This is a genomic window from Streptomyces sp. NPDC002845 (genome assembly GCF_053591955.1).
In genome coordinates, this window is record NZ_JBSFUU010000001.1 from 57,672 (window position 1) to 235,191 (window position 177,520).

Genomic DNA, 177,520 nt, shown 5'->3' on the forward strand with positions numbered 1-177,520 from the left:
GACGGTGAGGATCCCTACCTCGCGCTCCCGCAGCAGGGCCTTCAACTTCTTGACGTTGAAGGGAAGCTGGTCGGTGATCTCGTACGCGGTGGCGTACGGCGTCGGGTGCGGGGCGTCGGCGGTGATGTACGCGATCCGGGGGTCGATCAGGCCGCCGTCGAGTTCCTCGGCGACCTCGGCGACGAGGTGCGCCCGGATGACGGCGCCGTCGGGCTCGTACAAGTACCGTCCCGGCGGCCGGACTCGGGGGTCGGGGAGCCCGCGGCCGAGGAGGGTGTGCGGGCCGGGGAGGAGGGTCGCGCGGACGGCGCCCGGCGCCCCTGCCCCGAACCACAGCACCGCCTCCTTCACGTCACCCCCGTCCGAGATCCACTCCGCCTCGGCCTCGGCGGGGACCGTCTCGTGGGGGATGCCGGGGGCGATCTTCAGGGCGGCGCGGGGGGACTTGAGGGCCGTGTCGATGGCCCAGGAGAGCGGGGGTGAGTACGCCTCGGGGTCGAAGACCCGGCCGCGGCCGCCGCGTCGGGCGGGGTCGACGAAGACCGCGTCGTAGGGGGAGGTGTCGATCTCCGTGACGTCCGCCTCCCGTACCTCGATCAGGTCGGCGAGACCGAGCGCCTCGGCGTTCGCGCGGGCCACCGCCGCCGTCAGCGGGTCGCGGTCGACGGCCAGGACCCGGATGCCCGCCCGGGCGAGCGCGATTGCGTCGCCGCCGATACCGCAGCACAGGTCGGCGACGGAGCCGACGCCCAGGGCGCGGAGACGGCCGGCCCGGTGGGCCGCGACCGTGGTCCGGGTGGACTGTTCGACCCCGTTCGGCGTGAAGAACATCCGCTCCGCGTCCGCCGCCCCGAACTTCGCCGCCGCTCGCTGCCGCAGCTGTGCCTGGGCCAGTGCCGCCGACACGAGCCCGGCCGGGTGGTCGCGGCGCAGCCGGGTCGCGACGGCCAGTTCCCGTGCCGGTTCGGTGCCGCGCACCTCGTCGAGGAGGGCGCGGCCCTCGGGGGTGAACAGGGCGGAGAGGGAGGCGGTGGGGTCGAGGTCGTTCACCGGGACATTGTGGGCCAGTCGGTGGATGGTGCGCGCCCGGTGGCGGTGTCGGGCCTTCCGTGCCGGGGTGGGCTGCGAGGATGCGGCGCCATGCGACTCGTACGACAAAATTATGTAAAGCGGGTGAAGGGTGTGAAGCAGGCGGTGGCCGTCCACGGCGCGATCGCCGCGCTGACCGCCGTCGCCCTTGTCTCCAGCTGTGCGGGGGGCGGTGGCGGGTCGGCCGTACGGCGTGCTTCCGCCGAGGCCGAGCCCGCCCACGGCCAGCAGCCCGAACTGCGGGCACCCGCCGCCCGCGCGCTCAGCTCGTACGCCGAGAGACTGCGCGAGTCGTACGCCGCGCGCGCCGCCGCAGCGAAGCGCTGGGGGCTTGCGAAGGTCCCGCTCACGCCTCCCGCGCCCCCGGCGAAGAAGCCGCGGATCACCACCCGCAAGGGATTCGAGGTCGACGGGCACGAGGACCTGCCGCCGGTCTTCACCACCGTCCCCACCCGGCACAAGATCGTCTTCCTCACCATCGACGACGGCGCCGAGAAGGACCCGGCGTTCCTGCGGATGATGAGCGAGCTGAAGATCCCGTACACCGCCTTCCTCAGCGACTACCTGGTGAAGGAGGACTACCGGTACTTCAAGCGGATGCAGGCGAGCGGGGTCTCCCTCAACAACCACACCCTCAACCACCGCTACATGCCCGGCCTGTCGTACGACCGGCAGAAGCGCGAGATCTGCGGGATGCAGGACGTCATCGAGAAGCAGTACGGCAGACGGCCGACCCTCTTCCGCCCGCCGTACGGCAACTACAACGCCGACACCCTGCGCGCCGCCAAGTCCTGCGGCATCGCGTACGCCCCCCTGTGGAACGAGGAGGTCTTCCCCGACCGCTGGGAGTACCGCGAGTGGGACCGCGACATCCACCCCGGCGACATCGTCCTCAGCCACTTCCGGGGCAAGGGCGACTGGAGGGGGACCATGCCCGACATGGTCCGGCGCTTCATGGATCTGGTGACGGCGAAGGGGTACGCGGTGGCTCGGCTGGAGGACTACCTGTGAGGGCGTCGCGTACGGGGGGTGCGGGTGCGGGTGCGCGTGTGGGGGGTGAGGGTCTCCGGGTGGGGCGCGTGGGTGCTCGTGCGGGGGGTGGGGGTCTTCGGGCGGGGGTCGGGGGTGGCCGTGCGCGGGGTGGGAGTGTCCGTGCGGGGGTCGTGGGGCTGCTGGTGATGTTGGTTCTCGCCGGGTGCGGTCAGTTCGCCGCTCCGGTGGGAGGGGCGGGAGGTTCGGGAGGGCCGGGGGAGGGCCCGGGGGAGCGGGATGAGGGGAAGCCGGTGGGGGATGCCTCCGCCCGGGTGGAGGAGGCTCATCGGCGCTGGGGGCTGGACGAGCCGCTCGCCCCGGCTCCGAAGGTGCCCGACCGTCCGTCCATCCCGCGTGCCGCGGCCCCGGGGCTGGCGCCGGTCGTCGACCGCGTCCCCACCCGCGACAAGGTCGTCTTCCTGACGTACGACGACGGCGCCGAGCGGGACCCGCACTTCGCCGACCTCGTCCGCGAACTGCGGCTGCCGGTCACCCTGTTCCTCACGGACACGGTCGCCGGGCCGGGGTACGCCCACTTCGCCCGACTCCGGTCGGTCGGTGCGAGCGTCCAGAACCACACCCTCGACCACACCTCTCTGCGTGGCCTGCCGTACGCCGGGCAACGTGCCGAGATCTGCGGTCAGCAGCACAAGCTCAAGCAGCGGTTCGGTATCCGCGCGACCCTGTTCCGGCCGCCCTACGGCACCTACGACGACACCACGCTTCGTGCCGCCGCCGACTGCGGTGTGTCCGCCGTCGTGCTGTGGCGGGCCTCCCTGCGGCCCGACGGTCTGCGGCCCCATGCTTCGCGGCCCGAGGGCCGGCGCCACGAGTCCGGCACCCGCCTCCGTCCCGGCGACATCATCCTGGCCCACTTCGGGGGCCCCGAGCAGTTGCACGGCCCCTCACCGACCGAGCTGACGACACGGCTCCTCCGCCGCATCCAGGGGGAGGGGCTGACGGTGGGGAGACTGGAGGACTACCTCTGAGGGTGGGGGCGCGGGGATGTCTTTCTCGCCCCCGCCGCCCCTACCCGTCCCATCCCAAGGGGCTGCCGCCCCTTCGACCTCGCCAAGGGGGCTGCGCCCCCTGGACCCCGACAGGGGGTGGGTGTCGGGGTTGTTGGGGGACTGCGAGTTGTGTGTGGCTGGTCGCGCACTTCCCCGCGCCCCTGAAGGGGCGCGGCTCCAGCCCGGAGCAGCACCCATCAGCCCGGCCAGGCTCTCCAGCCCCGTGCCAGGTCTCTCCAGTCCCGCGCCAGCCTCTCTGCTCCCGCGCCAAGCCCCGACTCTGCGCCGAGCCTTTGCAGCCCCGGCCGGGCACCCTCAGCCTGTCCGGCGTTTGAGGACGAGGCCGAAGGCCGATCCCACAGCAACCCCCACCCACCCGCAGACAACCCACCCACCCCCAGGGGGTCCAGGCGGAGCCCCGGCGGTGGCGGCCACCCTCGGCCGCCAACAGCCCGGGGGCACCCCCGGACGCCGCGCCGCGCCGCAGGCAATTGGCACTCCGCTTGACCGAGTGCTAATCGCGGTCATAGTCTCAGGTCTGGCACTCCCCCCTGGAGAGTGCCAACAACGCGACGGGCAGGTCCGGCACCCGCGACGACGGATCGACCTGGTCGCCACCTCAGACAGTTAACCCCGTGAGATCTCCGAAGGGGGAGGTCGGATCGTGACGACCGCCAGCTCCAAGGTTGCCATCAAGCCGCTCGAGGACCGCATTGTGGTCCAGCCGCTGGACGCCGAGCAGACCACGGCCTCTGGCCTGGTCATCCCGGACACCGCGAAGGAGAAGCCCCAGGAGGGCGTCGTCCTCGCCGTGGGCCCGGGCCGCTTCGAGAACGGCGAGCGCCTGCCGCTCGACGTCAAGACCGGCGACATCGTGCTGTACAGCAAGTACGGCGGCACCGAGGTGAAGTACAGCGGCGAGGAATACCTCGTCCTCTCGGCCCGCGACGTGCTCGCGATCATCGAGAAGTAGGGGGGTCTGGGGGTCACCCCCAGAAACCCGGCACTTCGAAGCACATTGCTTTCAGCTGCGCCCCTGGCTCCCCGCGACCATCAATCAGCCGGGCGCCCGGGGCGCAGTTCGTTCACCCATAGCACCCACAGCACCTCTAGATTCCCGAGAGGGCCAACGCTCCCATGGCGAAGATCCTGAAGTTCGACGAGGACGCCCGTCGCGCCCTCGAGCGCGGCGTCAACAAGCTTGCCGACACGGTCAAGGTGACGATCGGCCCCAAGGGCCGCAACGTCGTCATCGACAAGAAGTTCGGCGCCCCCACCATCACCAACGACGGTGTCACCATCGCCCGCGAGGTCGAGGTCGAGGACCCGTACGAGAACCTCGGTGCCCAGCTGGTGAAGGAGGTGGCGACCAAGACCAACGACATCGCTGGTGACGGTACGACCACCGCCACCGTGCTGGCCCAGGCGCTCGTCCGCGAGGGCCTGAAGAACGTCGCCGCGGGTGCCTCCCCGGCCGCCCTGAAGAAGGGCATCGACGCCGCCGTCGCCGCGGTCTCCGAGGAACTCCTCGCGACCGCCCGCCCGATCGACGAGAAGTCCGACATCGCCGCCGTCGCCGGGCTGTCCGCCCAGGACCAGCAGGTCGGCGAGCTCATCGCCGAGGCGATGGACAAGGTCGGCAAGGACGGTGTCATCACCGTCGAGGAGTCCAACACCTTCGGTCTGGAGCTGGACTTCACCGAGGGCATGGCCTTCGACAAGGGCTACCTGTCGCCGTACATGGTGTCCGACCAGGAGCGTATGGAGGCCGTCCTCGACGACCCGTACATCCTGATCCACCAGGGCAAGATCTCCTCGATCCAGGACCTGCTGCCGCTGCTGGAGAAGGTCATCCAGACCAACTCCTCCAAGCCGCTGCTGATCATCGCCGAGGACGTCGAGGGCGAGGCCCTGTCGACCCTGGTCGTCAACAAGATCCGCGGCACCTTCAACGCGGTCGCGGTCAAGGCCCCCGGCTTCGGCGACCGCCGCAAGGCGATGCTCGGCGACATGGCCACCCTGACCGGCGGCACCGTTGTCGCCGAGGAGGTCGGCCTCAAGCTCGACCAGATCGGCCTGGACGTGCTGGGCACCGCCCGTCGCGTCACGGTCACCAAGGACGACACCACCATCGTCGACGGCGGTGGCAAGTCCGAGGACGTCACCGGTCGCGTCGCCCAGATCAAGGCCGAGATCGAGACCACGGACTCCGACTGGGACCGCGAGAAGCTCCAGGAGCGCCTCGCGAAGCTGGCCGGCGGCGTGTGCGTGATCAAGGTCGGCGCCGCCACCGAGGTGGAGCTGAAGGAGAAGAAGCACCGTCTGGAGGACGCCATCTCCGCGACCCGCGCCGCGGTCGAGGAGGGCATCGTCTCCGGTGGCGGCTCCGCGCTCGTCCACGCCGTCAAGGTCCTGGAGGGCAACCTCGGCAAGGAGGGCGACGAGGCCACCGGTGTCGCCGTCGTCCGCAAGGCCGCCGTCGAGCCGCTGCGCTGGATCGCCGAGAACGCCGGCCTGGAGGGCTACGTCATCACCTCGAAGGTCGCCGAGCTCGACAAGGGTCAGGGCTTCAACGCCGCCACCGGCGAGTACGGCGACCTGGTCAAGGCCGGCGTCATCGACCCGGTCAAGGTCACCCGCTCCGCCCTGGAGAACGCCGCCTCCATCGCCTCCCTCCTCCTCACGACCGAGACCCTGGTCGTCGAGAAGAAGGAAGAGGAGGAGCCGGCCGCCGCGGGCCACGGTCACGGGCACGCCCACTGACGTACGTCGGTAAGTCGCACTGAGGTCCGGTACCCCTCGGGGTACCGGACCTCAGCGCTGTCCGGTCCGCTCGTCCTAGGTCTCCAGCGCGTCGAGCGCACCGAGCTGCGCCATCAGCCCCAGCCGGTCGTACTGCCACCAGCCCTCGACGATCTTCCCGTCCGGAGTGAACCGGAAGACGGTCGTGCCGGTCATGGAGGCATTCCTCCCGGTCGCCGCGATTCCCAGGAACTCACCCTTGTGGGTTCCGTTCCAGCTCCACCGGGTGCACACCCGGTCGCCCTCGGCGATCTGGTCCTCGATGGTGAACGTGAAGTCGAAGGCCTTGCGCCACATCTCCATCTCGCGCCGGATGTTGTCCAGCCCGAGGGTGTCCTGCTCGTTGGCCGGGTCGTGGTCGTGGTAGTTCTCCACGATCAGGTCGTTCAGCGGCGGCAGTTCACCCTTGGCGCCGATCGCTTCGAAGGCCTTGCGCGCATTGGTGGCGTACAACTGCTCGTCCCGCACGACGTCCAGGTCCGTGAACTTCGGCATCTCGTCGCAGAGTGCCACCATCTCCTGGAAGATCCGGTCGGTCTCCGGAAGGTTCGAGTTCCGCATAGCCTCCTCGTACGACGGGAACTCCACGATCTCGACGAAGTGCGACGCGTCGGACCGGTCCTTGCCGATGATGTTGTGCGTCGCGGTCCGCTTGCCCCTGGTCTGTTCCACCCAGGTGTCCATCAGCTGGTTCATCTCGTCGAACCGGCTGGTCTTGCAGTCGATGAGCTGTACGAATGTCATGACGCCGCCTCCCGGCCCCCCTGGGTTCCGGTTGTCACGCCCATTTTCCCACTGGGGACGCGGCGTCACCTCTCCTGATGTATCTCTATGTATCTCTCGACGCCGGGCGCCTACTGAGGCCCGTACTTCCGCCCCGTCCGCGATGAGACCCCGCCCAGCAGCCCTCGCGGCACCACCTTCACCACACCCATCAGCGCCTTGTACCGGGGGTCCGGGACGGACACCGCCTTGCCGCGGGCCAGGTCGGTGAGGGCCGCCGTGACCAGCTTGTCGGCGTCGAGCCACATCCAGCCCGGGATGTTGTCGGTGCCCATCCCGGCCCGCTGGTGGAACTCGGTGCGGACGAATCCGGGGCACAGGGCCATCAGCCGTACGCCGGTGCCGGCCAGGTCCCGCGCCGCGCCCTGCGTGAACTGCACGACCCACGCCTTCGACGCCCCGTACGTACCCCGCGGCACGAACGCGGCCACCGAGGCGACGTTCACGACCCCGCCCCGGCCGCGCTCCCGCATGCCCTCGGTCGCCGCCGAGGTCAGCCGGAGCACCGCCTCACAGTGCACCTTGAGCATCTTCAGTTCGTCGGCCATCGGCACGTCGAGATAGCGGCCCTTGTTGCCGAAGCCCGCGTTGTTGACCAGCAGGTCGACGGGGTTCTTGCGGTCGGCGAGCCGGTCGGCCACCGCCTCGATGCCCTTGTCGGTCGCCAGGTCGGCCGTCAGCACCTCCGCCTCGATCCCGTGCCGGTCGTGCAACTCCGTGGCCTGCTCACGCAGCCGCTTGGTGTCGCGCGCCACCAGGACGAGGTTGTGGCCGTCAGCCGCCAGCCGCCGCGCGAAGGCCGCACCGATGCCCGCGGTCGATCCCGTAATCAGAGCCGTTGTCATGGCCCAAGATTAGTGACCCCGGCTGTGCGCTTTCGCCCGCCCATGGGCCTCGTGGCCCGCGGGTATGCCGGCCCGCTGCCCCTTCTCGACCACCACGAACTGGCCCATCATCCCCCTGTCTTCGTGGTACAGCAGATGACAGTGGTACATGTACGGCGTGTCCGGATCCGCCGGACCGTCGAAGCGCAGAGCCACCCGCATGGTCGTGCCGTCGGGTATGAACACCGTGTCCTTGGGGCCGCGCAGGGCGGGCGGGGGTGTCTCCCCGTTCACGTCCAGGACGCGGAACTGCACGTCGTGCACATGGAAGTTGTGCGGCATGCCGTTGTTGTTGCGGACCGTCCACACCTCCGTCGTTCCCCGCGTGACCGTCTCGTCGACGCGGTCCATGGCCATCGCGCGGCCGTTGATCCCGGACCTCTTCAGGTCGAAGTGCCGTCCGCGCACGGCGTCCGCCCCGTCCGGTGTCTCCGACTCGACCAGCTCGGACGGCAGTTCGGGAGAGGAGCGCAGGCGCTGCGCGGCCCGCAGTTCCAGCACGTCGAAGGAGTCGTCGCCCCCACTGAACCGCCGCTGCCAGGCGTCCCCGTAGTTGTCCTGCGGGAAGCTGCGCAGCGTCACGCGCTCGCCCGCCCGCATCCGTACGACGATCTCGGCCCGCTCGCCCGGCGACAACTGGATCCGGTCCATGGCCGCCGGCCGCTCCAGCAGGCCGCCGTCCGTCGCTATCAGTGAGAAGTCGCGGTCGTCCGGGAATCCGAAGGCGTAGGTGCGTGCCGTCGAGGCGTTGAGCAGCCGCAGCCGGACGAGTTCGTCACCGACCTCCCGGTACGGGTTCAGCGTGCCGTTGACCATGGTGCGGTCACCGAGGAAGCCGACGTTCTGCATGATCCCGCGGCCGTGGTCGAACCGGGCGCCGTCGAAGCGGACGTCCTGGACTATGACGGGGAGGTCGTCGACGCCGTACCTCTTCGGCAGGGCGAGCCCCGCCGACTTCTCGTCGTCTATGAGGAACATGCCGGCCAGACCCCGCTGCACATGGCGCTCGGTCGCGCCGTGCGGATGCGGGTGGTACCAGAGCGTCGCCGCCGGCTGGTCCACCGTCCAGCGCGGACTCCAGGAGGCGCCCGGCGCGATCATCTGGTGCGGGCCGCCGTCCATCCGCGCGGGCAGGTGCATGCCGTGCCAGTGCACGGTGGAGGCCTCACCGAGCCCGTTGTGGACGCGCACGCGGACTTTCTCACCGCGCTCCGCACGCAGCGTCGGGCCGAGGTACGTGCCGTTGAAACCCCAGGTCGGCGTCTTCCGCCCGGCCTCGAACTCCGTCCCGCCCGCCCGCATGCGCAGGTCGAAGACGCGCGTGCCGTCCTGGTCGACGGACGACTTCGCGAGCGGCGGTATCGCCAGCGCGTTGTCGAACGACGCCTTGCCGACCGTGCTGACATCGGCGCCCGTCCACAGCCACGCGAACAGGCCGCCGACCGCCACCGCGGCGACGGTGACGACCGAACCGAGAACGATGAGAACCCGCTTGAGCCGAGACATGCTTCGAGCGTCCCCGCCCGCGGACCTGTGATCATCCGGGATCGTCCCTGGCCGGCCCCTGATCCAACCCCCGTCCGTTTCCCGGGGTTTCCCCCTAGGAGCCGTGCGGGGCCCGAACTCCGGGCACCGCCGGCGCTACTCGCCCGCCTCGCCGCTCCCGCCGTACTTCGCCACGTGCTCCTCCGCGGCCTTCCGCGACTCCGGATGCAGCGCGTCCCCCGCCGCCAGCAGCCGGGGCAGGAGTTCCCTTTCCGTGGTGACGGCGCGGAACTGCAGGGCCACCGTGACGTCGTGGGCCGGGCGGTGGACGATCTCGATGGAGTCTCCCGCCCGGACCTCGCCCGGCTCGATGACCCGGAGGTACGCGCCGGGCGCGCCCTGCCGCGTGAAGCGCTTGACCCAGCCCCGTTCGCCCAGGTGCTCCTGGAAGGTCAGGCAGGGGATGCGGCCACAGGTGACCTCCAGGACCACCTCGGGACCGATCCGCCAGCGCTCGCCGATCAGCGCGCCGGAGACGTCCAGACCCTCGGTGGTGAGGTTCTCGCCGAACATGCCGTTGCGCAGCGTCCGGCCCAACTCGCCTTCCCAGCCGTCGAGATCCTCGCGAGCGACCGCGTACACCGCCTGGTCGTCGCCGCCGTGGTGGCGCGTATGACAGACCGCGTCCCCGGCCACTCCGCCGGCGCCGACTCCCTTCGGGCCAGGCGCGGCGATCCGTAGCGGTCCGCCCACCGGCTGCTTGTCGATTCCTGTCACGCCCTCCGGCTGGTCCGTGTATCTGACGGCCTTGGGGCGCCCCACGTTCAGGGAAAGAAGCTTCATGACGGCACGCTAAGCGACGGACAGTCAAAGCGTCCACGCGATATTCCGCAGCGCATCCAAGGGTCACTTATGCTCTGAGGGTGATCGAGGCCCGTCATCTCCGCGTCCTGCGCGCCGTCGCCACCACCGGTTCCTTCTCGGCGGCGGGACGCGAACTGGGCTGCACACAGCCCGCGGTCAGCCAGCAGATGAAGGCGCTGGAGGCGTCCGTGGGCACGCCGCTGCTGGTCCGCACCGGTCGCGAGATGCGGCTGACGCAGGCAGGAGAGGCGCTGGTCCGGCACGCGGCCGCGATCCTCGCCGGGCTGACCGCGGCCGAGGAGGAGGTCGCCGCGATCGCGGGCCTGCGGGCCGGGCGCGTCCGCCTCGTCTCCTTCCCCAGCGGTAGCTCCACCCTCGTCCCCACCGCCCTCGCCGCCCTGCGCGCCGCGCACCCCGGCACCCGGGTCTCCCTGGAGGAGGCCGAGCCGCCGAAGTCCGTGCAGATGCTGCGCGACGGCGACTGCGACATCGCGCTCGCGTTCCGGTACGAGGGCGCCGCGGGCGTCGAGGAGTGGGACGACCTGGTCGTACGCCCCCTGCTCACCGACCGGCTCGTCGGCCTCGTACCCGAAGGGCACCGGCTGGCCCGTACGGAGTCCGTCGCCATCGGCGAACTCGCCGGGGAACCGTGGATCGCGGGCTGCCCGCGCTGTCGCGGACAGCTGGTCCAGGTGTGCGCGAGCGCCGGGTTCACGCCCCGCATCGACTTCGCGACCGACGACTACCCGGCGGTGGTCGGCCTGGTGGGCGCCGGCCTCGGGGTCGCGGTCCTGCCGGAGCTGGCCATCGAGTCGGTGCGTGCGAAGGGGGTGCGCACGGTGACGGTCGAGCCCCTCGTACGCCGGGAGATCGTGGCGCTCACCCTGCCGGACCTGGCACACGTGCCCGCGGTGGCGGCGACGCTGGAACAACTCGCCGGGGCTGCCGCCCGGTAGGCGCACCCGGAGGGGATGCCTGTGACGGAGGCACGGGTACGCGCGCGTGGGGCGGAAGCAGAGGCACACGCGCGTGTGCCCGGCCATGCGGTCAGCGGTCACATGTCCTGTGCGCCGGCGTGCGGACAGGACATGTGACCGCTGATGCAGAAACGTTCCTTCAGGTGTTCGAGGCGGTGTCGCTCCCCGTGGCGGACGCCGACACCAGTCGGTGGCGCGCCCGGCCCATCAGTTCTTCGCGCTCGTCCTCGGTCAGCCCGCCCCACACGCCGTACGGCTCGCGCACCGCCAGGGCGTGGGCCGCGCACTCTGCGCGGACCGGGCATCTCATGCAGACCTCTTTGGCCGAGTTCTCACGTGCGCTCCGTGCCGCACCGCGCTCACCCTCCGGGTGGAAGAAGAGCGAGCTGTCGACGCCGCGGCAGGCCGCGAGGAGCTGCCAGTCCCACAGGTCCGCGTTCGGGCCGGGAAGGCGGGAGAAATCTGCCATTACGTGTCCCCTTGTTGCCGTTCTGGGCGGAGATGGTGGCCATGACCGTACATCTGCGATCTAAGGAGATGAAAATATGACTCATTGCGAATCTAGTCACAGACACCAGCAAAAGGGAAGGAAAGGGTCCGAATGGGGCATGGCTTGTGATGAAACGTTGAGGGTCCGTTGCGCATGTCTGCACCGTGTCCGCCCCCTCACGTAGAGTGCCGAAGGTGGCCGGCCGCCCCGTAACTCTTTCGAGTGACCGTCGTTGAGAGTGCCGAGGCGGTTGAAGGAACAAGCGCTCGGGCAGGCGTCAGTGTTCGCTTGCGAGTGTCGACCGCACAGGTGACGATTCGTACCAGCCTGGAGGCTCAAGGTGACGCGCATCAGCTGCGGAGGGCGGCCATGACATCCGTCCTCGTCTGCGACGACTCCCCGCTTGCCCGAGAGGCGCTCCGCCGCGCGGTCGCGACCGTGCCCGGCGTCGAGCGCGTGACGACGGCGGCCAACGGCGAGGAAGTCCTCCGCCGCTGGGGTGCCGACCGCTCGGACCTGATTCTGATGGACGTACGCATGCCCGGACTGGGCGGCGTCGAGACCGTACGACGGCTGCTGTCCGCCGACCCCGGTGCGCGGATCATCATGCTCACCGTCGCCGAGGACCTGGACGGGGTGGCGCTCGCGGTCGCCGCCGGTGCCCGGGGCTATCTGCACAAGGACGCCTCGCGTGCCGAACTGCGTGCCACGGTCACCCAGGCGCTCGCCGACCCGACCTGGCGGCTCGCCCCGCGCCGGCTGCGTTCGGCCGAGATGGGGGCCGCGCCGACCCTCACCGCCCGTGAGATCCAGGTCCTCGAAGGCATGAGCCACGGCCGCTCCAACGCGGAGATCGGCCGCGAGCTGTTCCTCTCGGAGGACACCGTCAAGACCCACGCCCGGCGGCTCTTCAAGAAGCTCGGCGCCTCGGACCGCGCGCACGCCGTGGCGCTCGGCTTCCGCTGGGGTCTGGTTCGCTAAGTGAGCCGTAGCGACCCCGGGGAAGTCCGGACACGCACCGGCGGCGACACGAGCCTCCCCCACTCTCGGCTTCGCCCGAGCGGGAGGTACCCCCATCGCGGCGGGCGCGGGAACGCACCGGCGCTTCCCCGGACCCGCTCGGCGGGGGTGCGGAAATCCCCGTCTACCGCAAGGTGGGTGGGGGTGGCAAACGGGCCCGTGGGGTGCCCGCTGCTCGTTTCGCCGCGGATGCCGCATCCTTGGAGGTGTGGAGTTCCTCGGGGACGAGTCGGTCGAGCGGGAGGGGAGGGCGCAGGAGATGAGTTCCGGCGCACCTGCTCATAACGCTTCGGTGCACAACAACGGGCGCGGTGCCACGGATCGGACGGCCGCAAGGCACCATGGACCGATGCGTGACGACGAGACGACGGTGATCGGTGCGCTCGTCCATCGCGCCGTAGACGGAGACGAACAGGCCACGCACGACCTGCTCGCCCATGTCCACCCCCTCGCGTTGCGCTACTGCCGCACCCGTCTGTCCCGGCTTCCGGGTGACGCGCGGCACTTCGTGGAGGACCTGGCGCAGGAGGTCTGTGTGGCCGTCCTCCTCGCGCTGCCGCGCTACAAGGACACCGGGCGCCCCTTCGAGGCGTTCGTCTTCGCCATCGCCGCGCACAAGGTCGCCGACCTGCAGCGCGCCGCGATGCGTCACCCCGGGTCGACGGCCGTGCCCTCGGACGAGATGCCCGAACGGCCCGACGACTCCCTCGGCCCCGAGGAACGCGCTCTGCTCAGCAGCGACGCCGAATGGGCCAAGAAGCTCCTGGCCAACCTTCCCGAGAACCAGCGCGAGCTGTTGCTGCTGCGGATCGCGGTAGGGCTGACGGCCGAGGAGACCGGTCAGATGTTGGGGATGTCACCCGGGGCGGTGCGAGTGGCGCAGCACCGGGCGCTGAGCCGGCTGCGGGCGCTGGCCGAGCAGTAGGGGGCCGGCCTTCCGGCCCCTGATGAACAGGAGACTCCGGCCCCCGGATGAACAGGCGACTCGCCCACTCCGTACGAACATACGAAGCCCGGGGTCACCTCGAACCGTGGAATGAGAGAGCCATGCTTCCCGTTAGCATGGACATCCGCACCGATCAAGGCCATTTGGGGAAGGTGTCATGACTGCCAACGTCGACGGAGTGCCCGGAAAATTCGCGACACTCGGGCTGACCTACGACGACGTGCTGCTGCTGCCGGGCGCATCCGATGTGCTGCCGGGCGCGGTCGACACCTCGTCCCGTGTGTCGCGCAATGTGCGCGTGAACATCCCGCTGCTCTCGGCGGCGATGGACAAGGTGACCGAGGCGCGCATGGCGATCGCCATGGCCCGGCAGGGCGGTGTCGGTGTGCTGCACCGCAACCTCTCCGTCGAGGACCAGGTCAACCAGGTCGACCTGGTGAAGCGCTCCGAGTCCGGCATGGTGACCGACCCCATCACGGTGAACCCGGACGCGACGCTGGCCGACGCCGACGCCCTGTGCGGCAAGTTCCGCATCAGCGGTGTCCCGGTCACCGACGCGGCCGGCAAGCTCCTCGGCATCGTCACCAACCGTGACATGGCCTTCGAGACCGACCGCTCGCGCCAGGTCCGCGAAGTCATGACGCCGATGCCTCTGGTCACCGGCAAGGTCGGCATCTCCGGCCACGACGCCATGGAGCTGCTGCGCCGCCACAAGATCGAGAAGCTTCCGCTGGTCGACGACGCGGGCGTCCTCAAGGGCCTCATCACGGTCAAGGACTTCGTGAAGGCGGAGAAGTACCCGTACGCCGCGAAGGACGCCGAGGGGCGGCTGCTCGTGGGTGCCGCCGTCGGCGCCAGCCCCGAGGCGCTGGAGCGGGCTCAGGGCCTGGCCGAGGCCGGTGTGGACTTCCTGGTCGTCGACACCTCGCACGGGCACAACAGCAACGCCCTCAACTGGATGGCGAAGATCAAGTCGAGCGTGGACGTCGACGTGATCGGCGGCAACGTCGCCACGCGCGACGGAGCCCAGGCGCTGATCGACGCCGGTGTCGACGGCATCAAGGTGGGTGTGGGCCCCGGCTCCATCTGCACCACCCGGGTGGTCGCAGGCATCGGTGTCCCGCAGGTCACCGCCATCTATGAGGCGGCCCTCGCGGCCCGCGCCGCGAGTGTGCCGGTGATCGGTGACGGCGGCCTGCAGTACTCCGGCGACATCGGCAAGGCGCTGGCCGCCGGTGCCGACACGGTGATGCTCGGCAGCCTCCTCGCGGGCTGTGAGGAGTCGCCCGGTGAGCTGCTCTTCATCAACGGCAAGCAGTTCAAGTCGTACCGCGGGATGGGCTCCCTCGGCGCCATGCAGTCCCGGGGACAGGGCAGGTCGTACTCCAAGGACCGCTACTTCCAGGCCGAGGTGGCCTCCGACGACAAGCTCGTGCCCGAGGGGATCGAGGGCCAGGTGCCCTACCGCGGCCCGCTGGCCAACGTGCTGCACCAGCTCGTCGGCGGTCTGCGCCAGACCATGGGCTACGTCGGCGCCGCCACCATCTCCGAGATGGAGTCCAAGGGCCGCTTCGTCCGCATCACCTCGGCCGGCCTCAAGGAGAGCCACCCGCACGACATCCAGATGACGGTCGAGGCTCCGAACTACAGCCGTAACCGGTAGCCGTACGGTGCGGTGAGCGTGTCGTAAGCGGCATCCACGCGCGCGCGTGGCGCACGCCGATGTGTCGTCGAGGGCGGTCCCGGAGCAACCGGGGCCGCCCTTGTCACAGGTGTCGGGGATACTGGAAGACGCTGAAACGCAGCAGAGGGAAAGGCCACACACGTGACTGAGATCGAGATCGGGCGCGGCAAGCGCGGCCGCCGGGCGTACGCCTTCGACGACATCGCCGTCGTACCGAGCCGCCGTACCCGTGACCCGAAGGAGGTCTCGATCGCCTGGCAGATCGACGCCTACCGGTTCGAGCTGCCCTTCCTCGCCGCCCCCATGGACTCGGTCGTCTCCCCGGCCACCGCGATCCGCATCGGTGAGCTCGGCGGGCTCGGCGTGCTGAACCTCGAAGGACTGTGGACGCGCTACGAGGACCCGCAGCCCCTGCTCGACGAGATCGCCGAGCTGGACGCGGACGACGCGACCCGCCGCCTCCAGGAGATCTACGCGGCTCCCATCAAGGAGGAGCTGATCGGGCAGCGCCTCAAGGAGGTGCGCGACTCCGGTGTCGTCACCGCGGCGGCGCTCTCGCCGCAGCGCACGGCGCAGTTCTCCAAGGCCGTCGTGGACGCGGGCGTCGACATCTTCGTCATCCGCGGTACGACGGTGTCGGCGGAGCACGTCTCGGGGGCCTCCGAGCCGCTGAACCTGAAGCAGTTCATCTACGAGCTGGACGTCCCGGTGATCGTCGGCGGCTGCGCCACGTACACCGCGGCCCTGCACCTGATGCGCACGGGCGCGGCCGGTGTCCTCGTCGGCTTCGGCGGCGGCGCGGCGCACACCACGCGCAACGTGCTGGGCATCCAGGTCCCGATGGCCACCGCGGTCGCCGATGTGGCCGCCGCCCGCCGGGACTACATGGACGAGTCCGGCGGCCGGTATGTGCACGTCATCGCCGACGGCGGGGTCGGCTGGTCCGGTGACCTCCCGAAGGCGATCGCCTGCGGCGCCGACGCCGTGATGATGGGCTCCCCGCTGGCCCGCGCCACGGACGCGCCCGGCAAGGGCCACCACTGGGGCATGGAGGCCGTCAATGAGGAACTGCCGCGCGGCAAGAAGGTCGGCCTCGGCACCGTCGGCACCATCGAGGAGGTCCTCACCGGCCCCTCGCACACCCCGGACGGCTCCATGAACTTCTTCGGTGCCCTCCGCCGCGCCATGGCCACCACCGGCTACAGCGAGCTCAAGGAGTTCCAGCGCGTCGAGGTGACGGTGGCGGACTCGCAGCACAAGAGGTAGGCCGTACGGCGTCAGAAGGCCCGGACCTGCGCGGTCCGGGCCTTTGGCGTCCCCAAGTGGCCCTGGTGGGGCGCGTTTTACGGCGGGGGGCGCATGGTTGCGTTCGGGGCGAATGCGCGTGGGAGGGCCGTGCCGAGGCGATAGTGTCCGTTTCCGGCGACCCAGTTCTCTGGGGTGCCCCCTTCCAAGGACATCGTTCCGGACCCCGGCCGTCGGGGCCCGGCCCGAGTTCCAACGGACCGCCTGACCGGGTCATCGGGCGGCGTCGTGGAAGGGGGCGCCCATGGGACGCCACCGCAGGCCCACCCGCTGGGATCGCATTCGGCTTCGGCTGGTGAAGTTCCGGAGGAGGTGGATCTTGCGGATTTTCGGATGGTGAGCGGCCACCCCTACAAGAACTAGGGGTGGACACTCCGTGAACCATCCAGGAGCCTGCCGCAGTACCCGCTGCGGTGGGCTCCACCTTTTTGTACGGTACCGGATCCGCCGTTGGGCGGCATGGTTCCGGAGGAGGTGGATCTTGCGGATTTTCGGATGGTGAGCGGCCGCCCCCAAGGAGACTAGGGTGGACACTCCGTGAACCATCCAGGAGCCTGCCGCAGTAGCCCCTGCGGTGGGCTCCACCTGCCCGTACGGTAGCGGCGGACCCGCCCCGCACGCCACCAGCCCCAGAGGCACGGACACCCGCACGCGCCCCTTTCACAACCGATGCGCCGCCCCCGTCGGCGTGGCCCCCCGCGTGTCCAGCAGCAGCTGGGCCTTCACGGACAGGCCCTGGAGGTCGTACGTGTGGTGCTGCTGGAGCAGGATCGTCAGGTCGGCGTCGGCTGCGGCCTCGTAGAGGGAGTCGGCGCGGGGGACGGGCCGGTCGAGGACGCTCCAGGCGGGGACGTGCGGGTCGTGGTAGCTGACGGCGGCGCCGAGTTCCATCAGGCGCAGGGCGATCTCGTGGGCCGGGGTGCCCTGTTGGTCGGAGACGTCGGGCTTGTAGGTGACGCCGAGGAGGAGCACGCGCGCGCCGCGGGCCGATTTGCCGTGCTCGTTGAGGAGTGTGGTGGCGCGCTGGACGACGTACTGGGGCATGCGGTGGTTGACCTGCTGGGCCAGTTCGACCATCCGGAGGGAGCGGGTCGAGCGGCCCGCCAGGTCCTGGGGGACGGCGTGGCCGCCGACGCCGGGGCCCGGGCGGAAGGCCTGGAAGCCGAACGGCTTGGTCTCGGCGCAGCGGATGACGTCCCACAGGTCGACGCCCAAGTCGTGGCAGAGGACGGCCATTTCGTTGACGAGGGCGATGTTGACGTGCCGGTAGTTGGTCTCCAGGAGCTGCACTGTTTCCGCTTCGCGTGGTCCACGCGCGCGTACCACCTTGTCGGTGAGCCGCCCGTAGAAGGCGGCGGCCGACTCGGTGCAGGCGGGGGTGAGGCCGCCGATGACCTTGGGGGTGTTGGCGGGGCCGAAGTCGCGGTTGCCGGGGTCGACGCGGCTGGGGGAGTAGGCGAGGTGGAAGTCGCGGCCCGCGCGCAGTCCGGAGCCCTCTTCGAGGAGGGGGCGCAGGAACTGCTCGGTGGTGCCGGGGTGTACCGGGGATTCCAGGATCACCGTGGTGTGCGGGCGCAGTCGGGCGGCCAGGGTGCGGGCGGCGGCCTCTACCTGGGCGAGGTCGGGGGTGCCGTCGGTGCCGCGCGGGGTGGGGGCGCAGATCACCGCCGTGCGGACGCGGCCGAGTTCGGCGGGGCTGGTGGTGGGCCTAAAGCCCTGGAAGAGCATGCGGCGGAGCTCGGCCGGGGTGAGGGAACCGCCTTCGGGGCCGGTCCTGTATCCGAGCGTGGGAATGCCGGCGGCCGCGGCGGCCTGGGCCAGCGGCAGGCCGAGCTGGCCGAGTCCGATGACGGCGAGATCTGCGGGCATGGCGTGGGCCGTCCTTCCCAGTAGCCGAAGCGGGACAGGTGCGCAAGCCCTGTGGACAGGATGGGCGAGCGCAATGTCAGACTAGGAGTAAATATGACCGATATGCGGGATTGGGTGGCTGTATTTCTCCGCGCGTCCCGGAGAGTTGTCCACAGGCTGGGGGCGACTGGTGGCCGAAGTCGGGCAAGACGATCAGAATTCTGGGCATGAGGGATGTAAGCCGACCTTCGCCGTGACAGGTGGGGCCAGCGCGACCGACAGCGGGAGGCAGCGGTGAGGACAGCGGCACTGGGGCCGGCGCAGCGCGCCGAGTCACTGGCATCAATGGCCGAGCGCGAGCTGGACGTGCTGGTCGTGGGCGCGGGCGTGGTCGGCGCGGGCACCGCGCTGGACGCCGCGACACGCGGCCTGTCCACGGGGCTGGTCGAGGCCCGTGACTGGGCGTCGGGCACGTCCAGCAGATCCAGCAAGCTGATCCACGGCGGCCTGCGCTATCTGGAGATGCTCGACTTCGCCCTCGTACGCGAGGCGTTGAAGGAACGCGGACTGCTCCTGGAACGGCTGGCGCCCCATCTCGTGAAACCCGTGCCGTTCCTCTACCCGTTGCAGCACCAGGGCTGGGAGCGGCTGTACGCGGGATCGGGCGTCGCCCTCTACGACACGATGTCGATGGTCCGGGGGCATGGCCGCGGCCTGCCCGTGCACCGCCATCTGACACGCCGTCGCGCCCTGCTGGTCGCCCCCTGCCTGAAGAAGGACTCGCTGGTCGGCGCCCTCCAGTACTACGACGCCCAGATGGACGACGCCCGCTATGTGGCCACCCTGGTGCGCACGGCCGCGTCGTACGGCGCGAAAGTCGCCAACCGCGCGCGCGTGACGGGCTTCCTGCGCGAGGGCGAACGCGTTGTCGGTGCCAGGGTGCAGGATGTGGAAGCGGGCGGGGAGTACGAGATCCACGCCAAGCAGGTCGTCAATGCCACCGGGGTGTGGACCGACGACACCCAGGCGATGGTGGGCGAGAGGGGGCAGTTCCACGTACGGGCGTCCAAGGGCATCCATCTGGTCGTACCGAAGGACCGGATCCACTCGACGACCGGGCTGATCCTGCGCACCGAGAAGTCCGTGCTGTTCGTGATCCCGTGGGGGCGACACTGGATCATCGGCACCACGGACACCGTCTGGGACCTCGACAAGGCGCATCCGGCCGCGTCCAGCGCGGACATCGACTATCTGCTGGAGCGCGTGAACTCCGTGCTGGCGGTGCCGCTTTCGCGTGACGACGTGCAGGGCGTGTACGCGGGGCTGCGGCCGCTGCTCGCCGGGGAGTCGGACGCCACCAGCAAGCTGTCGCGCGAGCACACCGTGGCCCATCCGGTGCCGGGGCTCGTGGTCGTGGCGGGCGGCAAGTACACGACGTACCGGGTGATGGCGAAGGACGCGGTGGACGCGGCGGTGCACGGGCTCGACCAGCGGGTCGCCGAGTGCGTGACCGAGGACGTGCCGCTGCTCGGGGCCGAGGGGTACCGGGCGCTGTGGAACGCGCGCGCCCGGATAGCGGCGCGCACCGGGCTCCATGTGGTGCGCGTGGAGCACCTGTTGAACCGGTACGGGGCGCTCGCCGAGGAGCTCCTCGACCTGGTCACGGCCGACCCCTCGCTGGGCGAACCGCTGCAGGGCGCCGACGGCTATCTGCGGGCCGAGGTCGTGTACGCCGCCTCGCACGAGGGCGCGCGACACCTGGACGACGTGCTGACCCGGCGTACGCGGATCTCGATCGAGACGTTCGACCGCGGGACACGCAGCGCCCGTGCGGTGGCGGAGCTGATGGCTCCCGTGCTCGGCTGGGACAAGGAGCACATCGAGCGGGAGGTCGAGCACTACGAGAAGCGGGTGGAGGCGGAACGGGAGTCCCAGCGGCAGCCCGACGATCTGACGGCGGACGCGGCTCGGTTGGGGGCGCCGGACATCGTTCCGCTGTAGAGGGACGGGTGCGGGGACGGGGTCGGGGCCGGGGCGATGGGTCCGGGGTCTGGTGGCTCGGCCGGGCGGGCGGGCGGGTCTGGTCGGGGCTGGTCGGGCCCGGTCGGGTTCGGGGCGTGAGGTGGCCATGGTGCCGGGGTGAGGCGCTGGGGTGAGTCGGACTGGAGCCGGGGCGGGTCCGGTGTCCGGTGGGCTGGTCAGGGTGCGGGTACGGGGGGAGAGTTGGTTGTGATGTCGGGCGGAGCCGGGGTGTGGGGCGGTCGGCATCGGGGTGGGCCCGGGTGAGGAGTGGTCAGGGCGCCGGGGTCAGCCTGGGCGCGAGGCGGTCAGGGCGCCGGGGGAGCCCGGGTGCAGGGCGGCCACGGCATCGGGGTGGGCCCGGGTGCGGGGCTGTCAAGGCGCCGGGGTGACTCGGGGTCGGGTGGCCGTTGCCCGGGAGGGGACGCCTCGGTGTTGGGAGGTTCTGGGCCCGGGACGGTCGGGGGTCGGACGGTGTCGGTGCGCGGCCACCCGGGGCGTGGAGTGCTTGTCGGGTGAGGGACAATGGAGGCTCTGTCGGGGCGGGTTGCATGAGGGGACGCATGTCGGAGGCGGAGCGGGGCGGGGCATCCCGTCAGGACGAGAGCGGGCGTCTCCTCGCCGGGCGGTACCGGCTGGGAGGGGTCCTCGGCCGCGGCGGCATGGGCACGGTGTGGCGGGCCAAGGACGAGACGCTGGGCCGGACGGTGGCCGTCAAGGAGTTGCGGTTCCCGTCGAGCATCGACGAGGACGAGAAGCGGCGGCTGATCACGCGCACGTTGCGGGAGGCCAAGGCCATCGCCCGGATCCGCAACAACGGTGCGGTGACGGTGTTCGACGTGGTCGACGAGGACGACCGGCCGTGGATCGTCATGGAGTTGATCGAGGGCAAGTCGCTCGCCGAGGTCATCCGGGAGGACGGCGTGCTCACGCCGAAGCGGGCCGCCGAGGTGGGGCTCGCGATCCTCGACGTGCTGCGTGCCGCGCACCGCGAGGGCATCCTGCACCGGGACGTGAAGCCGTCGAACGTGCTGATCGCCGGTGACGACGGCCGGGTCGTGCTCACCGACTTCGGTATCGCGCAGGTCGAGGGCGACCCGTCCATCACCTCGACCGGCATGCTCGTGGGCGCGCCCTCCTATATCTCGCCGGAGCGGGCGCGCGGGCACAAGCCGGGGCCCGCGGCGGACCTGTGGTCGCTCGGAGGTCTGCTGTACGCCTCGGTCGAGGGTGTGCCGCCGTACGACAAGGGGTCGGCCATCGCCACGCTGACCGCGGTGATGACCGAGGCCGTCGAGGAGCCCAAGAACGCGGGGCCGCTCAAGAACGTGATCTTCGGGCTGCTCGCCAAGGACCCCGGCCAGCGGCTCGACGACGCGGGCGCGCGGGCGATGCTCAACGAGGTGATCCACGGCCCCGAGCCCAAGGAGCCGGAGCCGGACGCGACGCGGGTCGTGGCGTTGCCGGTGGTGCCGGAGGCGGCGGCTAAGGAGCGTGCGGGCAGGGGGAAGGGCAAGGGGAGTTCGGGCGGTTCCGGGTCGGCTTCCGGGGCCGGGGGCAGGCGTGGCGAGGAGGTCGCCGAGCGGTGGCGCGGGGCCCTGCGTTCGGTGCGGAAGGCCCCGGCGGGGGCGGCCGTGGCCGGGTCCGAGAGCGCGGCTGTCGCGCAAGACACGTCCGGTGGTGGGAGCGCCTCCAGGGACAACGTTTCCGCTGGTACGGCGGCCGGGGAGGCGTCCGGCCCCGTATCGGGCAAGGCCGCCGGAGCGGCTGCCGTCGGTGCGGGAGCCGCGACGAGCGGTGTGCGGGACGTGGCCACGAAGGCGGTCAACGCCTCCTCCAGTGGCCGGACTTCGGGGTGGCCCGAGATGTCCCCGCCGGATCTGCCGCCGCGGCCCGCGCCCCGGGCTCCGCTCACCGATGTGGTGCCGAGGCGGACGCTCGTGATCCTCGCGGTGGCCGTGGTGCTGGCCCTGCTCGGAACCGTGCTCGCGCTGGCCTTCTCCCTCAGTGGCGACGACAGCGGGTCGGACGACAGCAAGAGCGCTGACACCAAGGTGGCCGTGTCGGGCGGGGTGACCGCGTCGAGCGGCGAGGCGCGGGAGAGTTCCGGCGCCAGTACGGACAGCGAGAAGACGGAAGAGGCCGGACGGTCGGATCCGGAGTCGGGCTCGGGGGCGGAGGAGTCCCCGGCCCCGAGCAACTCGCCGAGCGCGTCGGGCGGCGAGGGGGCCGGGAGCGGCGGTGGCGGCTCGGGCGACATCGCGGAATCGACGTACAACAGCAGTCAGGGGTTCACGATCGGGCTGCCGGCGGGGTGGACGTACCAGTCCACGGGGGCGGCGGGGAGTCGGTTCAGCGGGCCCGACGGGCAGAAGCTGCTCGTCGGGTGGACGACCACGCCCAAGGACGACCCGGTGGCGGACTGGAAGAACCAAGAGCAGTACATGACGCGCTCGCAGTACCAGCGGATTCGGATAGAGGCGGTGGACTACCGCGGCTGGAACACGGCCGACTGGGAGTTCACCTATGTGGAGAGCGGGACGAAGTACCGGTCGACGGACCGTGGATTCGTCGTCGACCCGCAACTCGGATACGGGCTGATGTACACGGCGAAAGCCTCGAAGTGGGACAGCCAGTTGCGTCAGGACACATGGCGGACGTTCACGGAGACGTTCCGGCCCAAGTCGTAAACCCGGTGCGGCCCATGTGTTCCGTGTGGGTGAGTTCGCGGGTGTGAGTGAGGGGGAAGACCGAAAGCGTTCGGCGCATTCGGGCGAGCGAGATATCGCATCCCCTCAATACGGGTTGCCTCCGGCACGTATCGTGAATGGCTGCGGACCGTAAGCATCCAGAACGGAACGGGACGCAAGGCGAACGGAATTGACCGACTGGGCGGCCGGGGGAGGCATCGTGGACGACTATGCGGGACGGGTGCTCGCCGACCGCTACCGCCTGCCGCTGCCGCCGTCCGACGAGTACGAACTCGCCGAGGCCCGGGCCTTCGACACGTACAGCGGGCAGGAAGTCCTCGTACGGCAGGTGCCGTTGCCCGAGGTCGTCGAGGCGGAGGTGCTCGACGCGGACGGGCTGCCCGACGGTTTCGTGGCGCGGGACGGCAGGGCGCGGGGGGCGGCCGGGGCGCGGACCACGGCCACGCGCCGGCCCGCAGATCCCGCCGTACGGCGCGCGATCGAGGCTGCTCAGGCCGCCGCGCAGGTGCCCGACCATCCGCGGCTCGACCAGGTCTTCGACGTGTTCGCCGAGGCCGGGTCGCTGTGGATAGTGAGCGAGTTGGTGGCCGCGCGGCCGCTGGCCGCCCTGCTCGCCGAGAAGCCGCTGACTCCGTACCGGGCGGCAGAGGTCGCCGCCGACGTCCTCACCGCGCTGCGGGCGCTGCACGCCCACGGCTGGGTGCACCGGAACATCACCGCCCGCACGGTGCTCGTCTGCGACGACGGGCGGGTCGTGCTCACGGGGCTCGCGGCCGGAGCGGCGGAAGAGGCCCTGTGCGGGTACGACCCCGTGCCGGTGGGGGAGTTCGAGCAGGACTGCGGTTCGGGTTCGGGCGGTGAGGCCGGGGTGCCCGGGGGCGGGCCGGGCGGTTCGCGGGCCGTCGGGCTGAGCGGGGCCCAAGGTGCCCAAGGCGTGAGCCCCGCCGGTACGGCCTCCGACGGGGATCCCGAGGCCGCGCGGCGGGCCGCGATCGAGGCGCGGGCGGGGAGCACGGGAGCGGTCGTGGACCCGAGCGCCGGGCGGCGTGCCCTCGAAGCCGGGCCCGGGAACGACGTACGGGCGGCGCGGGCCGGAGCCATCGCGGCATACCGGGCGGGTGCCCGTGCCGCGGCCCGGGTGCACGAGGAGCAGCGGGGCGGCCCGGGAGCGGCGTTGCCCGCGCAGCGGCCCCGTCCCGAGGTGACGGCAGGCAACAGCGAGGCGACGGCGTCGGCCGACGGACAGCGGGCACCGCAGACGCCCCCCGGTCAGATCGCCGACCCGTACGGCGTGGCCCGGACCAACCCCTGGCACGGCGCGCTCCCCCGCAGTGGGGCGCCCACGACCGACGGCAACGGCCGGCACGACCAGGGCCCTTCGGCTCTCGCCGACGGCACCATCGGTATCCCGGATGCCGGGGACGAGACTGCCGACGGCCTCTACCAAGGGAACTCCGGGTATGGCGTCGGCGCCCCGGGTGCTTCGGGTGCGGGAGTGTCTGCCGGTGGCTTGGGCGGGGGTGCCGGGTACGGCAGCTCGGGTACCGGGGCGACTATCGACGGTTTGGGCCCGGGGAACTCCGGGTATGGCGTCGGCGCCCCGGGTGCGGGAGCGTCTGCCGGTGGCTTGGGCGGGGGTGCCGGGTACGGCGGCTCGGGTACCGGGGCGACTGCCGACGGTTTGGGCCCGGGGGACTCCGGGCACGGCGGCGATGTTCCCGGCGCGACCGTCAGCGGCTTGCGCGGGGACGCCGGGTACGGTGCCGGCGCGTCCGGAAACCCCGGAACCGGCGCCGGAATCCAGGCGGACGGCATGCCCGGAGGCGCCACGCCCGGAGACGGCACGTCTGCCCCGGGTGACCACCCCGCCCACGGTTCCGGCGGCCCTCCTTCCACCGCCCACTGGGACCAACTCGTCACCGCCCCCAGCGCCGCCGCCCCCCGTCGTGGCCCCACCACCGCCCTCGCGGCCGAGCGCGCCCGGCAGGCCCGTATGGCTGTCGTCGGCCCCGTCACCGAGCGGTGGGCGCCCGAGCAGGCCGGGCCGGTGCACGAGAACTGGCAGTTGGCGGCGCCGATCGGGCCCGCGACCGACCTGTGGGCGCTCGGCGCGCTGCTGTTCCGGGCGGTGCAGGGGCACGCGCCGTATCCGGAGGAGAACACGGCCGAGCTGGTGCAGATGGTGTGCTCGGAGCCGCCCGCGTTCGCCGAGGAGTGCGGGCCGCTCAGGCCGGTCGTGGAGTCCCTGCTGCGGCAGGACCCCACCGAGCGGCTGGACTTCGAGGAACTGCGCGGCTGGCTGCGCTCGCTCGTGCGGTCCGCGCCGGAGCCCGAGGCGGGGGCGAACGTCGTCTCCGCGCCGCCCGTGGACCTCAGGCCCGGCGATCCGAACAGGCTGCCGATCGTACGGCGCCGGGGCGAACTCGTCCGCAGGCGCCGCGCCGGGCTGCCCGCGACCAGCCCGCACGCCCGGCACAAGCGCGCCAAACGGGAGAATCAGCCACGGCGGCTCGGGCGCACCCTGCTCCTGCTGATCCTGCTCGGGCTGGCCGCGACGGTCGCGTACGCCATGGCGTTCATGCCGAAGGCCGAGCCGAGCGGCAGCAGCAGTACGGGCAGCCGTACCGAGGCGGAGGGGGCCGGTGTCGGCGGGGACGCCAGCGGTGCCCCGGAGGCCAGCAGCGAGCCCCGGCCCGACCAGACCTCGCCCGCCGACGACACCGGTGAGGCAAGCCCCTCCCAGTCGTCGAGCGCGACCGAACCGCAGGGCAACGACCCCGAGGTCGCCCAGGGGTTCACCCTGCGCGACGACACCGAGGGCTTCCGCGTCGCCGTCGCCAACGGCTGGGACCGGACGCCCAGGAACAACGCCGGCCAGGTCGTCTACTCGCAGGGGAGCTTCGCGCTCATCGTCGTACCCGGGCGGGACAGCGCGGCCACGTACGGCAGCGATCCGCTGGAGTACCAGCGGGAGGACGAGCGCGAGTTGCAGCCGTTCCGCGACTCGACCTGGGCCACCTCCACCGGGATGCGGCTCATAGAGGTCGGTGGACTGACCATGGCCGAGGGACAGTTCACCTGGCAGGATTCCGCGGGGCGCGGGATCTACGTACGGAACCTGGCGATCCTCATCGACGGGCGGTATCACGTGGTCCAGGTCCGTGGCCCGGAGGCCGAACGCGACGAGGTGACACGGCTGTTCGAGCAGGCGTCGGCGACGTACCAGGTGACCGGCTGAGCCCCGGACACACCGGCCGGCACACGGATTCCCCTCGGCACCACGAGCGTCACCGCGAGCGTCGCAACAAGCGCCACCGCTAGCGTCACCACAAGCGCCACCACAAGCGCCGTCGCGAGCAACAACCATCACAGTGCTGTCTCCTTGGGCCCCCTCCCGTTCCCCGGCTCCGTGCCGCTCCTTAGGCTGTGCGCGGTCAAGACCATTGCGGGGCAACGTGAATCAGATACAAGGCTTGCTGCTCGCGGGCCGCTACCGGCTCGTCGACACCATCGGCAGCGGTGGCATGGGCCGGGTGTGGCGCGCGCATGACGTGATGCTGCACCGTACCGTCGCGGTCAAGGAGTTGACGGCGGCGCTCTACGCCTCGGAGGGCGAGCGGGCGCGGCTGCTGGCCCGGACCGACGCCGAGGCGCGGGCCGCCGCGCGCGTCAACCACTCGGCCGTCGTCACCGTGCACGACGTACTGGAGCACGACGACCGCCCGTGGATCGTGATGGAGCTGATCGAGGGCGGTTCGCTCGCCGACCTGGTCAAGGAGCGGGGGCGTGTCGAGCCGCGCGAGGCGGCGCGCGTCGGGCTGTGGGTACTGCGCGCGCTGCGGGCCGCGCACGAGGCCGGGGTGCTGCACCGCGATGTGAAGCCGGGAAACGTCCTGCTCGCCGAGGACGGCCGCGTGCTGCTGACCGACTTCGGGATCGCGCAGGTCGAGGGCGACACGACCATCACGCGGACCGGGGAGATCGTCGGTTCCCTCGACTACATCGCGCCCGAGCGGGTGCGCGGCCACGACCCGGGCCCCGCGTCCGACCTGTGGGCGCTGGGCGCCACGCTGTACACGGCGGTCGAGGGCAAGTCGCCGTTCCGGCGCACCACACCGCTGACGACCATGCAGGCCGTGGTCGACGAGGAGCCCGCCGATCCCGTCAACGCGGGGCCGCTCGGGCCCGTCATCACCGCCCTGCTCCGCAAGGATCCGGCCACGCGGCCCACCGCGCAGGCGGTCGAGCGGATGCTCGCCGAGGCGGCGGAGGGGCGGACGCCGAGGGTGGAGCAGGCGTATGTGCCCACGCGCTCCACGGGTTTGTACGAGGACGCGACGGACCGGCGGGCAGCAGGCCCGACGACACCCGGCACCGGGATGCCTGCGCCCGCCGCACCCCGGAAGCGCCGCAGGGGCCGTACCCTCGTCCTCGCCGTCGTCCTGGCCGCGCTCGTCGGCGGAGGTACCGCGGTGGCGTTGCAGGAGTGGGACGAGGGCCGGCAGGAGAACGAGGCGTCCGCCGGGCCGAGCCCCACGCAGCAGACGAGCGGAAGCACCCCGTCCACGGCACCGGAAGGCGGCATACCCGCCGACTGGGAGACCGTCGACGACCCGCTGGGCTTCGGCCTCTCCCTGCCCAAGGGATGGAAGCGGGAGGTCTACGGCATCCAGGGCGACCTCAAGCAGATCGACTACACCCCCGACGACGGACAGCACGTCGTCCGCATCGCCGTGGACAGCTCACCCGACTTCGACGACCCCAACGCGCACCTGCTCGACCTGGACGAGCAGCTCCGCGAACGGCTGGTCGACTACGAACGGGTGAGCCTGCGCCGCCACCTCTACCGTGACCGCCAGGCCTCCCGGATGGAGTACACCTGGACCGCGCTGGCGAAGGACACGGACTTCCCGGGGCCGTACCGCGCCGTCGACCAGATGTACATCGCCCGTGACGGCGTCGAGTACGCGATCTACATGTCCTCACCCGTGTCGGACTGGCCCACCACGCGCCGGCAGTTCGAGGCGGTGCTGCGGAGCTGGCGGCCACCGAGCCAGTGAGGGTATGTGTGGCCGGCGCGCCGCGGTGAGGGGAACGTCGCTTGTCGGCCACCCCGCGTCCGCCGTCCCGGAAGGGTTCCGTCCGGTGCGGCATGATGGGGCGCATGGGGACCCAGGGGGACAACTTCCGTGTCATAGCGGGGCGTTACCGCCTGGAGGCCAGGCTCGGCCGGGGCGGTATGGGCGTGGTCTGGCGGGCGACCGACCGGCTCCTCGGGCGGCAGGTGGCCGTCAAGGAACTCATCCTCGACCCCTCGCTCTCGGACGAGGAGGCCCGGCGGGAACGGGAGCACACTCTGCGCGAGGCGCGCGCGGTCGCGCGGTTGCGGCACCCGCACATCGTCGTCGTCCACGATGTCGTCGAGCACGACGACCGCCCGTACATCGTCATGGAGTTGATCGACGGCGGTTCGCTCGCGGAGCGGATCGCGACGCGCGGACCGGTGGACGCCCGCGAGGCCGCGCGGATCGGCATCGCCCTGCTGGGCGCGCTGCGGCGGGCGCACGACGCCGGGGTTCTGCACCGTGACCTCAAGCCCGCGAACGTCCTGCTGGAGGCGGGCACCGGCCGGGTCGTCCTCACCGACTTCGGCATCGCCCAGGTCGCGGGCGCGACGACGCTCACCGAGAGCGGGTCGTTCGTCGGCTCGCCCGAGTACACCGCGCCCGAACGGATGTCCGGGCTCCGCACCGGGCCCGAGTCCGACCTGTGGTCGCTGGGCGCGCTGCTGTGCACGGCCCTGAGCGGCGCGTCGCCGTTCCACCGCGACTCGTTGGGCGGCGTCCTGCACGCGGTCGTCGTCGACGAGATACGGCCGCCCGCGCAGGCCGCGCCCCTGCTTCCCGTCGTACGGGGGCTCCTGGAGCGCGATCCGGAACGGCGCCTGGACGCGGCGGAGGCGGAACGGCTGCTGCGGGCGTACCGCGAGACGGGACGTATGCCCTGGACGGCGACCGGGGCGGTCGTAAGCCGGAACGTTTCACCTCGGCTTCAGCCTCAGTCGCAGCAGCCTCAGCCGCAGCCATACCCTCCCGGCCGGGTGGTGCCCCGGCTGTCCATCGGCGACCGGTACTCCCCGCGGGGTGTGCTGATCGCGGCCGCGCTGGTGGCCGCGATGGCGGGCGCGGGCGTCTCGGCGGCCGCGCTGCTGACGCGGGACGGCGGGGGTGGCGGCGGTGGTACGCCGACGAGTTCGGCGTCGCCGCGTACGCCGGAGACGGCCTCGCCCTCGCCGTCCCCGTCCCCGAGCGGCACCTCGCCCTCCGCCCCCACCCCGCCGCCAAGCTCCTCGCCCACGCCGCCGTAGGTGATGTGGCGTCACCCGCGTACGCGCATAAAAGGGAGATAAATGGGAGATAGGTTGCGGCGTGAGTCACGGGTCTGTGACTGGAAAGCGGCCGGGCTGGATGCCGAAGCGGTTGGCGCGATAGAGATGAACCCATGAGCAGCAACGGGGGAGTCCCTTACGGGTCCGACGAACCGACGAGTTTCGGACTGCAGGCGCCGCAGTCGGGTGTGCCGTACCCGGGGAACCCGTACGCGCAGCCGCCGCGGGCAGCGCAGGCCGCCCCCGGACAGGCACCGGCCCAGTCGCCCACGCCACCCACTCCGACCCAGGTCGTGCCCCAGCCTTCGCAGGCACCGCCGGACCCGGGCGCCGGGCGCCTCATAGCCGACCGTTACCGCCTCCTCGCCAAGCTCGGGCACGGCGGTATGGGCACGGTCTGGCGGGCGAAGGACGAGAAGGTGGACCGGGAAGTCGCGATCAAGGAACCGAGGGTTCCGGACCACCTTCCTGAGCGTGAACGCGCCAACGCCGCCGAGCGGATGCGCCGCGAGGCGCGCGCCGCGGCCCGGCTCGACCACCCGGCGGTCGTACAGGTCTACGACGTGGCGATCGTGGACGGGCAGCCGTGGATCGTGATGGAGCTCGTGCAGGGACGTTCCCTCGGCGATGTGCTCCAGGAGGGCACCCTCGGCGTGCGCGAGGCGGCGCGGATCGGCCTGGAGGTCCTCGGCGCACTGGAGGCGGCGCACGCGGCGGGCATCCTGCACCGTGACGTCAAGCCCGACAACGTCCTCCTCGGCCGCCACGACCGGGTCGTCCTCACCGACTTCGGCATCGCCCAGATCGAGGGCGAGACCAATCTGACGGACACCGGCGGCTTCGTCGGTTCGCCCGAGTACATCGCGCCGGAGCGGGTGCTGGGGCAGCGTCCGGGCCCGGCGGCGGACATCTGGTCGCTCGGGGTCGTGCTGTACGCGGCCACGGAAGGGGTCTCGCCCTTCCGCCGTACGAACACCCCCGCGACCCTTCAGTCCGTCCTCAACGCCACACCCGCGGCCCCGGCTTCGGCGAGCGGCCCGCTGGCCGACGCCATCAACGGCGTGCTGCACAAGGACCCCGCACAGCGCCTGTCCGCCGCTCAGGTCCGCACCCTGCTGGAGTCGGCCGCGAAGCCCCCGGCCCCGGAGCCCACGCAGGTGGTCCAGCTCGCGGCGGACCCGGGGGCGGGCTCGGGCTCCGGTGGCAAGAGCCTGCGCGTCGGCCGCAAGGCCCTGTTCAGCCTTGGCGCGGCGGTCGTCGCGGCGGCGGTGGCGGCGTACCTGGTGATCGCGAACCCGTTCGCGGGGCCGCTGCCGGACAGCTGGAAGCGGCACACCGTCAAGGACCTCGACGCGACCGTGGCCGTGCCCTCCGGCTACACGGAGGTGACGTCCGACCCGGAGGACGAGGACGAGCACTGGGTGCGGTACCAGGATCCCAGCGGCGCCCTGTACGTCAGGCTCGAACTGTTGAAGAAGTCCGAGGACGAGTACGGCAGCAAGATCGCCGGATCGGCGATGGCCCAGGCGTACGCCGAGGCGGAGAAGATCCAGAGTGCCGGCAGCTCGGCCTTCCGCGTGGCGGAGGAGCCCGCACCCAAGGTCGACACCAGGGAAGTGACCTACAAGGAGCAGAAGGCGGCCGAGAGCACCGCCGTGTTCACCGACGACTCGGACAGCGACGAACCGCTGCCGCTGGAGATCAAGATCTTCTACTACAAGACCCAGGGCGGGGACATGTACCGGATGTCCGTCCGATACCCGGGCAAGGGCGACTTCACGGAGCGCGGCCGCGAGGTGGCACGGACGGCGATCGCGAACCTGGACGTCGACAAGCTGTGACGTGCGGCGAGCGCCGTCGGCCGACGAGGACGTGAGGGTCCCGCTCGCTCTACGATTCTCCTGTCAAGTGCGTGATCGGCGGGAAGCGCCGACGGCCGCTGGGAATCGCCGACGATCGCCGGTTGCCGCCGCGGAGCGCGTGACGGTCGTCGGGAGCGGGTGACGATCGCCGGGTCGCGCGTGACGATCGTCGGAAACGGGTGAACGATCGCCGGGAACGGCTACGGAGAGGCGGGCGCGGACGTGGGCATCGGTCATCTCGACGGGCAGGCTCACGGCAGGCAGCGGTGGGCGGCCCGGGGCGCGCTGGCCGCGGCCGGGTGTGCGGTGCTGCTGCCCGTCGGGGTCGCCGGGGCCGACAGCGTGGTCCTTGTCGTGGTCGGGGTGCTCGGCGTGTGCGTCACCCTCGCCGCGCTCTGGTGGTCGCTGACCCGGCGGGGCGCGGTCCGTGTCGCCGCCGGGCTGCTGGCCATCGCCACTCCCGTCGCCGTGATCCGGTATTTCGCCGTCGCCAACCTGCTGTGGCTCGTCGTCGTGTCCCTGGCCCTCTGGGGGATCGCCGTCTGGGCCGGGAAGTTCGCGCTCAGCACCACCAAGTCGCATGCCGTGAGCGTGCGGGAGTACCGGACGCCTCGGCCCGCCCGGCCGTTCCTCATCATGAATCCCCGGTCCGGGGGCGGAAAGGTCGAGCGGTTCGGGCTGAAGGAGAGGGCCGAACGGCTCGGGGCGCGGGTTCATCTGCTGGACCCCGAGAAGCCCGAGGACGTCACCGCGCTCGCCAGGGCGGCGGTCCGGGCCGGCGCCGATCTGCTCGGGGTCGCGGGCGGGGACGGTACACAGGCCCTGGTGGCCGCGGTCGCCGTCGAGCGCGACCTCCCCTTCCTCGTCATCTCCGCCGGCACCCGCAACCACTTCGCCATGGACCTCGGGCTCGACCGCGACAACCCCGCCACCTGCCTCGACGCCCTGACCGACCGAGGCGTCGAGTTCCGCGTCGACCTCGGCTTCGCGGGCGGCCACCCCTTCGTCAACAACGCCTCGTTCGGCGCGTACGCCGCCATCGTGCAGAGCCCGGCGTACCGGGACGACAAGGTGGGTACGACACTGGAACTGCTGCCGGAACTGCTCACGCACCAGCGGGGGCCGAGGCTCACCGCCCATGTCGGGGACACCGTCATCGAGGCGCCCCAGGCCGTGCTCGTCAGCAACAACCCCTACCGCATGGACGACCCGGCCGGCCTCGGACGGCGCGAGCGGCTGGAGTCCGGCGTGCTGGGCGTCCTCGGCGTCAAGGTCGAGAGCGCCGCCGAGGCCGCCGCCCTGCTGCTCGGGCCGAACGCACCTGGCCTCAGCGTCCTGACCTCCCTCACCGCCCGCGAGGTCGTCGTCGACGCCGACCGGCCCGAGATCGAGGTGGGCGTCGACGGGGAGGCCCTCGTCCTGCCCACGCCGGTACGGTGCCGGATCGCGCCGGGGGCGTTGCGGGTACGGGTCCCCGCCGACCGGCCCGGCGTCCCGGACGTCACACCGCCGCTGGACCTGCGACGGCTGCGCAAGCTCGCGGCGACCGTGGGGCGCACGGCGCTTCCGAAGAGCCGGCAGGTCCGGGACGGGCACGGCGGGCAGAGCCCGTGGAGCCGTTGGGGCTGACGGGTCGGCACATCGACAACCTCCGCCCCTGCGCGGTACTGATGTGCCATGAGCGACGACGGCGAACATCCGGACGGCGGATCAACGCACGGCGAACCTCCGGACAGAGGAACTGCGCGCGACAGATCTGCGCACGGCGCATCTACGCGCGAGGGATCCACGCGCGACGGCCTTCTGCTCGGCGGCCGTTACCGCCTCACCGAGCGCATCGGCTCCGGCGGCATGGGCACCGTATGGCGTGCCGTCGACGAACTGGTAGACCGCGAAGTCGCCGTCAAACAGCCCCGCCTGCCCGGTGACCCGGAGGACGCCGTCCACCAGCGTGCCTCCAACCGGCTGTACCGGGAGGCCAGGGCCGCCGCCCGCGTCGACCACTCCTGCGCCGTCACCATCCACGACGTCGTGGTGGAGGGCGGGCTCCCCTGGATAGTCATGGAGCTGATCCGCGGGGAGTCCCTGCACGAGGTGCTGCAACGCGGCGCGCTCACCCCCGCCGAGTCCGCCCGCGTCGGCCTCGCCGTCGTCGGCGCGCTCCGGGCCGCACACTCCGTCGGCATCGTGCACCGGGACGTGAAACCCGCCAACGTCCTCCTCGGTCCGCACGGCCGCGTCGTCCTCACCGACTTCGGCATCGCCCACATCCAGGGCGAGGAATCCCTCACCGTGAGCGGGGAGTTCATCGGCTCGCTGGAGTTCATCGCCCCGGAGCGCATGTCCGGCCGAGGCGCCGGTCCGCTCTCCGACCTGTGGTCACTGGGCGTCCTGCTGTACGCCGCCGTCGAGGGCTGGTCCCCGTTCCGGCGTACGACCCTGGAGTCCACCCTCGCCGCGATCCTCTCCGTCGAGCCACCGGAACCGAAGCAGGCCGGGCCCCTCGGCCCCCTGATCGTCCGCCTCCTCGCCAAGGACCCCGCGGACCGGCCGGACCCGGACGAGGTGGTGGCCGCACTGGAGGCCGTGGCCGAGGGGTGGCCCGTACCGCCCGCACCGGACCGGCCGGAGGCGCTCCCGGCCCAGGACCCGTCCGCGCTGCGGGAGCTGGCGGACGACACGGGGACGGTGCGCCTCGGCGGCGGGGTGATTCCTGTTCCTCCCTCGCGGGAGGAACAGGAGACAGAGGAGGAGAGCGACTCCGATGACGTACGGGCCGAGCCGCCGCAGCCGCCTGCCGAGCCCGACAGCCCTACGCCAACCCCCAGTCCCCGTACGGGAACCAGCACAAGTACCACTACCGGTACTGGTACCGGTACCGGCACCACCCCCAGCCCCACCCAGCCCAAGCCCCGGACCCGTCTCCTCCCCTTGACCCTCCTCGCCGCCCTCTTACTCGTCGGCGGTATATGGATCGGCACCTCGCTCAGCGACAACGATGGCGGCGGCGGCGCGTCCGTCTCGGCGGGCTCCGCGGGCTCGACCACGGAGCCGGGCACGAGCGGGTCCCCCACCCCGTCCCCCACATCACCGACGCCCGGGTCCCCGTACCCCGACGCCGTCTGGACCGCCCGCCAGGAGACGGAGCTGAACGCCGTCCTCTCCCTCCCGCGCCAGTACGTACGCTTCCACGAGCAGGGCGGCGCCGAGGACCAGCCCCGGATGGCCATTTACGACAACGACGAGGTGATCCAGGTACGGCTGACCCAGTGGGACCGGGCGCCGCGCTCGCCGATGGGGCAGGCGCAGACGGCGGCCGAGACCTGGGCGGGGTACGGGGAGTCCAGCACGCAGTACACACAGACGAGTTTCCAGGGGTACGACGCCGTGCTCGCCGACACCACCTATGAAACGGAGGGCAGGCTGGTCCGGGTCATGGAGCTGTTCGTCCTCACCGACGACAGCCGGATGTACGAGCTGCGCGTCGACATGCCCAAGGGGACCCCGGACGAGAAGCGGGGCACGGCCGTCTTCAAGGGCGCCCGGGAGCGGATGCGGATCCTCCCCGTCCGACCGGCGACCTGACCGCTGGTGTGACCAAGACGTGATCGCCGGCCACGTCACGCCCTGATAACGCCCTGATCAGCAAGTTCGTTGCCACCGATCACTGGCGTGGTGTGTGTACATGGTGAAACCCGGTTACCTGCGGGTACACAAAGTCTGCGCCCAGGCATACCCTGCGGCTCATGACGGACTCGCAGGCCCCGGAAAAGACGGCTCCGGCACAGACCGGCACCAACCCCCTCGCGCCCGCCCCGGAGGGCGCCCGCACCGCCGCCGACGTGGTCACACCGGAGCTGGTCGCCCAGCTCACCAAGGGGGTGGCCGGCTCCGGCCGTACCGCCAACCACACCCCGTTCACCGGGGAGAAGCTGGCCGACGTGCCCGAGTCCACCCCTGAGGACGTGGCGGTCGCCTTCGAACGGGCACGCCAGGCGCAGTCCGTGTGGGCCCAGGTGCCCGTGCGGCAGCGCGCCGCCGTCCTCCTCCGCTTCCACGACCTGATCCTCGAACGCCAGGCCGAGGTGCTCGACCTCATCCAGCTGGAGACCGGCAAGGCCCGCCTCCACGCGCACGAGGAGGTGCAGGCCGTCGCCGTCTCGGCCCGCCACTACGGCCGCAAGGCCTCCGCGTACCTGAAGCCCAAGGGCCACACCGGTGCCGTACCGACCCTGACGAAGGTCACCGAACTGCGCCACCCCCGGGGCGTGGTCGGCCAGATCGCCCCCTGGAACTACCCGCTGGAGCTGTCGGTCGGCGACGCGCTCCCCGCCTTCGTCGCGGGCAACGCCGTCGTCATGAAGCCGGACACGGAGACCTGCCTCACCGCACTGTGGGCCCGTGACCTGCTCATCGAGGCCGGGCTGCCCGCCGAGGTCTTCCAGGTCGTCATCGGCGACGGGCCGGTCGTCGGACCCGAGGTCGTCAAGCACGCCGACTACGTCTCCTTCACCGGCTCCACCCGCACCGGCCGCGAGGTCGCCCAGGGCGCCGCCGCCCGGCTCGTCGGCGTCTCCCTCGAACTCGGCGGCAAGAACGCCATGCTGGTGCTTGAGGACGCCGACATCGACAAGGCGGCCGCCGGTGCCGTGCGCGCCTGCTTCTCCTCCGCCGGGCAGCTTTGCATCTCCATCGAGCGGCTGTACGTCCACGAGTCCGTCGCCGACGCCTTCGTCGAGCGCTTCGCCACCCGCACCAAGACCATGCGCCTCGGCACGTCCCTCGCGTACGGCGCCGAGATGGGCTCCCTGGTCGGCGAGCGCCAGCTGGAGACGGTCACCCGGCACGTCGACGAGGCGGTGGCCAAGGGCGCCAAGGTCATCGCGGGTGGCGTGGCCCGCCCGGACATCGGCCCGTACTTCTACGAGCCCACCATCCTCGACGACGTCGAGTCACCCATGGCCGTGTGCACCGAGGAGACCTTCGGCCCGGTCGTCTCGATCTACCGCTTCAAGGACGAGGACGAGGCCGTCGAACGCGCCAACTCCACGTCGTACGGCCTCAACGCCTCCGTCTGGACCAAGGACGGCCGACGCGGCCGCGAGATCGCCGCCCGCCTGCGCGCCGGCACGGTCAACGTCAACGAGGGGTACGCCTCCGCCTACGGCAGCGTGCAGTCCCCCATGGGCGGCATGAAGGACTCCGGCCTCGGCCGCCGCCACGGCTCCGAGGGCATCCTCAAGTACACCGAGGCCCAGACGGTCGCTCAGCAGAGGCTGCTGCCGATGGCACCGTCGCTGGGGATGGACGACGAGGCGTACGCGAAGTTCATGAGCCGCAGCCTGAGGGTGATGAAGGCGTTCCGCCTTCGTTAGACAGCGCAAGACCCCGCCGGTTCCCGGCAGTTCTCAATGAGGAGAGCACATGTCCCAGGACGACGCTGCCCAGAAACAGGCCCACGACGGCCACGGCGCCCACGACTACGACGTCATCGTCGTAGGCTCCGGCTTCGGCGGCTCCGTCACCGCCCTGCGCCTGACGGAGAAGGGCTACCACGTCGGAGTCCTGGAAGCAGGCCGCCGCTTCACCCCCGAGTCCCTCCCCAAGAACTCCTGGGATCTCAAGAACTACCTGTGGGCGCCGAATCTCGGCATGTACGGCATCCAGCGCATCCACCTGCTGGGCAACGTCATGGTGCTGGCGGGCGCGGGCGTCGGCGGGGGCTCGCTCAACTACGCCAACACCCTCTACGTACCGCCGAAGCCCTTCTTCGACGACCCTCAGTGGAAGGACATCACCGACTGGCAGGAGGAGCTGAAGCCGTACTACGACCAGGCCCGGCGCATGCTCGGGGTACGGCTCAACCCGACGACGACCCCCTCCGACGTCCACCTCAAGGCGGCCGCGGAGCGCATGGGCTTCGGCGACACCTTCCACCTCGCGCCGGTCGGGGTCTTCTTCGGGGACGGCGAGGACGCGGACGGCAGCGCGAAGGCCGGGCCGGGGGAGCGGGTCGCCGACCCGTACTTCGGTGGCGCGGGCCCGGCCCGCAAGGCATGCACCGAGTGCGGCGAGTGCATGACGGGCTGTCGCCACGGCGCGAAGAACACCCTCAACGAGAACTACCTCCACCTCGCCGAGAAGGCAGGCGCGGTCGTTCACCCGATGACGACCGTCGTGTCGGTCACGGACGACTCACGGGGCGGCTACGCCGTCGCCACGCTTCCGACCGACGGGAAACGCAAGGGGGAGGGGCGCGTCTTCACGGCCCACCGGGTCGTCCTCGCGGCCGGTACCTACGGCACCCAGACCCTGCTGCACCGGATGAAGGCGGGCGGTCAACTGCCGTACATCCCGGACACGCTGGGCAAGCTGACCCGCACCAACTCCGAGGCATTGGTCGGCGCGCAGACCGACAACCGGCGCTACCGCAAGGCGCACGGTAAGCCGAAGGCCGACTTCACGCGGGGCGTGGCCATCACGTCCTCGGTCCACCCCGACGAGAACACGCACATCGAACCCGTCCGCTACGGCAAGGGCTCGAACTCGATGGGCGGCCTGTCCATCCTCCAAGTCCCCTACGCGGAGGGCTCGTCGAGGGTCCTCGGCTGGCTCGCCCACTCGGTGAGGCACCCTCTGCTCACGCTCCGCTCCCTCTCCAGCCGCCGCTGGTCGGAGCGGACCATCATCGGTCTGGTGATGCAGTCGCTCGACAACTCGCTCACGACGTATCTGAAGCCCAAGGGCGTCGGCAAAGGGCTGCTGACGGCACGTCAGGGGCACGGCGCCGCCAACCCCAAGCAGATCCGGGCCGCTTCGGAGGCCGCGTCCGCCCTCGCCGCCGAGATCAACGGCTTCGCCGGCAGCAATGTCGGCGAACTGATGGGCACCCCGCTCACCGCCCACTTCCTGGGCGGCTGCCCGATCGGCGCCAGTCCGGAGGAGGGGGTCATCGACCCGTACCACCGGCTGTACGGCCACCCGGGCATCTCGGTCGTCGACGGGGCCGCCGTCTCGGCGAACCTCGGCGTCAACCCGTCCCTCACGATCACCGCCCAGGCCGAGCGCGCCATGTCGTACTGGCCCAACAAGGGCGAGGCGGACCCGCGCCCGGCGCCCGGGGCGGCGTACGAACGCCTCAAGCCGGTCGAGCCCCGGCACCCGGCGGTCCCGGCGGACGCGTTCGGTGCGCTGCGGCTGCCGTTCCTGGGGATGCCGGGGGTGCGGCCGAAGCGATAGCCGTACAAAGTGATAGCCGTACAAAGCAGTGGCTGTGCAAGACGAAGGACCCGCACCCCCCTCCGAGTGCGGGTCCTTCTTCCTGTGCGAGGCGTGACGCCTTACGCAGCTTGTGGCGGCCGGTAGGCAGGGGTCCAGTGGCCCGTGGCCGGACGGCCTTACGCCTACCCGGCCGTGTCCTCGCCCTCGCCCTCCCCCTTGCGGCGGCGGACCAGGAACACCGCGCCCGCGCCGACGACGACGGCGGCACCGCCGACGAGGCCGATGACGGGCAGCGCCGAGTCGGCGCCGGTCTCGGCGAGGTTGCCGGGCAGCTCGGACATGTCGCCCTGCGGCTGCTTCGCGGAGCCCTTGTCGGCCTTCTCGTCGTCATCCGGCTCGGCCTCGCCCGGGTCCGGGTTGGCGGAGCCGGGCTTGAGGACGGTGAACTCGTACTCGGCCCAGCCCTCGGCGAAGCACTCCTGGCCGTCGACCTCGTCGAGGTAGGCGCCGGAGCCGAAGGAGTAGGCGTCGCCCGCGGGGGCCTTGGCGTCGATGCCGATGCGGAGGTCGATCTTCTTGTCGGCCCCGGCCTTCAGCCGCTCGGCGTGGAAGAAGTAGTCACCGGCCCACTCGTCGTCGCCGATGCGGGTCCACTTGCCGTCCTCGGGGTTCTTGAACTCCAGGTCGACGAACGGGCTGAGCCACTTGTCCTCGTCCAGCTCGTAGTTCTCGACCTCGGCGTAGAAGACGACGCCGTCGAGGTCGGCCTTCGTCCCGTTGGTGACGACCAGCTGGAACGGGTGGTCCCCGCTGCCCGCGACGATCTTGCCGGGCAGGCCCTTGATGGCGGCGGACACCTTGGCGTCGCTGTACTCCTCGTCGAGCTCCTCGCAGAACGGGACCTCGGGGTCGAGACCCGGCGGCTCCTCCGACATGGACGGGGTGCCCGAAGGGGTCCCGGAGGACGTCTCCGTCGGGGTGCTGGTGGCCGTGTCCTCGTCCTTGTCCTTGTTGTTCTGGCCCGTCGGCGCCGACGGGGTGGGCGTGCTCTCCGGCTCGGACTCCGTCGTGCCTGACTCCGTCGTCTCCGGTGCCGTCTCCGGCGTGTTCTCGGGCGTCGCCTCCGGGGCACTTGTGCTCGGGGTCGTGCTGGGAGTCGCCTCCGGGTCCGTCTCGTCTGCGAACGCGGCCGGGGCCGACAGCAGGGCGAGCGGGGCCATGACAGCGGTCGCCGCGGCGGCGGCCAAGGCCCGGCGAAGCTTCATGAGGTCCTCAACATGACTCGGGTGGAGCACGGCTGTGGCCGTTGGTTCTGCACATGTGACCGGCGAAACCTGTGAAGGGTTGCCCTCGCTCTCACGGAATCTTCATGTGGCCTGAGTCACGCGAAATGCGTGCTGCCGAACTCGCTTGCGGATTTCCTTTCGCGTGATCCGCGTGATCCGCGTGATCCGCGTGAATGGTGCGGCGCCGTGTCACGTACATGAGTACATGAGTGTCACGTACATGATGAAATGTGCACGCGCCAACTGGGAACACGCAAAGCAAGGAAAGCGGGAAACGTGAAGTCGAATATGTCGCGGGCAGCGGTGGCCCTCTTGGCCGTGGCCACGCTGGGACTCACCGCGGCGTGCGGTGGGGGCGGCGACGCGCAGGACGCCAACGGCACCGGGACCAAGCCGTCGCGGCAGGCCACACAGGCTGCCGACGACGCCGAGGGCGCGGCCGCGCTGACCGCCACCCAGCTGGAGAAGGCGGCCCTCGCCGAGGGTGACGTCAAGGGCTACAAGGTCGAGAAGACCCCCGAGGCGGACATGCCCGCCGTGGCCGTGCCCGCCGAGCCGGCCGCCTGCCAGCCGATCGCCGACATGCTCCTCTTCACCTCGGACCCGAAGGCCGAGGCCCGCGTCGGCCGCACGCTCACCACGAAGGACGAACTCGACGCCACCGTCCCCTCCCTCGCCCTGCTCGCGTACGAGGAGAGCGACGCCGAAAAGGTCGTCGGTGATCTGCGTACGGCGACGGAGAAGTGCACCGAGTTCGAGCACACCGACTACAAGTACAGCGGTGTGAAGGCCCTCACGGCCCCCGAACTGGGTGACGAGGCGGTCTCGTACAAGCTCAAGGGCTCGATCGAGGGCACCACCGTGCCCATGGCCTTCACGGTCGTCCGCAGCGGGTCCACGCTCGCGGCGTTCTACGCGTTGAACGCCCTTGACGAGGACAAGGCGCGGGTGCCCGATGACGTGGTCGAGGCACAGCTGACGAAGCTGAAGAGGGTGTCCGGCTGACCGGGGGCGCGCGGATCGGGCGGCTGATCGGGGCGCGCTCACCGGGACGGGCGTGATGCGACGTGACGAAGGGCCCCGCGGCTTCGTACCGCGGGGCCCTTCTGAGTCAGCACCGACGTCAGGGCAGCGCCGGTGCCTGGGAGCGGCGCCGGGGGGTTGCGCCGCTGGTTCGGTCGGCCGGACTGTCCGCCGGTCGGCGCCCCGGCGCACTCGGGGCGCGCACGTGGTATCGACCATTGGCAGTCGGGCGTTGCATTGGCGGGCTGTTCCTGCATCGTGCTGGATGGGTCACGGCCTCCGCAACCGTTTCGACCACCCTTGAACAGATTCCGCCGGTCGGCTCCGGGCGTCCCCGAAGCCGACCGTTCTCTTGGGTGACCGGGCTGCTGTCCCCTGCCGTCCGGTCACAACCCTGGAGCGAGGTCCCACGGCGCACAGCACGATCCGTACGCCTCATCGCCCCAGCGGAGCCACGCGTGGTTCTCTCGGGCCCGCACCTGGCTGACACGGACACCGGGACCAACGAGGCCTGTCGTAGGGCGGTCACGCGCCGTACGGGTGAGAGGGGCGCGTACGTACGTGCGCCGCGCCTGCCCGTACGTATACACCGCCGCCGGTCTCAGACGCGCCCCCGGCACAGCTCCAGCAGGGTCATGGCCAGCGCGGTGCCGGGCTTGCCGAGGGCCTCCCTGTAGTGCCCGAGAACCTCCATCTCGCGGGACAGGTTCACCCGCCGTCCACCGGAGGCGATCCGCGCCTCCTGGATCACAGCGGACACCGCCATCCGCTCCTGGACCAGACCAATGATCCGATCGTCCAGCACGTCGATCCGCTCCCGCGCGTCACTGATCACTCCGGCGGCCTCCTCGGTACGGGCACCGGTCTTCTCGGTCACTTCAGCCGTCGTGGCGGTCATCTCTCAGGGCTCCTCGTGTGTGGTGGGCTCCCCCGGAGCGACACTGCCCGGAAACGCCAGGCGCCCCGGACCTTGTCGGCCCGGGGCGCCTGGGAAGTCGCTTGTCAGTTGCTCAAGCAGCACGACCATGGCAGCCGGTGGGCCGATTGCCATAGGTAAAGACGAAGGTCGAGTGCGTGAGCATGGGAGCAGTATGGACCGGGGAACGGGGCCGGTCCAAACGGGTTCGGATCCTGAGACGGGGAAATCCAGCCCCTCCGGCGTTTGAGGAGCGGGGGTCCGGGGGCTGGCCCCCGAAACAGGGGGCGAAGGGGCGCAGCCCCTGGAGGATGGGACGGGTAGGGGCGGCGGGGGCGAGAAATCCGGCGCCGCACCCCCACCGACACCCCCGGTAGACTCGGCCCCACAGCCCCCGCCAAACCGCCGGAAGGCAACCCGTGTCATCAGCGAACCCCGCTGCCGCCGCCCCCGACACCGTCCTGGTCGTCGACTTCGGCGCCCAGTACGCCCAGCTCATCGCCCGCCGCGTCCGTGAGGCCCGGGTCTACAGCGAGATCGTCCCGAGCACGATGCCGGTGGACGAGATGCTCGCCAAGAACCCGGCGGCGATCATCCTCTCCGGCGGCCCCTCCTCCGTCTACGCCGAGGCCGCTCCCACCGTCGACCGCGCCCTCTTCGAGTCCGGCGTCCCCGTCTTCGGCATGTGCTACGGCTTCCAGCTGATGGCCACGACCCTCGGCGGCACGGTCGACAACACCGGCGCGCGCGAGTACGGCCGTACGCCCCTCCATGTCTCCAAGTCCGGCTCGACCCTCTTCGAGGGCACCCCGGACGAGCAGTCGGTCTGGATGTCGCACGGCGACGCCTGCTCCGCCGCTCCCGAGGGCTTCACGGTCACGGCGTCCACTGACGTCGTCCCGGTCGCGGCCTTCGAGAACGACGAGAAGAAGCTGTACGGCGTCCAGTACCACCCCGAGGTCATGCACTCCACGCACGGCCAGCAGGTACTGGAGCACTTCCTGTACCGGGGCGCGGGGCTCACCCCGAGCTGGACCACCGGCAACGTCATCGAGGAGCAGGTCGAGGCCATCCGCGCCCAGGTCGGCACCGGGCGCGCGATCTGCGGCCTGTCCGGCGGTGTGGACTCGGCGGTCGCCGCGGCCCTCGTCCAGAAGGCCATCGGCTCCCAGCTGACCTGCGTGTACGTCGACCACGGCCTGATGCGCAAGGGCGAGACCGAGCAGGTCGAGAAGGACTTCGTCGCGGCCACCGGCGTACAGCTGAAGGTCGTCGACGCGGAGGAGCGGTTCCTGAAGGCGCTCGCCGGGGTCAGCGACCCCGAGGAGAAGCGGAAGATCATCGGCCGGGAGTTCATCCGGGTCTTCGAGCAGGCGCAGGCCGAGATCATCGCGGAAGCCTCTGGTGACCAGCCTGTCGAGTTCCTCGTCCAGGGCACCCTCTACCCCGACGTGGTCGAGTCCGGCGGCGGCACCGGCACCGCCAACATCAAGTCCCATCACAACGTGGGCGGCCTGCCCGAGGACCTTGAGTTCCAGCTGATCGAGCCGCTGCGCAAGCTCTTCAAGGACGAGGTCCGGATGGTCGGCCAGGAGCTCGGCCTGCCGGAGGAGATCGTCCAGCGCCAGCCGTTCCCCGGCCCCGGCCTGGGCATCCGTATCGTCGGCGAGGTGACGAAGGAGCGTCTCGACCTCCTCCGTGACGCCGACGCCATCGCCCGCGAGGAGCTGACGGCGGCCGGCCTCGACCGTGACATCTGGCAGTGCCCGGTGGTCCTGCTCGCGGACGTCCGCTCCGTCGGCGTCCAGGGCGACGGCCGCACGTACGGCCACCCGATCGTCCTGCGCCCCGTCTCCTCCGAGGACGCCATGACGGCCGACTGGTCGCGACTGCCGTACGACGTCCTGGCGCGGATCTCGACACGGATCACGAACGAGGTGGCCGACGTCAACCGCGTCGTCCTCGATGTGACGAGCAAACCCCCGGGGACGATCGAGTGGGAGTGATCCCGAAGTTTTTGCAGGTCAGGTCCGCTTGAGCGTGCGCACCGGCTCTCCGGGCTTCCAGACCTCGACGACCAGATAGGTGTCGTCCTCGACGTGGGTCCGTACGACCTCCGTCAGCTCGGTGCGGAAGAGGTGGAACGGCTGTGGCGGTTCCACCTCTTCGCCGTAGCGGGCCATGGTCTCCGGGTCGTCCACCTCAATGGCCCGCCCGCTGATCCGTACGTCCCCGCCGCCCATCCCCGTACCCGGCCCCGGGTTCGCCTGGAGCGCGAACCGCGCATCGCGCCGCAGGTCCAGCGCCTTGAGCGAGTCCGGCATCATCCCCAGCCACAACTCACCATTCCTGAAGCGGACTTCGAGCCCGGTCGTGCGCGGGGAGCCGTCCTTGCGGAGGGTGGCGAGGACGTGATGAGTGAAGGCTCCGAAGCGCTCCTCGACGGTCTTGGCGAGATCGGGCTCGGTGGTGACGAACGCGGCCCAGTTCGCAGGCGTACTGCTTGATGTCATACGACTCGCTGTCATACGACGAGTCTGACGCGGACAACAGACATCTTCTGTCGGGTATCCGGGGGATTACCGGGGGTACTCCGATGCCGTCCGGCCGCCGCACCCGGAGACCGCGGGGTTGGCGCTCACGCGTTTCCGTGACTTGCGTAACGGTTGCGCACCTTCTTCACGGAACAGCCCTGTTCTCTTCGGGAGACCGACGGTAACTTCCGCTTCGTAAAGGAACTCAGTGCTGGAGGACATATGCACGGGCCCACACCGCCCCTGCCCCTACCCACCGACCAGCTGCAGTTCGCGATGCCGCCGATGCACGACTCGCTGGACGCCGAGCGCCGGCATCGCCAGGAGCGGCTGGCCGGGGCGCTGCGGATCTTCGGGCGGATGGGGTTCGAGGACGGGGTCTCCGGGCACATCACCGCGCGCGACCCGGAGTTCAGCGACTGCTTCTGGGTCAATCCGTTCGGGATGCCGTTCAAGCACGTCACCGTGAGCGATCTGGTGATGGCGAACGCCGAGGGACAGGTGATCCAGGGCCGTTACCACGTGAACCAGGCGGCGTTCACCGTCCACGTCCAGGTGCACGCCGCCCGCCCCGACGTCGTTGCGGTCGCCCACTGCCACTCGGTGCACGGGCGTGCCCTCGCCGCGCTCGGCGACCTGCTCGACCCGATCACACAGGAGAGCTGCGCCTTCTACGAGGACCACGCACTGTACGACGCGTACAGCGGCGTCGCCGTGGACACGGAGGAGGGCCGCCGGATCGCCTCCGCGCTCGGCAGCCGCAAGGCGCTCGTCCTGCGCAACCACGGGCTCCTGACCGTCGGCGACTCGGTGGACGCGGCGGCGTGGTGGTTCCTGTCGATGGAACGGTCCGCCCAGGTCCAGCTGACGGCGAAGGCGGCGGGCCGTCCGGTCCTCATCGACCACAGGCAGGCGGTGGCGACCCGCGAGCAACTGGGCGGGGACCTGGTGGCGTGGATCAACTACCAGCCCCTGTGGCAGGACATCAGCAGGAGTGAGCCGGATCTGCTGAGCTGAGCGGAGCGCTCCGCGGGAAGCACGGTGATGAACCCGCGGGCCGGTGGGGGCTGGTCGTGCCCACGCGGCGGAGCCGCATATCGATACAGCCCCGCGCCCCTACGGGGCGCTGCCCAACCGCAGCGGACTTCGCCCGACCTGCTGGGAGCCCTTTTCGTACTCGTACGGCTAGAAACCCCTGAGCACGGCGGCCTTCGTCGCCGCGAACTCCTCGTCCGTGAGCACCCCGTCGCGGTGCAGCTCGCCCAACTCGCGCAGGCGGCGCAGGAGTACGTCGTGATGATCGGAGGTGGCTGCGGTGGCGGAGGCGGGCGCGAGGTGGGGCCGGTCCACGTAGTCGAGCGCGCGGGTGGAGGGGTGGGGGAGCCGGGCGGTGACGGCGGTGGCGACGAGGGCCGTGAGCAGGTCGTGGCGGGCGCTGCCCCAGAGGTCGAGGGCGTACGGGTCCTTCTCGGGCGGGAGTTTGGAGAACACCGTCTCGCGGGTCACGAAGCGCAGGAACCCGTCCTCGTAACCGGAGTTGGGCAGCCACTCCACCTGCTTCAGATCGCCGACCGCGATGATCCGCGGGCCGGTCGCGCGCTTGACCCGGTCGGAGGTGTCGCTCCAGTCGATCCGTACCTGCGTACCGTCGAAGGAGACGGTCCCGTCGCTGGAACGAACGGAGACGGGAACGGGCGGGCCGGGGAGGAGATAGGCCTTGGCGGGCTCTTTCGGCACCTGTTCGAGGAGGATCGCCCGCCGTATCTCCTCCGCCACGTACTCGGCGACGCCGGCTCGGTCGATGTCGACGGTCAGCCGGTAGGGATCGGCCGGGTCGGGAAGCCGTCCGCCGGTCGCCTGGAGCAGCGGGTCGGAGCCCTCGCGGAGCCTCAGCCGCAGCCGTCCGCGCTTGCGTTCGGGTTCGAAGACGACGCCCGAGACCGCTTCGAGGGGCACGGCGACCTCCCCGTACGTCTGCCGGAACAATGGCACGGAGCGGTGGAGTCCCGGCGTGATCCGGACCGTGCTGCCGTCGAAGGCCCAGGTCCCGTCCCGCTGGATGATCTCGGCCATACGGAGATTCTCGCAGCCGGGTCAACACGGGGCCCCGTACTTCACTCGCGACTTCACTTGCGCGGAACGGCCCTGCCGGACGCGGGCCGTGTTGCGTACGGCACAATTCGCTGTCATCGCACGGAAGTTGTACGGCGGTGCCGACGTGTGGGCATCCGCTGGTGCTGGGTTCTTGATTGGTTCGTGGACGAGGCGGCGCGGGAAGGCGGGCTCGGGAGTGGCGGTGCAGGAGGCGAGGCAGGGCGCGGGCGCCCACGAGGGCGGTTGCACGTGCGGTGACTGTCCGCACGGGGCGCGCGAGGGACACCGGCGCGCGGTGGCGGAATTCCTGTCCAAGCGCGAGGGGTTCGCGTCCGGACAGGGGCTCCCCGCGGCGGTCGCGCACTCCGCGTCCGCGTCCCGTCAGTGGGTCTCCGACGAACTCACCCAGTCCGCCGCCCTCGTCGCCGAACGGGGCCGCCGGGAGGGCGAGGCATGGCTGGCCCGTCTGTGGCGCCGTACGGCGTGTGTGGTGTGGGGCGCTGTCGGTGTCCTGCTGCTGACCCAGGCCCTCACGGCGATCGGCGCGGGCTGGACGACGGCACGGACGGCCGGACTGCTGGCGGCTGTGGTGGTGGGCGGCGCCCTGACGGGCGCGGGTTACTTCCACCGCGCGCGGGGCGGCGCACTGGCCCCCGTGATCGGCGAGGACAACCGTCTCTCCACCTCCCGTGCGGTGGCGGGCGGTTGGGTGCTCTTCGTGGTGTACGCGGTCCTGGTCCTGGTGGGCCGCCTGGCAGCCGCCTCCACTCCCGCCGAACGCGACGCTCTCATCTCCGGCCTCGACCTCTCCCGCGGCGCGGGTGTCGTGACCGTCCTCGCGGTGGTGTGCGGCATCGCCGTCCTGGTCCGCCGGGTCGTCGGCCTCCGCGTCCTCGGCCAGCGCCTCCAGAAGGTACGCGCCGACCGCCCCCGCGCCGCCGACCTCCTGACCGACGACTCGGGCCGGGGCAGCTTCACGGACATCCAGTACGTGATCGTGGGCGCGGCCGCTCTGCTCTTCGCGGCCGTACGCCTGGCCCGTCACCCCGCCCAACTCCCCGACCTCCCTTGGGGCTTGGCCCTCCTCGTCCTGGTCTCCGCCGCCACCTACGTCGCCGGCAAGTACGCGGAGGGCGGCCGCCCGGTGATCCTCTCCGTGGTGCGCGCGAGGGAGGCGGGCGACCTCGACGCCCCCATCCGCACGGGCGACGACATCGAGATCCGCGGCGCCGGCTTCGTCCCGCCCGGCGCCCACACCGCCGACCGCCTCTCCCGCATGGTCGTCCGCATCGGCCCCGTCCACGTCCACGTCCCTCTCGTTCCCGTGTCCGGCGGCTTCAGCAACCCGACGGACGCGGTCCTCACCGTCCCGGTCCCGGCCGACGTGGAGCCGGGCAAGGTCGAGGTCCAGGTGGTCACGACAGCGGGCGTGGAGACGAACAGATACGCGATCGAGGTGACGGCTGACTGAGGGGGCGAAGACAAGCCGGCCGGTCCCACGGCTTCACCCCCGACGCGGCCCCGAACCGGAAAACCCGAAATCGAAAAACCCGAAAACCGGAAAAGTCACCGTCGGAAGTGAGCGGCGAAGCCTCGCTATGCGTATGGTCTTGTTGAGGACTCAAACACGCGGTGGGTGAGAGGCGGCCGAGACTGATGACGCACGGCATGAGAACCGACCCCGACGCCCCGTACCTCAACAACGGCCGTGACTGGCGCGACGCAGCCACCCGCTACGCCCTGCTCCCCCTTCGCGTCTTCCTCGGCGTCACCTTCATCTACGCCGGCCTCGACAAACTCACCGACAGCGCGTTCCTCTCCGAGTCCGGTTCCGGCTCGATCGGCGACATGATGCGCGCGGTCCGCGGCTCCTCGGCGATCCCGGGCCTCGTCGACATGGCCCTGGAGAACCCCGTGGCCTTCGGCTACACCATCGCCTTCGGTGAACTCGCCGTCGGCATCGGCACCCTCATCGGCCTCTTCGCCCGCCTGGCCGCGTTCGGCGGCGCCCTGATCTCCCTCAGCCTCTGGCTGACGGTCAGTTGGTCCGCCGACCCCTACTACTACGGCAACGACCTCCCCTACCTCATGGCCTGGCTCCCCCTGCTCCTCGCCGGCGCCTCGGTCTTCTCGGTCGACGCGGCCATCCGAGCCCGCCGCAGGCAACGAGCGGGCGGATACCGCTGACAGGCGGATACCACCGGACAGGGCAAACAGGGCGGCTGGACAGGGCGAACACCGCGAACGCGGCGCCGCGACAGCCGCCGAACCTTAATTCCCCGTCCCCCGATGCAACGGCTCCCCGACGACCGACTCGGAGGGGACCCCGTCCACACCGACGGGTATCTCCCCGGCGACCATCACCCGGTGCATGATCCGCGGAGCGTCCAGGTGAGCCGTGTCGTTGGGCGCGAGATGCACCGTGGCACGGTTGTCCCACAGCGCCACACTCCCGGGCTCCCAACGGAACCGCACCGTGTACTCCGGCCGCGTGATCTGCTCCACGAACATCTCCAGCAACAGTCTGCTCTCGGCCCGGGACACGTCGACGATGTGCTCGACGTAGTACGGGTTGACGTACAGGACGCGTTCCCCGCTCTCCGGGTGGACCCGCACCACGGGATGCACGGACGCCACCTGGTGGTCCTGGAGATGCCGCAGGTAGGCGTCGGGCCCGGAACGTGGCAGATAGCCGACCCCGAGCCGGTGCTCGGCCCGCAGTCCGTCGGCGAAGCGCCGCACGGGCTCGGACAGTCCCGCGTACGCGGTCGCCAGATTGGCCCATGTGGTGTCTCCGCCGTACGGCGGCACACTCTCGGCGCGGAGCAGGGTCAGGGCCGGCGGGTCGATGCGCGCGGTGTGGTCCGCGTGCCAGCCGCGCAGCGTCGAGTGGCGGCGGCGCTCCAGCCACTCGGCGCGCGACATCCCGTGCCGCCCCGCCAGCTCCAGCCGGTCGGCCGTCGTCTCGACCTGCGGAAAGTCCACGGGTGACGCCGAGCCCCGGGACCGCAGCGTGATCGGCTCCCCGAAGCGCCGGGCGAACGTCACCTGCCCCGCGTGGTCCAGCTTCTGCTCCCGGAAGAACACCACCTTCCAGCGCAGCAGCGCCGCCCGTATCTCCGCGACGACCGCGTCGTCGAGGGGACCCGCCAGATCCACGCCGTGGATCTCCGCCCCGATGTACCCGGCGGCCGGCCGCACACCGAGCCCGACCGCAGGCCGGTTCGTGTCGTTGCTCATCGACTCCTCGTCATCCTTCTGGGCCGCTCACCGCCGGCGTCCGGCGGACCGGACGCCCAACGGTTCAGGTAGGCCGGGTGGTAGCTCCGCGACCGCACCGACAGACGGTGGCCCCGCTCGACCGGCGCCCCTCGGTGCGCGATATCGCTGTCGATCACGATCAGACTGCCCGCCGGACCCTCCACGGGCACCAGCCCCGTGGTGAACTCCGGCTCGGGCAGCCGGGTCTGCCGCGAATCCGGCAGTGTCAGACGCCGACGGTTCTCCCGCTGGAGCGCCTTCGCGTGCCCCTGGGACCCGGGAAGGCAGCGGAACGCGCCGTTGGCCGTGGTGGTGTCGGTCAGATAGAGGAAGAACTTCAGCTGCGGCATACGGTCGTAGTGCATCTGCTGGCCGAGGTGCTCGGTGCCCACCACGTCCCGCACGACCATCAGGTCGTGGTTGAAGACATACGGCTCCCTCCCGAAGAACTCCTCTGCGACCCCCCGCATCCACTCCGCCTCGAACACCTCGGCCAGCCGCGCACAGTCGGCGACCGCCCGGGCACGCTCCAGCCGTATGCCATCACCCTCCGGGTAACTGCTCAGCTGCCGCGCGTGGCCGGGCTGCCGGTCCAGCACCGCAGACGCCTCGCCCGCGACAGCCGCCACCACCTCGGCGCCACCGAGATACCCCGGCAGGAACGCGAGCCCGTGCTCCGACACCGCCCGGGACACGGCCCCGGCGTCCACCACCGCGACCTCGAACGGACAGCTCTTCCCCATACGCGTCAGCCCCCAACGGCCCAAGAGCGTCAGCCCCGTCCCCTGCCGTCCGCTCTGTGTGCCCCGGCCTTCCCCCGCCATCACCCACGCATGCCGGACAGAGCCGAAGGTGTCCTGATTTCAGGGCGCCCGCCATGCCCCTCCGGCGGGCGTACACCGGGCCAGGGCGAGGCCGACAGGACTCACGCCGGCCCCGAACGCGGTGCCGGCGGCCCGCTCCCGCTCCGGGCCCCGGCCCAACCCCTCAAAGGCTCCCGACGCTCACCGGCTCGTGACCTGAACCGTCACGGGCTCTCGATGCATACGGGCTGGTGACCTGAACCGTCACAGCCTCTCGACGCACACGGGCTCCTGACCCCACAGGACCACCCAGGACCCCACAGGCTCCCGACACTCACGGGCCCTCGGCGCCCGCAGGCCCTCAATGCTTCATAGGCTCCCGATGCCGGCAAGCCCTCAGCGCCCTCACAGATTCTCGACGCCGACAGTCCCTCGGCGCCCCGCAGGCCCCCGCTGCCTCACATGCCTTGGCCGTGGGGCCCCGGCACCTCCGCGTCCGGCGGTTGTATGGACTCCGGAGCGCGCCGTGTCCGCCCGGACACCCGGCGTCTGCGTATCGCGTGGTTCAGGAACCCCACCGCGCTCGCGAGGCACAGGCCGAAGAAGACGAGGGGGATCACCGCGAACCACGGAGTGTCCCAGGCGCCGCCCGCGTCACCGGCGTAGATCACACCGGCGAGGGTGAGGAAGGAACCGGCGACGAGCTTGCCGGGCTGGAAGTCATGACGCAGCACGGGCCACCTCCGCCTGTCCCACGCCGACTTCGAGGTCGAGGTCGAGCGTGCCGCCGTTCTCGGCGTCACTCGTCGAACCGCTCGTGGGCGGTAGCGTCAACTGCTCGCGCTTGTCCGGTGCCACGTCCACGTCCTCCTTGTCCTCACCCGGCAACTGGATGTCGCCCACACCAACTTCGATGTTCAGCTTCACGGTGACGTCCGGTGGGACGATCACCTTCAGCTTGCCGACGCCCACTTCCGCGCCCATCGTGACCGTCTGCCCCTCGGACAGGTTCAGCTGCGTCAGGTCCAGCGTGGCCACGCCGGTGCCCAGCTCGTACTGCGGCTGCACCCGTGCCACGGTCGTCGGCGTCCACTCCGTGCGTATCCAGTGGGTGCTGATGTTCGCCGGAAGCGCCGCCGAGGCCGCCAGCAGCCCCGCGGTGACCACTGCGAGGAAGATCGAGCCGATCCCCGTGCGCCCCAGGAACGCGCTGACCGCGATGCCCAGGCCGAACACGATCAGGGCGCAGGCCAGCCCGGTCTGCAGGCTGGTGGCCAGCCCGTGGTCGTCCCACGTCAGGCTGGTACCCAGACCGCCGGCCAGCAGGGCGAGCAGGAACACCCAGCCGCCTATCCAGCGCGGACCCCGAGGCTTGGGCTCGCGTGCGGTGCGTGTGTCCTGGCGGTACGGCGTGCCGTGGGCGATGTTGATCGCTGCGGCGATGTCACGGTCCCGGGCGTCCCACGGTCCCCACAGATAGCCCGTGCCGCCCACATGCGTGCCGTCCTTGACGATCGGGTCACGCCACCAGGAGGGGCGGGAGGCGGGGACGGGCGGGGCCTGGGCCTCCGGCGGGGCGTCGGCGACGGCCTGCGCGGCGAGCGGGTCGGGGTCGGGGGTACCGCGCTGCTGCGACCAGTACCCCGCGCCGGCCAGGAGGAGGGAGAGCACGACGGCGAAGGTCAGTACGGAGCCGTTGCCCAGCAGGGTGAGAAACACGCCGCAGCCGACCAGGGCGAAGAGCACGGCCGCCATGGCCTGGCCGTCGACGCGGCCGGTCAGCAGCTTGCGTACCTCGTTCTCCTCCTCGTCGTCGTACGGCACGAACAGCCACACGAAGCCGTAGAAGATGAGCCCGAGACCGCCGGCCGCGGCCAGCACCGCGAGCACGATCCGGAAGATCACCGGATCCATGTCGCACTGCCGTCCCAGCCCGGCACACACCCCGCCCAGCATCTTGAACCGCCGGTCACGCCGGAGCCTGGCCGGAATGGCGGGCCCGGCCTGCTCGGCAGGTCCCGCCGGCCCGGTCGGCCCGGCGGGATCACCGGGTCCGCCCGGTCCCTCCGGTCCGCCCGGTCGGCCAGGAGCGCCGGTCGTCCCCTCGGTCCCCTTCGCCTGATCCGCACCCGCACCCGCACCCGCACCCGCACCCGCACCCGCGTGCGCGCTCGTGCTCGCGTGTGCGTGCGGGTGCGCGTGCGCGCGCGGCTCCTTGACCATGCCCGGTGCGGGCACGGCGCCCCGCGGCCCGGAGCCTGGCTGCTGGGCGTCCGAGCCGGGGCCCGGGTCCCCTGCCGCGTGCTGCTGATCCGTCATGTGTCCATCGTGACCGCAGAGGCCGCCCGACGGCAGTCGGGATGACCCTGGCCGAACCCTGATATTGGCCCAGGGAAGTGTTCGATCTCGGGTTGGTCGAAGATCAGGGGAGTCTCGGGGGTCGACCCTGATGCCCCAGCCCGCCATGCGTGTGAACATCGATGGCATGCCGGAAGCCGCAGCACTGCCAGTCGACACCCCGCGGCCCCCGCGCAAGCTCTACCGCAGCAGCGACGGACGCTGGCTCGGAGGCGTGGCGCGAGGGCTCGCCGGGCATCTCGGGCTGCCTGTGGCCTGGGTGCGCATCGTGTTCGTCGGCCTGTTCCTCGCGGACGGCCTCGGCACGCTGGTGTACGCGGCGTTCTGGTTCTTCGTCCCGCTCGGCGTGGGCGGCGTCGACAACCAGCGGCCCCCTGCCATCGCCACCGAGACCGCGCCGGACGGCCGCCGCAGACTCGTGGCACGCAAGCCGGACAAGGGCCAGATCGTCGCCCTGCTCCTCATGGTCGTCGTGGCCATGGTCTTCGTCGGCAATGTGAACCTCGGCGACGGGGCCGAGGCGTATCTGTTGCCGACCGTGCTGGTCGCCGCGGGCGTCGCCCTGGTCTGGCGCCAGGCGGACAACGCGCGGCGGGCCCGGTGGGTCGAGGTCGGCCGCCGTCGCCGCACGCTCACGCTGCTCCGCTCCGTGGCCGGCATCCTGCTCGTCACCGCGGGCGTCTCCGGGATATTCGTCCTGCAGGGCTCCGCCGCCCACCTCGGCTCGGTGCTGCAGGCGGCGCTCGCGGTCCTCGTCGGCATAGCGCTGCTCGCCGGCCCTTACCTCGTCCGCATGACCCAGGACCTCTCCGAGGAGCGGCTCATGCGTATCCGCGCCCAGGAGCGGGCGGAGGTCGCGGCCCACGTCCACGACTCGGTGCTGCACACGCTCACGCTGATACAGCGCAACGCGGAGAACGCGAACGAGGTACGCCGCCTCGCCCGCGCCCAGGAGCGCGACCTGCGCAACTGGCTCTACAAACCCGAGGGCACCGGCAAGGACGAGGACGACGAGCCCGATACGCTCGCCGAGGCCGTACGGAGGTGCGCCGCGGAGGTCGAGGACAAGCACGGCGTCCCCATCGAAGTCGTCATAGTCGGCGACTGCCCTCTCGACGAGGGCTTGACCGCGCAGATGCAGGCCGCCCGCGAGGCGATGGTGAACGCGGCCAAGTACGGTGGCGAGGGCGGCGCCGTACAGGTCTACGCTGAAGTCGAGGGCAAGACGGTCTTCGTGTCCGTCCGCGACCGCGGCCCCGGCTTCGACCTCGACTCGATACCCGCCGACCGCATGGGCGTTAGAGAATCGATCATCGGCCGCATGGAGCGCAACGGCGGCACGGCACGGCTCCGAGCCGTACCGGACGGCGGCACGGAGGTCGAGCTGGAGATGGAGAGGGCGGAGACGACGTCATGAGCGAGGCGAACGGGCGGGACGAGTCGCTAGAGAACGTGGCGGGCACGAACGGGCCTTCCGGGCAGGAGAGTTCGCCCGGCGTGGACGAGCCCCCGGTGGCCGCCGCTAGCGGTGAGCCGGCCCAGGGCGTCGAGCCGGGCGCGGTCGGGCCCGACAAGGCCGGGCCCGACAAGGCCGCGGCGGCGAGTGGCTCCGGGCCCGGGCGGCATGCCCGGGTGGTGCTGGTGGACGACCACCGCATGTTCCGTACGGGCGTGCAGGCCGAGATCGGGCAGACGGCGCGTACGGGCGTCGAGGTGGTCGGGGAGGCCGCGGACGTCGACCAGGCGGTGAGCGTCATCACCGCCACCCGCCCCGAGGTGGTGCTCCTCGACGTCCATCTGCCGGGCGGCGGCGGGGTGGAAGTACTGCGCCGCTGCGCCGCGTTGATGGCCGACGCCGAGCAGCCCGTCCGCTTCCTCGCCCTGTCCGTCTCGGACGCGGCGGAGGACGTCATCGGTGTCATCCGCGGCGGTGCGCGCGGCTATGTCACGAAGACGATCACCGGCACGGACCTGGTGAACTCCATCTTCCGGGTCCAGGACGGAGACGCGGTCTTCTCGCCACGGCTGGCCGGCTTCGTCCTCGACGCCTTCGCCTCGACCGACGCCCCGCCCGTCGACGAGGACCTCGACCGACTCACCCAGCGCGAGCGTGAGGTACTCCGCCTCATCGCCCGCGGGTACGCGTACAAGGAGATCGCCAAGCAGCTCTTCATCTCCGTCAAGACGGTGGAGTCCCATGTCTCCGCCGTCCTGCGCAAGCTCCAGCTCTCCAACCGTCATGAGCTGACCCGGTGGGCGACGGCGCGGCGACTGGTGTGACCGGGGCCGGTGACGGCTCGCGACCGACGCCACCCCGTGCGGCGCCCGGCTCACACGACCCGAGTGGCTCCCGCGAACGGCATCTCGTCGATCGGGGCCAGCCGGACCGGGGCCGACGGGTTCGGGGCGTGGATCATCTGGCCGTGGCCCACGTAGATGCCGACGTGGCTGATCCCGGAGTAGAAGAAGACCAGGTCACCTGGCTGGAGTTCGGAGCGCGCGACCCGCTGGCCGGCGTCGATCTGGGCGTACGTCGTGCGGGGCAGTGAGATGCCGGCGGAGCGGTACGCGGCCTGGGTCAGGCCCGAGCAGTCGAAGGCGTCGGGGCCGGTGGCGCCCCAGACGTAGGGGCTGCCGAGTTTGGAGTAGGCGTACGAGACGGCCGCCGCGGCGCGGGAGTTGGGCGCGGCGGCGGTGGAGGACGACGGCGAGACGGGGCCCGGGTCCCGTACGGCCGCGGAGGAAGAGCGCGAGGCGTGCCCCGTCCCGCCCTCCCTGTCCAGCTGGGCGCGCTCCTCGGCCGACAGCCGGGCGAGGAGCTGCCGGGCCTCGGCCAGCTTCCCGGTGATCGTGCCCTTGTGCCGCTTCAGCTCCGCCTGCCGTGACTTGAGGGAGGTCAGCTCGATGTGTGCGGCCCCCCGCAGCTGTTCGATCTCGCGCAACTGCTTGCGCACGCGTGCCAGGTCGGAGGCCTGCCGGCTGCCGACGCGTTCGGCGAACGCGGCGCCCTCCAGGTACCGGTCCGGATCGCCGGACAGCGCGAGCTGCACCGCAGGATCGATGCCGCCGCCCCGGTACTGGGCGGCCGCCATCGAACCCAGCTTGTCCCGCGCCGAGTTGAGGCCCTCCGTGCGGCGCGCGGCCTCGTCCCGCAGCTCCTCCAGCCGCTCCTGCGCCTTGTCGGCCTTCTCCTTGGCCCCGTTGTACTTCTCGGTGGCGGCCTCCGCCTCCTCGTACAGCTTGTTCACCTTCGCCTTGACCTGCGTCGGTGTGAGTTCGGGCTCGGCGTGCCCGGTTCCGTCGAAGCCGGTCGCACTCGCCGCGCCCGCGAGGGCGATCGTGGCGGCGGTGCGGGCCGTATTGCCGCTGAGCGAGCGCTGTCGGGGCTTGCGGTGCGCTGCCACGTGGACTCCACGTCCTCTCGTACGGCCGCCGTCTGCACACAGACCGCCTGGGGGAGCGGTTGCACGTCCGGCGGCGCCCGCACAGGGGGAGCGGGACGCCGCCGGACCTTCTCGGCGGGGTGTCCGACTGCCGCCCCTGGCCCGGGCGGCGGTGGGGAGCCGGTCACCTGGTGGAGGACGCTAAACCTGACCGCGACGGCGGCGTGACGCGTTGTACGGAACTGGCGCGGGTGGACCGCCGGGTGACCGCATACGACCGTGATCCCGGTCCGCCGCCGACGACTTCGCGCGGTGCGATGACCAATGCGGCGATTCCGGGACATCGGGGGGCCGTGCGGTGCTATGGGGCGCATATATGCGAGTTTTCGGGGTGGCCCTGCGGACTCTCCGGGGGCCGGTCCGGTGTCGGACAGCGGCCAGGGGCCTTAATAGGCTCCGCCCCATGGACGTACTCATTCACATCTTCGTCGCCCTGCACATCATCGGCATCGCCGCCCTCCTGGGCGGCTTCCTCACCCAGATGAAGGCGATGGGCGAGGGCACGGCCCGCTTCGTCCCCGCGATGCTCCACGGCGCGCTCACCATGCTCGTCACCGGCGTGGTCCTCGTCGGCCTCAACCAGGCCGACGATCAGACCGTCAACAACGTCAAGGTCGGAGTGAAGCTGGCGCTGCTGGTCGTGATCCTCGGGCTCGTGTATGTGAAACGGGACGAGGAGAAGGTGGACAAGGGCCTGTTCGGGCTGGTGGGGCTGCTGACCACGGCCAACGTCTTCATCGCGGTGATGTGGACCTGAGGAGGGCAGCCCCCGGAGCGCCTACGCCCGTCTCACGTCACGCCGGCCGCACCACGCTGTGGATCGACGACTCCCCGTCGTAGAAGATCGACTCCTCGCGGACGTACGTGCCGGGCTTGGGTGCGTGGATCATCATGCCGTTGCCGATGTAGAGGCCGACGTGGCTGATGTCGTCGTAGAAGAAGACCAGGTCACCGGGGGTGATGTCGGCGAGGGAGACCGTGGTGCCCGCCTTGACCTGGTCCCAGGTGGTGCGCGGGAGGTCGACGCCGGCGGCCTTCCAGGTGGCCTGGGTGAGGCCGGAGCAGTCGTAGGAGTCGGGGCCGGTGGCGCCCCAGACGTACGGCTTGCCGATCTGGGCGCGGGCGAAGGCGAGGGCCTTGGCGGCCTTGGTGGCGTAGGTGGGGTCCTCCGCCACGGTGCTGGTGGAGGCGCTGGGTTCCGTTGAAGTCGAAGCCGAGCCGCTGGGAGCGCTGGTGGTCTCCTGCTGCTCGGTCTGGGCGGCCTGCGCCGCCGCCTGCTGCTCCGCGAGCTCCTGCGCCTTGCGCTCGGCCTCCTCCTGCTGCTTCCGCTCGATCGCCGCGAGGCGGGCCTTCTCCTCGGCGGTGAGCTCCGAGAGCAGTTCGCGGGCCGCGGTGAGCTTCGCCTGGACGGTGGCCTTGGTGGTCTTGAGCGTGCTCTGCGACTCGGTGAGCGTTTCGAGGCTCTCGGTCGCCTCCTGCCGCTTCTCCTCGGTCTCGGCCTGCTGCGTGATGTACTCGTCGACGGTCTCCTTCTGACGCTCGGTCAGACGATCCATCAGCTGGTTCTGGTCGAAGTAGTCCTGGGGACTGTCGGCCAGCAGGAAGGTCGCCGTGCCGGAGTCGGCCGCGCCGGTGCGGTACTGGGCGGCGGCGAACGAACCCAGCTTCTCCCGCGCCTCGTTGAGCTTCTCCGTGCGCTGGGCGACGTCGTCCAGGAGGGTGTCGACGCGCTCCTTCTGCTTGGTCGTCTTCTCCTTGACCGCGTTGTACTTCTCGGTGGCCGACCCGGCCTGGCGGTAAAGGTCGCCGACCTTCTTCTCGACCTCTTCGAGGCTCGGCTTGTCGTCGGTCGAGGGAGCGGCGTCGGCCGTCTGCGAGAGCAGGGCCACGGAGGTGAGGGCGGCCGTCGCGAGGGCGGGGGTGCGTATGCCTGTGCGGGCAGGACGCGGCTTTCGGTGCGGCGCCATGGCGCAGCGACTCCTTCCGTTGTCCGCCTACCGAGTTAGCTGTCGGGTTCGGGCGCGTGCTTCGGAAGGTTTGCCCTACGACTCCTGCCGCGGACGGCAGCCGAGTCGATTCACCCCAAGGTCGGTGGGTCCCCGGCTCCGGCTGCCACGCGGGCGCACCGGACTCAGCGGAGGCAGTACGGCCCGGCGACGTTCGCCGGTGGGGGTCGTACGGCCTGTTTAGCACGCTAGCCAACTCGTGTGGCCCCTGGGAAGGTTGATGTTCGATATGCCCGATACGTTTTCGTGACCTTATCTTGAAGCGGTGGCGGCCGCGGCCGGTTCTGGATGGTCTAGGAATGTTTGTAGGGTTTTGTGATGTTCGCCCCAATCTGGCAGTGGGCTCAGGTGGCTTGGTTGCGGACCGCGACAGTGTGACGCTTGAGGGTGAGAGGCGCCCGGGGCGGCCGACTCTGGAGGATCCCCCGCCGCTGAGCGCCGCCCCGCAAGGAAAAGCGGCCGGATTCCCAGGGTGGCGGCGGGGTGTCAGTGGAGCAGCCTAGACTCGGAGAGCGATGAGCAGCCTCTTTGACGACAGCTTCCTGGCGGACCTCAAGGCCCCGCGGGCCCACGAGGAAGAACCCCCGCCGCCGCCCGAGGACGATCACGTACCGGAGCCGGTTCCGGACGATCTGTTCGGCGGGAAGTTCGACGTGCCGCCGGACCGGGACGCCTACTACCGCGACGGCGCCCCACGCCCCGCCATCGACGCGGCGGCGCTCCTGGAGGGGCTGAACGACAACCAGCGCGCGGCCGTCGCGCACTCCGACTCGCCTCTGCTCATCGTGGCCGGCGCCGGCTCCGGCAAGACCCGTGTGCTCACCCACCGCATCGCGTACCTGCTGGCCGAGCGGAACGTGCACCCGGGGCAGATCCTCGCCATCACCTTCACCAACAAGGCCGCGGGTGAGATGAAGGAGCGCGTCGAGCAGCTCGTCGGCCCGCGCGCGAACGCGATGTGGGTGATGACCTTCCACAGCGCGTGCGTGCGCATCCTGCGGAGGGAAAGCAAGAAGCTCGGCTTCACCTCGTCCTTCTCCATCTACGACGCCGCCGACAGCAAGCGCCTGATGGCCCTGGTCTGCCGCGACCTGGACCTCGACCCCAAGCGCTTCCCGCCCAAGTCCTTCAGCGCCAAGATCTCGAACCTGAAGAACGAGCTGATCGACGAGGAGGACTTCGCCGCCCAGGCCTCCGACGGCTTCGAGAAGACCCTCGCCCAGGCGTACGCGCTCTACCAGTCGCGCCTGCGCGAGGCCAACGCGCTCGACTTCGACGACCTGATCATGACGACGGTCAACCTGCTCCGCGCCTTCCCGGACGTCGCCGAGCACTACCGCCGCCGCTTCCGGCACGTCCTGGTCGACGAGTACCAGGACACGAACCACGCGCAGTACGCCCTCGTGCGGGAACTGGTCGGCACCTCCGAGCACCCCGTAGACGTCCCGCCCAGCGAGCACGACGTCCCGCCCGCCGAGCTGTGCGTCGTGGGTGACGCCGACCAGTCGATCTACGCCTTCCGGGGCGCGACGATTCGCAACATCCTCCAGTTCGAGGAGGACTACCCGGACGCGACGACGATCCTGCTGGAGCAGAACTACCGCTCCACGCAGACGATCCTCTCCGCCGCCAACGCCGTCATCGAGCGCAACGAGTCCCGCCGCCCCAAGAACCTGTGGACCAACGCCGGCGCGGGCGCCCGGATCACCGGCTATGTCGCCGACACCGAGCACGACGAGGCCCAGTTCGTCGCCGACGAGATAGACCGCCTGACGGACGCGGGCGAGGCGAAGGCCAAGGACGTCGCCGTCTTCTACCGTACGAACGCCCAGTCCCGTGTCTTCGAAGAGGTCTTCATCCGCGTCGGCCTGCCCTACAAGGTCGTCGGCGGCGTCCGCTTCTACGAGCGCAAGGAGGTCCGGGACGTCCTGGCGTACCTGCGGGTGCTGGCGAACCCGGAGGACTCGGTCCCGATGCGCCGCATCCTCAATGTGCCCAAGCGGGGCATCGGCGAGCGCGCCGAGGCGATGATCGACGCCCTGGCCCAGCGGGAGAAGATCAGCTTCACGCAGGCGCTCCGGCGCGTCGACGAGGCGTACGGCATGGCCGCGCGCTCCACGAACGCCGTCAAGCGGTTCAACACGCTGATGGAGGACCTCCGTACGATCGTCGAGTCCGGCGCGGGCCCGGCGACCGTCCTGGAGGCGGTCCTCGAACGCACCGGCTATCTGGCCGAGTTGCAGGCCTCGACCGACCCGCAGGACGAGACCCGTATCGAGAACCTTCAGGAACTCGCCGCCGTGGCCCTGGAGTTCGAACAGGAGCGCGGGGAGGGCGAGGCGGGCACGCTCTCCGACTTCCTGGAGCAGGTGGCCCTGGTCGCCGACTCCGACCAGATCCCCGACGAGGAGGAGGACGGCGCGGGCGTCATCACGCTGATGACCCTCCACACCGCCAAGGGTCTCGAGTTCCCGGTGGTCTTCCTGACGGGCATGGAGGACGGAGTCTTCCCGCACATGCGCGCCCTCGGCCAGACCAAGGAACTGGAGGAGGAGCGGCGGCTCGCGTACGTGGGCATCACGCGCGCGCGGGAGCGGCTCTACCTCACCCGGTCGGCGATGCGCAGCGCGTGGGGCCAGCCCTCGTACAACCCGCCGTCGCGCTTCCTGGAGGAGATCCCGGCGGCACACCTGGAGTGGAAGCGGACGGGGGCCACCGCCCCGGTCTCGTCGGGCCCGGCGTCGGGCGTGGCCGCCTCGCTGTCGTCCTCCCGCTCCCGCTCGTCGGCCTCGGGCGCGTCCGGCTTCGCGACCCGGCGCACCAATGAGAAGCCGGTGGTGTCCCTGGCCGTCGGCGACCGCGTCACCCACGACCAGTTCGGCCTCGGCACCGTCGTCGCCGTCAAGGGCACGGGTGCGAACGCCGAGGCGACGATCGACTTCGGGGACACCAAGCCGAAGCGGCTGCTGCTGCGGTACGCGCCGGTGGAGAAGCTCTAGGCGCTCCGCTGGGAGTGCGGTGATGCAACTGCGGGCCGGTGGGGGCTGGTCGCGCCCACGCGGCGGAGCCGCATATCGACACAGCCCCGCGCCCCGTACGGGGCGCGGTACCGCGCCGGACTTTTCGCTTACGTCGGGTCGAGCCCGTGGCTGCGCAGCCACGACAACGGGTCGATCGACGAGCCGCCCATGGGCCGGACCTCGAAGTGCAGGTGCGGGCCGGTCGAGTTGCCCGAGTTCCCCGAGTACGCGATGGTGTCGCCCGCCTTGACGGTCGTACCCGAGACGACCGCGTACGTGGAGAGGTGGCAGTACCACGTCTCCGTCCCGTCCATCGCCGTGACGATGACCATGTTCCCGTACGCGGGGTTCCACTCGGTCCGCACGGTCCCGTCGGTCGCCGCCATCACCTTCGACCCGTACGACACGGGGAAGTCGATGCCGGTGTGGACGGACATCCAGTTGATGCCGGACTGGCCGTAGTAGGCGCTGAGCCCGTTCTGCGCGACCGGCAGCGCGAACTTCGGCCGCAGCCGCTCCTTGCGGGCCGCCTCCGCGGCCGCCCTCTTCCTCTCGGCCTCCTGCTGTGCCTTGAGGTCGAGACGTTCCTGCGTACGGCTGGCCCGGTCGGCGAAGTCGTCTGCCTCTGCGGAGAGGCTTTCGAGCTGGGTGTCGAGCTTGTTGTTGGCGGCGGACGGTTTCACCGCACTGGCGTCCGACGCGCTCGCCGTCGTCTCCTTGCCGTCGTCCCCGCCGACGCTGCCCACGGAGGCGGCGGCGATCCCGGCGACTCCCATGACGCACGCCGACGGAACCGCGACGGTCAGTACGGCGGAACGCTTCGCGGGTGCCCGGCGGCGGGAACGCGCGGCCGCGCGGGCGGCGGCCCGCCCGCCGGTGCAGGGGCCGGGAGCCGGGGCGTCGGCAGGGCTGGTGTCCTCTTCGTCGTCGAGGAGCGGGGGGCGCTCTTCACCGGAGGCGTCGAACTCGTCCTCCGGGGAGGTGGGTTCGTCGGGGTCGTCGTACGGATCGACCTGCTCGAAGGTCGCGGTCGCCTGCTGGTCGAAGGCGTCGGGGGAGGGATGCTCGAAGGCTTCGCCGGACGGCTGCCCGTACGTCTTCTCCGGCGCGGCGTGCTGCTCGTCGTACGTCTCGTACGCCTCGTGGCCGTCGGCAGTCGGGGACGAGGCGTCGCTGTTCCACTGCGTGGCGTCGTACGCGCCGGTGTCGAAGTGCTGCGCGCCCGACCACTGCTGAGTCTGGTCCTGCTGCCCCAACTGGTCGGCCTGTCCGAGCTGTTCGGCCTGGAGCCAGTCGCTCGCGTCCCACTGGCCGGAGGCCTCGGGGCTCGTCGGCTGTGCGGGGATGTCCGCGAGATGCTCGTACGCGGCCGTCCAGCCGGTCGTCTCGTAACTGCCCGTGTCGTACGCCGCCTGATGCTGGGCCGCGTACGGGTCGTAGTTCAGCGTCTGGTGGCTGCCGGTCGACCACTGCGTGGCGTCGTGGCAACCCGTCGCGCCGTCTCCGGGCATGTCGCCGAAGAGGGGGTCGGTGGCGAAGCTCGCGGTCGCGTGGGCACCGGCGTCGAAACCGGTGGCGGTGGCGGCGGAGGCGTCATACGTGGTGAAGTCGGTGAAGTCACCGTATGTGGCTTCCTGGTGGCCGTACGACGCGTAGTGCGCCGAACTGGCATCGGAAGCCGGAGCCGGGGGTGTTGCGGTCCCCGACAGGTGACGATCGTTCACCAACTTCTCTTTCGCCTCGACGACAGGGGCTGCCAGAGCAGTGCGGCGACTGTACCCGGCGGTATGCGGGCGCGACAATCTTCAACCAGGTTTCCGGCCCGCAGGAAACGGGCATTCGGCCGTCTTTCGGCGGTCCGTAGACGTAGCTTTGGCCTGGCGTTCGAATAGCGTTCGAGAATGTGTGGCCCTGCTGAGGCCGTTGTTCTGTTGTGTCGAGGCGTCGATACGGGGTTGTGGCGGGCCAGCGGTGTGGCTTACGCCACTGTCAGGCCGCCGGAGTGCGCCGTGGCGCGCGTTCCCGACGTCCCGGTGGCGGTCGCGGAGGTCTGGCCGGGCGTGTCGGACAGGTCGAGCGCCTGGCATATCCCGGCGGCGACGGCGGGGTGCACGGGCAGGGCGAGGTGCCCGACGCCGCTCACCCGCACGTTCTGCGCCATCAGGTCCGGGTGGTCGATGCAGGCGGTCTCCAGCGGCTCCATCAGGTGGTCGAGGTCGCTCCAGAAGGCCACGAAGTGCGTACGGCAGTCGGGCGCGGGCTCGCGCAGCTCCTTGAGCACCTCGGAGCCCGGGCGCATCTGCCGTACGATCGGGTGCGCGTCCATCAGCGGGGCCACGCTCGTACCCGCGTGCGGTGTGCCGAGCGTGACGAGCGTACGGACGCGGGTGTCGCCGCCGAGCCGCTGCGCGTAGTAGCGCGCTATCAGCCCGCCGAGGCTGTGCCCGACGATGTCGACCCGCTCACTGCCCGTGCGCTCGCAGATCTCCTCTATGTGGCGGCCGAGGAGCTCGGCGGCGGTACGTATGTCGCAGGTCAGCGGAGAGTAGTTGAGCGACTCGACCCGCTGGTGGCCGTACTGGGCGAGGGAGCGGCGCAGCAAGACGAAGACCGAGCGGTTGTCTATGAACCCGTGCAGGAGGACGACCGGCGGTTTGGCCTGCGTGGGCAGCGGGGCGGCGTCCGGAGAGGGGGGCGCGGGCACGGTCCGGCGCTCCTGGACGATCCCGGAGGGGTAGAGGAGCAGATGCCCGGCGAGGATCGCGATCTCCAGGGCGGTCGCCTTCAGCAGGGACACCGAGAGCCCCGCCAGCCTGCTGGGGAACAGCTGCTGGCAGAGCGGTAGAAAGGGCTGCAGTGCCCGGGTGACCTTCATGGCCGACCTCCCGTCGGCACGCGCGAGGACGGCTCTGTCCCCCGTGTGCCCTCGTGGTGAGCCGGCATGGAGGTGAACGGTGAGGGCGCGTGCGAGGCGTACGCGGCGCGTGGGGCGCCGGTGACGCGACGAGGGTCCCCGCTGCGGTGGTGCCGGAGCGCCCCGTCGCTTATGCGGCAAGGTTCCCCTGCGCCTCCGTGAAGTCGTGGATCCCCGCTTCCTCGCTCGTGCCTTCCCCGATGCGCCCCACCACCACGGCCTCCCTCCGGTGGTGCGGTGGTACGGCTGCCTCGTTGCGGCTCTCCTTGCGCATGTCCCCACCGTGGCGCGTGTGTCACGAGTCCGTGCGGCGTGCATGCCGCCCGTCCCCGCGACACGTGTGCCGCGGAAACCGGGAACAGTGCGCTGCGAACGTGTCCCACTGTGTGATTTCCCCCTCGGTCTGCACCGCGAAACTGCCGGTTGCGGGATGCTGGAGATAACGTTCGTTCACTTCCCCGGCCGGTACGGTGTGGGGCGCCCGTGCCGAGCAGGCGCATCCGGTGCGGTGAAGAGCGGTATAAGCGAGATGTGACGTATGCGCGAGGTGTGCGATGTGCGGCGCGCATGCCGTGTGTTTCGCTCCGTCGGGTACGGGATGGTGTAGTCGTTTCATGGAGGCAGTGATGGGTGTGGCAGCCGGTCCGATCCGCGTGGTGGTGGCCAAGCCGGGGCTCGACGGCCACGATCGCGGGGCCAAGGTGATCGCGCGGGCACTGCGCGACGCCGGTATGGAGGTCATCTACACGGGCCTCCACCAGACGCCGGAGCAGATCGTCGACACCGCGATCCAGGAGGACGCCGACGCGATCGGCCTCTCCATCCTCTCCGGCGCCCACAACACGCTCTTCGCGGCCGTCATCGCCCTCCTCAAGGAGCGCGACGCCGAGGACATCCTCGTCTTCGGCGGTGGCATCATTCCCGAGGCCGACATCCCGCCCCTGAAGGAGAAGGGCGTCGCCGAGATCTTCACGCCAGGCGCCACCACCGCGTCGATCGTGGACTGGGTCCGCGCGAACGTGCGGCAGCCGGCAGGGGCGTAGGCCCCCGGCCCCGGCGAGCGCGCGCCTGTGCGGCGGGCCGGGCATGCGGCGGGCCCGGCCTGTGGTGGCGGGCGCACCTCCGGCCTGGACGGGCCGGAGGCCTCGTGCTCCTCGGCGGGTCATGGCGGGGTCAGCTCCTCGCGCATGGTCGCCCTCAGGCGCAGGGTCGTGGTGAGGCGCTGGAAGGCCTCGGACCAGTAGCCACCGGCGCCGGGGGAGGCGTCCTCGGGGTCCTCGGGTGTGGCCGTGAGCGCGTCGAGGCGGGCCGCCTCCGCGGGGGCGAGGCACCGCTCGGCGAGCCCCATGACGCCGCTGAAACTCCACGGGTAACTGCCCGCGTCCCGCGCGATGTTGAGCGCGTCCACGACCGCGCGGCCCAGCGGCCCGGACCACGGCACCGCGCACGCCCCCAGCAGTTGGAAGGCCTCCGACAAGCCGTGCGTGGCGATGAAACCCGCGACCCAGTCGGCCCGCCCGGCGGGGTCCAACGTGGCCAGCAGCTTGGCCCGCTCGGCCAGCGACACGGCCCCCGGCCCGGCGGCCTCGGGCACGGAGGGCGCCCCCAACAGCGCCCGTGACCAACCGGAGTCCCGCTGCCGTACGGCCGCCCGGCACCACGCGGCGTGCAACTCGCCCTGCCAGTCGTCCGCCACCGGCAGCGCCACGATCTCCTCCGGCGTACGGCCGCCGAGGCGCCGTGACCACATCCCGAGCGGCGCCGCCTCCACCAACTGGCCCAGCCACCAGGACCGTTCACCCCGGCCCGCCGGAGCCTTGGGCACGACACCGTCGCGCTCCATGCCCGCGTCGCACTCGTGCGGCGCCTCCACCACGATCGTGGGCGCGCCCCGCGTGTGATCGACGGCCACGCACGACCCGGCACGCTCCGCCATCCGCCCCGCGAGCGCCGAACCGGGCAGCGCCGACAGCAGCTCCGCCGCCGTCGCCCGCACATTCCGGCTGCGGTCCGTCAACGCCCGCTCCAGGAAGGGCTCGTCCTCGGCGCTCAGCCCCGTCCGCAGCGAGTCGAGGAACATCAGCCGGTCCTCGGCCCGTTCCGTCGCCCACGTCGTCTCCAGCAGCGCGCGGGCCGCCGCGGGCTCCTGGGCCCGGACCGCCGAGAGCAGCGCCACGCGCTCCGCGAACAGACCTTCCTCCCACAGCCGTTGGACCCGCTCGGGATCGTCGGGGCCGGGCACCGCAGCGCCGCCACCCGGCGTGGCCCGCAGCGCGAACCGCCAGTCCGGGTTCAGCCGCGCCAGCCACAGCGCGCGCGGACCCGCGAAGGCCAGGGCCGCGGGCCGTAGATCCGTACGCCCCCGGGCCGCGTCCAGCAGCGCCGGCAGCGCCTCCGGCGGCGCCGCGAACCCCCGCTCGTTCGCCAGCGCCAGCCACTGCGGCAGCAACTCCATCAGATCGGGCGCCGTCCCCCTGCGGCCACCGTTGCTCCCCGCACCGGGGCGGTCGGCCAGCAGCCTCGTGAGCCTGCGCGCGGCAGCCGGGGGCAACGGCGGCCGCGGATCGTCGACGGCGGGCTCCGGCCGACCCGCGGCCCGCGCGGGCCGCACCCCCGCCCTCCGCCGTACGGTCTCCACCGCCGCCGCGTCCAGCAGGGCCACTGGCGCCTCCCGCCCGGCCGCCACACCTGGCGGCGTGCGCCGCTCGGTGCCGAGCAACGCCGCCGTGACGAGTTCCTCCCAGGGGGTTCCCGCGCGGGCGTCCGGCGGGGCAGAAGTGCCGTTCATGAGGGTCCTTTCTGTACGTGGCTCTCTGTGCGTGGCTGTCTGCGCGTGGCTGGTGAGCGGCTTGTCGGTTGAACTCGTCAGTTGAAGAGGACGTGGTGTGCGGTCCCGGCCGGGGCCGCCGGCATCCGGCGCCGCCTCAGCACAGCCCCACCGCCTCCCCCGCACCCTCCGGCCACGCCGTCAGCGGGGTGAAACCCCGGTGGCCGCACTCGCCGAAGACCGTGACGGGGGCGCCGCCGGAGAGAGCGACGAGGCGCCACAGGCCTGGCCGGGAGCGGAGGGACGCGGCGACAGGGAGGGCCAGGTCGCCGTCCGCGTCGGCGAGTTGCCAGGAGTCACCGTCGGGGGTCGGTATGACCCGGGCGAGGGTGACCGGGACGGAGTCCAGCCAGGGGTCGTCGCGCAGCGCATCGCCGTAGCGGGCCGCCGCCTGCGCCGGAGTGACCCCCGGCGGCCGTATCGCCGCGGGCTCGGGCGCGGTGAACCGCTCGCCGAGAGCGGCCCGGAGCCGGCCCGCGCCCGGATAGGCGGACACGTCCGCCTCGAAGGCCAGCCCCACCGGCAGCGACAACTCGGGTGCGCGTCCTGCCGCCCCGTAGGAGAGGAGCAGTGCCGTGCGGTCCGACTCGGCGCCGTACAGCCAGATGCGGCGGGTCGTCAGGCGGGCGTCCGCCGTGTCGTACTGGGCGAGAACCAGCCAGCGGTCGCGCACCGGCGGGCCATCCGGTGAGCCGGGCAGGCCGACCCGCGAACGGACCGTCGCCGCCAGCCCCTCTGGCAGCCGCTCGCGCCGCAGCCAGCCCCTGTCGAGGAGGTGGAGCAGCGCGCACTCCTCCAGCAGCCGGACCGGCCAGCCTGGGCCGGACGACGGGATCGCCCCCAGCTCCCGCACCCGCGCCGCCAGTCCCGGTGCCTGCGCGTCGACCATCCGGGCCGCTGTCTCCTCCCACAGCCCGTACCCCGACTGCTCAGCCGCCGCCAGACCGCCCCGCAACAGGTCGGCCAGCCGCTGCTCCAACTCCGCCGCCCCCGCGGTGATCCGCTCCGCGCGCCGCTCCGCCCTGCGGCGCGCCGCCTCCGGGTCACCCGACGTGGCCCCAGATGCCCCTCCCGTCGTCGTCCTCTTCTCCTCCGCGCGCCGCCGGCGCCCCTCCGTCCACTGCTCCGCCCAGTCCGGCGCCTGCCCACACGGCACCGCACCGTCGGCGCCCGCCCAGAGCAACAGCAGCCCCAGCGCGTGCTTGCACGGGAACTTGCGGCTCGGACAACTGCACTTGTACGCGGGCCCGGTGGAGTCCGCGACGTCGATGACCGTCTGATACGGCTTGCTGCCACTGCCCTTGCACAGCCCCCACACCGTCCCCTCGTCAGAACTGCCCGCCTCCGACCACGGCCCGGCCGCGCCGAGTTTGCTTCCCGCTTTGCGTGAAGCGGCGTCAGGCGCCAGTGCCAGCACCTGATCCGCTGTCCAGCGCACCCCCTGCTGAGTCATGTCATCGAAGGTAGGACCCACCACTGACAATCGACCTTCGCGAGGGTGTTTTCGCAGGTCAGATCGCATTGTCAGTGGTGTGGTGCAGGGTGGACACCAGATCCGAAGCGGCCGATCCCGGCCGAGCTGGAGGGGGACTCAGCCATGCCTTTTTCCGTAGACCGGACGACCGTCGACCCGAGCCCGAACCAGTCCGCGCCCGCGAACGCGCGGGCGGAAGCGAGCGCGCACACGAGCGCGGACGTGAGCGCCCGCACGAGCCCGTCCGCGCCCGCGGAACAGACGGAGGGCGAGGCACTGCGGCCGCACGCCGAGCACTCCTTCGCCGCCGAACTCGCCACGCTGGCCGCGCAGGACGACCGGCCACGGCCGACCCGCTGGAAGCTCTCGCCGTGGGCCGTCGCCACCTACCTGCTCGGCGGCACCCTGCCGGACGGCACGGTGATCACGCCGAAGTACGTGGGCCCGCGCCGCATCGTCGAGGTCGCCGTCACCACCCTCGCCACCGACCGCGCCCTGCTTCTGCTCGGCGTGCCCGGCACCGCGAAGACTTGGGTGTCCGAGCACCTGGCCGCAGCGGTCAGCGGCGACTCGACGCTGCTCGTCCAGGGCACGGCGGGCACGCCGGAGGAGGCGATCCGCTATGGCTGGAACTACGCGCAGCTGCTCGCGCACGGCCCGAGCCGCGACGCCCTCGTGCCCAGCCCGGTCATGCGCGCCATGGCCGAGGGCATGACGGCCAGGGTCGAGGAACTCACCCGCATCCCGGCCGACGTGCAGGACACACTGATCACGATCCTGTCCGAAAAGACGCTGCCGATACCGGAGCTGGGGCAGGAGGTGCAGGCCGTCCGCGGCTTCAACCTCATCGCCACGGCCAACGACCGCGACCGCGGGGTGAACGACCTGTCGAGCGCCCTGCGCCGCCGCTTCAACACGGTCGTGCTGCCGCTGCCGGAGAGCGCCGACGCCGAGGTCGACATCGTCTCGCGCCGCGTCGACCAGATCGGCCGCTCCCTCGATCTGCCCGCCGCGCCCGAAGGAATCGACGAGATCCGCCGCGTCGTCACCGTCTTCCGCGAGCTGCGCGACGGGGTCACGACGGACGGCCGTACGAAGCTGAAGTCGCCCAGCGGCACGCTGTCGACCGCCGAGGCCATCTCCGTCGTCACCAACGGGCTCGCCCTGGCCGCCCACTTCGGCGACGGCGTCCTGCGTGCCTCCGACGTCGCCGCGGGCATCCTCGGTGCCGTCGTCCGCGACCCGGCCGCGGACCGCGTCATCTGGCAGGAGTACCTGGAGGCCGTCGTCCGCGAACGCGACGGCTGGACGGACTTCTACCGGGCCTGCCGGGAGGTGAGCGCGTGACCGGCGCAAGTGGCGGTGGGCCCCTGCTGCTCGGCGTACGGCATCACGGGCCGGGGTCGGCGCGGGCAGTGCGGGCCGCGCTGGAGGCGGCCCGGCCCCGGGTCGTGCTGATCGAGGGGCCACCGGAGGCGGACGCACTGATCCCGCTCGCCGCCGACCAGGACATGCGACCCCCGGTCGCCCTCCTCGCCCACGCCGTGGACGAGCCCGGCCGCTCGGCGTTCTGGCCATTGGCCGAGTTCTCCCCGGAGTGGGTGGCGATCCGCTGGGCCCTGGAGCACGAAGTACCGGCCCGCTTCATCGACCTCCCCGCCACGCACACGCTGGCGTGGGGGAAGGAGGAGCCGGCCTCGAAACAGGAGCAGGAACAGGAGCAGGCGTCGGGACCGGAACCGGAACCTGCCGATGCAGCGGTCCGGGTCGACCCGCTCGGTGCCCTCGCTGAGGTCGCCGGGTACGACGATCCGGAGCGGTGGTGGGAGGACGTGGTCGAGCACAGGGGGACGGACGGGGACCCGTTCGCGCCGTTCATGGTGCTGGAGGAAGCCATGGGGGCGTTGCGGGAGGTGTACGGGACCGGTGGGCACGAGCGCGACCTGGTGCGGGAGGCGTACATGCGGCTCCAGGTGCGGGCCGCGCAGAAGGAGTCCGGGGACGAGGTCGCCGTGGTCTGCGGGGCCTGGCACGTGCCGGCGCTGCGGGAGAGGCGGACCGTCACCGCCGAGCGGGCGCTGCTGAAGGGGCTGGCCAAGGTCAAGGCCGACATGACCTGGGTGCCGTGGACGCACCGCAGGCTGTCCCGGGTCAGCGGGTACGGCGCGGGGATCGACTCGCCGGGCTGGTACGGGCATCTGTTCGGCGCGCGGGACCGTCCCGTCGAGCGATGGATGACCAAGGTGGCGGGGCTGCTGCGCGAGGAGGACCGGATCGTCTCCTCGGCGCATGTCATCGAGGCGGTACGGCTGGCCGAGACGCTCGCGGCGATGCGCGGGCGCCCGTTGCCGGGACTGACCGAGACCACCGACGCCGTACGGGCGGTGATGTGCGAGGGCTCGGACGTGCCGCTCGCGCTCGTGCACGACCGGCTCGTCGTCGGGGACGTACTGGGGGAGGTCCCTGCGGCGGCGCCTGCGGTGCCGTTGCAGCGGGACCTCGCGCGGCTCCAGCGCAGGCTGCGGCTCAAACCGGAGGCGCTGGAGCGGGAGTTGGAGCTCGACCTGCGCAGGGAGAACGACGCCGAGCGCAGCCGCCTGCTGCACCGGCTGCGGCTGCTCGGCATCGAGTGGGGCGAGCCCGCGGCCTCGCGCGGCAGCACGGGTACGTTCCGGGAGACCTGGCGGCTGCGCTGGGAGCCGGAGCTGTCGGTGCGGGTGGCCGAGGCCGGAGTGTGGGGGACGACCGTGCTCGCCGCCGCGACCGCCAGGGCCGAGGCGGACGCCGTCGCCGCGCGGTCGCTCGCCGATGTGACGGGGCTGGCCGAGCGCTGCCTGCTCGCCGAACTCCCGGACGCGCTGCCCGTCGTGATGCGGGTCCTCGCCGACCGGGCCGCCCTCGACGCGGACGTCGGTCACCTCGCCCAGGCCCTCCCCGCCCTGGTCCGCTCTCTGCGCTACGGCGACGTCCGCGCCACGGACACCCACGCCCTGGCCGGGGTCGCCGCCGGCCTCGCCGAACGTGTCTTCGTCGGCCTCCCGCCGGCCTGTGCCGCGCTCGACACCGAGGCGGCGGAGGAGATGCGAGGCCATGTGGACGCGGTGCACGGGGCGGTCGGGCTGCTGGGGGAGGCCGTCACCGCCGAGCACGGTGACCTGAGAGCCCGATGGCACTCCGTGCTCCACGTCCTCGCCGGGCGCGACACCGTCCCCGGTGTCATACGCGGGCGTGCCGTCCGGCTCCTGCTGGACGACGGGGAGCTGGCGCGGGACGAGGCCGCGCGGCTCATGGGGCTCGTGCTGTCGCCGGGGACGGCACCCGCCGACGCGGCCGCGTGGATCGAGGGCTTCGTCGGGGGCGGCGTCGGGGGCGGAATGCTGCTCGTGCACGACGAGCGGTTGCTCGGGCTGGTGGACGCCTGGCTGACCGGGGTGCCCGGGGAGGCGTTCACCGACGTACTGCCGTTGCTGCGACGGACGTTCTCGGCGTACGAGCCCGGGGTGCGCCGAACGCTCGGCGAGCTGGTCCGACGCGGGTCGGGAGCACGGGGGAGCATCGCGGCCGTCGGCTCGGGCGTCCCCGGGTTCGCCGCCGAACTCGACGCCGGGCGCGCGGACGCCGTACTGCCGGTGCTGCGGCTGTTGCTGGGCCTGGACGACCTGGACGACAACGACAACGAGCTGGTGGGGGTGGGCCGATGACCACGGAACAACGACGACGAGTCAGTGGGACGGACCGATGAGTACGACGGAAGCGACGAGTGAACCTGCGGTCAGCAGTGAGCGGTTGCGTCGCTGGCGGCTCGTGCTGGGCGGGGACACGGCCGACGGGACCGGGTGTGCGCTGTCCGGGCAGGACGCGGCGATGGACCAGGCGCTGACCGAGCTGTACGGGAAGGGGGACAAGGGGCAGGCGGGGCGGGACCGTTCGGCGGGGCTGGGGGCGTCGGCGCCGTCCGTCGCGCGCTGGCTCGGGGACATCCGGACGTACTTCCCGTCGTCCGTCGTCCAGGTCATGCAGCGGGACGCGATCGACCGGCTCGGGCTGTCCACGCTGCTGCTGGAGCCGGAGATGCTGGAGGCGGTGGAGGCCGACGTGCATCTCGTCGGGACCCTCCTCTCCCTCAACAAGGCAATGCCGGAGACGACGAAGGAGACCGCGCGGGCCGTCGTCCGCAAGGTGGTCGAGGACCTGGAGAAGCGGCTCGCGACGCGCACCCGGGCCACCCTCACCGGAGCCCTCGACCGCAGCGCACGCGTCACCCGCCCCCGCCACCACGACATCGACTGGAACCGCACGATCGCGGCCAACCTCAAGAACTACCTGCCGGAGTACAGGACGGTGGTGCCCGATCGGCTCATCGGGTACGGGCGGGCCTCGCAGTCCGTGAAGAAGGAGGTCGTCCTCTGCATCGACCAGTCGGGCTCGATGGCGGCGTCCGTCGTCTACGCGTCGGTCTTCGGTGCCGTGCTCGCCTCGATGCGGTCCATCAACACCCGGCTCGTCGTCTTCGACACGGCCGTCGTCGACCTCACCGACCAGCTCGACGACCCGGTCGACGTCCTCTTCGGCACCCAGCTCGGCGGCGGCACGGATATCAACAGGGCACTCGCGTACTGCCAGTCGCAGATCACCCGACCCGCGGAGACGGTGGTCGTGCTGATCAGCGACCTGTACGAGGGCGGGATACGCAACGAGATGCTGAAGCGGGTGGCGGCGATGAAGGCGTCGGGGGTGCAGTTCGTGACGCTGCTCGCGCTCTCCGACGAAGGGGCGCCCGCGTACGACCGGGAGCACGCGGCGGCGCTCGCGGGGCTGGGCGCACCGGCGTTCGCCTGTACGCCCGACCTCTTCCCGGAGGTGATGGCGGCGGCGATCGAGAAGAGGCCGCTTCCGATACCGGACACGGCGGTGGGGTGAGGGACGCGAGGAAGGAGAGGGGGAGGAGGGGGAGGGAGTGAGGGGGTGAGGAAGGGGAGCAGGGCAGCAGGGTGCGGAGGACGTGGGAGGTTCAGAGCGGAGGAATTCGGACATGTTTGCCCATCGGTAACAGGGGGCTTGCGCAACCTCGGGAGGGGCGTGCAAGGATCGGCACCTCTTGACGGTCCACGTACAGGATGCCGAGCGGTCGACCCGACCCGCACCGTCCTGTACCACTCCGTACCGCCTTGTTCCGCCGCACGGGAGGAAGCTCCCCGTTGACCCTGCCAGCCGCACTGCCCGGTGCCGGTGCCGGTGCCGCTCTGCGCGTGATGCGTACGGCGGCCAGGCGGCGTGTGCTGTATGTGGTGCTGTTGGTGGGCGGGTTGTTCGTGCTGGGGGTTCTGTGCGGGGAGCGGGCGCAGGCGGTGGAGCGAGCGCCGGCGGTTGTTTCCTCTGTTACCTCCGCTGATTCGTCGTCCACATCCTCGTCTGATTCGTCGTCCGGTTCGGCGCCTATTTCGGCTTCGGTCGAGGAGCTGGGTGTCAAGACGCCGTCGCAGGACGGGGGTTCTGGGGTCTTGGGTGGCTCCGGTTCCGCCGGGAGTTCGGCAGATGCCGGATCGGGGACCTCGTCGAGGGGGAGTGGGGCGCCCGCGGGTGGAGAGCCCGTGCCCGCCAAGCCTGTTGGCCCCGTGAGCGCCGTGGGGGAGACGGTCGGTGGCCTCACGGACGCCGTCGCCGATGTCGCCGAGTCCGTCGGCCATGTCGTGCCGCCGCTCGGTGAGCACGTTGTGGAGCCGGTGACCGACGAGGTTGTGCGCCCGGTCGGGGACCTCGTCGAGACGGTCACCGGTCGGCCGGCGGGGGCGCCTCCGTCGCAGTTCCCGCCGTTCGTGGGGGTTCCGTCCCTGCCGGGGTTGCCAGAAGTTCCCGAGTTGCCGGAAGTCCCCGGGGTGCCGACGCTGCCCGGGTTGCCGACGGAGACGTTGCCGCTGCCGGTCGGTTCGGCGCCGCAGCAGCCGGAGCAGCAGCCGGGCGTGGCGGCGGGACAGGGAGCCCGGGACGACATGGGGCGGTCCGGCGAGCGGGAGGCGGCCAGGGCGTACGGTCCTCGGCTCGCCGACGGCGCCGGGACCGTCGTACAGGAATCGCCGCGCGACCCCGAGGGCGTACGGGCCCCGCACGCGCACGCGCAGCAGCACCCCGGCGGTGATCCGACCGGGATGCTCGACCGTCACTCGGCGGTCGACAACGGTGGGCAGCGGCACGGTGAGCCGCATGCCGTCACCGTCGACCATCAGGCATCGCTGAGCCTTGTGCCCGGCGCCACCGCGGCCGTTGCCGTGGACGGGACCCGGGACAGGCACCGGGACATACCCGAGTTCCCCGGCTAGGCAGCCTGCCCTCCGCCCTCGTCTGCGCCAGATCTGTCGCGCGCGGGGCGGAGCGAGCAGGTCTGCTCGCCGTCCGGGCCGTCCTTCCGATCCCCGGGCGGATGCCAGTGGAGCCGGAGCGGACCGGCACGTCGAGGTCTGTGTCTATGCCGTAGCCCGTGTTCGTGGCCGGCCGGTTCCTGACGCTTCGGGCCGCCGAGCCCGACCGCGATTGTCCGAAGCGGAGTCGGCCGAGGTCAGCGGTGTGCGGCGCACGGCTCCCCAAGTCCCGTAGTCCAAGAGATCCAAGAGATCCAAGAAATCCCAGAGGATTTGACGTACGCATGAACAAGAACATTCGCCGTTCCATCGTGATAGCCGCCGGGGTCACCGGCGCGTGGGCGCTCGGTTCGAGCGTGGCCAGTGCGGATGAGTTGCCCGCGTCGTCCGTGACGGTGCCTGATGTGACGGTCGACACCGAGGACACGCTCGGCGGGGTTGTGGAGGGTGTTGACGCCTCCGGCACGGTTCAGGGCGGGGTAGCCGACGCCCGGACCGTGGTCGCGGGCACCGTGGCTCCGACGAAGGAGGTGGCCACCACGGTCACCACGGCCGCTATGCGCGGCCAGGGCGGCCAGAGCGGCCAGGTCGGTGCGGTGGCCGAGGTCGGTGACCAGGCTCGCCGTTATGCGGACGCCGAGGTTCCGCAGGTCTCGCATCTGTCCAAGAAGGCTGTGGCCGGTACCGCTGAGGTCGCGGTCGAGGCGCAGGCCGGCGCCACGGCGGACGTGCGGGCGGCGGTTGCCGATGTCAGTACTCCCGAGGACGAGATCGACTACTTGTTCGGTCCGCTCGCGGCCTTCGCTCCTGGGCTGGAGGAGGCGCTCGCTGCCGCGCAGACCCGGCTGCATGGGGCGCAGCGCACGGTCGGTGCGGCTCGGGGTGGCGTCGGGGGCGCCGTTGCCGCTGTGCCGGGGCATGTTGGCGGGACGGTCGAGGGTGTGCCGGGTGTTGTTGCTCCTGTCGTTGATGAGACCGGGAGCGCCGTCGTGCCGCCGGTTGTCGGCAGTGCGGTCGACGGGGGCACGCCGGTCGCGGGGCAGGCCGTGGGCAACGCCGGTGTGCTCGTCGATGGGGCCGTTGTGGGGGCGCAGGGCCTCGCGTACGGCGTCGCGGGGGATGCCGGGGTGCTTGCGCGGCAGGTCGGGGCCGATGTTCCGCCGTACGCGACCGGTGTGGTGGGGCAGGCGGTCGACGACGCCGCTGCTGCTGTTCTGCCGCCTGTCGTCAGTGCCGCCGTCGACGGTGTTGTGCCGGTTGCCGGGCAGGCGGTCGTGGATGCGGGGGCGTTCGCGTACGGGGTTGCGGGGGATGTGCGGCCGTTCGCGCAGGTGGTGGTGGGTGAGGTTCCGTCGCTGGCCACGGGGGTGGTCGGGGAGCGGGTCGGGCCGTTTGCGCAGGAGGTTGTCGGGGAGGACGTGCAGCCGTTCGCTTCCGGGACGGTTGGGGTCGTGCAGCCGGTCGTGGAGGCGGTCGTCGGGTACGTGCAGCCCGTTGCGGAGGGGGTCGGGGGGAGTGTCGAGGGGTTGGCGTACGGCGTGAGTGAGGATGTGCGGCCGTTCGCGTACGGCGTTGTCGGTGATGTTGCTCCGGTGGCGGAACGGGGTGGGTTCTTCGCGGAGGATCTCGGCGGCACTGTCCAGGGGGGCGGTGGGTCGGTGGTTGGGAACGCCGTGGCCGGGGGTGAGGGTGTGGCCGGGGCGGTTACGCCGGGTTATCTCCAGCGGCGGGGCTGACGGGGGCGATGGGGCTGACGGATCTCCGTTGTTGTGAGGCGTTGTGTGTCGTGCGGCGGCGGGTGATCGGTGGACGACTCCGTCGGGGGAGCCTGGGCGGTCGAAAGCCGTCGGCTGTGACCGGCTGAATCCCGGCGGGTGTCAGGCGGGCGGTCCTCATTGGGGTGGGGGCCGCCCGTCCCGGGGCCCTTCAATGCCATTGGAGGGCTTTCGAGGGGCCTCACCGGGCCGACCCCAGCCTGGTGAGGCCCCGTTCCGGCTTGGGGGGTGTGCGGGTGTTGTTTTCGCCCCCGCCGCCCCTACCCGTCCCATCCCCAGGGGCTGCCGCCCCTTCGACCCCGCCTGGGGGCTGCGCCCCCGGACCTGCTGGGCGTGGGTGGGCCGGTTGCGGGTGGGTGGGGGTTTCTGTGGGTCGGCCTGAACGGCCTCGTCCTTAAGTGCCGGACGGGCTGGGGGTGTCTGGGGTGGGTTGGGGTGGTGCGGGCTGGTGGGTGGTGGGTCGGCCTGAACGGCCTCGTCCTCAAGCGTCGGACGGGCTGGGGGTGTCTGGGGTGGGTTGGGATGGTGCGGGCCGGTGGGTGGTGGGTCGGCCCTGCGGCCTCGTCCTCAAGCGCCGGCTGGAGGGGGCTGGGGTGGGTTGGAGGAGTGCGGCTGGGTGGGTGTGGGTCGGCCTGAACGGCCTCGTCCTCCAGCGCCGGACCGGCTGGAGGGGGCTGGGGTCGGCTGGAAGGTGCTGTTGGGTGGCCGGGGCGTAAGAGGCAGGCTGGAGCGTTCTGGGTGTTCTGGGTGTTCTAGGTGTTCTAGGTGTTCTGGGCGTGAGGTGAGTGTGAGGCAGGTGTGAGGTGGGCGCGTGGGGCGGGCGGCTCGGAGTCCCCATTGCTGCCCGGCAGGGGGTCCTGGACGGGGATCTGTGACCGTTATCACCGCTCAGGTGTGATCTGCGATTTAGAGGGTCACCCCAGGCGGCGATAACCTGCGAGACGGACATGCCGCGCGCTCGGACACCGTGTGCGCCTCCCTTGTGACAGACGGCGAACGTCACGTTGCCCTTCGCGGCACGCCCACGCATCCAACGAACCGCGAGATCACTGATAGGGACGGAAGCGCGTGGACCTGTTCGAGTACCAGGCGAGGGACCTCTTCGCCAAGCACGGTGTACCGGTGCTGGCCGGTGAAGTCATCGACACGCCTGAGGGGGCGCGCGCGGCGACCGAGCGTCTTGGCGGCAAGTCCGTCGTCAAGGCCCAGGTCAAGGTCGGTGGCCGTGGCAAGGCCGGTGGCGTGAAGCTGGCGGCCACCCCGGACGAGGCCGTCGCGCGCGCGACGGACATCCTCGGCATGGACATCAAGGGCCACACGGTCCACAAGGTGATGATCGCCGAGACGGCTCCGGAGATCGTCGAGGAGTACTACGTCTCCTTCCTCCTCGACCGTGCCAACCGCACGTTCCTCTCCATCGCCTCCGTCGAGGGCGGCGTGGAGATCGAGGAAGTGGCGGCCACCCGCCCGGAGGCCGTCGCCAAGACGCCGATCGACGCCAATGCGGGCGTCACCCCGGAGAAGGCCCGCGAGATCGTCGAGGCCGCGAAGTTCCCGGCCGAGGTCGCCGACAAGGTCGCCGACGTGCTGGTCACCCTGTGGAAGACCTTCATCGCCGAGGACGCCCTCCTCGTCGAGGTCAACCCGCTGGCCAAGGTCGCCTCCGGTGACATCCTCGCCCTCGACGGCAAGGTCTCCCTGGACGAGAACGCCGAGTTCCGTCAGCCGGAGCACGAGGCTCTCGCGGACAAGGAGTCGGCCAACCCGCTGGAGGCCGCCGCCAAGGCGAAGAACCTCAACTACGTCAAGCTCGACGGCGAGGTCGGCATCATCGGCAACGGCGCGGGGCTCGTCATGAGCACTCTGGACGTCGTCGCGTACGCCGGTGAGGCCCACGGCGGCGTGAAGCCTGCCAACTTCCTCGACATCGGCGGCGGCGCCTCGGCCGCCGTCATGGCGAACGGCCTGGAGATCATCCTCGGCGACCCGGACGTCAAGTCCGTCTTCGTCAACGTCTTCGGCGGCATCACCGCCTGCGACGAGGTCGCCAACGGCATCGTGCAGGCGTTGCAGCTGCTCGCCGACCGCGGCGAGGAAGTCACCAAGCCGCTGGTCGTGCGTCTCGACGGCAACAACGCCGAGCTGGGTCGCAAGATCCTCTCCGACGCCAACCACCCGCTGGTGCAGCGCGTGGACACCATGGACGGCGCGGCCGACAAGGCCGCCGAGCTGGCCGCGGCCAAGTAAGGGACGAGGGAAAACCACAGCCATGGCTATCTTCCTCAACAAGGACTCCAAGGTCATCGTCCAGGGCATGACCGGTGCCACGGGCATGAAGCACACCAAGCTCATGCTGGCCGACGGCACGAACATCGTCGGTGGCGTGAACCCGCGCAAGGCCGGCCAGTCGGTCGACATCGACGGCAACGAGATCCCGGTCTTCGGCACGGTCGCCGAGGCCATGGAGAAGACGGGCGCCAACGTATCCGTCCTCTTCGTGCCGCCGGCCTTCTCCAAGGCCGCCGTCGTCGAGGCGATCGACGCCGAGATCCCGCTCGCGGTCGTCATCACCGAGGGCATCGCGGTCCACGACTCCGCCGCGTTCTACGCGTACGCCGTGGAGAGGGGCAACAAGACCCGGATCATCGGCCCCAACTGCCCGGGTCTCATCACCCCCGGCCAGTCGAACGCCGGCATCATCCCCGGTGACATCACGAAGCCGGGCCGCATCGGTCTCGTCTCGAAGTCCGGCACGCTGACGTACCAGATGATGTACGAGTTGCGTGACATCGGCTTCTCGTCGGCCGTCGGTATCGGTGGTGACCCGGTCATCGGTACGACGCACATCGACGCGCTCGCCGCGTTCGAGGCCGACCCCGACACCGATCTGATCGTGATGATCGGTGAGATCGGTGGCGACGCGGAGGAGCGGGCCGCGGCGTTCATCAAGGAGAACGTGACCAAGCCGGTCGTCGGCTATGTCGCGGGCTTCACCGCGCCCGAGGGCAAGACCATGGGGCACGCGGGTGCCATCGTCTCCGGTTCGTCCGGTACGGCCGCCGCCAAGAAGGAGGCCCTGGAGGCTGCCGGCGTCAAGGTGGGCAAGACGCCCACCGAGACGGCCAAGCTCGCGCGCGAGATCCTGGGCGGCTGAGTGGCTGCCGCCGCTTAGCCGAGCGCTTCTGCGGGCCCGTACCCCTGGTGGGTGCGGGCCCGCCGGCGTGTGCGGGGCCGCGGCTCAGCGGGGTTCCGGGGAGAGTCGCTCCGGGCCGTTCGCGGTCTCGGACCTGAGCTTGGCGCGGAGCTCCAGCTGGTCGGCGGAGAGCGGGCCCGGGGCTGCCCTCGGTGGGACTCCCCGGACCGGGGCGCCCGGGGCCACCGGGGGCTCGTAGCGGTCCGGGGCGGTGCGGAGGGTGAGAGCGGTGGTGGTGAGGAGGACGACGGTGAAGGCGATGGCGGCGTGGGTCCAGTGGCGGGCCCGGCGTTCGCCGATGGCGCGTACGGTGGCCGGTTTCGCGACGGGCAGAGGCTTGTCGCCCGCGGCCTCCGTCAGGTGGCGGTGCAGTTCGTCGGGGTCCGCCAGGTCGGGGAGGCGGGCGGCCACGGCCTCGCGGGCGTGGAGGAGGCGGTGGGCCGTCGCGGGGGTGCTCGCCTCCGTTTCGGCGGCCGTTTCGGGGAGGCCGAGGCCGACGCCGTCGTACAGGAGCAGCGTGCGGCGGTATGTGGGGGGCAGTTTCAGGAGTACGTCCAGGAGGGCGCCGTTCGCTGCGGAGCGGCCGCGGCCGCGGCGGGGGCGGAGCCGTTGCCAGGGGGAGAGCGCGTACTCGTGGGCGGCCGCCCGCACCCACCCCGCCGGGTCCCGGTCGACGGCCACCTCGGGCCAGCGGTGCCAGGCGAGCTGGAAGGCGCGCTCCACGGAGTCGCGGGCCAGTTCGCGCCGTCCGGTGAGCAGATAGGTCTGCCGTACGAGGGCGGGGGCGCAGAACGCGTACAGGGCGTCGAAGGCCTGAGCGGGGGTCAGGGGCGGGGGCGTGGGCGGGGACACCGGTTCGGCCCCGGACAGTGGTCCTTCCCACCACTCCGAACCGGCGGACTCGGTGGACTTGGCGGACTCGGTGGAGCTGTGTGCCTGCGTCACAGGGCTGTCCCTCGTACGGAAAACCACATAAGCGCATATTGAACGACACATCCGCGATTCCTCTGTTACGCCGAGAAAGCGCGTGTCGTTGGGAGCATGGCCGTCGTGAAGCACTCGATCGACTCGTCCGGCCCGATGACCGATTCATCCGGCTCCACCAAGTCCACCAGGTCCACCAGGTTCGCCGCCTCCGTCGCCCCCACTCCACGCGGGCTTCCCGGCCTGGGCGCGAGCCTGCTCGGTGGGGCCGTCGCGGCGGGGCTCGGACTCGGGGCGTGTGCCGTGCTGGTGATGGTGCTGTGGATCAGTTCGCCGTATCCGGACAGCGGGCCGGGCGGGGCGCTGCATGTGGCGGCCGCGCTGTGGCTCCTGTCCCACGGCGTGGAACTCGTCCGCACCGACACCCTCTCCGGCCTCCCCGCCCCGGTCGGCCTCACCCCGCTGCTCCTGCTCGTCCTGCCGGTGTGGCTGTTGCACCGGGCGGGTCGCGACGCCGCGTACGACTCCACGGTGGCGCCCCGTACGGCGTGGGCGGGCGTCGTCGTGGGGTACATGACGGTCGGCGGAGCGGTCGCGCTGTACGCCTCGGGCGGCGCGTTGCGGCCTTCCTGGGTGTGGGCGGGGGTGTGCGTGCCGCTCGTGGGGGCGCTCGCGGCGGGAGCCGGGGTGTGGACGGCTTACGGGCGCCCCTGGGGACCCATGCCCCCGCTGCTCGGCGGCACCGTGGAGCCGGAGGCGCGCCGACGGCTGCTGACCGCCGCGCGGGCCGCGGGCGCCGGGACGGCCGTGCTGGTCGGCGGGGGCGCTGCGATGGTGGCCGTGTCCCTGGTGTGGCACGGCGGGGCGGCCCGCGACTCCGTCCTCCAGGTCACGGAGGTGTGGTCGGGGCGGTTCGCCGTACTGCTCCTCTGTCTCGCCCTGCTGCCGAACGCGGCGGTGTGGGGCGCCTCCTACGCGCTCGGCCCCGGCTTCACCCTGGGCCTCGGCCATACGACCACCCCCCTGCTCGCGCCCACGGCCTCCGCCTCCCTCCTCCCGCCCTTCCCCCTGCTGGCGGCGGTACCGGAGGGGAACACGCCCCTGCTGTTCACCACCGGTGTCGTGCCACTGGCGGCCGGGGTCACCCTGGGCCGGTTCACGGCGACCCGGGCCGCCACGGAAAGCGGGGGCGGGCACGAGCCCTGGTCCGCCGGCCGCACGGCCACCACGGCGGCCCTCGCCTCCGTGCTGTGCGGCGCGACGCTGGCCCTGCTCGCCGTTCTGGCCGGAGGCCCGCTCGGTGTCGCCGCGCTGGCGCACGTCGGGCCGGTGTGGTGGCAGGTGGGGGGTGCGACGGCGGCCTGGACGGCGGTGTTCGGGATTCCCACCGCCCTGGGGGTACGGGCCTGGGGGCTCCGGAAGCGGAAGGAGCAGAGGGAGCGGAAGGAACAGAGGGCGCAGAGGGAGCAGAGAAAACGGCGAGAACGGCGAGGACAGCGAGAACGCGGGCCCTGGTTCCGCCGGCCCCGGCTGCGCGAGCCACGCACGGGCAAGCCGCGGAACCCGGAAGCGGACGCGCACCGGACATCAGCCCCTCAACCAAAGGCGCCCGAGCCAAAGGCACCCGAGCCGCAGGCCCCCGGCACGGCCGAACACCCCGACGCCGACCCGGCCACCACCCCGACAACCGCCCCGACAACCGCCCCGATCACCGACCCCACCATCGAGCCGTACGACTTTCTCCCCACCGACAGCCCCCGAACCCCCGACAGGCCCGGAACCCCCGACAGCCCCGGCACCCCCCACGCATCACAGCCCTGGCTCGACTGGCACGACGAGACCTCCCGCGAAGCCCGCTGGTCGGCCCTCAAACAGGCGTCCAACCCGGACGAGCCCAAGTGAGCAGCCCCCGAGTAAGCAGCCCCAAGTAAGCAACCGCGCCCCTCAGTCCGCCCCCACCAACGGGTGCAGCTCCTCAGGCACGAGATCCTTGCAGGACTCCTTCGACGCGGTGGTCAGCGCGTCGTTCACGCAGGTGTAGTAGTCGCGGTAGACGAACTGGAGCGTGAAGGTCGCGGCGACCATCGTGAGGGCCAGGGAGGCGGTCACCAGGCCGCTGATCGCCGCCGTCCGCTGGGGACGGCCGGGGGAGTCGGGGGCCGGGGCGTCCGGGTCCTGGGTGCGGGGCTTGGCGCGCAGGGAACTGGCGCCCCAGTACACGGCCAGCGCGCCGAGCAGCAGGGCCACGTACGGCCAGCTGAACAGCGCGAAGAAGAAGGCCCACATGCCGCCCAGCAGCGCGAAGCGCGCGCGCCGCTGGGCAGGGTCCCTCGGGTCCCAGCGCAGCCCGGCACCGGGACCGCCGGAGCCGTCCGGCCCGCCCTGTCCACCGGAACCACCGGGGCCGCCCTGGCCACCGGGCCGCTCACCGAACCCGCCGTCCGTGGCCCGGCCGGGCTGCCGGTCGCTCCACTGGCGGCCCCACGGCGAACGGCCGCGGCCGTTCTCGTCGTCCTGACCGCCGTCGGAGGGCTCCGTGGGCCGCCGCGGCTGCCACGGCCGGTCCGGTGTCCCCTCGGGCGGGGGCGCGAAGGGGTTGTCGTCCGTCGGCGCCTGCGCACCACCACCGTCACCGGCCCCCTTCTCGGGCACGTCCTCGCCCTCCCGTGGCGGCGTGGGCGAAGGACGCCGCTCGCGCAGCAGGAGCGGAGGGAGTCGGAGACTGCGGTCCGGCATCAGGTGTGCGTCTTCCCCTTGGTTGTTCTCGCGGGCAACGGAACGTTCTTCAATACGTTCTTCAATGTCTGTACTCGTACCCGTCCCTGTTCAACGTCCCGCGCACGCAAGGCGTTCCCCGTGCTGAACGGCGTTCCCCGGACGGATGCTTCCCAGACGGTACCTTCCGGCCACGCCCCCGTCCCGTGGGGGCCGCCCGGTGTGCCGGTATCGTTGCTGACGGTCGACCGCTTCGTAGACTTCCCCGTATCCGGGGGCGTGAAGCATTCGTACGAACGTACATACAGGCGCCGTGCCCGGCCGACCGTACAGACGCTCCCCCGAGAAAGGGCCCCACCGTGGCCGCCAAGCCCGTGGCCAAGCGCCTTGTCGTGCTGGTCTCCGGATCCGGCACGAACCTCCAGGCGCTCCTCGACGCCATCGCGACGACCGGCCCCGAGGCCTACGGAGCCGAGATCGTGGCCGTCGGAGCGGACCGTGAGGGCATCGAGGGTCTCGCGCGGGCCGAGCGTGCCGGACTGCCGACCTTCGTCCGGAAGGTGAAGGACTACGGCAGCCGGGAGGAGTGGGACGCGGCGCTCGCCGAGGCCGTCGCCGCGTACGAGCCGGACCTCGTCGTGTCGGCCGGGTTCATGAAGATCGTGGGCAAGGCGTTCCTGGCCCGGTTCGGCGGGCGGCTCGTGAACACGCACCCCGCCCTGCTCCCCAGTTTCCCCGGGGCCCACGGCGTCCGTGACGCCCTCGCCTACGGCGCGAAGGTCACCGGCTGCACCGTCCACTTCGTCGACGACGGCGTCGACACCGGGCCGATCATCGCTCAGGGCGTGGTGGAGGTCCGGGACGAGGACGACGAGAGCGCTCTGCACGAGCGCATCAAGGAAGTCGAGCGAAGGCTGCTCGTCGATGTCGTGGGGCGGCTCGCCCGCAACGGCTATCGCATTGAGGGACGAAAGGTAGTAATCCAGTGACCGCCACCGCCGACAGCAACAAGCGGGCCATTCGACGGGCGCTCGTCAGCGTCTACGACAAGACGGGCCTCGAAGACCTCGCGCGCGGGCTGCACGAGGCGGGCGTCGAGCTGGTGTCCACCGGCTCCACGGCCGGCCGTATCGCCTCCGCCGGAGTCCCTGTCACCAAGGTCGAGGAACTCACCGGCTTCCCCGAGTGCCTGGACGGCCGGGTCAAGACCCTGCACCCCAAGGTCCACGCGGGCATCCTCGCCGACCTGCGCCTGGAGGACCACCAGCGGCAGCTGGCGGACCTCGGCGTCGAGCCGTTCGACCTGGTCGTGGTCAACCTCTACCCGTTCGAGCAGACCGTCGCCTCCGGCGCCTCGCCCGACGAGTGCGTCGAGCAGATCGACATCGGCGGCCCTTCGATGGTGCGCGCCGCCGCCAAGAACCACCCGTCCGTGGCCGTGGTCGTCGACCCCGCCCGGTACGCGGACGTGCTGGCGGCCGTCACCGACGGCGGCTTCACCCTCGCCGAGCGCAAGCGGCTGGCCCGCGACGCCTTCCGGCACACCGCCGCGTACGACGTGGCCGTCGCCGCCTGGTTCGCGGACGAGTACGCCGGTGACGGGGAGGACTTCCCCGAGTTCATCGGCGTGACGTACGAGCGCAAGCAGGTGCTGCGCTACGGCGAGAACCCGCACCAGGCTGCCGCCCTTTACACGGGCGGCTGCGGTGGCCTGGCCGAGGCCGAGCAGCTGCACGGCAAGGAGATGTCGTACAACAACTACGTGGACACGGACGCCGCGCGCCGTGCCGCGTACGACCACGACGGGCCCGCTGTCGCGATCATCAAGCACGCCAACCCGTGCGGCATCGCCGTCGGGGCCGACATCGCCGAGGCCCACCGTAAGGCGCACGCCTGCGACCCGCTGTCGGCGTTCGGCGGTGTGATCGCCGCCAACCGGCCCGTGTCGGTGGCCATGGCCGAGCAGGTCGCCGAGATCTTCACCGAGGTCGTCGTCGCCCCCGACTACGAGGAGGGCGCGCTGGAGGTCCTCGCCCGCAAGAAGAACGTCCGCGTGCTGCGCTGCCCCGAGGCACCGCAGGCGCCCGCCGAGTTCAGGCCGATCGACGGTGGCGGTCTGGCCCAGGTGACGGACGTCTTCCAGGCCGAGGGCGACGACCCGGCGAACTGGACCCTCGCCACGGGCGAGGCCCTGTCCGACGGCGAACTGGCCGAGCTGGCCTTCGCCTGGAAGGCCTGCCGTGCCGTCAAGTCCAACGCGATCCTGCTCGCCAAGGACGGTGCCTCGGTCGGCGTCGGCATGGGCCAGGTCAACCGGGTCGACTCCGCCAAGCTCGCCGTCGAGCGGGCCGGCGCCGAGCGTGCCCGGGGTGCGTACGCCGCGTCCGACGCGTTCTTCCCCTTCCCCGACGGCCTGGAGATCCTCACCGCGGCCGGGGTCAAGGCCGTGGTCCAGCCGGGCGGTTCGGTTCGTGACGAACTGGTCGTCGAGGCCGCGAAGAAGGCGGGCGTGACGATGTACTTCACGGGGACGCGGCACTTCTTCCACTGAGGTTCCACTGAGTCGACGTACGCCTGAGTCGACGTACGCCTGAGTCGACGTACGCCTGAGTCGACGTACGCCAGGGGCGCGCCGTGGCCAACGGCGCGCCCCTCGCTCGCTCCTGGTCAGCGCTTCGCGCAGTGGTTCTGCGCACGCTGCAGTGCGCGGACGTGGCTGCCCTGGGCGCCCTGGCTCATTTCGCAGGTGGTGTTGGTACCGCTGACGGTGGGCAACTGGATGTGGGTACTGGACGTCTTCCAGATCGCGACCATGCCCGTGCGGGACGCGGCGGCCGCGCCGAACTCCGCCTGGGCCGAGGACGTCGCGGCGGCGGCCGGGACGGTGAGCCCCGGGCCGGAGAGCATCAGGACGGCGGCACCCAGCGATGTCAGCCAGAGCTTCATCGGTTCCTCGGCTTCCTCTCGAAACACGGCTGTCTTCTGGCGCGTTCCACTGTTTGCTGTGCGGTGTGTGCCCAGCCGTGCCGTTGCGCTTGAGTGCAAATGCCGCGCTCAACAGGGGAGAGCGGGGTGCTCCGAATCCGCCCCGGCGTCGCCGATGGGCTCAGGTGAGCAGGTTGGAGCAGCTGTTCACCCAGCGGTGGCACGCTTCATTCCGCTGCCGCCCGTACGAGGCCGTACCGCGAGGGGAGGCCCGGTCAGCAGTTCTCCGCCCATATGTGGGACATCGGGCGGACGGGTGCGGGCAGGGTGAGTTTCGTGCCGACCTCGACACAGCCCTGCCGGTCACGCAGGGCGCGCTTCGCGTAGTGGATGACATGCACGAAGGTCTCGCCCGTGTCGGTGTCATGGCCGTTGTTGAAGACGGACCGTGCGTCCGTACGGCCCGCCCAGCCGCAACTGTGCTCCCCTTTCGCCCAGTCGTTGTCGTCACCCACCCAGGCGCACATGTCGCCCTGGCCGTCCGGCTCGGTGAAGAAGCAGACGAAGCCCGGGGAGCAGCGGTCGTACCCGGTGGGGGGCGAGGTGTCGGCAGGGGGCGATGAGGAGTGGACGGCGGTGGGGGAGACGTCGGCGGCGGTGTCCGCCCGCAGCCCCGCCCCCGGCTCCGGTGATTCGCCGTCGCCCGCCAGGGCGCTGACGCCGAAGCCGAGGGCCGCGAGCAGTGCCGTCACCGTGGTGGAGGCCAGCAGGACGTGCCTCCGTGAGCGAGGACGGAGCCTCGGCAGGCGGGGCGAGCGGGCGGTGCCGGCGGCCTGGGTCACGCGGCGCAGGAGGGAGGCCGTGTCGTGGGCGGCGCGCTCCTCGTGCGTGGGGGCGAGGCAGTCGGTGATGATCTGCCGCCAGACGGACGGGAGTTCGGGGCTCAGGCGCAGTTCCTCGGTGCCGCGGGCGTAGCGCACCGCCGCGTCCCTGCGGGCGGCCGGGGTGGCGCCGGGCAGCGGGTGGGCGCCGGTGAGGGCGAGGTGGGCGAGGACGCCGAAGGCCCAGACGTCGGCGCTGGGGCGGATGCGCATGCCGTGTACGCCGATGTCGGACCAGAGCAGGTCGGGCGGGGTGTAGTCGGGCGTGGCGAAGGCGGCGGAGTAGGCGTGGGTGCCGTCGAGTTCGGCGGCGCTGTTGAAGTCGGCGAGGCGGACCGTGCCGTCGTCCATGAGCAGGACGTTGGCGGGCTTGAGGTCGCCGTGCACCCAGCCGGCCCGGTGCAGCTGGTGCAGTCCCTCGCAGACCTGGGCGAGCAGCGGTGACAGCGATGACGCGGAATCGGGCGGCGCCGGGTGCCGGGGCAGCAGCGCGTCGAGTGAGCCGCGCGCCCGCTCCAGTACGAGGACGGTGGCGCCGTCGAGCGCGGGGTGGCCGGAGTCGTCGACGACGAGAGCCTCGTACATACGGATGAGACGCGGCGAGCGCAGCCGCTTGAGCAGGTCCACCTCCCGTTCGGCCAAGTCGCGCAGGTGGGCGAGCTGTCGGGGGGTGTGGGTGCCGGTGGGCAGGAACTTCAGGGCCGCCCACCGCGGCAGTTCGCCGTCCCCGGAGGTGTTGCGGGCCGCGTAGACGGTGCCGAAGGCGCCTGAGGCGATCGGCTCACGGATCTCCCAGCGGCCGACCCGGTAACCGGCCGGCACCTGGACGGCGTACGGCCGGCCGGTCACGACGCCACCTCGTCGCGATCGGCGGCGAGCACGCCCAGGTCGTCCTCCCGTACGAGGTCGAAGCGGAGCGCGAGCTGGATCAGGGACTCCTTCTTGCCGTTGAGGCGGGGGCCCGGGTCGGCCGTGGTGGTGGGGTCGGGCTTCAGCCGCAGCTTGACCGACAGGTAGTCGATGTTCCACTGCACGGCGGCCCGGTTCGCCGTCGGCCAGGTCGGGCGGAGGCGCTCCACCAGCGCGTCGGCGGTGAGCGGCGGGGTGTGCGGCGCGCCGCGCAGACGGGGTTCGCACAGGGCGGCCAGCACGGCGAAGTACCGCTTGGTGCGGTCCATCGAGAACGCCGGTGCCGTGGTCATACCGGGCAGGTGGTGGTCGTCGGGCCCGTCGGTGTCGAGGATCTCGTGGCGCGGTGCCCAGACGTCGAAGCCGAGCAGATCGCCCGCGGCGGGCAGCACCACCCGGGAGAACTCGAACGGAATGGGGGCGTCCAGCCGACCCGGCACCACCTTGATGTGCTCGCCCGAGCCCTCCGGGTTCTCCACCACGTACGTCTGACGGGCGCTGAGGTTGCTGAGCATCCAGAACGCACCCTGCGCGGTGATCTCACCGGCGGCGCGTGACACCCCCTCATGGGCGATCGTCAGACCGCCGCCCGGCACGCTCCTGACACTCCTGCCGAACACGAGCTTGTCGCCGGGCGCGAGCCTGCTGTGGTCCTCGGTGCCGCGCGCGTCCGGTGGCACCACGATGACGCTGTACATGGAGGTCCCCCTTCTCCGTGCCTCTGTGCCGCTGTGCCTCCGTGGTCGGCTCCGTTCTGGACAGCCACCCCGGACCCTCCCAGACGACGGTCAGGGTAAGTGGCGGGGCAGCGGGAAATTCCACCTTTTGAGCGGCGAGTCGTGGCCTTCGCACGAGCGACCGCCCTGCGTCATGTCGTGTGGCGCAGCGCGGCCCAGGTGTTGGGACCCACCTTGCCGTCGACCTCCAGCCCCTTGTCGCTCTGGAACAGCCTGACCGCGGACAGGGTGTCGTCACCGAACTGGCCGTCCACCCCCGCGCGGCCGACGCTGTAGCCGCGGTTGGTGAGCATGCACTGCACCTGGACGACGCGCTGGTTCTTGTCGCCGTAGGTGGTGAGTTCGGTGCCGGAGTAGTACGTGCACTGGGAGATCCACGGCGGTGTGGCGGGCTTTGTCGCGGTCTTGGTGGGGGCCGGGGTGGGATTGGTGCCCCCGCCGCCGCCACCTCCTCCGCTGCTGCTTCCCCCGCCGGCGGACGTGGTGGTCGCGGCGCCGTCGGGCGTGGGCCGTGTGCCGCCCGCGCTGCCGCCGGATCCCGACGAACCGTCGCTGTCGTTCTCCTCCTCGTCCGCCTCGTTCTCCTGCTCGTCCTCCTCCTCCTCGTTCTCCTGTGCGTCCTTCTCCTTGCTGGCGGACGGGGAGGGTGACTTCGAGGAGCCGGGCAGGGGCGCGGCCGCTCCGTCGTCGGCGGTGGAGTCGGTCTCGACGGCCGTCGGTACGGAGGCGGAGGTGGTGTCCTCCTGGTCGCCCGTGCGGGTGAGCAGGAAGGCGCTCACGGCCACGGCGCACACGGCGAGGCCCGCGGCGACGGCGAGATAGGTCTTCCCGCGCTTGCGTCCTCCGCCTCCGCCTCCGCCGCTCCGGCCTTGCTCGCCGACCTCGGGAGCGGGAGCGGGAGTGGGGGCGGGAGCGGGAGCGGGCGCACCGTACTGCCCGGGTGGTGTCGATGAACCGTGCTGGCTGAACTGGCCGTGCTGGGCCTGCTGGTTGTACTGGCCGTACTGGCCGTGGACGTACTGGCCCGGCGGCGGCGTCGGCGGGCCGAAGGCGGGGCCGGGGGCCGGGGCGGCCACGCGCTCGGTGGGGGTGCGGAAGTGGCCCGTCTGCTGGGCGGTGGCGCGTTCCAGTACCTCGCAGCCCTCCTGCCGGGTGTGCAGCCGGGAGCTCAGAGGTTCCTGCCACGAGGGTGTACGGCCGTGCCCCGCGGCCGCGGCCGTCTCGATCAGCTGTTGCGGGGTGGGCCGCCAGGCGGGGTCCTTGGCGAGACAGGCGGCCAGCAGCCCGGCCAGCGCCGGGTCCAGCGCCGAGAGCTGGGACATGATCTCGGGCTTGGGCTCCTCGAACGCGACGCGGTGCATCACGTCCACGCCGGTCCCGTCGCCGAACGGGGCGTGCCCGGTGGCGGCGTAGATGAGCGTGCCGGCGAGCGAGAACACGTCGGAGGCGGTGTCGCAGCGGCCGTCCCGCAGATACTCGGGCGACATGAACGCCGGGGTGCCGACCCGGCTCCCGGTGCTGGTGATCGCGCTGCTGTCCACGGCCTGCGAGATGCCGAAGTCGATGACGTGCGCGCCCTGGAGAGTCAGGATCACGTTGGACGGCTTGAGGTCACGGTGGACGACCCCGGCCGTGGACAGCGCCGACAGGGCCTGCCCGAGCTCCCCCACCAGCCGCCACGCCCCGGCTGCCTCCAGCGGGCCGCACTCGCGTACGGCGTCGGCGAGGTTGAGGCCGGGCAGGTACTGCGTGGCCATCCACAGCACCGCGTCCTCGAACCCGGTGCCCAGCAGATGCGGAGCGTGCGGCGTACGGACCCGCCCCTGCACGGCGGCCTCCCGCTCGAACCGCCGCCGGAACTCGGGGTCCTCCGCGTATTCCGGCCGGATCACCTTCACCGCGGCGAGCCCCGGGCCGTCGTCGGCCGGGCGGGCCAGGTAGACCCGGCCCATGCCGCCGCTGCCGAGGCGGCCGAGCGGCACGTAGGGGCCTATGTGCGCCGGGTCGGCGGACTGCAGCGGGGTCGCGCCCGCCTGCCGCAGCGCGGCGTCACCGGACGCCTGCGAGTACGGCGACTGGGGCCGCTGGTCTGACATGAGTTCCTCTGGTGTTCCTGTGCCTGTTCCTGCACTTGTTTCCCGCACTTGTTCCCGCGGCTTGCTGCCTCTTCCTCAACAAGCCCGTGCGTCACGCTGGTTGACGCCGAGGGACTCAAGGAGGCTATCGCGCCGGGCCGGGGGCGTGGCCCGGATGCGGAGGGAACGGGGCGGGGCCGCCATACGGGTGCACGGCGGGAGCGGGAGCGGGAGCGGGGGCGGGGGCGGGGGACACCTGCGGTGCCGGGGTGCGGCGGGCGCCGCCGACGGAGACGGCCGCGGCGCCGATCATCAGCCCGAGCCCGGCGAGCGCGGAGACCAGCACTTCGTCGGTGCCGTGCTGGCTGAACGTGGCGCCCTGGTCCTCGCAGGTCTCCTCGGGCCGGGGCCGCTCCGCGGTCCCCGTGTTCACTGTCGTGCACTCATAGCGGAAGTCGATCACGCTCCGCCATGTGTTGCCGGAGGCACCGTCGAGCGCGTAGGCGAACATGCCCAACCCGCCGAGCAGGAACAGGATCTGGAAGGTGCGGGTGATGGGATGCATGTGCGTGAACTCCACCCGGGGAAGGGCTTTCGCCCTTGTCGGTCGTGCGGTTGGTGTCGTGCCGGACAGGCCGGTCCGGCGACGAGGAGGGGAGAAGCGGGAACGGGACGGGCTGTGGTGAGCGCGGGAAACCGTGATGCTCACCACAGCCACGCACATGAGGACGACCACGCCCTGCTCGTGGCCGTCCCCATCAGCCGTACCGACTCCCCCCGGGGTCGGCACGGGGCCATGATGGTGGACGGGAGGGGCGAGAGGTACCTGAAACTTTTCAGGGTCGCCCGAGTGCGGTGTCCCCGGTCTGGGCCTGGCCCCCGGCCGGGGTGCGGCGGACGGCCACGGTGGCGGAACGGGGGCGGCCGTCCGCCCTGCGGTCCGGCCAGTTGCCGACCGCGCGGGGGTTTTCGGCGTCCGGGGTGCCCCAGCGGGTGGTGCGTTCGCCGGGGTGCTGGATGTTGACGAACAGGGTCCGGCCGTCCGGTGTGGCGGTGACGCCGGTGACCTCGGCGCCGCGCGGGGCGGTGAGGAAGCGGCGGACCGTCCCGGTGGTGGTGTCGGCGGCCAGCAGGGCGTTGTTCCCGGCGGCCCGGTGGGCGGCGGACGGGCCGTTCAGCGCGTGGCCGGAGACGCCGGTGGAGATCCAGAGGGTTCCGTCGGCGCCGAACCACAGGCCCTTGGGCGCCGCGAACGCGCCGTCGGACGTCAGCCGAGGGTCACCGGCGGCGAGGAACTCCTCCCAGCGGAACGAGCCCGCCCCCGCGCCCTGTTCGAGGTCCTCGCGCCAGCGGATGACACGACCGTACGGGTCGGCCTGCCCGTCGCACCCCTTCGGGGACCGCGCGTCGGCCGCCGCACCGCCCGTGCAGGTGGAGCCGCCGGTGCTGTTGGCGAGGGCCAGGTACACGTCTCCGTCCGGGCCGACGGCGACCCGCTCGGGACGCCCCAGCGGGGTGGCGCCGAGGGCGTCCGCGGCGAGCCGGGCCCGTACGAGGACGTCGGCCTGGTCGCGCCAGCCTGCCGCCTCGGTGAGCGGGCCCTCGCCGTGCCGGAGCGGCAGCCACTCGCCGGCGCCGTCCGGGGAGATCCTGGCCACGTAGAGGGTGCCGTGGTCCAGAGGGCTCCTGCCCACCGCCCGCAGCCTGCGCCAACTGCCGGCGCTGACGTACTTGTAGAGGTACTCCCCGTCCTCGGCGTCCGAGCTGTACACCACGACCCGCCCGGCGGCCTCGGTGACCGTGGCGCTGCCGTGCATGAAGCGCCCGAGGGCGGTGCGCTTGACGGGGACGGAGGACGGGTCGCGGGGGTCGAACTCGACGACCCAGCCGAAGTCCTCCGGCCGGGCCTGCGCCGAGGCCAGGTCGAAGCGCGGCTCGGTGCGGTGCCAGGGGTGGCCGAAGCCGGTGGCGGACAGGCCGTAGCGCACGTGCGCCTCGCGGCGCCGCCAGGTGGAGTCGTCCGTGCCGAAGAAGGCGTTGAAGTTCTCCTCGGCGGCCAGGTAGGTGCCCCAGGGGGTGACCCCGTGACCGCTGCACGCCAGCACGCCGCGCGGTTCGCCCGCCACGGTCACGGGCCCGGAGAACCGCACCGGAGTGTCACCCGTGATCCTCCGGTTGCGGGCCGAGTCCACGGCCTGCCAACCGCCGCCGGACTCCCGTACCGCGACCACGGAGACGCCCTGCGCGGCGAGCGCCTTGTCGGCCCCGCCGCCCAGCAGGGCCGGGTCGGAGGTCTCGTGATTGATCACCAGCAGCCCGTGACGGCTGCCCGCGCTGCCTTCCGCCGAGGGGAAGAACTGAACGCCGTGGTGGTGGCTGCCGACCTGCCGTGCCTGCTCGGCCGCCGAGTTGCCGCCGTCCGCCCGCCAGCGCGGCCCGGCCGCGCGCAGCGCCAGGCCCCACGGGGCGAGGACGTCCGCGGTGAACCCGGCGGGGACCGTGACGGTGTCCGCCTCGTTCGCCGCCACCGCCGTGAAGTCCGACGGGCCGAGGGCGACGCCGCCGGACCGTCTGGGCGGTGTGCCGGCGGCGGACAGCGCGGAGGCTCCGGAGGCGCCGAGGCCCAGCAGCCCGGCGGCCGCCAGGGCGCCGCCGGTGAGCACGCCACGGCGGTTCATGCCGGTCGTCGGAGAGTGCGTGGTGTTCGTCGTGGTGTCGTCGCGCATCAGAACTTCCCCCGGTTGAGAGCGGTCTGCAGGGCCCTGGTCGTGCCCGCTCCCCAGTCGCCGTCGACGGTGAGCCCGGCTCCGATCATGCTGTTGAGGTGCCGTTGCAGGGCCTTCACCGTGGCCGGCCCGATGTCGCCGTCCACGATCAGGTTGGCGTCGGCCCAGGTGTTCAGGTGGTGCTGCAGGGCGCGCTTGGACTCCGGTCCCCACGCGCCGTCGGCGGTGACACCGATGGCCTGCTGGGTCGCGGAGATGGTCCTCGGGCCGAACACGCCGTCCACCGTCAGGCGGGAACCGTCGGAGTAATGACCGTAGGCCGCTTCGGTGTTGGGCCCCCACAAGCCGTCGGCGGTGACGCCCACCTTGGCCTGGAGCCACTTGACTCCGGCTTCGGTTTTCGGTCCGAAGATGCCGTCGACGTCCAGTGCGGGGCTGTAGCCGAGGTCGTTCACGGCACTCTGCTGGGAGGTGACCGAACGGATCGTCGTCAGCCCGCCGTTGGAGTACGGTGCGCTCCCGCCCGTGTAGTCGTTGTACGCGGCTTCCGTGGCCGGTCCCCACAAGCCGTCGGCCGTGGTGCCGACCTTGGCCTGGAGCCACTTGACTCCGGCTTCGGTTTTCGGTCCGAAGATGCCGTCGACGTCCAGCGCGGGCGTGTAGCCGAGACCGTTCACGGCACTCTGCTGAGAGGCGACCGTCCGGATCGAGGTCAGGCCGCGGGAGCTGGTGCCGGTGCCGATGTACGCCCGGTACGCGGCCTCCGTGTTCGGCCCCCAGATGCCGTCCGCTGTGGTGCCGACCTTGGTCTGGAGCCACTTGACTCCGGCTTCGGTCTTCGGTCCGAAGATGCCGTCGACGTCCAGCGCGGGCGTGTAGCCGAGACCGTTGACGGCCTCCTGCTGCGATGCGACCGACCGCATATAGCCACCGCCGGTCGAGCCGCTGCCACCACCTATCACGTCCACCAGGCCGTCCACCGGCATACCATCCCGCACCCACGACCGCAGGTCGCCGCCCGGACACGCGGTGGAGCCCAGGGCACTGTGGTACGTCGTGGCCAGGGTCTTGCCGACGACGTCGTTCGTCTTCCGGTACAGGCTGCGGATCGCCCTTTTCGCCGCCACCGTGGCATCACCGTCACGGCCGATGAAACACACCGCGATGTGCGTCCTGTTGTAACCGCTGGTGTGCGCGCCCTCGTTGTCCCAGCCGCGCCCCTCGTAGATCCGGCCGCCCTGGTCCACCAGGAAGTTGTAGCCGATGTCCCACCAGCCCTTCGTGTCCATGTGGTAGTTCTGGATCGCCCGTACGGTCTGGTTGGGATTGGCCGCGGAGTAATGGACCACGAAGCCCGTGCGCTCCGAATTCGGCACCTTCGCCACGTCGCGGGGCGAGCGTGCTCCCCAGTTCGACCGGGAGATGATCTTCAGCCTCGGGTCCTTCGGGACCGGCTTCTCGCCCCCGCCGCTCCCGTACGTCGTGGGGTCGATGTCGGACCCGCGCTGCGCGTACTCGATCAGGTTCCTGCCCGGACACTTGGTGTCCCAGCCGCCCGCGCTGTGCGGGAGGATCAGGTTCCCGGCCTCCTTGTCGTTCGCGAGTTCGTACCGCAGGTGGAAGATGAGGTTTCTCATCGAGGTCAGCATCGCGGTCGTCGGCTTGTCCGGAACGCCCAGCATTCCCTGAATCGAGTAGAAGCAGGTGTTCCGGCCGAGCTCGCGACCGCCCACATTGATGGTGGCGCCGCCGTTGGCTTCGCCGCGTTCATAGCCCCGGCCTTCGTAGACGGTGCCGTGCGGGCAGACAAGGAAGTTGTAATAGATGTCCCCGGAATCCCGCCAATGATTTGGGAATATCCTCGTCGCTATTCTCTTGCGGCAGTCGGTTTCCGAGTTCGGCGAGAACGAATTACTGCTTCCCATGTAGTGAATGAAAACGCCGCCCTCATACGGCGACCACGGCCTGCGGGACGGAACCGGAGACCCGCTGTATCGCGCGATGAAAGTGCTGGCGGGGCGGGTCGGATCAGACATGTTGTGAGAGATGTACTGGGCCCATGTGGACCGCTTCTCGATGGTGACGGATGCCATCTGCGGGGATCACCGCTTTCTCTGGTGTGGCCAAGGTGTTCACCGGTGCGGCGAGCGAGTTCGCGTCGCCCCTCGGGGCCGGGCCGGGACAGGAGACGACCGGACGGCGGCGATCCGCGCTCCCCTCGCGGCACTCGACGGGCGCGCCCCATGGTTGCCCAGACCGACGCACCGGTCCATACTGTTGCGGCTGACCGCAAAGGCCCAGTTCACCGGGGGAGATTGATGCTGCGCATCCACTTCACCGAGGTCGACCTGGCCAGAACGAGGCTGGCCGACGGGCCGGACCCGCTCTGGGAGCTCGCCGGGAGCATGCACCGCCTTCAGTCTCGACGGGGCCGCTGGGCCTTTGCCCAGTGGTACGACACGGCACGCCACGAATTGCGGGAACAGGGCCTGGAGCGGCCCATCAGCACCCAGCTCATGCCGTTGTATTCGAGGGGTGTGTATTTTCCGGACTTCCTGACGCCTGTTCAAGCGGCAGACGGCCTGAAGAGTGGAATCGAGGCGATCCTCGAAGCTCATCCCCGCCGGATAGCGGCGGAGATCGGCCAGCTCTCCCGGAGCGGAGCCGAACCCCCACGATGGACTGCGGAACTCCCCAGCAAACAGGGGCGGCAGGAACTCGCGCGGATGCTGCGCACCTATCACACGGCGGTCATCGAGCCGCACTGGGAGCGGATACAGGCCCGGATCGAGGCCGAGCGCACGGTGCGCTTTCGCGCTCTCATGACGGGCGGCGTGGAGGGAATGCTCGCCGACCTCGGCCCCACGATGCGCTGGGAGAGCCCTGTCCTGTACGTCAAGTACCCGGCGGAGGACCGGGACCTGCACCTGAACGGCCGCGGTCTGCGACTCGTTCCGTCCTATTTCTCCTGGGGCGCTCCGGTGAGCTTCGCCGACCCGGACCTGCAACCGGTCCTCTGCTACCCGGTTTTCCAGGAACCGCCCGCTTCGGCCTTCCCCGCCGACGACGGTTCGCCGGGAAAGGCCCTCACCGCCCTTCTCGGACAAGCCCGAGCCGCTGTTCTGCGGACCGCGGCGAGCGGCGCCACGACGGGTGAGATGGCCCGTGCCATCGGTGTCTCCGCGTCCTCCGCCAGCAGACACGCCACCGTGCTGCGTGACGCCGGCCTGATCACCAGCAGCCGGCACGGCGCGAGTGTGCTCCACACGCTGACACCGGTGGGTGCCTCCGTGCTGCGGGCCGCCGCGCGCCGAGCCCGGGAGCGGGCGACCGACGCGCAGCAGGAGTGAAGACGGCGGCTGCGCCCCGGTGAGGGAGAGCCTGCCGCCGGGGAAAGTGCGGGCTGCGGCCCCCATGGACGGGCGCCGCAGCCGACGTACTGGAGAGAGGGCGGGGCTCGGTCAGAGCCGAACGCACTTGTAGGAGCCGCCGCGGCTGAACTCCTACCTGAGGTGGGCGCGCCGTCTTCATCTCCCCTCGTTTCATGTGGCGTGGTGCTGGTCGGCCTACGTCACTGCGCCCGGAAGCGGGTGCCCTGCGCCACGAGGTGATGCGCGGAAACCTCGAATCTTTCAGGAGCGCGGCCGCGGGCATGGCACGTATGGTCTGGGACGTACGTTCTGGGACGTACCTCTCAAGTACGGCCGACGAGATCCACTGTTGTTGATCGATGCCGCGTCCGACCACACTGTTGCGGCTGAGCGCAAAAGCTGAGTTCATCGGGGGAAACGAGATGCTCCGCGTCCATTTCAGTGATGTCGATCTGGCCAGGACCCGGGTGTCCGCCGTGCCGGATCCGCTCTGGGAGATCACTGCCAGCCTGCACCGCCTCCAGACCCGGCAGGGTCGTTGGGCGTACGCGGACTGGTACCGCACCACCCGCCGGCGGTTGCGGGACAGCGGGCTGGAATGTGCCCTGCGCAGCGTGCTGTTGCCGCTGTTCCCGAGGGCGGCCTACTTCCCGGACTTCCTGACGCCGGTCCAGACCGCCGACGGGCTCGACGCGGGGCTGGAGGCCGTCCTGGCCACGCCGCCGGGCCGGGTGCTGGCGGAGATGACGATCCTCGACCGGGTCGTGGGAGCGCCCGCGTGGGCGTCGCGGCTCACCGAGCTCTCGACTCGCCGGGAGCTGGTGCGGGTGCTGCGCGCGTATCACGAGACCGCCATCGCTCCGTACGAGGACCGGACCCAGGCCCGTGTCGAGGCGGAACGGGCGCTGCGGTGCCGCACGCTGATGGACGGCGGGGTGGAGGGAATGCTCTCCGGACTCGGCCCCACCATGCGCTGGGAACGCCCCGTACTGCACGTCGACTACCACCCCTCCGTGGACCGCGACCTGTACCTGGACGGACGCGGAATGCTGTTCGTGCCGTCGTACTTCAACTGGCAACGGCCGGTCACCCTCGCCGACCCGGCACTACCGCCGGTCCTGATCTACCCACTGCTCCACGAGCCGTCCGCCCCGGACGCCGACACCACCGGATCGTTGACGGCCCTGTTCGGCCGTGCCCGCGCCGCGGCTCTGTGCGCCGCGTCGGCCGGGGCCACGACCGGTGAGATCGCCCGTGCGGCGGGGGTGGCCGCGTCCTCCGCCAGTCGTCATGCCATGGCGTTGCGGGACGCGGGCCTGATCACCAGCCACCGGCACGGAGCGACCGTCCTGCACACCCTCACGCCGGCCGGAGCGTCCGTAATCCGGGCCGCCACACGAACCCCCGACGGCGAGGGGCGCGCTGCCGTGTAGGACGCCTCAGCTCGGTGAGAGCTCGCACCACACCGTCTTGCCGCCACATGCCCGCTCCACACCCCAGTGCCCCGCGAGCGCGTCCAGCAGGAAAAGGCCGCGGCCGGACTCGTCGTCCGTGGCCGGGTGACGGAGGATCAGCCAGGAGTCGGGGTCGGGGTCGGTGACCTCCAGGCGCGTACGGCCGTCGGCGGTGTGGATGACGCGGAGGGTCACCCGAGTGCCCTCGCCTACGTGGCTGATCACGTTGGTCAGCAACTCGCTGACGCAGAGCTGGACTTCGGGGCAGGGGACGCCCAGGTGCTCCCGTACGGTACGGCGGACCTCGGGTACGGCTTTGGGGAGCGCGAGCAGAGTGAGGGTGAGCGGTGCCGGTGGGGTCACTGGTCGGCCGCCTTGAGCAGGGCGGCGGCCAGGGCCTGTGCGGTGGCCGTGTTGCAGTTGCCGAGGGCGATGAGGGGCGGCTTGGGGTACGTCCCCGCGAAGGTCGGCAGGTCGATGCCGAGGGAGGGGAGCGTGATGCCGTTCGCCTCCAGTGCGGTGCGGAGCTGCTCGACGCAGGACTCTGTGTCGTTGTGGGGGGTCATGGGGCGTACACCTTTCCTGTGCGTTCTGTGACGATTCACTCACAGAGTGGCGTCAAGCGGCGTACTGTGAAAGGCGTTTGAGTTGCGCACGTAAGTGGCAAACGGTGGTGGTGAGTTGTGCCTGCACGTAAGGATCCTGACGCGTCGGTGAGCGTTCCCTGCTTCTACGGTGCCGAGTTGCGCTTCAAACGGGAGCAGGCGGGGCTGACGCTGGAGCAGTTGGCGGAGGGGAGTTTTCGGGGGATCTCGTTCCTGAGTCAGATCGAGCGAGGCGAGCGGCGGATGCCGGAGGACCTCGCCAAGCATGTGGACGAGCGGCTGGGGACGGATGGGTTTTTCCAGCGGCGGTGTGAAGATGCGGCCAAGGCGCGGAGGGTCGGCATCGCCGAGTACTTCGCGGATGTCGCCGAGATGGAGAGGCTTGCGCGGACCATCAAGGACTGGGCTCCCATGTTCGTGCCCGGGCTGCTGCAGACCAGGGCGTACGCAACGGCGATCACCCGGGCGGCGATGCCGCGAGCCTCGGACACCGAGGTCGAGGAGATCGTGGGTGCTCGTCTGGGCCGAGCGAGGCTCTTCACAAGCGAGGAGCCGCCGAAGTTCTGGGCGGTTCTCGACGAGTTGATCATCCGGCGACGGGTGCTGCCGCCTGCGGGGATGGCCGAACTGCTGGACCACATCGCCGAGGTGGTCAGGGCCACACGGTCCATTGTGCAGATCGTCCCGGAAACCGCCGCGACCCACCCGTTCATGATGGGGATGACCCGGATCATGACCTTTCTCGACGCGCCACCGCTCGTGTACACCGAAGGTCTGCACAGCAGCCAAGTCATCGACTATCCGGCCCTCGTGATGGAGTACCGCGAGTCGTACGATCTGCTCAGGGCCGCCGCACTGCCGCCGGAGGCGTCCCTGGCCATGATCGAGGCAGCTGCAGAGGATTACCGGAATGAAGCACAACAGCAACATCGACCTGAGCTCCGTGCAGTGGCGCAAGAGCAGCTACAGCAACGGGACCGGCGGTGAGTGCGTCGAGGTCGACCCCAGCCTCCCCCACCTCGTCCCCGTCCGCGACTCCAAGGACCCCCAAGGCTCCATACTCGTGTTCCCCACCCGCGCATGGGCCCTCTTCGCCGAGTCCCTGTAGGGATTGAGCACCTTCGAGTGGGCGCTTGTTGGTGGCGTGGCCAAGAAACGGGCGGCCTCATCGGTCACGTCGTATCCCGGCAGGCCTTCGAGCCCGGTCCGGTGCGTACGACGCGAAGGACGGCCCGCCGGTCGTCGACCGGCGGGCCGTCAGGCGCTGCGAACGGTCGTTCAGCTGCAGCTGCTGTTGTTCTTGTAGCTCGCGACCTGCCACTGGCTGTTGTGGTAGAAGCGGTATTTGCCGCTCGACGTGCGGAAGATGTCGAAGTAGAAGCGGGAGCCGTGGTATCGGAGCTTGGCCCGCTCGTTGGGGTTGGCGCTGTAGCCGCGGTACTCCAGTTCGCCCGCGCCGGTGCTCTTGTTCCACTTGCTGTCGGCGGCGCCGAACGTCTTCTTGCCGACGATGCCGTCCTGCGTCAGCCCCCAGGCCTTCTGCAGCTGCTTGGTGGCGTACTTGGTGTTCGGGCCGAACTTGCCGTCGATGTCCGACTTGTCGAACTTGGTGCCGTTGCTCTCCTTGACGCCCTCCGCGTACAGGATGATCTGCCAGAAGCAGGTGGCGTTGGAGTCCTTGTGCGACGAGGTCGACAGCGTGCCCTCGTCGCCGAAGTCGTCGTAGTACGTGCCGGCGCCGCTCACGTAACCGTCGGAGGTGGCGGCCGAGGCCGGTGACGCGCTCACCGCCAGTGCGCCCGCGACGGCGGTGCTCACGGCGGCGGTGGCCAGACGGGCCCGAGTCGTACGGAAGTTCATGTGTGTCCTTCCCCCGTTGAGGTGTTGTGCGTTCTTGCCATGACCATGTTGGCCGCCGGGGCTGTATATGGGGAACCTGAAATGTTTTAGGTGCGCGGCCGGAACCAGTCGCCCCGGTCGGCCGCTCCCGGCGGCCGAATGGCGCATAACGGGATACAGAGTCCCTCGCTCCGCTGAGATGGTCGGGCACAGGCATGTCGCCCGAGCCAGGGAGGCCCGGTCATGTGGAGCAGATTCAGTGGGTTACGTCGTTAGGCCGCCGTTGGTGGGGTGCTCGCCGTCGCAGCCGCCGTCGGTACCGGGGCGGTCGGGAGCGCGTCCGCTGCCGAGAAGGCGGTCGTGCCCTGTGAGAAGGGGTACGTGTGTCTGGTGCCCCTGTACGGGACCGGGTGGCCGGTGCTCGTGCCGGAGGGGAAGAGTGCCGATTTCGACCCCGCGCTCAGAATCTCTGAGATCACCAACAACACGAGCATCACGTACTGCGTGGGAGGCGACCTCCACTACCCGCTCGGGTCCGGTCAGACGCGGACCGGCGTTCAGCAGGTGACGGGGCTGGATCCCTCGTACGGCGGTGCGTGTCTGCTGTGACCGTGTCCGGTGCGAACGTGTCCGCTGTGATCGTGTTCCGGACTCACCAGATCGACGAGAGCAGCGTCCACAGTGTGGACTTGGACGAGCAGCTGTCCACCAGCTCGTGGGAGAGCGGGGCGTAGGTGCCCGCCAGGTTGCCCATGCTGTTCGCCTGGCTGCAGCCGGTGCGCTGGGCCATCCGGCGGCGGTCGTTGCCGGCGGGCTGGAAGTCGGTGCCCCGGTAGTAGGCGACGTCCTGGAACTCTCGGCCGTCCGCGATGTTGTTGAAGGCCGACCTGACCGGGTGGCGGGCGGCCCAGTCGCATTTCTCCTCGCCCGAGAGCCAGTTCGCGTCGTTGCCCCGCCAATGGCACATCTCGCCATTGCCGTTGTGCTCGCTGAAGAAGCACACGGAGTCCTCCGGGCAGCGGTCGTAGCCGTAGACCACCTTGCCGTCCTCCCCGGTGGGGAACGCCGACCCCTTGGGCAGCGCCACATACACCGGCGTCCCGTCGTCCGGCACCACGTGTACGTACGCCGCCGTCGCCGTCCCCGTCACCGCCAGGAGCACCGTCACGAGCGCCGCCGTCAGGACGGGACGGCGGCGCCAGAAGCGGGGACGGAGCCGGGGGAGGCGGGGTGAGAGGGGGACGCCCGCGGCCTCCTCGACCCGGCGGAGGAGGGTGTCCGTGGTGTGGGCGGAGCGGTCCTCGTGGGTGCGGGCGAGGCAGTCGGTGATGATCTCCCGCCAGGTGGAGGGGAGTTCGGGGGACAGCCGGAGGTCCTCCGTGCCGCGGGCGTAGCGGACCGCCGCGTCCTGGCGGGCCTCAGTGGTGGAGCCGGGGAACGGGTGTGTGCCGGTGAGGACGCGGTGGGCGAGGACGCCGAAGGCCCAGAGGTCGGCGGTGGGGCGGGTCTTGGTGCCGCGTTCGCCGATTTCGGGCCAGAGGAGTTCGGGCGGGGTGTAGTCGGGGGTGGCGAAGGCGGGTGCGTATGCGTGGGTGCCTTCGAGTTCGGCGGCGAGGTTGAAGTCGGCCAGTCGTACTGAGCCGTCTTTCATGAGGAGTACGTTGGCGGGTTTGAGGTCGCCGTGCAGCCAGCCTGCGTGGTGCAGTTGGGCCAGGCCTTCGCAGATCTGGGCGAGGAGGGCGGAGCCGGAGTCGGGGGTCGGGGTCTGGTCCAGTACGGCGTCGAGGGAGCTTTCGGCCTGTTCCAGGACGAGGACGGTGGCGCCGTCGAGATCGGGGTGGTCGGGGTCGTCGACGGTCAGGGTCTCGTACATGCGGATGAGGCGGGGTGAGCGCAGTCGCTCCAGCAACTCGACCTCCCGTTCGGCGAGTTCGCGGAGGTGGCGGAGTTGGCGTGGGGTGCTGGTGCCGGTCGGGAGGAACTTCAGTGCCGCTCGCCGTGGCTCTCCACCGTCCAGGGGGCGGGCCGCGTACACCGTCGCGAACGCCCCGGACGCCAGCGGCTCGCGGACCTCCCACCGGCCCACGCGGTAGCCGAGGGGGATGGGGACGGCGTGGGGGATGCCGGTCATCCGGCCACCTCGCTCGGGACGGCGGGGGCCAGCACGACGAGGTCGTCCTCGCGTACGAGGTCGAAGCGGAGCGCGAGCGAGACGAGCGACTCCTTCTTGCCGTGCACGCGCTGGCCCGCCTCGGCCGTGTCGGGGCCGGGGCGCAGCCGGAGTTTGACGGCCAGGTAGTCGATGTTCCAGTAGACGGAGGAGCGGGCGGCCGCGGGCCAGCTGGGGCGCAGCCGTTCCACGAGCTGGTCGACGGTGGGCAGCGGGGCGTGCGGTGCGCCGCGCAGACGGGGCTCGCACAGGGCGGCCAGGACCGCGAAGTACCGCTTGGTGCGGTCGAGGGCGAAGGCCGGGCGCGTGGCGGTGCCCGCCAGCCCGGGGTGGGCGGGGCGTACGCCGTAGCGGTGGCGCGGGGCCCAGACGTCGAAGCTGAGCAGGTCGCCCGCGGCGGGCAGGACGACACGGGAGAACTCGAACGGGATCGGCGCGTCCAGACGACCGGGCGCAACCTTGACGTGCTCGCCCGCGCCCTCCGGGTTCTCCACCACGTACGTCTGGTCCACGCTGTGGTTGCTCATGATCCAGAACGCCTGGTGGGCGGCGATCTCTCCGGCGAGGCGCGGAACCCCTGCGTGGTCGATCCTCAGCGCGCCGTCCGTCGCGGCCCGTCCGAAGACGAGGCTCTCGCCCACCGCGAGCTTGATCTGGTCATCGGGTCCGTCGCACCGCGGTGGCACAACGATGATGCTGTGCATGGCGTTTGTCCCCCTCCTGCTCCAAATGCGGCTCAGAGTAAGCGGAGAGAGTGAGAGCGCTTGCACCTTTGGGCGGGCATGGCGCGTCACGTGAAGGATGTACCTAATATCCGCCCAGGTGGTTCACCAGGTGTTTTCTTTTGGTTCACACGGGATTCGAAACCGGCGTCGGAGTTGGAGTCGGAATCGGTACATGGCACGGCCTTCGGTGCTCCCCCGAAGTCGGGACGCACCAGGGCCGTGTCTCCCCTGAACGGGTGGAGACACGGCCCTGGGTGGGAATGGCGTGAGGGCCGTGAGGCGTGAGGGTCGTACAGGTGTTGCCCTCGGGTGCCTTCAGGCGGCGCTCATCGGGAGCTCGTCGCGGGTGGCTTCACCGCGAGTCACTGCGAGCGAGTCACTGAGAGCGGATCACGATCGACGAGCACACCTTGTCGGCGAACGTCTGCTTCTTGGCGTCCCACGCCGGCCACAGGTAGCCGAGGTAACAGGGAAGGCTGTCCAGGAAGTGCGCCAGCCGGCGGACGAACGCCATACCGATGCCGAGCGGCTGCCCGTCGCTCTCCCGGACCAGCCGGATGCCGAGTGCCTTCTTGCCGACCGTCTGCCCGGTGCGGCCCTCCATGATCAGCTGCCAGATCACGACACCGATCAGGCCGAGGGCGCCGAGGGAAACCAGGGCTGGCGTGTCCTTGCCCACGATGACCAGGACGTACGGGATGAGGTACAGGAGACCGTCCACCAGGGTGCCGAGGAAACGCTGGCCCCAGTTCGCGTACGGCGGCTCGGCACCGTAGCCCGGCTGCTGCGGGTAGCCGCCGTAACCGGGCTGCCCGCCCTGCGGGTAACCGTAGCCCTGCGGCGGGATGCCGCCCTGCGGGGTCTGCGGGTAGCCGTACGGCTGCTGGGGCGGCTGGCCCTGCTGTGGGTAGCCGTAACCCGGCTGCTGCGGCTGCTGCGGGTTCTGCGGCTGGCCGGGCTGGCCGTACGGGTTGTTGGGGGAGCCGAAACTCATGGCGGATTTCCTCCGTTGCAAGCATGGGGACAGTGCGGGTTGCGCGGAGGAACGTCACGGAAAGAGCGGCTTGCCCCCCTCGCAGACCGCGGTAGTGCGGCCCTCATGCTCTAGGCGTGGCGTGTTCTTGTCCAGCCGGTAGTCCTATGTGTTGTGCACCTGCAACGTCTGCGATCTTGTGGTCGGCGGGGTGGGCGGGTAGCGGGAGGGATGGCTGGGGTTTGTGGGTCGGGGGCGGGGTCTGATGGGGCGCGTGGCTGGGTGGCGCGTGCCTGGGTGGGGGGCCTGACGTCTGGCGGGGTGCGGCTGGATGGGAGCTCCTGCACCCTGCGGGTCCCGGTCGGACGGGAGCCCCCGCGCCCCGCGGCACCCGGCCCGATGGGAATCCGACCCGGTCGGATTGGAACCCCGTGGCTGTCATCGGCGAGGATGGGGCCATGACCGCCCAGATTCTCGATGGCAAGGCCACCGCAGCCGCGATCAAGTCCGATCTGACCGCCCGCGTGGCGGCGCTGAAGGAGAAGGGCGTCACGCCCGGACTCGGCACGATCCTGGTCGGCGACGACCCCGGCAGCCAGAAGTACGTCGCGGGCAAGCACCGCGACTGCGCACAGGTCGGCATCGCCTCCATCCAGCGCGAACTGCCCGCGACCGCCACCCAGGAGGAGATCGAGGCCGTTGTACGGGAGCTGAACGAGGACCCGGCCTGCACCGGCTACATCGTCCAGTTGCCGCTGCCCAAAGGCATCGACGAGAACCGCATCCTGGAACTGATGGACCCGGACAAGGACGCGGACGGCCTGCACCCGATGAACCTCGGCCGCCTCGTCCTCAACGAGCCCGCCCCGCTGCCCTGCACCCCCAACGGCGTCCTCACCCTCCTGCGCCGGTACGGCGTCGAGATCAAGGGAGCCGAGGTCGTGGTCGTCGGCCGGGGTGTGACGATCGGACGCCCGATGCCGCTGATGCTGACCCGGCGCAGCGAGAACGCCACGGTGACGCAGTGCCACACGGGTACGCGTGACCTGTCCGCGCACTTGAAGCGCGCGGACATCATCGTCGCCGCCGCCGGTTCCGCCCACCTGATCCGCCCCGAGGACGTCAAGCCGGGCGCCGCCGTCCTCGACGTCGGTGTCTCGCGCTCCGCCGAGGGCAAGGTCGTCGGCGACGTACACCCGGACGTCGCCGAGGTCGCCGGGTGGATCTCCCCGAACCCGGGCGGCGTCGGCCCGATGACCCGCGCCCAGCTGCTCGTCAACGTGGTCGAGGCGGCGGAGCGCAGTGTCGGCTGAGGAAACCCCCGAGGCCACCGGGGAGACCGTGGCGACCAGGGAGACCAAGGGGACCGAAGAGACCGAGGTGACCGAGGTGACCGAGGTGACGGAGACGCAGGACGTGAACGTGACCGACGCCGTCAGCGCACCGGACGCCGACGACAGGTCCGTACGGTCCACCCGTCGCTTCCCGGCCGTCACCAAGGACACCGCCCGGCCCGAGGGTGGCGGCCGCGCGGCCCCCGGCGACGCGCCCGCGCCCGCCCGTCAGTGGCCGATCCTCGCCGTCCTGTCCGCGGTCGGCATCGGGCTGCTGCTGACCGCGCTGGACGTCTTCCGCTACGGCACGATCCTGATCGGCGCGGCCCTGCTCACCGGCATGGTGCTCCGCTGGGTCGTGCCCGACGTGGGCATGCTCGCCGTACGCTCCCGGTTCACCGACATGGTGACGTACGGCCTCCTCGGCAGCGCCATCGTCCTCCTCGCCCTGATGGCGCAGCCCAACCCGTTGCTGGAGATCCCGTTCATGCAGGACACGCTCCACTACACGATCCGGTGAAGCGCCACGATCGGCTGAGCGCCACGATCCGCTGAAGGCTCGACGCACGGGTACGGCGGCCCATCCTCTCCCCCGAGCGAGGACGGGCCGCCGCTGCAATCCACACTCATCCACCATGAACGCCCTGTTCAACAGCTGTCAGCTCGCTGTGGCACGGAAGTGACGGTTCCGGCACGGTGTCCGGGTTCGGCACTTGGTGGAGCAACTGCGGCCCCTGAAGGTCACGTACGGACACCTGCGGGATGTCAGTCAACTCCCGTTTCTTGGCATGTGTGTTCGTTGTGTCGATGTGTTGACAAGTTCGAGGATTTCTCACGGGAAGTCCCAACGCCACGGATAACGTGGATAATCGGGACGGTCCGGGATGTCCCACGCGTCCACCAGGGCTTCCACCCTGCGGTACGGGACGCCGGTGGGACACTGGATCGCGGGCTGGAGGGCGTGCAACGGTGCATGCCTCGGCCCGAATGCTCCCGCGCGCCCCTTCCCCGGGAACTGGCATCCTGGCCGGACGCATCCCAGTGGGTAGCCAGACGACGGAGATCGGCTCGTTGGACGGACTCGGACTCGGCCTCGGCGAGGGCACCATGCGCGGAATCAGCGGAATCAGCGGGAGCGGCGGGATCAGCGGTACGGGGGGAAGAATCAGGCACGTTCGGGGGGAAAGAGGGGGGGAGCAATGCCTCGTTGGAGGGCCTTGCCCGATGAACTCGATCCGCAGGTAAGGGAGTTCGCCAGCCAGTTGCGGCGGCTCGTCGACCGCAGTGGGCTCAGCATCGCCGCGGTGGCCGACCGCACGGGCTACAGCAAGACGTCCTGGGAGCGGTATCTGAACGGCCGGCTGCTCGCGCCCAAGGGCGCGATCGTCGCGCTGGCCGAGGTGACCGGGACGAATCCTATCCACCTGACCACCATGTGGGAGCTCGCCGAGCGCGCCTGGAGCCGTTCGGAGATGCGCCACGACATGACCATGGAAGCCATCCGGATCTCCCAGGCGCGCGCCGCGCTCGGGGAGTTCGGGACGGCCTCGTCGCCGCCGGGCAAGGGCCAGGGCAAGGACAGCGGCAGAGCGAGCCGGAGTGCGACCGCGACGCCGGGTGTGGCAGGCCCGGCGGGCGTGGCGCCGACGATTCCGCCGCAGGCGCCCGCGCCCGGCGAGGAACGGACGTCGCCCGCGGGGCGGGGCGGGGGCGCCGCGCAGGGCCCGGCTTCCGCCGGCACCGGTCGGGGCGGCGGCAGTTGGGGGGTCGCTCCTTCGCCGGCGGATCCGTCGGGACCGTCGCGTGCGCCGGGCGGGTTCGGAGGGACTGGGAGCGCTGGTGGCCTTGGCGGCCCTGGTGGGCCTGGGGGTCCTGGGCGTCTCGGGGGCCTTGGAGGCCCGGGGAGCTCTGGAGGCCCCGGGAGTCCTGGAGGCCCCGGGAGTTCCGGAAGCCCTGGGGTATCCGCCCCCCTCGGTACGTTCGGTCCGGCCGAACCGCCGCAGGGGGCTCGGCCGGGCGGGACCGGGTTGCCCGGCGGTCCGTCCGGCGGTTCGCCCGGGAAGCGGCGGATCGCGATGCTCCTCGCGGGAGGCGTCGGTGCGCTCCTCGTGATCGGTGCGGCGTTCTTCCTCACCAACGGCGGTGGGGAAGACCCGGAGGCCGGGGGGCAGCCCTCGGCGCCCGCGACCTCGACCGGCCCCGACCTTCCGGCCGGTGTGAAGTGCAGTGGAGAGGACTGCTCCGGCAAGGACGCGGAGATCATGGGGTGCAGCGGCGATCTGGTCACCACCACCAGCGAGGTGACCGTCGGTACGACTGTCGTTCAAGTCCGCTACAGCGAGACCTGCGGTGCCGCGTGGGGCCGTATCACCGGGGCCGCCCAGGGTGACGAGGTCCGGGTGACCGTCGGCACGACCAAGGAGACCGGTGCCATCTCGGAGGCCGGGGACACCATCGCGTACACCCCCATGGTCGCCGTCAAGGACGCGGTCGAGGCAACGGCGTGCGTGACGCTGGCGTCGGGGCAGGAGGGGTGCACGGAGTAACGGGGAAGCGGCGGCCGTGTGGTGTGCTGTGGCTGTGTCGTGTGCTGTGGGGGCGTGCGGAGAGGGTGCGCGCTCCCGCCACGCAAAGTATTCGTCGTACGAGGGGAATGCCCGCGTCCGACCGGGGCAGGCGGACAGCACCCCCACGGGAGTCCGGCCCGTCCGGGAGGTCAACACCCCTTCCCGGCCCGGCACCCCCACACGGCGGCCGCCATCGTCCCCTCTCTCCCGGACCGGCGGCCGCCTCTTCCTTGTCAACGTCAAAGGGCGTGATGTTGTGGGCCGGGCCACACGGACCCGGCCCTCCGGGATCCCGGATGCGCGATAGCGTCTCTGGGACTCTCAAGGATCCTGGGTCATCGCGTGGCCCCGAGGGGTGGAAGCGGTAACGAGCGCGGACGAGTCCGGGCCGATCCTTGGGTAGAGCCCGTATGCGGCGTCACTGGCTGTGAGGCATATGCCGCGGCATCTGGACTGTGCCTGCCCCTCCGGGTCGGGCGCACCCTGGGATGGCCGCCCCGCCGGACGCTGGACCGGTCACCTCGGCGAAGCCGTGGCGCCGGTGGCGGGGACCGTGCGCATGTCGAGCACACGGCGGGTGTGCCATGCAGAACGACAGGCGACTTATACGATCACGCCCTGATCTTGCCCCAGCCTCATTGAGCCCCCTTCAACCAATCGCTGTGCTGCTGAGTATCCTGACGGCTGGATCTCTCTTGACGCCAAGTGATCGATCATTCGTACCCCCGATCGATCATCGCGGCGGAGACCGCCGGTCACCGGGCCGACGGTCGGGATCCCGCACCCCGGGGCAGGGACGCCCCACCGCCAGCTGTCATACGGAGAACGCCATGACCCGCACTCCCGTGAACGTCACCGTCACCGGCGCGGCCGGCCAGATCGGTTACGCACTGCTCTTCCGCATTGCCTCCGGCCAGCTGCTCGGCGCGGACGTGCCGGTCAAGCTGCGCCTGCTGGAGATCACCCCGGCGCTCAAGGCCGCCGAGGGCACGGCCATGGAGCTCGACGACTGCGCCTTCCCGCTCCTGCAGGGCATCGACATCACGGACGACCCGAACGTGGCCTTCGACGGCGCGAACGTGGCCCTGCTCGTCGGCGCCCGCCCCCGCACCAAGGGCATGGAGCGCGGTGACCTGCTGGAGGCCAACGGCGGCATCTTCAAGCCGCAGGGCCAGGCCATCAACGCCCACGCCGCGGACGACATCAAGGTCCTCGTCGTAGGCAACCCGGCCAACACCAACGCGCTGATCGCCCAGGCCGCCGCGCCCGACGTACCGGCCGAGCGCTTCACCGCGATGACCCGTCTGGACCACAACCGCGCGCTGACGCAGCTCGCGAAGAAGACGGGCTCGACGGTCGCCGACATCAAGCGCCTGACCATCTGGGGCAACCACTCCGCCACCCAGTACCCGGACGTCTTCCACGCCACCATCGCCGGCAAGAACGCCGCCGAGGTCGTCAGCGACGAGAAGTGGCTCGCCGAGGACTTCATCCCGACCGTCGCCAAGCGCGGCGCCGCCATCATCGAGGCCCGCGGCGCCTCTTCGGCCGCCTCCGCCGCCAACGCCGCCATCGACCACGTCCACTCGTGGGTCAACGGCACGGCGGAGGGCGACTGGGTCTCCATGGGTATTCCGTCCGACGGGTCGTACGGCGTCCCCGAGGGCCTCATCTCCTCCTTCCCGGTCACCACCAAGGACGGGACGTACGAGATCGTCCAGGGCCTGGACATCAACGAGTTCTCCCGCGCCCGCATCGACGCCTCGGTGAAGGAGCTGGAGGAGGAGCGCGAGGCGGTCCGCGGCCTCGGTCTCATCTGACCTCTCAGCTGACCTCTCCGCGTCATCCACTGATCCCCGGGCAGCCGCAGCCGCCCGGGGATCAGCACGTTGTGGGCCAGGTCGGAGCTGTCAGGGCTTGAGGGCCACGGCGCCGAACTGCGGGACGACGGGGGAGTCGGACTCGGACTCGGGCTGCCACCGGGAGCACGAGACGAGGCCCGGCGGGAGGAGGTCCAGGCCGTCGAAGAAGGCCTCGATCTCGGCGCGGCCGCGGGCGGTGATCGGCGGGGTGGCGTTCTCGTTCCAGAACTTCATGGCCGGGATCTGGCCCGCGCCGCCCAGTGCGACGTCGTGGGTGGGGTGCGTCAGGACGAGGTAACTGCCGGACGGGACCACGGACATGACCCGGCGCACGACGTCCCGCGCGTGCGCGGTGTCGAGTATGAAGTTGAGGATGCCCAGCATCATGACGGCGACGGGCTGTCCGAAGTCGAGGGTGGCACCGGCTCGTTCGACGATGGTGTCCGGGTCGTGGGCATCGGCGTGGATGTAGTCGGTGGTGCCCTCGGGGGTGCCTGTCAGCAGGGTGCGGGCGTGGATGAGCACGATGGGGTCGTTGTCGACGTACACGATCCGCGACTCGGGCGCGATCCGCTGGGCTATCTCATGCGTGTTGTCCATGGTCGGCAGGCCCGTGCCGATGTCCAGGAACTGCCGCACCCCGCGCTCCGCGGCCAGGAACCCCACCGCGCGGCCGAGGAACTCGCGGTCCGCGCGGGCCACTTCGCGGATCACCGGGAACATGGAGGCGACGTGTTCGCCCACCTTCTGGTCGACCTCGTAGTTGTCCTTGCCGCCGATCCAGTAGTTCCAGACGCGGGCGTTGTGCGCCACGCTCGTGTTCAGTCTCGCCGATCCGCCCGACGGGCGCTGGTCCTCACTCACGTCTGTCTGCTCCCTCTCCGCGTACCCGCGCGCCGAGTTGTGGCGCCCCCTCAGCGTACGAGCCGCTTCTCGAACCAGTACGCGGGATACGTGTTGTCGTCGTACCGCGGGATCTCGGTGTACCCGCACGCCCGGTACATCGCCTGCGCCTCGGCGAGCGACGCGTGGGTGTCCAGGCGTACGACGCCGAAGCCGCGTCCGGAGGCATCCCGCTCCAACTCCCCGAGCAGCCGCCGGGCAAGGCCGAGGCGGCGGGCGTCCCATCCCCAAGGGCTCCGCCCTTCGACCCCATCGGGGCTGCGCCCCGGGCCCCCGGTAGGGGGGTGGTGTGGGTTGTTGGCGGTCTGCGGGTTGTGTGTGGCTTGTCGCGCCCACGCGGCGGAGCCGCATATCGACACAGCCCCGCGCCCCTGACGGAGCGCGGCTGCACCCTCCGTTACTTCAGCCCCTCCGCGATTTCGCGCAGCGCGGCCGTCGCGCTGCGCTGCAAGCCCGGTCCGAACGTGACCCGGGTCGCCCCTCGTTTGCCGAGTTCGGTGGGTGAGGGGCCGTCGTCGGGGCGGGCGTAGGCGTTGAGCGGGCCCGGGATTTCCGCCCGCAGCAGGGGGAGTACGTCCACGGGGGCGTCGATCGGATACATGCAGTCGGCGCCGGCGGCGACGTACAACAGGGCTCGCTCGACGGCCCGTTCGGGATCGGTGACCCCTGCCTCGAACGTATCGACGCGCGCGTTGACGAAGAGACCGTCGCCCGCGGCCGACCGCACCTCGGCGAGCCAGTCGGCGTGCCGGGCGGGGTCCTTGAGGGTCCCGTCCGTGGAGTCCTCCAGGTTGCAGCCGACCGCCCCCGCCTGCCACAGCCGCTCGACCAGCTCCCTGGGCGGCAGCCCGTACCCGTCCTCGACGTCCGCCGACACGGGCACGTCCACGGCCCGGATGATCCGCGCGACGGCCGCGAACATCTCCTCGGCCGGGGTCTCGCCGTCCTCGTACCCGAGTGAGGCGGCGATCCCCGCGCTGGGCGTGGCGAGCGCCGGGAACCCGGCCTCCGCGAACGCCCGCGCACTGACCGCGTCCCACGGGCCCGGCAGGACGAGGGGATCGCCGGGCGCACGGCCGAGGTGGAGGGCGCGGAACGTTTCGACCTTGCTCATGGTTTATGTCCCCCTGGTGGAATCCGGCGGCTGACCATCAACCGGTTCCAGTTGTTGATCGCGGTGATCAGCCCGATGAGATGGGCGAGCCCGGCGGCGTCGAAGTACTCGGCGGCCCGCTCGTACACCTCGTCCGGTACGAAGCCGTCCGTCAGCACGGTCACCGCCTCCGTCAGCGCGAGCGCGGCCCGTTCGCGCTCGTCGAAGACGTCCTCGGCCTCCTCCCAGGCGGCGAGGAGGCCGAGCTGCTGCTCGCCGACGCCGTGCTCGCGGGCGATCGTGAGGTGCATGTCGAGGCAGAACGCGCAGTGGTTGAGCTGGGAGGCGCGGATCTGGACGAGTTCGGCGAGGGCGGGGTCGCCGAGGCCCTTCTTCGCGGCCGCGCTGAGCGTGGACATGGCTTGGCCGACCGCCTGGTCGAGCAGTCGCGTACGGGCCGTCGGCGTACGGGAAGTCGCCGTACGGGAAGTCGCCGTACGGGCAGTCTCCGCACGGGCCGCCGCCGTACCAGAAACCGCCGTACCGGAAGCCGCCGCGCGGGCCGTCACTTGCGCTGTCCCGGCTGGTAGTGGCCCGGCACCATGCGGGTGGTCACCCCGAAGCGGTTCCAGGCGTTGATCACCGCGATCCCGGCGATCAGCTGGGCCAGCTCCGCCTCCTCGAAGTGCCGGGCGGCCTCCTCGTACACCTCGTCCGGTACGAAGCCGTCCGTCAGGACCGTCACCGCCTCCGTCAGCGCCAGCGCGGCCAGCTCCTTCTCCGTGTAGAAGTGCCGCGATTCCTCCCACGCGCCGAGCTGGACGATCCGCTCGACGCTCTCGCCCGCCGCGAGCGCGTGCTTGGTGTGCATGTCGAGGCAGAACGCACAGTGGTTGATCTGCGAGGCACGGATCTTCACCAGCTCGTACAGCTTCGGGTCGACACCCTGCCGGGAGGCCGCGTCGAGCCTGATCATCGCCGTGTAGACCTCCGGGGCGTGCTTGGCCCAGGGGAGGCGGGGCGTGTGCTCGGAGGCGTACTCGGTCTTCTCGCGGGTCTCTTCCGTCGTCTCCGTCGTCGTCATGCCCTCGATCCTAGGAGCGAAGCAGCCCAGGAGTATGGTCCATTTCCATGGCGAAACCGTGGGCCACTTTCGGCGTCGACCTGCATCTGGAGCCGTCCGGTCCCGGCCTGTGCCGAGGCCTGCGCCGCGGCCTGACCGACGCGCTGTGCGAGGCCGTCCGCGGTGGCCGCCTCGCCCCCGGCACCCTCCTCCCCTCCTCCCGCTCCCTCGCCGCCGACCTGGGCATTGCCCGCAACACGGTCGCCGAGGCGTACGCCGATCTTGTCGCCGAGGGCTGGCCTGACGGCCCGCCAGGGCTCGGGCACCCGGGTCGCCGAACGGGCCGTCCCGCAGTCCACGCCCACGCCCGCCCCACGGCGCCGGGAAGTGCCCGGACCGGCGTACGACCTCATCCCCGGCACCCCCGACCTGGCCTCCTTCCCCCGCGCCGAGTGGCTCAAGGCGGCCCGCCGGGCCCTGGCCTCCGCGCCCTCCGACGCCCTCGGTTACGGCGACCCGCGCGGCCGGATCGAGCTGCGCACGGCCCTCGCGGGCTATCTGTCCCGCGCCCGGGGCGTACGGGCGGACCCGGACCGCATCGTGATCGTCTCGGGCTCCTCGCACGGGCTGATGCTGCTCGGCGCGGTGCTGCGGCAGCGCGGGGCGCGGTCGCTCGCCGTGGAGTCGTACGGCCTGGACGTCCACTGGGGCCTGCTGGAACGGGCCGGACTCCGCACGACCCCGCTGCCGTTCGACGAACTCGGCACACGGACGGGTGAGTTGGCGGACCTGTCGGCCGTACTCCTCACCCCCGCACACCAGTTCCCGATGGGCGTCCCGCTGCACCCCGACCGCCGGGCCGCCGTCGTCGACTGGGCGCGCCGGACCGGTGGGCTGATCCTGGAGGACGACTACGACGGCGAGTTCCGCTACGACCGCCAGCAGGTCGGCGCGCTCCAGGGCCTCGACCCCGACCGTGTCGTCCACCTGGGCACCGCGAGCAAGTCCCTCGCCCCGGGACTGCGGCTGGGCTGGCTGGTGCTGCCGCAGTCGCTCGCGCCGGAGGTGGTGGCGGCGAAGGGCCGGACCGACTGGTCGTGCGGGGTGCTGGACCAGCTGACCCTGGCGGAGTTCCTCACCTCGGGGGCGTACGACCGTCATGTCCGTGCCTCGCGCCTTCGCTACCGACGCCGCCGCGACACCCTGGTCTCGGCCCTGGCCGCCCGCGCGCCCGGGGTCCGGGTCACCGGTATCGCGGCCGGGCTCCACGCGGTCCTCCGCCTCCCGCCGGGCACCGAGCCGTCCGTGGTCCGGGCGGTGGCCTGGCAGGAACTCGCGGTCCACGGCTTCGCCCGCTACCGCCACGCCGAGGCGACCGCCGACCCGGTGGACGCTCTGGTGGTGGGCTACGGGACGCCACCCGACCACGCGTGGACGGGCGCGCTGGACGCGCTGTGCAGGGCGCTGCCCCAGGGTCTGTCCGGCCCTGGGCCACTGGAGAGCCGAGCCGGTTGGGCAGGGGCCGCAGTCGATCACTAGTCTGAGCGCCGGTCATCAGCCGGACGGTCGTCAGTCGTTGTCGTTGTACGCCGCCCGGTTCACACGCCCGACGGGGGAGAGCACATGGCAGAGCGGCGCAGACGGCTGCGGTCGAGCACGGTCGTACTCGGGGGAATGGGCGTCGTCGCGGCGGCCCTCACCTCCTGCGGTTCCGAACCGGACCGCCGCTGCGTGGACCGCGACAGCTACGACTTCGCCAACGGCTACAAGATCGTCGCCGCCAAGAACTGCACGTCCGGCTCCTCCTCGACATCGGCCGGCAAGAACCGCAGGACCGGCAGCCGCACCGGCACGGTCGACGCCGACTGGTACTACGACGCCGATGTCACCGGCCGCTGGGCCGACTACGGCACCTTCAGCCGCAGCGAGGCCGTCGACCGCGACGGCTTCGGCTGCTCGGGCTCCGGCGGCGGCTGAGCGGGAGGGAGGCCGTCGTGGAACGCCGCACCATCGACCCCCGCCCCGGCTGGCAGCAGACCGTCGAGGAACAGGGGCTCATCTACCCCCTGACCCGTTATCCGGACGGCTCCCTGCGCCCGTACTGGGACGAGAGCGCGTACTACGTCTTCACGCTCCCCGAGATCGAGGCGCTGGAGGCGACCGTCGAGGAACTGCACACGATGTGCCTGGCCGCGGCCGCGCACATCGTGGAGAAGGACCGCCTCGCGGACCTCGGCATCACCGACCCGCGCCTCGCCGGCCTGGTCACCGAGGCCTGGCACCGCCGCAGTGAACTCCCCTCCGTCTACGGCCGGTTCGATCTGCGGTACGACGGCACGGGCCCCGCCAAGCTGCTGGAATACAACGCCGACACCCCCACCTCGCTCGTGGAGGCGGCCAGCCCCCAGTGGTTCTGGATGGAGGAGCGCTTCCCGGGCGCCGACCAGTGGAACTCCCTCCACGAACGCCTCGTCGACGCCTGGAAGAAGCAGGCGGCCCTCCTCCCTCCCGGCAGCCCGCTCTACTTCGCGCACTCCGCCGGCGACGAACTCGGCGAGGACCTGATGACGGTCGCCTATCTGAAGGAGACCGCCGAACAGGCCGGTCTCGACACCGACTGGATCTCCATGGAGGACATCGGCTGGGACCGCCTCTCCGGCCGCTTCGTCGACAGGAAGCTCCGCTTCATCCGGGGCATCTTCAAGCTGTACCCGTGGGAGTGGCTCACCACCGACCGCTTCGCCCCGCACGTCCTCGCCACCCTCGACAACGGCGGCGGCACGGGGACGACGATGTGGATCGAGCCCGCCTGGAAGATGCTGCTGAGCAACAAGGCCCTGCTGGCGATCCTCTGGGAGCTCTACCCGGGCCACCCGAACCTCCTCCCCGCCCACCTCGACGGACCACGCGAACTGGCCTCCGGCCCGGGGTATGTCGCCAAGCCCCTCCTCGGCCGTGAGGGCGCGGGCGTGACCGTCCACGAACCTGGCGCCGACCCCGTCGTACGGGAAGAGCCCTGCTGCTACCAGGCGTTGGCCCCCCTCCCGTCCTTCGACGGCAACCGCGTCGTCCTCGGCGCCTGGGTCGTCGAGAACGAGTCGGCGGGCCTCGGGATCAGGGAGTCGGCGGGGCTGGTCACGGACGAGTACGCGCGTTTCCTGCCGCACCTGATCCAGTGATGATCCCGTGATCCAGCGATCCCGTGATCCAGCGATCCATTGCCTCGGCCTCCTGCCGTCTTCCTGTCGTCTTTCTGCTGTCTTCCTGCCCTCCTCCGGTCATCGCTCGCATGGTGGACGCGGGCATACCGCCCATCGGCTCGCCCGGTAGGCTGACCAGCGGGCCGTGACTGGCGCGCTGGGATGGGACCGACCATCGGGGAGCGGCTCGGAACGCGAATGTGTGCCGTGCGCCTGGGCCGAACCGTGAACGCTGAACGCCACGCCGTCCGGAGGCCGACTTGTCCGAGCAGCACCTCTCCACCGAATCCACCGCCTTCCGTAGCGCCCTCGATGTGATCCGGGCCGTGGAGCCGCGGGTCGCCGATGCCATCGGGCAGGAGGTTGCCGACCAGCGCGAGATGCTCAAGCTGATCGCCTCCGAGAACTACGCCTCCCCGGCCACGCTCCTGGCCATGGGGAACTGGTTCAGCGACAAGTACGCCGAGGGCACCATCGGCCGCCGCTTCTATGCCGGCTGCCGCAATGTCGACACCGTCGAGTCCCTGGCCGCCGAGCACGCCCGTGAACTCTTCGGCGCCCGCCACGCCTATGTCCAGCCGCACTCCGGCATCGACGCCAACCTCGTCGCCTTCTGGGCCGTCCTCGCGGACCGGGTCGAGGCCCCGGCCCTGGCGAAGGCCGGCGTCCGCAACGTCAACGACCTGTCCGAGGCCGACTGGGCCGAGCTGCGCCGGGCCTTCGGCAACCAGCGCATGCTCGGCATGTCCCTGGACGCCGGCGGCCACCTCACCCATGGCTTCCGCCCGAACATCTCCGGCAAGATGTTCGACCAGCGCTCCTATGGCACCGATCCCGCCACCGGCCTGATCGACTACGAGGCGCTGCGAGCCTCGGCCCGCGAGTTCAAGCCGCTGATCATCGTGGCCGGATACTCCGCCTACCCCCGTCTGGTGAACTTCCGGATCATGCGGGAGATCGCCGACGAGGTCGGGGCGACGCTGATGGTGGACATGGCCCACTTCGCGGGCCTGGTCGCGGGCAAGGTGCTCACCGGTGACTTCGATCCCGTTCCGCACGCCCAGATCGTGACGACCACGACCCACAAGTCGCTGCGCGGCCCGCGCGGAGGCATGGTGCTGTGCGACGACTCGCTCAAGGATCAGGTCGACCGGGGCTGCCCGATGGTCCTCGGCGGCCCGCTCCCGCACGTCATGGCCGCCAAGGCGGTCGCCCTTGCCGAGGCCCGCCGCCCCGAGTTCCGCGACTACGCCCAGGCCGTCGTCGACAACGCCCGCGCCCTGGCCGAGGGGCTGATGCGCCGGGGCGCCACCCTCGTGACCGGCGGTACCGACAACCACCTGAACCTGATCGACGTGGCCTCCTCCTACGGGCTCACCGGCCGCCAGGCCGAGTCCGCTCTGCTGGAGTCGGGCATTGTCACCAACCGCAACGCCATTCCCGCCGACCCGAACGGTGCCTGGTACACCTCCGGTATCCGTATCGGGACCCCGGCCCTGACCACGCGTGGCCTGGGCACCGGCGAGATGGACGAGGTCGCGGGCCTGATCGACCGCGTCCTCGCCATCACCGAACCCGGCACGACCAGCAAGGGTGCCCCGTCCAAGGCCCAGCACATCCTGGAGCCGAAGGTCGCCGACGAGATCTCCCGTCGCGCGACCGACCTTGTGGCTGGCTTTCCGCTGTATCCGGAGGTTGACCTGGGCTGAGGTCGACCTGGGCTGAGACCGGGTGCCGGGGGGCGGTGGCTGGTGTCCGGTGCGGTCTCTGGCGACTGGCCCGGTGTCGGTGGGCGGTGTCCTCTCCGTGTTCCGGTTCCGGGCGGCTCAGACGTCGAGCAGCTCCTGTCGTGGTTCCCGCGGCGGCCCAGGCTGGTGCCGGGTCGCCGCGCGGCGTATCAGCAGGGTGCCGCACGAGCCGAGGGCTACGCCGAAGGCGAGCGCGGGCGGTATCCCCCACCACCAGTCGGTTCCGGTGTCGGTCCGTACCGTCGCCGCCTCGGCGGGCGGTTGGCCCTGGTCCTGAGCCTGGTCTGCGGATCCGGCGGCGGATCCGGCAGCAGGCTCGTTGCCTGACAGGTTTCCGTCGTCCGTTCCGGCGCTCGTGTCTCCGGAACTCCTGCCCATGACGCCCAGCTCTGTGAGCAGGTCCCGCAGCTCCGCCGGGCGCTCCGCCTGGTGCCAGACGGCGTTGGAGTTGCCCCGTGGGCTCGTCGTGGTGAGTATCCATATGGTCTTGGTCTTGGGCACGGACGTGTACACCTGGTCGTGGCGCCAGGGCTCGACGTCGTGGATGAGCCATGTGACGTTGATCATGTGTCCTGCGTCGCCGTGATTTTCTGGCGGCCGCTCCTCACCGACGAAGTTGTCGCCGTCGACGTCCAGGCTCTCGCCGGGGGTGCCGAGGAGATTCTGTAACAGGCTGTACTCCTTGTCGGTGGTGTACAGCGACGCTGTCTGTGCGCTCGTGGGTGAGGCCAGTAGGACGCTTGTCGGGCCGCCCGCCGTCGAGGGCGCCGCCCCCAGGAGGACGAGGGCGAGAGCTGTTACCGATACCCCGATCAGCGCGGCCAGTTCGCGGAGTCTGCGCATGTGACACCCCCTGTCTGTCCTGGTGCGGTCTGTCCGCACCCGCTGTGTCATTCCTGGTACACCGCTCGCGCCGTCGGGGTTCCCAATCCGGCTGTAGGACTTTTGGCGGTCGCCGGAACCGAGGTTGGGGGCGTGTGTGGGGTGGGTCTTACGGATGTTGTCTCGCCCCCGCCGCCCCTACCCGTCCCGTCCCCAGGGGCTCCGCCCCTTCGACCCCGCCAGGGGGCTCGCTGCCCCCTGGACCCCGTTGAGGGCTGGGGTGGGCAGTGCGCGGGGTGGGGGAGCCCGGGGTGGGTGGGGTGTGCGCGAGTGGTGGGGCGACTCGGGGTGGTGGGTGGTGTGGGTTGTGGGAGAGTGCGGGTTGTGGGTGGCTGGTCGCGCAGTTCCCCGCGACCCTGACGGGGCGCGGCCCCCTCGGCCCTGACGGGGCGCGGCCCCGGCCTGGAGAAGCGCCGACACCGATGAGCCTGCGCCGTACCTCACCAGCCCGCGCCCAAGCTCCTCCGGCTTTGCGTTAAGCCCTTCCAGCCCACGCCGGGCGCCTTCCGACCCACGCGGCGTCTTCCAGCGCGGGCCAGTACCCGTAGGCCCCGGCCAGCCACCCCTCCGGCCAGAGGTTTCTGCACCCGTCACCCCAGAGACCTCGCGATCTCCTCCGCTCGTGTCTTTGATGCCACCCCCTCAAGGCGGAGGGTCAGCTCACCGGCGTGCATCCAGAGGAGGGTGGGGCCGGCGGTGCGGGCGGAGGGGGTGAATGGGGGACCGGTTTTGGTTTCGAGCCAGAAGGTCAGGAGGTGGGGGTTGGGGAACCACAGGGCCGGGTTGGTCGGGCCGCCGGTGTTGCCGTCCTGGGGCAGGTCCACCCACTCCACCTCCTGCTTGGTCTGCACGCTCTTGATGAAGCCGATGTCCAGCGGGGCCGGGTACTCGTCGAGTCGGATCGTCCGGCCCTGCTCGTGCCAGCACAGGCTGATCAGGAAGCGGTTCTGGGGCTCGCGGGTCACGGTTACCGCGTCCGGGGTGCCCAGTGCCTCCGGCACGCGGGGTGTGAAGCCGGCCCGGCGCTCGGCCTCCGGGAGGGAGACCGGGGTGTCGCAGTCCGGCACCGACGCTTCGTCCGACGGCACCGCCGACGGGTCGTACCGCACCTCGACCCCGCCGAAGCCGAACCAGTCGGCGACCGCGGCCCGCACCGGAGGGGTGAGGACGAGGACGGTGAGCAGGCCGCACAGCGTGGCCGTCAGCGCGCGCCAGCGCCTCCGCGCCCAGCCGCGCATCTCGCGCAACCGCTCGCCGGGACCCGGCGGTTCGGCCACCGGGACCGGCATGTGCTCGTCGAGTATCCGTTGCAGGACACGCTCGACCATCGTCTCGTCCTCGTCGGCCCCCGGCGGCCGGTCCAGCGACCTCCCGAGCGCCCTCAACTCCTCGGGAAGCCGGGCACCGGCACCCGCACCCGCACCGGCACCCGCACCCGCACCCGCGCCGCCGGACACCTCGCCGGAACCCTTGCCAGAGCCCTCGTCAGGTACCTCGCCGGACAACTCGCCGTCCCCCTCGCCGTACTTCCCGTACTCCCCGTACTTCCCGTGCCACTCACTCACCCTCGTCACCTCCTCCCCTCAGCTCCAAAGGCTCCTTGGCCTTGATCGTGCTCTTGATCGTGCTCCTGGTCGTGGTCTTCGACTCGAACTCCGGCAGCAGCCGGCCCAGCTTGCGCAGCGCCCGGCTCAGTCGGGACTTCACCGTGCCGCGTGGCCAGCCCAGGGCCTGGGCGGTCTCCGGCTCGTCCATGTCCAGGAGATAGCGGTAGGTGACGACGAGCCGATGCTCCTCGCTGAGCCTCTCCAGGGCACCGAGCAGGGCCACGCGGCGCTCTCTTTCCAGGGCGGCGACCGCCGGGTCCGCCGACTCCGGTATCAGTGGCTCCGCCTCCGTCAGAGCCGCCTCGCGGTCGGCCAGTGAACGCCTCCGGCCCGCCGCCCGCACTGTGTTCCTCGTCTCATTGGCCACGATCGACAGCAGCCACGGCCGAAACGACGCGCCGTCGCGGAAACGGCCCAGGGTGCAGTACGCCTTGAGGAAGGCCTGCTGCACCACGTCCTCCGCGTCAGCGCCCGCCCCGAGTGCCCGGGCCGCCCTGAGCGCGATGCCCGTGTGGGCGCGCACCAGCTCCGCGTACGCCTCCGGCTCCCCGGCGCGTACGCGTGCGATCACCGCGGCCTCATCGACGATGCGGCTCCCCTCCCGCGTTCTCACGTATGTGCTACACCGCCGGAGGTCAATCGGTTCCCCCCTGTGTCACATCTGTTTCCAGTCAGTTCCGGAACGGGCCCCGACACCTGAGAGAATGATGAGCATGGCCTCTGAACGTCCCCGCGTGGACCGTCCCCGCGTGCTCTCCGGAATCCAGCCCACCGCAGGCTCGTTCCACCTCGGCAACTACCTCGGCGCCGTTCGCCAGTGGGTGGCTCTGCAGGAGACCCACGACGCGTTCTACATGGTCGTCGACCTGCACGCGATCACCATTCCGCAGGACCCGGCGGACCTGCGCGCCAACACCCGGCTCGCCGCCGCCCAGCTGCTCGCCGCCGGTCTCGACCCGGAGCGCTGCACGCTCTTCGTCCAGAGCCATGTCCCCGAGCACGCCCAGCTCGCCTGGGTCATGAACTGCCTCACCGGCTTCGGCGAGGCCTCCCGCATGACGCAGTTCAAGGACAAGTCCGCCAAGCAGGGCGCCGACCGGGCGAGCGTCGGCCTCTTCACGTACCCGATCCTCCAGGTCGCGGACATCCTCCTCTACCAGGCGAACGAGGTCCCGGTCGGCGAGGACCAGCGCCAGCACATCGAACTCACCCGCGACCTCGCCGAGCGGTTCAACGGCCGCTTCGGGGAGACGTTCACCGTGCCGAAGCCGTACATCCTCAAGGAGACGGCGAAGATCTTCGATCTTCAGGACCCGGCGACCAAGATGAGCAAGTCGGCATCAACCCCGAAGGGGTTGATCAACCTCCTCGACGAGCCGAAGGCCACCGCCAAGAAGGTCAAGAGCGCGGTCACCGACACCGACACCGTCATCCGCTACGACGCCGAGAAGAAGCCCGGCGTCAGTAACCTGCTCACCATCTACTCGACCCTCACGGGGGCGCGCATCGCGGAGCTGGAACAGAAGTACGAGGGCAAGGGGTACGGCGCGCTGAAGACGGACCTCGCCGAGGTCATGGTCGACTTCGTGACGCCGTTCCGGGATCGCACCCAGCAGTACCTGGACGACCCCGAGACCCTCGACTCGATCCTTGCCAAGGGCGCAGAGAAGGCGCGCGCGGTCGCTGCGGAGACACTTTCCCGGACCTACGAGAGGGTGGGCTTCCTGCCCGCCAAACACTGAGCCCATACCACGGCGCCACGCGCCGCACATCACTACGCCTGCGCCTGCCCGGAAGCACCTCCGTGGCCGTACAGTCGATAGCCGAACGAATGCCGCACCAGCGGCCACCCCTGCCCGACAAGACCGCCAAGACGCCGCCAAGACCGCCAAGAGAAACACCGGAACGACGACAGGAGACGACGTGGGGACCGTAACGATCGGTGTGTCGATCGCGGTCCCGGAGCCTCACGGCAGCCTGCTCCAGGAGCGGCGAGTGGGCTTCGGTGACCCCGCGGCTTCCGGCATCCCCACCCACGTCACACTGCTGCCGCCGACGGAGGTCGACGACTCGGAGCTGCCCGCGATCGAGGCGCACCTCATGGAGGTCGCGGCCGCCGGGCGTCCCTTCCCGATGCGGCTGTCCGGCACGGGAACCTTCCGCCCGCTGTCGCCCGTTGTGTTCGTGCAGGTCGTCGAAGGGGCCGAGGCCTGCACATGGCTGCAGAAGCAGGTCCGGGACGCGTCGGGGCCGGTGGCGCGCGAGCTCGCCTTCCCGTACCACCCGCACGTCACGGTGGCGCACGGCATCGCCGAGGAGGCGATGGACCGGGCGTACGAGGAGCTGTCCGAGTACGAGGCCGGGTGGTCCTGCGCCGGGTTCGCGCTCTATGAGCAGGGCGCGGACGGAGTCTGGCGTCGGCTGAAGGAGTTCGGTTTCGGCGGCCCGGTCGTGCCGCCGCAGGCCGGCACCCCGGCGGGACACCGGGACAGCGGCGGCCTGCCGACACGCTGAAGGACCTCGCCCCGGCCCCCTCATCAGCCCTCCTCGTCAACCTCCTCGTCAACCCCCTCATCAGCCACCCTCAGCAGCCCCCTCATTGTGGCCGCGCGCGGAATCCGGCGTGGCGTGTGCCACCGTTCCGCGCACATGGGGTACTTGGACAGGCATGGACTGGCTGAAAAAGCTCCCGGTTGTCGGCCCGCTGGTCGAGTGGCTGATGGCCACGCACGCGTGGCGGTCGTACGAGCGGCTGCAGCGGGTGAAGTGGACGCGGCTGGCGGCGGCGATGACCTTCATCAGCTTCCTGGCGCTGTTCCCGCTGCTGACCGTGGCCGCCGCGGTGGCCGCCGCGACCCTCGGGGAGGACCGGCAGCGGGAGCTGCAGGACAAGATCGCCGAGCAGGTGCCGGGCATCTCCGACCAGCTCGACATCGGCGCCCTGGTCGACAACGCCGGTACGGTCGGGATCATCGCGGGCGCGGTGCTGCTGTTCACCGGCATCGGCTGGGTCGGCGAGATGCGCGGCTGTCTGCGCGCGGTGTGGGAGAAGCCGGACCCCGAGGAGAACCCCGTCCTGGGCAAGGCCAAGGACGCGGGCGTCCTCTTCGGCCTCGGCGGCGCGGTGCTCTTCTCCCTCGCCGCCTCCGCCATCGCCTCGTCGGCGGTGGGCTGGGTCGCCGACCAACTGGGCGTGGACCGGGGCGGCTGGGGCGGCGCGCTGCTCCGGGCCACCGCCTTCGCCATCGCCGTCCTCGCGGCCTTCCTGCTCCTGCTGTACGTCCTGACGCTGCTGCCCGGCGTCCAGCCGCCGCGCCGCCGTCTGGTCGTCGCGGCCCTGATCGGAGCGGCCGGCTTCGAACTGCTCAAGCTGCTGCTCAGCGGCTATATGCAGGGCGTCGCCGCGAGGAGCATGTACGGCGCGTTCGGCGTCCCCATCGCGCTGCTGCTGTGGATCAACTTCACTGCGAAGCTGCTGCTGTTCTGCGCGGCCTGGACGGCGACGCCGAGCAAGGAGGAGGCCCCGGAGGTCACCGACGCCGACGCATCAGCTCCGGCAGCGGCCACCGGCGGTTGACCAGGAACACCCCGGCCGCGACCAGCACCAGCACGCCCCCGATGATCCCCAGCGCGGCCCCGATGCCGCTCGACCCGCCCGCGGGCGCCGCCGCGGCGACGGGCTCGCCCCCGTCCCCTCCCGCCTCGGCGGCCGAGGCGGACGCCGTGGCCCCGGGCTGGGCACCGGCCTCGGCGTCTCCGGCGTCTCCGGTGTCCCCCGTGTCCTCGGTCTGTGCGCTCTTCGGCGGCACCAGCTCACCCACCGGCTCGACTTTGTCGGCGGCCTTGAAGCCCCAGTCGAAGAGGCGGGCGGTCTCCTGGTAGACCTCGTTGTGCTTGTTCTTCTCCGGGTTCATCACGGTGACGAGCAGCACCTTGCCGTCGCGCTCGGCGACGCCGGTGAAGGTGGCGCCCGCGTTGGTGGTGTTGCCGTTCTTCACACCCGCGATGCCCTGGTAGACGTCTATGTCGTAGTCACCGGTCAGGAGCCGGTTGGTGTTCTGGATCTCGAAGGACGTACGCGTCGTCTTGCCGTTCTTGCCCTTCTTGGTCTCGCCCGGGAACTTGGCGCGCACGGTCGAGCAGTACTCGCGGAAGTCCTTCTTCTGCAGACCGGAGCGGGCGATCAGCGTGAGGTCGTACGCCGATGACACCTGCCCCTTGGCGTCGTAGCCGTCCGGGCTGACGGCGTGGGTGTCGAGGGCCTGGAGCTCCTCGGCGTGCGCGTTCATGTCCTCGACCGTCTGTTTGATGCCGTCGTTCATCGCGGACAGGACGTGCACGGCGTCGTTGCCGGAGCGAAGGAAGACGCCGAGCCACAGATCGTGGACCGTGTACGTCTCGTTCTCCTTGATGCCGACCAGGCTGGAGCCGGAGCCGATGCCCGCCAGGTCGGAGGGGACGACCTTGTGTTCCTCGTCCCTGTTGAACTTCGGCAGCAGCGTGTCGGCGAACAGCATCTTCAGCGTGCTCGCCGGAGCCAGCCGCCAGTGCGCGTTGTGCGCGGCCAGCACATCGCCCGACTCGGCGTCGGCGACGATCCACGAGCGCGCGCTGAGGTCCTTGGGCAGCACGGGCGCGTCGCTGCCGAGGTTCACCTGCGTCCCGGGCATACCGAGCCGCTCACCGCCGACGATGGACATGTTCGCCGGGGGTGTGGCGGACGGCGAGGCGCTCGGTGGCGCGCTCGGCGAGGGCGAGGCGGCGAGCACCGGGGCGGCCGTCAGCGACAGTGACAAAAAGGTGGCGGAAGTGACCAGCAGGGATCGCCTGGCGGTCTTCTTGGAGGCGGACACGATCGAGAACGTACATGGCGTCGGTACGGAAGTCCCACCGCCCTCCCCACCGCCTGACGGGAAACCGCCGTCCCCACCGCCTGACGGGAACCCACCGTCCCCACCCCTCGACGAGAACCGCCCGGACGACAGCGATACTGAACCCATGAAGCTCAGCCGCCCCCTCTCCTGGTTCCTGCTCTCCTTCGGGGTGTGGAGCTGGGTCATCTGGGTCACTTTCGTCAGAAATCTATGGCGGGACGCCAGTGGACTCGCGTTCGATGACGCGGGAGATCCGACGGCGTACTTCTGGGTGCATCTGACCCTCGCCGTCGTGTCCTTTGTCCTTGGGACGGCCATCGGGGTCATCGGGTTGCGCGGACTGCGCGCACTCCGTCGGAAGTCATAGCGAGGGGTACTGCGGAATGGTCATCGTCTTCGTCCTCGTCGCCGTGGCGGTGCTGGCCGCCTTCGGGGCCCTGCACTGGTACGCGTGGCGCCGTCTGGTGCGTGACACGACGTCCGGCCCGGGTGTGGCCCGCCGGGTGGGCACGGTCGTGTTCATCGCCGGGCCGGTGCTGTTGTTCGCGGCGTTCGCGGCCGAGCGGGGAGGCGCTCCCTTCTGGCTCCAGCAGGTGCTGGGCTGGCCGGGCTTCATGTGGCTGGCGGTGTGGCTGTATCTGCTGGTGGCCCTGGTCGCCGGGGAGTTTCTCCGGCCGCTCGTACGGCGGTTGGCGGCGCGCGGGGCATCGGCCGAGGCCGAGGCTCCGGCTCCGGTTCAGGAGCCGGTGGCCGTACGGGAGGCCGAGTCGGTCCCGGCCGGGGCGGGACACGCCGCCGAACCGGCGGAACCGACGGAACCGACGGAGCCCGCCCGGCAGGTCGCTCCCACCGCCCCCTCCCGCCGCCTCTTCGTCTCCCGCGTCGTCGGCGGAGCCGTGGCGGCCACCGCGCTGGGCACCGTCGGCTACGGCACGTACGGCGTCGTACGCGGCCCCAAGGTGAAGCGGGTCACCGTACCGCTGGCCAAACTCCCGCGCGCGGCCCACGGATTCAGGATCGCGGTGGTCAGCGACATCCACCTGGGGCCGATGCTGGGCCGGGGCTTCGCGCAGAAGGTCGTCGACACGATCAACTCCACGCAGCCCGACCTCATCGCGGTGGTCGGTGACCTGGTGGACGGCTCGGTCGAGGACCTGGGCCCGGCGGCCGCGCCCCTGGCGCAGTTGCAGGCGCGCCACGGCTCGTACTTCGTCACGGGCAACCACGAGTACTTCTCCGGGGCCGAGCAATGGGTCGAGGAGGTACGGCGACTGGGCCTGCGCCCGCTGGAGAACGCCCGCACCGAACTCCCCGTCTTCGACCTCGCCGGCGTCAATGACGTGAGCGGCGAGGACCAGGGCCAGGGCCCCGACTACGCCAAGGCCCTCGGCGACCGCGACACCTCGCGTCCGGTCGTCCTCCTCGCCCACCAGCCCGTCCAGATCCATGACGCCGTCGACCACGGCGTCGACCTCCAGCTCTCCGGCCACACCCACGGCGGCCAGATGTGGCCCATGAACTACGTCGCGGGCCTGGCCAACCCCACTGTCGCGGGCCTGGAGCGGTACGGCGACACCCAGCTGTACGTCACCCGCGGCGCGGGGGCGTGGGGGCCGCCGGTGCGGGTGGGGGCGCCGTCGGACATCACGGTGGTGGAGCTGGCGTCGAAGCAGGCGTGACGCCGAATCCTCACTCGACGCTGCTACCGAACACTTGCCCAGGCCACCCTTCAGGGTGGAGGTGTAGGGCATCCTGAGCCCAGCGGCCCGGAGGGTCGCAGCGGCACTGCTAAAGTCGCCTTGTCCGACAACGTAGTTGGCGGACCTACCGCCGGACTGGCGGGACGTCAAGCCTGTGGAGACCTTGTCAGACCACCCTCGGGTGGCAGGGGTCGATGAAGCAGGAACCCAAGGGAGCACCGCGTAGCGGTGCTGACCGAAATCGCCTGCGTTCACGCAGGCGAGGATGTCAACTGTGTCGGAGTCGTGCGCAGGGTGAGGGGCGAACGCGCTGAGACGCGATTCCTTCCGCCTGCCACGTCATCCCGCCTCCGTCGGTCTCGCCCGGCACCGGGTGCGGGACCACCTGGCCGACTGGGGGCGGCACCGGCGACACGGCCCTGGAGGACGCCGTACTCCTGGTCTCCGAGCCGGTCACCGACGTCGTACGCCACGGCCCCTTGCTGGAGCGGGAGTTCGAGGTCGCGGTGACCGCCCTCGCCGACGGCTTCTGTCTCATCGAGGTCTCCGGCGAGGGCACGGTGTCGCCCCGGCTGCGGGAAGCCAGCGCCTGGGACGAGACCGGCCGCGGGCTGTACCTGGTGGAGCACATCGCGGCGGCGTGGGGCGTGTGGAGCCGGGGCAGACACGGCCGGACGGTGTGGGCGTATGTCGCTCCGCTCGGGGGCCGTGACGCTCCGGCGCGGGTGGGCCTCTTGGGCGCGCGGCTGCGGGCCGCGGCGGTTGATCGCGCCCGCGCGGCGGAGCCGCACATGTCGCGGTCCCGCGTCCCTTACCGAGGCAGTGTCACCGTCACCTTCAAGCCCTCGCCCGGTGCCGTCCGCACCTCCACGTCACCCCCGTGGGCCCGTACCACCCCCTGCACGATCGACATGCCGAGCCCGCTGCCCGCGCCGCCGCCCGCGCGGAAGAAACGGTCGAAGATACGGGCCGCGTCCTCCTCGGCGAGCCCGGGCCCCTCGTCCGCGACGCACAGCCGTACGACCCCGTTCTCCCGCTCCACCCCGAGCCGTACGGCGACGTCGGCGGGCGTGTGGGTGCGGACGTTGCCCACGAGGTTGCCGAGGACCTGGCGGAGCCCCGACTCGTCGGCGTGGACGAGGAGGGCGCCGTCGGCATCGACCGTGACCGGGCGGCCCGGCTGCTGGGCGCGCAGGTCGGCGGCCGCGTCCCGGACCAGGCGGCTCACGTCGACGTTCCTGAACCGGAGTTCGGGCTGCTGGTCGAGGCGGGCGAGGGTGAGGAGCTCGTCGACGAGGCGGCCCATGCGGTCGACCTCGCCGTTCATCCGGTCCCAGGCCCGCTTGCGCTCGTCGGCGTCGGTGAGCATGCCCCGCTCGTACAGCTGGAGGTAGCCGCGGATCGCCGACAGGGGCGTACGCAGCTCGTGGGAGGCGTCGCCGACGAAGCGGCGCAGCTGGGCGGCGGTGTGCTCGCGGGTGCGGTAGGCCGATTCGACCTGGTGGAGCATGGAGTTGAGGGCGAGGCGGAGCTGTTCGACCTCCAAGGTGGCCTCGCGGCTGGAGGGCACGCGCCGGGTCAGGTCCCCCTCGGCGATCGCCGACGAGGTCTCCACCATGTCCTCCAGGGGGCGCATCCGGCGGCTCACGGCGATCATCGTCAGTACCGCGAGCAGCGCCAGCAGGAGGGCTCCCACGACGAAGTCGAGCTTGAGTGCCTTGCTGACGACCTGGTGCAGGGACTCGGTCGACGTGGCGAGCAGTACGGTCGTGCCGTCGACCAGCTGTGCCGCGGTGACCCGGTGGGGGGCGCCCCGCACCCTGACGTCGTGCGGCTCGTCGTCGGCGGTGAGGGCGGCCGGGTCGTCCACCGCGGCGGCGAGTGCGCGCTGGCTGTCGGTCGGCGCGAAACCGCCGAGGGCCATGGGCCGCCCCTCGTCGTCCACCACCGTGTAGATGGCGTTCCGCACCGGCGACTCGCCGTCGTCCTGTCCGGAGGGCGCGGGTGAGACCTTGTCCCGCAGGGAGATCAGCGCGCTCAACGAGTCGACCTGCTCCAGGCTGAGCCGGGAGCCGCCGATCGAGTCGCGGGTCGCCATGAGTTCCGTGTCGACGGTGTCGAGCAGATAGAGCCGCATGCCCATCACACTGACGACGGTCGCCACGGCGATACCCAGGGCCAGCAGCCCCACGTTCACCATCGTGAGCCCACCGCGCAGGGAGTGGAGGCCGTGGTGGCAGCGGGGCCACCGGATCAGCGGCGGTTTCACGCCAGCCCGTACCCGACGCCCCGCCTGGTCGTGATGACCGGCGGCCCGAGCGCGTCGAGCTTGCGCCGCAGATAGCTGATGTACGTCTCGACGACGGTCGACTCGGCCGGTACGTGCTCGTCGTACTGCCATACGTGGCGCAGGAGTTGCTCCTTGGGCACGATCCGGCCCCCGTTGCGCACCAGGAACCGCAGCAGGGCGTACTCCGTGGGCGTCAGCTCCACCGAACGGCCCGCGCGGTGCACCGAGTACGTCGTCTCGTCCAGCTCCAGGTCGCCGTAGCGCAGGGGCGGGCGCTGGGGGAGGACGTCGGCGCGGCGGGTGCGGCGCAGGACCGCGGTGACACGGGCGACCACCTCGTCGATGTTGAACGGCTTGGTGATGTAGTCGTCGCCGAAGCCGAGGGCGCCCACGACCTCGGCGGCGGCGTCCCGAGCGGTCAGGAAGACCAACGCCAACTCCGGCTGCTTGGCGCGCAGTTCACGGCCCAGCGCCCGGCCGTCGCCGTCCGGGAGCATCACGTCGAGCAGGGCCGCATCCGGGCGGGTGCGCTCGGCGAGCGCGAGGCCTTCGCGGACGGTGCCCGCGGTCATCACCTCGAAGCGGTGGTAGCGCAGGGCGATGGTCAGGACGTCCGCGATGCTCTCCTCGTCCTCGACGACGAGGACGGTGGCTCCCTCGTGGGCCCCTTGGAGTGCCCCCTCGTGTCCCTCGTGACCGGTCATGTCCTCAGTATCCGCGGCGGGCCCGGAGGGGGGAGGAGGTTCGCGCTTTGGAGTTCCTTGAGAGTCACCGGCGGATCGTGTGCCCGTGCGTGCGCCGCACCCAATGCTGTTGCCCAGGACCTGGGGGGACCGACCGATCAACCGACGGATGACTGAGGTGAGTTGAGCGTGGCGACATTGGCACGGTGGTGCTATCGGCACCGGCTGGTGGTCCTGTTGCTGTGGGTGGGGACACTGTTCGGCCTGGGCTTCGCGGGGACGGCCGCGGGCACCAATTACGCGAACGTCTTCTCCCTGCCGGACACGGACTCCAAGCGCGCGTACGACCTGATGGAGAAGGCCTTCCCGGAGCGCGCGGGCGACACCGACACGGTGGTGTGGAAGATCGACGAGGGCACCGCGGGTTCGGTCGAGGACGAGGCCGTACGGTCCCGGATCGAGCCCGCGCTCGAAGAGATCGGCGGTATCGAGGGCGTCGGCGAGGTCACCAACCCGTACGCGGGCCGGGGCGGCGCCGCGCAGATCAGCCAGGACGGGCGGATCGCGTACGCCCAGATCACCTTCGCGGACGAGGCGAACGCCATCCCGAAGGAGACCGTCGAGGAGGTCGTCGACATCGCCCGGGCCGCCGAACGCGACGGTCTGCAGGTCGAGTTGGGCGGCCAGGCGATCGCCCGCACCCAGGAGCCGCCGCAGGGCACGGCCGAGGCGGTCGGCATCCTCGCGGCGGCGGTCGTGCTCTTCCTCGCCTTCGGCTCGCTCTTCGCGATGCTGCTGCCCATCGTCGTCGCCATCGCGGGCGTCGGCACCGGCATGATCGCCACGATCCTGCTCGGCCATGTCACGGACGTGCCCGAAGTCGCCCCGCTCCTCGGCTCGTTGATCGGCCTCGGCGTCGGTATCGACTACGCGCTGTTCATCGTCACCCGCCACCGGCGCGGCATCCTGCGCGGCGACAAGCCGGAGGAGGCGGCGGTCACGGCCCTCAACACCTCCGGCCGGGCGGTGCTGTTCGCGGGCGGCACGGTGTGCATCGCCCTCGCCGGAATGCTGGTGATGAACATGCGGTTCCTGGACGGCGTGGTCATCGCGACCTCGCTGACGGTCGTCCTGAGCGTGCTGGCCGCCATCACCCTCCTCCCCGCCCTGCTGGGCCTGCTCGGCCCGCGCGTCCTCAGCCGCCGGCAGCGGCGTCGCCTCGCCGCGACGGGCCCGGAGCCGGCGGAGGCGAGCGGCCTGGCGGCGCGCTGGTCGTCGTACGTACAGCGTCGCCCGCGCTCGATCGCGGCGATGGCCCTCGTCGTCATGGCGGTCCTCGCCCTGCCCGTCCTGTCGATCCGCCTCGGCGCCACCGACCAGGGCAACCACCAGGAGTCGACGACCACCCGGCAGGCGTACGACCTCCTCGCCGAGGGCTTCGGCCCCGGTGTCAACGGCCCCCTCCAGGTGGTCGTGGACGGCGACGCTCCTCCCGCCCTGATCTCGGCCATCGAGACGACGGAGGGTGTGGCCCAGGCAGCCGCCCTCCCGCCCACGAACGGCGTCTCGGTGATCCAGGTGGTACCGACCACGTCACCGCAGTCCGAGGACACCGACCGCCTGATCGACCGCCTGCGCGACGACGTGATCCCGGCATCCGGGGCCGAGGCGCATGTGGGCGGTGTGACGGCGGTCTTCAAGGACTTCGCGTCGGTGACGGGCGACCGTCTGCCGTACTTCGTCGCGGCCATCATCACGCTCGGCTTCCTGCTCCTGCTGGTGGCCTTCCGCTCACTGGTGGTCCCGCTCACCGCCGCGCTCATGAACCTCATCGCGGCGGCCGCGTCCTTCGGCGTCCTCGTGGCGATCTTCCAGTGGGGCTGGGGCACGGAGCTCATCGGCATCGGCAAGGAGGGCCCGATCACGGCCTTCCTCCCGGTCATCATGCTGTCCCTCCTCTTCGGCCTCTCGATGGACTACCAGGTGTTCCTGGTCAGCCGGATGCACGAGGAGTGGGTGCACACCAAGGACAACGCACGGGCGGTACGCGTCGGCCTGGCCGAGACCAGCCGGGTCATCAACTGCGCCGCCCTGATCATGATCTGCGTGTTCAGCGCGTTTGTGCTGAGCGGCGACATGGAGGGCGCGATGGCGGGCATCGGCCTCGCCGCGGCGGTCGCGCTGGACGCGTTCATCCTGCGCACGGCCCTGGTACCGGCCGCGATGCATCTGCTCGGCAAGTCCAACTGGTGGCTGCCGGCCGGGCTGGAGAAGCGGTTGCCGCATCTCGCGGTGGAGCCGAAGGAGGAGGCGGCGGTCCCGGCGGCGGATGCTCTGCCCGCTGAGGAGGGCCACGCCTCGGTGATCCACGGCTTCATCCGCACGGTCGAGGGCGACCCGGTGGAGGGTGCCGCGGTCACGCTGCTGTCGCGGGGCGGACGCCAGCTGGACCGGGTGACGTCTCTGGCGGACGGCTCCTACATCGTCGCGGTCCCGGCCCCGGGCACGTATCTCCTGGCGGCCACGGCCCAGCCGTACGCCTCCCGAGCCCGGCACGTGGTCGTGGACGAGGGGCCGCTGGTGTACGACGTGGAGCTGGCGGAGGTGGCTGAGGGGGAGGTGGACGCGGTCAATTAGCCTTCGGCTGCCCGGCTTTGAGGATCTGCTCCACGTCGAGGGTGACCTTGGCGCCGATGGAGTCGGGCAGCGCGACGATCTCGCCGGGGGCGTACGGGCGGTGGTTCTCGTACTCGTCCCCGGCTGGGTCGGTGAGAACGTGCAGGCGCTGGTGCTTGCGGTTGACGATGGCGTAGACCGGGATGCGCGCCTGGGCGTAAGCGGCGACTTTGGTGCGCAGGTCTGTCCGGTAGTTGCTGGAGGTGACCTCCAGGACCAGGCGGAAGCAGACCGGGTCGTAGCAGTTGTTCTCGATGAAGTGGTCACGGTAGTCCGCGTCCATCACAACGAGATCGGGGATCGCGTAGTCTTCCGGACCATCGGGGAGCCACAGCCCAACACCTTGAAGCACCTTGGTCTCGTCGCTGTGCAGCCCTCCCGAGAGGAACGGGATCATCAGCTCCGTCAGGGCGTCCGCGTGGGGTGCGTCCGGCGGTGGGGACACGAGGATCTGGCCTCCGATGATCTCGACGCGGTAGCCCGGATGGCGCTCCATGATCTCGTCGGCCAGGGCCGTTAGCGGCCGATCGCCGGAGGACCGCTCGACAGATGCAGCGGACATCACGTGCCTCCCGTGGGCTGGTGTCGAGAGCATCATCGTAGGCAGGTCGGGTGCCAGGTGTCGCGTTCCAGCCGCTTCACCCGATGGTGATCACTCTGCCCGCCCCTTGACGCCGGGGTCCCGCAGCACCTTCGTCATCCCCGGCAGAAAGTCCGTGAACAGCTCGTGCACCTCGTGGACGAGGGGCCGCAGCACCCGGAACCGGGCCAGGGCGACACCCCGGGCGGTGATGCGGGCCCCGCGCTCGGCGAGCCGGTAGCTGCGCTCGCGCCCCTCGGTCCGGTCGAAGACCCAGTACAGCACGAGCCCCATCTGGGACAGCCACATCAACTCCGGGAGCGCATCCCGGAGTTCATCGGGCACCTTGGCCTTCGACCCGGCCAGCACCTCCCGGTGCAGGGCGATGGCCTCCTGGCGGGGGCGCTCCGACTCGGGGGAGAAGGGGCTGAGAGGGCTGTCGGGGTCGGCGGCGTTCTTGAAGAACTGGGCGGCGAACTCGTGGTACGGCTCCGCCACATCCAGCCACGCCTTGAGCACCCCCGCGATCCGCGCCTCCAGCTCGGTCTCCCGCTCCAGTACCGGCCGCACCGCCCGCTGGTGCTCGGCCCCGATCCGGTCGTAGAACCCCTGGATCAGGTGCTCCTTGCCGGCGAAGTAGTAGTACGCGTTGCCGACGGAGACCCCGGCCTCCCGCGCGATCGCCCGCATGGTCGTCCTGTCGTACCCCCGCTCCTGGAAGAGCCGCAGGGCGGTCTCCAGGATCAGCGCCCGGGTCTGCTCGGACTTGGCGGAGCTTCTGGCGGCGGTACGGTCGCTGTCGACACCGGGGGTGGGGGCGGGGGCGCGGCCAGGGCGAGGACCGAGATCAGGGTCGGGGCCGGGGCCGTCGGAACCGAGGCCGGGGGGGCTCGGGCTGGCGCTGGGGCTGTCGTTCGCTGCGGCGGGCACGGGCAGAGCCTAACGAGGCGTGACGAGACCTGACGAGTCGACGAGTCACGCGGATGCCGCCCCTCCCTCCTCCATCCTTCCTCCTCTCCCATCAGCTCCGCCCCAGCTCCGGCCGCTTGCTGTAGTCCGTGAACCCGATGACGTTCCCCCAGGGATCGGCGACCTCGACGGTCCACCCCGTGGCGCCGGGGGAGGGCGTATCGAGAGGCCGCACCCCGGCCCCGACGAGAGCCGCGGCCTTGGCGCGCGCATCCCGCACCTCCAGCCACACCCGAGCCGAGGCCCACCCCGGCGGCCGCTGCCCGAGCGCCTCCTCCAGCCTGAGCAGCACCCCCGGCGTCTCCTTGCCCACCTTGAGCACCGCGATCCCGGCCTCGTCCAGCCGGAGGTCCACCTCGAACCCGGCCCGCTCGTAGAAGGCGACGGCCGCTTCGAGGTCGCCGACGGGGAGGAGGACGTTGTCGAAGCCGAGAAGTTCGTACGATTCGCGATCTGACATGGAGTCAGATTAGATGCCCTTCCGCCCATGACCCGGCGCTCCGCACCGAGGTCACCCACATGGCGAACGCGCGGCCTCTGTCGTATCCACTGACCACGCTGCTCTGCTGAAGCCACGACCGCCTCAGTTTTTCAGCACGGCCGAAATCCGTGCCCCTGTTTGTCACGTTCCCGGGCACCCTTGTGTCAACCACATACCGATCGCGTCAGAACAGGCGGTGCTGGACATGGGACTGAAGCGTTCCTCCGGAGCGAACGGCCCGGATCAGGCGGTTGCGCCACTGCCGAGGCGAAGGCTTCTCGGGGCGCTGGGGGCGGCCGCCGCCGCGTTAGGTGTTGCGGTGCCCTTTCCGGCCCGGGCAGCGGCGGCCTCGCCGTCAGCGGCGTACGTATTGCTGTCGCGGCGGGACTGGGGTGCCGATGAGTCGCTGCGTTTCGCCGCCGACGGTACCGAGCTCTGGCCGCCGGAGTACTACCCCGTCCAGACCCTGTCCGTGCACCACACCGCCGACGGAAGCTCCGATCCCGACCCTGCGGCCGTGGTGCGCGCGATCTACCGCAACCAGGCGGTCGGCAGGGGCTGGGGCGACATCGGCTACCAGTATCTGATCGACGCGGACGGCCGGGTCTACGAGGGGCGCTGGTCCGGTACCGACGGGATCCCCGGGCATGACGCCGGGGGCCGTCGCATGGTCAACGGCGCGCACATCGGCGGTTACAACGCCGGAAACCTCGGCATCGCCCTCCTCGGCACGCTGACCGACACCCCGGCGTCGAGCGCCGCCCGCGCCTCCCTCGTCCAGCTCTTGGCCGAACTGGCCGAGCGGCACTCCATCGACCCTCTGGGCGCCGTGGCCTACCGCAATCCCGTCAGCGGAGCCACCCGAACCGTGCCCGCCATCAGCGGACACCGCGACTGGGCGGCGACCGTGTGTCCTGGCACGGTGCACGGCGATCTGCCCTCGATCCGGGCTGCGGTCGCCGATCTCGTCGCCGGATGAGCCGCGTTTCGGGGCCCTGACACCGCGGCGGATCACCGCGGGCGCGCCTCAAGACCGTCTGCCGGGTGCCATCAGCCGCGTGTACCCGACACCTCGACAGGCGGGCTCACCAGTCCGGGACCGGCGGGTGCGCAGCCGCCCACCCGCCGTGTGCTCAGGGCGATGTCGTCCAGTCGGATGTCGTACGACGACGGGGTGGGGTTGGCCTGGTAGAGCTGCCAGCCCAGCTTGAGTTCGTCGAAGGCGGGGAAGAGGAAGTCGTCCGCCGTGCCGCCGTGGTTATTCATGGAGACGGTCAGGTCGGGCTGTTCCACGCCGTCGAGGTAGACCGTGACGCGGTTGTCGGCGGCGTCCAGGTGGAACTCGACGCACTGCCACTTCTCGGCGACGGCCGGGGCCGAGGTCTTCCACGCCGTCCAGTCGCCCGTGGGGCCCAGGTCGGAGCCGACGCCCCAGAAGTTGCCCCGGTCGGTGGGGGCGTACTGGCCGCCGAGCGGGCGGACCAGGGTGGGGGAGTCGGAGCCGGAAGCTTCCGCGATGGTCCAGTGGGCCCAGTCGGGGGCGGTGGGGAAGGCGTCCACGCGTATCCGCATCCGGGCCCAGAAGCTGTTGCCGGGCGGGGCGAGGTCGGGGAAGACGAGGAAGGCGCGGCCGTTGCCCTCGGTACGGAGGTGGAGTTCGCGGCCGCCGTGGCCGGTGGTGCTGGGTTCGATGCTCAGCGTGCCGTTGGAGGTGTCGGTCGTCCAACCGCGGCCTGCGGTGACCGGGCCGAGGGGGAGGCGGTTGAAGTTCTCCCCGGCGAACACACTGGGGGAGGGAGAGTATGAGGGGGTGGGCGTTGCCGAGGCCGTGGGGGTTGCCGCGAGCAGCGCCGCCGCGGCGGCGGACAGTGCGGCGGTGACTTTCCTCAGGAGTGCCATAGGGGACAGTCTGGAGCAGGAGCCCCAACTGTCCCAGCCGTCACGCACTTTCTGTCCGATGGGAACGCCAACTCTGTCTTGATCCCGGTCTGGCGTGGCCTGACCATGAGCAATTGGAGGGTTTGGCTCGCCGACCACCCTGATCGTGCCTTCTCACAGCAGTTGGGGCTGAGCCAAATCTGCCAATCGCTCAGCTTCGCGACCCCGGCATACCTCGACGTATGGCAACCAGAAGGGAGTCGACGGCCGGGGTGGGGAGAGGGAGGGTGATCCCGGGTTCGTCGGACTCGCGGAGGTGGATCGCTCGGTCGAGGGCGGTGGCGAGTTCGAGGCAGTTGCTGGCCTCGCTGCTGAACGAGGACTTCTGCCAGTGGAGTTCGGGCATGGGGTGGCCTTTCACAGGTTCGCGATGAGGGTGTGGAGGAAGTCGCGGGACGCGGTGGCGTCCAGGGACAGGTCTTCCATCCGGCCCATGATCGTCCGGTACTTCACCAACCGCGCCTCCGCGTGCAGGAATTCGGAGCCATGTTCCGTGTCCAACTGCACGGTGTCCAGCTGTGGGTGCGGCCCCTGGGCGATCAGCACCGTCTGGCCGGCGCCGGGGAAGATACCTGCCGCGAAGGGGAGGACGAGGACGGTCACGTGGTCACGTTCGCTCATCTCCACGATGTGTGCCAGTTGCTTGCGCATGATCTCAGGGCCTCCGAACTGCATGCGCAGGGCGGCCTCATGGATGATCCCGGTGTACGGCGTCGGTTTGTCGGCGTACAGGATGCCCTGGCGTTTGATGCGGTGCGAGAGTCGGTGCTCGACCATGGGCGGGGAGAGCGCTGGGACGTTCTGCTGGAAGACGAGGCGGGCATAGTCGGGGGTCTGGAGCAGTCCGGGAAGGTGAGTGAACTGGACTGTGCGGAGTGCGATCGCGTGCTCCTCCATCTCCGACAGGTCCAACAGGACGGGCGGGAGCAGGTCGCGGTAGTCATCCCACCAGTTGCGGGAGCGGCCCGTGGTCATGGCCGCCAGGGCGTCGATGTACAGCTCGTCGTCGCAGTCGTATCCGAGCGCGAACGCTCGAACACGGTCGGCGCTGACGCCGAACCTCCCGGACTCGATGTTGCTGATCCGGGCCGGATCGACGCCCAGCTTCAGGCCTGCCTCGCGTGTGGACAGGCCTGCGCGCTCGCGTAGTTTGCGCAGCTCAGCGCCTAGTCGCTGTTGGCCGACCCGACCGTCCTCGACAACGCCCAGCTCGTCGCCTCCGAGCTGGTCACCAACTCCCTTGCCTGTACGAAGGATCCGGTGGCCGTGCGGCTCCAGCGGGAAAGCGGGCAGTTGCGGCTCAGTGTGTGGGACAGCAGTCCGTATCCGCCGCGGGAGAGGCCGGGGCCGGAGGGGCCGACGGGGGACGCCGAGGGTGGGCGCGGGCTCTGGCTCACGCGGGCGTGTGCCGATGAATGGGGGCACTACCTCGTCGTCAACGGGCGCCGTAGCGGGGGAGGCAAGGAAGTGTGGGCGGAATGGCGCACGCTGTGAGCGTCCGCATTCGTCTCGTGTCGGGACACCGAAATTGAGTGGCGCGGTCCTCATTGCTGATGCCCGGCACATGTTCTCCGGAGCCTCTCAGCGGAGATGTGACACCCCAGGGGAGAGTGTCACATCTCGGCGCGGTGCTCGTCAGGCCGTATGCCCGGCCGGTGATGTTCGCCGGCCGAGGCATACGGGCGGGGCGGGTCCAGTACGTGCTGCGCGCCTTTGCGCCTCCACCGCCTGAATTCGGGGGCGGTCACTCGCGGTCGCCCCGGGGAGCTGACGCTACGCCACGACCACGCGGGTCCCGTTGAAATCGGCGACGATCTCCAGTTGCCCGCCCAGCGCGGCGACGTAGGCGGCCACTGTTCCCACCTCTGTGGATGCTGTCCTGCCGCGCTCGATCGCGGAGACGCGCTCCTGCCGTACATGCATACGGTCGGCCACTTCGCGTTGGGTGAGCCCGAGTTGCCTGCGCATTTCGGCGAGCCGGTGCGCACGGGCTTCGGCGACCATACGCCGGGCGCCCGCGGCGATGTCATCGAGGTCGTCGGTGTCGAAGACCTCGTGCTTGACCTCGTCCCAGGAGTGGAAGCCGGTCACTTCTGTTCCTCCTTCTGTCGGCGTCGGGCCAGGTGGTCCAGCCACTCGGTATAGCGTTCTTCGGCCACGGGGATCGCCCGCCGGTACCACTCCGCCCATTGCCCCGCCTTGTCGCCCGCTACCAGCAGGACAGCGTTGCGCTCCGGGTCGAAGGCGAACAGGATCCTGATCTCCGTGCTTCCGGCTGAACCCGGGCGCAGTTCCTTGAGGTGATGCAGGTCGGAACCTTTGATCCGGTCCACCAGGGGACGTCCGAGATCCGGGCCCTCCTCCACAAGAGCCTGGATCGCCTGGCCCACGAGTCGCGCCGTGGCGCGGTCGTCCTTGCGTAGTTCGTGCAGCCAGTCGCGCACCTCTCCGGCCATTTCAAGATGCCAGACCATAAACACTCACTGCGTAGTACGTATACATACTAGCACTCTGAGGTGCTTGAGGCTCTCTGCGAGGTGAAGCGGGCGCCGATCACCCGATCGAGTGGTCGTGGGTGAGGGTGCCGCGACAGGTGGTGCCCAGGTGGTCTGTCTGACGAGCACTGTGGGTAAGGGCTGTTACCTCCGCGTGGGAAACAGCGGGCCATGGCCGTCGGCGAAGGTCACGACCTCGGCCACGGCCCGCGGAAGGCCCCCTACTGCGGGAAGCCCGCCAGGATGTTCAGCTCCGTCACGGAACGGGTCGTGATGCCGGACTTGCTGCCCTTGAAGAGCAGGCTCGTGTCGTAGTTGCCCGCGGCCAGGAGATCCGGGTTGCCGTCGCGATTGACGTCACGGAGGCGGACGGTGAGGCCGAAGGACTCGTGCTGTGTGGGACGGCCCGGTACACCCGCCGTCGCGCGGGTGAACCACTTCGAGCCGGTGCCGGTGAGGCCCCTCTTGCCGCCGCGCAGGACGTGGACGCCACCCGCGTCGGCGGTCGTGCCGACCTTCTCCCAGGGCACGCCGACCGCCAGGTCCGGGTATCCGTCACGGTTGGTGTCGCGGGCGGAGAGGGAATAGCCGAAGCCGTCGCCCTTCGTCCGGGCGGTGGCGATGCCCGAAGTGGCCTGGGTGAGGCGGTACTTGGTCGTCGGGCCGGTCTTGCCGCCGCGGAGGACGACCACGGAACCCGCGTACTTGCTGTAGGGCACGTCGCTGACGGCCAGGTCGCCGTAGCCGTCCTTGTTGAAGTCCGCGATGACACCCGTCGGGCTGTAGTCGGGTGTCGAGGGGTTGTACGTCGTGAGCCTGCCGCGCTTGATGGTGGTGCCGCCGCGCCAGAACAACGCGGCCTGGGTCATCTTGCCGTTGACGTAGCCCTGACCGAGGACGTACAGGTCCGTCGCCCTGTCCTTGGTGACCCTTCCGGCGACCAGGCCCGTCGGTTCGAGGACATCGGTCACGCGCGGGGTGTGCTTGGTGACCTTGCCGGTCCTGCCGCGCTTGGTGAAGCCGCCGCGGTAGATGTAGACCGTCTCGCTGCCGTCGGCGATCGCCAGGTCCGTCTTGCCGTCGCCGTTGAAGTCGCCGGTTTCCATCTCGTTGCCGAACCCGGCGTGGGTGCGGGCCCGCACGGGGATTCGGGTGGCCTGCGATCCCAGGCCGGCCCTCGACCCCCAGATGATGGTGACCGCGCCCGCGCTCACCTTGCCGCTCACCTTCTCGGTCCGGTCCGCCACGGCCAGGTCGGCGTACCCGTCGCGGTTGAAGTCACCGGTGGCGAGGTCATCGCCGAACCCGTCGGCGTACCCTCCGGAGTCACCGGCCCTCCCGGGGATGCCCGCGCTGTTCTGGGTGAACTTCTTGGTCTTGGTACCGGGGCCAGACTTGGTCCCGTACGTCACGGCGACCGATCCGGGGGTGCCGTCCGAGTAGGCGTAGTCCCGGTAGCCGTCGCCGTTGAAGTCGTCGGCGTACTTGGCGGGCGTGGCGGCGTTCGTGGGGCTCACCGAGAGGGTGAGCAGTCCGCCGGTCAACGACACGGCCGTGGCCGTCGCTGCGGCGAGGCGGAGATTCCTGCGCGTGAACATGCGTCTCCTGCGTGTGCGCGGGGCCCGATGGCGGCCCGCGCTGGGTCTGGTGGTGCCCTGTCCGGCCGGGCCGCGCACAGGCAGGCACGGTGGGGCGGCGCGGGACAGGGGTGCAGGTATGACCAACCGGGAGACGCGAGGGTTGTATGAGGTGTGGAGATTCCGTGGGGTCGGCTCGGTTGGTTCGGGTTGATTCAATTCGGCTCGGCTCGCTCCCGTTCGCCCACGGCAGGGTTCGTCGGCCGTCCCCCGGCCCGGCCGGTCACGGTAACGACTTCTCTCCGTGCCCATCCCTCCTGCAATATGGCCAACAGCCCGTATTCAGCAGCTCATCCATCGACCCGCAGGAGCCACCACCGTGACCGAACAGCCCCAGCAGCCGCCGCAGCCCGGGTACGGGTACCCGAACGCCGGCCCTTACCAGGCACCGGGTGGGAACCCGTACGGCGCCGGTCCCCAGGGGCCGTACCAGCAGCCGGGCTACGGGTACCCGCAGGGCGGATACCCAGGGGGTCCCGCAGGGCCTGGTCCCGGTGCGCCCGGGGCGTACGGGTACGGGGACCCGAACGCCCCGTACGGCTACGACCCCTACGGCCGTCCGTACTCCGACAAGTCGAAGATCATCGCCGGTATCCTCCAGCTCTTCCTGGGCGGCCTCGGTGTGGGCCGTTTCTACATCGGCCACGTCGGCCTCGGTATCGCACAGCTCTTCACCTGCGGCGGCCTCGGCATCTGGGCGCTGATCGACGGGATCATCCTGCTGACGAGCAACAACACCACGGACTCCCAGGGGCGGATTCTGCGTGGCTGAGCGGTACGGCCACTCCGTGCGCGACGTCGCCGAGTCGGGGCCGCCGGAAGGCCGCGCACGACGGCTTGTCAGCCGGTACCGGCACCCGGCGGCGGCACCTCTCGCGGTGGCCGCCGCCGGTCTGGCGGGCGCCGTGTATCTGTACGGGACCAACCCGCACGAGCCCGGCCACCTTCTGCCCCAGTGCCCGTTCCGCCTCGTCACCGGGCTGCTCTGCCCGGCCTGCGGCGGCACACGCATGGTGTACGACCTGATGCACGGTCAGTTCACCGCCGCGTGGCACGACAACAGGGTGCTGCTGCTCGCCGCGCCCTTCGCGCTGGCCCTGCTGGGGCGGTGGTTCGTCGAGGGGCTGCGCGGACGCCGCTGGCGGCCCGAACTCGGCGCCCGGGGGCAAGTCCTGGTGCTGGGGGCGGCGGTGGCGTGGACCGTCGTCCGCAATGCCGTGTAGACCTGGCCGCGAAGACCATGACGGTCGCATTTCTGCCGTGAGCTGTCGTTGCTTGGCCGGAAATTGATCACGGAATCGGAACGATCGGTCATCCCCTCTCCCCTGTGCACCATCTGTCTCCATACGCTGCCACGGCAACAGGGGGGATGGCGCCGTACTCAGTCGCACGCAGTCGCACGCAGTCGTACTCGGCTGTACGCGAATCGCTACCGGTCCTTGCCATGCGTTCCCTCCTGGACTCCCCTCGGAGCAATCCGCTCCGGTTTTTCTTCCGTACTTCTTCAGCACTTCCAGGAGCAACTTCCATGACCGTCCCCGCCTCTGAGGCCCCGTTCGGTGTCGACCCGCAGGGCCGTCCGTACTCCGACAAGTCGAAGATCGTCGCCGGTATTCTCCAGATCTTCCTGGGCGGCCTCGGCATCGGTCGCTTCTACGTCGGTTCCGTGGGCGTGGGTGTCGCCCAGCTGCTCACCTGCGGTGGTCTGGGCATCTGGGCCCTGATCGACGGGATCATGTTCCTCGTGAGCAACGACCGTACTGACAAGCAGGGGCGTGTGCTCCGCGGCTGAGGCCATGGGCACAGAACACGTGAACGCGTGAACCTGCTGAGGGCCCCGCTCCGGTCGGAGCGGGGCCCTCAGTGTCGTACCAGCAATGAAGAGACGAGCGACGAAGAGATCAGAAGCGGCGCGTGATCAGCGCCTTCTTCACTTCCTGGATCGCCTTGGTGACCTCGATACCGCGCGGGCAGGCGTCCGTGCAGTTGAACGTGGTGCGGCAACGCCACACGCCGTCCTTGTCGTTGAGGATCTCCAGGCGCTGCTCGCCCGCCTCGTCACGCGAGTCGAAGATGAAGCGGTGCGCGTTGACGATGGCAGCCGGGCCGAAGTACTGGCCGTCGTTCCAGAAGACCGGGCAGGACGACGTGCAGGCGGCGCACAGGATGCACTTCGTCGTGTCGTCGAAGCGCTCGCGGTCCTCCGCCGACTGCAGGCGCTCCCGCGTCGGCTCGTTCGTGTCCTTCGTGATCAGGAACGGCATCACGTCCCGGAACGCCTGGAAGAACGGCTCCATGTCCACGACCAGGTCCTTGAGGACCGTGAGGCCCTTTATGGGCTCGACCGTGATCGGCTTCTGGGGGTTGATGTCCTTGATCAGGGTCTTGCAGGCGAGACGGTTCTTGCCGTTGATGCGCATGGCGTCCGAGCCGCAGATGCCGTGTGCGCAGGAGCGGCGGAAGGTGAGGGTGCCGTCCACGTCCCACTTGATCTTGTGGAGAGCGTCGAGGACCCGCTCCTTGGGGTCGATCTCGATCTGGAAGTCCTCCCAGACCGCCTCGGCCGCCACCTCGGGGTTGAAGCGGCGCACGCGGAACGTGACCGTGATGTACGGGGACGCCGCCTGCGCTTGTGCCTCGGCCTTGTCCAGAACAGGGGTTGCCATCAGTACTTACGCTCCATCGGCTGGTAGCGGGTCTGGACGACCGGCTTGTAGTCGAGACGGATGGATTCGGTGCCGTCGGCGCCGACCTCGCGGTACGCCATGGTGTGGCGCATGAAGTTGACGTCGTCGCGGTTCGGGTAGTCCTCGCGGTAGTGACCGCCGCGGGACTCCTTGCGGGCCAGCGCGGAGGTCGCCATGACCTCGGCCAGGTCGAGCAGGTTGCCCAGCTCGACGGCTTCCAGCAGGTCCGTGTTGAACCGCTTGCCCTTGTCCTGGATCGCCACGTTCGTGTAGCGCTCGCGCAGCTCGGCGATCTTCTCGACCGCCGTCTTGATCGTCTGCTCGGTGCGGAACACCATGACGTTCGCGTCCATGGTCTCCTGCAGCTCACGGCGGATGTCCGCCACGCGCTCGTTGCCCGTGGACGAGCGCAGCCGCTCGATCTGCTCGACGACCAGCGACGCCGGGTCCTCCGGCAGCTCGACGAAGCCCGCCGTCTGGGAGTACTCCGCCGCCGCGATGCCGGCCCGCTTGCCGAACACGTTGATGTCCAGCAGGGAGTTCGTGCCCAGGCGGTTGGCGCCGTGGACGGACACGCAGGCGACCTCGCCGGCCGCGTACAGGCCGGGGACCACCGTGGTGTTGTCGGCGAGCACCTCGCCCTCGACGTTGGTCGGGATGCCGCCCATGGCGTAGTGCGCGGTGGGCTGGATCGGGATCGGGTCCGTGTACGGCTCGATGCCCAGGTAGGTGCGCGCGAACTCGGTGATGTCCGGGAGCTTGGCGTCCAGCTGCTCCGGCGGGAGGTGCGTGAGGTCCAGGAAGACGTGGTCGCCCTCGGGGCCACAGCCACGGCCCTCGCGGATCTCCGTGTAGATGGAGCGGGACACCACGTCTCGCGACGCGAGGTCCTTCATCACCGGCGCGTACTTCTCCATGAAGCGCTCGCCGTCCTTGTTGCGGAGGATGCCGCCCTCACCACGGGCGCCCTCCGTCAGCAGGATGCCCATGCGCCAGATGCCGGTCGGGTGGAACTGGAAGAACTCCATGTCCTCCAGCGGCAGCCCGCGCCGGTAGACCGCCGCCTGGCCGTCACCGGTCAGCGTGTGCGCGTTCGACGTCACCTTGAAGAACTTGCCGGTGCCGCCGGACGCGTAGATCACGGCCTTCGCCTGGAAGACGTGGATCTCGCCGGTGGCGAGTTCGTACGCGACGACGCCCGACGACTTCTTGACGCCGTCGACCTCGGTGATCAGCTGGTCGAGGACGTAGAACTCGTTGAAGAACTCCACGCCCTCCTTGACGCAGTTCTGGTACAGCGTCTGGAGGATCATGTGGCCGGTGCGGTCGGCCGCGTAGCAGGACCGGCGGACGGGCGCCTCGCCGTGGTTCCGGCTGTGACCGCCGAAGCGGCGCTGGTCGATCGTGCCGCCCGGCGTCCGGTTGAACGGCAGGCCCATCTTCTCCAGGTCGAGGACCGAGTCGATGGCCTCCTTCGCCAGGATCTCGGCGGCGTCCTGGTCGACCAGGTAGTCACCGCCCTTGACCGTGTCGAAGGTGTGCCACTCCCAGTTGTCCTCCTCCACGTTGGCCAGCGCGGCGGCCATACCGCCCTGCGCGGCGCCCGTGTGGGAGCGGGTCGGGTAGAGCTTGGTCAGCACGGCGGTGCGGCTGCGCTTCGTCGACTCGATGGCGGCGCGCATGCCGGCGCCGCCCGCGCCGACGATGACGGTGTCGTACTTGTGGATCTTCATGGGTGGATTACCTCAGCCCCGTGCCTAGCGGATGTTCGGGTCGAAGGTGAAGATCACCAGCGTGCCCAGCAGGATGGTGAACACCGTGGCGGTGTACAGCAGGCCCTTCAGCCAGAGGCGCGTGTTCGGGCGCTCCGCGTAGTCGTTGATGACGGTACGCAGGCCGTTGGCGCCGTGCAGCATGGCCAGCCACAGCATCAGCAGGTCCCAGGTCTGCCAGAACGGGGACGCCCAGCGGCCCGCGACGAACGCGAAGCCGATCTTCGAGACGCCGCCGTCGAGGACGAGCTGGATCAGCAGGTGGCCGATGACCAGGACGACCAGGACGACGCCGGACAGGCGCATGAAGAGCCACGCGGCCATCTCGAAGTTGCCGCGGGTCGCCTTCGGGGTCTTCTTCGTGCGCTTGCGCGGGGGCTCGATGACGGGGGCCGGGTTGTCGGGGCTGTACCCCGACAGCTCGCCCGTGCCCTCGACGGGGCCGATACCGGATGCGGTGGTCTCAGTGGCAGACATCAGCCTCAGCTCCCGAAGACTTCACGAGCGGCGTGGCCGAGGACGGGGTAGATCGCCCCGGCCATCAGCACGACCCAGATGCCGACGACGGTCCAGAGCATGTGCTTCTGGTAGCGCGGGCCCTTCGACCAGAAGTCGACGGCGATGACACGCAGGCCGTTGAGCGCGTGGAAGAGGACGGCGGCGACGAGGCCGTACTCCAGCAGCGCGACGATCGGCGTCTTGTACGTGGCCACGACCTCGTCGTAGGCCTCGGGGGAGACACGGACGAGAGCGGTGTCCAGCACATGTACGAACAGGAAGAAGAAGATGAGGACGCCGGTGACTCGGTGAGCCACCCAGGACCACATTCCTTCCCGGCCGCGGTACAGCGTTCCAGCCGGCACGGAAGTCCCTCCGGGAGCGGGGATTGGGGCCGCGCCGGCTTGTGCTGTCGGTCGGGCCCGGCCGGGTACGGTCCACCGGCCCCGGCCATCGTAGCGACGTGTTGTCGGAATGCTGACGGTGGCCCCCGGTGGTGTGATCAAACCGGTAAGCGGACGGGTGAAATGCGGCTAAGGCGGTGCGGGAGGTTCTTGTGTGCCGGGTGCGGGTGGTTTGTGGCTGGTCGCGCCTACGCGGCGGAGCCGCATATCGATACAGCGCCGCGCCCCTATTGGTCCACAGGTCGGGCGGGGAAGTGGCCCAGTAGGCGGGTCAGTCTTCCCCTTGCCAGGCGGCGGAGCTCCTCCGCCGTCAGTAGGCGCTCCTCCTCCGGATCGTTGGTCAATCGTGATCGGATTCCGGCCAGGACCTGGTCGAGGGACTCTTCGGGGGTCACGTCGTCCAGGCAGATGACGAACACGTGGCCGAAGCGGCTCTCGTATGCGGCGTGGGCGGCGCTGAGGGCGGTGTGGGCGGCGGAGTAGGCGCCGTCCGGGAGGAGGGTGAGGGATTCGCCGGCCAGGGCTTCGGCGAGGTCGGTGGGGGTCAGGTCGTACGCCGCCTCGTCGGCTGCCGCGAGCAGGGCCTCCTGGTCGGGGTAGGGCCGGTGCTCGGCGATGCGGTGGGCCCAGCGGAGGCTGCGCAGGCAGGTCAGGAGGGCGCGTTCGGCTTCGTCGCCGGGGGCGGAATTGAACTGCTCCAGGGCCGTGGGGGTCGAGGTACAGGTCTGCTTCGGTATGGCGACCTGGCCGGGGAGGTGGGGAAGACGGTGCGCGGGCAGCGTGGATCCTCGGCGGTGGGATGCGGCGACGTCTCGTGGATGTCGCGTACGGGTCGGCAGGGGAAGGGGTGAGAGCTGTGTCATCACGTTATCGAGGGTGGTCAGGACCTGTCCGATCGTTGCCTGAATTTCACCCGAACGGGAGAGTTTCGGAATGCTCGGTGGACGCATTGGCTGACCCACGGCCGACGTGCGGTGGTCGATTGTGACGGGTGAGGGATCGTAGGTCTCGGGGGTTCGACGCATCGGTGGGTGCAGTGGTACATCGGTGTGCGGAGGTTTGCGGAGGTTTGCGGAGGTTTCGGGACGGAGACGGGCGGTATGCGGCGACAGCGAACAGAGTCGGCCAAGGCGGACCCCAGGAGCATGAGGGGAGCGACATGAGCCGTGGCAGGCGCCGGGTGCCCCGGGAGAAGACGTTCGTACGGCGGAACGGGTTGCTTCTCGGCGCGGGTGTCGCCGTGGCGGGTGGCGCGGTGGCCGTGGCGGTGACCGTCTGGCCGAGCGGTGACACGACGCCGAGCGGGGCGCGGCCCTCGGAGGAGCGGTCGGTGAGCGCCACGGCGGTCGCCCCGACCCCGAGCCCTTCGCCTTCGCGCTCGTACCCCCTGTCCGAGACCCCGCAGACCATCCCCTCCGTACGGCAGCACGAGCCCGCCCGCGGCCCCGGCTGGCGTCCTTCCGACGGCGCCCGCGTGGTCGTGGACGACGGCGACCTGACCGACGAGGGGCGGCTGACCGCCGAGGAACTGGGCCTGGAGTACGCGGGGGAGGCCGAACCCCGCGCCGGGGACGTGGAGCTGACGCTCACCGGGGACGGCGGGCCGGACTCCGAGGCGTACACGATGACTGTGCGGAACGGGCAGGTCCGGATAGCCGCCCCCGCCGAGGCCGGCGTCTTCTACGGCACCCGCACCCTCAAACAGGAGGTGCGCGGCGGCGGTACGGCGCCCGAGGGCGTCGTACGGGACCAGCCGGCCAAGCCGCAGCGCGGGTTGATGCTCGACATCGCGCGCAAGCACTTCACGGCGGGCTGGATCGAGGACCGGATACGCGAGCTGGGCGACCTCAAGTACAACCAGCTCGGCCTGCACTTCTCCGACGACCAGGGCTTCCGCATCGAGTCCGACTCGCACCCCGAGGTCGTGTCCCGGCAGCACCTCACCAAGGCGGAGGTACGGCGGATCCTGGACCTCGCGGCGAGCCGCCACATCACCGTCGTACCGGAGATCGACTCCCCCGGACACCTGGGCGCGGTGCTCGCCGCGCATCCGGAGCTGCAACTGCGCAGCGCGGGGGGCCTCGCGGCCGCCGGTGCGATCGACATCTCCAAGCCCGCGGCCGCGGACATCGTGGACGACCTGCTGAACGAGTACGCGGACCTCTTCCCAGGCCCCTACTGGCACCTCGGCGCCGACGAGTACCGGGCGCTGGCCGTGTCCGACCCCGAGGCGACGTACCCGCAGCTGGCCGCCGCCGCGCGGAAGGCGTACGGCGCCGGAGCGGGCGTCGCCGACCTGGCGACCGGATGGCTGAACGACCGGGCCGCCGTGGTGCTCGGGCACGACCGCACTCCACGGGCCTGGAGCGACGGCTTCTTCCGGGACGCGCGGGTCCAGGCGGCGAAGGAGGTGCAGGTGGCGTACTGGACGGGCAAGGAGATCGGCGCCCGCCAGCCGGTCGAGTACCTGAGCGCGGGCCGCCGGGTCGTCAACTACAACGACGAGTTCCTCTACTACGTCCTCGGCGAACCGCAGACCTTCGTCTACCCCACCGGACAGCGCATCTACGAGCAGTGGACGCCGAGGGTGCTGCGCGGCACGACCCCGGTCCCCGGGAAGTACGACGACCAGATCCTCGGGGGCGTGTTCGCGGTGTGGTGCGACCTGGCGGACTCGCAGACGCAGGAACAGGTGGCGGCGGGGGTGCGGATGCCGCTGCGGGCGCTCAGCCAGAAGGTGTGGGACGAGGGCGAGCCGGAGCTGTCGTGGCCCGCGTTCAAGGAGCTGGCCGAACGGCTGGGGTGACGGGGGATTCCGGGTGGACGTACGGGAGCGGTGAACCGTATGTTCCATGTTCCGCGTGCCGGGTGTGACGCTCTGGGGAGAGGCGTGCCCGGCCGTGTTGAGGAACACGCACGTTCGACCACACACGGGGGGCTTCACCATGGTCTGTACGCGTTGCCGGAGCTATGAGGCGGCACCGGACGGCGTCCTGTGCCGGGCGTGCGAGGCCGCGGCCGCGCATCCGGCTCCGCCGCAGTTCCAGCAGGTGCCGCAGAACGGTGCGGCACCGGCGGTGTGGCTGCGTTCACCGGTCGGGCTCGGGTGGGTGGCCGTCGCGCTGCTCGGGGTGGTCATCGCCACGGACCTGTTCGCGGTCTGGACGGGTTTCGTCATGTACGACACCGCGGACGCCCTCGCGAGCGGTGACTTTCTCACCGTGTCGGACGAGGAGTGGGACCGGGTGAACTCGCTCTATGTCGGGGCCGGCGTCGTGCAGTTGGCCGCCTGGTTCGCCACCGGCGTCGTCTTCCTCGTCTGGTTCCACCGGGTGCGGGTCAACGCCGAGGTCTTCAATCCGTTCGGGCACAGCAAGACGCGGGGCTGGGCGGTGGGCGGCTGGTTCGTGCCCATCGTGAACCTCTGGTTCCCGCGCCGGATCGCGCTGGACATCTGGGACGCGAGCAGTCCCTTGGACACGCGCCGGTCGCACGGGCTGGTCAACGCGTGGTGGGCGATGTGGCTGATCGGGACCGTCGCCGGTCGGGTCGCCTCCAGCGGGTACGAGCGGGCCGAGACCGCGGAGGAGATCCGCGACGCCACCGTGGAGGTGCTCATCACGGACGCCCTCGACATCGCGGCCGCCGTGCTGGCCATTTTGTTTGTCCTGACGTTGACACGGATGCAGGACACGAAGGCGAGGAGCGGGCCGGGGACCCCCGCGCCGGTCGCCGCCTGACCCCGGACCGTCCCCGGCGGGCTTGGAGCGGATTGCGTGATTCCGGGGGCGAACTGCCGTACGACTGTGGTGTATTCGGCCCGAGGCGTGCCAAGACGCTGGGGGAACCGGAATGGGCTACTGGGGCTACTACGTCGTGGGCAGAAGCGAGCGGCCGCTCGCGGAACTCGACGCGCTGGCGGGGGTGCCGGGGCTGGAGCTGCACACGACGGCCGCCGACGGGTGGCAGGTGTGGCGGTACCCGAGCGGTGACGCCGACATCGGCAACATGAGCACACTCGCCCGGCAGACGGGCGCGCCCGCGCTCTTCGCGTACGTCATGGACAGCGACTGCGCGGTCGTCGAGGCCGCCGGGCCCGAGAGCGGGAGCTGGACCACCTGTCTGGCGCGCGGGGCCATGGCCACGCACATCGACGGCGGCGAGGACGGGCTCACCGTCGAGGACTACTTCCTGGAACCGCGCGACGCCGCCGAGTGCGCCGTCGCCTGGGCCGCGGAGGCGGGGCACGAGGTGGCTGCCGAACCGCTGGTGGACGTATTGGGTTCTGAACCCGAACCTGGCCCTTCCGATTCCGGGGACTTGGCTGAAAATCTACTCTTCCGGTTACTCGACCGGCTCGGGGTGGTGCCTCTGTGACACTCCCGAGCCGTTGCACGCAGTAAGGGGAAGTGCGGGCTCCGTTAAGTGAAGGCGCCCATTCGAACGAGTTCGAGGAGGCGTGATGAGCCTGGTGGAGCTGATCGCCCAGGCCGACGAGCGTGGGCTGGCGGCGAGTGGGTTGGCTTGTTTGGATCGGTGCGTGCCGCTGCTCGGGGGCGATGACGAGGTGCTCCGGCCGCTGTGGGCGAGCCTGGTGGACGGGCGGGAGTGGGAGGAGCGGGTCGCCAAGGTACGCGGGGAACTGGCGGCCGGGGACACGTCCGGCGATACGGGGCGGCCCGAGGACGAGGCCGCCGCCCTCGCCCGGAGGATGCTCGCCGCCGTACCCGCGGAGAAGTCGCCCGAGGCCCTGCGGCAGTGGGCCGACGCCTGCTCCGTCGCCGCGCTCCAGATACACCGGCTGCTCGACCCCCTCGACGACGGCGAGGAGTGCGTGAACGGGCGCCGACAGGGCCGTACGGCCGGCATGTCCCCCCTCGTCGCCGCCGAACTGCGCCGCCAGGTCACCGTGCTGGAACTCCTCGCCGGCCACGGCGCGAGTGGCGTCCGCCAGGCGCTCGACGTGTCGACCGAGGGACGGTGCGTGCTCCGGGCGGTGGTGTCGCGGCGGGCACGGGGGCGTTCGTGAACCAGGGGCCGGACAGGCTGATGGTGCCCGGCCGGGGCTGAAAGGTTCGGCGCGGGTTGGAGGCGCGCCCCTTTCAGGGGCGCGGGGAACTGCTTTTAGGGCGCGGGGCTGTGACATTGTGCGGCTCCGCCGCGTGGGCGCGACCAGCCACGGACGACCCGCAGCTCGGCACCAACCCGAAGAACCCCGTCGGGGGTCCCGGGGCGAAGCCCCGTGGGGGTAGAAGGGGCGGAGCCCCTGGGGGATGGGACGGGTAGGGGCGGCGGGGGCGAAACAACCTCCCGCACCCGGCACATTGGCCGAGGCCTGGTGGATTCGTACGCACGGATATGACGGGACCGTACGGGCCGACAGTGACACTCGCGGCTCCCCGTCCGCTGGAACTTGCGAGACGTGAGGGACTCTTGGGGGGTTCGTGGAACTCGTGGAGACGCAGCGAGGGACCGTCGGGGTACGGATGCGGTGGTGCGCCGGGGAGTTCGTGCGGCGGGTCACCGCGCGCAACCGGCTGCCGCTGGACTACTCCGTGAACAGCCTGCGGGTCGTCGACGTCATCGTGGACGGGCTGCGCAAGGGCGCGACCGAGCGGTGCGAGGTCGAGGGCGTGCTGTTCGAACTCGGGGTCTACGCCGGTGAGGTGCTGGTGCGGCGGGCCGGGGCCGAGTGGGTCGAATTCGACGCCGTACAGCGGGAGTTGTTCGGACAGCCGGTCGGCGTGCGGATGCCGGACGGGCGGGTGTGGAACCCCCTCGGCAAGGTCGTGAAGCGGTTCGAGGCGGGAGAGCCGGAGTCCATACGGATGCTCTACCTCCAACTGCACGGGCGCGTGGCCGGGCCGGCGGCGTACGAGCCGAGCTCCGCGTGAGGCGGGCCGGCGCGAGGTACGAGGCGGCTGACGAGCAGTGACACTTCTGTGAAGCCCGGCGCTGATGACCTTGGGGGTGTGGCCACCATCGGCCGTGCCCAGGGGGAACCAGGAAAACCGATCTCGGTACGAACGAGGACAGTGTTGGGCCAAGGAGGCGAATCCCGCCGCGTACAGGCGTACGACGGGGAGCTGGGCGCGGCCGTAGCGCGGGCCCAGGAGGGGGACGAGACCGCCTTCGCGGCGGCGTACCGGATCGTGCAGCCCGGACTGCTGGGCTATCTGCGTGGGATCGTCGGCGTCGACGCGGAGGATGTCGCGTCGGACGCTTGGCTGGAGATCGCGCGGGACCTCGGCCGGTTCAAGGGCGACGGGGCGGGCTTCCGCGGCTGGACCGCGACCATCGCCCGGCACCGGGCTCTGGACCACCTGCGTCGGCAGAAGGTGCGGCCCCGGGCGACCGCCCTGGAGAACGACCTCCTGGACCTGCCCAGCGGCCACAGCACCTCCGAACAGGCCCTGGAGTCCCTCTCCACCGAGTACGCCCTCCAGCTGGTCGCCCGGCTGCCCCGGGACCAGGCCGAGGCCGTGCTGCTGCGTGTCGTCGTCGGCCTGGACGGACCCTCGGCCGCCCGCGTCCTCGGCAAGCGACCGGGTGCGGTCCGCACCGCCGCCCACCGGGGGTTGAAGCGCCTCGCCCAGCAGCTCGGCACCGAAGGTGTGACGGAAGACGGTCCCCGGACGCTGGGGGAGTCGAGATGAACGGCAACGGCAACGGCACGCGTGACCGGAACCGTAACCGGAACAGGAAGTCGTCGGGCAGAGGTGGCAGCGGACATGGGTGAACGACAGGGCGACGGCGGACCGGCCGACCGCCGGGTCACGCACCCCGGGCCGCTCGGCCCCGGCATGAGCGGGCCCGGCCCGAACGGCATCCCGCCCCTCGACGTCCTCCTCGCCACCGCCGTGCGGGCCCGGCACGTCGACCCCGACGGCGAGGCGCGCGCCGTCGCCGCCTTCCTCGCGGCACGGGACCAGGGCGCCCACACGGCCCGCACCCGGCGCCGCGACGACTGGCGGCCCCGTGAGCAGCGACGCGCCCGGCGTTCGGTACGGGCCACCCTCGCGGTGCTGCTGGCCGGGCTGACCCTCGGCGGGGTCGCCGTCGCGGCCGTCGGCGGTGCCTCGGACGACCCGGGCGACCAGGACGGACGCAAGACCCCCTCGGCCGGCGAGACCGACCTGCCCACCCCCTCCGAGTCCGCGGCCCCGACCACCTCGGCCCCCGGGGCGCACTCCTCGGCCCCCGGTCCGGAACGCCCCTCGCAGGCCCAGGACACCGAGGCCCAGTGCCGCGCCTACGAGCGGGTCGAGACACGCGGCAGGGCCCTCGACTCCGCGGCCTGGCAACGGCTCGTCGACGCGGCGGGCGGGGTGGCGGAGGTCGAGGAGTACTGCGCGGAGCAACTGGACGAGGAACGGGACGCGCAGCCGGGCGACGCGGCTCCGGGGCGTACGGGGGAACCGGGCGCGCCCGGCGGCGGGGCCGGCAGCGCCGCCGCCCACAGCGAGGCGGCCAGTGCGCGGCCCACGACACCCACGGCCGGGAATCCCAACGGGAATGCCAAGCGGAATCAGTAGCCCGCGGGAGAGAGCGCGCCGGCGAGATGTGCGGAACGAAGTCCGTGAATCCGTGAATGAAGTCCGGAAAGAAGTAGGGCCGGCGTGCTCGCAAGACCCCCGTACTCGCAAGACACCCGGCCGACCCCGCCGATGGCAACGGCCGGGGCCGCCACCCCCCACAGGAGAGGCCCCGGCCGTCGCGCGGCACGGGCCGCGCGGCGGCCCGTACTACCTACAGCGCCGCGCCCGCGTTTTCTGTCACACCCCGGCACACCCCGGCGCGTCACGAGTTAGTTGCATCTTCTACGGACATGGACGGGCAACGGTTTCACGCCGTAACGTGCCATTCGCGCCGACCTGCGGACAGCAAAAGACGACCGCAACCGACCAGCGGCCTGAAACCGCAACCATCAATTGAGAAACCACGATGGCGAGCGACCAGGTCCGCGAGAGCGGCGCCGGTTTAGGCGCATAGGGAGTGTGCGGGTGCTGGGGGACGACGCGGAGCTGACCGCCGCGGTGCTTGCGGCACAGGACGGGGACGAGACCGCGTTCCGGACTGTGTACCGCGCGGTGCACCCACGGCTGCTCGGGTACGTGCGCACGCTGGTCGCCGACCCGGACGCGGAGGACGTCACCTCCGAGGCGTGGCTGCAGATAGCCCGGGACCTCGAACGGTTCAGCGGGGACGCCGACCGGTTCCGCGGCTGGGCCGCCCGGATCGCCCGCAACCGAGCCCTGGACCATATACGGATGCGCGGGCGCCGCCCCGCGATCGGCGGTGACGAGACCGAGCTGACCGGGAAGGCCGCCGAGTCGGACACCGCGGGTGAGGCCATGGAGGCGCTGGCCACGGACCGTACTCTCTCCCTGATCGCCCAGCTCCCGCAGGACCAGGCGGAGGCCGTCGTCCTGCGCGTGGTCGTGGGCCTCGACGCCAAGACCGCCGCGGAGACGCTCGGCAAGCGGCCCGGCGCCGTCCGTACGGCCGCGCACCGCGGACTGAAACGGCTCGCGGAACTGCTGGGCGCCGATCCGCAGGCCGCCGGGGCACTCGACGCCGTACCCCCGCCGAGAGAGCCGCAGCAGGAAACACAGCAGCAAGCGCAGAAGCAAGCGCAAAAGCAAGCGCGGAAACAAACACAGACAGAAGCACAGACAGAACCGCAGAAGGAACCACAGGGAGAACCGCGCTCACGCGCGGTGACGTCCGCCGGTGTGACGCATATGCGTTCGCGGACGCAGAAGGACATGTGATGGCCGACGAGCACTACAAGTGGCTGGACCGCGACGCGGCGGAGCGTCTGCTGCGTGGTGAGCCGCTGGAAGCCGTCGACGCCGACACCCGCGCGCAGGCCGACCGGCTCGCCGGGGCACTGGACGCGCTCTCCGCCGAGGTCCCGCCCGCCGACAGCGAACTCCGGGGCGAGGAAGCCGCGTTGGCGGCGTTCCGCAAGGCCCGCGCGGAACTCGCCGACGAGGATCCGGCGCTGAAGTCCGGCCGCCGTGGCCATCGGCACGCCTCGACGTTCCCCGCCGACAGCGGTCTGGTACGGCTCGGACGCCCCGGCCGGCCGACCCGCAGGGCACGCCTCGTCCGTCCCGTCCGTTACGGGATGGCCGCCGCGCTGGCCGCCGGAATGATCGGCGGGGTCGCCGTGGCCGCCGGAAGCGGCGCCCTGCCGACTCCGTTCCGTGACGACTCCCCGCGCCCGGCCGCCTCGGTCTCCGCCGCGGTTCCCCCGGACCGGCCGCTCGTCTCGCCGCCGGCGGGCGAGTCGGAGGGCGGCGCCCGGAGTGAGCCCACCCCGGACGGCTCCGCGGACGGTTCCTCGGGCAACGGCACCTCGAACGACACCGCACGCGGCAACCCCGACGGCACCGGCCGACCGGTGCCCGACGGCTTCGCCAACGGCCAGGGCCGGTCCCCCGCCTGGCGGAACGGCATCCTCTCGTCCTGCCGCGACATGAGCGACGGCAAATCCCTGGACGCCGACCGCCGGCGCAACCTGGAGAAGGCGGCGGGCGGCACCGCCACCGGCCGCGTCAAGAAGTACTGCGACGGCGTCCTCAACAACCAGTCCGACCGCTCCCCCGCCGACAGTTCCCCGGACAACGCGTCGGACCGCTCCGTCGGCGGAAACGACTCCCGCTCCGGCAAGTCGGACAAGTCCGGCGAGGACGAGGGCGACAGCCAGGGCGGCAAGGACAAGGGCAAGGGCAGCGGCAGGAACAACGGCCACGGCAACGGCAAGGGCAACAACGGCGACGGCAAGGGCAACGGCAGATCCTCCGGCGGCAACCACCACCGCACCGACGGCGGAGCCACCACACCCGTAGCCGCACCGGACCGCGTCACGACCCAGCCGGTGAGGCCGACGCCCGCCGCACCGCGGTCCGGCGGACCGAGGACGCGGACCTACGCCTGACCCGCGCTCGCTGCCCATGCCCGTCGACCCTCTGGGCGACAAGGGCCGCGACGAGTCCCGATTCCCGAGTCCAGAGTTCCGTGCTCAGCGACGCCAACACCTCCCTGACCTGCGGTTTTGTTCGAGGGGAAACTTTCTTCGGCCGGGGTGTGACGTTTTCGGCCGCTGAAGCGCAGTAATGAGTGAGCCGACTGGTCATCGGCCATCGCACAGAGCCGGGGTTCCCCCCGTACCTACGGCTCGTGCACCTCGGCGCGGGCGGGACACGTTCCCCCGGTCCCGCCCGCGCCTGCAACTCTCCTTCGCTCACCAGTGGACGACGACCTTGTCGCCGTTCCTCACCTGCGCGAACAGGTCCGCGATCGCCGCCTCGTCCCGTACGTTGACGCAGCCGTGCGACGCCCCGTAGTAGCCGCGGACCGCGAAGTCCGAGGAGTAGTGGACCGCCTGGCCGCCGCTGAAGAACATCGCGTACGGCATGGGCGTGTCGTACAGCGTGGACACGTGGTGGCGTGACTTGAAGTAGACGTTGAAGACGCCCTCGCGGGTCGGCGTGTACTGGGAACCGAACCGCACCTCCACCGTCGAGAGCGTCCGCCCGTCGACCATCCAGCGCAGGGTGCGGCTGGTCTTGCTGATGCACAGCACCCGGCCTGTCATGCACCGCGGGTCCGGCGCGGCGGCCCGCTGACCGCCGAACGCGTACAGCTCCCACTTGGTCGGCTCCCGCGTCATCTTCAGCAGCCGCGCCCATGTCACGCTGTCGGTCCTGCCCGTCTGCGGCAGCCCCCGCTTGCCCTGGAAGCCCTTGACCGCGCCGACGGTCGGATCGTCGTACGTTCCCGTCGGCCCGTCGAAGAGCCAGGCGACCTGCCGGAGACGGGACTGCAATTCACGTACGTCCCGGCCCTGGTCGCCGTACGCCCAGAGGACCCGCGGAGGGGCGGGGGAGGGAGCCGCCGTACTCGGCGCGTTCTTGCCGTCGTCGTCCGCGCCGTCCTCGGTGTCGCCCTCCGCGCCGGGCTGCTCACCGGCCGGCTCCTCCGGCGTGGCCGTGGCCTCGATCCGCACCGGCTGCCGCCCGCCCCCGCCCCCGGTCCCGTCCGCCGCCTGGACCGCACAGCCGCCGGCCAGGGCGAGCGCCGCGAGCACGGCCGCCGATCTCCGCATGCCTGTGATACGCATCCCAGCCCCCGGTCGTCCCGGCTCGTTCCGCCGTCGCCCGGCGGCCCACCCCCGGACGTGCGGTCGTGTCACCTGAGATGCTCCCCGGACGTGAACGGTTGCGAACCGGTCGCCATTGTTGTGAGCGGCGGACGTGGGAGACCCTGTGAGCAAGGTCCCAGCCTGGTCCTCTCCACCGGGCGCACGGCCGCCGCTACAGTCCGTCAGCGAAGGTCGTTCGTACCAGCGAGTAACCGAGCATTCGTCCCAGCGAGCAACCAAGCAACAGCCAACGCGGAGGCATCACCATGGCGCGCGAGTCGGAGTCCGGACTGCCCATCGAGCCGGTCTACGGGCCGGAAGCTCTGGAGGGTTGGGACGCGGCCGAGAAGCTGGGCGAGCCCGGCTCGTACCCCTTCACGCGCGGCGTGTACCCGTCGATGTACACCGGCCGGCCGTGGACGATGCGCCAGTACGCCGGCTTCGGTACGGCGACCGAGTCCAACGCCCGGTACAAGCAGCTCATCGCCAACGGCACGATGGGCCTGTCGGTCGCCTTCGACCTGCCCACCCAGATGGGCCACGACTCCGACGCCCCGATCGCGTCGGGTGAGGTCGGCAAGGTGGGCGTGGCGATCGACTCGATCGACGACATGCGGGTGCTGTTCGGCGGCATCCCGCTGGACAAGGTGTCCACGTCGATGACGATCAACGCCCCCGCCGCCCTGCTGCTGCTCCTCTACCAACTCGTCGCCGAGGAGCAGGGCGTCAGCGCCGACAGGCTCACCGGCACGATCCAGAACGACGTGCTGAAGGAGTACATCGCGCGCGGGACGTACATCTTCCCGCCCAAGCCCTCCCTCCGCCTGATCGCCGACATCTTCAAGTACTGCAGGGCCGAGATCCCGAAGTGGAACACGATCTCGATCTCCGGCTACCACATGGCCGAGGCGGGCGCCTCCCCCGCGCAGGAGATCGCGTTCACCCTCGCGGACGGCATCGAGTACGTGCGCACGGCGGTCGCGGCCGGCATGGACGTCGACGACTTCGCGCCCCGCCTGTCCTTCTTCTTCGTCTCCCGTACGACGATCCTCGAAGAGATCGCCAAGTTCCGCGCGGCGCGCAGGATCTGGGCGCGGGTCATGCGCGACGAGTTCGGCGCGAAGAACCCCAAGTCGCTGATGCTGCGCTTCCACACCCAGACCGCGGGCGTCCAGCTGACCGCCCAGCAGCCGGAGGTCAACCTCGTCCGCGTGGCCGTCCAGGGCCTGGCCGCGGTCCTCGGCGGCACCCAGTCCCTGCACACCAACTCCTTCGACGAGGCCATCGCGCTCCCCACGGACAAGAGCGCCCGCCTCGCCCTGCGTACGCAGCAGGTCCTGGCGTACGAGACGGACGTCACCGCCACCGTGGACCCCTTCGCCGGGTCGTACGTCGTCGAGAAGATGACCGACGACGTGGAGGCCGCCACCGTCGAGCTGATGGCCAAGGTCGAGGAACTCGGCGGCGCGGTCAACGCCATCGAGCGAGGCTTCCAGAAGAACGAGATCGAGCGCAGCGCCTACCGCATCGCCCAGGAGACCGACTCCGGCGAACGCGTCGTCGTCGGCGTCAACCGCTTCCAGCTCGACGAGGAAGAGCCCTACGAGCCCCTCCGCGTCGACCCCGCCATCGAGGCCCAGCAGGCCGAACGGCTCTCGAAGCTCCGGGCCGAACGCGACCAGGCCGCCGTCGACACCGCCCTCGCCGACCTGAAGAAGGCGGCGGAGGGGACGGACAACGTCCTCTACCCGATGAAGGAGGCGCTGCGGGCCCGGGCGACGGTGGGGGAGGTGTGCAACGCGTTGCGGGAGGTTTGGGGGACGTACGTGCCGTCGGACGTGTTCTGACCTGGGCGATTACTCCGTACGAGTGATCACGGGCGGAAACTGCACGTCTCCGGCTACTCTCATGAAGAGTGAGCCCCGAAAAGGAGGATGCCGTGGCTGTAATGCAACACGAGCTGACGTTGGGCGAAGCCGCCGACCTGCTCTCCCGTGCACTGCCTGGGCACCGCGTGGAGATTCTCCAGGGGAGGCTCACTGTGACACCACCGCCGGACGGCTCGCACGGACTGTCGTTGACGAAGCTGTGCAGGGCGCTCGAACGCGCAGGTATCGCGGGAAGCGGGGCCGAGTGGATCCAGGGTGTCGGCCTGTGGCTGCCTGCGTTGCCAGAGGACTTCGCGATCCCTGACCTCTCCATCGTTGACGAGGACTTCCGCGACGCTCATGTCACGAAGAACTACTACGCCCCGAACGTCTTCCGCCTGGTCGCGGAAGTGACGTCGTCGAACTGGTCCGACGACCTTCATGTCAAGGTCGAGTGCTACGCCCAGGCGGGCATCCCGGCCTACCTCATCGCCGACCGCAAACACGACGAGGTCCTCCTCTACACCGACCCCGCCGACGGCAAGTACCCCGACCCCCAGCGCTTCAAGCGAGGCCAGAGCGTCCCCGTTCCCGAGTCCGTCGGTGTGACCCTCGACCTCTCCGTGGACGTCCTCCTCGACGGCGACGGCGAGGGCTGACCCAAAGCCCCCGCCGCCGAGCCGTCACTTGGAGCCCGACCGTCGCGCCTTCAGAGCCCGGCGAATCGCACGGGTCGCAAGCGGCGGCAACAGGTCGACGGCGATGCGCTTGACCCGGCTGCGCGGCCGCTTCGGACCAGTCCCCTTCTTCGGATTCCTCGGACCGGAGCCGAGCCCCTTCCCGGCCGGCTTCGCCGGTGGCCGCTGTGCGGCCGAGGCACGCTTCTCGGCAGCCGCCTCCTCGGTGGCCCGCACCTTGGCGGCCTCCTCCTCCCGGGCCGCTTCCTCCTTGGCCCTCTCGGCGGCCCTCCTCGCGGCCTCCTCCGCCGCCGCCACCTGATGCCGGGACGGCGGGAACACCGGCGCGGTCATCCCCTTGGACTTCAGCCGGATGATCCGGTGCCCCGCCGCCTCCTGCACGCTCAGATGATGGTCCTGCTGCCGTTCCGCCAGCATGTCCAGCAGCTCGTCCTGGACGGGCGTGGGGTCGTCCCAGGTGCCGTACAGCTTCTGGGTGCTCAGGCAGATGGGGCGCAGGCCCCGGTTGAGTACGGCCTCCCAGGCGGCGACGGAGACGCCGGGGGTGTGCTCGGAGCGGAAGTCGTCGAGGACGACGATCCCGCCGGGCAGCAGGGCCTCGCTCGCGGCGCTGATGTCGCCGTACACATGCTCGTACAGGTGCGATCCGTCGATGTGGACGAACCGGCAGGAGCGCGGTTTCACCTCGGTGGGCACCACCGAGCTGGGGCCCTGGAGCACGCGCGGCAGCATGTCGTGGAAGGAGAGGTAGTTGTCCTCGAAGATCTTCCGGGTGAGCGCGCTGTACGACTTGGTGGACTCGGCCTGGTTGGCCCCGTCCGGCGCGTCGCCCTCGAAGAGGTCGCACACCGTGTACTCCTCGCCCTCCCGCAGATGGCGCCCGAGGAAGATCGCGCTCTTGCCCATGTAGACGCCGACCTCCAGCAGGTCGCCCCGCATACCCCCGGATTCCTGCCGGTCGAGGAGCCAGTCGAAGAGCATCTGGTCGAGTACGGGGAACCAGCCCGGGACATCGTCGAGCCGGTGGGGCGGTTTGATCGTGCCGTCGACTACAGCCATGAAGACAGAAGACTCTCTCGCTGGGGGACGAGGGCTACTGGCCCAGGGAAGCTGTGAGAAGCCTAGGGGCCAATCGGGAACGATATGGCCAAACCCGCCCCAAAAGCGATTCTCAAACCCCTGAAGATGTAAACCGAGAGTCAACTATTGCTCTACGCAACGTAATTCCGCACCTCAGGCGCGCGGGCGCTCCAGCACCTTGCGCAGCACCGGCTGCAGCCTCTGCTCCACGCCCCGGTACATGACCCACGCCAGCACCAGCATCGTCCCGAGGGTGAGCGCGAAGGTGGCGAGCGAGGGGATGCCCAGGTGGCGGTGGAAGTACCAGATGACCACCCAGCCCAGGTGCTCATGGATCAGGTAGAACGGGTACGTCAGCGCGCCGGCCAGGCTCAGCCAGCGCCAGTTCGCCCAGTTCAGCCAGCCCAGCGCGATCGCGGCCACGGCGAGGAAGCCGAGGGTGACGATGAGGAGGATGCCGAACGTGGTGCGGTGGGCGAAGACGTCCGCGCCCGGCGGGTGCCACATGCTGTGGAACGCGATGTTCTGGCCGATCAGCCAGCTCACCGCGACGATGCCCCAGGCGTAGGTGTCCTTGCGGTCGCGGTGGATCAGGTAGAGGCCGATGCCGCCGATGAAGAACGGGGCGTACTTCGGCATCACGATGATGTCCAGCAGCGGCTGTTCGGCGCCCCGCGCGATGACCGCGGCCAGGGTCCAGACCGCGCAGAAGGTGATGACCCGCTGCCGGGTCGCCCCGGGGATCACGATGCACAGCGCGAACAGCGCGTAGAAGCGGACCTCCACCCACAGCGTCCAGCAGACGCCCAGCACCCGGTCGACGCCCATCGGGTACTGGAGCATGCTGAGGTTCAGCAGCGCGTCACTCGGCGAGACCGACTTGTACGCGACGACCGGCAGCGCGAAGACCCCCGCCACGAGGATCACCGCGAGCCAGTAGGAGGGCAGCAGCCGGGAGGCCCGGGAGGCGAAGAAGGAGCGCAGTGAACGGCCCCAGCCGCTCATGCAGATCACGAAGCCGCTGATGATGAAGAAGATGTGCACGCCGAGCGAGCCGTACGAGAAGTACTCGTGCATGGTGGGGAACTGCACGCTCGGTGAAGTGCCCCACGCCTGGGACACTTTGCCGCCGCGTCCGCCGTAGTGGTAGAAGGCGACCATCAGCGCGGCGATGAGCCTCAGCCCGTCGAGCGCACGCAGGCGTGGCGCGTGCGCTCGGGGAACTATCTGTGGAGGGACACCGGACGCCCCTGCTCTTGACTGCTGCTTGGCGAGCGGAGTCGTCTCCACTGTTGAATTCATCCGAGAGTTGCCCTCTTCAACGACCGTGCGCGGCGCGCTACTCGACGTACCGTCGCACTCCGTGGAATGAAGGCCAGTTGAGCCGGGACGGCGCCCGGCAGGGCCAGCGAGGTCAGGCGGCGCCGCTTGAAGTAGCGCCAAGTGTACGTATTCAGATGGCTCGTCAGGTACGTTTCAACAGCCTGCCTCAGCTCCGGATAAATCTTGGGCTGCATGGCGAAGCCGACCGCCTGGACCAGGCCGTTCAGCCGTTCCACGTCGATGCCGGGCTTCTGGTCCTTCACGGCGGCGTGGTCCGTCAGGTCCGGAAGGAGCGCGTCCGCCACGGTGACGGGAACGCGGTTGCTGTTCTCGTACGGCTTCAGGCGTTCCAGCAGGGTGTCCGTACCGGTCCGGGCGACCGGCAGGCCGTACAGCGCGGAGGCGGTGAGCAGCCCGGTGGAGAAGCAGCCGATGACGAGCGCGGGCCGCATCTTCTGGTAGAGCACCTCGGCGAGGACCGGCGTGTCGATGACGGTCAGATCGGCGCCGAGCTTCTCCGCCTCCTTCTCCAGCAGCCGCGACCAGCGGACCGGAGCACTGGGGTGCGGCTTGAACACCACGCGGGTGTGGCCGAGTTCGACGGCGCCCTTCAGCATCCGTACGTGGAGCTTCTCCTCCTCCTCGGCGGTGAGGATGTCGAGGGCGGAGAGGTACTGGCCGAGCAGCATGGCGGGCTCGTCGACCGAGGGTAGTTCGTCGCCGGTGTCCACCAGTTCGGTGAGCACCTTCACGAAGGCGTCGGTGGGCACGATCTCCGGCCCGACGCCGAACTCCGTGAGCAGCAGCGGCTTCAGGCCCGGCACCAGGTCCAGGTGGAGGAGGCGGTCGATACGGGTGCCGATCAGCGGGTCGATCTTGTTGCGGGTGGGGCCGTAGCTCATCAGGCCGTCCGCGTAGACGGTGATGGGCGCGCCCGTGAAGATCTGGCAGAAGCCGAGCGCCGGGTTCACCTGGATCGACTCGACGGCCAGCTCGACGTCGTCGTCGCCGAGCTTCCAGGCCAGCCGCAGATGGCGCTCCCACAGCGGCACGTCGTCCAGCCGGGGCGACCAGCCGCCGGGGTGGAACGGGGTGATGGTCTCGTTCCACGAGACCACCTCGTCGAACCGGCCGCGCAGATGCGTGAAGCCCGGCATCTCGTCGAGCGGCGAGGAGACCTCGGGCGTGGCCGCGTTGTTGGAGACCAGCAGGATGCGCCGGTTCGCGGGTGCGAAGCAGTCGCTGTCCAGTGCCGCGGCGAGCGTGGCGGCGCCGTACAGCGTGGACGCCATGAAGATCTGGGTGGTCACGCGGGCACCCCCGTGGTGGCGGGACGGCGGCGCAGCCGACGCAGGCGCGTGGCACGCTCTATGTCCATGGAGTCGAGGGCGTCGTCGAGCACGTCCTGTGGCATGCGCCTCAGTGCGGCGGCGCTCATGGACTTCAGCTTCCGTGCCACGGCCGGCTCGAACCTTTCGATGGATCCCAGGTGGTGGGAAATGATCGCGCAGTAGGTGCGTACTGCCTTGGGCAACAGCTTCGACGCGTCACGGTCCCCGGCGGTTTCCTGGACGACCTCGTCGAAGGCCCGGATGAAGTCGAGTTGCCGTACGTCACCGATCTGCGTCAGCGAGGAGGCTACCCCGCGCCGATAGTGGACGCCCAGCAGTCCCACGGCGGCGAAGGACTCGGCCTCCCGGTGCAGCTTCCAGATCCACGGCCGGTCCTCGGCCGTGCGCAGCCCGTCCGTGAAGTGCAGCACACCCCGGTCGACGAGCCGGCGATGGTAGATGCCCGCCCAGGCGTAGGCGTAGTCGACGGAGGTGGAGCGGTCGGTGGGCAGGATCGCCTCCCGCGGGTTCATCACGACCCCGCGCCTGCCGTGCGGAACCCGGTTGATGGTCCGGGTCCGGCCGGTGCACTGCACATGATCGGTACGGACGAAATCGCAGCCCAGGTCCTCAATGGCGGCCAGGAGCTGCGGGTAGTAGCCGGGGGCGAGCCAGTCGTCCCCGTCGAGGAACGTGAGGTATTCGCCACGTGCCTTGTCGATCCCGGTGTTGCGCGCGGTGGCCAGCCCCCCGTTCTTCTCATGTCGGACATGGACCGCGCCTGGCAGTTCGCGCTCGGCGTGCGCGAGGATGTCCGGTGTCTCGTCGCGCGAGCAGTCGTCGACGAGAATGAACTCGAAGTCCTCGCGCGCGTTGGCACGCAGGCTCTTCAGAGTGTCGGGTGCGTATTGCTGCACGTTGTAGAACGGCACGATGACGGAGAGCTTGACCACCCACGTGAGGTTAGAGGGTGGCGAGGGATCTTGCTTGGCCGGGTCCTTGATGTCGGGTGAACGACGGGTGCCGGAAACGTGAACTAGAGTCTTTTCGGCGCTCATCGTAGCCTGATTCGCCTTTCGTCGATGTGCTGTTAACCGTTTGTTGCTCTCTGGTTGGGTGGAGGATTGGAATCGCTTCCTAGCGTCTTCGACGTGCCTGCAAGTACAGCGAAGTCCCTGAGGGTTGCTGTCCTCGCGGATTCCGACACCCGGTGGAAATGGGGTTCGCTCACCGCGAACCGTATCGCTCCGGAAGATTCGGACATTCGTCTGGACGGATACCTTCTGCGTGGCCGCGCCACCCCCACCCCCCGCCAGCTCGAAGAGGTCGGTGTGCGCGCGGATTCGCTGCGTGAGGTCACCGGCGTCGAGTTCCTGCGCGCGATGACGGACGACGCGATGACGGACGAGTCGTACGACCTGGTCGTGCTGGCCCTGGTCGGCGGCGGCGTCCAGGCGATCCTGCACGGTCTGCGGGCCGCGTGGGGTGTGCGGGAGAAGCGGCCCGTGGTCGTCACCGGGTACGTCGGAGTCGTATACGAAAAGCTCGCCGACGGGTTGCTGCTGCGCCACGGTGCGGATCTGGTTCTGGCCAATTCCCGTCAGGACGCGGACCGTTTTCGGGCGGTTTACGACGGTGTGGGGGCCGATGCCTCCAGTGTGACCGAGGTCGCACTGCCGTTCCTGGGCGGAAAGCCGTACCAAGCTTCACAGGACCCCTACACGGTCGTCTTCGCCGCCCAGCCCTCCGTGCCGGAGAACCGCAAGGACCGCACGTACCTGCTTGAGCGGCTCATCGGGCACGCACGGCTGCACCCGGAGCGCCAGGTGCTGCTCAAGCTGCGCTCCAAGCCGGGCGAGCACACCACCCACATCGAGGAACTGCCCTACCAGAAGCTGGCGCAGCGGCAGGACCTGCCCGCCAACTTCAAGCTGGTGTACGGGCACATGGGCGAGGTCCTCGACAGCACCGACCTGCTGGTCACGATCAGCTCCACGGCCGCCCTGGAGTCCCTGCACCGCCGTATCCCGACTGTCGTGCTCTCCGACCTCGGGGTGCGCGAGGCACTCGGCAACCACCACTTCGTCGGCTCCGGCTGCCTCGCCTCCTGGGACCAGCTCGACGCCGGTCACGAGCCGGCCCCGGACCCGGAGTGGGTGGCCCGGCAGGGCGTCGCGGCGGACGGGTCGTACGCCACGGCCTTCGACGCGGCACGCGACCGCATCGCCAAGCTGCTGGCCGCCTCCCACCTGCCGCCGCTCGACCCCTACTACACGACGGTGACCGCGCCCGGCTATCTGCCGGGTATTCTCGCCCGTCACCACCTCGGCCCGGACGGCAGCCCGCTGCCCGGGGCGCCGGCCGCCGACAAGGAGGCCGGTCCGGTGCGGCAGATCGTGCGCCGGGCGGCGCGCGGCGCGTACCGCCACGGGGTGCAGCGCGTGGCGCCCGTCATCCGGCGGATGGGGGAGCTGTGAGCAAGCCCCCGCACCATGGGCGGGCCCGCGTCCCCGGCGCGCGAGCCGCGACCACTGATCTCCAAGGAGTACTTCCCATGTCCCACCCGGAAGCGGACCAAGCGACGCCGCCGCGTCGTGTGCTCGCCGTGATCCCCGCCCGCGGGGGCTCCAAGGGTGTTCCCGCCAAGAACCTCGCCCCGGTGGGCGGCGTTCCGCTGGTGTCCCGCGCGGTGCGCGCATGCCGTGAGGCCCGGCTCGTGACCCACGTCGTCGTCTCCACGGACGACCAGGCCATCGCCGCCGCCGCCCGGGAGGCGGGCGCCGAGGTGGTCCTGCGCCCCGCCGCCATCGCCGGTGACACCGCGACCTCCGAGGCCGCCGTGCTCCACGCCATGGACGCCCACGAGACCCTCCACGGCTCCCCGGTCGACGTCGTCCTGCTCGTGCAGTGCACCAGCCCGTTCATCGTCCGCGAGGACATCGACGGGGTCGTGGCCGCGATCGTCGAGAACGGCGCCGACACGGCGATGACGGTGGCGCCGTTCCACGGCTTCATCTGGCGCGACGCGGCGGACGAGTTCGCCGCGGGCGGGTCGGCGGCGGGTTCCGCCGCCGACCGCGCGGCGGCTCAGGGCGCCGGCGGTGCGGGCGGGCAGGGCGAGGCTGCGGCGACGCATCCGGCGGGTGCGCCGGCAGCCGGCCGTGCGGCAGCGCAGGGCGCGTCCGCGGCACGTGGCGGCGCGGACACCCAGGGCGGGACCACGACACCGCACCCGGCGATCGCACTCGCGAACGACGGCCACGCCACTCCCGCGCCCGTCGCCGGAGGCTACGGCGTCAACCACGACAAGTCCTTCCGCCCGCGCCGCCAGGACCGCCCGCAGGACCTGCTGGAGACCGGCGCCGCGTACGCGATGCGCGCCGCGGGCCTGCGCGAGCACAAGCACCGCTTCTTCGGCCACACCGAGCCGGTGCGCACCGACCCGGCCCGCGTGCTGGAGATCGACGACCCGCACGACCTCGCCCGGGCCCGGGCACTGGCGCCGCTGTTCGACGCCGACCGGCCCGGCGCCCTCCCGACCGCCGAAGACATCGACGCGGTCGTCCTCGACTTCGACGGCACCCAGACCGACGACCGGGTGCTGATCGACTCCGACGGAAAGGAGTTCGTCTCCGTGCACCGCGGGGACGGCCTCGGTATCGCGGCCCTCCGCAAGAGCGGCCTGGCGATGCTGATCCTGTCCACGGAGCAGAACCCTGTGGTCGCCGCCCGGGCCCGGAAGCTGCAGATTCCGGTCCTGCACGGCATCGACCGCAAGGACCTCGCACTGAAGCAGTGGTGCGAGGAGCAGGGCATCGCGCCTGAGCGCGTGCTCTACGTCGGCAACGACGTCAACGACCTCCCGTGCTTCGCCCTCGTGGGCTGGCCCGTGGCGGTCGCGAGCGCCCACGACGTCGTGCGCGGCGCCGCACGCGCGGTCACCACCGTCCCCGGTGGCGAAGGCGCGATCCGAGAGATCGCCAGCTGGATCCTCGGTCCCTCTCTCGACTCTCTCGAGTCCCTCAACAAGAAGTAAGGAAAACCCCGCATGAGCTCCAACTCCCGCATCCGCAAGTTCGGTTCGCGAGAAGTCGGCCCCGGCAAGCCCGTCTACGTCTGCGGCGAGATCGGCATCAACCACAACGGTGACCTGGAGAACGCCTTCAAGCTCATCGACGTGGCCGCCGAGGCCGGCTGCGACGCGGTCAAGTTCCAGAAGCGCACCCCGGAGATCTGCACCCCGCGCGACCAGTGGGACATCGAGCGCGACACCCCCTGGGGCCGGATGACCTACATCGACTACCGCCACCGCGTGGAGTTCGGTGAGGCCGAGTACGGCCAGATCGACGAGTACTGCAAGGAGAAGGGGATCGACTGGTTCGCCTCCCCGTGGGACACCGAGGCCGTCGCCTTCCTGGAGAAGTTCAACGTCCCCGCCCACAAGGTGGCCTCCGCCTCCCTGACCGACGACGAGCTGCTGCGCGCCCTGCGTGCCACCGGCCGCTCGGTCATCCTCTCCACCGGCATGTCGAGCCCGAAGCAGATCCGCCACGCGGTCGAGGTCCTCGGCTCGGACAACATCCTCATGTGCCACGCCACGTCGACCTACCCGGCCAAGGCCGAGGAGCTCAACCTGCGCGTGATCAACACCCTGGAGAAGGAGTACCCGAACGTCCCGATCGGCTACTCCGGCCACGAGACGGGCCTGCAGACCACGCTCGCCGCGGTCGCCCTCGGTGCCACCTTCGTCGAGCGTCACATCACCCTCGACCGCGCCATGTGGGGCTCCGACCAGGCCGCCTCCGTGGAGCCGCAGGGCCTCACGCGCCTGGTCCGCGACATCCGCACCATCGAGGCCTCCCTCGGTGACGGCGTCAAGAAGGTCTACGAGTCCGAGCTGGGCCCGATGAAGAAGCTGCGCCGTGTCGCCGGTGTCGTCGCCGAGGCGGAGATCGCCACCGCGGCGGGGGAGCCGACCGGCGTCTGAGCCACGGCAGCAGCCCCACGCGTCCCGCCTTCCAATCCGGAACTCACGGAAGCGACGGTCCTACGTCGATGAGCCCTCGCGCCAGACCTGCCGGCCCCCACACTCTCGCGTTCGTCGAGAGCCCGGTGCAGCTCTTGAACGTGCTGGAGTGGGCGCACGCCCACTCGGGCCGGCATCCCGGCGCGGGGTCTTCCGGCGAGGCCGGTTCTCCGGGCGGTACCGCGGTACCGCCCGGAGAGGGAACCGTTCCGGCATCCAGGGGCGCGGACGCGGGCACGGGCGTGGAGGCCGGGGCTGTTGGGCAGACCCCGTCGGCACGGCCCGGCGAGGGATTCACCGTGGTCATCCTCACACCCAACGACCCCATGACACGGGGTCAGCTGCGCCGCATGGCGGAGCTGGCCACCGAGGACGGCCACGACGTGCGGTGGGAGGAGGCGCGGGGCGGCACGACGGCCCCGTTCCAGACCGTCGCGGGCCTCGCCCCCCTGCTGCGCCGGGCGGAACGGGTCGTCCTGGGCGACCCGTTCTCCCGCTACGTACAGCTCCTTCTGACGATCACCCGGGTCAAGGACCTGGTGGTCGTGGACGACGGCACGGCGACGATGGAGTTCGTCTCCCAGCTCGCCCGCGGTGAACGCCTCGTCCGATGGCACCGCAAGGGCGGCCGCCCCGGCCCTCGCGACCTCGTCTTCGCCCCGGTCTCCGCCAAGGCCCGCGACCGGCTGACCCCGGGCGAGGACCGCCGGGTGGAGATCTTCTCCTCCATGCCGATCGACGAGGTCCCCGAGGGCATCACCGTCACCGCGAACGACTTCTCCTGGACCCGCTCCCGCTTCGACCCGCCCACCCTCAACAAGGGCGCCGACATGGTCGGCACCTCCCTGGTCGAGACCGGCGTGGTCGACCCCGAGCGCTACCTGCAGGCGGTCCGCACCCTGGCCCGCACCCACTGCGCGGCCCGCTACTTCGCCCACCGCCGCGAAAGCCCCGAGAAACTCCACCGCCTCGCCGAGGAGACCGGCCTTGAGGTCGTCCGCCCCGACCTCCCCCTGGAACTGATCGCCCGCCGGGGCCCCATCGGCCGTACGATCCTCAGCTTCCCCTCCACCGTCGTCCACACCCTGCCGCTGGCGCTGGCCGGCACGGAGGTCCGCGTCGCCGTCTGCGACATCGACCCGACCTGGCTGACGGAGGGCGCCTCGCCGCGGGCACAGGGGTTCCTGTCGGGGGTGACGGGGACGGCGCGGGATGTGCACCGGTTGTCTTCGGTGAGGCTGGCTTAGGGGTGGCTTGGCCTGAATCCACCGACGAAACCGGGTCCGCGCAGCTTTCGTCCAAGTCAGCGGCCAGATCGAGCCACTCCGCGCCTTCACCTCCCAGGTGAAGATCGATTACCGCCCGAAGGGCCGGTGACCTGGGAAGACGTAGGCCGCCCTCCATGGGCATCGGTGGATTCAGGCTCAGGGGTCCTGGCACTATGACCAGGCGGGCCGGACGCAGTCTGCCGGTCGGCGTCAGCGGGGCGTTACGGCGGCACACGAGGGCCTCCTGCCGGTCGGCGGAGATCTCGCGATCCACGCCGATGCGAGAGGCCCTCCTACCATGCAAGCCCTCGTCACCGACGTGCCGGGACAGCACAACCGGGATTTCCGGCAACGCGGCGAGGCACGGTGCCAGGCCGCGCGCCCCCGGGCGGGGCATGGTGCAAGGCCCCCTCAGGGGGCTCGCGGGTCCCGCTCGGTGGTGGTCGCCGCGCCGGACGACCACCACTGTCGCAAGGCTGAAGGCTGACGGCCGGTGGCGGGTCAGGCGTCGGAGGAGGTCCGGCGGATGCGGCGGAGGCGGCGTACGCCGCGTCGGGTGATCACGCGGAACAGAGTCCTGGTGTCGGCGTGCTCGGCCCGGCGGGGGGCGGGCACCGGTGCCGCGGGCTTCTTCTCGGGGGCCGGCCGCTGGCTGGCCAGTATCGCGGCGAGGACCGCGCTGGCCGCCGCGGTGGACGGGATCACGGGCGGGCCGGCGGGCGCCGACGTACGGCTGCCCCTCTTGGTGAGCGCGGCCAGGTCGCCGATGACCCGTACGCCGAGGTCGGATATGCGGGACACCTCCCGCTCGGCTATCGCCGACACCTCGTCCACGGCCCAGTCGGGGGTGGTGACCCGGGGCTCGTCCCGGCTCGGCTTGTGGGCCTTGCGCAGCTGGGGCCGCACGCCGTGCCTGATCAGCTTTCCGTAGCGTTCGTCGGACCACTTGTTCTCGTGTGCCGTCTGGTTGAGCTGCCGTATCAGCTCGACCTCGCCCAGCGTCAGTGACCGGTTGCTGGCGGCCTCGTCCGGCACCAGCAGCCCGTTCGGCAGTCCGACCAGCTCTTCGAAGATCCGGAGCTGCATCAGCGGATTCGTCTCGTCGACCACGACGACGGTCAGGTTCTCCGGCCCCACGATCGAGGCCCAGCGGTCCACGAGCTTGCCGTGTTCATGCCGGTGCCAGAACCGCTGTGTCCGTGCGGTACGGCCCTCCTGCCGAAGGGTTTCCTTCAGCCAGTCCTCGTAGGGGGTGCGCATGCCGTTCTGGACGTACTCCTGCCACTGCGACGGCAGGATCTTCAGCAGCGGCCGAAGGGTCACCACCACGTGGATGCGCTCTCCGCCCAGCTCCTCGACCACCGACCGTGCGACCTCGGCGTTCGCGATGCAGAAGTACTCGCTGCTGATCACCACACGCTGGTCGCCCGCCGCGGCGACCTCGGCGCACAGTTCGTCCCAGCGCTCCGGTTTGGGAGTGCTGGACCCCCTCCCGAGGGTGGCACCGACCTTGGCGCCCGCCGCACGGGCGGGCTGGCGGTCCTTCCCGGCGTAATGGACCCCGTGCTCGGCAAGCTGCTGCCGTGCCAGGTGGAACGCACCCTGGAGCGCCGTCGTACCCGTCTTGTGTGGCCCCACGTGCAGAAGGCGAGTGCCCGGCGGAAGCAGCTTGCTTTGCATAGATTGCCCTTTCTTTATTCGGGCGGGACCCTAGCACTGGTGTTTGTGCGAGCGTTAGGTCTTGTCATGGCAATCACAGGGGCAGACCTGTTGCCCTGCCGGTGCCTTGATCAACTGCCTTGATCGGCAGGCGGGTGTGCCGGCTTGGTGGCCAGGAGGAACGCCCGTTGGCGGGTCTCGTCCCCGCTCGGCTCGCGCAGGACTTGGGCGTGCGGGAGCAGTCCGGCCCCGGTCAGGAGAGCGGTGACGGTGTCCGGGTGGCGGAGGTAGTAGTCCAGGGACACCGCGTGGCCGAAGCGCTCCGTCAGATGGAGGTGTTCGCCGCCGGTCTGGAAGGCGAGCAGCACATGGCCGCCGGGGACCAGTACGCGGTGGAACTCCGCGAAGGCGAGCGGGAGTCGGTCGTCCGGGATGTGGATGATCGAGTAGAGGGCGGCGATTCCGGCGACGGAGTCGGACGGCAGGTCCAGGGCCGTCATCGAGCCCACGTGGAACCGGAGTTCGGGGTGGGCGCGGCGGGCCAGCGCCACCATGCCGGGCGACACGTCGACTCCGAACACCGACAGGCCCAGGTCGTGCAGACGGGCCGTGACGTCGCCGGGGCCGCAGCCGATGTCGGCCACCGGGGCGGTGCCGGTCGCCTTGACGAGGTCGGCGAAGCAGGTGACCACGGCACGGTCCAGGGGGACCGCCAGGCCGTCGCGGAAGCGTTCGGCGTAGTCGGGGGCGATGGCGTCGTAGGACGCCCGGGCGGTGCGTATGAAGTCCGGGTCGCTCACAGGGGCGGAGCTTATGCGCTCCGCTGGGAGCGGTGAGGAATCTGCGGGCCGGTGGGGGGCTGGTCGCGCCCACGCGGCGGAGCCGCATATCGACACGGCCCCGCGCCCCTATGGGGCGCTGCCGAACCGCACTGGACTTCGCTGGACCCGCTGAGGGGCTTCCGGGGCGAGCGGTGCGCGATGCCGTGATATCCGTGGGATGGGATACGGGAACGGCCGGGCACCCCGGACCGCTCCCGCTGCTCTCCGTGGTCGCCCCGAACTTTCCGTGAGATCCTCGGATCCACCCAAGATCTAATCTGCGGAAAGGCGGGCGAGTTTACCCATCTGCGTCGATATCTATGCGCCCGGTGGCCAAGATTTCTTCCCCTGACGGGCTGAAGTTTTGTTGATCGTGGGACAGTTGGCCGCCCGATCGCCTTACCCTTCAGAGGGTGAACCGTCTGATGTCCAGAGAGTCCGAGGCCGATCTCCCCGGGGAAGCCGTGCTCCCCGGCACGCTGCCCGATGTGGTGCGTGCCGAACTCGTGGCGTTCCGCCGCGACTTGCACATGCACCCGGAGCTCGGCAACCAGGAGTTCCGTACGACCGCCGCGATCAAGGCCCGCCTGGAGCAGGCGGGGCTTGAGCCGCGCGTACTCGACATCGGGACCGGGCTCATCTGTGACATCGGGCACCCGGAACCGTCCCGCCCCATGCTCGCCCTGCGCGCCGACATCGACGCGCTGCCGATTCCGGACACCAAGACCGAGTGCCCGTACCGGTCCACCGTGCCCGACCGCGCCCACGCCTGCGGCCATGACGTGCACACCACCGTCGTGCTCGGCGCGGGGCTCGTCCTCGCCGAGCTGCACCGGCAGGGGCGGCTGCCGCGGCCCGTGCGGCTGATCTTCCAGCCTGCGGAGGAGGTGCTGCCCGGAGGCGCCCCGGACGTCATCGAGTGCGGGGTGCTCGACGGGGTCGGGCGGATCATCGGCGTGCACTGCGACCCGAAGGTGGACGCGGGGCGCATCGGCCTCCGACACGGCCCGATCACCTCGGCCTGCGACCGGCTGGAGGTCGCCCTCGACGGACCGGGCGGCCACACCGCGCGGCCCCACCTGACCACCGACCTCGTCAGCGCCGCCGCCCGGGTCGTCACCGACGTGCCCGCGCTGGTCGCCCGTCGTGTCGATGCCCGGTCCGGGCTCGCGGTCACCTGGGGGCGCATCGAGTCCGGCCACGCCTGCAACGTCATCCCGCAGCACGCCGAGCTCTCCGGGACCGTACGCTGCCTGGACCTGGACGCCTGGCGGCAGGCGCCCGACCTGGTGCACGCGGCCATCGACGAGATCGCCAACCTGTACCGGGCCAAGTCCGAGATCAACTACATCCGGGGCGTCCCGCCGGTCGTCAACGACCCCCTCGTGACCGAGCTGCTCCGGGACGCCATGAGCGTCCGGCGCGGGGCGTCCTCCATCGAGGACACCGAGCAGAGCCTCGGCGGCGAGGACTTCTCCTGGTACCTGGAGCACATCCCGGGCGCCATGGCCCGCCTCGGCGTCCGCAGGCCCGGCGAGCGCACCGTCCGTGACCTCCACCAGGGGGACTTCGACGCGGACGAGGACGCGATCACCGTCGGCGTCGAGCTCTTCACCGCGGCCGCGCTCCTCGACACCGGGGCCGGCGGCGCGTAACGGCCCATGGGGCCCCGTGGATCTGTACGCCGATCCCGTGGGTCTCGTAGACCCCGACGCAGGTCCCGTGGGCCCCGCAAGCCGCTTCCCTCCGGTTGCGTTCCCTCCGCTTGCGTCCCGTCCGCCCCCGAGGCAGCCTGGTGCGCGTGCCCGTACGGCACGCGCACCTTCACGCAAAAGCCAATCCGCGGATACGGAGAGTAAGGGTCGCAGGGGACGCAACGTCCCAAGCACACCTTTCGAACCCATGGTTCACAAGGACGTAACCGGCCATCGGCACGAATGGATAACGGCCACGCGGAACCCCATTCCCCGGAGTGTCTACGCGCGTTACTCTGCGCCGAACTCAGCACCCACTGCGGGGCTCGGAGAATGGGGAAACTTCACGATGCGTCGGATATCCAGACTGACCCGCGTCGCGGTGGGGGTCGCGTCGCTCGCACTCGCCGCCACTGCCTGTGGCAGTACCAGTAGCGACAGCGGCAGCGAAGGCGACGGCGAAAAGGGTCTCGCCATCGCCTACGACATCGGCGGCAAGGGCGACCAGTCCTTCAACGATGCCGCCTTCTCCGGCCTGGAGAAGGCCAAGGACGAGTTCGGCTACGACACGGCCGACATCGAGCCCACCGAGGGCGAGACCGACGCCGACAAGGTGCAGCGTCTGACCTCGCTGGCCAAGCAGGGCTACAACCCGATCGTCGGTGTCGGGTTCGCGTACGGCCCCGCCATGGAGGAGGTCGCCGCGAAGTACCCGGAGACGAGCTTCGGCATCGTCGACTCGGTCGTCGAGGCCGACAACGTGGCGTCCCTGGTCTTCGCCGAGAACGAGGCCTCGTACCTCGCCGGTGTCGCCGCGGCCAAGGCCACCGAGACCAACACGGTCGGCTTCGTCGGCGGCGTCGACATTCCGCTGATCCACAAGTTCGAGGCCGGCTTCAAGCAGGGCGTCGAGGAGACCAGCGACGGCAAGGTCAAGGTGCTGTCGCAGTACCTGACGCAGACCGCCGAGGAGGGCGGCTTCGCCAGCCCCGACAAGGGCAAGGCCGCCGCCGAGGCGCAGCTGGAGAAGAACGCCGACGTCGTCTACCACGCCGCCGGTCTCTCCGGCCAGGGTGTCATCGAGGCCGCCGCCAGCCAGGAGAAGTGGGCGATCGGCGTCGACTCCGACCAGTACCACCAGGAAGCCCTCGCCAAGTACCAGGACTACATCCTGACCTCGGCGCTCAAGGACGTCGGTGGTGCCGTGTACGCGCTCGCCAAGTCCGTCGAGGACGGCGAGCCGCTGACCGGTGTCCAGACCTTCGACCTCAAGGTGGACGGCGTCGGCCTCGCCGACTCCAACCCGCGGTACGCCGAGATCGAGGGCCTCGCCGACGCCGTGGAGACGGCCAAGGCGGGCATCATCGACGGCTCCATCAAGGTCGCGACCGAGTAATTCGCGGCTGACTGAGGTCCTGACGGACTCCGCTCCCCGCCCGAACGGGCGAACCACTGGAAGTGGACAAAGTCACACGGAAGTGCCCCGAAGCGGGCGGGCGTCAAGCGCGCCCGCCCGCTTCGGCGTTCCCGCCGCAGGTCACCCACCGCCACGCCTCCTTCGCGGACGCGCCGACTCGGCCACGGGCGCATAACAAGGTGGACAGAAGGGGTTTTCAGGCATGTCTACGCGCGTTAATCTGCGGCGAAGCCAGCGCCGAAGCTGTGAACGAGAACCGAAGCAGTACCGACCGGCGCTTGTACGACAGGAGCACCAACACATGCGCCGGGTTTCCCGCACAGCGGTCGCAGGCGCAGCGACCGCCTCCCTCGCCCTCGCTCTGTCCGCCTGTGGCGGCACCTCGACCTCCGCCTCGTCCCAGTCGCAGGGGGACAAGGGGCTCGCCATCGCGTACGACGTCGGCGGCAAGGGTGACCAGTCGTTCAACGACGCCGCGTACGCGGGCCTGGAGAAGGCGGAGAAGGAGTTCGGCTACGAGACGGCGGACATCGAGCCCACCGAGGGCGAGACCGACGCCGACAAGACCCAGCGCCTGTCCTCGCTGGCCAAGCAGGGCTACAACCCGGTGATCGGCGTCGGCTACGCGTACGCGACGGCCGTCAAGGAGGCCGCGGAGAAGTACCCGGACACCACCTTCGGCATCGTGGACGATGCCACGATCGAGCTGGACAACGTGGCGGACCTCGTCTTCTCCGAGGAGCAGGCCTCGTACCTCGCGGGCGTGGCCGCGGCGAAGAGCACGAAGACGAACACCGTGGGCTTCGTGGGCGGCGTCGACATCCCGCTCATCCACAAGTTCCAGGCGGGCTTCGAGCAGGGCGTGAAGGACACGAACCCCAAGGTCGAGGTCCTGTCGCAGTACCTGACGCAGACCGCCGAGGAGGGTGGCTTCGCCAGCCCCGACAAGGGCAGGACGGCCGCCGAGAGCCAGATCGAGAAGAAGGCCGACGTCGTCTACGCGGCGGCCGGTCTGTCCGGTCAGGGCGTCATCGAGGCGGCGGCCGCCAACGAGGTGTGGGCCATCGGTGTCGACTCCGACCAGTACGAGCAGGAAGCCCTCGCCAAGTACAAGGACTCCATCCTGACCTCGGCGATGAAGGACGTCGCCAAGGCGGTGTACAACCTGGCGAAGTCGGTCGAGGGCGGCGCGCCGGAGAGCGGTATCGTACGGAGCGATCTGCAGACCGGTGAGGTCGGCCTCTCGGAGTCCAACCCCGAGTTCCGGGACAATGCCGAGCTCCAGGAGGCCGTCAACACGGCCAAGGAGAAGATCATCAGCGGCGAGATCGAGGTCAAGACCAGCTGATCCAGCACGACGAGCAGCATGTAACCGCGGGGTTACGTCCGCTCAACGGGGTGCGGGGGGGCAGGGGGCCCGCACCCCCGCTTGTCGGGTGCGGGGGGGCCGAGTTTTTAGTTAGGGGGGGAGGGGGGATGTAGACCCCCAAAAACACGAGAGTGTGCAA

The 177,520-nt window shown here is 70.7% G+C and carries 148 protein-coding genes, 3 pseudogenes and 2 riboswitches (1 of these 153 running past the window's edge); of the genes and pseudogenes, 82 read left to right on the forward strand and 69 right to left on the reverse strand.

Going from position 1 to position 177,520, the window contains the following annotated elements; all coding sequences use genetic code 11:
* Positions 1-1,050, reverse strand: the 5' portion of a protein-coding gene (locus ACWD3C_RS00240; RefSeq protein ID WP_451138379.1) for a class I SAM-dependent methyltransferase. It extends 135 nt beyond the left edge of the window; 1,050 of the gene's 1,185 nt are visible here — the first part of the coding sequence; the start codon lies at positions 1,048-1,050; its stop codon lies beyond the left edge, outside the window.
* Between the two features lie 90 nt (positions 1,051-1,140).
* On the opposite strand from ACWD3C_RS00240, the gene ACWD3C_RS00245 reads away from it, so the two are divergent.
* The 4 genes from ACWD3C_RS00245 to groL all read left to right on the forward strand — a co-directional run bounded on the left by ACWD3C_RS00245 (position 1,141) and on the right by groL (position 5,894).
* On the forward strand, positions 1,141-2,100 hold the full coding sequence (locus ACWD3C_RS00245) for a polysaccharide deacetylase family protein (RefSeq protein WP_451138381.1): 960 nt from the start codon (positions 1,141-1,143) through the stop codon (positions 2,098-2,100).
* 167 nt (positions 2,101-2,267) lie between these two features.
* Positions 2,268-3,110: a polysaccharide deacetylase family protein gene (locus tag ACWD3C_RS00250; protein WP_451138383.1), complete on the forward strand. Its 843-nt coding sequence runs from the start codon at positions 2,268-2,270 to the stop codon at positions 3,108-3,110.
* A gap of 685 nt (positions 3,111-3,795) precedes the next feature.
* Positions 3,796-4,104 (forward strand): co-chaperone GroES, encoded by a 309-nt coding sequence (groES, locus tag ACWD3C_RS00255; RefSeq protein WP_008747517.1) that lies wholly within the window; start codon positions 3,796-3,798, stop codon positions 4,102-4,104.
* 164 nt (positions 4,105-4,268) lie between these two features.
* Positions 4,269-5,894, forward strand: coding sequence for a chaperonin GroEL (gene groL, locus ACWD3C_RS00260; RefSeq protein ID WP_451138385.1), 1,626 nt, complete (start codon positions 4,269-4,271; stop codon positions 5,892-5,894).
* 75 nt (positions 5,895-5,969) lie between these two features.
* On the opposite strand, the gene ACWD3C_RS00265 is transcribed toward groL, so the two are convergent.
* From ACWD3C_RS00265 to ACWD3C_RS00280, 4 genes are all read right to left on the reverse strand, one after another.
* Positions 5,970-6,677 (reverse strand): ester cyclase, encoded by a 708-nt coding sequence (locus tag ACWD3C_RS00265; protein ID WP_451138387.1) that lies wholly within the window; start codon positions 6,675-6,677, stop codon positions 5,970-5,972.
* Positions 6,678-6,787: 110 nt separating this feature from the next.
* Positions 6,788-7,561: an SDR family NAD(P)-dependent oxidoreductase gene (locus ACWD3C_RS00270; RefSeq protein WP_451138389.1), complete on the reverse strand. Its 774-nt coding sequence runs from the start codon at positions 7,559-7,561 to the stop codon at positions 6,788-6,790.
* A 9-nt stretch (positions 7,562-7,570) separates the two neighbouring features.
* On the reverse strand, positions 7,571-9,106 hold the full coding sequence (locus tag ACWD3C_RS00275; protein ID WP_451138391.1) for a multicopper oxidase family protein: 1,536 nt from the start codon (positions 9,104-9,106) through the stop codon (positions 7,571-7,573).
* Positions 9,107-9,241: 135 nt separating this feature from the next.
* On the reverse strand, positions 9,242-9,928 hold the full coding sequence (locus ACWD3C_RS00280) for an MOSC domain-containing protein (RefSeq protein WP_451138393.1): 687 nt from the start codon (positions 9,926-9,928) through the stop codon (positions 9,242-9,244).
* Between the two features lie 80 nt (positions 9,929-10,008).
* On the opposite strand from ACWD3C_RS00280, the gene ACWD3C_RS00285 reads away from it, so the two are divergent.
* Positions 10,009-10,905 carry a LysR family transcriptional regulator gene (locus tag ACWD3C_RS00285; protein ID WP_451138395.1) on the forward strand — a complete coding sequence of 299 codons (897 nt, stop codon included), beginning with the start codon at positions 10,009-10,011 and terminating at the stop codon, positions 10,903-10,905.
* A 160-nt stretch (positions 10,906-11,065) separates the two neighbouring features.
* Here the strand turns inward: ACWD3C_RS00285 and ACWD3C_RS00290 are convergent, their stop codons facing one another.
* Positions 11,066-11,395, reverse strand: coding sequence for a WhiB family transcriptional regulator (locus ACWD3C_RS00290; protein ID WP_451138397.1), 330 nt, complete (start codon positions 11,393-11,395; stop codon positions 11,066-11,068).
* Between the two features lie 390 nt (positions 11,396-11,785).
* Here ACWD3C_RS00290 and ACWD3C_RS00295 point away from each other — a divergent pair, with 390 nt between their 5' ends.
* From ACWD3C_RS00295 to ACWD3C_RS00310, 4 genes are all read left to right on the forward strand, one after another.
* Positions 11,786-12,397 (forward strand): response regulator transcription factor, encoded by a 612-nt coding sequence (locus tag ACWD3C_RS00295; protein WP_003948568.1) that lies wholly within the window; start codon positions 11,786-11,788, stop codon positions 12,395-12,397.
* Positions 12,398-12,785: 388 nt separating this feature from the next.
* The gene (locus ACWD3C_RS00300) at positions 12,786-13,361 is read left to right on the forward strand and encodes a sigma-70 family RNA polymerase sigma factor (protein WP_060901477.1); all 576 of its coding nucleotides are present in this window, start codon (positions 12,786-12,788) and stop codon (positions 13,359-13,361) included.
* Positions 13,362-13,539: 178 nt separating this feature from the next.
* The gene (guaB, locus tag ACWD3C_RS00305; protein ID WP_451138399.1) at positions 13,540-15,045 is read left to right on the forward strand and encodes an IMP dehydrogenase; all 1,506 of its coding nucleotides are present in this window, start codon (positions 13,540-13,542) and stop codon (positions 15,043-15,045) included.
* 162 nt (positions 15,046-15,207) lie between these two features.
* Entirely contained in the window at positions 15,208-16,332 is a 1,125-nt protein-coding gene (locus ACWD3C_RS00310) for a GuaB3 family IMP dehydrogenase-related protein (RefSeq protein ID WP_451138401.1), read from the forward strand.
* A 699-nt stretch (positions 16,333-17,031) separates the two neighbouring features.
* On the opposite strand, the gene ACWD3C_RS00315 is transcribed toward ACWD3C_RS00310, so the two are convergent.
* Complete coding sequence (locus ACWD3C_RS00315) at positions 17,032-18,240, reverse strand: nucleotide sugar dehydrogenase (RefSeq protein ID WP_451138403.1); 1,209 nt, start codon at positions 18,238-18,240, stop codon at positions 17,032-17,034.
* A gap of 273 nt (positions 18,241-18,513) precedes the next feature.
* Between ACWD3C_RS00315 and ACWD3C_RS00320 the strand changes: the two genes are divergently transcribed.
* From ACWD3C_RS00320 to ACWD3C_RS00365, 10 genes are all read left to right on the forward strand, one after another.
* The gene (locus ACWD3C_RS00320) at positions 18,514-20,220 is read left to right on the forward strand and encodes a glycerol-3-phosphate dehydrogenase/oxidase (RefSeq protein ID WP_451138405.1); all 1,707 of its coding nucleotides are present in this window, start codon (positions 18,514-18,516) and stop codon (positions 20,218-20,220) included.
* A gap of 581 nt (positions 20,221-20,801) precedes the next feature.
* Positions 20,802-22,928: a serine/threonine-protein kinase gene (locus ACWD3C_RS00325; RefSeq protein WP_451138407.1), complete on the forward strand. Its 2,127-nt coding sequence runs from the start codon at positions 20,802-20,804 to the stop codon at positions 22,926-22,928.
* 220 nt (positions 22,929-23,148) lie between these two features.
* Positions 23,149-26,187, forward strand: coding sequence for a protein kinase (locus ACWD3C_RS00330; protein WP_451138409.1), 3,039 nt, complete (start codon positions 23,149-23,151; stop codon positions 26,185-26,187).
* A gap of 226 nt (positions 26,188-26,413) precedes the next feature.
* Positions 26,414-28,009, forward strand: coding sequence for a serine/threonine-protein kinase (locus tag ACWD3C_RS00335; RefSeq protein ID WP_451138750.1), 1,596 nt, complete (start codon positions 26,414-26,416; stop codon positions 28,007-28,009).
* A gap of 104 nt (positions 28,010-28,113) precedes the next feature.
* Positions 28,114-29,316: a serine/threonine-protein kinase gene (locus tag ACWD3C_RS00340; RefSeq protein ID WP_451138411.1), complete on the forward strand. Its 1,203-nt coding sequence runs from the start codon at positions 28,114-28,116 to the stop codon at positions 29,314-29,316.
* A 134-nt stretch (positions 29,317-29,450) separates the two neighbouring features.
* Complete coding sequence (locus tag ACWD3C_RS00345) at positions 29,451-31,178, forward strand: serine/threonine-protein kinase (RefSeq protein WP_451138413.1); 1,728 nt, start codon at positions 29,451-29,453, stop codon at positions 31,176-31,178.
* A gap of 243 nt (positions 31,179-31,421) precedes the next feature.
* Positions 31,422-32,828, forward strand: coding sequence for a diacylglycerol/lipid kinase family protein (locus ACWD3C_RS00350; protein WP_451138415.1), 1,407 nt, complete (start codon positions 31,422-31,424; stop codon positions 32,826-32,828).
* A gap of 48 nt (positions 32,829-32,876) precedes the next feature.
* A complete protein-coding gene (locus ACWD3C_RS00355; RefSeq protein ID WP_451138417.1) occupies positions 32,877-34,784 on the forward strand; it encodes a serine/threonine-protein kinase in 1,908 nt (635 codons plus the stop codon).
* Positions 34,785-34,945: 161 nt separating this feature from the next.
* The gene (locus tag ACWD3C_RS00360; protein WP_451138419.1) at positions 34,946-36,574 is read left to right on the forward strand and encodes a succinic semialdehyde dehydrogenase; all 1,629 of its coding nucleotides are present in this window, start codon (positions 34,946-34,948) and stop codon (positions 36,572-36,574) included.
* Positions 36,575-36,623: 49 nt separating this feature from the next.
* Entirely contained in the window at positions 36,624-38,438 is a 1,815-nt protein-coding gene (locus ACWD3C_RS00365) for a GMC family oxidoreductase N-terminal domain-containing protein (RefSeq protein WP_451138421.1), read from the forward strand.
* 164 nt (positions 38,439-38,602) lie between these two features.
* On the opposite strand, the gene ACWD3C_RS00370 is transcribed toward ACWD3C_RS00365, so the two are convergent.
* Positions 38,603-39,685 carry an LAETG motif-containing sortase-dependent surface protein gene (locus tag ACWD3C_RS00370; protein WP_451138423.1) on the reverse strand — a complete coding sequence of 361 codons (1,083 nt, stop codon included), beginning with the start codon at positions 39,683-39,685 and terminating at the stop codon, positions 38,603-38,605.
* A 297-nt stretch (positions 39,686-39,982) separates the two neighbouring features.
* Between ACWD3C_RS00370 and ACWD3C_RS00375 the strand changes: the two genes are divergently transcribed.
* Positions 39,983-40,711, forward strand: a complete 729-nt coding sequence (locus ACWD3C_RS00375) for a hypothetical protein (RefSeq protein ID WP_451138425.1) — start codon at positions 39,983-39,985, stop codon at positions 40,709-40,711.
* Positions 40,712-41,330: 619 nt separating this feature from the next.
* On the opposite strand, the gene ACWD3C_RS00380 is transcribed toward ACWD3C_RS00375, so the two are convergent.
* The gene (locus tag ACWD3C_RS00380; RefSeq protein WP_451138427.1) at positions 41,331-41,627 is read right to left on the reverse strand and encodes a chorismate mutase; all 297 of its coding nucleotides are present in this window, start codon (positions 41,625-41,627) and stop codon (positions 41,331-41,333) included.
* A gap of 437 nt (positions 41,628-42,064) precedes the next feature.
* Here ACWD3C_RS00380 and guaA point away from each other — a divergent pair, with 437 nt between their 5' ends.
* Entirely contained in the window at positions 42,065-43,651 is a 1,587-nt protein-coding gene (gene guaA, locus ACWD3C_RS00385) for a glutamine-hydrolyzing GMP synthase (RefSeq protein ID WP_451138429.1), read from the forward strand.
* A gap of 18 nt (positions 43,652-43,669) precedes the next feature.
* Here guaA and ACWD3C_RS00390 read toward each other — a convergent pair whose 3' ends face one another.
* On the reverse strand, positions 43,670-44,158 hold the full coding sequence (locus tag ACWD3C_RS00390) for a pyridoxamine 5'-phosphate oxidase family protein (protein ID WP_451138431.1): 489 nt from the start codon (positions 44,156-44,158) through the stop codon (positions 43,670-43,672).
* Between the two features lie 243 nt (positions 44,159-44,401).
* On the opposite strand from ACWD3C_RS00390, the gene ACWD3C_RS00395 reads away from it, so the two are divergent.
* A complete protein-coding gene (locus tag ACWD3C_RS00395) occupies positions 44,402-45,196 on the forward strand; it encodes a class II aldolase/adducin family protein (RefSeq protein ID WP_451138433.1) in 795 nt (264 codons plus the stop codon).
* Positions 45,197-45,364: 168 nt separating this feature from the next.
* Here the strand turns inward: ACWD3C_RS00395 and ACWD3C_RS00400 are convergent, their stop codons facing one another.
* Positions 45,365-46,252 carry a DUF4429 domain-containing protein gene (locus ACWD3C_RS00400; protein ID WP_451138435.1) on the reverse strand — a complete coding sequence of 296 codons (888 nt, stop codon included), beginning with the start codon at positions 46,250-46,252 and terminating at the stop codon, positions 45,365-45,367.
* 217 nt (positions 46,253-46,469) lie between these two features.
* Between ACWD3C_RS00400 and ACWD3C_RS00405 the strand changes: the two genes are divergently transcribed.
* Together ACWD3C_RS00405 and ACWD3C_RS00410 are read left to right on the forward strand one after the other, a co-directional pair.
* Positions 46,470-47,744, forward strand: coding sequence for a hypothetical protein (locus ACWD3C_RS00405; RefSeq protein WP_451138437.1), 1,275 nt, complete (start codon positions 46,470-46,472; stop codon positions 47,742-47,744).
* A 185-nt stretch (positions 47,745-47,929) separates the two neighbouring features.
* Positions 47,930-48,460 (forward strand): DoxX family protein, encoded by a 531-nt coding sequence (locus ACWD3C_RS00410; RefSeq protein WP_451138439.1) that lies wholly within the window; start codon positions 47,930-47,932, stop codon positions 48,458-48,460.
* 84 nt (positions 48,461-48,544) lie between these two features.
* Here ACWD3C_RS00410 and ACWD3C_RS00415 read toward each other — a convergent pair whose 3' ends face one another.
* From ACWD3C_RS00415 to ACWD3C_RS00430, 4 genes are all read right to left on the reverse strand, one after another.
* Positions 48,545-49,513 carry a TauD/TfdA dioxygenase family protein gene (locus ACWD3C_RS00415; protein ID WP_451138441.1) on the reverse strand — a complete coding sequence of 323 codons (969 nt, stop codon included), beginning with the start codon at positions 49,511-49,513 and terminating at the stop codon, positions 48,545-48,547.
* Positions 49,510-50,277, reverse strand: a complete 768-nt coding sequence (locus ACWD3C_RS00420) for a phytanoyl-CoA dioxygenase family protein (RefSeq protein ID WP_451138443.1) — start codon at positions 50,275-50,277, stop codon at positions 49,510-49,512. The genes ACWD3C_RS00415 and ACWD3C_RS00420 overlap by 4 nt, the downstream gene beginning before the upstream one ends.
* A gap of 518 nt (positions 50,278-50,795) precedes the next feature.
* Entirely contained in the window at positions 50,796-51,071 is a 276-nt protein-coding gene (locus tag ACWD3C_RS00425; RefSeq protein WP_451138445.1) for a hypothetical protein, read from the reverse strand.
* Complete coding sequence (locus ACWD3C_RS00430; protein WP_451138447.1) at positions 51,058-52,656, reverse strand: PspC domain-containing protein; 1,599 nt, start codon at positions 52,654-52,656, stop codon at positions 51,058-51,060. The genes ACWD3C_RS00425 and ACWD3C_RS00430 overlap by 14 nt, the downstream gene beginning before the upstream one ends.
* A 130-nt stretch (positions 52,657-52,786) precedes the next feature.
* On the opposite strand from ACWD3C_RS00430, the gene ACWD3C_RS00435 reads away from it, so the two are divergent.
* Positions 52,787-54,112 (forward strand): ATP-binding protein, encoded by a 1,326-nt coding sequence (locus tag ACWD3C_RS00435; RefSeq protein WP_451138449.1) that lies wholly within the window; start codon positions 52,787-52,789, stop codon positions 54,110-54,112.
* Entirely contained in the window at positions 54,109-54,975 is an 867-nt protein-coding gene (locus ACWD3C_RS00440; RefSeq protein ID WP_451138451.1) for a LuxR C-terminal-related transcriptional regulator, read from the forward strand. Before ACWD3C_RS00435 ends, ACWD3C_RS00440 begins: the two co-directional genes overlap by 4 nt.
* A 50-nt stretch (positions 54,976-55,025) precedes the next feature.
* On the opposite strand, the gene ACWD3C_RS00445 is transcribed toward ACWD3C_RS00440, so the two are convergent.
* The gene (locus ACWD3C_RS00445; protein ID WP_451138453.1) at positions 55,026-56,099 is read right to left on the reverse strand and encodes an NlpC/P60 family protein; all 1,074 of its coding nucleotides are present in this window, start codon (positions 56,097-56,099) and stop codon (positions 55,026-55,028) included.
* A gap of 442 nt (positions 56,100-56,541) precedes the next feature.
* Here ACWD3C_RS00445 and ACWD3C_RS00450 point away from each other — a divergent pair, with 442 nt between their 5' ends.
* The gene (locus ACWD3C_RS00450) at positions 56,542-56,895 is read left to right on the forward strand and encodes a hypothetical protein (RefSeq protein ID WP_451138455.1); all 354 of its coding nucleotides are present in this window, start codon (positions 56,542-56,544) and stop codon (positions 56,893-56,895) included.
* A 37-nt stretch (positions 56,896-56,932) separates the two neighbouring features.
* Here ACWD3C_RS00450 and ACWD3C_RS00455 read toward each other — a convergent pair whose 3' ends face one another.
* Entirely contained in the window at positions 56,933-58,105 is a 1,173-nt protein-coding gene (locus ACWD3C_RS00455) for an NlpC/P60 family protein (RefSeq protein WP_451138457.1), read from the reverse strand.
* A 9-nt stretch (positions 58,106-58,114) separates the two neighbouring features.
* Positions 58,115-58,285: riboswitch (cyclic di-AMP (ydaO/yuaA leader) on the reverse strand.
* Positions 58,286-58,659: 374 nt separating this feature from the next.
* Here ACWD3C_RS00455 and pcrA point away from each other — a divergent pair.
* Positions 58,660-61,143 (forward strand): DNA helicase PcrA, encoded by a 2,484-nt coding sequence (gene pcrA / locus ACWD3C_RS00460; protein WP_451138459.1) that lies wholly within the window; start codon positions 58,660-58,662, stop codon positions 61,141-61,143.
* A gap of 128 nt (positions 61,144-61,271) precedes the next feature.
* Here pcrA and ACWD3C_RS00465 read toward each other — a convergent pair whose 3' ends face one another.
* From ACWD3C_RS00465 to ACWD3C_RS00475, 3 genes are all read right to left on the reverse strand, one after another.
* Positions 61,272-62,888 (reverse strand): M23 family metallopeptidase, encoded by a 1,617-nt coding sequence (locus tag ACWD3C_RS00465; RefSeq protein ID WP_451138461.1) that lies wholly within the window; start codon positions 62,886-62,888, stop codon positions 61,272-61,274.
* Between the two features lie 254 nt (positions 62,889-63,142).
* Positions 63,143-64,039: a lipase family alpha/beta hydrolase gene (locus tag ACWD3C_RS00470; RefSeq protein WP_451138463.1), complete on the reverse strand. Its 897-nt coding sequence runs from the start codon at positions 64,037-64,039 to the stop codon at positions 63,143-63,145.
* Between the two features lie 169 nt (positions 64,040-64,208).
* Positions 64,209-64,352: a hypothetical protein gene (locus tag ACWD3C_RS00475; protein ID WP_451138465.1), complete on the reverse strand. Its 144-nt coding sequence runs from the start codon at positions 64,350-64,352 to the stop codon at positions 64,209-64,211.
* A 352-nt stretch (positions 64,353-64,704) separates the two neighbouring features.
* Between ACWD3C_RS00475 and ACWD3C_RS00480 the strand changes: the two genes are divergently transcribed.
* Positions 64,705-65,121, forward strand: a complete 417-nt coding sequence (locus tag ACWD3C_RS00480; protein WP_451138467.1) for a cobalamin B12-binding domain-containing protein — start codon at positions 64,705-64,707, stop codon at positions 65,119-65,121.
* Between the two features lie 119 nt (positions 65,122-65,240).
* Here the strand turns inward: ACWD3C_RS00480 and ACWD3C_RS00485 are convergent, their stop codons facing one another.
* Both ACWD3C_RS00485 and ACWD3C_RS00490 read right to left on the reverse strand, forming a co-directional pair.
* Positions 65,241-66,866, reverse strand: a complete 1,626-nt coding sequence (locus tag ACWD3C_RS00485; protein WP_451138469.1) for a DUF5691 domain-containing protein — start codon at positions 66,864-66,866, stop codon at positions 65,241-65,243.
* Between the two features lie 136 nt (positions 66,867-67,002).
* On the reverse strand, positions 67,003-68,358 hold the full coding sequence (locus ACWD3C_RS00490) for an SWIM zinc finger family protein (protein ID WP_451138471.1): 1,356 nt from the start codon (positions 68,356-68,358) through the stop codon (positions 67,003-67,005).
* Positions 68,359-68,502: 144 nt separating this feature from the next.
* On the opposite strand from ACWD3C_RS00490, the gene ACWD3C_RS00495 reads away from it, so the two are divergent.
* The 7 genes from ACWD3C_RS00495 to sucD all read left to right on the forward strand — a co-directional run bounded on the left by ACWD3C_RS00495 (position 68,503) and on the right by sucD (position 79,664).
* Positions 68,503-69,726, forward strand: coding sequence for an ATP-binding protein (locus tag ACWD3C_RS00495; protein ID WP_451138473.1), 1,224 nt, complete (start codon positions 68,503-68,505; stop codon positions 69,724-69,726).
* Positions 69,723-72,080 carry a DUF5682 family protein gene (locus tag ACWD3C_RS00500; protein WP_451138475.1) on the forward strand — a complete coding sequence of 786 codons (2,358 nt, stop codon included), beginning with the start codon at positions 69,723-69,725 and terminating at the stop codon, positions 72,078-72,080. The genes ACWD3C_RS00495 and ACWD3C_RS00500 overlap by 4 nt, the downstream gene beginning before the upstream one ends.
* 37 nt (positions 72,081-72,117) lie before the next feature.
* Positions 72,118-73,299 carry a VWA domain-containing protein gene (locus tag ACWD3C_RS00505; RefSeq protein ID WP_451138477.1) on the forward strand — a complete coding sequence of 394 codons (1,182 nt, stop codon included), beginning with the start codon at positions 72,118-72,120 and terminating at the stop codon, positions 73,297-73,299.
* Positions 73,300-73,970: 671 nt separating this feature from the next.
* Positions 73,971-74,696 (forward strand): hypothetical protein, encoded by a 726-nt coding sequence (locus ACWD3C_RS00510; RefSeq protein ID WP_451138479.1) that lies wholly within the window; start codon positions 73,971-73,973, stop codon positions 74,694-74,696.
* Between the two features lie 350 nt (positions 74,697-75,046).
* On the forward strand, positions 75,047-76,471 hold the full coding sequence (locus ACWD3C_RS00515) for a hypothetical protein (RefSeq protein ID WP_451138481.1): 1,425 nt from the start codon (positions 75,047-75,049) through the stop codon (positions 76,469-76,471).
* Between the two features lie 1,107 nt (positions 76,472-77,578).
* On the forward strand, positions 77,579-78,757 hold the full coding sequence (sucC, locus tag ACWD3C_RS00520; protein WP_451138483.1) for an ADP-forming succinate--CoA ligase subunit beta: 1,179 nt from the start codon (positions 77,579-77,581) through the stop codon (positions 78,755-78,757).
* A 22-nt stretch (positions 78,758-78,779) separates the two neighbouring features.
* Complete coding sequence (gene sucD, locus ACWD3C_RS00525) at positions 78,780-79,664, forward strand: succinate--CoA ligase subunit alpha (RefSeq protein WP_451138485.1); 885 nt, start codon at positions 78,780-78,782, stop codon at positions 79,662-79,664.
* An 84-nt stretch (positions 79,665-79,748) separates the two neighbouring features.
* On the opposite strand, the gene ACWD3C_RS00530 is transcribed toward sucD, so the two are convergent.
* Complete coding sequence (locus ACWD3C_RS00530; RefSeq protein WP_451138487.1) at positions 79,749-80,699, reverse strand: RNA polymerase sigma factor; 951 nt, start codon at positions 80,697-80,699, stop codon at positions 79,749-79,751.
* 45 nt (positions 80,700-80,744) lie between these two features.
* Here ACWD3C_RS00530 and ACWD3C_RS00535 point away from each other — a divergent pair, with 45 nt between their 5' ends.
* Positions 80,745-82,529: a cell division protein PerM gene (locus ACWD3C_RS00535; protein ID WP_451138489.1), complete on the forward strand. Its 1,785-nt coding sequence runs from the start codon at positions 80,745-80,747 to the stop codon at positions 82,527-82,529.
* 42 nt (positions 82,530-82,571) lie between these two features.
* On the opposite strand, the gene ACWD3C_RS00540 is transcribed toward ACWD3C_RS00535, so the two are convergent.
* Positions 82,572-83,363, reverse strand: a complete 792-nt coding sequence (locus ACWD3C_RS00540; RefSeq protein ID WP_451138491.1) for a hypothetical protein — start codon at positions 83,361-83,363, stop codon at positions 82,572-82,574.
* A 338-nt stretch (positions 83,364-83,701) separates the two neighbouring features.
* Between ACWD3C_RS00540 and purN the strand changes: the two genes are divergently transcribed.
* Complete coding sequence (purN, locus tag ACWD3C_RS00545) at positions 83,702-84,331, forward strand: phosphoribosylglycinamide formyltransferase (RefSeq protein ID WP_451138493.1); 630 nt, start codon at positions 83,702-83,704, stop codon at positions 84,329-84,331.
* Positions 84,328-85,893: a bifunctional phosphoribosylaminoimidazolecarboxamide formyltransferase/IMP cyclohydrolase gene (purH, locus tag ACWD3C_RS00550; RefSeq protein WP_451138495.1), complete on the forward strand. Its 1,566-nt coding sequence runs from the start codon at positions 84,328-84,330 to the stop codon at positions 85,891-85,893. The genes purN and purH overlap by 4 nt, the downstream gene beginning before the upstream one ends.
* A gap of 116 nt (positions 85,894-86,009) precedes the next feature.
* Here purH and ACWD3C_RS00555 read toward each other — a convergent pair whose 3' ends face one another.
* The 7 genes from ACWD3C_RS00555 to ACWD3C_RS00585 all read right to left on the reverse strand — a co-directional run bounded on the left by ACWD3C_RS00555 (position 86,010) and on the right by ACWD3C_RS00585 (position 95,520).
* The gene (locus tag ACWD3C_RS00555) at positions 86,010-86,288 is read right to left on the reverse strand and encodes a hypothetical protein (protein ID WP_451138497.1); all 279 of its coding nucleotides are present in this window, start codon (positions 86,286-86,288) and stop codon (positions 86,010-86,012) included.
* Between the two features lie 254 nt (positions 86,289-86,542).
* On the reverse strand, positions 86,543-87,997 hold the full coding sequence (locus tag ACWD3C_RS00560; protein WP_451138499.1) for a protein kinase domain-containing protein: 1,455 nt from the start codon (positions 87,995-87,997) through the stop codon (positions 86,543-86,545).
* Positions 87,994-88,755, reverse strand: coding sequence for an FHA domain-containing protein (locus ACWD3C_RS00565; protein ID WP_451138501.1), 762 nt, complete (start codon positions 88,753-88,755; stop codon positions 87,994-87,996). The genes ACWD3C_RS00560 and ACWD3C_RS00565 overlap by 4 nt, the downstream gene beginning before the upstream one ends.
* Before the next feature lie 170 nt (positions 88,756-88,925).
* On the reverse strand, positions 88,926-90,890 hold the full coding sequence (locus ACWD3C_RS00570) for a protein kinase domain-containing protein (protein WP_451138503.1): 1,965 nt from the start codon (positions 90,888-90,890) through the stop codon (positions 88,926-88,928).
* A 124-nt stretch (positions 90,891-91,014) separates the two neighbouring features.
* Positions 91,015-91,434, reverse strand: coding sequence for a hypothetical protein (locus tag ACWD3C_RS00575; RefSeq protein WP_451138505.1), 420 nt, complete (start codon positions 91,432-91,434; stop codon positions 91,015-91,017).
* Between the two features lie 271 nt (positions 91,435-91,705).
* On the reverse strand, positions 91,706-93,595 hold the full coding sequence (locus ACWD3C_RS00580; RefSeq protein ID WP_451138507.1) for a PhoX family protein: 1,890 nt from the start codon (positions 93,593-93,595) through the stop codon (positions 91,706-91,708).
* The gene (locus ACWD3C_RS00585; protein ID WP_451138509.1) at positions 93,595-95,520 is read right to left on the reverse strand and encodes a peptidoglycan recognition protein family protein; all 1,926 of its coding nucleotides are present in this window, start codon (positions 95,518-95,520) and stop codon (positions 93,595-93,597) included. Before ACWD3C_RS00585 ends, ACWD3C_RS00580 begins: the two co-directional genes overlap by 1 nt.
* A gap of 393 nt (positions 95,521-95,913) precedes the next feature.
* On the opposite strand from ACWD3C_RS00585, the gene ACWD3C_RS00590 reads away from it, so the two are divergent.
* Complete coding sequence (locus tag ACWD3C_RS00590) at positions 95,914-96,945, forward strand: ArsR/SmtB family transcription factor (RefSeq protein ID WP_451138511.1); 1,032 nt, start codon at positions 95,914-95,916, stop codon at positions 96,943-96,945.
* Between the two features lie 443 nt (positions 96,946-97,388).
* Positions 97,389-98,399 (forward strand): ArsR family transcriptional regulator, encoded by a 1,011-nt coding sequence (locus ACWD3C_RS00595; protein WP_451138513.1) that lies wholly within the window; start codon positions 97,389-97,391, stop codon positions 98,397-98,399.
* Between the two features lie 6 nt (positions 98,400-98,405).
* On the opposite strand, the gene ACWD3C_RS00600 is transcribed toward ACWD3C_RS00595, so the two are convergent.
* Together ACWD3C_RS00600 and ACWD3C_RS00605 are read right to left on the reverse strand one after the other, a co-directional pair.
* Positions 98,406-98,783: an ATP-binding protein gene (locus ACWD3C_RS00600; RefSeq protein WP_451138515.1), complete on the reverse strand. Its 378-nt coding sequence runs from the start codon at positions 98,781-98,783 to the stop codon at positions 98,406-98,408.
* Positions 98,780-98,986: a hypothetical protein gene (locus tag ACWD3C_RS00605; RefSeq protein ID WP_451138516.1), complete on the reverse strand. Its 207-nt coding sequence runs from the start codon at positions 98,984-98,986 to the stop codon at positions 98,780-98,782. The genes ACWD3C_RS00600 and ACWD3C_RS00605 overlap by 4 nt, the downstream gene beginning before the upstream one ends.
* Before the next feature lie 117 nt (positions 98,987-99,103).
* Between ACWD3C_RS00605 and ACWD3C_RS00610 the strand changes: the two genes are divergently transcribed.
* Both ACWD3C_RS00610 and ACWD3C_RS00615 read left to right on the forward strand, forming a co-directional pair.
* Positions 99,104-100,012 carry a helix-turn-helix domain-containing protein gene (locus tag ACWD3C_RS00610; protein WP_451138518.1) on the forward strand — a complete coding sequence of 303 codons (909 nt, stop codon included), beginning with the start codon at positions 99,104-99,106 and terminating at the stop codon, positions 100,010-100,012.
* Complete coding sequence (locus ACWD3C_RS00615) at positions 99,936-100,133, forward strand: DUF397 domain-containing protein (protein WP_451138520.1); 198 nt, start codon at positions 99,936-99,938, stop codon at positions 100,131-100,133. Before ACWD3C_RS00610 ends, ACWD3C_RS00615 begins: the two co-directional genes overlap by 77 nt.
* A 170-nt stretch (positions 100,134-100,303) precedes the next feature.
* Here ACWD3C_RS00615 and ACWD3C_RS00620 read toward each other — a convergent pair whose 3' ends face one another.
* Positions 100,304-100,885 (reverse strand): peptidoglycan-binding domain-containing protein, encoded by a 582-nt coding sequence (locus ACWD3C_RS00620; RefSeq protein ID WP_451138522.1) that lies wholly within the window; start codon positions 100,883-100,885, stop codon positions 100,304-100,306.
* Between the two features lie 270 nt (positions 100,886-101,155).
* On the opposite strand from ACWD3C_RS00620, the gene ACWD3C_RS00625 reads away from it, so the two are divergent.
* Positions 101,156-101,473: a hypothetical protein gene (locus ACWD3C_RS00625; protein ID WP_451138524.1), complete on the forward strand. Its 318-nt coding sequence runs from the start codon at positions 101,156-101,158 to the stop codon at positions 101,471-101,473.
* A gap of 43 nt (positions 101,474-101,516) precedes the next feature.
* On the opposite strand, the gene ACWD3C_RS00630 is transcribed toward ACWD3C_RS00625, so the two are convergent.
* The 3 genes from ACWD3C_RS00630 to ACWD3C_RS00640 all read right to left on the reverse strand — a co-directional run bounded on the left by ACWD3C_RS00630 (position 101,517) and on the right by ACWD3C_RS00640 (position 104,753).
* A complete protein-coding gene (locus tag ACWD3C_RS00630) occupies positions 101,517-102,995 on the reverse strand; it encodes a protein kinase domain-containing protein (protein ID WP_451138526.1) in 1,479 nt (492 codons plus the stop codon).
* The gene (locus ACWD3C_RS00635) at positions 102,992-103,738 is read right to left on the reverse strand and encodes an FHA domain-containing protein (RefSeq protein ID WP_451138528.1); all 747 of its coding nucleotides are present in this window, start codon (positions 103,736-103,738) and stop codon (positions 102,992-102,994) included. Before ACWD3C_RS00635 ends, ACWD3C_RS00630 begins: the two co-directional genes overlap by 4 nt.
* 397 nt (positions 103,739-104,135) lie before the next feature.
* Positions 104,136-104,753 (reverse strand): RDD family protein, encoded by a 618-nt coding sequence (locus ACWD3C_RS00640; RefSeq protein ID WP_451138530.1) that lies wholly within the window; start codon positions 104,751-104,753, stop codon positions 104,136-104,138.
* Positions 104,754-105,190: 437 nt separating this feature from the next.
* On the opposite strand from ACWD3C_RS00640, the gene ACWD3C_RS00645 reads away from it, so the two are divergent.
* From ACWD3C_RS00645 to ACWD3C_RS00660, 4 genes are all read left to right on the forward strand, one after another.
* Positions 105,191-106,045: a bifunctional methylenetetrahydrofolate dehydrogenase/methenyltetrahydrofolate cyclohydrolase gene (locus ACWD3C_RS00645; protein WP_451138532.1), complete on the forward strand. Its 855-nt coding sequence runs from the start codon at positions 105,191-105,193 to the stop codon at positions 106,043-106,045.
* 67 nt (positions 106,046-106,112) lie between these two features.
* Positions 106,113-106,586, forward strand: coding sequence for a DUF3017 domain-containing protein (locus ACWD3C_RS00650; RefSeq protein ID WP_451138752.1), 474 nt, complete (start codon positions 106,113-106,115; stop codon positions 106,584-106,586).
* 679 nt (positions 106,587-107,265) lie between these two features.
* Positions 107,266-108,612: a helix-turn-helix domain-containing protein gene (locus ACWD3C_RS00655; protein WP_451138534.1), complete on the forward strand. Its 1,347-nt coding sequence runs from the start codon at positions 107,266-107,268 to the stop codon at positions 108,610-108,612.
* A gap of 851 nt (positions 108,613-109,463) precedes the next feature.
* Entirely contained in the window at positions 109,464-110,453 is a 990-nt protein-coding gene (locus ACWD3C_RS00660; RefSeq protein ID WP_451138536.1) for a malate dehydrogenase, read from the forward strand.
* A gap of 90 nt (positions 110,454-110,543) precedes the next feature.
* On the opposite strand, the gene ACWD3C_RS00665 is transcribed toward ACWD3C_RS00660, so the two are convergent.
* The 5 genes and pseudogenes from ACWD3C_RS00665 to ACWD3C_RS00685 all read right to left on the reverse strand — a co-directional run bounded on the left by ACWD3C_RS00665 (position 110,544) and on the right by ACWD3C_RS00685 (position 113,575).
* Complete coding sequence (locus ACWD3C_RS00665; protein WP_451138537.1) at positions 110,544-111,359, reverse strand: SAM-dependent methyltransferase; 816 nt, start codon at positions 111,357-111,359, stop codon at positions 110,544-110,546.
* A 50-nt stretch (positions 111,360-111,409) separates the two neighbouring features.
* Positions 111,410-111,619: pseudogene (locus tag ACWD3C_RS00670) on the reverse strand (GNAT family N-acetyltransferase); the annotation flags it as partial.
* Between the two features lie 176 nt (positions 111,620-111,795).
* Entirely contained in the window at positions 111,796-112,512 is a 717-nt protein-coding gene (locus ACWD3C_RS00675) for an isocitrate lyase/PEP mutase family protein (RefSeq protein WP_451138539.1), read from the reverse strand.
* Positions 112,509-112,910 carry a carboxymuconolactone decarboxylase family protein gene (locus ACWD3C_RS00680; protein ID WP_451138754.1) on the reverse strand — a complete coding sequence of 134 codons (402 nt, stop codon included), beginning with the start codon at positions 112,908-112,910 and terminating at the stop codon, positions 112,509-112,511. Before ACWD3C_RS00680 ends, ACWD3C_RS00675 begins: the two co-directional genes overlap by 4 nt.
* 146 nt (positions 112,911-113,056) lie before the next feature.
* Positions 113,057-113,575 carry a carboxymuconolactone decarboxylase family protein gene (locus ACWD3C_RS00685; protein ID WP_451138541.1) on the reverse strand — a complete coding sequence of 173 codons (519 nt, stop codon included), beginning with the start codon at positions 113,573-113,575 and terminating at the stop codon, positions 113,057-113,059.
* 47 nt (positions 113,576-113,622) lie between these two features.
* Between ACWD3C_RS00685 and pdxR the strand changes: the two are divergent.
* The 4 genes and pseudogenes from pdxR (at position 113,623) to ACWD3C_RS00705 (ending at position 118,463) form a co-directional block, all read left to right on the forward strand.
* Positions 113,623-115,093 (forward strand): annotated as a pseudogene (gene pdxR / locus ACWD3C_RS00690) (MocR-like pyridoxine biosynthesis transcription factor PdxR).
* Positions 115,094-115,177: 84 nt separating this feature from the next.
* On the forward strand, positions 115,178-115,531 hold the full coding sequence (locus ACWD3C_RS00695) for a hypothetical protein (protein ID WP_451138543.1): 354 nt from the start codon (positions 115,178-115,180) through the stop codon (positions 115,529-115,531).
* A gap of 17 nt (positions 115,532-115,548) precedes the next feature.
* The gene (locus ACWD3C_RS00700; protein WP_451138545.1) at positions 115,549-116,733 is read left to right on the forward strand and encodes a glutathionylspermidine synthase family protein; all 1,185 of its coding nucleotides are present in this window, start codon (positions 115,549-115,551) and stop codon (positions 116,731-116,733) included.
* A gap of 156 nt (positions 116,734-116,889) precedes the next feature.
* Positions 116,890-116,980: riboswitch (ZMP/ZTP riboswitch) on the forward strand.
* A gap of 34 nt (positions 116,981-117,014) precedes the next feature.
* Positions 117,015-118,463, forward strand: a complete 1,449-nt coding sequence (locus ACWD3C_RS00705; protein ID WP_451138547.1) for a glycine hydroxymethyltransferase — start codon at positions 117,015-117,017, stop codon at positions 118,461-118,463.
* 117 nt (positions 118,464-118,580) lie between these two features.
* Here the strand turns inward: ACWD3C_RS00705 and ACWD3C_RS00710 are convergent, their stop codons facing one another.
* From ACWD3C_RS00710 to ACWD3C_RS00720, 3 genes are all read right to left on the reverse strand, one after another.
* A complete protein-coding gene (locus ACWD3C_RS00710) occupies positions 118,581-119,345 on the reverse strand; it encodes a hypothetical protein (RefSeq protein ID WP_451138549.1) in 765 nt (254 codons plus the stop codon).
* Between the two features lie 629 nt (positions 119,346-119,974).
* The gene (locus tag ACWD3C_RS00715; RefSeq protein ID WP_451138551.1) at positions 119,975-120,958 is read right to left on the reverse strand and encodes a hypothetical protein; all 984 of its coding nucleotides are present in this window, start codon (positions 120,956-120,958) and stop codon (positions 119,975-119,977) included.
* Positions 120,942-121,604, reverse strand: coding sequence for an RNA polymerase sigma factor (locus ACWD3C_RS00720; RefSeq protein WP_451138553.1), 663 nt, complete (start codon positions 121,602-121,604; stop codon positions 120,942-120,944). Before ACWD3C_RS00720 ends, ACWD3C_RS00715 begins: the two co-directional genes overlap by 17 nt.
* A gap of 91 nt (positions 121,605-121,695) precedes the next feature.
* On the opposite strand from ACWD3C_RS00720, the gene trpS reads away from it, so the two are divergent.
* From trpS to ACWD3C_RS00735, 3 genes are all read left to right on the forward strand, one after another.
* Entirely contained in the window at positions 121,696-122,733 is a 1,038-nt protein-coding gene (trpS, locus tag ACWD3C_RS00725; protein ID WP_451138555.1) for a tryptophan--tRNA ligase, read from the forward strand.
* 181 nt (positions 122,734-122,914) lie between these two features.
* Entirely contained in the window at positions 122,915-123,505 is a 591-nt protein-coding gene (locus tag ACWD3C_RS00730) for a 2'-5' RNA ligase family protein (protein WP_451138557.1), read from the forward strand.
* 154 nt (positions 123,506-123,659) lie between these two features.
* Complete coding sequence (locus ACWD3C_RS00735) at positions 123,660-124,568, forward strand: YihY/virulence factor BrkB family protein (RefSeq protein ID WP_451138559.1); 909 nt, start codon at positions 123,660-123,662, stop codon at positions 124,566-124,568.
* On the opposite strand, the gene ACWD3C_RS00740 is transcribed toward ACWD3C_RS00735, so the two are convergent.
* A complete protein-coding gene (locus ACWD3C_RS00740) occupies positions 124,522-125,844 on the reverse strand; it encodes a D-alanyl-D-alanine carboxypeptidase family protein (RefSeq protein WP_451138561.1) in 1,323 nt (440 codons plus the stop codon). The two genes, ACWD3C_RS00735 and ACWD3C_RS00740, sit on opposite strands and share 47 nt — an antisense overlap.
* Positions 125,845-125,989: 145 nt before the next feature.
* Between ACWD3C_RS00740 and ACWD3C_RS00745 the strand changes: the two genes are divergently transcribed.
* The 3 genes and pseudogenes from ACWD3C_RS00745 to ACWD3C_RS00755 all read left to right on the forward strand — a co-directional run.
* Positions 125,990-126,232, forward strand: a complete 243-nt coding sequence (locus ACWD3C_RS00745; protein WP_451138563.1) for an SCO4848 family membrane protein — start codon at positions 125,990-125,992, stop codon at positions 126,230-126,232.
* Positions 126,233-126,248: 16 nt separating this feature from the next.
* Positions 126,249-127,544: a metallophosphoesterase gene (locus tag ACWD3C_RS00750; RefSeq protein ID WP_451138565.1), complete on the forward strand. Its 1,296-nt coding sequence runs from the start codon at positions 126,249-126,251 to the stop codon at positions 127,542-127,544.
* A gap of 331 nt (positions 127,545-127,875) precedes the next feature.
* Positions 127,876-128,257 (forward strand): annotated as a pseudogene (locus tag ACWD3C_RS00755) (ATP-binding protein); the annotation flags it as partial.
* 119 nt (positions 128,258-128,376) lie between these two features.
* On the opposite strand, the gene ACWD3C_RS00760 reads toward ACWD3C_RS00755, so the two are convergent.
* Both ACWD3C_RS00760 and ACWD3C_RS00765 read right to left on the reverse strand, forming a co-directional pair.
* Positions 128,377-129,765 (reverse strand): ATP-binding protein, encoded by a 1,389-nt coding sequence (locus ACWD3C_RS00760; RefSeq protein WP_451138756.1) that lies wholly within the window; start codon positions 129,763-129,765, stop codon positions 128,377-128,379.
* Positions 129,766-129,830: 65 nt separating this feature from the next.
* Positions 129,831-130,559 (reverse strand): response regulator transcription factor, encoded by a 729-nt coding sequence (locus ACWD3C_RS00765; protein WP_451138567.1) that lies wholly within the window; start codon positions 130,557-130,559, stop codon positions 129,831-129,833.
* 177 nt (positions 130,560-130,736) lie between these two features.
* Here ACWD3C_RS00765 and ACWD3C_RS00770 point away from each other — a divergent pair, with 177 nt between their 5' ends.
* Positions 130,737-133,175: an MMPL family transporter gene (locus ACWD3C_RS00770; RefSeq protein WP_451138758.1), complete on the forward strand. Its 2,439-nt coding sequence runs from the start codon at positions 130,737-130,739 to the stop codon at positions 133,173-133,175.
* Here ACWD3C_RS00770 and ACWD3C_RS00775 read toward each other — a convergent pair.
* From ACWD3C_RS00775 to ACWD3C_RS00785, 3 genes are all read right to left on the reverse strand, one after another.
* Complete coding sequence (locus tag ACWD3C_RS00775) at positions 133,168-133,776, reverse strand: Uma2 family endonuclease (protein ID WP_451138569.1); 609 nt, start codon at positions 133,774-133,776, stop codon at positions 133,168-133,170. The two genes, ACWD3C_RS00770 and ACWD3C_RS00775, sit on opposite strands and share 8 nt — an antisense overlap.
* Positions 133,777-133,866: 90 nt before the next feature.
* Positions 133,867-134,724, reverse strand: a complete 858-nt coding sequence (locus ACWD3C_RS00780) for a TetR family transcriptional regulator (protein ID WP_451138571.1) — start codon at positions 134,722-134,724, stop codon at positions 133,867-133,869.
* 91 nt (positions 134,725-134,815) lie between these two features.
* Positions 134,816-135,223, reverse strand: a complete 408-nt coding sequence (locus tag ACWD3C_RS00785; RefSeq protein WP_451138573.1) for a VOC family protein — start codon at positions 135,221-135,223, stop codon at positions 134,816-134,818.
* Positions 135,224-135,563: 340 nt separating this feature from the next.
* Between ACWD3C_RS00785 and ACWD3C_RS00790 the strand changes: the two genes are divergently transcribed.
* Positions 135,564-136,223, forward strand: a complete 660-nt coding sequence (locus tag ACWD3C_RS00790; RefSeq protein ID WP_451138575.1) for a peptidoglycan recognition protein family protein — start codon at positions 135,564-135,566, stop codon at positions 136,221-136,223.
* A 71-nt stretch (positions 136,224-136,294) separates the two neighbouring features.
* Here the strand turns inward: ACWD3C_RS00790 and ACWD3C_RS00795 are convergent, their stop codons facing one another.
* The 3 genes from ACWD3C_RS00795 to ACWD3C_RS00805 form a co-directional block, all read right to left on the reverse strand.
* Positions 136,295-137,143: a hypothetical protein gene (locus tag ACWD3C_RS00795; RefSeq protein ID WP_451138577.1), complete on the reverse strand. Its 849-nt coding sequence runs from the start codon at positions 137,141-137,143 to the stop codon at positions 136,295-136,297.
* Positions 137,144-137,333: 190 nt separating this feature from the next.
* Positions 137,334-137,528, reverse strand: coding sequence for a DUF397 domain-containing protein (locus ACWD3C_RS00800; RefSeq protein WP_451138579.1), 195 nt, complete (start codon positions 137,526-137,528; stop codon positions 137,334-137,336).
* Positions 137,529-137,539: 11 nt separating this feature from the next.
* On the reverse strand, positions 137,540-138,475 hold the full coding sequence (locus ACWD3C_RS00805; protein WP_451138760.1) for a helix-turn-helix domain-containing protein: 936 nt from the start codon (positions 138,473-138,475) through the stop codon (positions 137,540-137,542).
* Between ACWD3C_RS00805 and ACWD3C_RS00810 the strand changes: the two genes are divergently transcribed.
* A complete protein-coding gene (locus tag ACWD3C_RS00810; RefSeq protein WP_451138762.1) occupies positions 138,359-138,676 on the forward strand; it encodes an ATP-binding protein in 318 nt (105 codons plus the stop codon). The genes ACWD3C_RS00805 and ACWD3C_RS00810 overlap by 117 nt on opposite strands.
* Positions 138,677-138,955: 279 nt before the next feature.
* Here the strand turns inward: ACWD3C_RS00810 and ACWD3C_RS00815 are convergent, their stop codons facing one another.
* From ACWD3C_RS00815 to ACWD3C_RS00825, 3 genes are all read right to left on the reverse strand, one after another.
* Complete coding sequence (locus ACWD3C_RS00815; protein WP_451138581.1) at positions 138,956-139,273, reverse strand: helix-turn-helix domain-containing protein; 318 nt, start codon at positions 139,271-139,273, stop codon at positions 138,956-138,958.
* Complete coding sequence (locus ACWD3C_RS00820) at positions 139,270-139,656, reverse strand: type II toxin-antitoxin system RelE/ParE family toxin (protein WP_451138583.1); 387 nt, start codon at positions 139,654-139,656, stop codon at positions 139,270-139,272. Before ACWD3C_RS00820 ends, ACWD3C_RS00815 begins: the two co-directional genes overlap by 4 nt.
* A 242-nt stretch (positions 139,657-139,898) precedes the next feature.
* Complete coding sequence (locus tag ACWD3C_RS00825; protein WP_451138585.1) at positions 139,899-141,275, reverse strand: FG-GAP and VCBS repeat-containing protein; 1,377 nt, start codon at positions 141,273-141,275, stop codon at positions 139,899-139,901.
* Between the two features lie 358 nt (positions 141,276-141,633).
* Between ACWD3C_RS00825 and ACWD3C_RS00830 the strand changes: the two genes are divergently transcribed.
* The 3 genes from ACWD3C_RS00830 to ACWD3C_RS00840 all read left to right on the forward strand — a co-directional run bounded on the left by ACWD3C_RS00830 (position 141,634) and on the right by ACWD3C_RS00840 (position 143,106).
* Positions 141,634-142,086, forward strand: coding sequence for a TM2 domain-containing protein (locus ACWD3C_RS00830; RefSeq protein ID WP_451138587.1), 453 nt, complete (start codon positions 141,634-141,636; stop codon positions 142,084-142,086).
* Between the two features lie 106 nt (positions 142,087-142,192).
* Positions 142,193-142,537 carry a DUF2752 domain-containing protein gene (locus tag ACWD3C_RS00835; protein ID WP_451138764.1) on the forward strand — a complete coding sequence of 115 codons (345 nt, stop codon included), beginning with the start codon at positions 142,193-142,195 and terminating at the stop codon, positions 142,535-142,537.
* A 305-nt stretch (positions 142,538-142,842) separates the two neighbouring features.
* Positions 142,843-143,106, forward strand: a complete 264-nt coding sequence (locus ACWD3C_RS00840; protein ID WP_451138589.1) for a TM2 domain-containing protein — start codon at positions 142,843-142,845, stop codon at positions 143,104-143,106.
* Between the two features lie 109 nt (positions 143,107-143,215).
* Here ACWD3C_RS00840 and ACWD3C_RS00845 read toward each other — a convergent pair whose 3' ends face one another.
* The 5 genes from ACWD3C_RS00845 to ACWD3C_RS00865 all read right to left on the reverse strand — a co-directional run bounded on the left by ACWD3C_RS00845 (position 143,216) and on the right by ACWD3C_RS00865 (position 147,538).
* Entirely contained in the window at positions 143,216-143,980 is a 765-nt protein-coding gene (locus tag ACWD3C_RS00845) for a succinate dehydrogenase iron-sulfur subunit (RefSeq protein ID WP_451138591.1), read from the reverse strand.
* Positions 143,980-145,734, reverse strand: coding sequence for a succinate dehydrogenase flavoprotein subunit (gene sdhA / locus ACWD3C_RS00850; RefSeq protein WP_451138593.1), 1,755 nt, complete (start codon positions 145,732-145,734; stop codon positions 143,980-143,982). Before sdhA ends, ACWD3C_RS00845 begins: the two co-directional genes overlap by 1 nt.
* 24 nt (positions 145,735-145,758) lie before the next feature.
* Positions 145,759-146,250, reverse strand: coding sequence for a succinate dehydrogenase hydrophobic membrane anchor subunit (locus tag ACWD3C_RS00855; protein WP_451138595.1), 492 nt, complete (start codon positions 146,248-146,250; stop codon positions 145,759-145,761).
* Between the two features lie 5 nt (positions 146,251-146,255).
* Positions 146,256-146,636, reverse strand: coding sequence for a succinate dehydrogenase, cytochrome b556 subunit (gene sdhC, locus ACWD3C_RS00860; protein WP_451138597.1), 381 nt, complete (start codon positions 146,634-146,636; stop codon positions 146,256-146,258).
* Positions 146,637-146,902: 266 nt separating this feature from the next.
* The gene (locus ACWD3C_RS00865; protein WP_451138766.1) at positions 146,903-147,538 is read right to left on the reverse strand and encodes a 2-oxo-4-hydroxy-4-carboxy-5-ureidoimidazoline decarboxylase; all 636 of its coding nucleotides are present in this window, start codon (positions 147,536-147,538) and stop codon (positions 146,903-146,905) included.
* Between the two features lie 296 nt (positions 147,539-147,834).
* On the opposite strand from ACWD3C_RS00865, the gene ACWD3C_RS00870 reads away from it, so the two are divergent.
* The 9 genes from ACWD3C_RS00870 (at position 147,835) to ACWD3C_RS00910 (ending at position 156,621) form a co-directional block, all read left to right on the forward strand.
* Positions 147,835-149,481, forward strand: coding sequence for a family 20 glycosylhydrolase (locus tag ACWD3C_RS00870; protein WP_451138599.1), 1,647 nt, complete (start codon positions 147,835-147,837; stop codon positions 149,479-149,481).
* A 139-nt stretch (positions 149,482-149,620) separates the two neighbouring features.
* Positions 149,621-150,415 carry a DUF4328 domain-containing protein gene (locus ACWD3C_RS00875; protein WP_451138601.1) on the forward strand — a complete coding sequence of 265 codons (795 nt, stop codon included), beginning with the start codon at positions 149,621-149,623 and terminating at the stop codon, positions 150,413-150,415.
* Positions 150,416-150,527: 112 nt separating this feature from the next.
* Positions 150,528-151,052 carry a hypothetical protein gene (locus ACWD3C_RS00880; RefSeq protein WP_451138603.1) on the forward strand — a complete coding sequence of 175 codons (525 nt, stop codon included), beginning with the start codon at positions 150,528-150,530 and terminating at the stop codon, positions 151,050-151,052.
* Between the two features lie 85 nt (positions 151,053-151,137).
* Positions 151,138-151,704: a hypothetical protein gene (locus ACWD3C_RS00885; RefSeq protein ID WP_451138605.1), complete on the forward strand. Its 567-nt coding sequence runs from the start codon at positions 151,138-151,140 to the stop codon at positions 151,702-151,704.
* A gap of 457 nt (positions 151,705-152,161) precedes the next feature.
* A complete protein-coding gene (locus ACWD3C_RS00890; protein ID WP_451138768.1) occupies positions 152,162-152,569 on the forward strand; it encodes a hypothetical protein in 408 nt (135 codons plus the stop codon).
* A gap of 144 nt (positions 152,570-152,713) precedes the next feature.
* Positions 152,714-153,331 carry an RNA polymerase sigma factor gene (locus ACWD3C_RS00895; RefSeq protein WP_451138770.1) on the forward strand — a complete coding sequence of 206 codons (618 nt, stop codon included), beginning with the start codon at positions 152,714-152,716 and terminating at the stop codon, positions 153,329-153,331.
* 75 nt (positions 153,332-153,406) lie between these two features.
* Entirely contained in the window at positions 153,407-154,210 is an 804-nt protein-coding gene (locus tag ACWD3C_RS00900) for a hypothetical protein (protein ID WP_451138607.1), read from the forward strand.
* 468 nt (positions 154,211-154,678) lie between these two features.
* A complete protein-coding gene (locus ACWD3C_RS00905; protein WP_451138608.1) occupies positions 154,679-155,449 on the forward strand; it encodes an RNA polymerase sigma factor in 771 nt (256 codons plus the stop codon).
* Positions 155,449-156,621, forward strand: coding sequence for a hypothetical protein (locus ACWD3C_RS00910; protein ID WP_451138610.1), 1,173 nt, complete (start codon positions 155,449-155,451; stop codon positions 156,619-156,621). The genes ACWD3C_RS00905 and ACWD3C_RS00910 overlap by 1 nt, the downstream gene beginning before the upstream one ends.
* A 306-nt stretch (positions 156,622-156,927) precedes the next feature.
* Here ACWD3C_RS00910 and ACWD3C_RS00915 read toward each other — a convergent pair whose 3' ends face one another.
* Positions 156,928-157,806, reverse strand: a complete 879-nt coding sequence (locus ACWD3C_RS00915; RefSeq protein WP_451138612.1) for a L,D-transpeptidase family protein — start codon at positions 157,804-157,806, stop codon at positions 156,928-156,930.
* A gap of 287 nt (positions 157,807-158,093) precedes the next feature.
* On the opposite strand from ACWD3C_RS00915, the gene ACWD3C_RS00920 reads away from it, so the two are divergent.
* Both ACWD3C_RS00920 and ACWD3C_RS00925 read left to right on the forward strand, forming a co-directional pair.
* Entirely contained in the window at positions 158,094-159,674 is a 1,581-nt protein-coding gene (locus tag ACWD3C_RS00920) for an acyl-CoA mutase large subunit family protein (protein ID WP_451138614.1), read from the forward strand.
* 92 nt (positions 159,675-159,766) lie between these two features.
* Complete coding sequence (locus tag ACWD3C_RS00925; protein ID WP_451138616.1) at positions 159,767-160,354, forward strand: Uma2 family endonuclease; 588 nt, start codon at positions 159,767-159,769, stop codon at positions 160,352-160,354.
* A gap of 24 nt (positions 160,355-160,378) precedes the next feature.
* On the opposite strand, the gene ACWD3C_RS00930 is transcribed toward ACWD3C_RS00925, so the two are convergent.
* The 4 genes from ACWD3C_RS00930 to ACWD3C_RS00945 form a co-directional block, all read right to left on the reverse strand.
* Positions 160,379-161,452, reverse strand: coding sequence for a class I SAM-dependent methyltransferase (locus ACWD3C_RS00930; protein ID WP_451138618.1), 1,074 nt, complete (start codon positions 161,450-161,452; stop codon positions 160,379-160,381).
* A 174-nt stretch (positions 161,453-161,626) separates the two neighbouring features.
* On the reverse strand, positions 161,627-162,775 hold the full coding sequence (locus ACWD3C_RS00935; protein WP_451138620.1) for an acyltransferase family protein: 1,149 nt from the start codon (positions 162,773-162,775) through the stop codon (positions 161,627-161,629).
* Complete coding sequence (locus ACWD3C_RS00940; protein WP_451138622.1) at positions 162,772-164,106, reverse strand: polysialyltransferase family glycosyltransferase; 1,335 nt, start codon at positions 164,104-164,106, stop codon at positions 162,772-162,774. The genes ACWD3C_RS00935 and ACWD3C_RS00940 overlap by 4 nt, the downstream gene beginning before the upstream one ends.
* Positions 164,103-165,080 carry a glycosyltransferase family 2 protein gene (locus ACWD3C_RS00945; RefSeq protein WP_451138624.1) on the reverse strand — a complete coding sequence of 326 codons (978 nt, stop codon included), beginning with the start codon at positions 165,078-165,080 and terminating at the stop codon, positions 164,103-164,105. Before ACWD3C_RS00945 ends, ACWD3C_RS00940 begins: the two co-directional genes overlap by 4 nt.
* A 198-nt stretch (positions 165,081-165,278) precedes the next feature.
* Here ACWD3C_RS00945 and ACWD3C_RS00950 point away from each other — a divergent pair, with 198 nt between their 5' ends.
* The 4 genes from ACWD3C_RS00950 (at position 165,279) to ACWD3C_RS00965 (ending at position 170,400) form a co-directional block, all read left to right on the forward strand.
* On the forward strand, positions 165,279-166,604 hold the full coding sequence (locus ACWD3C_RS00950) for a DUF6716 putative glycosyltransferase (RefSeq protein ID WP_451138626.1): 1,326 nt from the start codon (positions 165,279-165,281) through the stop codon (positions 166,602-166,604).
* A gap of 77 nt (positions 166,605-166,681) precedes the next feature.
* Positions 166,682-168,163 carry a cytidylyltransferase domain-containing protein gene (locus ACWD3C_RS00955; protein ID WP_451138628.1) on the forward strand — a complete coding sequence of 494 codons (1,482 nt, stop codon included), beginning with the start codon at positions 166,682-166,684 and terminating at the stop codon, positions 168,161-168,163.
* A 12-nt stretch (positions 168,164-168,175) separates the two neighbouring features.
* Complete coding sequence (locus ACWD3C_RS00960) at positions 168,176-169,114, forward strand: N-acetylneuraminate synthase family protein (RefSeq protein WP_451138630.1); 939 nt, start codon at positions 168,176-168,178, stop codon at positions 169,112-169,114.
* Positions 169,115-169,182: 68 nt separating this feature from the next.
* On the forward strand, positions 169,183-170,400 hold the full coding sequence (locus ACWD3C_RS00965; RefSeq protein WP_451138632.1) for a hypothetical protein: 1,218 nt from the start codon (positions 169,183-169,185) through the stop codon (positions 170,398-170,400).
* Positions 170,401-170,922: 522 nt separating this feature from the next.
* On the opposite strand, the gene ACWD3C_RS00970 is transcribed toward ACWD3C_RS00965, so the two are convergent.
* Together ACWD3C_RS00970 and ACWD3C_RS00975 are read right to left on the reverse strand one after the other, a co-directional pair.
* Positions 170,923-172,059, reverse strand: a complete 1,137-nt coding sequence (locus tag ACWD3C_RS00970; RefSeq protein ID WP_451138634.1) for a hypothetical protein — start codon at positions 172,057-172,059, stop codon at positions 170,923-170,925.
* A gap of 152 nt (positions 172,060-172,211) precedes the next feature.
* The gene (locus ACWD3C_RS00975) at positions 172,212-172,880 is read right to left on the reverse strand and encodes a class I SAM-dependent DNA methyltransferase (protein ID WP_451138636.1); all 669 of its coding nucleotides are present in this window, start codon (positions 172,878-172,880) and stop codon (positions 172,212-172,214) included.
* 446 nt (positions 172,881-173,326) lie between these two features.
* On the opposite strand from ACWD3C_RS00975, the gene ACWD3C_RS00980 reads away from it, so the two are divergent.
* From ACWD3C_RS00980 to ACWD3C_RS00990, 3 genes are all read left to right on the forward strand, one after another.
* Positions 173,327-174,556: a M20 family metallopeptidase gene (locus tag ACWD3C_RS00980; RefSeq protein ID WP_451138638.1), complete on the forward strand. Its 1,230-nt coding sequence runs from the start codon at positions 173,327-173,329 to the stop codon at positions 174,554-174,556.
* Between the two features lie 388 nt (positions 174,557-174,944).
* On the forward strand, positions 174,945-175,991 hold the full coding sequence (locus tag ACWD3C_RS00985) for a BMP family lipoprotein (RefSeq protein ID WP_451138640.1): 1,047 nt from the start codon (positions 174,945-174,947) through the stop codon (positions 175,989-175,991).
* 322 nt (positions 175,992-176,313) lie between these two features.
* Positions 176,314-177,360, forward strand: a complete 1,047-nt coding sequence (locus tag ACWD3C_RS00990) for a BMP family lipoprotein (protein ID WP_451138642.1) — start codon at positions 176,314-176,316, stop codon at positions 177,358-177,360.
* Positions 177,361-177,520: the final 160 nt, after the last annotated feature.

Excerpts from the sequence above, each read along its gene's own strand:
- ACWD3C_RS00245 (WP_451138381.1), top strand. The coding sequence starts at position 1,141 with ATGCGACTCGTACGACAAAATTATGTAAAGCGGGTGAAGGGTGTGAAG.
- ACWD3C_RS00250 (WP_451138383.1), top strand. The coding sequence starts at position 2,268 with ATGTTGGTTCTCGCCGGGTGCGGTCAGTTCGCCGCTCCGGTGGGAGGG.
- groL (WP_451138385.1), top strand. The coding sequence starts at position 4,269 with ATGGCGAAGATCCTGAAGTTCGACGAGGACGCCCGTCGCGCCCTCGAG.
- ACWD3C_RS00265 (WP_451138387.1), bottom strand. The coding sequence starts at position 6,677 with ATGACATTCGTACAGCTCATCGACTGCAAGACCAGCCGGTTCGACGAG.
- ACWD3C_RS00270 (WP_451138389.1), bottom strand. The coding sequence starts at position 7,561 with ATGACAACGGCTCTGATTACGGGATCGACCGCGGGCATCGGTGCGGCC.
- ACWD3C_RS00275 (WP_451138391.1), bottom strand. The coding sequence starts at position 9,106 with ATGTCTCGGCTCAAGCGGGTTCTCATCGTTCTCGGTTCGGTCGTCACC.
- ACWD3C_RS00280 (WP_451138393.1), bottom strand. The coding sequence starts at position 9,928 with ATGAAGCTTCTTTCCCTGAACGTGGGGCGCCCCAAGGCCGTCAGATAC.
- ACWD3C_RS00290 (WP_451138397.1), bottom strand. The coding sequence starts at position 11,395 with ATGGCAGATTTCTCCCGCCTTCCCGGCCCGAACGCGGACCTGTGGGAC.
- ACWD3C_RS00295 (WP_003948568.1), top strand. The coding sequence starts at position 11,786 with ATGACATCCGTCCTCGTCTGCGACGACTCCCCGCTTGCCCGAGAGGCG.
- ACWD3C_RS00300 (WP_060901477.1), top strand. The coding sequence starts at position 12,786 with ATGCGTGACGACGAGACGACGGTGATCGGTGCGCTCGTCCATCGCGCC.
- guaB (WP_451138399.1), top strand. The coding sequence starts at position 13,540 with ATGACTGCCAACGTCGACGGAGTGCCCGGAAAATTCGCGACACTCGGG.
- ACWD3C_RS00315 (WP_451138403.1), bottom strand. The coding sequence starts at position 18,240 with ATGCCCGCAGATCTCGCCGTCATCGGACTCGGCCAGCTCGGCCTGCCG.
- ACWD3C_RS00325 (WP_451138407.1), top strand. The coding sequence starts at position 20,802 with ATGTCGGAGGCGGAGCGGGGCGGGGCATCCCGTCAGGACGAGAGCGGG.
- ACWD3C_RS00340 (WP_451138411.1), top strand. The coding sequence starts at position 28,114 with ATGGGGACCCAGGGGGACAACTTCCGTGTCATAGCGGGGCGTTACCGC.
- ACWD3C_RS00345 (WP_451138413.1), top strand. The coding sequence starts at position 29,451 with ATGAGCAGCAACGGGGGAGTCCCTTACGGGTCCGACGAACCGACGAGT.
- ACWD3C_RS00355 (WP_451138417.1), top strand. The coding sequence starts at position 32,877 with ATGAGCGACGACGGCGAACATCCGGACGGCGGATCAACGCACGGCGAA.
- ACWD3C_RS00360 (WP_451138419.1), top strand. The coding sequence starts at position 34,946 with ATGACGGACTCGCAGGCCCCGGAAAAGACGGCTCCGGCACAGACCGGC.
- ACWD3C_RS00365 (WP_451138421.1), top strand. The coding sequence starts at position 36,624 with ATGTCCCAGGACGACGCTGCCCAGAAACAGGCCCACGACGGCCACGGC.
- ACWD3C_RS00370 (WP_451138423.1), bottom strand. The coding sequence starts at position 39,685 with ATGAAGCTTCGCCGGGCCTTGGCCGCCGCCGCGGCGACCGCTGTCATG.
- ACWD3C_RS00380 (WP_451138427.1), bottom strand. The coding sequence starts at position 41,627 with ATGACCGCCACGACGGCTGAAGTGACCGAGAAGACCGGTGCCCGTACC.
- ACWD3C_RS00390 (WP_451138431.1), bottom strand. The coding sequence starts at position 44,158 with ATGACATCAAGCAGTACGCCTGCGAACTGGGCCGCGTTCGTCACCACC.
- ACWD3C_RS00395 (WP_451138433.1), top strand. The coding sequence starts at position 44,402 with ATGCACGGGCCCACACCGCCCCTGCCCCTACCCACCGACCAGCTGCAG.
- ACWD3C_RS00400 (WP_451138435.1), bottom strand. The coding sequence starts at position 46,252 with ATGGCCGAGATCATCCAGCGGGACGGGACCTGGGCCTTCGACGGCAGC.
- ACWD3C_RS00410 (WP_451138439.1), top strand. The coding sequence starts at position 47,930 with ATGACGCACGGCATGAGAACCGACCCCGACGCCCCGTACCTCAACAAC.
- ACWD3C_RS00415 (WP_451138441.1), bottom strand. The coding sequence starts at position 49,513 with ATGAGCAACGACACGAACCGGCCTGCGGTCGGGCTCGGTGTGCGGCCG.
- ACWD3C_RS00420 (WP_451138443.1), bottom strand. The coding sequence starts at position 50,277 with ATGGGGAAGAGCTGTCCGTTCGAGGTCGCGGTGGTGGACGCCGGGGCC.
- ACWD3C_RS00430 (WP_451138447.1), bottom strand. The coding sequence starts at position 52,656 with ATGACGGATCAGCAGCACGCGGCAGGGGACCCGGGCCCCGGCTCGGAC.
- ACWD3C_RS00435 (WP_451138449.1), top strand. The coding sequence starts at position 52,787 with ATGCCCCAGCCCGCCATGCGTGTGAACATCGATGGCATGCCGGAAGCC.
- ACWD3C_RS00440 (WP_451138451.1), top strand. The coding sequence starts at position 54,109 with ATGAGCGAGGCGAACGGGCGGGACGAGTCGCTAGAGAACGTGGCGGGC.
- ACWD3C_RS00450 (WP_451138455.1), top strand. The coding sequence starts at position 56,542 with ATGGACGTACTCATTCACATCTTCGTCGCCCTGCACATCATCGGCATC.
- ACWD3C_RS00455 (WP_451138457.1), bottom strand. The coding sequence starts at position 58,105 with ATGGCGCCGCACCGAAAGCCGCGTCCTGCCCGCACAGGCATACGCACC.
- pcrA (WP_451138459.1), top strand. The coding sequence starts at position 58,660 with ATGAGCAGCCTCTTTGACGACAGCTTCCTGGCGGACCTCAAGGCCCCG.
- ACWD3C_RS00470 (WP_451138463.1), bottom strand. The coding sequence starts at position 64,039 with ATGAAGGTCACCCGGGCACTGCAGCCCTTTCTACCGCTCTGCCAGCAG.
- ACWD3C_RS00475 (WP_451138465.1), bottom strand. The coding sequence starts at position 64,352 with ATGCGCAAGGAGAGCCGCAACGAGGCAGCCGTACCACCGCACCACCGG.
- ACWD3C_RS00480 (WP_451138467.1), top strand. The coding sequence starts at position 64,705 with ATGGGTGTGGCAGCCGGTCCGATCCGCGTGGTGGTGGCCAAGCCGGGG.
- ACWD3C_RS00485 (WP_451138469.1), bottom strand. The coding sequence starts at position 66,866 with ATGAACGGCACTTCTGCCCCGCCGGACGCCCGCGCGGGAACCCCCTGG.
- ACWD3C_RS00490 (WP_451138471.1), bottom strand. The coding sequence starts at position 68,358 with ATGACTCAGCAGGGGGTGCGCTGGACAGCGGATCAGGTGCTGGCACTG.
- ACWD3C_RS00495 (WP_451138473.1), top strand. The coding sequence starts at position 68,503 with ATGCCTTTTTCCGTAGACCGGACGACCGTCGACCCGAGCCCGAACCAG.
- ACWD3C_RS00505 (WP_451138477.1), top strand. The coding sequence starts at position 72,118 with ATGAGTACGACGGAAGCGACGAGTGAACCTGCGGTCAGCAGTGAGCGG.
- sucD (WP_451138485.1), top strand. The coding sequence starts at position 78,780 with ATGGCTATCTTCCTCAACAAGGACTCCAAGGTCATCGTCCAGGGCATG.
- ACWD3C_RS00530 (WP_451138487.1), bottom strand. The coding sequence starts at position 80,699 with ATGTGTCGTTCAATATGCGCTTATGTGGTTTTCCGTACGAGGGACAGC.
- ACWD3C_RS00535 (WP_451138489.1), top strand. The coding sequence starts at position 80,745 with ATGGCCGTCGTGAAGCACTCGATCGACTCGTCCGGCCCGATGACCGAT.
- ACWD3C_RS00540 (WP_451138491.1), bottom strand. The coding sequence starts at position 83,363 with ATGCCGGACCGCAGTCTCCGACTCCCTCCGCTCCTGCTGCGCGAGCGG.
- ACWD3C_RS00555 (WP_451138497.1), bottom strand. The coding sequence starts at position 86,288 with ATGAAGCTCTGGCTGACATCGCTGGGTGCCGCCGTCCTGATGCTCTCC.
- ACWD3C_RS00565 (WP_451138501.1), bottom strand. The coding sequence starts at position 88,755 with ATGTACAGCGTCATCGTGGTGCCACCGGACGCGCGCGGCACCGAGGAC.
- ACWD3C_RS00570 (WP_451138503.1), bottom strand. The coding sequence starts at position 90,890 with ATGTCAGACCAGCGGCCCCAGTCGCCGTACTCGCAGGCGTCCGGTGAC.
- ACWD3C_RS00575 (WP_451138505.1), bottom strand. The coding sequence starts at position 91,434 with ATGCATCCCATCACCCGCACCTTCCAGATCCTGTTCCTGCTCGGCGGG.
- ACWD3C_RS00580 (WP_451138507.1), bottom strand. The coding sequence starts at position 93,595 with ATGCGCGACGACACCACGACGAACACCACGCACTCTCCGACGACCGGC.
- ACWD3C_RS00585 (WP_451138509.1), bottom strand. The coding sequence starts at position 95,520 with ATGGGAAGCAGTAATTCGTTCTCGCCGAACTCGGAAACCGACTGCCGC.
- ACWD3C_RS00590 (WP_451138511.1), top strand. The coding sequence starts at position 95,914 with ATGCTGCGCATCCACTTCACCGAGGTCGACCTGGCCAGAACGAGGCTG.
- ACWD3C_RS00595 (WP_451138513.1), top strand. The coding sequence starts at position 97,389 with ATGCTCCGCGTCCATTTCAGTGATGTCGATCTGGCCAGGACCCGGGTG.
- ACWD3C_RS00605 (WP_451138516.1), bottom strand. The coding sequence starts at position 98,986 with ATGACCCCCCACAACGACACAGAGTCCTGCGTCGAGCAGCTCCGCACC.
- ACWD3C_RS00615 (WP_451138520.1), top strand. The coding sequence starts at position 99,936 with ATGAAGCACAACAGCAACATCGACCTGAGCTCCGTGCAGTGGCGCAAG.
- ACWD3C_RS00620 (WP_451138522.1), bottom strand. The coding sequence starts at position 100,885 with ATGAACTTCCGTACGACTCGGGCCCGTCTGGCCACCGCCGCCGTGAGC.
- ACWD3C_RS00630 (WP_451138526.1), bottom strand. The coding sequence starts at position 102,995 with ATGACCGGCATCCCCCACGCCGTCCCCATCCCCCTCGGCTACCGCGTG.
- ACWD3C_RS00635 (WP_451138528.1), bottom strand. The coding sequence starts at position 103,738 with ATGCACAGCATCATCGTTGTGCCACCGCGGTGCGACGGACCCGATGAC.
- ACWD3C_RS00640 (WP_451138530.1), bottom strand. The coding sequence starts at position 104,753 with ATGAGTTTCGGCTCCCCCAACAACCCGTACGGCCAGCCCGGCCAGCCG.
- ACWD3C_RS00645 (WP_451138532.1), top strand. The coding sequence starts at position 105,191 with ATGACCGCCCAGATTCTCGATGGCAAGGCCACCGCAGCCGCGATCAAG.
- ACWD3C_RS00655 (WP_451138534.1), top strand. The coding sequence starts at position 107,266 with ATGCCTCGTTGGAGGGCCTTGCCCGATGAACTCGATCCGCAGGTAAGG.
- ACWD3C_RS00660 (WP_451138536.1), top strand. The coding sequence starts at position 109,464 with ATGACCCGCACTCCCGTGAACGTCACCGTCACCGGCGCGGCCGGCCAG.
- ACWD3C_RS00675 (WP_451138539.1), bottom strand. The coding sequence starts at position 112,512 with ATGAGCAAGGTCGAAACGTTCCGCGCCCTCCACCTCGGCCGTGCGCCC.
- ACWD3C_RS00680 (WP_451138754.1), bottom strand. The coding sequence starts at position 112,910 with ATGTCCACGCTCAGCGCGGCCGCGAAGAAGGGCCTCGGCGACCCCGCC.
- ACWD3C_RS00685 (WP_451138541.1), bottom strand. The coding sequence starts at position 113,575 with ATGACGACGACGGAGACGACGGAAGAGACCCGCGAGAAGACCGAGTAC.
- ACWD3C_RS00695 (WP_451138543.1), top strand. The coding sequence starts at position 115,178 with ATGGCAGAGCGGCGCAGACGGCTGCGGTCGAGCACGGTCGTACTCGGG.
- ACWD3C_RS00710 (WP_451138549.1), bottom strand. The coding sequence starts at position 119,345 with ATGCGCAGACTCCGCGAACTGGCCGCGCTGATCGGGGTATCGGTAACA.
- trpS (WP_451138555.1), top strand. The coding sequence starts at position 121,696 with ATGATGAGCATGGCCTCTGAACGTCCCCGCGTGGACCGTCCCCGCGTG.
- ACWD3C_RS00735 (WP_451138559.1), top strand. The coding sequence starts at position 123,660 with ATGGACTGGCTGAAAAAGCTCCCGGTTGTCGGCCCGCTGGTCGAGTGG.
- ACWD3C_RS00745 (WP_451138563.1), top strand. The coding sequence starts at position 125,990 with ATGAAGCTCAGCCGCCCCCTCTCCTGGTTCCTGCTCTCCTTCGGGGTG.
- ACWD3C_RS00750 (WP_451138565.1), top strand. The coding sequence starts at position 126,249 with ATGGTCATCGTCTTCGTCCTCGTCGCCGTGGCGGTGCTGGCCGCCTTC.
- ACWD3C_RS00760 (WP_451138756.1), bottom strand. The coding sequence starts at position 129,765 with ATGGTGAACGTGGGGCTGCTGGCCCTGGGTATCGCCGTGGCGACCGTC.
- ACWD3C_RS00765 (WP_451138567.1), bottom strand. The coding sequence starts at position 130,559 with ATGACCGGTCACGAGGGACACGAGGGGGCACTCCAAGGGGCCCACGAG.
- ACWD3C_RS00775 (WP_451138569.1), bottom strand. The coding sequence starts at position 133,776 with ATGTCCGCTGCATCTGTCGAGCGGTCCTCCGGCGATCGGCCGCTAACG.
- ACWD3C_RS00785 (WP_451138573.1), bottom strand. The coding sequence starts at position 135,223 with ATGTCAGATCGCGAATCGTACGAACTTCTCGGCTTCGACAACGTCCTC.
- ACWD3C_RS00795 (WP_451138577.1), bottom strand. The coding sequence starts at position 137,143 with ATGGCACTCCTGAGGAAAGTCACCGCCGCACTGTCCGCCGCCGCGGCG.
- ACWD3C_RS00800 (WP_451138579.1), bottom strand. The coding sequence starts at position 137,528 with ATGCCCGAACTCCACTGGCAGAAGTCCTCGTTCAGCAGCGAGGCCAGC.
- ACWD3C_RS00820 (WP_451138583.1), bottom strand. The coding sequence starts at position 139,656 with ATGGTCTGGCATCTTGAAATGGCCGGAGAGGTGCGCGACTGGCTGCAC.
- ACWD3C_RS00825 (WP_451138585.1), bottom strand. The coding sequence starts at position 141,275 with ATGTTCACGCGCAGGAATCTCCGCCTCGCCGCAGCGACGGCCACGGCC.
- ACWD3C_RS00840 (WP_451138589.1), top strand. The coding sequence starts at position 142,843 with ATGACCGTCCCCGCCTCTGAGGCCCCGTTCGGTGTCGACCCGCAGGGC.
- ACWD3C_RS00845 (WP_451138591.1), bottom strand. The coding sequence starts at position 143,980 with ATGGCAACCCCTGTTCTGGACAAGGCCGAGGCACAAGCGCAGGCGGCG.
- sdhA (WP_451138593.1), bottom strand. The coding sequence starts at position 145,734 with ATGAAGATCCACAAGTACGACACCGTCATCGTCGGCGCGGGCGGCGCC.
- ACWD3C_RS00855 (WP_451138595.1), bottom strand. The coding sequence starts at position 146,250 with ATGTCTGCCACTGAGACCACCGCATCCGGTATCGGCCCCGTCGAGGGC.
- ACWD3C_RS00865 (WP_451138766.1), bottom strand. The coding sequence starts at position 147,538 with ATGACACAGCTCTCACCCCTTCCCCTGCCGACCCGTACGCGACATCCA.
- ACWD3C_RS00870 (WP_451138599.1), top strand. The coding sequence starts at position 147,835 with ATGAGCCGTGGCAGGCGCCGGGTGCCCCGGGAGAAGACGTTCGTACGG.
- ACWD3C_RS00875 (WP_451138601.1), top strand. The coding sequence starts at position 149,621 with ATGGTCTGTACGCGTTGCCGGAGCTATGAGGCGGCACCGGACGGCGTC.
- ACWD3C_RS00880 (WP_451138603.1), top strand. The coding sequence starts at position 150,528 with ATGGGCTACTGGGGCTACTACGTCGTGGGCAGAAGCGAGCGGCCGCTC.
- ACWD3C_RS00885 (WP_451138605.1), top strand. The coding sequence starts at position 151,138 with ATGAGCCTGGTGGAGCTGATCGCCCAGGCCGACGAGCGTGGGCTGGCG.
- ACWD3C_RS00890 (WP_451138768.1), top strand. The coding sequence starts at position 152,162 with ATGCGGTGGTGCGCCGGGGAGTTCGTGCGGCGGGTCACCGCGCGCAAC.
- ACWD3C_RS00900 (WP_451138607.1), top strand. The coding sequence starts at position 153,407 with ATGGGTGAACGACAGGGCGACGGCGGACCGGCCGACCGCCGGGTCACG.
- ACWD3C_RS00910 (WP_451138610.1), top strand. The coding sequence starts at position 155,449 with ATGGCCGACGAGCACTACAAGTGGCTGGACCGCGACGCGGCGGAGCGT.
- ACWD3C_RS00915 (WP_451138612.1), bottom strand. The coding sequence starts at position 157,806 with ATGCGTATCACAGGCATGCGGAGATCGGCGGCCGTGCTCGCGGCGCTC.
- ACWD3C_RS00920 (WP_451138614.1), top strand. The coding sequence starts at position 158,094 with ATGGCGCGCGAGTCGGAGTCCGGACTGCCCATCGAGCCGGTCTACGGG.
- ACWD3C_RS00930 (WP_451138618.1), bottom strand. The coding sequence starts at position 161,452 with ATGGCTGTAGTCGACGGCACGATCAAACCGCCCCACCGGCTCGACGAT.
- ACWD3C_RS00935 (WP_451138620.1), bottom strand. The coding sequence starts at position 162,775 with ATGAATTCAACAGTGGAGACGACTCCGCTCGCCAAGCAGCAGTCAAGA.
- ACWD3C_RS00955 (WP_451138628.1), top strand. The coding sequence starts at position 166,682 with ATGTCCCACCCGGAAGCGGACCAAGCGACGCCGCCGCGTCGTGTGCTC.
- ACWD3C_RS00960 (WP_451138630.1), top strand. The coding sequence starts at position 168,176 with ATGAGCTCCAACTCCCGCATCCGCAAGTTCGGTTCGCGAGAAGTCGGC.
- ACWD3C_RS00965 (WP_451138632.1), top strand. The coding sequence starts at position 169,183 with ATGAGCCCTCGCGCCAGACCTGCCGGCCCCCACACTCTCGCGTTCGTC.
- ACWD3C_RS00980 (WP_451138638.1), top strand. The coding sequence starts at position 173,327 with ATGTCCAGAGAGTCCGAGGCCGATCTCCCCGGGGAAGCCGTGCTCCCC.
- ACWD3C_RS00985 (WP_451138640.1), top strand. The coding sequence starts at position 174,945 with ATGCGTCGGATATCCAGACTGACCCGCGTCGCGGTGGGGGTCGCGTCG.
- ACWD3C_RS00990 (WP_451138642.1), top strand. The coding sequence starts at position 176,314 with ATGCGCCGGGTTTCCCGCACAGCGGTCGCAGGCGCAGCGACCGCCTCC.